At 74.2% G+C, this 230,686-nt stretch carries 185 protein-coding genes, 3 pseudogenes and 5 CRISPR repeat arrays (1 of these 193 running past the window's edge); of the genes and pseudogenes, 97 read left to right on the top strand and 91 right to left on the bottom strand.

All coding sequences use genetic code 11. The features are described from left to right. From pcaB to OUQ99_RS13980, 6 genes are all read right to left on the bottom strand, one after another. Positions 1–388, bottom strand: partial view of a 3-carboxy-cis,cis-muconate cycloisomerase gene (gene pcaB, locus OUQ99_RS14005; RefSeq protein WP_267949889.1) — the 5' portion only. It extends 1,190 nt beyond the left edge of the window; only the first 388 of its 1,578 coding nucleotides appear in the window; it begins with the start codon at positions 386–388; its stop codon lies beyond the left edge, outside the window. A 12-nt stretch (positions 389–400) separates the two neighbouring features. Continuing rightward, complete coding sequence (pcaG, locus tag OUQ99_RS14000) at positions 401–964, bottom strand: protocatechuate 3,4-dioxygenase subunit alpha (protein WP_267949888.1); 564 nt, start codon at positions 962–964, stop codon at positions 401–403. Then, positions 961–1,725: a protocatechuate 3,4-dioxygenase subunit beta gene (gene pcaH / locus OUQ99_RS13995; protein WP_267949887.1), complete on the bottom strand. Its 765-nt coding sequence runs from the start codon at positions 1,723–1,725 to the stop codon at positions 961–963. Before pcaH ends, pcaG begins: the two co-directional genes overlap by 4 nt. Before the next feature lie 105 nt (positions 1,726–1,830). Continuing rightward, positions 1,831–3,009, bottom strand: coding sequence for a thiolase family protein (locus OUQ99_RS13990; RefSeq protein WP_267949886.1), 1,179 nt, complete (start codon positions 3,007–3,009; stop codon positions 1,831–1,833). Between the two features lie 102 nt (positions 3,010–3,111). Then, a complete protein-coding gene (locus tag OUQ99_RS13985; RefSeq protein WP_267949885.1) occupies positions 3,112–3,867 on the bottom strand; it encodes a CoA-transferase subunit beta in 756 nt (251 codons plus the stop codon). Then, positions 3,864–4,712: a CoA transferase subunit A gene (locus OUQ99_RS13980; RefSeq protein ID WP_267949884.1), complete on the bottom strand. Its 849-nt coding sequence runs from the start codon at positions 4,710–4,712 to the stop codon at positions 3,864–3,866. Before OUQ99_RS13980 ends, OUQ99_RS13985 begins: the two co-directional genes overlap by 4 nt. Before the next feature lie 177 nt (positions 4,713–4,889). Here OUQ99_RS13980 and OUQ99_RS13975 point away from each other — a divergent pair, with 177 nt between their 5' ends. Beyond that, the gene (locus tag OUQ99_RS13975) at positions 4,890–5,693 is read left to right on the top strand and encodes an IclR family transcriptional regulator domain-containing protein (RefSeq protein WP_267949883.1); all 804 of its coding nucleotides are present in this window, start codon (positions 4,890–4,892) and stop codon (positions 5,691–5,693) included. Between the two features lie 144 nt (positions 5,694–5,837). On the opposite strand, the gene OUQ99_RS13970 is transcribed toward OUQ99_RS13975, so the two are convergent. After that, positions 5,838–6,374: a CGNR zinc finger domain-containing protein gene (locus tag OUQ99_RS13970; protein ID WP_267949882.1), complete on the bottom strand. Its 537-nt coding sequence runs from the start codon at positions 6,372–6,374 to the stop codon at positions 5,838–5,840. A gap of 26 nt (positions 6,375–6,400) precedes the next feature. Between OUQ99_RS13970 and OUQ99_RS13965 the strand changes: the two genes are divergently transcribed. After that, positions 6,401–6,571, top strand: a complete 171-nt coding sequence (locus OUQ99_RS13965) for a hypothetical protein (protein ID WP_267949881.1) — start codon at positions 6,401–6,403, stop codon at positions 6,569–6,571. Between the two features lie 343 nt (positions 6,572–6,914). Further along, on the top strand, positions 6,915–7,796 hold the full coding sequence (locus tag OUQ99_RS13960) for an aldo/keto reductase (protein ID WP_267949880.1): 882 nt from the start codon (positions 6,915–6,917) through the stop codon (positions 7,794–7,796). 80 nt (positions 7,797–7,876) lie between these two features. Here OUQ99_RS13960 and OUQ99_RS13955 read toward each other — a convergent pair whose 3' ends face one another. Continuing rightward, the gene (locus OUQ99_RS13955) at positions 7,877–8,398 is read right to left on the bottom strand and encodes a GNAT family N-acetyltransferase (protein ID WP_267949879.1); all 522 of its coding nucleotides are present in this window, start codon (positions 8,396–8,398) and stop codon (positions 7,877–7,879) included. A gap of 228 nt (positions 8,399–8,626) precedes the next feature. Between OUQ99_RS13955 and OUQ99_RS13950 the strand changes: the two genes are divergently transcribed. Both OUQ99_RS13950 and OUQ99_RS13945 read left to right on the top strand, forming a co-directional pair. After that, positions 8,627–9,622, top strand: coding sequence for a glycoside hydrolase family 6 protein (locus OUQ99_RS13950; protein ID WP_267949878.1), 996 nt, complete (start codon positions 8,627–8,629; stop codon positions 9,620–9,622). A gap of 167 nt (positions 9,623–9,789) precedes the next feature. Next, positions 9,790–11,625 (top strand): glycoside hydrolase family 13 protein, encoded by a 1,836-nt coding sequence (locus tag OUQ99_RS13945; protein ID WP_267949877.1) that lies wholly within the window; start codon positions 9,790–9,792, stop codon positions 11,623–11,625. A gap of 33 nt (positions 11,626–11,658) precedes the next feature. Here OUQ99_RS13945 and OUQ99_RS13940 read toward each other — a convergent pair whose 3' ends face one another. Together OUQ99_RS13940 and OUQ99_RS13935 are read right to left on the bottom strand one after the other, a co-directional pair. Further along, complete coding sequence (locus OUQ99_RS13940; protein ID WP_267949876.1) at positions 11,659–12,414, bottom strand: thioesterase II family protein; 756 nt, start codon at positions 12,412–12,414, stop codon at positions 11,659–11,661. A gap of 623 nt (positions 12,415–13,037) precedes the next feature. Continuing rightward, the gene (locus OUQ99_RS13935) at positions 13,038–13,322 is read right to left on the bottom strand and encodes a hypothetical protein (protein WP_267949875.1); all 285 of its coding nucleotides are present in this window, start codon (positions 13,320–13,322) and stop codon (positions 13,038–13,040) included. A 56-nt stretch (positions 13,323–13,378) separates the two neighbouring features. Between OUQ99_RS13935 and OUQ99_RS13930 the strand changes: the two genes are divergently transcribed. Next, entirely contained in the window at positions 13,379–14,014 is a 636-nt protein-coding gene (locus tag OUQ99_RS13930) for a hypothetical protein (protein WP_267950374.1), read from the top strand. 97 nt (positions 14,015–14,111) lie between these two features. Here OUQ99_RS13930 and OUQ99_RS13925 read toward each other — a convergent pair whose 3' ends face one another. The 5 genes from OUQ99_RS13925 to OUQ99_RS13905 all read right to left on the bottom strand — a co-directional run bounded on the left by OUQ99_RS13925 (position 14,112) and on the right by OUQ99_RS13905 (position 19,200). Beyond that, the gene (locus OUQ99_RS13925) at positions 14,112–14,429 is read right to left on the bottom strand and encodes an L-rhamnose mutarotase (protein ID WP_267949874.1); all 318 of its coding nucleotides are present in this window, start codon (positions 14,427–14,429) and stop codon (positions 14,112–14,114) included. 77 nt (positions 14,430–14,506) lie between these two features. Further along, entirely contained in the window at positions 14,507–15,571 is a 1,065-nt protein-coding gene (rhaS, locus tag OUQ99_RS13920; RefSeq protein WP_267949873.1) for a rhamnose ABC transporter substrate-binding protein, read from the bottom strand. Continuing rightward, on the bottom strand, positions 15,568–16,653 hold the full coding sequence (locus tag OUQ99_RS13915; protein WP_267949872.1) for an ABC transporter permease: 1,086 nt from the start codon (positions 16,651–16,653) through the stop codon (positions 15,568–15,570). The genes rhaS and OUQ99_RS13915 overlap by 4 nt, the downstream gene beginning before the upstream one ends. After that, positions 16,637–17,683, bottom strand: coding sequence for an ABC transporter permease (locus OUQ99_RS13910; protein ID WP_267949871.1), 1,047 nt, complete (start codon positions 17,681–17,683; stop codon positions 16,637–16,639). Before OUQ99_RS13910 ends, OUQ99_RS13915 begins: the two co-directional genes overlap by 17 nt. Beyond that, a complete protein-coding gene (locus tag OUQ99_RS13905) occupies positions 17,680–19,200 on the bottom strand; it encodes a sugar ABC transporter ATP-binding protein (RefSeq protein ID WP_267949870.1) in 1,521 nt (506 codons plus the stop codon). Before OUQ99_RS13905 ends, OUQ99_RS13910 begins: the two co-directional genes overlap by 4 nt. A 323-nt stretch (positions 19,201–19,523) precedes the next feature. On the opposite strand from OUQ99_RS13905, the gene OUQ99_RS13900 reads away from it, so the two are divergent. Then, positions 19,524–20,573, top strand: a complete 1,050-nt coding sequence (locus OUQ99_RS13900; protein ID WP_267949869.1) for a LacI family DNA-binding transcriptional regulator — start codon at positions 19,524–19,526, stop codon at positions 20,571–20,573. A 105-nt stretch (positions 20,574–20,678) separates the two neighbouring features. On the opposite strand, the gene OUQ99_RS13895 is transcribed toward OUQ99_RS13900, so the two are convergent. Continuing rightward, on the bottom strand, positions 20,679–20,870 hold the full coding sequence (locus OUQ99_RS13895) for a hypothetical protein (protein ID WP_267949868.1): 192 nt from the start codon (positions 20,868–20,870) through the stop codon (positions 20,679–20,681). 279 nt (positions 20,871–21,149) lie between these two features. On the opposite strand from OUQ99_RS13895, the gene OUQ99_RS13890 reads away from it, so the two are divergent. Then, positions 21,150–21,992, top strand: a complete 843-nt coding sequence (locus OUQ99_RS13890) for a hypothetical protein (RefSeq protein ID WP_267949867.1) — start codon at positions 21,150–21,152, stop codon at positions 21,990–21,992. A 10-nt stretch (positions 21,993–22,002) separates the two neighbouring features. Here OUQ99_RS13890 and OUQ99_RS13885 read toward each other — a convergent pair whose 3' ends face one another. Beyond that, on the bottom strand, positions 22,003–24,285 hold the full coding sequence (locus OUQ99_RS13885; RefSeq protein WP_431061526.1) for a rhamnogalacturonan lyase: 2,283 nt from the start codon (positions 24,283–24,285) through the stop codon (positions 22,003–22,005). A gap of 350 nt (positions 24,286–24,635) precedes the next feature. Here OUQ99_RS13885 and OUQ99_RS13880 point away from each other — a divergent pair, with 350 nt between their 5' ends. The 8 genes from OUQ99_RS13880 (at position 24,636) to OUQ99_RS13845 (ending at position 31,512) form a co-directional block, all read left to right on the top strand. Continuing rightward, positions 24,636–25,334: a GTP cyclohydrolase II gene (locus OUQ99_RS13880; protein WP_267949866.1), complete on the top strand. Its 699-nt coding sequence runs from the start codon at positions 24,636–24,638 to the stop codon at positions 25,332–25,334. Continuing rightward, on the top strand, positions 25,327–26,061 hold the full coding sequence (locus OUQ99_RS13875) for a CDP-alcohol phosphatidyltransferase family protein (RefSeq protein WP_267949865.1): 735 nt from the start codon (positions 25,327–25,329) through the stop codon (positions 26,059–26,061). The genes OUQ99_RS13880 and OUQ99_RS13875 overlap by 8 nt, the downstream gene beginning before the upstream one ends. Beyond that, a complete protein-coding gene (locus OUQ99_RS13870) occupies positions 26,058–27,038 on the top strand; it encodes a zinc-dependent alcohol dehydrogenase (RefSeq protein ID WP_267949864.1) in 981 nt (326 codons plus the stop codon). The genes OUQ99_RS13875 and OUQ99_RS13870 overlap by 4 nt, the downstream gene beginning before the upstream one ends. 184 nt (positions 27,039–27,222) lie before the next feature. Further along, the gene (locus tag OUQ99_RS13865) at positions 27,223–27,606 is read left to right on the top strand and encodes a 6-pyruvoyl trahydropterin synthase family protein (protein WP_267949863.1); all 384 of its coding nucleotides are present in this window, start codon (positions 27,223–27,225) and stop codon (positions 27,604–27,606) included. Continuing rightward, positions 27,603–28,661, top strand: a complete 1,059-nt coding sequence (locus OUQ99_RS13860; protein ID WP_267949862.1) for a glycosyltransferase family 4 protein — start codon at positions 27,603–27,605, stop codon at positions 28,659–28,661. Before OUQ99_RS13865 ends, OUQ99_RS13860 begins: the two co-directional genes overlap by 4 nt. Beyond that, on the top strand, positions 28,658–29,446 hold the full coding sequence (locus OUQ99_RS13855) for a class I SAM-dependent methyltransferase (RefSeq protein ID WP_267949861.1): 789 nt from the start codon (positions 28,658–28,660) through the stop codon (positions 29,444–29,446). Before OUQ99_RS13860 ends, OUQ99_RS13855 begins: the two co-directional genes overlap by 4 nt. A 313-nt stretch (positions 29,447–29,759) precedes the next feature. Next, on the top strand, positions 29,760–30,851 hold the full coding sequence (locus tag OUQ99_RS13850) for a lysylphosphatidylglycerol synthase transmembrane domain-containing protein (protein ID WP_267949860.1): 1,092 nt from the start codon (positions 29,760–29,762) through the stop codon (positions 30,849–30,851). A 7-nt stretch (positions 30,852–30,858) separates the two neighbouring features. Beyond that, positions 30,859–31,512, top strand: coding sequence for a DUF6518 family protein (locus OUQ99_RS13845; protein ID WP_267949859.1), 654 nt, complete (start codon positions 30,859–30,861; stop codon positions 31,510–31,512). A 124-nt stretch (positions 31,513–31,636) separates the two neighbouring features. Here the strand turns inward: OUQ99_RS13845 and OUQ99_RS13840 are convergent, their stop codons facing one another. The 5 genes from OUQ99_RS13840 to OUQ99_RS13820 all read right to left on the bottom strand — a co-directional run bounded on the left by OUQ99_RS13840 (position 31,637) and on the right by OUQ99_RS13820 (position 39,028). After that, on the bottom strand, positions 31,637–32,443 hold the full coding sequence (locus tag OUQ99_RS13840) for an ABC transporter permease (protein WP_267949858.1): 807 nt from the start codon (positions 32,441–32,443) through the stop codon (positions 31,637–31,639). Continuing rightward, a complete protein-coding gene (locus OUQ99_RS13835; RefSeq protein WP_267949857.1) occupies positions 32,440–33,120 on the bottom strand; it encodes an ABC transporter ATP-binding protein in 681 nt (226 codons plus the stop codon). Before OUQ99_RS13835 ends, OUQ99_RS13840 begins: the two co-directional genes overlap by 4 nt. 2 nt (positions 33,121–33,122) lie before the next feature. After that, positions 33,123–35,363, bottom strand: coding sequence for a polyprenyl synthetase family protein (locus OUQ99_RS13830; RefSeq protein ID WP_267950372.1), 2,241 nt, complete (start codon positions 35,361–35,363; stop codon positions 33,123–33,125). Positions 35,364–35,906: 543 nt separating this feature from the next. Next, positions 35,907–37,592 (bottom strand): SLC13 family permease, encoded by a 1,686-nt coding sequence (locus tag OUQ99_RS13825; protein ID WP_267949856.1) that lies wholly within the window; start codon positions 37,590–37,592, stop codon positions 35,907–35,909. Between the two features lie 269 nt (positions 37,593–37,861). Next, entirely contained in the window at positions 37,862–39,028 is a 1,167-nt protein-coding gene (locus OUQ99_RS13820) for an enolase C-terminal domain-like protein (RefSeq protein WP_267949855.1), read from the bottom strand. A 115-nt stretch (positions 39,029–39,143) separates the two neighbouring features. Here OUQ99_RS13820 and OUQ99_RS13815 point away from each other — a divergent pair, with 115 nt between their 5' ends. Continuing rightward, positions 39,144–39,845 (top strand): GntR family transcriptional regulator, encoded by a 702-nt coding sequence (locus tag OUQ99_RS13815; protein WP_267949854.1) that lies wholly within the window; start codon positions 39,144–39,146, stop codon positions 39,843–39,845. A 117-nt stretch (positions 39,846–39,962) separates the two neighbouring features. Here the strand turns inward: OUQ99_RS13815 and OUQ99_RS13810 are convergent, their stop codons facing one another. The 3 genes from OUQ99_RS13810 to OUQ99_RS13800 all read right to left on the bottom strand — a co-directional run bounded on the left by OUQ99_RS13810 (position 39,963) and on the right by OUQ99_RS13800 (position 42,113). After that, positions 39,963–40,655 carry a hypothetical protein gene (locus OUQ99_RS13810; RefSeq protein ID WP_267949853.1) on the bottom strand — a complete coding sequence of 231 codons (693 nt, stop codon included), beginning with the start codon at positions 40,653–40,655 and terminating at the stop codon, positions 39,963–39,965. A gap of 106 nt (positions 40,656–40,761) precedes the next feature. Next, a complete protein-coding gene (locus tag OUQ99_RS13805) occupies positions 40,762–41,517 on the bottom strand; it encodes a creatininase family protein (RefSeq protein WP_267949852.1) in 756 nt (251 codons plus the stop codon). 77 nt (positions 41,518–41,594) lie between these two features. Then, on the bottom strand, positions 41,595–42,113 hold the full coding sequence (locus OUQ99_RS13800) for a TetR family transcriptional regulator (protein WP_267949851.1): 519 nt from the start codon (positions 42,111–42,113) through the stop codon (positions 41,595–41,597). Positions 42,114–42,332: 219 nt separating this feature from the next. On the opposite strand from OUQ99_RS13800, the gene OUQ99_RS13795 reads away from it, so the two are divergent. The 3 genes from OUQ99_RS13795 (at position 42,333) to OUQ99_RS13785 (ending at position 46,792) form a co-directional block, all read left to right on the top strand. Next, a complete protein-coding gene (locus tag OUQ99_RS13795; RefSeq protein ID WP_267949850.1) occupies positions 42,333–44,000 on the top strand; it encodes an MDR family MFS transporter in 1,668 nt (555 codons plus the stop codon). A 308-nt stretch (positions 44,001–44,308) separates the two neighbouring features. Next, positions 44,309–45,013 carry a hypothetical protein gene (locus OUQ99_RS13790; protein ID WP_267949849.1) on the top strand — a complete coding sequence of 235 codons (705 nt, stop codon included), beginning with the start codon at positions 44,309–44,311 and terminating at the stop codon, positions 45,011–45,013. Between the two features lie 123 nt (positions 45,014–45,136). Further along, entirely contained in the window at positions 45,137–46,792 is a 1,656-nt protein-coding gene (locus OUQ99_RS13785; protein WP_267949848.1) for a protein kinase domain-containing protein, read from the top strand. 148 nt (positions 46,793–46,940) lie between these two features. On the opposite strand, the gene OUQ99_RS13780 is transcribed toward OUQ99_RS13785, so the two are convergent. From OUQ99_RS13780 to OUQ99_RS13760, 5 genes are all read right to left on the bottom strand, one after another. Next, a complete protein-coding gene (locus OUQ99_RS13780; RefSeq protein WP_267949847.1) occupies positions 46,941–48,338 on the bottom strand; it encodes a condensation domain-containing protein in 1,398 nt (465 codons plus the stop codon). Between the two features lie 450 nt (positions 48,339–48,788). Continuing rightward, positions 48,789–50,294 (bottom strand): rhamnulokinase, encoded by a 1,506-nt coding sequence (locus OUQ99_RS13775; protein WP_267949846.1) that lies wholly within the window; start codon positions 50,292–50,294, stop codon positions 48,789–48,791. Next, entirely contained in the window at positions 50,291–52,390 is a 2,100-nt protein-coding gene (locus OUQ99_RS13770; protein ID WP_267949845.1) for a bifunctional aldolase/short-chain dehydrogenase, read from the bottom strand. The genes OUQ99_RS13775 and OUQ99_RS13770 overlap by 4 nt, the downstream gene beginning before the upstream one ends. Further along, positions 52,378–53,556, bottom strand: coding sequence for an L-rhamnose isomerase (rhaI, locus tag OUQ99_RS13765; protein ID WP_267949844.1), 1,179 nt, complete (start codon positions 53,554–53,556; stop codon positions 52,378–52,380). The genes OUQ99_RS13770 and rhaI overlap by 13 nt, the downstream gene beginning before the upstream one ends. Before the next feature lie 233 nt (positions 53,557–53,789). Continuing rightward, positions 53,790–54,410: a LysE/ArgO family amino acid transporter gene (locus OUQ99_RS13760; protein ID WP_267949843.1), complete on the bottom strand. Its 621-nt coding sequence runs from the start codon at positions 54,408–54,410 to the stop codon at positions 53,790–53,792. A gap of 72 nt (positions 54,411–54,482) precedes the next feature. Here OUQ99_RS13760 and OUQ99_RS13755 point away from each other — a divergent pair, with 72 nt between their 5' ends. After that, complete coding sequence (locus OUQ99_RS13755; RefSeq protein WP_267949842.1) at positions 54,483–55,394, top strand: LysR family transcriptional regulator ArgP; 912 nt, start codon at positions 54,483–54,485, stop codon at positions 55,392–55,394. A gap of 100 nt (positions 55,395–55,494) precedes the next feature. On the opposite strand, the gene OUQ99_RS13750 is transcribed toward OUQ99_RS13755, so the two are convergent. Beyond that, the gene (locus OUQ99_RS13750) at positions 55,495–56,337 is read right to left on the bottom strand and encodes an aminoglycoside 3'-phosphotransferase (protein ID WP_267949841.1); all 843 of its coding nucleotides are present in this window, start codon (positions 56,335–56,337) and stop codon (positions 55,495–55,497) included. A gap of 148 nt (positions 56,338–56,485) precedes the next feature. Then, positions 56,486–56,947, bottom strand: coding sequence for a GNAT family N-acetyltransferase (locus OUQ99_RS13745; RefSeq protein WP_267949840.1), 462 nt, complete (start codon positions 56,945–56,947; stop codon positions 56,486–56,488). A gap of 375 nt (positions 56,948–57,322) precedes the next feature. On the opposite strand from OUQ99_RS13745, the gene OUQ99_RS13740 reads away from it, so the two are divergent. After that, the gene (locus OUQ99_RS13740; RefSeq protein ID WP_267949839.1) at positions 57,323–57,628 is read left to right on the top strand and encodes a hypothetical protein; all 306 of its coding nucleotides are present in this window, start codon (positions 57,323–57,325) and stop codon (positions 57,626–57,628) included. Positions 57,629–57,660: 32 nt separating this feature from the next. Here the strand turns inward: OUQ99_RS13740 and OUQ99_RS13735 are convergent, their stop codons facing one another. Further along, on the bottom strand, positions 57,661–58,479 hold the full coding sequence (locus OUQ99_RS13735; RefSeq protein WP_267949838.1) for a siderophore-interacting protein: 819 nt from the start codon (positions 58,477–58,479) through the stop codon (positions 57,661–57,663). Between the two features lie 489 nt (positions 58,480–58,968). Here OUQ99_RS13735 and OUQ99_RS13730 point away from each other — a divergent pair, with 489 nt between their 5' ends. After that, positions 58,969–59,319 (top strand): DUF3817 domain-containing protein, encoded by a 351-nt coding sequence (locus OUQ99_RS13730; RefSeq protein WP_267949837.1) that lies wholly within the window; start codon positions 58,969–58,971, stop codon positions 59,317–59,319. A 401-nt stretch (positions 59,320–59,720) separates the two neighbouring features. Further along, entirely contained in the window at positions 59,721–60,530 is an 810-nt protein-coding gene (locus OUQ99_RS13725) for a peptidoglycan recognition protein family protein (protein ID WP_267949836.1), read from the top strand. A gap of 145 nt (positions 60,531–60,675) precedes the next feature. Here the strand turns inward: OUQ99_RS13725 and OUQ99_RS13720 are convergent, their stop codons facing one another. Then, the gene (locus OUQ99_RS13720) at positions 60,676–63,870 is read right to left on the bottom strand and encodes an ATP-binding protein (RefSeq protein WP_267949835.1); all 3,195 of its coding nucleotides are present in this window, start codon (positions 63,868–63,870) and stop codon (positions 60,676–60,678) included. A 107-nt stretch (positions 63,871–63,977) separates the two neighbouring features. Between OUQ99_RS13720 and OUQ99_RS13715 the strand changes: the two genes are divergently transcribed. The 4 genes from OUQ99_RS13715 to OUQ99_RS13700 all read left to right on the top strand — a co-directional run bounded on the left by OUQ99_RS13715 (position 63,978) and on the right by OUQ99_RS13700 (position 67,568). Further along, positions 63,978–64,739, top strand: a complete 762-nt coding sequence (locus OUQ99_RS13715) for an SDR family oxidoreductase (protein ID WP_267949834.1) — start codon at positions 63,978–63,980, stop codon at positions 64,737–64,739. A gap of 120 nt (positions 64,740–64,859) precedes the next feature. Then, positions 64,860–65,750 carry a LysR family transcriptional regulator gene (locus tag OUQ99_RS13710; RefSeq protein ID WP_267949833.1) on the top strand — a complete coding sequence of 297 codons (891 nt, stop codon included), beginning with the start codon at positions 64,860–64,862 and terminating at the stop codon, positions 65,748–65,750. Positions 65,751–65,853: 103 nt separating this feature from the next. After that, on the top strand, positions 65,854–66,939 hold the full coding sequence (locus OUQ99_RS13705) for an S-(hydroxymethyl)mycothiol dehydrogenase (protein ID WP_267949832.1): 1,086 nt from the start codon (positions 65,854–65,856) through the stop codon (positions 66,937–66,939). Next, positions 66,936–67,568, top strand: coding sequence for an MBL fold metallo-hydrolase (locus tag OUQ99_RS13700; RefSeq protein ID WP_267949831.1), 633 nt, complete (start codon positions 66,936–66,938; stop codon positions 67,566–67,568). The genes OUQ99_RS13705 and OUQ99_RS13700 overlap by 4 nt, the downstream gene beginning before the upstream one ends. Positions 67,569–67,616: 48 nt before the next feature. Here the strand turns inward: OUQ99_RS13700 and OUQ99_RS13695 are convergent, their stop codons facing one another. From OUQ99_RS13695 to OUQ99_RS13680, 4 genes are all read right to left on the bottom strand, one after another. Then, positions 67,617–68,096 (bottom strand): GNAT family N-acetyltransferase, encoded by a 480-nt coding sequence (locus tag OUQ99_RS13695; RefSeq protein WP_267949830.1) that lies wholly within the window; start codon positions 68,094–68,096, stop codon positions 67,617–67,619. A 130-nt stretch (positions 68,097–68,226) separates the two neighbouring features. Next, positions 68,227–68,823: a DUF4352 domain-containing protein gene (locus tag OUQ99_RS13690; protein WP_267949829.1), complete on the bottom strand. Its 597-nt coding sequence runs from the start codon at positions 68,821–68,823 to the stop codon at positions 68,227–68,229. Between the two features lie 219 nt (positions 68,824–69,042). Continuing rightward, on the bottom strand, positions 69,043–71,607 hold the full coding sequence (locus tag OUQ99_RS13685) for a M14 family zinc carboxypeptidase (RefSeq protein WP_267949828.1): 2,565 nt from the start codon (positions 71,605–71,607) through the stop codon (positions 69,043–69,045). A gap of 301 nt (positions 71,608–71,908) precedes the next feature. Further along, positions 71,909–72,454, bottom strand: coding sequence for a hypothetical protein (locus OUQ99_RS13680; protein WP_267949827.1), 546 nt, complete (start codon positions 72,452–72,454; stop codon positions 71,909–71,911). Positions 72,455–73,177: 723 nt separating this feature from the next. Here OUQ99_RS13680 and OUQ99_RS13675 point away from each other — a divergent pair. From OUQ99_RS13675 to OUQ99_RS13660, 4 genes are all read left to right on the top strand, one after another. Then, a complete protein-coding gene (locus OUQ99_RS13675; RefSeq protein ID WP_412759544.1) occupies positions 73,178–74,368 on the top strand; it encodes a multidrug effflux MFS transporter in 1,191 nt (396 codons plus the stop codon). Positions 74,369–74,427: 59 nt separating this feature from the next. Then, complete coding sequence (locus tag OUQ99_RS13670; RefSeq protein ID WP_267949825.1) at positions 74,428–74,946, top strand: pyridoxamine 5'-phosphate oxidase family protein; 519 nt, start codon at positions 74,428–74,430, stop codon at positions 74,944–74,946. A gap of 121 nt (positions 74,947–75,067) precedes the next feature. Further along, complete coding sequence (locus tag OUQ99_RS13665; protein ID WP_267949824.1) at positions 75,068–75,277, top strand: hypothetical protein; 210 nt, start codon at positions 75,068–75,070, stop codon at positions 75,275–75,277. A 160-nt stretch (positions 75,278–75,437) separates the two neighbouring features. Then, entirely contained in the window at positions 75,438–76,193 is a 756-nt protein-coding gene (locus OUQ99_RS13660) for a methyltransferase domain-containing protein (RefSeq protein ID WP_267949823.1), read from the top strand. A 360-nt stretch (positions 76,194–76,553) separates the two neighbouring features. Here the strand turns inward: OUQ99_RS13660 and OUQ99_RS13655 are convergent, their stop codons facing one another. Together OUQ99_RS13655 and OUQ99_RS31695 are read right to left on the bottom strand one after the other, a co-directional pair. Beyond that, positions 76,554–77,792 carry a cytochrome P450 gene (locus OUQ99_RS13655; protein WP_267949822.1) on the bottom strand — a complete coding sequence of 413 codons (1,239 nt, stop codon included), beginning with the start codon at positions 77,790–77,792 and terminating at the stop codon, positions 76,554–76,556. Positions 77,793–78,008: 216 nt separating this feature from the next. Next, positions 78,009–78,092: a cittilin family RiPP precursor gene (locus tag OUQ99_RS31695; RefSeq protein WP_352982781.1), complete on the bottom strand. Its 84-nt coding sequence runs from the start codon at positions 78,090–78,092 to the stop codon at positions 78,009–78,011. Positions 78,093–78,588: 496 nt separating this feature from the next. On the opposite strand from OUQ99_RS31695, the gene OUQ99_RS13650 reads away from it, so the two are divergent. After that, a complete protein-coding gene (locus OUQ99_RS13650; protein ID WP_267949821.1) occupies positions 78,589–80,880 on the top strand; it encodes a glycoside hydrolase family 3 N-terminal domain-containing protein in 2,292 nt (763 codons plus the stop codon). Positions 80,881–81,076: 196 nt separating this feature from the next. Then, positions 81,077–81,736, top strand: coding sequence for a response regulator transcription factor (locus OUQ99_RS13645; RefSeq protein WP_267949820.1), 660 nt, complete (start codon positions 81,077–81,079; stop codon positions 81,734–81,736). Positions 81,737–81,838: 102 nt separating this feature from the next. On the opposite strand, the gene OUQ99_RS13640 is transcribed toward OUQ99_RS13645, so the two are convergent. Both OUQ99_RS13640 and OUQ99_RS13635 read right to left on the bottom strand, forming a co-directional pair. Continuing rightward, positions 81,839–84,313: a GH92 family glycosyl hydrolase gene (locus OUQ99_RS13640; RefSeq protein ID WP_267949819.1), complete on the bottom strand. Its 2,475-nt coding sequence runs from the start codon at positions 84,311–84,313 to the stop codon at positions 81,839–81,841. Between the two features lie 381 nt (positions 84,314–84,694). Then, positions 84,695–86,335 (bottom strand): glycoside hydrolase family 10 protein, encoded by a 1,641-nt coding sequence (locus OUQ99_RS13635; RefSeq protein ID WP_267949818.1) that lies wholly within the window; start codon positions 86,333–86,335, stop codon positions 84,695–84,697. 558 nt (positions 86,336–86,893) lie between these two features. Between OUQ99_RS13635 and OUQ99_RS13630 the strand changes: the two genes are divergently transcribed. After that, entirely contained in the window at positions 86,894–87,619 is a 726-nt protein-coding gene (locus tag OUQ99_RS13630) for a hypothetical protein (protein ID WP_267949817.1), read from the top strand. Positions 87,620–87,655: 36 nt separating this feature from the next. Beyond that, a complete protein-coding gene (locus OUQ99_RS13625; protein WP_267949816.1) occupies positions 87,656–88,081 on the top strand; it encodes a hypothetical protein in 426 nt (141 codons plus the stop codon). A gap of 80 nt (positions 88,082–88,161) precedes the next feature. Here OUQ99_RS13625 and OUQ99_RS13620 read toward each other — a convergent pair whose 3' ends face one another. Both OUQ99_RS13620 and OUQ99_RS13615 read right to left on the bottom strand, forming a co-directional pair. After that, entirely contained in the window at positions 88,162–88,728 is a 567-nt protein-coding gene (locus OUQ99_RS13620) for a type I-E CRISPR-associated protein Cas6/Cse3/CasE (protein WP_267949815.1), read from the bottom strand. 269 nt (positions 88,729–88,997) lie between these two features. Next, positions 88,998–90,035: an LLM class flavin-dependent oxidoreductase gene (locus OUQ99_RS13615; RefSeq protein ID WP_267950371.1), complete on the bottom strand. Its 1,038-nt coding sequence runs from the start codon at positions 90,033–90,035 to the stop codon at positions 88,998–89,000. Between the two features lie 1,238 nt (positions 90,036–91,273). Here OUQ99_RS13615 and OUQ99_RS13610 point away from each other — a divergent pair. Then, the gene (locus tag OUQ99_RS13610) at positions 91,274–92,629 is read left to right on the top strand and encodes an L-lactate MFS transporter (protein ID WP_267949814.1); all 1,356 of its coding nucleotides are present in this window, start codon (positions 91,274–91,276) and stop codon (positions 92,627–92,629) included. A gap of 83 nt (positions 92,630–92,712) precedes the next feature. Beyond that, positions 92,713–92,847, top strand: a complete 135-nt coding sequence (locus OUQ99_RS13605; RefSeq protein WP_267949813.1) for an MFS transporter small subunit — start codon at positions 92,713–92,715, stop codon at positions 92,845–92,847. Between the two features lie 219 nt (positions 92,848–93,066). Here OUQ99_RS13605 and OUQ99_RS13600 read toward each other — a convergent pair whose 3' ends face one another. Then, positions 93,067–94,068 (bottom strand): DMT family transporter, encoded by a 1,002-nt coding sequence (locus OUQ99_RS13600; RefSeq protein ID WP_267949812.1) that lies wholly within the window; start codon positions 94,066–94,068, stop codon positions 93,067–93,069. A 25-nt stretch (positions 94,069–94,093) separates the two neighbouring features. Here OUQ99_RS13600 and OUQ99_RS13595 point away from each other — a divergent pair, with 25 nt between their 5' ends. Continuing rightward, entirely contained in the window at positions 94,094–95,509 is a 1,416-nt protein-coding gene (locus OUQ99_RS13595) for a PLP-dependent aminotransferase family protein (RefSeq protein ID WP_267949811.1), read from the top strand. 116 nt (positions 95,510–95,625) lie between these two features. Here the strand turns inward: OUQ99_RS13595 and OUQ99_RS13590 are convergent, their stop codons facing one another. Together OUQ99_RS13590 and OUQ99_RS13585 are read right to left on the bottom strand one after the other, a co-directional pair. Continuing rightward, positions 95,626–96,348: a DNA alkylation repair protein gene (locus tag OUQ99_RS13590; protein ID WP_267949810.1), complete on the bottom strand. Its 723-nt coding sequence runs from the start codon at positions 96,346–96,348 to the stop codon at positions 95,626–95,628. A gap of 136 nt (positions 96,349–96,484) precedes the next feature. Beyond that, entirely contained in the window at positions 96,485–97,384 is a 900-nt protein-coding gene (locus tag OUQ99_RS13585; RefSeq protein ID WP_267949809.1) for a Vgb family protein, read from the bottom strand. A gap of 389 nt (positions 97,385–97,773) precedes the next feature. Here OUQ99_RS13585 and OUQ99_RS13580 point away from each other — a divergent pair, with 389 nt between their 5' ends. Further along, a complete protein-coding gene (locus OUQ99_RS13580; RefSeq protein WP_267949808.1) occupies positions 97,774–98,121 on the top strand; it encodes a DoxX family protein in 348 nt (115 codons plus the stop codon). A 49-nt stretch (positions 98,122–98,170) separates the two neighbouring features. Here OUQ99_RS13580 and OUQ99_RS13575 read toward each other — a convergent pair whose 3' ends face one another. From OUQ99_RS13575 to OUQ99_RS13550, 6 genes are all read right to left on the bottom strand, one after another. Next, a complete protein-coding gene (locus tag OUQ99_RS13575) occupies positions 98,171–99,676 on the bottom strand; it encodes a sodium:solute symporter (RefSeq protein WP_267949807.1) in 1,506 nt (501 codons plus the stop codon). Positions 99,677–99,768: 92 nt separating this feature from the next. Next, positions 99,769–100,947 (bottom strand): anhydro-N-acetylmuramic acid kinase, encoded by a 1,179-nt coding sequence (locus tag OUQ99_RS13570; protein WP_267949806.1) that lies wholly within the window; start codon positions 100,945–100,947, stop codon positions 99,769–99,771. 212 nt (positions 100,948–101,159) lie between these two features. Continuing rightward, positions 101,160–102,320, bottom strand: a complete 1,161-nt coding sequence (locus tag OUQ99_RS13565; protein ID WP_267949805.1) for an oxygenase MpaB family protein — start codon at positions 102,318–102,320, stop codon at positions 101,160–101,162. 22 nt (positions 102,321–102,342) lie between these two features. Then, positions 102,343–103,395 (bottom strand): polyprenyl synthetase family protein, encoded by a 1,053-nt coding sequence (locus OUQ99_RS13560; RefSeq protein WP_267949804.1) that lies wholly within the window; start codon positions 103,393–103,395, stop codon positions 102,343–102,345. Beyond that, entirely contained in the window at positions 103,388–103,669 is a 282-nt protein-coding gene (locus OUQ99_RS13555; protein WP_267949803.1) for a hypothetical protein, read from the bottom strand. Before OUQ99_RS13555 ends, OUQ99_RS13560 begins: the two co-directional genes overlap by 8 nt. A 430-nt stretch (positions 103,670–104,099) precedes the next feature. Further along, on the bottom strand, positions 104,100–104,666 hold the full coding sequence (locus tag OUQ99_RS13550; protein ID WP_267949802.1) for a TetR/AcrR family transcriptional regulator: 567 nt from the start codon (positions 104,664–104,666) through the stop codon (positions 104,100–104,102). A 90-nt stretch (positions 104,667–104,756) separates the two neighbouring features. Between OUQ99_RS13550 and OUQ99_RS13545 the strand changes: the two genes are divergently transcribed. After that, positions 104,757–105,764: an alpha/beta fold hydrolase gene (locus OUQ99_RS13545; protein ID WP_267949801.1), complete on the top strand. Its 1,008-nt coding sequence runs from the start codon at positions 104,757–104,759 to the stop codon at positions 105,762–105,764. Between the two features lie 36 nt (positions 105,765–105,800). Here OUQ99_RS13545 and OUQ99_RS13540 read toward each other — a convergent pair whose 3' ends face one another. Next, positions 105,801–106,106: an acyltransferase family protein gene (locus OUQ99_RS13540; protein ID WP_267949800.1), complete on the bottom strand. Its 306-nt coding sequence runs from the start codon at positions 106,104–106,106 to the stop codon at positions 105,801–105,803. Next, complete coding sequence (locus tag OUQ99_RS13535) at positions 106,103–106,768, bottom strand: TetR/AcrR family transcriptional regulator (protein WP_267949799.1); 666 nt, start codon at positions 106,766–106,768, stop codon at positions 106,103–106,105. Before OUQ99_RS13535 ends, OUQ99_RS13540 begins: the two co-directional genes overlap by 4 nt. 328 nt (positions 106,769–107,096) lie before the next feature. On the opposite strand from OUQ99_RS13535, the gene OUQ99_RS13530 reads away from it, so the two are divergent. Both OUQ99_RS13530 and OUQ99_RS13525 read left to right on the top strand, forming a co-directional pair. Continuing rightward, positions 107,097–108,524 carry a hypothetical protein gene (locus OUQ99_RS13530; RefSeq protein ID WP_267949798.1) on the top strand — a complete coding sequence of 476 codons (1,428 nt, stop codon included), beginning with the start codon at positions 107,097–107,099 and terminating at the stop codon, positions 108,522–108,524. Further along, complete coding sequence (locus OUQ99_RS13525) at positions 108,521–109,711, top strand: ARPP-2 domain-containing protein (protein WP_267949797.1); 1,191 nt, start codon at positions 108,521–108,523, stop codon at positions 109,709–109,711. Before OUQ99_RS13530 ends, OUQ99_RS13525 begins: the two co-directional genes overlap by 4 nt. On the opposite strand, the gene OUQ99_RS13520 is transcribed toward OUQ99_RS13525, so the two are convergent. Next, positions 109,689–110,420, bottom strand: coding sequence for a TetR/AcrR family transcriptional regulator (locus tag OUQ99_RS13520; RefSeq protein ID WP_267949796.1), 732 nt, complete (start codon positions 110,418–110,420; stop codon positions 109,689–109,691). The two genes, OUQ99_RS13525 and OUQ99_RS13520, sit on opposite strands and share 23 nt — an antisense overlap. 77 nt (positions 110,421–110,497) lie before the next feature. Here OUQ99_RS13520 and OUQ99_RS13515 point away from each other — a divergent pair, with 77 nt between their 5' ends. Beyond that, entirely contained in the window at positions 110,498–112,438 is a 1,941-nt protein-coding gene (locus OUQ99_RS13515; protein WP_267949795.1) for a CPBP family glutamic-type intramembrane protease, read from the top strand. 92 nt (positions 112,439–112,530) lie between these two features. Here OUQ99_RS13515 and OUQ99_RS13510 read toward each other — a convergent pair whose 3' ends face one another. The 3 genes from OUQ99_RS13510 to OUQ99_RS13500 all read right to left on the bottom strand — a co-directional run bounded on the left by OUQ99_RS13510 (position 112,531) and on the right by OUQ99_RS13500 (position 115,301). Continuing rightward, the gene (locus tag OUQ99_RS13510) at positions 112,531–113,046 is read right to left on the bottom strand and encodes a SixA phosphatase family protein (protein WP_267949794.1); all 516 of its coding nucleotides are present in this window, start codon (positions 113,044–113,046) and stop codon (positions 112,531–112,533) included. Between the two features lie 219 nt (positions 113,047–113,265). Next, on the bottom strand, positions 113,266–114,099 hold the full coding sequence (locus OUQ99_RS13505) for an NUDIX hydrolase (protein WP_267949793.1): 834 nt from the start codon (positions 114,097–114,099) through the stop codon (positions 113,266–113,268). 128 nt (positions 114,100–114,227) lie between these two features. Beyond that, positions 114,228–115,301, bottom strand: coding sequence for an alkene reductase (locus tag OUQ99_RS13500; RefSeq protein WP_267949792.1), 1,074 nt, complete (start codon positions 115,299–115,301; stop codon positions 114,228–114,230). Positions 115,302–115,411: 110 nt separating this feature from the next. On the opposite strand from OUQ99_RS13500, the gene OUQ99_RS13495 reads away from it, so the two are divergent. From OUQ99_RS13495 to OUQ99_RS13435, 13 genes are all read left to right on the top strand, one after another. After that, positions 115,412–115,789, top strand: a complete 378-nt coding sequence (locus OUQ99_RS13495; protein ID WP_267949791.1) for a MerR family transcriptional regulator — start codon at positions 115,412–115,414, stop codon at positions 115,787–115,789. 192 nt (positions 115,790–115,981) lie between these two features. Continuing rightward, positions 115,982–116,785, top strand: a complete 804-nt coding sequence (locus tag OUQ99_RS13490) for an alpha/beta fold hydrolase (RefSeq protein ID WP_267949790.1) — start codon at positions 115,982–115,984, stop codon at positions 116,783–116,785. Positions 116,786–117,574: 789 nt separating this feature from the next. Continuing rightward, on the top strand, positions 117,575–121,909 hold the full coding sequence (locus tag OUQ99_RS13485) for a ThuA domain-containing protein (RefSeq protein WP_267949789.1): 4,335 nt from the start codon (positions 117,575–117,577) through the stop codon (positions 121,907–121,909). Positions 121,910–122,088: 179 nt separating this feature from the next. Beyond that, positions 122,089–122,811, top strand: a complete 723-nt coding sequence (locus OUQ99_RS13480) for a hypothetical protein (RefSeq protein ID WP_267949788.1) — start codon at positions 122,089–122,091, stop codon at positions 122,809–122,811. 47 nt (positions 122,812–122,858) lie between these two features. After that, positions 122,859–124,016, top strand: coding sequence for an inositol-3-phosphate synthase (locus OUQ99_RS13475; RefSeq protein WP_267949787.1), 1,158 nt, complete (start codon positions 122,859–122,861; stop codon positions 124,014–124,016). Continuing rightward, a complete protein-coding gene (locus OUQ99_RS13470) occupies positions 124,013–124,891 on the top strand; it encodes an SCO3242 family prenyltransferase (protein WP_267949786.1) in 879 nt (292 codons plus the stop codon). Before OUQ99_RS13475 ends, OUQ99_RS13470 begins: the two co-directional genes overlap by 4 nt. Then, on the top strand, positions 124,888–125,742 hold the full coding sequence (locus OUQ99_RS13465; RefSeq protein WP_267949785.1) for a sugar phosphate isomerase/epimerase family protein: 855 nt from the start codon (positions 124,888–124,890) through the stop codon (positions 125,740–125,742). Before OUQ99_RS13470 ends, OUQ99_RS13465 begins: the two co-directional genes overlap by 4 nt. Beyond that, a complete protein-coding gene (locus tag OUQ99_RS13460) occupies positions 125,739–126,407 on the top strand; it encodes an EboA domain-containing protein (protein ID WP_267949784.1) in 669 nt (222 codons plus the stop codon). Before OUQ99_RS13465 ends, OUQ99_RS13460 begins: the two co-directional genes overlap by 4 nt. Further along, the gene (locus OUQ99_RS13455; protein ID WP_267949783.1) at positions 126,407–127,282 is read left to right on the top strand and encodes a TatD family hydrolase; all 876 of its coding nucleotides are present in this window, start codon (positions 126,407–126,409) and stop codon (positions 127,280–127,282) included. The genes OUQ99_RS13460 and OUQ99_RS13455 overlap by 1 nt, the downstream gene beginning before the upstream one ends. Further along, positions 127,279–128,445, top strand: a complete 1,167-nt coding sequence (eboE, locus tag OUQ99_RS13450; protein WP_267949782.1) for a metabolite traffic protein EboE — start codon at positions 127,279–127,281, stop codon at positions 128,443–128,445. Before OUQ99_RS13455 ends, eboE begins: the two co-directional genes overlap by 4 nt. Before the next feature lie 26 nt (positions 128,446–128,471). Continuing rightward, entirely contained in the window at positions 128,472–129,875 is a 1,404-nt protein-coding gene (locus tag OUQ99_RS13445) for a nucleotide pyrophosphatase/phosphodiesterase family protein (protein WP_267949781.1), read from the top strand. 189 nt (positions 129,876–130,064) lie between these two features. Continuing rightward, positions 130,065–130,223, top strand: a complete 159-nt coding sequence (locus tag OUQ99_RS13440; RefSeq protein ID WP_267949780.1) for a hypothetical protein — start codon at positions 130,065–130,067, stop codon at positions 130,221–130,223. Positions 130,224–131,074: 851 nt separating this feature from the next. Next, the gene (locus tag OUQ99_RS13435) at positions 131,075–131,659 is read left to right on the top strand and encodes a phosphotransferase (RefSeq protein WP_267949779.1); all 585 of its coding nucleotides are present in this window, start codon (positions 131,075–131,077) and stop codon (positions 131,657–131,659) included. 41 nt (positions 131,660–131,700) lie between these two features. Continuing rightward, positions 131,701–132,219: a CRISPR direct-repeat array (repeat unit 29 nt; unit sequence CGGTCCATCCCCACATGCGTGGGGCTCAC). Positions 132,220–132,756: 537 nt separating this feature from the next. Here OUQ99_RS13435 and OUQ99_RS13430 read toward each other — a convergent pair. From OUQ99_RS13430 to OUQ99_RS13420, 3 genes are read right to left on the bottom strand one after another with little or no spacing between them, the layout of a single operon-like run. After that, positions 132,757–132,966 carry an MbtH family protein gene (locus OUQ99_RS13430; RefSeq protein ID WP_267949778.1) on the bottom strand — a complete coding sequence of 70 codons (210 nt, stop codon included), beginning with the start codon at positions 132,964–132,966 and terminating at the stop codon, positions 132,757–132,759. A 54-nt stretch (positions 132,967–133,020) separates the two neighbouring features. Then, positions 133,021–140,748: a non-ribosomal peptide synthetase gene (locus OUQ99_RS13425; protein WP_267949777.1), complete on the bottom strand. Its 7,728-nt coding sequence runs from the start codon at positions 140,746–140,748 to the stop codon at positions 133,021–133,023. Between the two features lie 39 nt (positions 140,749–140,787). After that, complete coding sequence (locus tag OUQ99_RS13420; RefSeq protein ID WP_267949776.1) at positions 140,788–142,152, bottom strand: serine hydrolase domain-containing protein; 1,365 nt, start codon at positions 142,150–142,152, stop codon at positions 140,788–140,790. A gap of 1,148 nt (positions 142,153–143,300) precedes the next feature. Between OUQ99_RS13420 and OUQ99_RS13415 the strand changes: the two genes are divergently transcribed. Together OUQ99_RS13415 and OUQ99_RS13410 are read left to right on the top strand one after the other, a co-directional pair. Continuing rightward, positions 143,301–152,747 carry a non-ribosomal peptide synthetase gene (locus OUQ99_RS13415; RefSeq protein ID WP_267949775.1) on the top strand — a complete coding sequence of 3,149 codons (9,447 nt, stop codon included), beginning with the start codon at positions 143,301–143,303 and terminating at the stop codon, positions 152,745–152,747. A gap of 594 nt (positions 152,748–153,341) precedes the next feature. Then, positions 153,342–154,574 carry a methyltransferase domain-containing protein gene (locus OUQ99_RS13410; protein ID WP_267949774.1) on the top strand — a complete coding sequence of 411 codons (1,233 nt, stop codon included), beginning with the start codon at positions 153,342–153,344 and terminating at the stop codon, positions 154,572–154,574. Positions 154,575–154,812: 238 nt separating this feature from the next. Here the strand turns inward: OUQ99_RS13410 and OUQ99_RS13405 are convergent, their stop codons facing one another. Continuing rightward, the gene (locus OUQ99_RS13405; protein WP_267949773.1) at positions 154,813–156,342 is read right to left on the bottom strand and encodes a fatty acyl-CoA synthetase; all 1,530 of its coding nucleotides are present in this window, start codon (positions 156,340–156,342) and stop codon (positions 154,813–154,815) included. Positions 156,343–156,583: 241 nt separating this feature from the next. On the opposite strand from OUQ99_RS13405, the gene OUQ99_RS13400 reads away from it, so the two are divergent. Then, complete coding sequence (locus OUQ99_RS13400; RefSeq protein ID WP_267949772.1) at positions 156,584–157,504, top strand: ketopantoate reductase family protein; 921 nt, start codon at positions 156,584–156,586, stop codon at positions 157,502–157,504. 87 nt (positions 157,505–157,591) lie between these two features. Here OUQ99_RS13400 and OUQ99_RS13395 read toward each other — a convergent pair whose 3' ends face one another. Next, positions 157,592–158,053: an acetyltransferase gene (locus OUQ99_RS13395; RefSeq protein ID WP_267949771.1), complete on the bottom strand. Its 462-nt coding sequence runs from the start codon at positions 158,051–158,053 to the stop codon at positions 157,592–157,594. A 419-nt stretch (positions 158,054–158,472) separates the two neighbouring features. Here OUQ99_RS13395 and OUQ99_RS13390 point away from each other — a divergent pair, with 419 nt between their 5' ends. Further along, entirely contained in the window at positions 158,473–159,246 is a 774-nt protein-coding gene (locus OUQ99_RS13390) for a YqjF family protein (protein ID WP_267949770.1), read from the top strand. Between the two features lie 67 nt (positions 159,247–159,313). Here the strand turns inward: OUQ99_RS13390 and OUQ99_RS13385 are convergent, their stop codons facing one another. Next, complete coding sequence (locus OUQ99_RS13385; protein ID WP_267949769.1) at positions 159,314–160,204, bottom strand: endo alpha-1,4 polygalactosaminidase; 891 nt, start codon at positions 160,202–160,204, stop codon at positions 159,314–159,316. A gap of 447 nt (positions 160,205–160,651) precedes the next feature. On the opposite strand from OUQ99_RS13385, the gene OUQ99_RS13380 reads away from it, so the two are divergent. Further along, positions 160,652–161,041, top strand: coding sequence for a roadblock/LC7 domain-containing protein (locus OUQ99_RS13380; protein ID WP_267949768.1), 390 nt, complete (start codon positions 160,652–160,654; stop codon positions 161,039–161,041). Between the two features lie 57 nt (positions 161,042–161,098). Here OUQ99_RS13380 and OUQ99_RS13375 read toward each other — a convergent pair whose 3' ends face one another. Further along, positions 161,099–161,893, bottom strand: a complete 795-nt coding sequence (locus OUQ99_RS13375; RefSeq protein WP_267949767.1) for an SAM-dependent methyltransferase — start codon at positions 161,891–161,893, stop codon at positions 161,099–161,101. 308 nt (positions 161,894–162,201) lie between these two features. On the opposite strand from OUQ99_RS13375, the gene OUQ99_RS13370 reads away from it, so the two are divergent. Next, entirely contained in the window at positions 162,202–162,447 is a 246-nt protein-coding gene (locus OUQ99_RS13370) for a hypothetical protein (protein ID WP_267949766.1), read from the top strand. 146 nt (positions 162,448–162,593) lie between these two features. Beyond that, on the top strand, positions 162,594–166,064 hold the full coding sequence (locus OUQ99_RS13365; protein ID WP_267949765.1) for a PHP domain-containing protein: 3,471 nt from the start codon (positions 162,594–162,596) through the stop codon (positions 166,062–166,064). A gap of 85 nt (positions 166,065–166,149) precedes the next feature. Here OUQ99_RS13365 and OUQ99_RS13360 read toward each other — a convergent pair whose 3' ends face one another. Both OUQ99_RS13360 and OUQ99_RS13355 read right to left on the bottom strand, forming a co-directional pair. Further along, positions 166,150–166,944 carry an SDR family NAD(P)-dependent oxidoreductase gene (locus tag OUQ99_RS13360; protein ID WP_267949764.1) on the bottom strand — a complete coding sequence of 265 codons (795 nt, stop codon included), beginning with the start codon at positions 166,942–166,944 and terminating at the stop codon, positions 166,150–166,152. Between the two features lie 161 nt (positions 166,945–167,105). Then, complete coding sequence (locus OUQ99_RS13355; protein ID WP_267949763.1) at positions 167,106–167,963, bottom strand: SDR family oxidoreductase; 858 nt, start codon at positions 167,961–167,963, stop codon at positions 167,106–167,108. A gap of 131 nt (positions 167,964–168,094) precedes the next feature. Between OUQ99_RS13355 and OUQ99_RS13350 the strand changes: the two genes are divergently transcribed. From OUQ99_RS13350 to argG, 8 genes are all read left to right on the top strand, one after another. Continuing rightward, on the top strand, positions 168,095–168,484 hold the full coding sequence (locus OUQ99_RS13350) for a winged helix-turn-helix transcriptional regulator (RefSeq protein WP_267949762.1): 390 nt from the start codon (positions 168,095–168,097) through the stop codon (positions 168,482–168,484). Between the two features lie 707 nt (positions 168,485–169,191). Then, entirely contained in the window at positions 169,192–170,001 is an 810-nt protein-coding gene (locus tag OUQ99_RS13345; protein WP_267949761.1) for a phytanoyl-CoA dioxygenase family protein, read from the top strand. Then, on the top strand, positions 169,998–170,579 hold the full coding sequence (locus tag OUQ99_RS13340) for a DUF6309 family protein (protein WP_267949760.1): 582 nt from the start codon (positions 169,998–170,000) through the stop codon (positions 170,577–170,579). The genes OUQ99_RS13345 and OUQ99_RS13340 overlap by 4 nt, the downstream gene beginning before the upstream one ends. Further along, entirely contained in the window at positions 170,576–174,943 is a 4,368-nt protein-coding gene (locus OUQ99_RS13335) for an AMP-binding protein (protein WP_431061505.1), read from the top strand. Before OUQ99_RS13340 ends, OUQ99_RS13335 begins: the two co-directional genes overlap by 4 nt. Then, positions 174,933–175,793: a TauD/TfdA family dioxygenase gene (locus OUQ99_RS13330; protein ID WP_267949759.1), complete on the top strand. Its 861-nt coding sequence runs from the start codon at positions 174,933–174,935 to the stop codon at positions 175,791–175,793. The genes OUQ99_RS13335 and OUQ99_RS13330 overlap by 11 nt, the downstream gene beginning before the upstream one ends. 77 nt (positions 175,794–175,870) lie before the next feature. After that, positions 175,871–176,602: an SDR family oxidoreductase gene (locus OUQ99_RS13325; protein WP_267950369.1), complete on the top strand. Its 732-nt coding sequence runs from the start codon at positions 175,871–175,873 to the stop codon at positions 176,600–176,602. 4 nt (positions 176,603–176,606) lie between these two features. Continuing rightward, a complete protein-coding gene (locus OUQ99_RS13320) occupies positions 176,607–177,362 on the top strand; it encodes a methyltransferase domain-containing protein (RefSeq protein WP_267949758.1) in 756 nt (251 codons plus the stop codon). Between the two features lie 140 nt (positions 177,363–177,502). Continuing rightward, the gene (argG, locus tag OUQ99_RS13315) at positions 177,503–178,954 is read left to right on the top strand and encodes an argininosuccinate synthase (protein ID WP_267949757.1); all 1,452 of its coding nucleotides are present in this window, start codon (positions 177,503–177,505) and stop codon (positions 178,952–178,954) included. Positions 178,955–179,094: 140 nt separating this feature from the next. Here argG and OUQ99_RS13310 read toward each other — a convergent pair whose 3' ends face one another. Beyond that, a complete protein-coding gene (locus OUQ99_RS13310; RefSeq protein ID WP_267949756.1) occupies positions 179,095–180,360 on the bottom strand; it encodes an FAD-binding protein in 1,266 nt (421 codons plus the stop codon). A gap of 260 nt (positions 180,361–180,620) precedes the next feature. Between OUQ99_RS13310 and OUQ99_RS13305 the strand changes: the two genes are divergently transcribed. Further along, positions 180,621–180,758 carry a hypothetical protein gene (locus OUQ99_RS13305; RefSeq protein ID WP_267949755.1) on the top strand — a complete coding sequence of 46 codons (138 nt, stop codon included), beginning with the start codon at positions 180,621–180,623 and terminating at the stop codon, positions 180,756–180,758. Then, positions 180,755–181,969 carry an rRNA adenine N-6-methyltransferase family protein gene (locus OUQ99_RS13300; RefSeq protein WP_267949754.1) on the top strand — a complete coding sequence of 405 codons (1,215 nt, stop codon included), beginning with the start codon at positions 180,755–180,757 and terminating at the stop codon, positions 181,967–181,969. The genes OUQ99_RS13305 and OUQ99_RS13300 overlap by 4 nt, the downstream gene beginning before the upstream one ends. 233 nt (positions 181,970–182,202) lie before the next feature. Here the strand turns inward: OUQ99_RS13300 and OUQ99_RS13295 are convergent, their stop codons facing one another. Beyond that, positions 182,203–182,388 carry a DUF397 domain-containing protein gene (locus OUQ99_RS13295; RefSeq protein ID WP_267950368.1) on the bottom strand — a complete coding sequence of 62 codons (186 nt, stop codon included), beginning with the start codon at positions 182,386–182,388 and terminating at the stop codon, positions 182,203–182,205. Beyond that, positions 182,366–183,196: a helix-turn-helix domain-containing protein gene (locus OUQ99_RS13290; RefSeq protein ID WP_267949753.1), complete on the bottom strand. Its 831-nt coding sequence runs from the start codon at positions 183,194–183,196 to the stop codon at positions 182,366–182,368. Before OUQ99_RS13290 ends, OUQ99_RS13295 begins: the two co-directional genes overlap by 23 nt. Positions 183,197–183,484: 288 nt before the next feature. Between OUQ99_RS13290 and OUQ99_RS13285 the strand changes: the two genes are divergently transcribed. The 4 genes and pseudogenes from OUQ99_RS13285 (at position 183,485) to OUQ99_RS13270 (ending at position 185,161) form a co-directional block, all read left to right on the top strand. After that, complete coding sequence (locus tag OUQ99_RS13285) at positions 183,485–183,979, top strand: ATP-binding protein (RefSeq protein WP_267949752.1); 495 nt, start codon at positions 183,485–183,487, stop codon at positions 183,977–183,979. Further along, positions 183,976–184,203 carry a hypothetical protein gene (locus OUQ99_RS13280; protein WP_267949751.1) on the top strand — a complete coding sequence of 76 codons (228 nt, stop codon included), beginning with the start codon at positions 183,976–183,978 and terminating at the stop codon, positions 184,201–184,203. The genes OUQ99_RS13285 and OUQ99_RS13280 overlap by 4 nt, the downstream gene beginning before the upstream one ends. A gap of 237 nt (positions 184,204–184,440) precedes the next feature. After that, positions 184,441–184,611, top strand: a pseudogene (locus tag OUQ99_RS13275) (BldC family transcriptional regulator); the annotation flags it as partial. Positions 184,612–184,879: 268 nt separating this feature from the next. Then, positions 184,880–185,161: a hypothetical protein gene (locus tag OUQ99_RS13270; protein ID WP_267949750.1), complete on the top strand. Its 282-nt coding sequence runs from the start codon at positions 184,880–184,882 to the stop codon at positions 185,159–185,161. A gap of 13 nt (positions 185,162–185,174) precedes the next feature. Further along, a CRISPR array of direct repeats spans positions 185,175–185,585; the repeat unit is 29 nt; unit sequence GGGTCCATCCCCGCGTGCGCGGGGAGCAC. Between the two features lie 251 nt (positions 185,586–185,836). Here OUQ99_RS13270 and OUQ99_RS13265 read toward each other — a convergent pair. Further along, positions 185,837–186,223, bottom strand: a complete 387-nt coding sequence (locus tag OUQ99_RS13265; RefSeq protein ID WP_267949749.1) for a VOC family protein — start codon at positions 186,221–186,223, stop codon at positions 185,837–185,839. 63 nt (positions 186,224–186,286) lie between these two features. On the opposite strand from OUQ99_RS13265, the gene OUQ99_RS13260 reads away from it, so the two are divergent. Next, on the top strand, positions 186,287–187,252 hold the full coding sequence (locus tag OUQ99_RS13260) for a helix-turn-helix transcriptional regulator (protein ID WP_267949748.1): 966 nt from the start codon (positions 186,287–186,289) through the stop codon (positions 187,250–187,252). A gap of 24 nt (positions 187,253–187,276) precedes the next feature. After that, positions 187,277–188,356: a CRISPR direct-repeat array (repeat unit 29 nt; unit sequence GGGTCCATCCCCGCGTGCGCGGGGAGCAG). Positions 188,357–188,844: 488 nt separating this feature from the next. Continuing rightward, complete coding sequence (locus tag OUQ99_RS13255) at positions 188,845–189,672, top strand: alpha/beta hydrolase family protein (protein WP_267949747.1); 828 nt, start codon at positions 188,845–188,847, stop codon at positions 189,670–189,672. Positions 189,673–189,997: 325 nt separating this feature from the next. Here OUQ99_RS13255 and OUQ99_RS13250 read toward each other — a convergent pair whose 3' ends face one another. The 5 genes from OUQ99_RS13250 to OUQ99_RS13230 all read right to left on the bottom strand — a co-directional run bounded on the left by OUQ99_RS13250 (position 189,998) and on the right by OUQ99_RS13230 (position 193,463). Next, complete coding sequence (locus tag OUQ99_RS13250) at positions 189,998–190,576, bottom strand: 3'-5' exonuclease (RefSeq protein ID WP_267949746.1); 579 nt, start codon at positions 190,574–190,576, stop codon at positions 189,998–190,000. Further along, the gene (locus OUQ99_RS13245; RefSeq protein ID WP_267949745.1) at positions 190,569–191,726 is read right to left on the bottom strand and encodes a hypothetical protein; all 1,158 of its coding nucleotides are present in this window, start codon (positions 191,724–191,726) and stop codon (positions 190,569–190,571) included. The genes OUQ99_RS13250 and OUQ99_RS13245 overlap by 8 nt, the downstream gene beginning before the upstream one ends. Positions 191,727–191,849: 123 nt before the next feature. Beyond that, positions 191,850–192,734 carry a helix-turn-helix domain-containing protein gene (locus OUQ99_RS13240; protein WP_267949744.1) on the bottom strand — a complete coding sequence of 295 codons (885 nt, stop codon included), beginning with the start codon at positions 192,732–192,734 and terminating at the stop codon, positions 191,850–191,852. Beyond that, positions 192,688–193,221 (bottom strand): DUF6879 family protein, encoded by a 534-nt coding sequence (locus OUQ99_RS13235; protein WP_346660251.1) that lies wholly within the window; start codon positions 193,219–193,221, stop codon positions 192,688–192,690. The genes OUQ99_RS13240 and OUQ99_RS13235 overlap by 47 nt, the downstream gene beginning before the upstream one ends. An 8-nt stretch (positions 193,222–193,229) precedes the next feature. Further along, positions 193,230–193,463 carry a hypothetical protein gene (locus tag OUQ99_RS13230; RefSeq protein WP_267949742.1) on the bottom strand — a complete coding sequence of 78 codons (234 nt, stop codon included), beginning with the start codon at positions 193,461–193,463 and terminating at the stop codon, positions 193,230–193,232. Positions 193,464–193,577: 114 nt separating this feature from the next. After that, positions 193,578–194,583: a CRISPR direct-repeat array (repeat unit 29 nt; unit sequence GGGTCCATCCCCGCGTGCGCGGGGAGCAG). 480 nt (positions 194,584–195,063) lie between these two features. Between OUQ99_RS13230 and OUQ99_RS13225 the strand changes: the two genes are divergently transcribed. The 6 genes and pseudogenes from OUQ99_RS13225 to OUQ99_RS31690 all read left to right on the top strand — a co-directional run. Continuing rightward, positions 195,064–195,279: a hypothetical protein gene (locus tag OUQ99_RS13225; protein ID WP_267949741.1), complete on the top strand. Its 216-nt coding sequence runs from the start codon at positions 195,064–195,066 to the stop codon at positions 195,277–195,279. 194 nt (positions 195,280–195,473) lie between these two features. Further along, entirely contained in the window at positions 195,474–195,788 is a 315-nt protein-coding gene (locus OUQ99_RS13220) for a hypothetical protein (protein WP_267949740.1), read from the top strand. Positions 195,789–195,840: 52 nt separating this feature from the next. Then, a complete protein-coding gene (locus OUQ99_RS13215) occupies positions 195,841–196,746 on the top strand; it encodes an NADP-dependent oxidoreductase (RefSeq protein ID WP_267949739.1) in 906 nt (301 codons plus the stop codon). 51 nt (positions 196,747–196,797) lie between these two features. Continuing rightward, positions 196,798–197,520, top strand: a complete 723-nt coding sequence (locus tag OUQ99_RS13210; protein ID WP_267949738.1) for an alpha/beta fold hydrolase — start codon at positions 196,798–196,800, stop codon at positions 197,518–197,520. A gap of 168 nt (positions 197,521–197,688) precedes the next feature. Next, positions 197,689–198,831, top strand: coding sequence for a Gfo/Idh/MocA family protein (locus OUQ99_RS13205; RefSeq protein WP_267949737.1), 1,143 nt, complete (start codon positions 197,689–197,691; stop codon positions 198,829–198,831). A 175-nt stretch (positions 198,832–199,006) separates the two neighbouring features. Continuing rightward, a pseudogene (locus tag OUQ99_RS31690) lies at positions 199,007–199,372 on the top strand (DUF4158 domain-containing protein); the annotation flags it as partial. Here OUQ99_RS31690 and OUQ99_RS31685 read toward each other — a convergent pair. After that, positions 199,360–199,496 (bottom strand): annotated as a pseudogene (locus tag OUQ99_RS31685) (Tn3 family transposase); the annotation flags it as partial. The pseudogenes OUQ99_RS31690 and OUQ99_RS31685 sit on opposite strands and share 13 nt — an antisense overlap. Before the next feature lie 23 nt (positions 199,497–199,519). After that, positions 199,520–201,879: direct repeats of the CRISPR family, unit length 29 nt; unit sequence GGGTCCATCCCCGCGTGCGCGGGGAGCAG. 284 nt (positions 201,880–202,163) lie between these two features. Here OUQ99_RS31685 and OUQ99_RS13200 point away from each other — a divergent pair. The 3 genes from OUQ99_RS13200 to OUQ99_RS13190 all read left to right on the top strand — a co-directional run bounded on the left by OUQ99_RS13200 (position 202,164) and on the right by OUQ99_RS13190 (position 206,918). After that, complete coding sequence (locus tag OUQ99_RS13200) at positions 202,164–203,936, top strand: hypothetical protein (protein ID WP_267949736.1); 1,773 nt, start codon at positions 202,164–202,166, stop codon at positions 203,934–203,936. Positions 203,937–204,115: 179 nt separating this feature from the next. Further along, the gene (locus OUQ99_RS13195; RefSeq protein WP_267949735.1) at positions 204,116–205,045 is read left to right on the top strand and encodes a universal stress protein; all 930 of its coding nucleotides are present in this window, start codon (positions 204,116–204,118) and stop codon (positions 205,043–205,045) included. A 511-nt stretch (positions 205,046–205,556) separates the two neighbouring features. Continuing rightward, a complete protein-coding gene (locus OUQ99_RS13190; protein WP_267949734.1) occupies positions 205,557–206,918 on the top strand; it encodes a YeeE/YedE family protein in 1,362 nt (453 codons plus the stop codon). A 116-nt stretch (positions 206,919–207,034) separates the two neighbouring features. Here OUQ99_RS13190 and OUQ99_RS13185 read toward each other — a convergent pair whose 3' ends face one another. The 4 genes from OUQ99_RS13185 to OUQ99_RS13170 form a co-directional block, all read right to left on the bottom strand. Then, the gene (locus OUQ99_RS13185; protein WP_267949733.1) at positions 207,035–208,306 is read right to left on the bottom strand and encodes an aminotransferase class I/II-fold pyridoxal phosphate-dependent enzyme; all 1,272 of its coding nucleotides are present in this window, start codon (positions 208,304–208,306) and stop codon (positions 207,035–207,037) included. Between the two features lie 93 nt (positions 208,307–208,399). Continuing rightward, positions 208,400–209,062, bottom strand: coding sequence for a 2-dehydro-3-deoxy-6-phosphogalactonate aldolase (locus OUQ99_RS13180; protein WP_267949732.1), 663 nt, complete (start codon positions 209,060–209,062; stop codon positions 208,400–208,402). A gap of 74 nt (positions 209,063–209,136) precedes the next feature. Continuing rightward, positions 209,137–210,189: a 2-dehydro-3-deoxygalactonokinase gene (locus OUQ99_RS13175; RefSeq protein WP_267949731.1), complete on the bottom strand. Its 1,053-nt coding sequence runs from the start codon at positions 210,187–210,189 to the stop codon at positions 209,137–209,139. 166 nt (positions 210,190–210,355) lie between these two features. Then, positions 210,356–211,150: an IclR family transcriptional regulator gene (locus OUQ99_RS13170; protein ID WP_267949730.1), complete on the bottom strand. Its 795-nt coding sequence runs from the start codon at positions 211,148–211,150 to the stop codon at positions 210,356–210,358. Positions 211,151–211,428: 278 nt separating this feature from the next. Between OUQ99_RS13170 and OUQ99_RS13165 the strand changes: the two genes are divergently transcribed. Further along, a complete protein-coding gene (locus OUQ99_RS13165) occupies positions 211,429–212,562 on the top strand; it encodes an ISL3 family transposase (RefSeq protein WP_267949729.1) in 1,134 nt (377 codons plus the stop codon). Positions 212,563–212,864: 302 nt separating this feature from the next. Here the strand turns inward: OUQ99_RS13165 and OUQ99_RS13160 are convergent, their stop codons facing one another. From OUQ99_RS13160 to OUQ99_RS13140, 5 genes are all read right to left on the bottom strand, one after another. After that, entirely contained in the window at positions 212,865–213,464 is a 600-nt protein-coding gene (locus OUQ99_RS13160) for a GNAT family N-acetyltransferase (RefSeq protein ID WP_267949728.1), read from the bottom strand. Further along, positions 213,461–213,799: a transcriptional regulator gene (locus OUQ99_RS13155; RefSeq protein ID WP_267949727.1), complete on the bottom strand. Its 339-nt coding sequence runs from the start codon at positions 213,797–213,799 to the stop codon at positions 213,461–213,463. Before OUQ99_RS13155 ends, OUQ99_RS13160 begins: the two co-directional genes overlap by 4 nt. Then, positions 213,796–214,221 carry a hypothetical protein gene (locus tag OUQ99_RS13150; RefSeq protein ID WP_267949726.1) on the bottom strand — a complete coding sequence of 142 codons (426 nt, stop codon included), beginning with the start codon at positions 214,219–214,221 and terminating at the stop codon, positions 213,796–213,798. Before OUQ99_RS13150 ends, OUQ99_RS13155 begins: the two co-directional genes overlap by 4 nt. A gap of 356 nt (positions 214,222–214,577) precedes the next feature. Further along, positions 214,578–216,410, bottom strand: a complete 1,833-nt coding sequence (locus tag OUQ99_RS13145) for a BNR-4 repeat-containing protein (protein ID WP_267949725.1) — start codon at positions 216,408–216,410, stop codon at positions 214,578–214,580. Between the two features lie 74 nt (positions 216,411–216,484). Further along, on the bottom strand, positions 216,485–217,813 hold the full coding sequence (locus OUQ99_RS13140; RefSeq protein WP_267949724.1) for an MFS transporter: 1,329 nt from the start codon (positions 217,811–217,813) through the stop codon (positions 216,485–216,487). Positions 217,814–217,996: 183 nt separating this feature from the next. Between OUQ99_RS13140 and OUQ99_RS13135 the strand changes: the two genes are divergently transcribed. The 3 genes from OUQ99_RS13135 to OUQ99_RS13125 all read left to right on the top strand — a co-directional run bounded on the left by OUQ99_RS13135 (position 217,997) and on the right by OUQ99_RS13125 (position 221,162). Further along, positions 217,997–219,172: a mandelate racemase/muconate lactonizing enzyme family protein gene (locus OUQ99_RS13135; protein WP_267949723.1), complete on the top strand. Its 1,176-nt coding sequence runs from the start codon at positions 217,997–217,999 to the stop codon at positions 219,170–219,172. A gap of 182 nt (positions 219,173–219,354) precedes the next feature. Then, the gene (locus tag OUQ99_RS13130) at positions 219,355–220,431 is read left to right on the top strand and encodes a dihydrodipicolinate synthase family protein (protein ID WP_267949722.1); all 1,077 of its coding nucleotides are present in this window, start codon (positions 219,355–219,357) and stop codon (positions 220,429–220,431) included. Further along, positions 220,428–221,162 carry an SDR family NAD(P)-dependent oxidoreductase gene (locus OUQ99_RS13125; RefSeq protein ID WP_267949721.1) on the top strand — a complete coding sequence of 245 codons (735 nt, stop codon included), beginning with the start codon at positions 220,428–220,430 and terminating at the stop codon, positions 221,160–221,162. Before OUQ99_RS13130 ends, OUQ99_RS13125 begins: the two co-directional genes overlap by 4 nt. A gap of 172 nt (positions 221,163–221,334) precedes the next feature. On the opposite strand, the gene OUQ99_RS13120 is transcribed toward OUQ99_RS13125, so the two are convergent. Next, positions 221,335–222,267 carry a TauD/TfdA dioxygenase family protein gene (locus OUQ99_RS13120; protein WP_267949720.1) on the bottom strand — a complete coding sequence of 311 codons (933 nt, stop codon included), beginning with the start codon at positions 222,265–222,267 and terminating at the stop codon, positions 221,335–221,337. 736 nt (positions 222,268–223,003) lie between these two features. On the opposite strand from OUQ99_RS13120, the gene OUQ99_RS13115 reads away from it, so the two are divergent. The 3 genes from OUQ99_RS13115 to OUQ99_RS13105 all read left to right on the top strand — a co-directional run bounded on the left by OUQ99_RS13115 (position 223,004) and on the right by OUQ99_RS13105 (position 225,833). Beyond that, positions 223,004–224,233, top strand: coding sequence for an MFS transporter (locus OUQ99_RS13115; RefSeq protein ID WP_267949719.1), 1,230 nt, complete (start codon positions 223,004–223,006; stop codon positions 224,231–224,233). A gap of 324 nt (positions 224,234–224,557) precedes the next feature. After that, entirely contained in the window at positions 224,558–224,713 is a 156-nt protein-coding gene (locus tag OUQ99_RS13110; RefSeq protein ID WP_267949718.1) for a hypothetical protein, read from the top strand. Between the two features lie 232 nt (positions 224,714–224,945). Continuing rightward, positions 224,946–225,833 (top strand): glycoside hydrolase family 19 protein, encoded by an 888-nt coding sequence (locus OUQ99_RS13105; RefSeq protein ID WP_267949717.1) that lies wholly within the window; start codon positions 224,946–224,948, stop codon positions 225,831–225,833. 267 nt (positions 225,834–226,100) lie between these two features. Here the strand turns inward: OUQ99_RS13105 and OUQ99_RS13100 are convergent, their stop codons facing one another. Then, positions 226,101–226,772, bottom strand: a complete 672-nt coding sequence (locus OUQ99_RS13100) for a pyridoxamine 5'-phosphate oxidase family protein (protein WP_267949716.1) — start codon at positions 226,770–226,772, stop codon at positions 226,101–226,103. 67 nt (positions 226,773–226,839) lie between these two features. On the opposite strand from OUQ99_RS13100, the gene OUQ99_RS13095 reads away from it, so the two are divergent. Next, positions 226,840–228,291 (top strand): PLP-dependent aminotransferase family protein, encoded by a 1,452-nt coding sequence (locus OUQ99_RS13095; RefSeq protein WP_267949715.1) that lies wholly within the window; start codon positions 226,840–226,842, stop codon positions 228,289–228,291. Between the two features lie 112 nt (positions 228,292–228,403). On the opposite strand, the gene OUQ99_RS13090 is transcribed toward OUQ99_RS13095, so the two are convergent. Continuing rightward, positions 228,404–229,921, bottom strand: a complete 1,518-nt coding sequence (locus tag OUQ99_RS13090; RefSeq protein ID WP_431061504.1) for a PepSY-associated TM helix domain-containing protein — start codon at positions 229,919–229,921, stop codon at positions 228,404–228,406. A gap of 125 nt (positions 229,922–230,046) precedes the next feature. Next, positions 230,047–230,634 (bottom strand): hypothetical protein, encoded by a 588-nt coding sequence (locus OUQ99_RS13085; protein ID WP_267949714.1) that lies wholly within the window; start codon positions 230,632–230,634, stop codon positions 230,047–230,049. Positions 230,635–230,686: the final 52 nt, after the last annotated feature.

Raw genomic sequence — 230,686 nt, 5'->3', positions numbered from 1 at the left:
CGCGCAGGTCGGCCAGGAGCGCTCCGCCCGCGCGCCGGGCGACCAGCATGGCGGCGGTGTCCAGGACGTCCTGGCTGGTGGCGCCCCGGTGCACGTGGCGGGCCGCGTCGGGGTCCAGGGCGCGGACGCGGCCGGTGAGCTCCTCGACCAGGGGGATGACGGGGTTGCCGCCGCCCGCGGCGGCGCGCCCCAGGGCGGCCGGGTCGTAGCGGTCGGCGGCGCAGGCGGCGGCGATGCTCTCCGCCCGGTCCCTTGCGAGGCGCCCGGTGTCGGCGAGGGCGTGCGCGAGGGCCGCCTCCACGTCGAGGAGCGCCTGGAGCCAGGCGGTGTCGCCGGTGGCCCCGGCCACGGGACCGCGGTCGAGGACACCGTCGAACAGGCCGGTCATGGGGGTTCCTCGCTAGACGTCGAAGAAGACGGTCTCGCCGTCCCCCTGGATGCGGATGTCGAAACGGTAGCCGTCCGGCGCCGCCCCCGCGACGAGGGTGGCGCGCGCGTCGGGGTCGCCGATGCTGTTCAGCACCGGGTCGGCGGCGTTGGCGGCCTCCTCCTCGGGAAAGTACAGGCGGGTGACGACCCTGTGCAGCATGCCGCGCGCGAACAGGGACACGTCGATGTGGGGGGCCTGGTCCCCGTGGGGGCCCGGCACGGTCCCGGGTTTGAGGGTGAGGATGCCGTAGCCGCCGTCGGCGCCGGTGGGACAGCGCCCGAAGGCGCGGAAGCCGGGGTGGGACCGTGCCCCGCGCGGGTCGTCCGGGTGGTCGAACCGGCCCTGGGGGTCGGCCTGCCAGGTCTCCACGAGGGCGTCGGTGACGGGCTCTCCGGCCCCGTCGTAGACGGTGCCGCGGATCCACACCGCGCCCGGGGCGCCCTCGGCGACGGCGTAGGGGCCGTCGGGCCAGGGCAGGCCGATGTGGAGGTAGGGGCCGACCGTCTGGGCGGGGGTGGTGGGGTGGGTGCTCACTCGTCGTCCTCCAGGATCTCCTCGTCGGACTCGAACGGGGTCTGCTCGCGGCCGCGCAGCACGATGTCCCAGCGGTAGGCCAGGGCCCACTCCGGCCGGGTGGCGTCGTGGTCGTACCGGGCGAGCATGCGCTCGCGGGCCCGGGGGTCGGGTACGGAGTTCCACATCGGGTCCTGGAAGAACAGCGGGTCGTCGGGGAAGTACATCTGGGTGACGAGGCGCTGCGTGAAGGCCCGGCCGAAGAGGGAGAAGTGGATGTGGGCGGGCCGCCACGCGTTGCGGTGGTTGCGCCACGGGTAGGCGCCGGGCCGGACGGTGACGAACCGGTAGCGGCCCTCGGCGTCGGTCATGGCGCGGCCGACCCCGGTGAAGTGGGGGTCCAGGGGTGCGGGCCAGTTGTCGCCGGTGTGGCGGTAGCGGCCCGCGGCGTTGGCCTGCCAGACCTCCACCAGGGTGTGGGGCACGGCCGCTCCGCCGCTGTCGCGCACCTGCCCGTGCACGATGATGCGCTGTCCCTGGGGCTCCCCGTCGTGCCCGCGGGTCAGGTCGTGGTCGTGCTCGCCGACGCGGTCCTCGCCCAGGACGGGCGCGGTGATCTCGGTGAGCGTGTGCGGGAGCAGGGTGGGCGGGCGCCGGGGGTGGCGCAGCGCGGTGCTCCGGTACCCGGGGTGGTCCAGCGGGGGGTGGGTGTCGTGGTCCCGGACGTAGCCGGGGACGTACAGCCCGGACGGCGCGGACGCCGCGTCGGGTGCGGTGGGCATGGGGGGTCGTCCCTTCGTTCGTGCGGCTCCGGCTCCCTGCGGTCCGCGTTGGGCGGGGCGGCCCCGGCGGGCGGGGGCGCCCCCCGGGACCTGTGGTGGGGTGGCCTACTCGGCGTGCAGGACGACGGCGAGGCCCTGGCCGACGCCGATGCACAGCGCCGCCAGCCCCCAGCCCCCGCCGCGCCTGCGCAGCTCGTGGGCGAGCGAGCCGAGGACACGGGCGCCGGAGGCGCCCAGCGGGTGCCCGATGGCGATGGCGCCGCCGTTGGGGTTGACGATGTCGGGGTCCAGGCCCCGCCAGCTGCGGACGCAGGCCAGGGCCTGGGCGGCGAAGGCCTCGTTGAGCTCGACGGCGGCCAGGTCCCCCCAGCCGATCCCCGCGCGTTCGAGTGCGGTCTCGGCCGCGCGGACCGGGCCGATGCCGAACACGTCGGGGTCGACCCCGGCGGCGCCGCGCCCGGCGATGCGGGCGAGGGGTTCCAGGCCGGCGGCGTCGGCGGCGGCGCGGTCGCCGAGCAGCAGGGCGGCGGCTCCGTCGTTGAGGGGGGAGGCGTTCCCGGCGGTGATGGTGCCCTCGGCGCGGAAGGCGGGTCGGAGGCCGGCGAGCTTGTCGGGGGAACCCTCGCGGATGCACTCGTCCCGGTCCAGGTGCGCGTCCCCGACCTGGACGATCTCGCCGTCGAAGACCCCGTCCGCCCAGGCGCGGGCCGCCTTGGCGTGGCTGGCGAGGGCGAAGGCGTCCTGGTCCGCCCGGGTGACGCCGTGCTGCTCGGCCAGGCCCTCGGTGGCCTCGCCCAGGGAGACGGTCCACCTCCCGGGCATGCGCGGGTTGACCATGCGCCATCCCAGGGTGGTGGAGTGCAGGGTGGCGTCGCCGGCGGGGTGGCCCTCGGCGGGTTTGGGCAGGACCCAGGGGGCGCGGCTCATGGACTCCACTCCCCCGGCCACGACGAGGGAGGCGTCCCCGGTCTGGATGGCGCGGGAGGCCTGGACGGCGGCCTCCATGCCGGAACCGCAGAGGCGGTTGACGGTGACCCCGGGGACGGAGGTGGGCAGTCCGGCCAGGAGGGACGCCATGCGGGCGACGTTGCGGTTCTCCTCGCCGGCGCCGTTGGCGTTGCCGAGGACGACCTCGTCGACGTCGGCGGGGTCGAGGCCGGGCGCGCGTCGCACGAGCGAGCCGACGACGTGGGCGGCCAGGTCGTCGGGGCGTACGCCGGAGAGCGCGCCGCCGTACCTGCCGAAGGGTGTGCGGACGGCGTCGAGCACGTAGACGTCGGTCACCGCGGGCCTCCTGGGGGTGGTGCGGCCGGGTCGGGCCCGGCCGCGGGCGAGATGGAACCTAACACTGTTAGGTAACTGTAGGGCGGCGCCTCCGCCGCCCCCTCAGGCGGCCCCCGTCAAGGAGCGCAGCACCGAGAGCTCTGCGTCGGTGGGCTCGGGGGTGACCTCCAGCCCCTCGGCCACCGCGAGGTCCCATCCGGTCGCCGCCCGGACCTCGTCCGCCGCCACGCCCGGGTGCACGCCGGTCAGGACGAGCTCGCGCGTGCGGGGGTCGGGTTCGAGGACGCCGAGGTCGGTGATCACCCGCACCGGGCCGGCGCCGCGCAGGCCGAGCCGCTCGCGGTCGCCGGGACCGGAGCCGTGGCCGACCGAGGTGACGAAGTCGACCCGCTCCACGAAGGCCCGCCGGCTGTGCCGCATGACCACGACCACCTCGCGGCAGGACGCGGCGATCTCGGGCGCCCCGCCCGCCCCCGGCAGGCGCACCCGCGGGTCGGCGTAGTCGCCGATGACGGTCGTGTTGATGTTGGCGTACCGGTCGAGCTGGGCGGCGCCGAGGAAGCCGACGTCGATCCTCCCGGCCTGGAGCCAGTAGTTGAAGACCTCCGGGACCGGGACCACCGTGTCGGCGGCGTCGGCGAGGCTCCCGTCGCCGATGGACAGCGGCAGGCGGTCGGGGACCGTGCCCAGCGTCCCGGACTCGTAGATCATCCACAGGCCGGGGGCGTGGGTGCGGCGGGCCAGGTTGGCGGCGGTGCTGGGCAGGCCGATCCCGACGAAGCACGACATGCCGTCGCACAGCGAGCGGGACGCGGTGACGGTCATGATCTCGTCGGAGGTCCAGGCCACGGTGGTCACAGGCCCCTCCCGGCGGGCTCGGGGGCGGCCGGGCCGGCGGGGGGCGGCGCGGTCGCGGTGAGTTCGGCGAGCCAGGCGGTGAAGGCCCCGCGGTCGCGGCCGATCGCGTCCCAGGCGCGGTAGGCCTCGTTGTCGCGCTCGTAGTAGCCGTGGGCGTAGGAGGGCGCGGCTCCGCCCGCGGCGACGCTGACCCGGTCGAGGACCCGCGCGGGCAGGACGACCTGGCCCGGAACGGGGTCGAGGGCGTCGACGACCTCCTCCACGGTGACCAGGACCCGTTCGGCCGCCAGTGCGGCCTCCTTCTGGACGCCGGTGATGCCCCACAGCTGCACGTTGCCGTCGCGGTCGGCGCGCTGGGCGTGCACGACCGTGACGTCGGGGTTGATCGCGGGGACGGCGGCGAGCTCCTGCCCGCTGAAGGGGCAGGTGATGGTCCTGATGTTGGGGTTGTTCCCGATCAGGTCGGTGCCGGCGTAGCCGCGCAGGATGGCGAAGGGCAGACCGGAGGCCCCCGCGACGTAGCGGTTGGCCATGCCGGCGTGGCTGTGCTCCTCGATCTCCAGCGGGACGGGCCAGCCGTGGGTGACGGCGTCGCGGAAGCGGTGCAGCGAGCCCACGCCGGGGTTTCCGCCCCAGGAGAAGACGAGCTTGCGCGCGCATCCGGCGCCGATGAGCTGGTCGTAGACGATGTCCGGGGTCATGCGGACCAGGGTCAGGTCGCGCAGGCCCTGGCGGATGATCTCGTGCCCCGCCGCCACGGGGATGAGATGGGTGAACCCCTCCAGGGCGACGGTGTCGCCGTCGTGGACGAGTTCGCGTACCGCCTCGTCCAGGGGCACGATCATGGAGAACCTCCCGTTCGTATAGCGAATGGATGTTCTCACAGCGAACACCTTGGGTACGAAGGTAGCGCCGATCCCCGACAGGGTCAAGATGCCGACACGGACGACCACACCTGTTCGGTATGAGAACATTTCTGGGGACGCCCGTCCCCAGGCCCACACCCGAACCAGGAAGACCACATGCCCGACGAAGAAGAACCGGCCCGCGGCGCCCACTTCGTGCAGTCCCTGGAACGCGGCCTGACGGTCGTCCGCGCCTTCTCCGCGGAGCGGCCGTCGATGACCCTCAGCGAGGTCGCGCGGGAGACCGACCTGACCCGCGCCGCCGCCCGCCGCTTCCTGCTGACCCTGGCCGACCTGGGGTACGTGCGCACCGACGGGCGCCTGTTCTCCCTCACCCCCCGCGTGCTCGACCTCGGCTACGCCTACGTGGCCTCGGCCGGCCTGCCGGACGTGTCCCAGCCCCACCTGGAGGACCTCTCGGCCCGGGTGCACGAGTCCGCCTCCGTGTCGGTGCTGGAGGGCGACGACGTGCTGTACGTGGCGCGCGTGGCGACCTCCCGGATCATGGCGGTCGCCATCACCGTGGGCACGCGGTTCCCCGCCTCGGCCACCTCGATGGGGCGGGTGCTGCTGGCCGGGCGCGACGAGCGCGACCTGGAGGCCTACCTGGGCCGCGTGGAGCTCCGGCCCCTGACCCGGTTCACCATCACCGACCCGGACGAGCTGCGCGCCGAGCTGCGGCGGGTGCGCGAGCAGGGGTACTCGATCGTGGACCAGGAGCTGGAGGAGGGGCTGCGCTCACTGGCCGCCCCCGTCCGCGACGCGGAGGGGCGGGTGATCGCGGCCGCGAACGTGTCGGCGCACGCCAACCGCTCCTCGATCGAGGACGTGCGCCGCGACCTGCTGCCCGCCCTGCTGGAGACGGCCTCGCGCATCGAGTCCGACCTCGCCTCCGTGTCGCGCCGCGGCTCCGGCCGCTGAGGCCGTGCCGCGCGGCCTTCCCCGAAGCGGAGGCGGACGGCGCGGCACGGGAGGCGGGAGACGGGCGGCGCGGCGGGATGACGCCCGACCGGCGGACCCCGGCCCCTGCCGCGCCCGGAGCGGCCGCACCGAGCCCCCGCCGCCCTACAGCGCGCCTTCGCGGTCGTCGGCGCGGGCCCGGTGGCGGCGCACGGCGTCCCTGTTGCCGCAGGCGGGCGAGCAGTACCGCTGGCGCCCGTTGCGGGAGAAGTCGGCGTAGACGCGTGCGCAGCCACGGGCCGCGCACCGGCCGAGGCGGTCCATGCCCCGACCGGTCAGGTGCAGGGCGGTGCCGACCGAGACCAGCGCCGCCACCTGGCGGTGGGCGGGCAGCACGTCGGGCCGGTAGTGCAGGTGCCATCCGGTGCCGGCGTGGTCGGTCAGGCGCGGGGCGGAGGAGTACTCCGCGAGCAGGGCGTTCAGACGCGCGGCGCGGGTCGGGCGGTCGGAGCTGTCGACCACCCCCTCCCACAGGCCCAGGAACTCCCGGACGGCCTCGACGTCGTCCTCGCCGACCGCCCGCGCGAGGACGAACCCCACCTCGGCGCAGCGCCGCTCCAGATCCTCCGCGCCCGTCGGCGGGCGGTTGACCAGGTCCACCGCGAGCGACAGTGGCCCCTGGCCGTAAGGGTTGAGATGCATAATGCCATTACATCAGACTGGGGGCCATGGGTACACGGCACGAACACCTCTGGTCCACCGAGTCCGACCACCCCACCAGCGAGGGCGTCGTCAGCTATCAGCGCTGCGTCTGCGGTGAACGGCGGGTGACGCTGCTCCCGGCCGTCCGCATCGTCCAGGCGCGGGCGGTCCCCTCCGGGGGCCGGTCCGACCGCTGACGGCTCCTCCGGGCCCCGGCGACCCGAGCGGGACCGGGGGACCGGGGCCGCGGGGATCCCCTGTCCGGGGCGCCGACCTCGCCCCTCGTGCTCCGCCGCCGCACCGGGTGCGGGGAGCGCAGCCCGGTCGGGGACGGCCGCTTCGTGTCCGGCCCCCTCCGGCCCCTCCGGCGCCCTGGGGACTCCCCCCGGCACCGTGGCGCCTTGCGGCGCTCCCCTCCGGCTGAGATCCTGCCCGCGACACCGCCGGGAGCGCGCGTCCGGGCACACCGCGACCGCGCCACGGCAGAGGCCTTCGGGCCAGGACGCGACCGCGGCCCCAGCGCCGCCCGGAAGGGACACCGTGACCGACGTGCACGCCACACCAGACATCGCAGAGCGGTCGGGGACCTTCGCCCTCGGCGGAGACCTCCCCGTCCACCGGCTGGGCTTCGGTGCGATGCGGATCGTCGGCGAGGGGGTGTGGGGGCCGCCCCGCGACCGCGACGAGGCGCTGGCCGTCCTGCGGCGCGCGGTCGAACTCGGCATCACCTTCATCGACACGGCCGACTCCTACGGCCCCCAGATCAGCGAGCAGCTGATCCGGGAGGCCCTGCGCCCCTACCCCGACGACCTGGTCATCGGCACCAAGGCGGGGTTCGCGCGCACCGGTCCCGGCCGGTGGCACGTGCTGGGGCGGCCCGAGTACCTCAAGCAGCAGGTGGAGCTGAGCCTGCGCAGCCTGGGCCTGGAGCGGATCGACCTGCTCCAGCTCCACCGGATCGACCCCGGGGTGCCGCTCGCCGACCAGCTCGGTGCGCTGGTCGAACTGCGCGAGGAGGGCAAGATCCGGCACATCGGCCTGAGCGAGGTGACGGTCGACGAACTGTCGGCCGCCCGCGCGATCACCCCGGTGGCGTCGGTGCAGAACCAGTACGCGCCGTCCTTCCGACAGTCGGAGGACGTCCTGGAGCAGTGCGAGAAGGACGGGACCGCGTTCCTGCCGTGGGCCCCGGTGGGGCGCGGTGAGCTGGCCGGCCCGGAGTCGCCCCTGGCGGCGGTCGCCGCCGAGCACGGTGTCACACCGGTCCAGCTGTCCCTGGCGTGGCTGCTGCACCGCTCGCCGGTGATGCTGCCGATCCCGGGCACGTCGCGGGTGGCGCACCTGGAGGAGAACACGGCGGCCGCGGCGGTGCGCCTGTCGGAGGAGGAGACCGAGCGGATCGACCAGCTCCTGGGCGCCTGAGCCCGCTCGCCGGACGGCGTGGGAGGCCGCGCGCGTGCGGCCCGCCGGCAGACCCGGCCGGCCGCACGCGACCCCCTCCGTCAGCCGGGACGCAGGCGGAAGACCTGGAGGCGCATGTCGTAGTACTTCTCGGTCTCGCCCACCCACTCCATGCCCAGGCGGCGGGCGACGGCGATGGCCCGTTCGTTGCGCGGACGCGCGACGGCGAACACCTCCTCGATCCCCTGCTCGAACGCCCAGGCGATGACGGCCCGGCTCGCCTCCGTGGCGTAGCCGCGGCCCCACACGTCCGGGCGCAGCGCCCAGCTCAGCTCGAAGTCCTCCTCGAAGGGCGGGAGCAGCTTGAGCGACAGTCCACCCACCAGCTGCCCGTCCTGTCGCCGGACGATCGCCCAGCGGCCCGCGGGCGGGATGAGGTTGGGTCCGGCCTCGATCCAGGCGTGCAGGACCGAGCGCATCGCGTCGGTCTCGTTCACCGGATGCCACTCCGGCGTCAGCCAGTGCGCGACCTCGTCGGCCCCGTAGATCTTCAGGGCGTCCTCGGCGTCGCCCAGCTCCCACTCCCGGATGAGGAGTCGGTCGGTTGGCAGCTCAAGGCTCATACCACAACCGTAACCCGGGACCAACGACCACGACAGGGGGGCGGGGGAAGAGTCTGCATCCCCTGCGCCGGCGCGCCTGCGGGGCGACCCGCCGACCCCTCGGGGTGGTACCGGGACCCGATCGTCACGACCCCTTTACACGGAGTTCACCGTTGCCTATCGTGGTGCGCCACGACTGGGAGCGCTCCCAACTACCCCTGTCCCCCGCTCGCACGAGGAGTAGTCACGATGATTCGCAGATCAGCGGCCCTGGGGGCCGTCGGCGCCCTGGCCCTCGGCACACTGCTGTCCGGCGGCGCCGCGCCGGTCGGGGCCGCGGCGGCGTCCGGCGCCGACGCGGCGCGGACCGCCGCCCAGGACGCGCCCTTCTACGTCAACCCCGACACCGGTGCGGCGAACTGGGTCGCCGACAACCCGGGCGACCCCCGCGCCTCCGTCATCGGCGAGCGCATCGCCGGGGTGGCCCAGGCGACCTGGTTCACCCGCTACAACCCCGACACCGTCGAGTCCGAGGTGGCCGCCCTGACCGGCGCCGCCCAGGACGCCGGCGCCGTGCCGATCATCGTGGTCTACAACGTCCCCGGACGCGACTGCGGCAACCACAGCGGGGGCGGTGCGCCCGACCACGCCTCGTACAGGGCCTGGATCGACGCGTTCGCCGCCGGGCTCGACGACCGCCCCGCGACGATCGTCGTGGAGCCCGACGCCCTCTCCCTCATGGGCTCCTGCGAGGGCCAGCCGCCGGCGGAGGTCATGGACTCGCTGGCGTACGCGGGGCGGACCCTCAAGGAGGGCTCCTCCGAGGCCCGCGTGTACATCGACTCCGGCCACTCCGCGTGGCACTCCCCCGCGGAGGTCGCCGAACTGCTGCACGGCGTGGACGTCGCCGAGAGCGCGGACGGCATCGCCGTCAACACCTCCAACTACCGCACCACCGCGGACGAGGTCGCGTACGCCGAGGCGATCATCGGCGCCACCGGCCTGGACGGGCTCGGGGCGGTCGTGGACACCAGCCGCAACGGCAACGGCCCGGCGCCCGGCGACGAGTGGTGCGACCCGGCCGGACGCGCCCTGGGAACGCCCAGCACGACCGACACCGGCAACCCGCTCATCGACGCCTTCCTGTGGGTGAAGCTCCCCGGCGAGGCCGACGGCTGCGCCGGACCCGCCGGTTCCTTCATCCCCGAGCTCGCCTACGAGATGGCCGTGAACGCCGGGGGCTGACCGGCCCGGGACCCGGACCCGCGGCCCGCAGGGGCACGGAACGGGTCGCCCCCTCCCGTCTCCGTTGCGATACTGGCGCTCCGGACCCCGCCCGTGTGGCGGGGTCCGGTCGCGTGCGCCCGCCGGTCGGCGGGCGCCCCAGCACACGAGCGCACCGGAGCAGCCCCATGAAGTTCGCCGGAGACCCCCACCACGACGGGTCCCCCGACCACGTCCGCGTCGAGGACGGGCAGGCGGTCCTGCGCGTGCGCGTCCCCGGGGGCGCGGACGCGGTGTACGTCCGCGTCGTGGAGGACGGCGAGGGCGTCCTCGTCCGGGCCGAGGAGGCCGGGACGGTCGGCGGCACCGCCTGGTTCGAGGCGTCGGTCGCCCTGCGCCCGGTGGTGACCGGGTACCGGTTCGCCGTCGTCCGGGGAGCCCGGTACACGTGGCTCAACCAGGAGGGGGCCCACGGCCACGAGGTCACCGACGCGGGGGACTTCCGGCTGCTCGCCGGGCCGCCGCCCCCCGCGTGGGTTCCCGGCACGAGCGTCTACCAGGTCTTCCCGGACCGGTTCGCCCGGGACGACGACTCCACCGACCCCCCTGCCGAGCACCCGGACTGGGCGCTGCCGCGCTCCTGGGACGACGAGCCCGAGGGCCTCGGCCGGACGGCGTCCCTGGAGTACTTCGGCGGGACCCTCGACGGGGTGCGCCGCCGCCTGGACCACCTGGCGCGGCTGGGTGTGGAGGTCGTCTACCTCACCCCCGTGTTCCCCGCGCGGTCCACGCACCGCTACAACGCCTCCACGTTCTCCGAGGTGGATCCGCTGCTGGGGGGCGACCGGGCGCTGCGCGAGCTGGTGCGGGCCGCCCACGAGCGCGGCATGCGGGTGATGGGCGACCTGACCACGAACCACACCGGGGACGCCCACGAGTGGTTCCGGACGGCCCGGGCCGACCCGGACTCGGTCGAGGCGGGGTTCTACTACTTCACCGAGCACCCCGACGACTACGTGGGCTGGCTCGGGGTGCGCACGCTGCCGAAACTGGACTACGCCTCGGTGGAGCTGCGCCGCAGGGTCTACGGCGCCGACGACTCGGTCCTGGTGCGGTGGCTGACCGGGAAGGACCCGGTGGACGGCTGGCGGATCGACGTGGCCAACATGACCGGGCGCCACGGCGCCCAGGACCTGAACCGGGAGGTGTCCGGGGAGATCGCCGCGCGGATGCGCGAGGTGGACGCCGCACGCGGCGGCGACGGGTCGTGGCTGCTGGCCGAGCACTTCCACGACGCCGGGCCGGACACCCACCACGACGGGTGGCACGGGGTCATGAACTACGCGGGGTTCACCCGCCCGGTGTGGAGCTGGCTGAACACCGCGCCGGAGGAGGTGAAGTACCTGACCACCCGGGCACCGCTGCCCCGGAACGGCGCCGAGGACGCGGTACGGGCGATGCGCGCGGCGAACGCGGGGCTGCCGTGGCGGGTGCTGACGCACAGCGTCAACGCGCTGAGCACCCACGACTCCGCGCGGTTCCGGACGGTGGTGGGTGGCGACCCGCTGCGGCACGAGGTCGGGGTGGCGGCCCAGGTGACGCTGCCCGGCGCCCCGTTCCTCTTCGCCGGCGACGAGATCGGCCTGGAGGGGCACGACGGGGAGAACGCCCGCAGGCCCATGCCCTGGCACCGGCCCGGCGCGTGGGACCGGGGCATCCTGGACGCGTACACCCGGCTGCTGGCGCTGCGGCGGGAGCTGCCCGCCCTGAGGACCGGCGGCCTGCGCTGGCTGGACGCGGGGCCGCACCACATGACGTTCGTCAGGACGCTCGCCGGGCAGGTGGTGCTCGTGCACCTGGCCGACGGCCCGCACACGCCGGTGGCGGCGGCGCCCGCCGACCTGGACGCCGCCCGGCCGGAGGCCGCCGCCTCGGGCGGGGGCGTCCGGCTGGGGACGGACGGGGCCGGAGGGGTGGTGCTCGGCGCCGACGGGCCCGGCTACGTCATCGCCGTCGGGGGCTGAGGCGGGGCGGCGGGGCCGGGCGGCGGCCGGGGACTACACGCCCGCGGCGAGGGCCGCGCGGACGTCCCTGGTGATCCGCCCGGTCACGTCGTCGATGCTCCCGACGAAGTAGAAGTGCCCGCCGGGCAGGGAGTGCCGTTCGACCGGGCCGTCGACGTGGTCGGACCAGGCGTCGAGCCGGCGGGGCGGCATGCCGGGGTCGTCCTCGCCGCCGAAGACCGACAGGGGCACGCGCAGCCTCTCCGCGCCGGGCTCCGGCCGCCAGGTGTCGACCAGTTCGAGGTCAGCGCGGACGAGGGGCTCCACGAGCCGCCACAGGTCGGGGTCGGCCAGGACCGCGGCGGGGGTCCCGCCCATGGCGGCGATGCCGTCGCGCAGGCGGTCGGAGGGCAGGAGGTGCCGGGGACGGTCGCGTTCGGGGCCGGGTGCGGGACTCCACGCCGACACCCCCAGCCAGGAGGGCCTGCGGTCCCCGACGGCCAGCCGCGACGCCATCTCGTAGGCGACGAGCCCGCCCATGCTGTGCCCGAAGAGCCCGAAGGGGCGGTCCAGCTCGTGGCCCACGCGCCCGTTGAGGTACTCCGCCAGTTCCCCGGCGTCCCGGAAGGGCTCCGCGTCGGCGCTGTGTGCGCGTCCGGGCGCCTCCACCAGGCACACGTCCCAGTCGTCGGGGAAGCGGCGCACCCAGGGGCGGTAGCCGAGGGGCGATCCGCCGGCGTGGTGGAGGAGGAAGAGCCGGAACCGGCTGTCGGGGACCGGTCTGAGCCTGGACAGGACGCCCTCGTGCACTGCTCTCCCCCTGCTTCCTCTCCCGGCCGGCTCGCGGTCGTCGCGACAGGGAGAACCTACCAGTCGGTAATACCCATCGGTAACAAAGGGCGAGCACACGGCGGCCCGGCGGCCGACCGCTCCCGGGCGGCCCGCGACGAGCCACCCGGTCCGCGTCCGCCCAGGTCAGACCCCTGCGGGGCGGCGCGTCCCCCGGCCCGACGACAGCGGTACGCCGCGGCCCGCCGGTCGGGGACGGGCCGCGCCCCGTGACCGAACGCACCGGACCGGACCGCCGGCCACGACAGGCGGGGCGGCGGAGGGACGCGCTCCGGGCGGGCCGGGCGGCGCGAGGGGGCCGCGGGACGGCAGGGAAAGCGGTGGCGCGGGAGAGCCGCGGGACGCGGATGCCCCTTCCGCCGGGCATGGCACGAGCGGCGGGAAGAACCCCGGGCGGGAGAAGCGCTCCGGGCGCCGGGGGAAACCCGGGGACCGGGAGCGGGCGGCGCGGGGCGGGCGCCGAACGGCGTCGCACCGCCCCGGAGGGACGGACGGAGGCGGGGAGGCCGGCACCGTTCCGGCGGGGCCCGACCGGGGGCCGGGGGCTCCGGGGGGGCACGCCCCGGAAGGAGGCCGGAGGGGTGTCAGGCCCGGTCGGGGCCGCCTTCGCGGGGTTCGTGGCCGGGGCCGCGGTCGACCCTGGGGTGGCGGCTCACGGCGCCGAGCAGCATCTGGCGCCAGGCGGGCATCCCGGGGTCGTCGGGCGCGGGGAGCGCCGGGGCGGACGCGGCGGGGCCCTGGGCCGCCTCGGCCTCGGCGACGCGTGCGCGCAACCGGTCCCTGACCTGTTCGGGCGTGTAGGCGCGGCGCTGCCGCTCGGCGCGCGCGATCACCGCGCCGGTCGCCGCGACGCCCACGAAAGCGGCCACTCCAAGGACTTTCCACCATCGCATGTGCCTAGGCTATCCCTGTGGCAGACACGAGTATGTCCCTGAACGAGGCGCTGGAGCTCACCCGGACCGGTGACGTGTGGGTCTTCCGGGGCACGAGCGTGCCCGACCGCGCCATCCAGATCACCACCAACAGCCCCGTCAACCACGTCGGCATGTCCATCGTGGTGGAGGACCTCCCACCGCTGATGTGGCACGCGGAGCTGGGCCGCTCCCTGCCCGACGTGTGGACGGGACGGCACCAGCGCGGCGTGCAGCTGCACGACCTCCGCGACGCCGTCCTGGTGTGGGGCCGCAAGTACGGGCAGCAGGGCTGGGTCCGCCAGCTCGACCCCCTGGCCACCCGGGCGATGGAGGACGCCGCCCTGCGCGCCGTGGCGCGGCTCGACGGCACCCCCTTCCCCTCCACCGCGCAGCTGGCGGCGAGGTGGGCGCGCGGTCGCCTGCCCCTGCGGCGCCTGCCGTTCGGGAGGCGCTCGCGCGAGCGGGCGCTGGAGACCGCCTACTGCGCCGAGGTGATCGCCCTGACCTACGAGGAGATGGGGCTGCTGCCGAGGGGCCGCCGCACCGGGTACTACGACCCGGGGCGGTTCTGGAGCGGCGACGACCTCGAACTGGAGGGCGGGGCCTCCCTTGGCGGGGAGATCCGGGTGGAGCTCCCCGCGGGCTGACCCTTCGCCCCCGGCCGGAGCTCGCAGGCGGGCCCCGGCCCCGCCCACCCGCCCGGCCCGCGGGGGGCGGCCCGCGCCGAGGAGGGCGGGAGAGGGGTCAGGGCAGGTGGAAGAGCTCGGTCAGTGGGACCATGCCCTCGTCGGGGCGGCCGGACAGGCCCTCGAAGAAGGGCGCCATCTCGGCCTGCCAGCGGGCGTTGACGCCGGTGCTCGCCATGGCCTCCCGGGCCGCGTCGAAGTCGTCGGTCTCCAGGTAGCCGACGACGGTGCCCTCGTCGGTGCTGAACAGGGAGTAGTTGTGCCAGCCCGCAGCGGAGAGCGCCTCGCGCATCTCGGGCCAGACGCCGGCGTGCCGTTCCCGGTACTCGTCGAGGCGGTCGGCGCGGACCTTGAGGATGAAGCAGACACGCTGCACGGCGTGGTCCTCCCGGTGGGTGGAAGGCGGCGGGCGGAGGGCTCCCCTCCGCCCGCCGCGGACTGCGGTGGGCCGGATCAGAAGTCGAAGTCGTCGATGTTGTCGGCGTCGAAGACGGTCGGCGGGCCGAGGACGATCTCGCCGTCGGCCCCGACGGTGTACTCGCCCAGGTCCCCGGCCTCGAAGGTCTCGCCCTCGGCCCCGGTGATGCGTCCCGCGCTCAGCGAGGCTCCCGCGTACCCGGCGAGGTAGCCGAGCTCCTCCGGGTTCCACAGCGCGAAGGAGTCGACGGTGCCGTCCTCCACGAACTCGCGCATCTGGTTGGGGGTGCCCAGGCCGGTGATGGCGACCTCGCCCTTGTACTCGGAGTCGCTGACGTAGCGGGCCGCCGCGGCGATGCCGACGGTGGTCGGGGAGACCACGCCGTCCAGGTCGGGGTGGGACTGCATGAGCCCCTGCATCTCCTGGAAGGACTGGAGGTCGTCGTCGTTGCCGTAGACGGTGTCGACCAGTTCGAGGTCCGCGTACTCCTCCTCCGCCAGGACCTCCTCCATCGCGGCGATCCAGGAGTTCTGGTTGGTGGCGTTGGGGGTGGCGGACAGGACGGCGAAGGTCCCCTCGCCGCCGATCTGCTCGGAGATCATCTCGACCAGGGTGCGGCCGATGAGCTCGTCGGAGGACTGGTTGACGAAGATGTCCGTGCAGCTGGCGTTGGAGTCGTAGCCGACGATGGCGGCGCCGTTGTCCCTGGCCTGGTCGAGGGAGGGGCACACCGCGTCGGGGTCGTTGGCGGCGATGACGATGACGTCGCTGCCCGCCTGGCTGGCCGCGTTGATGTACTCGACCTGGGAGTCGGCGGTGGGTTCGGTGCCGCCCCGCTCGGTGAACTCCCCGGCCAGCTCCTCGACGGCGACGGCGCCGCCCTCGTTGACGATGTCGGAGTAGGGGTTGTTGAGCTGTTTGGGCAGGAAGTCGATCCTGAGGCCCTCGGGGATCTCGGCGTCCGGGTCGGCGGTACCGGTCGGACCGGAGGCTTCCTCCTCCTGCGCGTCGTCGATGGTGGTGCCGCCGCAGGCGGCGGTCATCAGCACGGCGAACGCGGAGGCGGCCAGCAGCAGGTGTCGGGGGCGGGGGTCGGTCATGAGGGTTCTCCCTGGGTGGGGTCGGGCGCGGGGTCCGCCGCGGGTCGGGGGCCGGGTTCGCGTGCGGCACGGACCCGGGCCGCGATGTTGGGGGTGACGACGGAGGCGATGAGGATGAGGCCGGTGACGATCTGGAGGACCTCGCTGCTGATGCCGAACAGCTGGAGGGCGTTGCGGATGGTCCCGAGGAGCAGGACGCCGCTCATGACCCCCAGGACCGAGCCGACCCCGCCGAAGATGGACACCCCGCCGAGGAGGACGGCGGCGACGACCTGCAGCTCCAGGCCGAAGGCGGTGTCGGCGCGGGAGGTGCCGTACTGGAGGGTCCAGAAGATCCCGGCGCCGGAGGCGACGACGCCGCTGAGCGTGAACAGCCAGAACCTGGTCCACGCGACGGGGACCCCCGAGAAGCGGGCGGCCTCGTCGTTGTTGCCGATGTCGAACAGGGACCGGCCGACCCCGGTGGCGTGGAGCAGGACCGCGAAGGCGGCGGCCAGGACGAGGACGGCCACGGCGATCCACGGCAGGCCCTCGATGCCGAGGAAGGGCGCGCGGGCTCCGCCGACCCAGTCGCGGGGGTAGCTGGCGACGGCGCGGTCGCCGAGGAGCACGTAGGCGAGCCCCCGGTACAGGGCCATGGTGCCGATGGTGACGGCCAGGGAGGGCAGTCCGCAGACGGTGACCAGGAACCCGTTGAGCGCGCCCAGCGCCGCGCCGACGGCCAGGCAGATCCACAGGGCCGTCTCGATGGGGATCCCGGCCTCCCAGAGCACGCCCAGGGTGGCGCTGGTGAGGGCGAGCGTGCTGGCCACCGACAGGTCGATCTCGCCGGTGATGACGATGAGCGTCATCGGCAGGGCCATCAGGGCGATGGCGGCGATGCTCAGCACCAGGAAGTCGATGTTGCGGCCGGTGGCGAACATGTCGACGAACAGTCCGGCGCCGAGCAGGGCCACCACGAGCGCGCCGACGACGGGGGCCTCCCGGGCGGAGAGCAGGGCCCTGGCCCGGGAGCCGGCCGTCCGCGTGTCCGGTGCGGCCGCCCGGGCCGGGGCGGCGGTGCGTTCAGGCGCCACGGGCACCTCCTCCTCGAAGCTTGCGCGCCGTGCGCAGCGCGAGCAGCCGGTCCAGGCCGATGGCGGCCAGGATGAGCGTGCCCACCACGGCCTGGTGCCAGAACGGGTTGATCTGCCAGATGGGCAGGGCGGCGGTGATGGTGGTGAGCAGGACGGCGCCGAGGGCGGCTCCGTAGACGGTGCCGACGCCGCCGGCGATGGCGACGCCGCCGACGACCGCGGCGGCCACCACCTGGAGTTCCATGCCGGTGCCGACGGTGGAGTCGACGGTGCCGTAGCGGGCGGCGAACAGGACCCCGGCGAGGCCCGCCAGGGCTCCGTTGGCGGCGAAGGCCAGGATGATCCGGCGCCCCGCGGGGATGCCGGACAGGCGTGCCGCGTCGGCGTTGGAGCCTATGGCGTACAGCTCGCGGCCGGAGCGGTGGTTGGCGAGGTAGAAGCCGACGGCGGCGACCACGGCGATGGCGATCGCGGCCGGCAGCGGTACGCCGAGGACGCCGACCCGGCCCAGGAGCAGGAAGGACGCGGGCATGTCGGTGGCGTTGACCTGGCCGCCGTCCGCCCACCAGTGGCCGAGGCCGCGGTAGGCGTAGAGGGTGCCCAGCGTGACGACCAGTGCGGGTACCTGTGCGGTCGTGACGAGCAGGCCGTTGGCCAGCCCGCACGCGAGGCCGATGAGGATGCCGGCGAGCATGGCCACGGGGACCGGCAGGCCGGGGAGGGCCACGAAGAGGGCGCCGGTGCCGAAGGCCGACAGCCCCATCACCGATCCGACCGAGAGGTCGACGTTCCTGGTGATGAGGACGAGGGCCTGGCCGGCGGCCAGGACCGCCAGGACGGTGGCGCCCAGGAACAGGTCGCGGACGCCCTGGGCGGACAGGAACCCTGGGTTGTGCAGCCAGGTGGCGGTGATCAGCAGGACGACCGCGAGCAGCACGCCGAGTTCGCGGAACTGCCGCCGGCGCCGGGCCGGGCGTCCGGGGGTCCGGGGAGGGGCCGCCGCGGAGGCCCCGGGGGCGGCGGGGGGTGCGTTCATCGGGCGGCCCCGTTCGGTCGCTGTCCGGTGGCCGCGTACATGACGGACTCCTCGTCGGCGTCGGCGCGGTCGATCTCGGCGGTGATTCTGCCCTCGTGCATGACCAGGACCCGGTCGGCCATGCCGAGGACCTCGGGGAGCTCGCTGGAGACCATGACGATGGCGAGCCCCCGTCCCGCGAGGGTGGAGAGCAGGCGGTGGACCTCCGCCTTGGTCCCGACGTCGATGCCGCGCGTGGGCTCGTCCACGAACAGCACCCTCGGCTCGGTGGAGAGCCACTTGGCGAGGACGACCTTCTGCTGGTTGCCGCCGGAGAGGGTGGAGACGGGGTCGTCGATGCGGCCGTAGCGGAGTTCGAGCCGTTCGCCCCACTCGCGGGCGGAGTCGCGCTCGGCGCGCGGGCGCAGGAGGCCGAAGCGGCTGAGGGGCCGGCGGCGGGTGGCGGTCGCGTTGCGTTCGATGGAGGACTCCATGACCAGGCCCTGCTGGCGGCGGTCCTCGGGGACCAGGGCCATGCCCGCGGCCATGGCCGCCCTGGGGCGGCCCGCGGGCAGGGGCGTGCCGTGGACGCGGACGGCGCCCGCGTCGTAGCGGTCGACGCCGAAGACCGCGCGGACGACCTCGCTGCGCCCGGCGCCGACGAGGCCGGCCAGGGCCACGATCTCGCCGGCCCTCACCCGGAAGGACACGTCGGCGAACACGCCGCGGCGTGTGAGTCCGTCGACCTCCAGGACGGTGTCGCCGCGTTCGGCGTCCTCCTTGGGGTAGAGGCTGGTGACGTCGCGTCCGACCATGCGCCGCACGACGGTGTCCACGTCCAGGTCGGGGGTGGGGTCGCAGGAGACGAACGCGCCGTCGCGGACGACCGTGATGCGGTCGCAGAGGGCGAAGACCTCGTCGAAGCGGTGGGAGATGAACAGCAGGGCCGCCCCGGAGTCGCGCAGGGTGCGGGCGACGGTGAAGAGGCGTTCGGCCTCCACCCCGGAGAGTGCGGCCGTGGGCTCGTCCATGACCAGGACCCGGGCGCGCCGCGTGAGGGCCTTGGCGATCTCGACGAGCTGCTGGTCGGCGATGGAGAGGCCGCGTGCGGGGCGGTCGGGGTCCATGTCGACGCCGAGGCGGGCGAAGGCCTCCCCGGTGTCGCTCCGCATGCGCTTGCGGTCGATGGTGCGCAGGCGGGTGAGGGGCTGGCGGCCGACGAAGATGTTCTCGGCGACCGACAGGTCGGGGAACAGGGTGGGCTCCTGGTGGATGACGGCGACGCCGGCGCGCTGGGCGTCGGCCGGCGCCCCGAAAGCGGTCGGGACCCCGTCGACCAGGAGCTGCCCGCTGTCGGGCCGGTGTACGCCCGCGATGGTCTTGACCAGGGTGGACTTGCCGGCCCCGTTCTCGCCGACCAGCGCGTGGATCTCCCCGGGGCGCAGTTCCAGGGACAGCCCCCGCAGGGCCCTGACGCTCCCGAAGGACTTGGTGACGTCCACCAGCGCGAGGGGTGGAGGGACCTCTGTCGGGTCCACGTGCCCTCCTTTTCCGGTGCTGGTTCGACGGGGATCCGTCGAACATTACAAAAACGTTTTAATATGAAGGGGATGTTAAGTGGAACACACACCCCCGTCAAGAGGATCACCATGGAATTGCCAGGTATCGCCCTGGTAACGGCCTCCGGGAGGAGGTCGGCCGACCCCGGATACCGAGGCGCGGGAAGGCCCCGTCACGGGATGGTTGTTGACACGTTTCAATCCGGGTGTGAGCATGATGCCCCGCGCATCGGGGCCGGATCAGTAGCATGCGTTCGCGCAGTTCCCTGATGACCGTCCGAACACGCCCCGGGAGAAGCTCCTTGTCCACCAGGCCCCGATCCACCCGCCCCTCCGTGGGCATCACCGAGGTCGCCCGGCACGCCGGGGTCTCCCCGGGCACCGTCTCCAACGTCCTCAACCGCCCCGAGCGCGTCGCCGAGGCCACCAGGGCCAGGGTCGAGGCCGCCATCGCCGAGCTCGACTACGTGCGCAACTCCTCCGGCAGCAGCCTGCGGTCGGGCCGCAGCGGATCCGTGGGCCTGCTCGTCCTGGACGTCACCAACCCCTTCTTCACGGAGGTCGCGCGCGGCGTGGAGGACGAGGCCGCCGGGGCGGGGCTGGCCGTGGTGCTCCTCAACTCCGCCGAGGCCCAGGACAGGCAGCGGCGCAACGTGCGCCTGCTCGCCGAGCAGCGCGCCGCGGGCGCGGTGGTGATGCCGGTGGACGACGACCTGTCCGACCTGCTGTGGCTGAGCCACCAGGGCACCTCCTGGGTCGCGCTGGACCGGGGCGACGTCGCCGAGGACGTCGGGTGCAGCGTCAGCGTCGACAACCACGCGGGCGGCCTCGCCGCGGGGCGCCACCTCATCGGCCTGGGACACGAGCGGGTCACCTTCCTGACCGGGCCCTTCGCCATCGAGCAGGTGCGGCGCCGCCACCAGGGGCTGCTCGACGCCTTCACGGAGTCCGGCATGGACCCCGGCGCCCACGTCCGGGTGGTCGAGCAGCCGCTGCTCAACCCCCAGCAGGGCGAACGCGCCGTGGACGCGGTGCTGGCCGGCGGTCCGCGCCAGCGGCCGCAGGCGGTGTTCTGCGCCAACGACCAGCTCGCCCTCGGCCTCATGAAGGGCCTGGGGCGGCGCGGCCTGCGCGTGCCGGACGACATCTCGGTGGTCGGCTACGACAACGTCGACCTCGCCGACCTGGTCCACCCGGGGCTGACCACCGTCGCCCAGCCCAAGTACGACCTCGGGCGCGCGGCGATGCGGCTGCTCCGCTCGGAGCTCGACGACCCCGGCCACCGGCACGAGCGCGTCCTCTTCACCCCGGAGCTGGTGGTGCGGGGGTCCACCGCCGCGTACCGCTCCTGACCGCGCGGCGTCCCGGCCGTGGGCGGGTACGAGCTGCGCACCCGCACCGCGATGCCGATGACGGACCGGATCGGCGGGGGTCCGCGGGGCCGTGGCCGGGGGCTCTCAGCAGCCGCCGCCCCCTCCCCCGCCGTCACCGCCCCCGGCCCCGCCCTCGCCCCCGCCCCGGTGGCCGTCGCCGGGGCCGGACCCGTCCCGCATCTCGCGCACCATGCCCGCCCCCATGACGACCAGCGGGACCACGCCCACCACGGCGACGACCAGGACCGCCAGCAGCACCTCGCCCACCGAGCCCATCCGCGCGCCCTCCTCCGCCCGGCACCGCTCCCGGGCACGGTGCGCGGCCGGGTGCCGGAGTCCGCACGGTAGCGCAGGCCCCGGGGCCGCGGTCGGCGGCCGGACCGGCACGCGCATACGGCCGGGAGCTGTGCCGGATGGGAATCCGGGAACGCCGTCGCGATATCGAAGCATCGAATTCCCGCGATCGCGTTTTCCTTCGAAAAATGGCACGATGACGCCATGGAAGATATTCCTTATCATGGCTCCGGACCTTATTGCTATTCCAGTTGCCTGGTCATGCTGATGGGGCCCGGCGCCCCCGCACCCAGCGTGGTCGAAACGGTGACCGGGAGCCCGTTCGGCGCCCAGCTGCTCGGCGGGACGCTGCCCTTCTTCGACCCGTACGGCTGGACGCCCGAGACCGGCGTGGACGACGCCCTCACCGCTCTCGGCTGGGCGGCACGGACCACCGGCGGCGGAGACGCCGAGGCCGCGCTCGACCGCCTCGCCTCCCACCTCGCGGACGGACCCGTCGTGGCCGGCCCCGTGGAGATGGGACACCTGCGCCACCAGCCGGGCCGGTCCGGCCCCGTGGGCGCCGACCACTACGTCGTCGTGCTCGACGCGGACGAGGACGGCGTCACCCTCCACGACCCCGGGGGACATCCCTACGCGAGGCTCCCGATCGCCGATTTCATGGCGGCCTGGCGGGCCGAGGACATCGAATACGGCGACCCCTTCACCCTCCGCTCGAATTTCACCCGAATTTCCCGGGTTCTTCCCGAGGAGGCGATCGAGTCGATCGTCCCCCGGGCGGTGTCCTGGCTGGGGCCGGAGAACGGCGACGCCGTCCTGGCCCTCGCGGACCGGGTCGCGGACGGCTGCGACCCCGCTCTTCGCGAGCACCTCGCCGACTTCGCGATCCGGGTCGGCGCGCGGCGCCTCACGGACGCCGCGGCCTGCCTGCGCGGTGTCGGACGCGACACCGCGGCCGGCACGCTGACCCGCCAGGCGCGCCTGCTCGGATCGCTCCAGTACCCGGTGGCCACGGGCGACGACCGGGCTGCCGCCCGGATCCTGCGCGCCCTCGCGCCGACCTACGGGACCCTGCGCGACGACCTCGGCCGCCGGTACGGCTGACGCCCGACGGCTACTCCGGATACACGGCGTCGGGCACCGGGACCCCCGCCCAGTCGGTGTCCGACCCCAGGTGGAAGGACGGCTGGGCGGGCTGGTTGTAACCGGTCTGCTGCCGGGCCGCGCCCACCCGGTACTGGGGATCCTGCATGAGCGTGTGCAGCTTGCGGTCGGTCACCTCGGTGCTCGTGTGGATCCTGAGGGCCGTGCTGTCCGCGGTGCGCAGGACCAGTTCCTCCCGCCAGTCGCCGAGCACGTCCGCGACGAGGGCGGGGTTCCCCTTCGTCCCGTTGTTGGTGAGGGTCCCCTCCGCGGTGAGCAGCGTGCCGCGCCTCCAGTCCACGACCGCCGGGACCTGCGTCTGCTCCCCGGTCCCGGTGCGCTCCACGACCTGGGTGGTCATGTCGGCGGCCCAGCGGATGCTCATGTCGGTGCCCGGGGTCCTGTCCCCCAGGTACTCCCCGCCGGCGCTCCACAGCCCGGCCTCGACGTCGTCGCCGGGCGGCATCGAGGACCACGCCTCCAGCCCGGGGACGTCCGGGTCGATGTCGCCGACCATGGCCCTGCCGGTGTCCACGCCCGTGTACCCGCCGAAGAGGACCTCCCCCGTGGCGGCGTCGCGCATCGCGAAGCCGTAGGGCGCGTGCGCGCCCCCCTCGTGCACCGTCCAGACCTCCAGGCCGTCCCGGTCCGGGTCGAGGTCCCCCACGTGCATCGCGTCGCCGTGCCCGAGCTTGGTGTACTCGCCCTCCACCGCGCTTCCGGGGGGCCCGGGGGCGTGCGAGGAGTACAGGAGCGTCCCGTCGTCGTCCAGCGTCGCCGCTCCGTAGACGATCTCCTGGCGCCCGTCCCCGTCCACGTCGGCCACGTCCAGGGAGTGGAACCCCTGTCCGGCCAGCGCGCCCAGCGCGGGGTCCGAGCCCCGGCCCGCGTGCGGCGAGGCGTCGAAGGGGTTGTCCATCGGGACGTGTCCGCTGTCGGCCAGCCAGCGGCGGCGGATCGACTCGCCGTCGAAGTCGTAGGCCGCCACGGCCGAGCGCGTGTAGTAGCCCCGGGCGAACACCGCCGACGGGCGCTCGCCGTCCAGGTAGGCCACGCCCGCCAGGAAGCGGTCGACCCGGTTGCCCGGTTCGATGCGCGCCATGGCGTAGTCGCCCCACAGGAGCCCGTCGTCGCCCCGGCCCGGCTCGTAGCGGACGGTGTCCAGCTCCGCGCCGGTCAGGCCGTCGAAGACGGTCAGGTACTCCGGGCCGTCCACGACGAAGCCCTCGAACTCCCGGAGCAGGTTGCGCCCGCTGCGCCCCGGGGCGTACTCGTCCACGAAGAAGTCCGCGAGCGCGGCGGCGTCGTCCCTGTCGAGCGGGTGGTCGTACTCCGGTTCCAGGCCCAGGGCCTCCTCCACGGTGCCCGGCCAGTTCCCCGCCACCACCTCGGGGTGCCCGTGCCAGTCCTGGAACATCCCGACCAGGTGCTCGTGGTAGTCCGCCGCGCTCATCCGGTGGTCGTCGCCGTGGCCGTGGCCGGCCGCGACGTCCTCCTCCGGCAGCGTCACGTACTCCTCCGTCACGCCCCCGTCCCCGTCGAAGGACAGCGTCCTGGTCCCCGGCGCGGTCTTGAGCATCAGCTCGGACCGTCCGTCGCCGTCGAGGTCGTAGACGAGGAACTGGGTGTAGTGCGCCCCCGAGCGGATGTTCACGCCCAGGTCGACGCGGTGCAGCAGTTCGCCCTCCAGGGTGTAGGTGTCCACGTAGGTGTTGCCGGTGTACCCCCGCTGGGAGACGTCCTTGGCGTTGGTGGGCTCCCACTTGACGACGAACTCGTACCGGCCGTCGCCGTCCACGTCTCCCACGGCCACGTCGTTGGCGGTGTACCCGTACCGCTCCCCCGCCGGGGTCGTGCCGCCCTCCGGCTTGCTCAGGGGCAGGTCGTGGTGGCCGTCCGCCCACACGGACGCCTCGCCGGCGGGACCGATGTCGAGCCGTCCGCCGGAGCTCCTCGGCAGCGGCACGACCTCGTACCGGGAGTCCTCCGAGCCCCCGGGGTCGAGGAGGTTGGTGCTGTCCGCCACGGTCGCGATGCCCCTGCCGTCCCGGTACACGGCGAACCTCGGCCCCCTGAGCCCGGTGTCCGTGTGCCCGGTGACCTCGTGGGCGAGCAGCCGCCAGCTCAGGAGGACGCCGTCCTCGGCCTGGACCGCGACCAGGCCCCGGTCCAGCCGCTCCAGCCGGATCCCCGGGCCGTCCCGCGGCTCGGCCGGGGCGGGGCCGGCGGAGGCGGCCAGGACGACCGCGCACACACCTGCGACCAGGGGGCTTCTTCTCAGGACGGGGCTCCGGGGGATGTCCACGGGCGGCGCCTCCTCGTGCCGGGGTGGCCCACCCTACTGGGCAAGCGCTTTCCAGCCAAGGCCCCCGACCTGCCCCCGGTCGTGGAGGGCGGAGCGGGGCGGCCCGCGGAACGGGCCCCGACGCCTTCGGCCGGACGGGCCGGGGAGCGCCCGCGCCGGCCCGGGGACGGGGCGGAGCCCCCGCCGCCCCCGGCTCGCGCCTCCCCGGCCCCGCGCCCGACCTGTGCGAGGTTTTCCCCGGGGGGCCACCGGGCACCGGGCGTGTGTGGCCGCTGTTCCGAGACGGATCGAGGGGGCTTATGAGCTGTCAGGGCGTGGGCGGGGCGGACGGGAGCCGTTCGGACGGGGCGGGGCCGGAGGGGCTGGGCACGGGGGTGCCGGCCGTGGGCCCCGCGGCCGTGGCCGAGGCGGAGCTCGCCACCAGGCGGGGGCCGTTCCGCATCGTGGCCCTGCGGGACCCCTCCGACGGCCGGGAGCACGCCGCGCTGGTCCTGGGCGAGGTGTGCGGGGGCGAGGACGTGCTGGCCCGGGCGCACTCGGAGTGCGTGACCGGCGACGTCTTCGGAGCGCTGCGCTGTGAGTGCGGGGACCAGCTGGAGGCCGCCCTGGACCTGATCTGCGCCGAGGGACGGGGCGTGGTCGTGTACCTGCGCGGACACGAGGGACGCGGTATCGGGCTGGTGGAGAAGGTGCGCACCCTCGCCGTCCAGGACGCGCACGGCCTGGACACCGTGGACTCGGCGACCGCCCTGGGGCTGCCCGTGGACGTGCGCGACTACGGTCCGGCCGCGCGGATCCTGCTCCACCTGGGGGTGCGGTCGGTGCGGCTCCTGTCGAACAACCCGGCCAAGGTGCGGGCGCTCCGGGAGCACGGGGTGGAGGTGGCCTCCCGGGTTCCGCTGCTGATGCCCGCACGCCGGGAGAACGTGGCGTACCTGACCGCCAAGCGGGACCGGCTGGGCCACGACCTCCCGCACCTGGACGGTCCGCGTGGGTGATCCCGCGGCCCTGGGGGCCGCCGCGTGCGCGCAGGCGGCGCTGCTGGTGCTGCTCGCGTGGGCCCCGGGCCTGGGCCCGGCGGGCTGGGCGGCCGGTACCGGCTTCCTGCTGGCGGGGGCGGCCGCCGTGGCGTGGGCGGTGCGCAGGTCCGGGCGGTCCCGGCTGGGTCCCGCGGACCTGGTGACGCTGGCGCGGTCGGTGCTCATCGGCGGCGTGGTCGCCCTGGTGGCGGACGGCGGTCCGGCCTGGCCCCTGGTCGCCCTGGCGTCGGTCGCGCTGGCCCTGGACCTCGTGGACGGCCTGGTCGCCCGGCGCACGGGGACCGAGTCGTCGTTCGGGGCGCGGTTCGACATGGAGGCGGACGCCTTCCTGATCCTGGTGCTGAGCGTGCGGGTGGCGGCGGAGCTGGGGTGGTGGGTGCTGGCGATCGGCGCGATGCGGTACGCGTTCGTCGCCGCCGGGCGGGCGGCGCCGTGGATGCGCGGACCGCTGGCGCCGAGCCGGGCGCGCAAGGCGGTGGCCGCCGTCCAGGGCGTGGCCCTGGTGGCGGCCGCCGCCCCGGTCGTTCCCGCGGGGGGTGCGACGGCCCTGGCCGCGGGCGCCCTGGCGCTGCTGGCCTGGTCCTTCGGGCGCGACGTGGCGGGGCTGTGGCGGGCCGGGCCGGGGGCGGGCGGCACGCGGGCCGTCGGACACGGAACCGGCGCACGGCGAGGAGGAGGGTCATGAGCCGTACGGCACGGGCGTTCTGGGTGGGGTCGCCCGGCGAGGGCGAGATCCGGGAGGGCGTGCTGCCCCCTCCCGGGCCCGGCGAGGCGGTGGTGCGCTCCCTGTACTCGGGGGTGAGCCGGGGCACCGAGGCCCTGGTGTTCCGCGGCGCGGTGCCGCCGAGCCAGCGGCAGGTGATGCGGGCGCCCTTCCAGGAGGGGGACTTCGGCTCCGCGTTCAAGTACGGCTACCTCAACGTCGGCGTCGTGGAGGAGGGCGCGCCGGACCTGGTGGGCACGACGGTGTTCAGCCTGTTCCCGCACCAGACGCGGTTCGTGCTCCCGGTCGGGGCGCTGCGGCCGGTGCCCGGGGACGTGCCCCCGGGGCGTGCGGTCCTGGCGGGGGCGGTGGAGACGGCGGTGAACGCGCTCTGGGACGCCCCGCCGCTGCTCGGCGACCGGCTGACGGTGGTCGGAGCGGGGATGGTCGGGTGCACCGTGGCCCGGCTGGCTTCCCGGGTGCCGGGGGTGCGGGTGCAGCTGGTGGACGTCGACCCCGGGCGCGCGGACCTGGCGGAGCGGCTCGGGGTGGAGTTCGCGCTCCCCGGGGACGCCGGCGTCGGGCGCGACCGGGTCTTCCACACCAGCGCCGACCCCGCGGGGCTGGAGCGCTCCCTGGAACTGGTCCGCGACGAGGGGGAGGTGGTGGAGATGAGCTGGTACGGGGACCGGCGGGTGTGCGTGCCCCTGGGCGAGGGCTTCCACTCGCGCCGCCTGACCGTGCGCTCCAGCCAGGTCGGGGCGGTCTCCCCCGCGCGCCGGGGGTCGCGGGGGCACGGCGACCGTCTCGACCTCGCACTGGAGCTGCTGTCCGACCCCGTCTTCGACGCACTGGTCACCGGGGAGAGCCCGTTCGAGGAGCTGCCGGCGGTGATGCCGCGCCTCGCCGACGGGAGCCTTCCCGCCCTGTGCCACCGCATCGTCTACCCGGAGCCCTGAACGCCGCCGCGTCCCGCGCGGGCGCGGGCGCGGCCGTGGTCGGCCACCACGTCGACCGGTCGAACCCGCGTCCCGCGTACGGGCGCGGGCGGACCGGACGTGCGTCCGCGCCCGCCGAACGGCCTTCCCCACCACGACGCCGGCTGGAACGTCCGGCCGGCCCCCACCGCAGAGGAGCCCGTCGATGTACAGCGTCACCGTCCGCGACCACCTGATGGTCGCCCACAGTTTCCGCGGAGCGGTGTTCGGTCCCGCCCAGCGGCTGCACGGGGCGACGTTCGTCGTGGACGCCACCTTCCGCCGCCGCGAACTCGACGCGGACAACATCGTGCTGGACATCGGCCTGGCCACCCGTGAACTGGGAGGGCTGGTCGCCGAGCTCAACTACCGCAACCTGGACGAGGAACCGGACTTCGCCGGGGTGAACACCACCACGGAGTTCCTGGCCAGGGTCGTCGCGGACCGGCTGGTGGAGCGCATCGACGCGAGGGCGCGGGGCCTGGACTCGGTCGCGGTCACCCTGCACGAGTCGCACGTGGCCTGGGCGAGCTACGAGCGCGAGCTGTGAGGACCGTCCTCGTCGTCCCGCACGGGGGCGCTCCCAGCGGCGGCGGGGTCTACGACCGCCGCCTGCGCGAGGCCCTCGCCGGGCTGGGACGCCCGGTGCGGGAGGAGGCGGTGCCCGGGGCCTGGCCCGTCGCGGACCCCGCCGCGCGGGCCGGCCTCTCCCGCGTGCTGGAGGGCGTCCCCGACGGGGCCGCGGTGCTCCTGGACGGCCTCGTCGCCTGCGGGGTGCCCGAGGTCCTGCTCCCCCACGCGCCCCGGTTGCGGCTGGTGGTCCTGGTGCACCTGCCGCTGGCCGACGAGACGGGGCTTCCCGAGGCGCGGGCCGCCGCCCTGGACTCGCGTGAGCGTGCGGTCCTGCGGGCCGCCTCCGCCGTGGTGGCGACGAGCCGGTGGGCGGCGCGGCGGGTGTCCGCCCACCACGGGGTGGAAGGCGTGCACGTGGTCGAGCCCGGCGCGGACCCGGTGCCCCTCTCCCCCGTCGGCGACGGCACGCGCCTGCTGTGCGTGGCCTCGGTGACCCCGCGCAAGGGGCACGACGTCCTCGTGTCCGCGCTCGCCGCGCTGGCGGGCCTGCCCTGGGGATGCGCGTGCGTCGGCCCGGTCCCGTCCGGGGACGCGGGGGCACACGCGGCCCGCCTCCGCGGCCTGGTCCGCGAGCACGGCCTCGCGGACCGGGTGGCCTTCACCGGGCCCCTCACCGGCGCGGACCTGGAGGCCGCCTACACCGCTTGCGACCTCCTCGTCCTGCCCTCGCGCGGGGAGACCTACGGCATGGTCGTGACCGAGGCGCTGGCCCGGGGCGTCCCCGTGGCCGCGACATCGGTGGGCGGGGTGCCCGAGGCGCTGGGCTCCGCCCCGGACGGCTCCCGTCCGGGACTGCTGGTGCCTCCCGGGGACCCGGGGGCCCTGGCCGCCGCCCTGCGCCGCTGGCTCACCGACCCCGGCCTCCGCTCCCGTCTGAGGCGTTCGGCCCGCGCACGGCGGGAGGGCTTGGCAGGATGGGAGGAGACGGCCCGGCGCATGGCGGCCGTCCTGGACGGGGAGGCGACGCCTTGAGCACGACCGGTGTCCCGGCGTTCGCGCCGGAGTGGCTGGCCCTGCGCGAGGGCGCGGACGCGCGGGCCCGCTCCACCGCCCCGCTCGCGCTCCTGGCCGACCACGGGCGGGTGGTCGCCGACCTGGGCTGCGGGACGGGGTCGCTGGGGCGCTGGCTGGGGCCGCGGCTGCCCCGGCCCCAGCGCTGGCTCCTGTTCGACCGCGACCCGGCCCTGCTGGAGGAGGCGGGGAGGCGGGTCCCCGCCGCTTCGGTGCGGACGCGCCGCCGGGACGTGGCGGCGCTGTGCGCCCGCGACCTGGAGGGGGTGACCCTCGTGGTGGCCTCGGCGCTCCTCGACCTGCTCACCGGGGCCGAGGTCGCGGGGCTCGCGGAGGCGGTGTCCGCCTCCGGGTGCCCGGCGCTGTTCTCGCTCTCGGTGGTCGGGCGGGTGGAGTTCTCGCCCGGGGACCCGTCGGACGCGGCGTTCGCGGAGGCGTTCGACGCCCACCAGAGGCGGGAGGGCCGGCTGGGACCGGAGGCGGCCGGGGCCGCGGCCGCCGCGTTCGAGGGCCTGGGTCGGCAGGTGCGGATGTTCCCGAGCCCGTGGCGCCTGGGGCCCGGGGACGCGGCGCTGACGCGGGCCTGGCTGCGGGGCTGGACGGGCGCCGCCGTCGAGCAGGACCCCTCGCTCCCCGGCGCCGCGTACCTGGAGCGGAGGCTGGAGGCGTGCGCTCGGGGGGAGCTGGGCGTGACGGTCCACCACACCGACCTGCTGGTGCTCCCGCGTCCCCCGGCCCGCGGATGAGCGCGGCGCGGCCGGGCCCGCCGTGCGCGTCCCGGTCCCCGGGCGGGCCGCCGGGCCCCGGACGCCGCCGCACGGTGGACGGCCCGTCCGGACCGCCGGACGCGGGCAGTCCGCGGGAGCGACCGGGGCCGTCCGCGCCGGGATACGGGTGCGCCGCCCCGGGTAGGTGCGGGACATACGCCCCTCCGGGTCGGACGGGGCGCCCGGGCGCGGAACCGGCACGCCCTCGGAGCACGCCGCGGCCGCCCGGAGAAGGCACGGTGGACCGCGGCGGCCCCGCCGGGCCCGCCGACGTCGGAGGGGCGACGAGCGCATGACCGCCACGACCGCACGGGGGACACGGGAGGGGCCGCGAACCGGCGGCGCCCCGTCCCGCCGGTGGCGGGTGTGGGCCCGGACCTCGGCCGGGGCCGCGATCCTGGCGGCGGTGGTGTGGTGGTTCCCCGGCGGGACGTTCACCGACGCCTTCTCGGCCGTGGGCGCCGGCCCGGTCCTGACCGCCCTGGGGATCGGCGCGGCGACGACGGTGCTGTGCGCGTGCCGCTGGCGGGAGGTGGCGCTCGGGGTGGGCCTGCGCCTCCCGTTCCGGCGCGCGGTGGCCGACTACTACCTGTCCGTGTTCCTGAACGCGGTGCTGCCCGCCGGGGTGCTCGGGGACGTGAACCGCGCGGTCGGCCACGGCCGGTCCAGCGGCGACCTCGGGCGGGGCGTGCGCGCTGTGGTCCTGGAGCGCATGGTGGGGCAGGCGGTGCTGGCCGCGACGGGAGCCGCGCTGCTCCTCGCCCTTCCGGCCGCGCTGCTCGGTCCGGGCCTGTGGGCGGTGGGGGCGGCGTCGGGCTCGGTCGCGGCGGTCGCCCTGGCGGCGGCGTTCGGCCTGCGGGCGGGCCGTGCCCGCGGAACCCGCTGGTGGCGGGCCCTGCGCACCGCCGCGGCCGACGTCCGCTCGGGGGTGTTCGCGCGCTGGCCGCGCGTGGTTCTGCTGTCCGCGGCGGCGCTGGCCGGGCACGTGACCCTGTTCGCGGTGGCGGCGCGCCTCGCCGGTGTCACCGCGCCGGTGCAGCAGCTGGTCCCCCTGGTGGTGCTGGCCCTGCTGGCGATGAGCCTGCCGGTGAACGTCGGCGGCTGGGGGCCGCGCGAGGCGGTCACGGCGCTGGCGTTCGGCGCGGCCGGCCTGGGCGCCGCCACCGGGGTGACGGTCTCGGTGCTCTACGGCCTCCTCTCCCTGGTCGCCGCGCTGCCCGGCGCGGCGGTCCTCGTGTCGCGGTCGCCGCTGCGCCTCCGTGCCCGGGGACGGACGGGGACGCGAGCGCGGACCTGCGCCGGGGCCGCCACCGCGAGGGGCCCGGGCGGCGTCATGAATTCGTTGCCCCCGCCGCCGAACCCGGCGGGCCCGGAGAGGCGATGACGCAGGCATGAGCGCCTCTACGACGACCCCGCACCCGACACCCCCCGGCCTCGCCGCCTCCGTGGGCGCCCTCGCCGCGGCCGCGCTCGGCGGGCTGGCCATCGGCGCGCTGACCTCCTTCAGCCAGGGATGGCTGCCCTTCCACCTGAACTCCCTGAGCAACTCCAGCGGTTCCTGGAGCGTGGCGGCGTTCCTCCTCGCCCTGCTGCCCCGGCGCCGGTGGGCGGCCGTGGCCGCCGCCGCGGCGGCGCTGGCGTGCATGATGCTCGGCTACGACCTGGCCTCGGTCCTGCGCGGCTACCACGCCTCGGCTGGCACCACGGCCTTCTGGCTCACCGCGGCCGTCCTGGTGGGCCCCTTCCTCGGCCTGACGGCCCACTCCCTGCGCTTTCGCACCGGCTTCGCCCCCTGGGGCACGGGCATGCTCAGCGGTGTGCTCATCGGCGAGGGGGTCTACGGGCACCTCGTGGTCGCCGAGACCACCTCGGTGGCCTACTGGAGCGCGTCCGTCGCCGCGGGCCTGGCCTTCCTGGTGTGGGCGTGCGCGCGGCGCTTTCCCGCGCGGCGCCCGGTCCTGACCTCTGTGGCCGTCACCGCGGTCGTCGGCGGCGCGTTCGTCGCCGTCTACGGCATGAACCCGATCCAGTGGTTCTGGTTCTGACCGGGCCCGGGCCGTGTTCCGCGGACCGTCCAGGTCCTGCGGCCGCCGGGAGGGGGCCGCCCCTCCCGGTGGCCGCGGGACCTGCCCCGGGGGCGCCGCGCACGGCGGTTCGGCGGGGCGTCCCTCATCCCCGCCGCGGAACACCCCTGCGCATCCCGGCCAGGGGCGAGCGGCGGTCACGGGTGCGCATCCACAGCACCGTCCCTGCCACCACCACCGCACACACGAACCACAGCGGCCCCAGCGCCATGTGGGCCCACGGGACGTCCTCCACGAACCCCGCCGCCGTTCCCGACTGCATGGTCCCGTAGGCGGGCAGGTAGCGCACGACGTCGCTGTCGGCGGCGGGGTTGGCCACCGGGTTCTGGAGCCCCATGTCGATGATGCTGAGCATGATGACGACGAACATGCCCTCCAGCTCCCCGCGCAGGGCCACCCCGAGGGCGATCCCGATCCCGCCGAACGCGAGCGCGGCCCCGCACAGCGCCATCCACAGCGCCACCGGCCGCTCGGGGGTCCAGTACACGGCCGTCACCGCCGTGGCGTAGGCGCACACCGCCGCCGTGGCCAGGACCAGCGCCGTGAGCTTGCCCGCCAGCAGGTGACTGCGGGGATAGCCCGCCAGGACCAGCCGCTGGTCGAAGCCCACCGACCGGAACGTCACGATGAACATCATGAAGCCGACGATGAGCGTGACGGCGTTGACGGCCCCCGAGATCTGGCTGATGTGGTTGCCGTTCACCGTCAGGTGCTCGCCGCTGGCGCGCAGCAGGAACGTGACGTCGCCGTCGGCGATCACCAGGTGGACCAGGGTGATCCACAGCGGCACGAAGCCCAGCACGAGCACGAGGGCCAGGCGGTTGCGCAGGTGCTCGGTGACCGCGAACACCGTCGCGGTCCGGTAGCGGTCCCAGGCCCGACGCGCGTTCACCGCCCCTCCCCCGCTCCTGTGGACGCCGGTACCGGTCGGCCCTGTTCCAGTCGCCACAGGCGGTCGAAGCGGGTCGTGTCGAAGGCGATGTGGGAGACCACCAGCACCGACCGGCCCCGGTCGCGCAGGCGGGCGGACAGCTCCCAGAAGCGTTCGTAGGTCTCCCAGTCGAAGCCCTGGTAGGGCTCGTCGAGGAGCAGCAGGGGCGGATCGTGCATGAGGGCCAGGGTGAGGTTGAGCTTCTGCCGGGTCCCCCCGCTGAGGGAGCCCACACGGTGGCGCCGGTACCCGGCGAACGACAGGAGGTCCATGAGCTCGTGGGCCAGCGCCAGGTCCGGCAGGTCGTAGGCGACCTGGAAGAACCGCAGGTGCTGTTCCACGGTGAAGGACGGGTTGAGGACCGTGTGCTGGGGGCAGTACCCCAGCCGCCCGGCGTAGGCCACCTCCCCCCGGTCGGGCGACAGCTGTCCGGCGAGGATGCGCAGGAGGGTGGACTTGCCGGCGCCGTTCTCGCCGACCACGCCGCCCAGACACCCCGGGGGCAGCTCCAGGTCGGCGCCGCGGAGTACGCGGTGGTGGCCGTAGGACTTGTGGACGCCGCGGACGCTCAGCGTGGACGTGGCGGGCGCGGGCGTGCCGGCCGTCCCCTGCGGGCTCGGTGACGCGGAACGTACCATGCTCAGCACTCCGCGTTCCGGTGGACGGCCCAGGTTCCCAGGGCGTGGAGGCCCAGCGCCGACCAGTTCCGGGGCAGGTCCCCCCGCAACCGCCCCCAGCCCTCGTCGACCAGCGCGCGGCACTCGTCCTCGCAGGCCCGCACCGCGCCGCAGGCGATGAGCTCGTCGGCGATCTCCGCGGCCTCCGCCTCGTCCGCCACGCCTGTCCGCACGCGTTCCCAGATCACGCGTACGCGGTCGGGGGGCAGGAGGGCGACGGCGTGGGCCAGGGGCATCGTCACCTTGCCCTCCCGCAGGTCCTCGGCCCGGAGTTTGGTGGACGTCAGCGCTCCGGAGGGGTCGCGCACGGTGACCCCCCTCAGGTCCAGCATGTCGTCTCCGATCTGGAAGGCCAGGCCGACCTTCTCCCCGTAGACGCGGACGCCCCGGAGCTGCTCCTCGGAGGCACCGGACAGGAGCGCGGCGATCTCGGCCAGGCTGCGTATGGGCAGGGCCGTCTTGAGGAGGTGGGCGGTGCGGATCCGGCTCAGGAGGGGGCCGGCCTCACCGGTGCGCACGGCCTCGTCCATCGCGGCGGCGTGGCCGGTGATGTCCAGTGCCTGGCCCGCGTGCCCGGCGCGCATGATGCCCATGACGATCCGGTACACGGCCAGGAGCAGGCGGTCGTCCCCGCGCACGAGCGGGGGGAGGACCTGGTCGACGAGGAAGTAGGCGTGCGTCCCGGCGTTGATCGTCAACGCGTCCCCGAACACCGTGTGGGCGGCGGGCCGCCCCCTGCGCATGGGCGAGCGGTCCTGGATGTCGTCGATCATGAGGTTGCCCGTCTGGAGTGCCTCGATGACCGCGAGCATGGGCCGGAGCCGTTGGGGGTCTCCTCCGTACAGGTCCACGATCTGCAACCACAGGTAGGTCCGCATGCCCTTGCCCGCGCCGTCCGTGGTGTGGCGGAGGGGGCGGACGAGCGCGGCGTGCAGGTCGTCCGCCGTCGAGGCGTCGAGCACCCCGGGGCGCTCCTCCAGACCCGCGAGTGCGGTGAGGGCGTCCCGGTCCGGGCGGTCGGGGTAGACGCTCCTCAGTTCCTCCCTCACCACGGCCTCTATACCGCGCATGTGGGGCTCGAAGCGCGTGATCCTGCCGGCCGGGCGGGATTCCAGGTGTCCGCGTCCGCGGACGGGCACACCGCCCCGGACGCCCTCGACGTCGGCGTGGGCCACGAGGGTGCCGGTGCCGTGGAGGAGGGCGCGGGACTCCTGGGAGGGGGACCACGCCCGCACCCACAGGCGCAGACCGCCGTGGGCCTCGATCAACCACTCGGTGACGTGGACGCGCAGGCTGGCCAGGGAGGTCCAGGTCGCGGCGTCGGTCACGCTCGCCCGCACCGTCGTGCAACCCCCCTCCGGCGAGTGCAGCAGGACCTCCACCGGCTCGGTGCGGGTCCGCCCCGTGAGGGCGTCCACCCGGCCGCGCCGCGTGGCGGTGACGGTCCATCCGTCGTCCAGGCGCGCCACGGCACGGGTCCACACGGGTTCGCTGTCCGGGACCGGTCCGGCCGCGTCGCGGGGAGCGTCCGGCAGGACGCGCTCGTACCAGCCCGTACCGTGGACGGGCCGCTCCCCGTCGGCATCGGTCCGGGTCCCCTCCACGACGACACGCGGCACGACCCGGGACGGCCGCGCCGAGGGGAGGCCGTCCACGGCCGTGTGGGGGGACGCGGGCGCCGCGGGGGTGAGACGCAGGCGCCAGGAGCCCTCGTCGCCGCGCAGGTCGAGGAGGAGGCGGTCCCCGTCCGCGCGCAGGCGGACGACACCGCCGTAGTCGAGGTCGAGGCCGCCCCCGCCCGCCACCACGGGCCCGGGCAGCTCGCGGTCGGGGTACAGCCCGTCGCCGGGCTTGAGGAGGTCCAGCATCGCGGCGCGCACGCTGCGGTCCAGGAAGGGGTCGTTCTCGGCCGCGGCGCGCGCCAGGTCGAGGAACCCGGTGTCCGTCCAGGAGGCGTCGGCACGGTGGCCCGTCCCCCGGTCGCGGACGTGCCAGGTGGCGGCGTGGGCGTGGGTGGGGCGGCCGTCCGCGTCCTCGACCCCGTACCGGGCCACATGGACGGTGAGGCCGACGGTGGCGCCGCCGTCGTCGATCCAGGTGACGAACCGCCAGTAGCCCTCGCCATGGTCCGTCCCCGGCGGGGTGCGCGCGGCGGCGCCGGCGCTCGCCCGCCGGTCCGTGTCGTCCTCGGGCGTCGTCGCCATGCTCACACGTCTCTCCTCACGGAAGAAGGTCGACAGACCGCTGCTGTTTTCCGAACGGACCGTTCTCCCGAAGGGGGCACAGGGCACGGGAACAGAAACCATCCCGTGCCCGACACCCTGAAATACGGCCCACCGGCGAATCTATCGCGCCGGAGGGCTTTTCTTTCCGTTTCCCCCGGAACGGCCCTCCGAACTGCGTTATCCGGCACGACAAAACACCGACGAGGGAGCAACGAGTGGAACAACTTCTTCTATTTCACAAAAGGGATTTTCGACTCAGGCGCCTTCGGAAATGACTTTGTCCTGATCTTTCGCCGCGGTCGTCGGAAGGAGCACGGGGGACACGGACGCGGGCGCGGGCGTGCCCTCGGGGGCGGGTCCGGTCCCGCCCCCGAGGGCACGCGGCGGTGCTGCATGGGCGGCCGGCGACCGGACCGGGCGGCGAACGCGTCCCCCGGGACCGGCGCGGAGCACCCGGCGGAACCGGCCAGGAGGGGCGGGGTCCACGCCCCGCTCCTCCGGGCCGGTGTCACCGGCCAGGCCTCACCGGAACCCGGCGGGAAGGGACATGAGGTCGATCCCCCACATGAGCGGCAGCATGTAGAGCGTGCCCGCGACGATGAGGGCGAGGGCGATGACGTTCAGCCAGAACCCGGTCCTGACCATCTCCATGATCGTCACCCGGCCGGTGCCGAACATGATCGCGTTCGGAGGGGTGCCCACCGGAAGCATGAACGCGCAGTTCGCGGCCATCGCGCAGGGGACCATCAGCGCGTAGGGGTGAACGTTCAGCGAGATCGCGAAGGCCGCCATGACGGGGAGGATCATCGTCGCCGTCGCGGCGTTGGAGGTGATCTCCGTCAGGAACAGCACGAGGGCGGTGGCGATGACGATGATCAGGACCACGTCGATCCCGTCGAGCGTGCGCAGCTGCTCGCCGATCCACGCGGAGAGGCCGGTCTCGACGAACCCCGCGGCGATGGCCAGCCCGCCGCCGAACAGCAGGAGGATCCCCCAGGGGATCTTCTTCGAGTCCTCCCATCGGAGGATCTTCCTCTCCTCGTCGTTGCGCGACGGAAGCGTGAACAGCACCACCGTGGCGACGACGGCGATCACGCCGTCGCTGATGCCCGGGAGAAGGCCGTCCCAGAGGAACGAACGGGTCACCCACATGAACGCCGCCCCGAGGAAGACGACGAGCACGGCCTTCTCCTCGGCGGACATCCTGCCGAGGGACCTCCTCTCCCCCCGGATGATCTCCTTGCCGCCGGGGAGGTGCTTGAAGCGGACCTTGAACACGACGCCGGTCAGGTAGAACCACGCGAAGGCCAGGAGGACGACGACGATCGGGAGTCCGAACACCATCCATCCGCCGAACGAGATGCTCTCGCCGAAGAGCTCCCCGACGGTCCCCGAGAGAATGGCGAGCGGCGGCGTCCCGATGAGCGTCCCGAGACCGCCGATGGTGGCCGCGTAACCGATACCGAAGACGATGGACTTCTCGAACTTCGGCAGGTCCGCGGCGAATTCCCCGCCCCGCAGCGAACGGGCGGCCTGGTAGACGACCGCCAGCCCCACGGGGATCATCATCATCGTGGCGGCCGTGTTGGAGACCCACATCGACAGGAAGCCCGTCGCGACCATGAACCCGAGGACGATACGGCGCGGACTCGTGCCGATCGCCGCGACGATCGAGAGGGCGATGCGTTGGTGGAGGTTCCACTTCTCCATCGCGATTGCGAGCGAGAAGCCCCCGAGGAACAGGAAGATGATGTCGTTGCCGTACGCCGCGACCACCGCGTCCCCGCCCAGCGCACCGGTCAGCGGCAGGAGCACGATCGGGAGCAGGGACGTGACCGGGATGGGGATCGCCTCCGTGATCCACCAGGTCGCGACCCACAGGGTGGTGGCGAGGACCGCCCGCCCCTCCGGCGAGAGCCCCTCGGGCTCGAAGAACACGAGCGTCACCGCGAAGAGCAGCGGCCCGAGTACCAGTCCGATGAGGCGTGCGGGCGTGTACCCGGGTCCGGGATCCCCGGAGCCCCGGGCCGGTCCCGGGCCCTCCGGGGCGCCGGGGGCCCGCTCGGAGACTCCGCCGCCCCCGGGGGACGACGCCACCGGCTCCGGCCCCGGTGCCTTCCTGCGGCTGGAGAACGTCAGGAGCTCTTTGATCTCGCGGTGCGAGGCCCACAGGTTCCCCCGGAGGGGATACAGGTAGGAGTGTGCCATTGCCGTACCTTCTTCGGTCTCTTGCTCGGCGCGACTTGCTGCGGGGGGGTCGGCGCGGGGGGTACGCGGGTCGACATCGGCCATGAGGGAAAAGGGGGACGTGGGCACTCCGCCGGGGAGCCCAGGGGTCCGTCGTCGGTCATGGGGCCGACTTCGTCGGGGGTCGCCGCGGGGACGGTCGTCCGGACCGCCCCGGGGCGGTCGCGGGTGTCGTCGGGACCGGCGGCCCCGCCTCCGCGGACGGTTCGGGGGCCGCCGGCCCCGGCCGGTCAGGCGTGCAGGCCGCGGAGGAGGCGGTGGAACTCCGCCTTGCCCTCGAGCCCGATGCCCGGCAGCTCCCCCGGCGCCACACGGCCGCGGGCGACCACCGCGTCGTCGGTGAAACCGCCCGTGGGCTGGAACTCCCCGGGGTAGGACTCGTTGCCGCCGAGCTTGAGGGCCGCGGCGATGTGCAGTGAGAACTGGTGCCCCCCGTGCGGGACGCACCGGCGGGAGGACCAGCCGTGCAGGGCGAGCATGTCCAGGACCCGGCGGTACTCCGTCAACCCGTAGCTCAGCGCCGGGTCGACCTGGAGGAAATCGCGGTCCGGGCGCATTCCGCCGTAGCGGATCAGGTTCCGGGCGTCCTGCAGCGAGAACAGGTTCTCGCCGGTCGCGATGGGGTGGCGGTAGTTCTCCGACAGCGTCGCGTTGAGGCCGTAGTCCAGCGGGTCGCCGACCTCCTCGTACCAGAAGAGGCCGTACCGTTCGATGGCCCGGCCGTAGTCCAGCGCGGTCCGCAGGTCGAACTTGCCGTTGACGTCCACCATCAGGCGGGACCCGTCGCCGTCCAGGACGTCGATGACCGCCTCGATGCGCCTGAGGTCCTCGGCCAGGTCGGCGCCGCCGATCTTCATCTTGACGATCTCGTACCCGGCGTCGAGGAAGCCCCTCATCTCGTCCTGCAGGTCCTTCAGGGACTTGCCGGGCGCGTAGTAGCCGCCGGCGGCGTAGACGAAGACGTCCTCGTCCGGGTCGCCGTCACCGTAGTGGTCGGAGATCCACCGGTACAGCGGCACACCCGCGGCCTTGGCGGCGAGGTCGTGCAGCGCCATGTCCACCACGCCGACGGCGACGGAGCGCTCACCGTGCCCGCCGGGCTTCTCGTTGCGCATCATGACGTCCCACGCCGCGGCGGGCGAGAGTTCGCCGTCGCCGTCCAGCAGTTCCTCCGGCGAGGCGTCCTGCAGCCGCGGCAGCATCCGCTCGCCCAGGATGGCCGTGGCGTTGTACCGGCCGTTGGAGTTGAAGCCGTAGCCCACCAGGGGCTCACCGTCGACCACCACGTCACTGACAAGCGCGAGGATCGTGCAGTCCATCTTGCTGAAGTCGATGTAGGCGTTGCGCATCGACGAGCTGATCGGGATGGTCCCGACGTGGGCGGAAACGATCTTCATGGCCTTCTTCCTGCCGAACCAGTTCTTATAAGTCCCTTATAAGTTATGCGGAGCCTATACTGACCGAGACGGGGGTCACAAGCCCGCGAGCGAGGATTGTGTGAGAGAGGCCACGATGACCAGCGCGAACGTCTTCTCCAGCAAGGGCGGCCTGGCCTACGCGGAGCTGCGCCGCCGCATCACCTCCGGTGAGCTCGCCCCGGGATCACGCCTGTCGCAGTACGAACTGGCGGAGGAGATGGGGATGAGCATCACCCCCCTGCGCGAGGCGATCAGACGGCTGGCCAGCGAGGACTGGGTCGTGATGGACGCCCACCGGGACGTCCGCGTGGCGCCCATGAGCGCCTTCGAGGCGCGCGAGCTGCTGGAGGTCCGCTTCTCGCTGGAACCCTCCGCCACCGAGCTCGCCGCGCTGCGCCGGACGGACCGGGAGATCGCCGCGATGAGGGCGGCGGCCGACGCCCTGCTGCCGGTCACCCGCAGCTGGGGGGAGGAGGCCATCACGGCGCACCGGGCCTTCCACCGGGCGATCTACGCCGCCTCCCACAACAACGTGATGGTCAGGCTCCTGGACGACCTGTGGGACAAGGCCGACCGGTACCGGCGGATCGGGCTGGAACTGCCCGCGGGCGCCGAGCCGCGCACCATCGACCTGAACCAGCACCACAGGATCCTGGAGCTCGTCGTCGCCGGCGAGGGCGCCGCCGCGGCAGGACTGGTGCGCTCCCACATCCGCAACAGCCTGGGAGCCATGGTCACGGACGCCCTCGAGGGCCGGGAGCGCGCCTACCACCCCATCGCCGGGCGTTCGGCCTGAGGCTTCGGCCGCCCGGCCGGCGGACGGCACCGACACCGGTGACGGGTGGGCCGCCGGCGCCCGCCGGCCTCCTCCCCCGCGTCGCCGCCGCGCGTTCCCCGGCAGCCGCGGGAGTGCTCAGCGGGCCGGGGGCGCCTCCCGGGAGCGCGTCCACGCGGGCCGCACCGGCGTACCGGCGCTGCCCGCCTTCCGCGCGGTGAGGGCGAGTCCGGCGATGAGCGCCACCTCCCCCAGGTTGCCCACCGCCAGCGGCGCGGAGGGCGCCGCCGCGGTCGCGAACATGAACACCGCCCCGGCCAGCATCCACGCGCTCCGCGCACGGACCAGCAGCGCGGCGCCGACCAGGATCAGCACGACGATGGCCGTGACGGAGGGGACCGGCACGGAGGACTCGGCGGCGGAGTAGCGCAGCGCGTCCCCCTCCCGGCCGGGGACCAGGGTGAGCCCCACCGCCTCGGTGGCGAGGCCGTAGGCGATGAGCGCCAGCGCCAGGACGCAGGAGGCGGCGTGGACGGCGCGCCCGCGCGCCCAGCCGAGCCCGAGGTCGCGGGCGGCTCCGACGGCGAAGACGACCAGCAGCGGTGTGACCAGGGCGTGCACGAGGAACCGGGGCAGGTTCAGCGCGTACAGCAGGTCGCCCGCACCGAGGGTGGAGCCGAGGGCGACGATCCCGTTGTCGTAGACCAGGCCCGCGGCGACGAGCGCGACGAGCCAGGTGTGGGCGGAGCGCCGGGTGGCCGCCAGCCACACCAGCCAGAGGGTCAGGCACAGGTGCGCCAGCGCGAACACGGCGAAGACGAGGGAGGCCATCGGCGCCTTTCTGTCTCGTTTTCCGAGATGGTAGCAATCCGAATCTTCGTCTCGACACAGGGCGGGACACCCCGTCCGGCGGCGCACCGGCCTCCGGGCGGCGGCCTCAGGCCGGGGCGCCGCCGGGGCCGGGGGCCGCCCCGGGCGCGGGGCGGGGCGCGCCGTCCAGGGCGGCCAGGCACCCCTCGAAGGCCCGGTCGAGCGCGGCCAGGAGGGCGTGCCCCTTGGCCGCCGTGGCCAGCGAGGGCCTGCCGGCCACGCCCGAGGCGGTGTAGGGCGCCAGCCCCACGGTGAGCAGGTGGTCGCGCGGAGGGGTGACGTGGTCGGCGTGCTCGTAGCCCTCGCGGACCAGCTCCGGGGCCGCGTGCAGGAGCACGGAGGTCTCCAGTTCGCCGGCGTGCATGTCGCCGTCGTTGCCGGTGGCCATCCCCGCGGCCGCGCGGGCGGCCTCCCAGTCGCCGGGGCAGGGGAAGAGCGCCATCCGGCCGCCGGACTCCTGGACGGTGTTGGCGAGCACGTGGTTCCCCCCGTGGCCGTTGACCAGGACGAGCCGGGTGTCCCCGAGGGAGGCGGCGATGTCGGTGACGACGGCGTGCAGGGTGGGGGCCGAGATGCTGACGGTGCCGGGCCAGGCCGCGTGCTCGTGGGAGCAGCCGACGGTGACGGGGGGCAGGACGCGCAGGCGGCGGGCGCCGGCGAGGACGCGGGCCAGGACGCAGGCGACGACCGTGTCGGTGACCAGCGGGAGATGGGGGCCGTGCTGTTCGAGGCTGCCCACGGGCAGCAGCGCCACCCGCGCGGCCCGCTCCCCCTCCTCCGCGCTGGTGGTCAGGGGCAGCAGGGAGCGTACGAGGTCGTCCATGGGCCCAGTATCCCGGCCGTGCGCGGGACCGCCGGAGCTCGGCGCGGCCCTCGGGCGGGTTCGCGGCCGCCCCGCCCTCAGCCGCCGAACGGGGCCTCGACCTCGTCCAGGACCTCGTCGACGACCGCCAGCAGGGCGCGCTCCCCCTCTTCGCTCCACGTGACGACCGCCGTGCGCAGCCCGGCGAGGAACACCGCGACGAGCACTCCGTGGCGCACACCCGGGGGCCCCGCCCTCCCGTCGAGGGCGGCCTCCAGGTCCTGGGCGAGCTGCGCCTGGTTGGCGAGCTGCCGGGCCAGGAGCGAGGGGTGGTCGCGGGCCAGGCGGGTGCGCGCGGCCCACTCGCGGTCCATCGGCTTGCCCCAGGACAGGTAGAGGGCGCGCACGGCGGCGCGCAGCGCGGGCCAGGCCGCCTCCTCCCGCGGCCGTTCGCGCAGGTGGCGCACGAAGGCGTCGATGTAGAGCCGCTCCCCGTGCAGCAGCGCCTCCTCCTTGCACGCGAAGTAGTTGGAGAACGTGCGGCGGGAGATGTTGGCGGCCTCGGCGATGGCCTCGACGGTGACCTGGTCGAACCCGCGCTCGACTGTGAGGCGCACTGCAGCGGTGTGTACCGCTCGTCTCGTCTCGGCCTTTTTACGTTCCCGCAGCCCCGGTGTCCTGTCCACGGTGTTATTCTACATGGAGTGCAAAAATGCCCATCATGCAGTTTTGCCCCCTGAGCAGTCTTCGCGGCCCGTCGAGGCCGCCTCCGTTCTCGCAGAGGTCGTTCTTTGAGCACTACGCGTTCCCTTACCGACACCGGGCAACCACCGATCATGCGCTCCCTGAGCGGCCTGCTCATAGTGCTCGGCGTGACGATGCTCAGCGGCACCATCGTGTCCGTGGCCCTCCCGCAGATCGTCGGCTCCCTCAACGGGACCCAGGCGCAGTACACCTGGGTGGTGACCGCCACCCTGCTGGCGTCGACGGCCTCCACGCCCGTCTGGGGCAAGCTCGCCGACCTGTTCGACAAGAAGAAGCTGCTCCAGCTGTCGATCGTCCTGTTCGTCGTGTCGTCGCTGCTGGCCGGGTTCGCGCAGACCACCGGCCAGCTGATCGCGTTCCGCGCCGTGCAGGGCCTCGGCATGGGTGCCTCCCAGGTGCTGGTGCAGGTGATCATCGCCTCGCTGGTCAGCCCGAAGGAGCGCGGTCGCCTCAACGGCTACATCGGCGGCATCATGGCCGTGGCCACCGTCGGCGGACCGCTGATCGGCGGGGCCATCACCGACATCTCCTGGCTCGGATGGCGCTGGTGCTTCTTCATCGGCGTGCCGTTCATGGTCATCGCCTCCCTCGTGCTGGGCCGCACCCTGAAGCTGGCCGACGTCCGCCGCGCCGACGCCAAGGTCGACTACGCCGGAGCCCTGCTGATCGCCTCGGGCGTCAGCACGCTGCTGCTGTGGGTCACCTTCGTCGGCAACGACTTCGCCTGGATCTCCTGGCAGTCCGGCGCCATGGTCGCCGGCAGCGCCGTCCTGCTCGGCCTGGCCGTGTGGGTGGAGTCGCGGGTCTCGCAGCCCGTGATCCCGCTGCACCTGGTGGTGCGCCGGGAGACCGCCATCGCCATCCTGGCCAGCATCGCGGTCGGCATGGCCATGTTCGGCGGCGCCGTCTTCCTGGGTCAGTACTTCCAGCTCGCACGCGGCTACTCGCCCACCGAGGCGGGCCTGCTGACCACCCCGCTCATGCTGGGGGTCCTGGTCTCCTCGACCGTCTCCGGCCGCATGGTGTCCAACTCCGGCCGGGTGAAGCCGTACGTGGTCACCGGCCTGGTCTCCCTGACCCTGGGCTTCCTCCTGCTGTCCACCATCGACGAGACCACCTCGCTGCTCATCGTCTCCGCCGGGATGCTCCTCGTGGGGACCGGCGTGGGCATGTCCATGCAGAACCTGGTCCTCGTGGTGCAGAACTCCGTCCCGCTGAGCGAGCTCGGCGCGGCCAGCGGGGCCATCACCTTCTTCCGCTCCCTGGGCGGCACCATGGGCGTCTCGGTGCTGGGCGCGATCCTGGCCAACCGGGTCGGCACGAACATCTCCGAGGGGCTGGCGGGGGCCGGTGTCGACGCCTCCGCGGCGGCGGGCAGCGGGACGCTGAACCTGGCCGCCATGCCGCCGTTCGTCCGGGAGATCGTGGAGTCGGCGTACGGTTCCTCGACCGGCGACATCTTCCTCGTCGCCACGGGCATCGCCGCGGTGGGCCTCGTGGTGGGCCTCTTCCTGCCCAAGGTGCGCCTCCGCGACACCCTCGACCTGCCCGGCGCCGAGGAGGCCCCGTCGGACGGCGCGGCCGAGGACACGACCGGTGACGGGGAGGCCGAGGCCGGACCGGCCGCGGCGAACGGACGGATCCCGGCCGCCGGGAACGCCCCGGGGACGCGTGTGGTGGCGCGGGGACAGGCCGCCCGGGTCGTCCGAGCCGCGAAGAAGGAGGACGGCACGGGCTGAGCCCGCCCCTGGCGTCCGGCGCGTCCGCGCGCCGCGGGGGCGCCTCCACCGGGAACACCTCCCGGCGGGGGCGCCCCTTCGTCGTGCCGGGCCCGAACACCGCACCGCCCGGGGCTGGGCGGGCTCCGGACCTCCCGCGCACGGGCGGACTGGACGCCGTCCGCGTGTGAGCCCCCGGGCGGGAGGGCCGGTCGGCCGTCGGACGGGAATCCGCGGGCAGCCCGCCGAACGGCCGTTCCCCTGCGGGCCCGTCCGCCCGTGTGGCAGCATGGCGCGCGTCACGTCCGCACCAGCGTCGAAGGGCACCGATGAGCTACGCGGGTCTGGTCCGACCGGTCATCGACCGGGTCCACATGGGCGTGCGCGCCCTCGCACTCCCCCGGCTGCTCCCCCTCTACGACCGGTGGGGGCGGGACCCGGGTTTCGAGACGAGCCTGTACGCCGGGCTGCTGGCCCGTCCGATGGGCGCCGCGGCGTTCGCGGCCGCGTCCGTGTACGCCCGCAAGCCCATCGCCCCGGAGATCGCGGACACGGACGCCGACGGGACCCGCGCGCTCACCCCGCTGGGCCGGGAGGTCGCGCTGGCCGTGCAGGAGGTCGTCGGCGCAGCGGCCGAGGAGCTGTGGTCGGTCGGCGTCCCCCCGAACCGCGTGTCCGTGGAGCGGCTGTGCGAGCTGACCGGGCGCCTGCTGGAGGCCGGGGCGGCCACCGGGGGTCCGGCGTTCGGCGCGATGTCCCCGCCGTACGAGCCCGAGGGGGCGGGCGCCGCACTCGTCCTGACCTCACGCCTCAGCGCGCTGCGCCACCACCGGGGGGACGCGCACCGTGCCGCGTGGGCGGCGGAGGGCCTGTCCGTCGAGGAGGTCCGGGAGTTGACCGGCGGACCCCTGTGGGAGCGGATCGAGGCGGACACGAACCGGCGGGACGAGCCCGTCTACGCCGTCCTCTCCGAGGCCGAGCGCTGGGAGTTCGCCTCGGGGCTGGGCTCGCTGCCCGACGGCCTGCGGGGCTGATCCGCCGGGGCCGCGACGGGTCCGCGCGCGCCCCGGGAGGGAGGAGGGGAGCGGCCGCCCGCGCGGACTGGGATAATCCTTCGCGCCCCCTTCCTGTCCCCACGTCCGGAAAGCCGACGGAAAGTGCAACCACTCCACCCGACCGATCCCCGGCGCGTCGGCCGCTACCGGCTCACGCACCGCCTGGGCGCGGGCGGTATGGGCCGCGTGTACCTCGCCCTCACCCCCGCCAGCAGGCGGATCGTCGTCAAGGTCGTCCTCACCGAGTACGCCGACGAACCGGACTTCCGGGCCCGGTTCGCCCGCGAGGTCGAGGCCGCCCGCCGCGTGGGCGGGTTCCACACCGCTCCGGTGGTGGACGCCGACCCCGAGGCGGAGTCGCCCTGGATCGCGAGCGCGTTCATCCCCGGCCCCTCCCTGGGCCGGGCGGTGCGCGAGCACGGCCCTCTGCCCGAGCAGGCCCTGCGCGCCCTGGCCGCGGGTCTCACCGAGGGTCTGGAGGCCATCCACGCCTGCGGGCTCATCCACCGCGACCTCAAGCCCGACAACATCATCCTCGCCTCCGACGGCCCGCGGATCATCGACTTCGGTATCGCCCGGGCCCCCGACGCCGCGCGGGTGACCATGACCGGCATGCCGGTGGGCACCCCCTCCTACATGTCCCCCGAGCAGACCGAGGGCGCGGTGGTGGGCCCCTCCTCGGACGTGTTCTCCATGGGGACGGTGCTCGCCTACGCCGCCACCGGCACGAACCCGTTCGCCGCGCCGTCGGTGCCCGCCGTCATCCGGCGGCTCATCGGCCCGGCCCCCGAGCCCGAGGGGGTGCCCGGCCCGCTGCGGGACCTGGTCGCCGCCTGCTGGCGGCACGACCCCGCGGCCCGGCCTGCGCCGGTCGAGATCCTCTCGCTGTTCGGGGACGACGACCTCAGCGGGGCGTGGCCTCCGCCGCACCTGGCCGGCCCCGGGCCGGAGGGGTCTTCCCCGGAGGCCGGGGTCCCGGCGCCGGGGACCGCGCCTCCCACCGGCTCCCCCGCACCGCTGCCGCCCCCCGACACCGCCGCCCCCGGCACCCGGTCGGACGCGCTCACCGTGCTGGAGGACAGGGCCCGGGCCTCGGCCCAGGCGGGGGGTCCCGCCTCCGCCCTGAGCGCCTACCGCTCCCTGCTGCTGGAACAGCTGCGCGTCCTGGGGCCGCACCACCACGGCACGCTGTCCACCCGGCGGGAGATCGCGCACTGGACGGGGGCGCGGGGCGACGTGGAGGACGCGCAGCACGCGTACGAGGCGCTGCTGGTGGAGACGGAGCGCGTGCTGGGGCCCGACCACCTCGAGACGCTGCGGACCCGGCGGCACGCCGCCCTCCTGGTCGACCGGGTGCACGGGCACGACCGCGCCCTGCGGGTGGCCGTCCCCCTGCTGCGCGACCATGCCCGCGTGCTGGGCGGGGACCACCCCGAGACGCTGGCCCTGCGGTTCAGGGTCGTCCAGTGGGAGGCCTCCGGCGGGGACCGCGCGGGCGCCCTCGCGGCGTTGCGCTCGCTCCTGGACGACATGCTGCGCGTGCTGGGGCCCGAGCACGCCGAGACCCTGCGGTGCCGCGCCTACGTCGCCCACTGGAGCGGTTGGGCCGGGGATCCGCACGGGGCGGTCGGCCAGCTGCTCACGCTGCTCTCGGACCAGGCCCGTGTGCTCGGTCCCGACCACGAGGACACGGACCGGACGCGGGCGCTCCTGGGTGAGTGGCGGAGCGTGACGGGCTCCCCCGACCGGCGCTTCTGAGGGGTCGGCCCCTCCCGCCCGCGCCGTTCCCTCCCGGCGTGCCGGTGCTCCGGGAGGGGCGGTCGCCCGTCCCTCCCGGGGCACCGCGGCCGACCGCCCCTCCGGCCCCGGGCCGTCCGCGCCCGGACGGGCCGCGCGGGGCCCCGGGTCAGAGGGCGCCGTCGCGCACGGCCGTCTCCAGCGTCCGCTCCAGGGTCCGCAGGTACCCGCCCGTGGTGGTCCGCGCCCGGGGCGTGTCGGGGAAGGCCGTGTTGACGTGCAGGCCCGAGTGGTTGCGGTAGAACCAGAAGAAGATGCCGTCGCTGTGCGACCCCCACACGTGCCCGCACGCCTTGCGCGCGACGTGGCTCGCCCCTCCCGGGGTCCTCCTGAAGTCGAGGTAGGAGAAGAAGTTGACGGGGTAGGGCCAGCTCCTCGGTTCGGCCCCCTGCTCCGTCATCACCTCCACGGCCCGGTCGAAGGGGACGTTGACGTTCCTCAGCATCGCCAGGAGGGCCGCCCGCACCCGGGAGACGACCTCCCCGAAGTCCCCTCCGCCCGCCACGGAGAACTCGACCGGGAGCGTGTTGACGTACCAGCCCATGCTGCGGGCGTGGGCGACGCGGTTGCGGCGGCTGACGGGGAGGAGCCCGCGGTAGATCTCCGGTCCCCCCTCCTTCGCCTGGCTGACCGCCACGGCGGCCAGGATCCCGGCGGTGGGCTCGCTGCCCGCGGCCCGGCAGCGGGCCTCCAGCGCGTCGGCCCCGCGCCCGTCCAGCAGCGTGCGCGCCTCGTTGACGACGGGGTGGAGCACGCCCGGCTCGACCCCCAGGTCGAGCGGGAACCTCGGGAACACGGCGCCGTTGCGCTCCACGAACCCCTTCCAGTGGTCCAGCCGGCTGTCGTCGGGGCCGAGGGCCCGGCCGCGGCGGCGCTCCAGGGCGGCGAATTCGCCGTAGCCGCCGGTCTCGGGCAGGTCGACCGGGCGGCCCGCCGAGAACGCCTCGTAGGCGGTGGCGACGTCGTCCACGACGACGGCCGTGGACACGCCGTCCGACACCAGGTGGTCGCAGGCGAAGTACAGGGTCGTGGCCTCCTCCCCGATCATCGCCCCCATGACGAACCAGGGCCCGCGGAGGGTGTCGGTCCCCTGCAGGAACCGGTGCACGTAGTCCCGGGCCTGGGCGGACGTGGCCACGGGGCCCGCGTCGACGGCGTCGAGCTTGACCTCCTCCGGGTCCAGGACGCTGACGTCCAGGCCCTCGGCCGCCCCCTGGAACACCCAGCGCAGCACCTCGTGGCGGCGTACGAGGTGCAGCAGCGCGGCCTCGAGCGCGGCGCGGTCGAGCCGGCCCCGGATCTCGAACGACCCGCCGAGATAGGACGGGCAGGTGATGCCCTCCTGCTCCATGTGCCGGGCGACGGCGAAGTGCTTGTCCTGGATGTAGGAGGCGCGGCGGCGCGGCCGTCCGGGGCCCGTGGCGCCCCCGTGCGTCGGGAAGGCGATCGTCCATTCCACGGCGTACCCGGGCGCGATCCGCAACTCGTCGATGGGAATCTGGAGCACAACGGCCCTTTCCTGTGGTCGGCTGCCTGGTGGCTGGCGCGCGCTGGGCCACCGGGGCCGACAGGAGGTCGAAGGGCCTTGGGAGCGGGCCGTTTCGCCGGGGCAGGGAGATCCGTCGTGCCGAGGGCAGGGCGGCTCACTCGCACCAGGGACGGGGTTCGGTGCTGAACCGCTCATCCTTGCCCAAGATTATAACCATGAGTTACATCACTATTACACATAGTACTTGACGGATGCGTGCGTACCGGTGTTCACCGTCCGGCGGCAGGGCCTCTCCACCGGAGGGGCCGGACGCGCGCGCCCCGCCCGCGAGGGAGCGGCGGACACGGTGCCGCGCAGGGGGCCGGCCGCGCCGCCCCCGTGTGCGGGCCGCCCCGGGCCCCGTTCGCGAGGGATCGGGACCCGGGGCGGCCGGGTGGAGGGGCGGCGGACGGTTCCGGGCGCGGCGCCCTACCCCCGCAGGAGGCGCTCGGCGGCCTGCCACGGCGCGGCGGGGCCGCTCGGCTCGTAGCGGCGCGTCACGGTGGAGTCCGCGACGATCCGGCGCAGATCCGCCAGGCCGCCGCGGACCTCCCCGACCGCCCGGGCCTGCACGAGCAGGTTGCCGACGGCCGCTCCCTCGGCGGGGCCCGCGACGACCGGCAGGCCGACGGCGTCGGCGGTGAGCCGGCACAGCAGGGCGTTGTTGGCCCCCCCGCCCACGACGTGCACCACGTCCACGCGCCTCCCGCTCAGCTCGGAGGCCTGGCGGACGGCCCGCCGGTAGGCCAGCGCGAGGGAGTCGAGGACGCACCGCGTCGTCGCGGCCTCGTCCGCGGGGGGCTCCTGCCCGGTCTGCGCCGCGAACTCGCGGATGCGCGCCGGCATGTCGCCCGGCGGCAGGAACCGGGGGTCGTCCACGTCCACCACGCAGGACAGCGCGGGCACCGCGGCGGCGCGCTCCAGCAGTGCGGCCAGGTCGACCTCCCCGCCCCACACGCGCAGGCACTCCTGGAGCACCCACAGGCCCATGACGTTGCGCAGGTAGCGGACGGTGCCGTCCACGCCGAGCTCGTTGGTGAAGTTGGCGGCCCGGCTCTCCTCGGTGCGGACGGGCGCGTCCAGCTCCACACCGACCAGCGACCACGTCCCCGAGGAGACGTAGGCGAAGTTCGGCGTGGCCGCCGGCACCGCCACGACCGCGGACGCGGTGTCGTGGGAGCCCACCGCCACCAGGGGCGCCCCGGCCGCCGCGCCCACCGCGTCCCGCCGGAGCAGGGGGCCGACGACGGTGCCCGGCTCGACCAGGCCCGGCAGCAGTCGGCGCGCCGGAACCCCGAAGGGCCCCTCCAGGACGTCCAGGCACGCGTCGGCCCAGGCGCGCGCGTCCACGTCGACCAGGCCCGTGGTGGAGGCGTTGGTCAGCTCCGCCACCCGTTCCCCCGTCAGCCAGAACCCCAGGAGGTCGGGGATGAGCAGCAGGTCGCCGTCCAGGGCGGCGAGCCGGCCGCCCTCGGACGCGGCCGCCAGCTGGAAGACCGTGTTGAACGGCTGGACCTGGAGGCCGTTGACGGCGTACATCTCGGCGGCGGGCAGGTGCTCGAACACCCGCTCCGGGGCGCCCGCCGTCCGCGCGTCGCGGTAGTGCACCGGGTTGCCGAGGAGCGCGGCGTCGCCGTCGAGCAGCCCGTAGTCGACCGCCCAGGAGTCGATGCCCACCGAGGCCAGGCCGCCGTGGGGCTCGGCGGCGCGGCGCAACCCCTCCAGGACGCCGCTGTACAGGGACAGGATGTCCCAGTACAGGGTGTCGCGCCCCCGCGCGGGCACCGGGACGGGCCCGTTGGGGAAGCGGGCGACCTCCTCCGTGTGGAGCCGGCCGCCCTCCAGGCGGCCGGTGATGACCCGGCCGCTGGAGGCGCCGAGGTCGACGGCGGCGTGGACGGCCGGGCCCGTCCCGGGGGTGCGGGCGGCGCTCATCGCAGGAACGCGGCGGCCACGCCGCTGTCGACCGGGATGTGCAGGCCGGTGGTGTGCGAGAGCTCCCCGGCGGTCAGGGCGAACACGGCGTTGGCGACGTGCTCGGGCAGCACCTCGCGGCCCAGGATGGTGCGCTGGGCGTAGAACGCCCCCAGGTCCTTCTCCTCGACCCCGTAGACCTTGGCCCGCTGGGCGCCCCAGCCCCCGGCGAAGATCCCGGAGCCGCGCACGACACCGTCGGGGTTGACCCCGTTGACACGGATGCCCCGGCCGCCGAGTTCGGCGGCGAGCAGCCGCACCTGGTGGGCCTGGTCGGCCTTGGCCGCGGAGTAGGCGACGTTGTTGGGGCCGGCGAACACGGCGTTCTTGGAGGCGATGTAGACGATGTCGCCGCCCATGCCCTGGGCGGTCATCACCCGGGCGGCCTCGCGGGAGACCAGGAACGAGCCCTTGGCCATGACGTCGTGCTGGAGGTCCCAGTCGCGTTCGGTGGTCTCCAGGAGGGGCTTGGAGACGGACAGCCCGGCGTTGTTGACGACCAGGTCGACGCCGCCGAAGGCCAGGGCGGCCTCCTCGAAGGCCCGCGCGACCGCGTCGGCGTCGCTGACGTCGCAGGCCACGCCGACCGCGACGTCGGCCCCGCCGAGTTCGGCGGCGGCCTCCGCGGCCCGGTCGGCGTCGAGGTCGGCGACGACCACGCACGCGCCCTCGGCCGCGAGCCTGGCGGCGACGGCCCCGCCGATGCCGCCGGCCGCGCCGGTGACGAGGGCGACGCGGGAGGCCAGGGGCTTGGGCCGGGGCAGCCGGGCGAGCTTGGCCTCCTCCAGGGCCCAGTACTCGATGCGGAACTTCTCCGACTCCTCGATGGGGCGGTAGGAGGAGACGGACTCGGCGCCGCGCATCACGTTGACGGCGTTGACGTAGAACTCGCCGGCGACGCGCGCGGTCTTGGCGTCCTTGCCGAAGGAGAACATGCCCACGCCGGGGACCAGCACGATCGCGGGGTCGGCGCCGCGCATGGCGGGGCTGTCGGGGCCCGCGTGGCGCTCGTAGTAGGCGCGGTACTCGTCCCGGTAGGCCGCGTGGAGCTCCTTCAGGCGGGCGAAGGCGTCGTCGAGGGGGGCGTCGGCCGGCAGGTCGAGGACCATCGGGCGGACCTTGGTGCGCAGGAAGTGGTCGGGGCAGGAGGTGCCGAGGGCGGCCAGGCGCGGGTGCTCCGCTCCGGCGAGGAAGTCCAGGACCACGTCGGCGTCGGTGAAGCGCCCGACCTGGGGGTGGTCGGTGGAGGCCAGGCCGCGCAGGACGGGGGCCAGGGCGGCGGCCCGCTCGCGGCGCTCGGCGGCGGGCAGCGCGCCGTAGCCGGGCAGGGGCGGCCCGAAGGGACGGGGGCGCCCGCGTTCGGCGAGGAACGCCTCGGCGGTGCGGATGATCTCCAGGGAGTTGGCCTGGCACTGCTCGCTGGTGTCGGCCCAGGAGGTGATGCCGTGGCCGCCCAGGACCGCGCCGATGGCTCCGGGGTTCTCCTCGGCGATCCGGGCGATGTCCAGGCCCAGCTGGAAGCCGGGCCGCCGCCAGGGCACCCAGACGACGCGGTCGCCGAAGCACTCGCGGGTGAGCCGCTCGCCGTCCTCGGCGGTGGCCAGGGCGATGCCGGAGTCGGGGTGCAGGTGGTCGACGTGGGCGGCGCGGACGAGGCCGTGCATGGCGGTGTCGATGGAGGGGGCCGCGCCGCCCCTGCCGAACAGGCAGTGGTCGAAGGCGGCGACCATCTCGTCCTCTCGCTCCTCGCCCGGGTAGACGTCGACGAGGGAGCGCAGGCGGTCCAGGCGCAGGACGGCGAGGCCGTCCTCGGTGAGGGTGCCGAGGTCGCCCCCGGAGCCCTTGACCCACAGGAGTTCGACGGGCCGTCCGGTGACGGGGTCGGTCCGGGTGCCGGCGGCGGAGGTGTTGCCCCCGGCGAAGTTGGTGTTGCGCGGGTCGGCGCCCAGGGCGTTGCTGCGGGCGATGAGCTGGTCGACGACGGAGTCGGGCACGGTGCTGTCTCCCTGAGGGGTGCTGTGGTCGGTGGGTGCGTCCGGCTCGCTCACGCGCCCCACCCGGCCTGGGTCCCGCCCCTGCGCTCGTCGGTGACGCGCTCCATGTAGCCGGAGCGGGCGTGCGCGGCCATGGGGTCGGCGTCGAGCCCCCGGTCCTCGCGCATCTGGGCGAGCATCGGCCGGACGTCGGTGTTGTAGGCGTCCATGAGGGCGGCGTTGGCGGCGAGGACGTCGCCCTCGCGCTGGGCGGCGGCGAGCGCGTCGGCGTCCACGAGCAGGGCCTTGGCGGTGGCCTCCTGCACGTTCATCACCGAGCGGATCTGCCCGGCGATCTTGGGCTCGATGTTGTGGCACTGGTCGAGCATGAACGCGACGCCGGTGTCCTCGGCCGTCCCGCCGCCCCGCACGACCTCGTACATGATGCGGAACAGCTGGAAGGGGTCGGCGGCGCCGACCATGAGGTCGTCGTCGGCGTAGAAGCGCGAGTTGAAGTCGAAGGCGCCGAGCCTGCCGGCCCTGAGCAGGAACGCCACGATGAACTCGATGTTGGTGTGCGCCGCGTGGTGGCCGGTGTCGACGCAGACCACGGCCTTCTCGCCGAGTTCGAGGCAGTGGGCGTAGGCGGTGCCCCAGTCGGGGACGTCGGTGGCGTAGAAGGCGGGCTCGAAGAGCTTGTACTCCAGGAGGAGGCGCTGGTCGTCGCCGATCCGGCCGTAGACCTCCGCCAGCGCCTCGGCGAGGCGGTCCTGGCGCGCGCGCAGGTCGTCCTGTCCGGGGTAGTTGGTGCCGTCGGCGAACCACAGCTTGAGGTCGCGGGAGCCGGTGGCGTCCATGACGTCCACGCACTCCAGCAGGTGGTCGACCGCCTTGCGGCGGACGGCGGGGTCGGGGTTGGTGACGCTGCCGAGCCGGTAGTCGTCGTCCTGGAAGACGTTGGCGTTGACGGTTCCGATGCCCACGCCCAGGTCGCGTGCGTGGGCGGCGAGCGCGGCGTAGTCGTCGACCCGGTCCCAGGGGATGTGGAGGGCGACCGTGGGGGCGGCGCCGGTGAGCCGGTGCACCTGGGCGGCGTCGGCGATCTTCTCCCAGGGGTCGCGCGGGACCCCCGGCTGCGCGAACACCTTGAACCGGGTGCCGGAGTTGCCGAAGGCCCAGGAGGGGAGTTCGATGTGCTGGCGCCGCAGGACGGCCAGGGCGTCGGCGCGGCGGTCGGAGGGTGCTGCCACGGTGGGCTCCGTTCGGGGGACCTGCCGGTCGGACCGGCGTCATTGAATCGTTTCACTCAGGTTTCGCCGAAACTACCTCCAGCTCTTCCCGTGTGTCAATATCCCTCCAACGCAGAGGGCATGACGTGCGTACATGCGGTCTTGAAACGTTTTATGAACGGGGGTGCCGAGACGACGCCTGCGGCCCGGACCCCGTGGTCCGGGCCGCAGGGGCGGTGCGGGCGGGCGGCGGCTCAGGCGCCGAGGGCCATCCGGACGCCGAGGGTCAGCATGAGGGCGGCGATGAGCGCGTCCAGGACCCGCCAGGCCCCGGGCCGCGCGAAGAGGGGGCGCAGCAGCCGTGCGCCGAACCCCAGGGCGAAGAACCACGTGAGGCTTCCCGCGACCGCGCCGGCCGCCCACCACCAGCGGGCGTCGCCGGCCTGCTGGTTGGCGAGCGAGCCGAGGAGGACGACCGTGTCCAGGTACACGTGCGGGTTGAGCCAGGTGAGCACCAGCGCCGTCGCCACGGCGGCCCTGCGGCCGTCCCCGGCCGCGCCGCCGACCACGAGCGCCCCCGGACGCAGGGCGCGGCGCACCGCGATCAGCCCGTAGGCGACGAGGAACCCCGCGCCGAGGAACCGGACGGCGGTGACGAGGCCGGGGGCGGCCCCGAGGACCGCGCCGACGCCGAGGACCCCGGCGGTGATGAGCAGTGCGTCGGACAGGGCGCAGACCAGCACCACGGGGAGGACCGTGCCCGGGCGGCCGTCGATGCCGACGCGCAGGACGTAGGCGTTCTGCGCGCCGATGGCCACGATGAGCGCGAGCCCGGTGCCGAATCCGAGCAGGGCGGGGAGGAGTGTCTCGTTCACCGTCAGAACGCTAGGGCGAGGCGGGCGTGCAGTAAAGCTAAAGTTTCTCAGGACCATGAAGAGAGGCTTAAGATGCCGTTCCAGTTCGACCACCTGCGCACCCTCACGACCCTGGTCGACGAGGGCACCTTCGAGGCGGCCGCGCGGCGGCTGCACGTGACCGCCTCGGCGGTGTCCCAGCGGGTGCGGGCGATGGAGCAGAGCACGGGGAAGGTCCTGGTGCAGCGGACGAACCCGGTGCGGACCACCCCCGCCGGGGACGTGGTCCTGCGCTACGCGCGCCAGGTCCTGCTCCTGGACGCGGACACCGCCGCCGAGCTGCGCCTGGGCGGCGGGGACGGTCCGGGCGGCGGGGCGGAGCCGGTGTCGGTGCCGCTGGCGGTGAACGCCGACAGCCTGTCCACCTGGTTCCTGGACGCGCTGGCGGAGGCGCCCCCGGAACTGGGCACGGTGTTCGAGATCCACCGGGAGGACGAGGAGCACACCACGTCGCTGCTGCGGTCGGGGACGGTGATGGCGGCGGTCACCTCGACCCCGGAGGCGGTCCAGGGGTGCGCGGTGGCGGGACTCGGCGCGATGCGCTACCGGGCGGTGTGCAGCCCGGAGTTCGACGCGCGCCACCTGGGAGGGCGCGCGGACCCGGAACTGCTGCCCCGGGCGCCGGTGGTCAACTTCGACCGCAGGGACGACCTCCAGGACCGGTTCCTGCGGGAGACGACGGGGCGGGAGCCGTCGGGCCCGCGGCACTACATCCCGGCGTCGGAGGACTTCGCCCGGACGGTGCTGCTGGGGTTCGGGTGGGGTGTGGTGCCCGAGCCGCAGTGCGTCGCGGAGATCGGGGCCGGGCGGCTCGTGGAACTGGCCCCGGGGCACCCGGTGGACGTGCGGCTGTACTGGCAGCGGTGGAACCTGAGGTCGCCCGCGCTGGACCGGGTCTCCGAGGTCGTCCGCGCGGGCGCGGCGGCCCGCCTCCACCCCTTCTGACCCGGTCCGCCCGGCCCCCGGGTCGGAGGGGCCGGCCGGGGGCGGTCCGGGCTCCCCCGGCCCCCGGTCGAGGGACGCGGCCGCCCCGGCCGGACGCGGCTCAGCCTCCGGGACCGCGCGCCTCGGGCACGGGCCAGAAGAAGCTCTCCAGGAGGTCGTGCAGCCGGAGCCGCTCGGGGTCGATCCGGTCGCGGCCGTACGCGTCCAGGAACCTCTCGGCCGAGGCGGGGCCGAACTGGGGGTTCATGCGGCTGCGCAGGCTCCGCGCCATGTCCGCGACGTCGGAGTGCGGGTCCGCCGTGCCCGCTCGGCCGACGTCCACGAACCCGGGCCCGCCGGACCCCGCGACGAGCACGTTGGGCAGGCAGAAGTCGCCGTGGGAGACCGCGGGCCCACCGTCGCCGAGGGCCTCGGCCGCGCTCTCCAGCTCCGGCAGCACGGCCGCGGCCGGAGGGCCCTCCCTGCCGGCGATCTCCCACGACCTGTCGACCAGTCCGGACGCGACGCGCTCGCGGACCTCAGGGAGCACCGACGACAGGGACCGGTCGAAGGGGGCGTCGCCCGCGGCCGTCGCGTGGAGCTCCCGGGCGGCGCGGGCGATCCGGTCCACGACGGAGTCCCGTTCCCCCTCGGGCCAGGGGTCGGAGGCCGGACGGCCGGGAAGCGCCCGCGTCGCGAGCCAGGACCCGCCGTCGTCGGCGCCGGCGCCCAGGACCTCGGGGACCGGCACTCCCAGCCGGGCCAGCCACTCCAGGCGTGCGGTCTCCGCCGCGAGGTCGCGGGCGAGGCGGCCCCGTGCGTCGTCGACCAGCTTGACGAACGCGACCGGTCGTCCCCGGGCGTCGATCAGGCGCAGGACCCTCGCACCCGAGAGGCCGAGTCCGACGGTCTCCCGCCGGACGGCGCCCGTTGCGCGTTCGATGGCCCTCACCGCGTCCGTCATGGACCCGATCGTAGATTTCGGGGCGGCCCCGCGCCAACCGCGCCGGCGGCGGGGCACCGGTCCCGGCGGCTCCCGACGCCCCCGGCCCGCGCGAGGCGGTGGCCGGGAGCGGGCACGCGTCCCGGGCGAGGACCGCCACCGGCCCGGGCTACCCGGCGCCGCGGGTCCGCCGGCCCATGGGCGGCCACGTCCCGTCGGGGTCGGGCACGGGCGCGAATCCGGCCTGCTCGAAGAAGGCGACGCGCTCCTCCACGTGCTCGCCCTCCTCGGGTTTCAGGAACACCCAGCGTGTGCCCGACCGTCCCGCCACGGCCACGAACGCGTCCAGCAGCCCCGTGCCGACCCCCCGGCGCCTCCACTCCGCGTCGACCACCAGGGCCAGGACGTACCCGTGGGGCGGTGGCACCGGGGCGCCGGGACCCGTGTAGGCCCCGTCGAGGATCCCCTCGATCCAGCCGACCACGGTGTCCCCGTCGACGGCGACCAGGACCACCATCCCCTCGGGCCACTCGCCGTCGGGGTACCCCTTCACCTCGAAATGCGGGGCCGCGCGCACGATCAGGCGGGCGATCCCCGCGCCGTCTCCGGGCAGGGCACGACGAATCAGCATGACGGCACGGTACCGACCGGCCCGCTCCGGCCACCGGCACCACCCCCGCGGCGGTGCTCCCCGGCGTGTCGCGGGCCCGCCCGCCCGAGCCCCCGCAGGAGGGCGGACGGCCGGTCGAACGTCGGCGGCCCCGGCAGGCCCGAGCCCCCGCGCGGGAGGGACGCCGGCAAGGCGGAGTACATCCACCGCGTGTCCCCGTCCCCCGCGCACGGGAGGGGCGAGTACGGCACACCCCGCCGAAGGGCGCGCGTCCCTCCGAGCCCCCGCGCGCGCCGGGGCGCCCCGGGATTCGGCCCGACCCAAACGCTCCCGACCTGCGGTTTCGCACTCCGGGGAGTACGCGGACCCGGTCTCCCCCCTGCTAGCTTCCCCTGCATGAGAATGCACGAGCGCCCCAGTCCCACCGAGGTCATCTCGGCGTGGATCCCCCACGACGCCCGCTGGCACGAGTCCGCGCGCTCGGCGGCGATCACCGGTGAGGAGGCCCTGCGCCGGTACGTGACCGGCCTGGTGCGCGACCACAGGGACGGCGACGGCGGCCGGGAGCTGGTCGACGACCACGACCTGCACAGCGTCGGGGCGGTCGCCGAGGACCTCGGCGTGGCAGGGCTGGGGGGCGTGGACTGGCGGCGGGTCCGGGAGGCGATGCTCGTCCCGCTGCGGGAGCGCGGGACCGGCTGAGACCCGCCCCGCGCCCGTCCTCCCCGGGCTCCCTACTCGTCGTCGTCCTCCGCGTGGTGGTCGAGGTTGGAGGTGCCCCGGCGCCAGTAGCCGTCGACCTCGCAGGTCGCGTTGCGGACGAACCCGCGCTCCTTGAGCAGGCGGCGGATCGGCTTGAGGGTGTTCGCCTCGCCGGCGGCGTACACGAACCCGTCCCCCTCGGGCAGTTCGAGGGAGCGGAACGCCTCCAGCAGCAGGTCGGTGGTGCCGGGCTCGGCCCCTCCCCGGTGCAGCCAGGTGATCCGGGCCCCGGCGGGGGCCTCGAGCTCCTGCTCCTCACCGGCGTCCGCCACCTCGAAGAACGCGAACACGCGGGCGTCGGCGGGCAGTTCCTCCACGTAGCGGGCGGCGGCCGGCAGCGCCGTCTCGTCCACCAGCAGCACGTGGTGGTCGAACTCCCCGCTGATCCGGGCGGTGCCGCGGGGGCCCAGCACGCCCAGCTTGTCGCCGCGCCGGGCGGCCTGCGCCCAGCGTCCCGCCGGGCCGTGGTCGTGGGCGACGAAGTCGACGGTCAGGCACCGGGCGCCCGTGTCGAGCGCGCGGACGGTGTAGTCGCGGAACACCACGCCGGGGGCGCGGAAGTTCAGGCAGCGGTCGTCCTCCACGACGGGCAGGACGTGCCCGCCCTCCTCGTTGGGGAACCACAGCTTGACGTGGTCGTCGAAGTTGGCGCTCTCCATCCCGGCGAGGTCGGGCCCGCCGAGGTGGACGCGGATCATGCGCGGGGTGACGCGCTCGACGTCGGCCACTTCGAGGACGCGCGGCTTCAGCGGGTACCTCTGGACGCGGCGTTCGTGGGTCGGGGTGCTCACTGCTTCTCCTCGGTGGTGTGGTTCCGCCCTGGGCGGAGACTGCGGCGGGAACGGGCGCGGGCGGCTCGGACGCCCGACCTCGGAACACCGATGAGGGTAGCCTTGCCTAAACCCTGTTCCTCGCCCGGGGGCGGCTCGCGGGGTGCGGCCGACCGCTCCGCGCGGAGTGCGGCCCGGCCCGGAGGGTTCCGGCGGTCCGGGCACGGCGGCGGGGGCTCCGGCCGAGGGCGCGGAGCACCTCCGGGACGGGCGCCCCACACGGAGACGTCACCTCCCCGGAACGCAGCGGGGGCGCGGCGCCCGCCGTCCCCGCGGACGCACACCCGGACACGGCCGGGGCCGCACGCCCCGCGGGGGCGGAGGACCGCCGTGCTCGACCGGCGGACACCCGAAGACGGACATTCCACATCATGTCCTAGCCTGGAGACCCATCCCGGCCCCTAGCGCCGGGATCCGCCGTGTCCAGCGAGAACGAGTCCGAGGAACAACGTGAACATCAGTCCCCGCGTCACAGCGACCGTCTTCCGCGTGGTGGCGGTCTTCGAGGCCTTCACCTGGGCCGGCCTCCTCGTCGGCATGGGGTTCAAGTACCTCGGGAACGGCAGCGAACTGGGCGTGCAGATCTTCGGCCCCCTGCACGGCGGGGCGTTCATGGTCTACGTGGCCGTCGCCCTGGCCGCCGCGCTCCACCTGCGCTGGGGCGTGTGGCCGACGCTGGTGGCCCTGGCCGCGTCCGTTCCTCCCCTGGGCACCCTCCTCGCCGACTGGTGGCTGCACCGCAGCGGGCGCCTGACGGCCGGTGCGAAGGAGCGCGACAGGGCGCCCGAGCCGGTCGCCTGAGACCGCACCGACCCCGCGGGGCCCGGTGGGACCACGGGTCCCACCGGGCCCCGCGCCGTTCCCACGCCTCCCCCGACCTCGGGATCCGCGTTCCCGCCGTGTCGCGCAAAGGCGGGGCGCACACCGGTCACGGTCTTTTCGCCAATGGCTTCGGAAACGACAGGGAAATGTCGGGCGAATGACACCGGGGAAACCTGGAAACGCGTCGGTGACGTCATCGCGCACCCCTCACGAAAGCCTTTCCCCCTACACCCGGTCGGGACCTCTGACTACGGGGGCAGGTGGTTTGCATTCTGACCGGAAGCGGACAGAGAAATCTCCGGGTCACCCTTTGCGCACGGTCCGTGGTCCGTGTTCTTTTATGAACTGGCAAGTAACCACCCCCCACGAAGGGTCCCCCCATGCCACACACCCACCCGTCCGGACCGGATCGGCGCACCATCCTGCGCGGAGCGGCCGCGGCCTCGGGAGTCGCCGTCCTCGGCGGCGCGCTCACCGTGGGCGGCGCCACGAGCGCCTCCGCCCAGGCAGCCCCCTCGTTCCTGTACTGGCGGGGCGCCTGGAACGCCCGGCCGCCGTCGAGCCCGATCCAGGTCCTGGCCAACCGGCCGAGCTACATCGTGGTCCACCACACCGCGACGCCCAACAGCACCAACTACTCGCTCGACCACGCCCTGGCCCTGTCCCGGTCGATCCAGAACTACCACATGGACAGCAACGGCTGGATCGACGCCGGTCAGCAGCTGACCATCAGCCGCGGCGGGCACGTCATGGAGGGCCGCGACCGCACCCCGGAGGCCGTCGGGGCGGGCCACCACGTCGTGGGAACCCACGTCGCCAACAACAACAGCACCTGCATCGGGATCGAGAACGAGGGCACCTACATGACCACGGGGCCCACCCAGGCCCTGACCAACGCCCTCGTCGCCACCCTGTCCTGGCTGTGCGGGGCCTACGGGCTCAACCCCCAGAGCGCGATCCGCGGGCACCGGGACTTCAACGCCACCGCCTGCCCCGGGGACGTGCTGTACGCGATGCTCCCCGACCTGCGCAACGCCACCGCCTCCGTGCTCACGGCCCAGGGCGTGGACCTCCACTCGCTGCGCGAGCCCTCCGGTGAGGGGCCGACCTTCCCGCCCGTGCCGGAGGACGAGCCGCAGCGCGAGTTCTACCACGGCCCCGGCCGGGGACCCGACGACTTCACCCGCTGACCCGGCGCGAGAACGCCTCCCCGTTCGGCGTCGCTCGTGCGCGTCTGCCGGCGGTGCCCGCCGTCCCCCGGCGGGCACCGCCCCTCCCCGGGCCGTCCCCACCCCCGTTCCCGGCCCGGGCCGCCGTTTCTCCCCGTGCCCCCGCTCAGCCGGCGCGGGACCCCGCCCGGATGCGCTCGGTGATCCGGTCGACGTCCCAGCGCTCGGCCGGGGGCAGCGGCATGCCGACCCCGTCGCGCAGGGCGCGGGCACGGTCCAGGAGTTCGGCCGCGGCCCCGTGCTCCCCCGCCAGGGAGCGCGCCCCGGCCAGCCCCTCGAGCGCGAGGGCGACGGCGCGGGGGTCGCCGCCGCGCTCGGCCTCGCCGAGCCCCTGCCGGTGCAGGTCGAGGGCCTCGGCGGCGTCACCGCGCTGCTCGGCGACGAACCCCAGCTGGGTGAGGATGAAGGCGGTCCCGATCCGCCCGTCCACGCGCCGGTTCCACGCCAGGCGGCGGCGCAGCGACCGCTCCGCCAGGTCGAGGTCGCCCCGGCGGCGGGCGGTCAGCGCGATCCCCGCGTCGGCGAACTGCTCGGCCACCGCGTCGGAGTGCTCCTGCGCCACGCGCAGCGCCCGGGAGTGCAGGGTGTCGGCGCGGTCCAGGTCGCCCTCCAGGAGGGCGATCCTCCCCAGGCCGGCCAGCTTGAGGGAGACCGTGCGCCACAGGCGCAGCTCCTCGGCGATCCGCAGCCCCTCGGCGTGCCGGGCGGCGGCGTCCCCGAAGTCCCCGAGCGCCTCCGCCGCCTGGGCGAGGACGTCGGAGGCGTGGAGGACGCCCCACCGGTCCCCCAGCCCGCGCAGAACGCGTTCGCCCTCCGCGGCCAGGCGCAGCGCCTCCGCCGGGGAGCCCTGCACGAACGCGGTCCGGGCGAGCCCCACCCGGCAGACGGCGGCGCACCAGGGGTCCCCCGCCTCCAGCGAGGCGGCGAGCGCCTCCTCCGTCCGGCGGGTCGCGCGGTCCAGGTCGCCGAGGCCCCAGCGGGTGAGCTCCGAGAACCAGGCCAGCCGGGCGCGCTCGGCCGGGTCACCGACCCCGGCGAGGTCCTCGTCGGCGGCGGCGCGCCTGCTCCGGTCGTCCTCGGACCCGGGGGCGGACAGGGCCGTCCGCCACACGACGGCCCGGGCCCGCGCCTCCCCGCCCCGCAGCGTCCGGTCCGGGGAGGGCGCGCCCGCGACCGGGCCGGCCCCCGCGCGGAGCGCGGCGTCCAGGGCGTCGCGGGCCTCCCCGGTGCGTCCGCGCAGGTAGCGGTACCAGCACAGGGCGTTGGCCAGGCGGGCCGCGAGGTGGGCGTCGCCCTCGCCGACCGCGAACTCCAGGGCCGCGCGCAGGTTCGCGCTCTCGCGGTCCAGGCGCTCCAGCCAGTGCCCCTGCTCGGGGCCGCGCAGGAGCGCGTCGGCGCGCTCGGCCAGGTCGGCGAAGTGGGCCGCGTGGCGGGCCCGGGTCCTTCCCGCCTCCCCGGCCTCCTCCAGCCGTTCGAGCGCGTACGCGGCCACCGACTCCAGGAGGTGGTAGCGGGTGCCCCCCGGACGGTCGGCGGCCACGACCAGCGACCGGTCGACGAGGGAGCCGACCAGGTCCAGCACCCGGGCCCGGGGGACGCCCTCCCCGTCGGAGCAGACCTCCTCGGCGGTGTCCAGGTCGCATCCGTCCGCGTGCACGGCCAGGCGGGAGAGCACGGCGCGCTCGGGGGCGTCGAGGGGTTCCCAGCTCCAGTCGATCACCGCCCGCAGGGTGCGCTGCCTGGCGGGCGCGTCGCGGCGGCCCACCCCCAGGAGCGCGAAGCGGTCGTCCAGGCGGGCGGCGAGGTCGGCGGCCCGCATGTGGCGCAGCCGGGTGGCGGCCAGTTCGAGCGCGAGGGGGATGCCGTCCAGGCGGCGGCACACCGTGGCGACGGCGGGCGCGGTGTCCGCGTCGAGGGCGAACCCGGCGACGGCGGCCTCCGCGCGGGCGGTGAAGAGCCGGACCGCGCCGGATCCGGCGAGGGCCTCGGGCGTGTCCGCACCGGGTCCGGGCACGTCCAGCGGGGGGACCGCGAACAGGTGCTCGCCGGTCACGTCGAGGGGCACCCGGCTGGTGGCGAGGATCCGCAGGCCGGGGGCGGAGCGCAGGAGCCGGGAGACCGCGTCCGCGACGGGGGCGACGACGTGCTCGCAGTTGTCGAGGACCAGGAGGGGGCCTCCCCCGCGCAGGAGTTCGGCGACCCTGTCCAGGAGCCCGGGGCCGGCCCCGTCGTCACGCACCCCGAGGACGGCGGCCAGCGCGGGGACGGGGTCGCCGTCCGGGGCGAGTCCGGCGAGTTCCACGAACCGCACGGTGTCCGCGGGGTCCTGTGCCGCCACCGCCAGGGCCAGCCGTGTCTTGCCGACGCCGCCGGGGCCCGTGAGGGTGACCAGGCGCCGGTCCGCGACGAGGGGGCGCAGCGCCCGGAGCTGGACGTCGCGTCCGACCAGGTCCCCCACGGGCGCCGGCGGGAGCCCCGTGCCCGGGGGCTCGGGGCGCCGCGGCCCGGGGTCCGGCGCCGGGGACGGCTCCGGGGCGTCCGCCGGGCCGCGCGGCGGGTCGAGGGAGGGATCCTGGGCCAGGACCGCGCGGTGCAGGGCCGCCAGCTCGGGTCCGGGGTCGATCCCCAGCTCGTCGGCCAGCCGGGCGCGGAGCCGCTCGTGGGCGGCGAGCGCCTCGCCCTGGCGGCCCGCGCCGTAGAGGGCCCGGATGTGGGCCGCGTGCAGGCGTTCGCGGTAGGGGTGGCGGGCGGCCTCCTCGGCCAGCTCGGCGACGAGCGCGGGGTGCTCGCCCAGTTCGAGGCGGGCCAGGGCCCGCTCCTCCACGGCGGTCACCCGCAGCTCTTCCCACCGGGCGGCGGCGGACAGGGCGGGGTCGGCGTCCGAGAACTCGGACAGGACCGGGCCGCGCCACAGGCCGAGGGCCCGGGTGAGCAGGTCGGCCCTGCCGCGCGGGTCGGCGGCCGTGCCCGCCCGGCGGACCAGGTCCTCGAACCGGGCGGCGTCGAGGTCGTCCGCCTCCAGCAGGTAGCCGGGGGCGCGGTGGCGGACCAGGGCGCGGGCCCCGGGCTCGGCGCGCTCCAGGTCGCCGCGCAGCTGGGAGACCCGGGCCTGGAGGACGGCGGAGGGCCTGGCCGGCGGGCGGTCGCCCCACAGGTCCCGGACGAGGCGGTCCGCGGGGACCGGCCGTCCGCGGGCGAGCAGCAGGGACGACAGCAGGGCGCGGACCTTGGCGTCGCCGATCCTGACGGGCCCGCCGTCGTCGGTCCACACGGCCAGCGGCCCCAGCACCCCGAATCGCATGTGCCAACCGTAGTGTTCCCGTGGGGGACCCGTGGCGGCCGCGGCCATCGTGGTGGTCACACGGGGAGGCCGCCGGGCCTCCCCACGGGAGACACCTGGCGGGAAAGATGAGCGAGTACAGCGGCAAGCGCGCAGTGGTGATCGGCGGGACGCACGGGATGGGCCTGGGCGTGGTCGAGGACCTCGTCGCCGGAGGGGCCCGGGTCCTGCTGACCGGGCGCAACGAGAAGAACCTGGAGGAGGCGCGCGGCCGGCTGGGGCCGGACGTGCACGTGGTGCGCGCCGACGCCGCCGACCGGGCCGACACCGAGGCGCTGGCCGAGATCGTGGGCTCCGCCCTGGGCGGGATCGACTTCCTCCACGTCAACGTGGGCACGTCCGAGTTCAGCCCGTTCACGGAGGTCACCGAGGAGTCCTACGACCGGATGTTCGCGGTCAACACGAAGGGGGCCTTCTTCACGGTGCAGCGGCTGCTGCCGCTGGTCGCCGACGGCGGGTCCATCGTGTTCACCACGTCGGTCACCAACGTGACCGGGTCACCGGGGATGAGCGTGTACACCGGCACGAAGGCGGCCGTGCTGGGGTTCTCGCGGGTTCTCGCCTCGGAGCTGCTGCCGCGCGGGATCCGGGTGAACTCGGTGGCGCCGGGCTTCGTGGACACCCCCTCCATGGGGGTCTCGGGCCTCACGGAGGAGACCAGGGCCGAGTTCATGAGGGTCGGCGACGAGGCCACCCCCATGGGACGGCACGGCACCGTGGCCGAGGTCGCGCGGGCCGTCCTGTTCCTGGGGTTCGGGGCCACCTTCACCTCCGGCGCGGAGATCCCCGTGGACGGCGGCCTCGGCCTGGGCCTGAGCACGTCCCTCTAGCGTCGCGCCCGGGAGCGCGGCCGGTGTGACGCGGCGGGCCGGCCGCCGCGACCGCCCGCCCGGCGGGCCGGGTCCCCGCGCGCGGTCGGCCCGGCCCCCGGCGCTCGTTAGGCTGGCGCCGTGGAGCTTCGACAGTTGAGACACTTCGCCGCGGTGTGCGAGGAGCAGCACTTCACCCGCGCCGCCGAGTACCTCGGCATCACCCAGTCCGGCCTGTCCGCGTCGATCCGGGCGCTGGAGAGGGACCTCGACGCCCAGCTCCTCCTGCGCACCACCCGGCGCGTGAGCCCCACTCCGACCGGCCGCCTGCTGTGGGCCGAGGCCCAGCGCATCCTCTCCGCCGCGGACGGGCTCAGGGACCTGGTGGCCGACGGCGACGGCGTGCGCGGCACCCTGGCCCTGGGCACCGAGCAGTGCATGGGGGTCGTGGAGGCCGCGCCCCTCCTGCACTCCTACCGCTCGCTGCACCCGCAGGTGGCGATCAACCTCCAGCAGGCCGCCACGGGCCAGCTGATGGACCAGGTGCGGGCCGGACTGCTGGACGCGGCCCTGGTGGCGGGCCCCCTCGAGGGCGAGGGGGGCACGGACCTGCTGCGCATCTCGGAGGAGCCGCTGATGCTCCTGGCCGGTCCCGACCACGCGATCGACGCGGGGGGCGTGCTGGCCCAGCTGGAGCGGGAGGACTACGTGGACCTGCACCCGGGGTGGGGCGCGCGGGACTGCGCGGACCTCGCGTTCGCCGAGTTCGGCATCACCCGCAGGGTGGCCCTCCAGGTCAACGACGTGTACACCCTCCTGGACCTGGTGCGCCGCCGGATGGGGGTGGCGGTCGTGCCGCGGCCGGTCGTGGACAAGCCGCAGGCGGCCGGGCTGCGGAGCGCTCCCCTGCCCGGCGGCACGCGATGGCGGGTCGGGCTGGCCACGCCGCGCGGCTCCCACCCCTCGGGCGCGACCCGCGCGTTCCTCGACCTGCTGCGCGAGGAGCACCCGATTGATGACTCCCACGCGTGAATCCCACTCTTCTCACATGTTGGACATGTGTGAGCCCGGTGCGGCATGGTGGCGGGAGCGGAGCCCGCCGGCTCCGGCCAACAGCCACGTCTTGGGAGCCCAGATGTCTCAGCGGGTACAGGGTGTGATCTCCCGTGCCAAGGGAGCACCCGTCGAACTGACCACGATCGTCGTCCCCGATCCGGGCCCCGGGGAGGCAGTGGTCCGGGTCCAGGCGTGCGGGGTGTGCCACACCGACCTGCACTACCGCGAGGGCGGCATCAACGACGAGTACCCGTTCCTGCTCGGCCACGAGGCCGCGGGCGTGGTGGAGTCCGTCGGCGAGGGCGTCGTCAACGTCCGGCCCGGCGACTACGTCGTCCTGAACTGGCGCGCGGTGTGCGGTGAGTGCCGCGCCTGTCGGCGCGGCCGCCCCCAGTACTGCTTCGACACCCACAACGCCACCCAGAGGATGACCCTGGAGGACGGCACCGAGCTCTCCCCCGCCCTGGGCATCGGCGCCTTCGCCGAGAAGACCCTCGTCGCCGCGGGCCAGTGCACCAAGGTCGACCCGGAGGCCTCACCGGCCGCCGCCGGGCTGCTCGGCTGCGGGGTCATGGCCGGGATCGGCGCCGCCGTCAACACCGGCGGGGTGACCCGCGGCGACTCCGTCGCGGTCATCGGCTGCGGCGGCGTGGGCTGCGCGGCCGTCGCCGGGGCCCGCCTCGCGGGGGCGAACCGGATCATCGCCGTGGACCTGGAGGACCGCAAGCTCGAGCAGGCGCGCGGTTTCGGCGCCACCCACACGGTCAACGCCTCCGCCGCCGACCCCGTCGAGGCGATCCGCGAGCTGACCGGCGGCTTCGGCGCGGACGTGGTCATCGACGCGGTCGGGCTGCCCTCCACCTACGAGCAGGCGTTCTACGCCCGCGACCTGGCGGGCACCGTGGTCCTGGTGGGCGTGCCCACGCCGGAGATGCGCCTGGAGCTGCCGCTGCTGGACGTGTTCGGGCGCGGGGGCGCGCTGAAGTCGTCCTGGTACGGCGACTGCCTCCCCTCGCGGGACTTCCCCATGCTCGTCGACCTCCACCTCCAGGGCCGCCTGGACCTGGGCGCCTTCGTCAGCGAGGAGATCGGCCTGGGCGACATCGAGGAGGCCTTCGTCCGCATGGAGCGCGGCGACGTCCTGCGTTCGGTGGTGCGGCTGTGAGCGGCGCGCGCGTGGAACTCCTGACCACCTCCGGTGTGTTCGCCCTGGACGGCGGCGAGTGGGAGGTCGACAACAACGTCTGGCTGGTCGGTGACGACGAGGAGGTCGTGGTCGTCGACGCGGCCCACGACGCCGACGCGATCCTGGCTGCGGTCGGCGGTCGCAGGGTCGTGGCCGTGGTGTGCACGCACGCGCACAACGACCACGTCAACGCCGCCCCGGCGGTGGCCGACGCCGTCGGCGCCCCGATCCTGCTGCACCCCGACGACCGGGTGCTGTGGGACACGACCCACCCGGACCGCGCCCCCGACGGGGAACTGGCCGACGGGCAGACGGTCGCGGTGGCCGGGACCGGGCTGCGCGTGCTGCACACCCCGGGCCACGCCCCGGGGGCGGTGTGCCTGTACGCGCCGGAGCTGGGGACGCTCTTCAGCGGGGACACTCTCTTCCGGGGCGGGCCGGGGGCGACGGGGCGGTCCTACTCGGACTTCCCGACGATCGTGGGGTCCATCCGCGACCGGCTGCTGACGCTGCCCCCGGACACGGTGGTGCGCACCGGGCACGGTGACTCGACGACGGTCGGCGAAGAGGCGCCCCACCTCCAGGAGTGGATCGACCGGGGCCACTGACGGTGCGGAGGGGTTCGCGGCCCCGCCCCTGCGGCGGGGCCGTCCCCCTCACCGGTCGAGGACCATCTCCCCGACCACCTGTCCGCCCATCACCCGTCCGGTGGGCCGGAACCCCGCACCCAGGTAGAAGCCCTCGGGTCCGCCCCCGCCCGGCACCCACATCACCGTGAGCCTCCGGTTCCCCCGCACGCGCGCCTCGGCGGCGACGGCCCCGACCGCGAACCGCCCGTACCCCCTCCCCTGCGCGTCCCCGGCGATGTTGAGCCGCCAGATGCCGCAGCGGAAGTCCGGCTCCTCCTCGTCGGGGGCGAAGTTGGCCACGACGAAGCCGACGGCCTCGTCCCCGTCCATGACGAGGCGTGGCCAGGCCGTGGCGCGGGAGGCATAGGCCTCGGCCAGGGAGCGCTCCACGGGGGCCACGAAGGCGTTCTGGTCCTCGCGGACCTTCACCCCGAGGGCGGCGTCGACGTTCGCGGGGGTGATCTCCGCGAGGCGGAGCGAGGGGGCAGGAGTGGTCGTGGCAGGCACCCAAGGGGCCGGCTGCGCCCGGACACCACGGATTTTCCGGGCGGGCGCCTCCCGCCCGCCGCCCCGGACCGCGGGGCCCGGCGGCCGGGCTCCCTCCCGGGCTCCCGGGACAGCCCGGGTCGTTGGGCCGTCAGTCCACCTGGACCACCAGCGGGCCCTCCGTCGACAACGTGTCCGTCACCTCGACCTCGGTGATCTCGGTTCCCTCCGGCACGTCCACCGCAGCGGTCCCGGAGACCTCGTTGCCCGGGTTGATCTGCTCCAGGAACAGGGAATCGGCTGTCAGGGACCCGCTCGACGAGTGGGTGTTGCCCTCGGAGTCGACGAGGCTGATCGCCGAGCTGTCGAAGGTCGTGGCCTCGCTCCCTGTGTTCTCCACGGTGAGGTCCACGATCGCGTACTCGCCCTGCGCCGTCTCCTGGGAGAACTCGTCCCCGTAGGTGGCGGCCGTCTCGATACCGTTCACGGTCACCTCCCACTGGCCGACCGTGCCGGGCTCGCCCATGCCGACGGACTCGGCCTCGCCCGCGTCGTCGGCCGGCTCCCCGCCGGATCCTCCGGCGAACAGCGACACCGTGCAGGCGACGCCCAGAATGATCACCAGCAGCGCGGCACCGCCGCAGCCGAGCAGGACCCAGGGCCAGGCCTTCCTCTTCTGCGGGGGCGGTGGCTGTCCGGGAGGCGGCTGCTGAGGGTACTGAGGTCCACCCGGCGGTTGTTCGTACATGGCGCAATGCTCCCCCGCGGTAAGGTCCGGCCCGGACAGGCAGAATTCCCTCCCTCCTTCAAGGGTCACTCATCCGCCCGGAGAAAGAGGGCTCATTACGCCAAAGGCTTTCCGTGCTGAGACCGACGCCTTGACAATTTCCGGGCAAGACCGGGATCCCCGCCCGCACCGGCCGCCGCCCCGGAGTCCTCCTCCGGGGCGGCGCCGGTGCGGGCGGGCTCAGCCCTCCTGGGCGAGCGAGCTCCAGTAGAGGGCCTGGGCGACCTGCCCGAAGAGGCCCTTGGGGTGGTTGCGGAACAGCGGCTCGGTGCCGAACAGCACCACGGACGCGCCCCGCTCCGCGACACCGCTGACCACGGAGGCCCGTCCGGCGGCGGCGTCCTGGCCGCCCTCCCCGTTCGCGTCGGCACGCCAGTGCCCGGCCACGAGCGGCCCCTCGGCGGCGTAGGACTGCTCGACGGACACGTCCTCGCCCAGGTCGGTGAACCACCCGGGCGAGTACACGAACGAGTGCCCGCCCGTCCCTGCCAGCACCCCGTCCCCTGCGGTCACGGCCACCACGCCGTTGGCGTCCGGGCGTCCCGCATGCCTGACCACGTCCAACAGACCGGCCTGGCCGTTGAAGCGGGCGCCCGTCGGGCCCCTTCCCACCACGCCGCCGTGTTCCAGGAACGCGTCCAGGTCCGCGCGGGCCTCCGCATCGAGGTCGGCGTGGACCAGCCCGCTCGACACGTAGAGCACGTCCACCCCGGTCCAGTCGAACCCGTCGTTGAGCACGCGCGTGGACACCGGTTCGACGTCGAACCCCATCCGGTCGAGGGTGAACAGCTCGTCGGCGGCGCCCGCCACGGCGACGGTCGGCGCCGACAGCGCCTCGCCCCCGCCGTCCTCCGCCCCGGCGAAGACCGCCCCGTGACGGTCGGAGACACGCTCGACGGCGCCGGCGGCCGACGCGGGGACGAGCACACTGCCCCGCCCGCTCCACGCCACCTCGACGCCGTCGGCGAGCAGGGCGTTGAGGGCCGCGACCTGGGCCCCGTCGTCCAGTGCCAGCTCCCAGCCGTGCCCGCCCGCCTCGTCCACCCGCCCGGAGGGGGCGGCCGCCGCCACGGGCGCGGTGTCGGCCCCGACCTCGGTGTGGAGGGCGTCGACCCGCGCCCCCCACAGCAGCCCGTGGCTCCATCCGGAGATGTCGTACATCGCGCCGATGTCCTCGCTGATGTCCCGCCCGTCCTCCAGGAGGACGTTGGCCATGCCGCGCTTGGGCTGGTGCATGTCCACCACGTACGTCCCGGCGTCGTAGGAGGTCCCGCCCGCCTCGAAGCCCTCGTTCGCGCGTTCGACGACCACGTCGTTGGCGACGAGCAGGTCCACGAGGCGGGCGGCGGCCGGACCCTCCGCGGGGATCGCGTAGGCGCGCGGGAACTCGGTGGTCCACACGTCCTCCGGGTCGAACCCGGGCACCCACCCCTGCGGGGGCACGACCTGCTCCTCACCGGCCGCGCCCCGGCGGAACACCTCGATCTGGTCGCCGACGAGCTCGTCGCGGTTCTCCCCGACGTAGGCCAGCGTCGCCCCGATGGTGGCGGCGGAGACGTCGGTGTTGATCGCCGAGCGGCGCCGCAGCTCCTCCTCGTCCAGGTCGTCGTAGGCGGCGTTGTTGACGCGCATCGGGAACTCGACCGTGGCGGAGGAGACCGCTCCCTGGTAGGGCGCGTACATGGGGGTGAAGATCGGCGGCCAGTCGTCCCAGCCGTCCTCCCAGTCGCGGAAGGGGATCTGCGGGGGCTCCACCCCGTCGTCCTCGGGCGTGTACCCGAGGTCGAGGACGGCCTCCTCCATGTTCTCCGCGTTCGCGTACGTGTGCTCGATGTAGAGGTCGTACTCGTAGTTCTGGCCGTGCGGGGGCGTCCCCGGCTCGATGAGCGTGCCGTTGACGTACCCGTGCTGGTCGAGCAGGACCAGGGGCTGGGTGTCGATCACGACCTGGCGCACCGCCGCCGTCTCGGGCTGGGAGACGGTGACGAAGTCGCGGTTGAGGTCGAAGCCGCGGCTGTTGGCGCGCTGTCCCGCCACGCGGCCGTCCGGGTTGGCGGTCAGCACGAAGTACAGCCGCGTGCTCTCCAGCAGCTCCTCCGTCGCCTCGTCCGTGCCGGTGGCGAGCTCCTCGATGACCCGCAGCGACGCGTCCGTGCCCTCCCACTCGTTGCCGTGGATGTTGGCGTTGACGAGCACGGGGGCCTTGTAGCGGTCGGGCAGGGTCCTGTCCCGGGCGGCCCGCGCGGGGTCCTGCGAGATCAGCTCGCGCATCCGTCTCTGGTGGTCGGACTCGGCCCGGTTCTCGGGTTCGGTGACGGTGACCAGGTACATGTCGCGGCCCTGCACAGAGGTGCCGACGACCTCCGCGCTCACCCGGTCGGAGGCTTCCTGGAGTTCGTTGAGGGCGGGCGCGATGCCGTGGTAGGGCATGAGGCCGAGCCTGACCGAGTGGTCGTCGGGGTCCTCCGGCGGCTCAGGGAGTGCGGTCCGCCTGGGGTAGGGGGCGTCCGGGTCCACCCCGGCTGCGGCCGGCGGAGCGGCGAACGCGTGCGGGGCGGCGCCGGCCAGGGCCTCCGCCCCGGCGGCCCGGTCGTTGCGCTCGGAGCCGTTGGCGGCCTCCCCGCGCGGGACGGGGTCGGCGGACGCCGCGCCGGGGGTGGCGAGCAGGCCCGCCGCGACGACGGCGGCCAGTGTGCCGGAGAGGGCGGACAGTGGGCGGGGGCGCGGCTGAGGGGGCTGGTGCACGGGGGCTCCTCCTGGGGGTCCCCACCGTTCCTACCGACACGGCCGGCGCCGGACAAGACCGTCATAAGTGAAATTCCTGTTTCGCTCGGCGGCGCGCGTGCTCCCCGGCCCTCCCGACCGGCCGGGCACGGCCCCGGCGGCGGCACACGGGCGCGCAAACCCGACCGGGCGCCGGGAGCAGGCGTCCGGGCTCACGCGGGCACACGTCCGGCCCTGCGGGTTCGCCGTCGAGGAGCCCGGCCCACGCGCCCCGGGCTCCCCTCGCCCGGCGCCGACGCCACCCTGGTCCGCCTGCCCCCGCCTACTCGACGACGCCGGAGAAGAACACGACCTCGTGCGCGAGCTCCGCGTCGCCGGGTCTGGAGAGGCCCAGCAGGAGCTGGAGTCCGTACTCCTCGGCGGGCATCTCGCAGGCGGGCTCCAGGACGCCGGCGGCGCCTGGCTGGATCGTGCCTGGCCGCTCGTGTGCGTCCCCGTCGAACGCCTCGTCGTCGCCTTCGACGCCGCCGGTGCAGAACCAGTCGATGCGGTCGATCCGCACCGGGACGTCACTGTCGTTGGTGAGGGCGACGGTGAACGTGACCCTGTCCCGACCGCCGCTGTCTCCGAGGGCGTCCTCGTCGGGCCGCTCGACGTCGGACAGCCCCACGGACAGGCCGTCGTCCCAGGTGTGGGTGTCCCCGATCTCGAGGAGGACCGGCATCGCCTCCCCCGGGGCGGGCAGGGCGGGCTCCACCTCCGCCATGGACTCGAAGGAGTACTCCACCGGGGCATCCTCGGCGCAGGCGCTGAGGCCGGGGGCGAGCAGGACGGCGGCCGCGGAAGCGGCGAGGGCGGTGGGGCGCACCGGGGCTCCTGGGGGGCGTCGGCTCACGACACGACGATCGGGGTCGGGAGCGCGACCGTAGCAAACCCTGGAGACATCGGTGTGCAGAACGGTGGGAAACGGTCCAGGGATCCCTGGACCGGGGCCGCGCACGACGGGATCCGCGAGCACGCCCCCCGGCGTGGGTGGAGTTCCCCTTGCGGCACCACAGGCCGTGCCCCGCGCCGCCGACGGCGGCCCCGACCCGTGGAAGGGCCCGCGCCGGGACCGGCGAGAGGGCTCCGGCCGCGCGCTGCCCCGGAGGCCGCCGCCGGGTCGGCCGCCACGCCCCTGATCACGGCTCGCCGGCCCGCGCCGCGGCCCGCATGGCCGCCGTCACAGTCCTCCGCAACCCCGACCCACACAGGGGTTCTCGCGACGTAACGCGGATCACGCGGATCGCCGGGTAAAGCCGGGATTGCCGAGCGCAGGTCGTGTGTTGGTGCCGGGAGTATCCCCACGTGGGACTTTCTTGACGGTGCCCCGCCCGAAGGCGGTTCACGGCGCCCGAGCACCTTCCCGGTTCTCCCTGTCCTTGACCTTTCCTGTGCTGGAGCCCCTGTGACCCTTCTTTCCGTGCGCCCGAAGCACCGCGCCCCGGAGACCGCCGCGACCGACGAGGCGACCCCGGTCGTCCGCGCCGACGCGACCGACGTCCGGGACGCCGCCCCTCGCGGCGGGGACCGGAGCACGCGCCGTCGCACGCTGCTGCTCGTGCTCGTCCTGGGCGTGCTGTCCGCCCTCGGCCCGCTGGCCACCGACCTGTACCTGCCCGCCCTGCCCCAGATCTCCGCCGACCTCGGCGCCAGCGAGTCGAGCGTCAAGCTCACCCTGACGTCGGTGATGGCCGGTCTCGCCCTGGGACAGCTGGTCATCGGACCACTCAGCGACCGGTGGGGGCGCCGCCTTCCGCTCCTCGCGGGGATCGGCGTGTTCACCGCCACGACGCTCGCCATCGCGATGGTGTCGAGCGTGGAGGCGTTCAGCGCGCTGCGCTTCCTCCAGGGGCTGTCCGCCGCCGCCGGACTGGTGGTCTCGCGGGCGATCGTGCGCGACGTGTTCGACGGCGACGCCGCCGCCACCTTCTTCTCACGGCTCGTGCTGCTCGCCGGGCTGGCGCCGATGCTCGGCCCGGTCCTGGGCGGCCAGCTCCTCTTCTTCGGTCCCTGGCAGCTGCTCTTCGCCGTGCTGGGCGCCGCGGGCCTGCTGACCTTCGGCCTGGTCCTGTTCGGCCTGCCCGAGAGCCTGCCGCGCGAGGAGCGCCAGCGGGTCAGCCCGCGCGCGCAGATGCGCGTGTTCGGCAGCCTGCTGCGCGACATCCGCTTCACGGGGCCCACGCTCACGCTCGCGCTGAGCTTCGGCATGAGCTTCACCTACATCTCGACGTTCTCGTTCGTGTCGCAGTCGCGGTTCGGTGCGAACGCCCAGGAGTTCAGCCTGGTGTTCGCGGTGACCACCCTCGGGATGATCCTCGGCAACCAGCTCAACGCGTTCCTCATCCCCCGGGTGGAGATCCACCGCCGGCTGATCCTCGGCCTGGTCGGGTCGATCCTGTCGGTGGCGGGCCTGGCGCTGCTGGACACCGCGGGCCTCGCCGACCTGGTGACGGTGACCGCCGCCCTGTTCGTGATGATGGTGTTCACCGGCCTGGTGTCGCCGAACGCGACCGCGCTCGCCCTGAACGGGCAGCCGCCCCAGGTCGCCGGAAGCGGCTCGGCCCTGCTGGGCTCGCTCCAGTTCGCGATCGGGTCCGGCCTGGCCGCCACCGCCGGGCTGTTCGGCCCGGTGACGCTGTCCAGCATGACGGTGGTCATGTTCGCCACCGCCGTCGGCGCGGCCGTGGTCTTCGCCGGGTTCGCGCTGCGCGTCCGGCGCACCGCGCCCGCGGCGGCGTGAGTGTCGGCACCGCCCATTACCCTGGTCTGTTCACGCCAGAGAGCCCAGAGGAGTGTGTCGTGTTCGCTTTTCCGGATCCCAAGGCCGAGTCCCTGACGAGCGGACCCCCCGGCGTGTGGTCGGAGGTTCTCCCCCACCTGGTGGAGACGGCCGGGACGTACTGGCTGACCGTGTCCCGCGCGGAGGGCCCTCCGCACACGCGGCCGCTGCTGGCGGTGTGGGTGGACGGCCAGCCCTGCTTCGCCTCGGGGCAGTCCTCGGCCAAGTCCCGCCTGATGGCGTCCTCGCCCGATGTGAGCCTGGCGTTCGGCACGGGCCGGATGGACGTGGTGGTGGAGGGGACCGTCGAGGCGGTGCTGGACGCCGAGCGCCTGGACAGGGTCGCCGCGGCGTACGCCGAGCGCTACGGGTGGGCCCCGGCCCCCGGGAACGGCGAGCTGACCGGCCCCGAGGGAGCGCCGACCGCGGGTCCGCCGCCCTACCGGGTCTTCACCGTCACGCCGTCGACGGTGTTCGCGTTCCCCGCCGACGAACTGCCGCACGGTCCCACCCGGTGGCGCTTCGACGTGTGGCCCTGAGCCGGTCGCCGGGCGGCGCGGCGCCGCCCGGCGGGCGAAGCAGGTGAGACGCCCCTCCTCGCGGGTAGGTCCCTGGCGAAGCAACGCCGCCTCGTCAGCTCACCCCCCTTGGAGGCAGAGAGTGCGCGTGAAGATCGTTCTTTCGACGCTGGTCGTCCTGTGGCTTCTCATCGGCCTGATCGCCGCGTTCCAGCGCGGCCTGTTCGGCGCGGACGAGGCCTCGTGCTCGAACCTCGGGCACACCGTGGGCACGGTCTTCGTCGGCCCCCTGAACTACGTGGGGGTCAACCCGACCATCGAATGCCCGGAGCTTCCCGAACCCTCCGAATGACACCTGGTCCGCTGCGCCCCGCCCGCCACCGGCGAGCGGGGCGCAGCTGTGCGCGGACGCCCCGTGTCCCGGCGCGCGGAGCGCACGACCGGCGCCGCGACGCCGCGGGAGGGGCGCGGGGGTCTTGCCGTCCGGTCGGCGGGGCCGCACAATCCCTTCCATGCGGACCTCCGAACGGTCGGACACCGACCGGCTCCTGGCCAGGCTGGACCGGTTCGACCTGACGCCCGGGGCGGTGCGGCTGCGCTCGCGCGCGCGGGAACTCCTCCGCGCGGGGCCGGGGGACACGGTCGTGGACGTGGGCTGCGGGACGGGACGCGCGGCGGCGGAGATCGCCGCCGAGGGGCCGCGCGTGGTCGGTGTGGACCTCGACCCGCGCATGCTCGGCGCCGCCCGCGGGCGCCATCCCGGACCGGGGTTCCTGCGCGGCGACGCCTACGCGCTCCCCCTGCCCGACGGCCGCGTCCAGGGGTACAGGGCGGAGAAGGTCTACCACTCCCTCGGTGATCCCGCGCGCGCCCTGGCCGAGGCCCGGAGGGTCCTGGCCCCCGGGGGCCGCGTCGTGCTGCTCGGCCAGGACTGGGAGGCGTACGCCGTGGACTCGGCCGACCCGGTGCTGACGCGCGCGATCGTCTCCTCGTACGCCGACGGCATGCCCGACCCCCGCGCGCCCCGGCGCCAGCGCGCCCTGCTGCTGGAGGCGGGCTTCGGGGACGTGGAGGTGGAGGGCAGCGTGCTCCTGTTCACCGACGCCGGTGTCCTGCCCATGCTCACCGGCCTGGCCTCGGCGGCCGTGGCGGCGGGAGCGGTCCCCGGGGACCGGGCGGCCGCGTGGGCGGACGAGCAGCGCGAGCGCGCCGGGACGGGGCGGCTGTTCGTCGCCATCCCGTTCTTCCTGGTCTGCGCCCGGCGCTAGGTGTACCGGAGGTTGGTGACACCCGCCCCGGCCGACAGAGGCGAAGAGGGCCTCGGTACCGGTGTGGATCGCGCCATCCACCCCGACCACCGGAAGGCTCTCGACGCCCCACACCGCCAACGCCCGGCGCCGGGCCGCCGCGTGGTCGACGACGGCCGTCCGGGCGCCACCGGGCCGAACGTCGCACACCGTCCCCTGTGGGGCCTCCGGACGGCCGTCCGCCCGGAGGCCCGCGAGGACGCTCCCCGGCGGAGCGGGAGCCCGGACCGGCCGCACCCGGTGGGTGCGGAGCTCGGGGCGGGGCCCGGCGCCCCGGGGCCCGACGCCCCGGGGCCCGACGGCGCAGGGGAGCCGGGGCGGTCAGCCGCGCCGAGGCTTCCGGACCACCGCGCGCACCCCGCGGGGCTGGAGCGCCAGGGCCGGGCGCGGCCGCACCGCCTCCGGCGCGACGGGTTCCAGGCGCACGCGGGCGCACAGCTCCCCGGCGATCACCTCCACCTCGCGCAGGGCCATCGACGCCCCGATGCAGCCGCGCGGCCCCGCCCCGAAGGGGAAGTAGGCGTAGCGGTGGGAGGGCCCGCCCGCGAGCCAGCGCTCGGGTCGGAACTCGCCGGCCCGGGGGAACCACCGCTCGTCCCTGTGGGTCACCCACGGGCTGAGCCCGAGGACGGTCCCGGCGGGGAGGGTGTGGCCGCCCGCCTCGAACGGCCGCACGGTCTCCCGGCTGATGACCCACGCCGGCGGGTAGAGGCGCACGGCCTCCTTGGCGGCGGCCCGGGCGAACCCCTCCTCGCCCATCCGGTCGTTCGCCTCCGGGTGCGCCCCCAGGAGGTGGAGGAGCCAGGTCAGCGCGTCCGCGGTGGTCTCGTAGCCCGACATCAGCAGGGTGGCCAGCTCGTCGCGGACCTCCTCGAAGGACGGGTCGTCGGCGAGGAGGGCGTCCAGGGCCGTCCCGGCGCCGTCGTCGCGGTGTTCGCGGATCATCACCGCGAGCGCGTCGTCCAGGTCGCGCAGGGACCTCCGCAGGTCGCGGTTGACGCGGGTCGGCAGCCAGGCGGGCAGGCGCGGGGACGACGTGAGCCGCATGATGGCGGCCACGGCGCCGGCCAGGGCCTCGCCGTGCTCCCCGGGTTCGCGGCCCGCGATGTGGGTGGCGCCCACCAGCATGGCCAGCCGGGACATCTCGTGGTGCACGTCGACGGTCTGCCCGTCCGTCCACGATCCGACCGTGCGGGCGACGCCCTCCCGCGCGGCCTCCTCCAGGTGTGCGAGGCGTTCGCTGCGGAAGGCGGGACGGAGCCGGGCGCGCTTGCGCTCCCAGTCCGCCCCCTCGCTGTTCATCATGGCGCGGGGGAAGCCGGTGGGCCCCCGCCGGGTGCCTTCGCTGATCTTGACGACGTTCTCGCCCCGGTCGACCAGGACGCGGCCGATGTCCTCGGGGTGGGCCAGGAGCACGTTGGAGGAGCTCAGGGAGACGACGTCGCCGAACTCGCGCACCGCCCCGGTGAGGAAGCCGAGCGGGTCCAGGGCGTAGTCGGCGGCGTTGGCCGTGCCGCGCCCTCCCCCGGGTCCCGGAGGGGCTGTGTGGGTGACCGTCATCGGGACCGTCCTGGGAAGGCGGTGGGCCCGTGCCCCGGAGGATCGGCACGGGCCCTGGGAGCGGCGGGGGGTCGGGACGCCGGGGCCGTGTCCGCCGGACCGCGGTCCGGGGTCGGTGCCCGCGGCGTCCCGGAGGCTCCGGGACCCGCGCTTGGGGGGTCCGCGGGTGTGTCGGGGGCCGGGCGGACCGGGGCGCGGGTCCGGGGAGGCGGCGGCCTAGTAGTAGATGTAGGGACGGGTCAGGCGCTCGCTGTCGACGATGCCCAGCCTGGCGGCGATGCGGTAGGCGACTTTCCTCATCGGTTCGTTCCCTCCTGCGGGGTTTCCCGGTGGCTCCGGGCGACCAGCTGAACACTACGCGGGCCCCCGGCGGCCGAGGCAGTGGCGGAGAGGTGAGCGATCACAGGTGCGGAGGTAAGCCGGGGGTGGCGGCGCGGACAGGCCCGCCTCGGGGCCGCACGGCGCCCCCGCCGATGCGTCGGCGAGGACCGGGTGCGCGGGCGGGCCGGTGCGGCGCCGCGCGTCCGCCCGCCCGTGGTACCCGGTACGTTGCGGCCCCCGGTTTGACGCGGGTGGCGGTGGCTGCCGTAGCGTACGACCGTACGCGGACCGCTCCTCACCGCGGGGCGGGGCGCGTCCCCGTCACGAGGGTGTCGGAGGGGCCCGTGTTCGCGGGGGAATCCCACGAGCCGCGCCCATGGGAGCGTTCCCATGGCTGTCCGTGACAGCCTCCCGCCACGCCGACCCGCACCCTCGACCAGACCGCGCCCAGCCGACGCCGCAGGAGAGAACCCCGTTGAACGCACCCCTTCCCTACCTCGACCCCGCGCTGGGCCACGCCGAGCGGGTCGCCGACCTCCTGGGACGCATGACGCTGCCCGAGAAGGTCGGCCAGATGCTGCAGCTCGACGCCAAGGACGGGGTCCGCCCGCTCATCGAGGACATGCACGCGGGCTCGATCCTGCACACCTCCCCCGAGCGTGTCCTGGAAGCGGCGGCCCTGACCGGGCGGACGCGGCTGCGCATCCCCCTCCTCGTCGCCGAGGACTGCATCCACGGGCACTCCTTCTGGGAGGGGGCCACGATCTTCCCGACCCAGCTCGGCATGGCGGCGACCTGGGACGCCGGGCTCGTCGAGAGGGTTGCCCGCACCACGGCCGTCGAGGTCGCCGCGACCGGCGTCCACTGGACGTTCTCCCCGGTGCTGTGCATCGCCCGCGACCTGCGCTGGGGACGCGTCGGCGAGACCTTCGGCGAGGACCCCTTCCTCATCGGCGAGATGGCCTCGGCGATGGTCAGGGGCTACCAGGGCGAGGGGCTGGAGGACCCGACGGCGATCCTGGCGTGCGCCAAGCACTTCGCCGGCTACTCCGAGACGCAGGGCGGACGCGACGCCAGCGAGGCGGACATCTCGCGGCGCAAGCTGCGCTCGTGGTTCCTGCCCCCGTTCGAGAGGGTCGCCCGCGAGGGCTGCCGCACCTTCATGCTCGGCTACCAGTCCATGGACGGCGTGCCGATCACGGTCAACGACTGGCTGCTCGACGAGGTCCTGCGCGGCGAGTGGGGGTACACCGGCACGCTCGTGACCGACTGGGACAACGTGGGCCGCATGGTGTGGGAGCAGCGCGTGTACGCCGACCACGCCCAGGCCGCGGCGGCCGCGGTCCGCGCGGGCAACGACATGGTGATGACCACGCCGCAGTTCTTCGAGGGCGCCCAGGAGGCGGTCGCGCGGGGCATGCTGGCCGAGGCGGAGATCGACGCCGCCGTCGGCCGCATCCTCACGCTCAAGTTCGAGCTCGGGCTGTTCGAGGACCCGCGCCACCCCAGTCCGGAGCGCCAGGCCGCGGTCATCGGCGCACGGGAGCACACCGACCTGAACCTGGAGGTCGCCCGCCGCTCCCTGGTCCTGCTGGCCAACGACGGCACCCTGCCCCTGGACGGGGGGTTCCGCGCCGACGCCTCCGGGCGGGCCGACGCCGCCGCGGACGCCCCGGCGCGCACCGTCGCCGTGGTGGGGCCCAACGCCGACGACCCCGACACCCAGCTCGGCGACTGGGCCGGCGCGTCGGGCCAGGTGGACTGGCTTCCGGACGGCCACCCGCGCGGGATGGTCCGGACCGTCCTGGACGGCGTGCGCGACCACTTCCCGCAGGGGTGGAAGGTGCGGCACGCCCGCGGCGCGGACATCCTCCGCCTCGCCCCGGACCCGGAGGGGGAGTTCTTCCCCGACGGCCAGCCGCGCCCCCGCGTCGTGGTCCCCGCCGAACCCGACGGGCGGATGATCGGGGAGGCGGTGGCGGCGGCCGAGGACGCCGACGTCGTCGTCGCCGTGGTCGGCGACCGGATCGAGCTCGTGGGCGAGGGCAGGTCGACCGCGACCCTCGAACTCGTGGGCGGGCAGGTCGCGCTCCTGGACGCCCTCGCCGCGACCGGGACCCCGATGGTCGTCGTGGTGGTCGCCTCCAAGCCGCTGGTGCTGCCGGACTCCGCGCTGGACGCCGCCGCGCTCGTGTACGCGGCCAACCCGGGCATGCTGGGCGGGCGCGCCGTCGCGGAGCTGCTGCTCGGGCTGGTGGAGCCCTCGGGCCGCCTGCCGATCTCCTTCGCGCGGCACGCCGGCCAGCAGCCGACGTTCTACAACCAGGTGCGCGGCCAGCACGGCGACCGGTACGCGGACCTCACGCAGCGCCCCGCGTTCGCGTTCGGCCAGGGGCTCTCCTACACGACCGTCGAATACGCGGACCTGCGGATCCCCCGCCCCGGTGTCGGGCCCGGGGACATCGTCCGCGCCCGGGTCACGGTGGCCAACACGGGCGCCAGGCCCGCGCTGGAGACCGTCCAGGCCTACGTCTGCGACACGGTCGCGTCGGTGACGTGGGCGGAGAAGGAGCTCAAGGCGTACCGGCAGGTGCGTCTGGAGCCGGGCGAGTCCCGTGTCGTCGAGATCGAGGTGCCGGTGGCCGACTGCACGATCGTGGACGCCTCGGGCACGCGCGTGGTCGAACCGGGCGGGTTCGAGCTCCTCGTGGGCCCGTCGTCGCGGGAGGAGGACCTGCTCCGCGCGGGCTTCACCGTGGAGGCCTGACGCCGGGCGGGGGCTGGGCGCCGGTCCCGTGCCAGCCCGGCGGGGCCGCGGCGCCGGTCCGCCGACGGTGGGTCCCTCCGGGTGTGCGCGGCGCTCGGAGGGCCGGGCGCCGCGCCTGCGCGGCGGGGCCGGACGGCGGCGGGGGGTTCAGGATCGGTGCGGTGCTGCCGGACGGGGACAGGACGGGGGAGGCTCCGTGATCCGGGTGGTCGTGGTCGACGACGAGCCGATGGTGTGCGCGCACCTGCGCACGATCCTCGGCTCGGCGGACGACATCGAGGTGGTGGGCCAGGCCGGGGACGGTGCGGAGGCGGTCGAGGCCGTGGTCCGCCTGCGGCCCCGGGTCGTGCTGATGGACCTGCGCATGCCGGGGGTCGACGGCATCGCCGCCATCAGGCGCGTCAACGCGCTGGCGGACCCGCCGGTCGTCGTGGCGCTCACCACGTTCGACGACGACGCGCACGTGGTGCGCGCGCTCAGCGCCGGCGCGATCGGGTTCCTGGTCAAGACCACGCCCGCGGAGGACCTGGTCAACCTCGTGCGGGTGGCCGCCGACGGGCACACGGTGATGTCGCCCGTCGCGGCCCGCCGCCTGCTGGGCGCCTCGGCCGGCGACCGCGTCCGCGCGGAGGAGGCGCGCGCACGCGTGCGGGGTCTGAGCGTACGGGAGCGCGAACTCCTGGGCTGTCTGGGCGAGGGCATGTCCAACGCCTCGATCGCCGCCCGCCTGTTCCTGTCCGAGTCGACCGTGAAGAGCTACGTGTCGCGCATGCTCGCCAAGCTCGACTGCGAGAACCGCACGCAGGCCGGCCTGCTCGCCCACGAGGCGGGCCTCGCGGCCCCTCCCCCGCCGTGAGGTCGCCAGGGCCGCCGGTTCCGAGCCGCGCGGGCCTGACGCCGGGTGGGGGCGGGGCCTCGGCTCCCGCCCGGGGTCGAGGCCCCCGCGCCCGGTCCCGTGTCAGCGGTCGACCGGCAGGTCCTCCGCGCCGGTGGCCCATCCGGTGTTCGGCTGTGCGCCCAGGACGTGGGTGAGGGTCCCTCCCCCGGTGGTGAAGTCCTCCGGGAGCCACGAGCGCCCGTACGGCTCGCCGTCCAGGCGCACCGAGTCGATGTAGACCGCGTCCGGACCGGCGTTGCGGGCGACGACGGTGATGGGCGGGCGCCCCCGCGGAGCGATCCGCGCGTACGGGAACACGGGGCTGGACAGCAGCAGTTCGCCGCGTCCGGGCGCCTGCGGGAAGAGCCCCAGGCTCGCGAAGACGTACCAGGCGGACATGGTCCCGAGGTCGTCGTTGCCCGGGAGCCCGCTCGGCCCCGTCCCGTACTGGGAGGCGGCGATCTCGCGCACCGTCTCCTGGGTCTTCCACGGTTGGCCGAGCGCGTTGTACAGCCAGGGGGCGTGGATGCCGGGCTCGTTCGTGGGGTCGTAGCGGAGGGGGTCGCCGCCGCCCACCGACCACTCGCCGCCGGGGGTGCGGAAGAACCCGTCCAGGCGTGCGGCGGCGGCCCCGCGCCCGCCCATCGCCTCGGCCAGGCCGCCGACGTCGTGCGGCACCATCCAGGTGTAGGTGGCGCTCGTGCCCTGGGCGAAGCCGGTGTCCCGGGCGGGGTCGAACGGGGTCACCCACGAGCCGTCGGCGTCGCGCGCCTGGACGTACCCGGCGCCGGGGGTCGCGTCGGGGTTGAACACGTTGCGCCAGTATCCGCCGCGCTCGGCGAAGGCGGCGGCGTCGGACCCGCGTCCGAGCCGGGCCGCCCACTGGCCCAGGGAGTGGTCGGCGACGGAGGCCTCCAGGGTCTCGGCCGCCCCGCCCCAGCAGTGGCAGTCGTCCTGGGGCGCGTAGTGGAGTTCGAGGTAGCGCTCCAGGTGCGGCCGCTGGCCCTCGCACTGGCCGGGGCACCCGGCGTCGGACAGCCCGTCGGGGTGCGGCTCGGTGGCCTGCGCACGCAGCGAGTCGTAGGCGGCCCGGGTGTCGAAGCCGTCCACGCCCATGGCGGCGAACGTGGCCAGGGTCGCGGCGGAGGGGTCGCCCGTCATCACGTGGGTGGGCCCGTTGATGTGGACCCAGCGGTCCCACACCCCTCCGTTCTGCTCGGAGAAGTTCAGGAGGGACTGGGCGAAGTCGCCGGCCACCTCCGGTTCCAGGAGCGCCAGCAGCTGGATCTGCGCACGGTACTGGTCCCAGCCGGAGAAGTTCGTGTACTGGGCGCCCTGGTCGCCGGTGATGCGGTGGGGTTCGCCGTCCATGCCGGGGTAGCGCCCGTCGACGTCGCTGACCAGGTTGGGCTGGAGCAGGGAGTGGTAGAGGGCGGTGTAGAAGGAGGTGAGCCGGTCCTCGGTGCCGCCGCCGACGCGGACGGTGCGCAGGCGCCGGTTCCACGCCTCCTCCGCCTCCGCGGCGACCGCGTCCACGTCCGCGCCCTCCCCTGCGGGGATCTCGGCGGCCAGGTTCTCCTCGGCCCCGTGCGCGTCCACGTAGGAGACGCCCACGCGCACGCCCACGGTCGCGCCCTCCTCGAAACCGACGTAGCCGCCGGAACCGGCGCCCCGGCGGGCGGCCCTGTCGTAGCCCTCCCCGCCCGACGCGGTCGTGGCGCCCTCCCGGAGTTCGCCGTCCTCCCAGGTGCCGACCTCGGTGAACGGGGTGTCGAAGTGCGCGGTGAAGTGCAGGCGGTAGTACGACCTGCGGTTGTTCTCCCCGCCGTTGGCCCGCTGCCCGCAGAAGGCGCCCGTCAGCACGGAGCCGGACACCGTGCGCGCCTCCTCGTCGATGCTGATCTCGGCGTCCTCGCTGCCGTTGAGCGAGTTGGAGGTGCGGAAGAGCAGGTTCGCGGGGACGCCGTCGGGGAAGGCGAACTCGCCCGCGCCCGCCCGGTCGGTGACGGACAGGTCGGTGCGCACCCCGTTCTCCAGGGTGACGGTGTAGCGGCCCGGGGTGGCGGACTCGTCCGCGTGGTCGAAGTCGCTCGCGTAGACCTCGTCCGCGCTGTCCGCGCTGGGCGAGGTGTCCACGGGCACGGTGACCGGCATGATCGGCACGTCCCCCGCCGCTCCGGGATGGCACCCGGCGCCGTTGACGTGCGTGAGCGCGAACCCCCGGACCCGGGTGGCGTCGTAGGCGTAGCCGTTGGCGGCCCCGGTGTCGGTCTGGTCGCCGCGGGTCGTGGTGGGGCTCCACGAGACCATGCCGAACGGCCGCACCGCGCCGGGGTAGGTGTTGCCGCCGCCGGAGGTGCCGATGAACGGGTCCACGTACCGTGCGGGCGAGCCGACGGCCGAGGGCCCGGGCGCCGGGGCGGCGGTCGCCGGGACGGGGAGGAGCAGGGCGGCGCCCACGGCCAGGGCGAGGACCGGGGCGAGCGGGCGCGGGAGGCGGCGGGCGCCGCGGGGGACGTCGGGTCCGGTGCCGCGGGTGTGTGCGGGGGAGGTCATCCTGGGCTGGATCCTTACGCGGGGGTGGCGGACGGCTCCGGTGAGTGTGCCCCACGGGGGCGCGGGAGGCCAGACCCCGTTCCGTGAGTTGGCGCGGTCTTCGCCGCCCCGTGGCCGGGGCGTCACGGACGCCTCAGGCCCGCCGCCCACGTGTCACGCGTGCCCCGGCTCACCGGCCGCGGGGCCGCAGCCGGGGCGGGGTCCGGGGCACGTCGGGAGCCGCCGCGGCCGGGCCGGTCGGAGACCGGCGACGGGCCCGCAGGAGGGGCCTGGAGGGACGGGTCCGCGGGCCGGGCCCTGGAGGGGCGGTCCCGGGAAACGTCCGGGAGCCGTACCGCGGGGCACGGCTCCCGGGCGCCGCTCTTCCGGGGGTGGTCGGTGTCAGCGCACGTAGCGCGGGTTGCTCACACCGCTCTCGTGGTGCAGGCGGTCCAGTGCGGTCACGTAGTAGGTGCGGTCGCCCTCCGCGGCGGGCGCGGTGAAGACCGTCTCCCGGCCCTCGGCGCGGACCGTGCCGACCATGGAGCGCGGGTCCTCGATGCCGCACGCGGCCCCGTCCCTTCCGGGAGGGCCGTCGAAGGCGTAGACCGCGTAGTAGGCGGGGTCCTGGCCGCGCCCCGGCCGGATGGTCAGCTCGGTGCCGCCGTCCCCCCTCACGGCGCGGGTGACCACGGGCTCGGCCGGCGCGGCCCCTCCGAGGTCCTCCTTGACGGGTACCAGTGCGGGGTGGGCGTAGTGCTCGTCCACCACGACGTCCATGCCCGCCCGTGCGTTGGTGGCCAGCGAGGTGGCGCTGAAGTAGACGTCGCCGTGCACGCCGGGGCGGTCGCGGTTGAACTCCAGGTGCCGGGCGAGTTCGCGCGGGTCGGACCAGGCTCCCGCGTTGCCCGCCTTGTAGGCGGCCTGGCCGATGTAGAGGTGGGTGCCTGTGCCCTCCGCGACCTCCTCCCACCAGGGGACCAGCACCGCGTAGTCGGCCACCGGCAGGCCGATCTCCCAGTAGACCTGCGGGTTGATGTAGTCGAGCCACCCCTCGGTGACCCACTTGCGGCTGTCCGCGTACTGGCCGTCGTAGGACTGGGAGCCGTTGGTGTCGGAGCCGTCCGGGTCGTTGGAGGCGTTGCGCCAGATCCCGAAGGGGCTGATGCCGAACTTCACGTGGGGTTTGGCGGCGTGCACCGCCTCGCTCATGCCCTGGACCATCAGGTCGACGTTGTTGCGGCGCCAGTCCGCCACGTCGTCGAACGCGCCGCCGTGCTCGGCGAAGGTGTCCTCGTCCGGAATCGTCTGCCCCGCCACCGGGTAGGGGTAGAAGTAGTCGTCGAAGTGGACCCCGTCCAGATCGTAGTTCTCGACCGAGTGCATCATCGCCTCGATCACGAACTCGCGGGCCTCGGGGACGCCCGGGTCGTAGTAGAGCCTGCCCCCGTACTCGAAGACCCAGTCCGGGTTCTGCCGGGCGGGGTGGTCCTCGACCAGCCGCGCCGGGTCGGCGTGCATGGCGACCCGGTAGGGGTTGTACCAGGCGTGGAACTCCAGGTTGCGGGCGTGGGCCTCCTCGACGGCGAACTCCAGGGGGTCGTAGCCGGGGTCGCCGCCCTGCTCGCCGGTCAGCCACTCCGACCAGGGCTCGTACGGGGAGGGCCAGAACGCGTCGGCGGTGGGGCGGATCTGCACGAACACGGCGTTGAGGCCGTCGTCCACCGCCCGGTCGTAGAGCGCGGCGAGCTCGGCCTGCTGCTCCTCGGGGGTGAGCCCCTGCTCGCTGGGCCAGTCGATGTTCTGCACCCCGGCGATCCACTCGGCGCGCATCTGCCGCTTGGGCGGGGCCTGGGGGTCGGTCTCGCACACTCTGTCGGGGGCGCCCGTCCCGGCCCCGCGCGGGGCGGCGCCGGCCGGCGCGGTGGCCAGGGAGGTGGTGAGCACGGCGGCGAGGGCGCCGCAGAGGAGGGCCGTTCGGGGGATCAGAACCGCGGCCCGTGAGGGCCGGGACGCGGTGCGGTTCCGGTGCGATGGCGCCAACGTGGCTCCTTCCGACTTGTGTCCGCGCGGGCGGAGGGCGGGCGGGGGGCCGGTCGCCGCCCCGGGACAACTGTGCGCGACGGTCGGGTCGCTTTCAGAAGAGAACCTTCATGATTTGCCGAACGAAGGCAAGAGTCCTACGGGAGGTTGATACTCATATGAAAGAAAGAGCCTTATGGGCGTTCTGCCTTGCCCTGCCGACCCGCCGTGTCGGCGGACGGGGGCCGCCCCGCCCGGGGGGCGTGCGGGTGCGGACCGGGGCCCCGCCGACCGGTGTGGACGCGGTCCGGGATCGGCCGTGGCCGGGCCCCCACGCGACGCCGGGGAACCGCGGCCGGCCATGGGCGGGCCCCCTTCGCCGAACCCCCGCGCACACCCTAGACTGCCCGGGATCCCGGACCTTCCGTTCCCCCGGGCGCGGGCGCCGGAGAGGGCGGGAACGACGTCCCGGGCGCTCCCGGGGCGCGGCGCCCGCCCCGCCGCTCCCCCTCCCGGCGGCGTCCCGCGCCGCATGCGGGGCCGGTCCGTCCCCTCACCCCGTGGAAAGGGCCGTACCCGGTGGACCTCTTGCGCGTCGTCGTCGGCGCGGGCATCTCCGTGCTCCTGTCCTACAGCCTGCCGTGGGCCCGCCGCACCTGGTGGCGGGCCGCGCTGGTGGCCCTCGCCTTCGGGCTGTACGCGCTGGCGCCGCTCCTGCCCGGCTGGGGGCCGGCGCTCCTCCTGCTCGCCTGCCCCGCCATCGCGGTCGCCCTCGCCCGCCTCGCCAGGGGCGACGAGAACGCCCAGACGTCGCCGACCCTGTTCAACGACCGGCCCGGGCTCGTGCTGTGGCCCCTGGGCGCTCTCGTGGGCGCCTGCCTGCTCGGGGCCCTGGTCCACGACGCGTCCGGCTCCGTCGCGCTCGCGGCCCGGCTGTTCGGGGACGACCGCCTCTTCGTCGTCGTCGCCGGGTTCGTCCTCGCGACGTTCATCGGCGGGGAGGTCGTCACGCACCTCCTGCGCCCGTTCACGAAGGCCCTCGACGAGGAGGAGGGCGCGGAGATGAGGTCGCTGAGGGGCGCGGGAGCGGTCATCGGATGGCTGGAGCGCTCGCTGATCTACGCCTTCGTGCTCGCCGGCCGCCCCGAGGGCGCGGCCCTCGTCGTGGCCGTCAAGGCGCTGGCCCGGTTCCCCGATCTGCGGGCCCACCAGAAGGGCTTCGCGGAGTACTTCATGATCGGCTCACTGAGCAGCCTGGGGGTCGCGGCCTTCGTCGGATTCGCGGCCCTCACTATAATGTCGTGAGACGGGTGCGACGCCGCCCGACTCAGGAGGGTGTCTGTGTACCTCAGAGAACACGACCTCGTCAAGAAGGTCCTGTCGCTAGGACTTCCCGAACACGACTTCGTCATCGCCGGCAGCGGCCCGCTCCTGGCCCACGACCTCCGCTGGGAGGTCGGGGACATCGACGTCGTCGCCCGCGGGGCCGCCTGGGAGAGGGCGCTGACCCTGGGCGAGCCCGAGGACGCCCCCTTCGGCGACGGGGTCCGCCGGGTCCTCCTCTTCGACGACCGGGTCGAGATCCTCAACGGGTGGTTCCCCGACATCTGGACGGTCGACGAGCTGATCGACGGCGCCGAGGTGATCGACGGCCTCCGCTTCGCGGCCCTGGACAACGTGCGGGTGTGGAAGACGCTCCTGGGCCGGAGCAAGGACCACCTCGACGTCAAGCTCATCAACGAGTACCTGGAGTCCGTCGCCCACTGAGGGCGCGTGCCCCCTGCCCGGAGCGCCCGCGGTGCCGGCGCCGGCACCGCGGCCCCGTGCCCCCTCCGGGGCCTCCCGCCCTAGACGGTCGGCGCGGTGCTGGTCAGGAGCAGGCCGGCGCCGGTGCTGCGTCCCGCGCCGATCCCTCCCAGGCACAGCTCCTGGAGCGCCTCGCTGTCCTCCACGACGGCCTGGCCCGTGAAGTGGTACCGGGCGGGCCTGCCGCCCAGCCGCTTCCACCTGGCGGACGTCACCCTCAGCGCGCCCGCCGTCTTGGCCTCGATCCACTCCTGGAACTCCGACTCCTCCAGGGCGACCCGCTTGCCCCGCGGTCGCGGCTCGTCGGCGTCCGCGTCGGCCCCGCGCTGCCCGGTGGGCGCGGCGATCAGCTCCCAGCGGATGGTCTCGCCCTCCGTGTGGCGGGGCGGCGGCTGCATCGTCGCCGCGTACGCGCCGGGGATCTTCCCCCAGGCGGGGGCCGTGTCGGAGCTGACCACGAGCGTGGTCGGGGACACGCGCGCCCACAGCACCCGGGCGTCGGAGTCCGGGTCGGGGTCGACGGCCTCCCGTACGGACCGCCCCATGGACGCCCACTGGTCCATGGGGGTGCTGCGCTTGGGGTTGAGACTGATGCGAGCCAGGTACAAGGATTTCCGATCCGGGTCTCGTCCCCGCCGGGGCGGGGCGTGTGTGCGGGCGCGGACGGCCGGGCCTCCCCCGTCCGCTCTGGATCCTTCACTGTACGAGGCCCGGACGCCTGTTCGTCCCGTTCACCGGGGTGGCGGCCCGGTCGTGGAGCTCCGGCCCCGCCGCACGGCACGGTGGTCCGCTCCCGCCCGGGTGAACCGGCTCCAGGCGGCCCGGTTCCGGACGGCCCGGACCGGGTGGCCCGGTTCCGCACGGCCCGATCCGGTCCTCACGCCCCCTGCCCGCCCCGCCCCGCGGGCGTCCAGCCGAGCAGGGGGCCCAGCCGTGTGGCGGTGTCGGTGAGGATCTGCTCGTAGTCCTCGTACTCGAACGTGAAGGGCAGCGCGAACACGACCTCGTCCACCTGCTGGAACCCGGCGTGCTCCGCCAGCGCCTGCGCGATCCGCTCCGAGCTCCCCACGAGGTCGGGGGCGAAGAGGAGGCGCCCGGGCCCCTGCGGCGCGGTGGTGCGCGCGAGACGGCCCCGCGCGTACTCCTCGTACTTGCGGCGCTGCGCGGGCGTGGCGCTGTCGGTGGGGATCACCACGAGCCCCTGCGAGACGCGCGCCCGCTCCCCGAGCGGGTGGCGCTCGCGGAACCGCAGGATGTGGGAGCGCTGCACGCGGGCGAAGTCGTCGTCCTCCTCGGCCCGGACCACGCTGCTGGTCAGCAGGTTGAGCCCCTGCTCCCCCGCCCACTCGGCGGAGGCCAGTCCGGCCGCCCCGTACCAGACGCGGCCGGCCAGCCCCGGCGAGTGCGGCTGGACGCGCCGCGAGTACGTCTCGATGCCCTCCCGGCCGGAGAACGTGCTGACCGGTTCGCCGCGCAGGTTGTGCAGGAGCCGGGACAGGCGCGTGCGGCCGAAGTCCTCCGCGTCCCAGCTGTCCGGGTAGAGGTGCTGCTTGATGTGGTCGTAGTGGGTGGGAGGCCCCACGCTGACCCCCGGGTTGAGCCGCCCGCCGCTGAGGACGTCGACGGTCGCGAGGTCTTCCGCCAGCCGGAACGGGTTCTCCAGCCCGAGCGGGATCACCGCCGTGCCCAGCTCGATGCGGGAGGTGCGCTGGGTGGCCGCGGCCAGGACCGCGACGGGCGAGGAGATGCCGTGTTGGAGGTGCCGGTCGCGCAGCCAGGCGCTGTCGAAGCCGAGACGCTCCCCGAGTTCGATCATCCGGAGCGTGTTCTCGTGGCCCGCGGCGGGTTCGTCCTCGTCGAACAGGCCGATCGTGAGGAATCCCAGCTTCGAGAGGGGGCGTTCCGGGACGGTCATCGCTTCCACCGCACTTTCCCTGTCTGGACGGTAGGAAGATCCTAGGCAACCGGCCGCCCCACCGCCCCGTGTGCGACCGTCGCGCGTCCGGTGGGATGGGTCACGCGGCACGTCGGCGCGGGGGCGCGCCGCCACGGCCGCGCAGGCGGCCCGGCGGGTCGGGGGTCGCGCCGCCGGGGCGCGACCGGGACGGTCCCGTCCGGAGGGCGAAGAACGCGGGCCCTCCGGTGCGGACGGGTGCGTCGGGCGGCGGAGAATACCCTCCCCCCTTTTTCCACCCCTTTCGCCATTTCCCCCGCCCCCTTCCAGGAACGCGCAGAAATCCGTACGCGCACCCACCCGGATTCCACCGATCCGCCTCCGGGAAGAACGCGGGGGATCGGCGCGCCTTTTCCTTTTCCCCGCCTCCCCGCCGGGGAGGGTCCGCCCCGGGAAGGGCGGCGGGCCCCTCGCCGGAGGGGAGGCGGGAGGCGGTGCGGCGGGCCCCCGACCTGGCGAAGGACGGCCTCACGGGCGGTGACGACCCGCGCGCCCGGCCCGAGCCGGACGGAACGCGCGCCCGGCCGGCGGCCTCGCGCGAAGGTCCTCAGAAGAACCCGGAACCCCACGAACCCGCAGCTCAGGGCTCTGCAACAGGGCGCGCCCCATCCCTTCGGGACCTCCGGCCCCTCTCGCGCGCGAGAACGGCTCCCCGCGCCTTCGGTCACCCGAGGTCACCCGAGGCCGGCCCCCTCCGCAACAGGGGGCCCGCCCTTGTTCGGCGACATACGCACCTGTACTGTGTCCGCATGTTGTCGAGCCAGCTCAGGCACCCCACGGCGCTGGCAGAAGGACGCAACGGCGTCCTGACGGTGCAGGCGCGCCCTGTTTCCGGGCCCACGCCCCTCACCGCGACGCGCACAATCGAATTCTTTTTCGGCGCCCCCGGCCCGACGTGCGGAAACCGCATTCCCGTTTCCGTTCCCGAGGACGCGGGAGCCGTCGTGCGGGGTCCCTCCGGCCACCGCGCGCCGGCCGGTCCCGCCGCCGCGGCGGGAACCCCGGCCCCCGGGGCCGGTCGCGCGCTCCCCGGCGCCTCGCACCGCGTCGGCGGAGGACCCGACCGGTAGCGCCCCCGCGGTCCCTCCCGCCCCCGACGGCGCTCCGCACGAGCCCCCGTCCGGAACGGGACCGCACCTGGAAGACCCGCGCGCGGCAACCGGATACCGCGCGTGCCCGATCAGTGAAGAGGATGGTCCATGCCGTCGTTCCTTGACCGCGAGAGAAGCGTGGCCCCCCCGGGCTACAGCCGGTGGCTCATCCCGCCGGCGGCACTCGCCGTCCACCTCTCCATCGGCCAGGTGTACGCCTTCAGCGTCTTCAAGACCCCCCTGGTCGAACGGTTCGACACCTCGCTGACCGCGATCGGGGTCGTCTTCAGCATCGCCATCGTCATGCTCGGCCTGTCCGCCGCGTTCGGCGGCAAGTGGGTGGAGCGCAACGGCCCGCGCAAGGCCATGTTCGTCTCCGGGGTGTGCTGGGCGGGCGGCTTCCTGGTCGGTTCGCTCGGCGTGGCGACCGGCCAGCTCTGGCTGCTCTACCTCGGCTACGGGTTCCTCGGCGGGATCGGCCTCGGCATCGGGTACATCTCCCCCGTCTCCACGCTGATCAAGTGGTTCCCGGACCGCCCGGGGATGGCCACGGGCCTGGCCATCATGGGGTTCGGCGGCGGCGCCCTCATCGCGTCCCCGCTGTCCTCCGCGCTCCTGGACCGGTACGCCGCGACGCCCTCCGAGGCGATCGTCCCCACGTTCCTCACCCTGGGCGCCGTGTACTTCACGGCCATGATGCTGGGCGCCGCGACCGTCCGGGTGCCGCCGCCGGGGTGGACCCCCGAGGGCGGCGCTCCCGCCCAGGCGCCCCCCGAGCGCGAACAGGTCCAGGACGGCCTCAGCGTGGAGGCGGCCTTCCGCACCCGGCAGTTCTGGCTGCTGTGGATCGTGCTGTTCTGCAACGTCACCGCCGGGATCGGCATCCTCGAGCAGGCCGCCCCCATGGTGCAGGACTTCTTCACCGGCGTGGGCCCGGCCGAGGCCGCCGGGTACGTCGGCGTCCTCTCGCTGTGCAACATGCTGGGACGCTTCATCTGGTCCTCCACGTCCGACGCCCTCGGGCGCAAGCGCACCTACATCGGCTACCTGGGGCTCGGCTGCGTGCTGTACCTGGTCATCGCCGTGGCCGGCACGAGTTCCGTGGCGCTCTTCGTGGCGGTCACCGGTGTCATCCTGTCCTTCTACGGGGGCGGCTTCTCGACGATCCCGGCCTACCTGAAGGACCTGTTCGGCTCGTTCAACGTGGGGGCCGTCCACGGCCGCATCCTCACCGCGTGGTCGTGCGCGGGCATCGCGGGGCCGCTGATCGTCAACGTGGTCGCCGACAGCCAGCTCGCGGCGGGCCGTTCGGGCGCCGACCTGTACACCGCCTCCCTGTACCTCATGGTGGCCGTGATGGCGGTCGGGTTCACGGCCAACATGCTGGTGCGCCCGCTGTCCGCGTCCGCGACGCCGACCACGGGAAAGGCCGGCCCGGACCGGTCCCGCGAGGCGGTCGCGTGAGCGCCGGACGGACGCCGGGAGCGCCCGGCGGGCAGGAGGAACTGCAAGCGCCCGGAGGGACCGGGCCGCGGAGGGAGGACCCGGTGGACGGTACGGAACGAGGCGGGCAGACGCTGTCGAAGGCGGCGGCGCTCTTCCTGTGGGCGGTCGTGGTCGTCGCCCTGGGCTACGGGGTGGTGCGGACCGCGGTCCAGGCCGCGGCCCTGTTCACCGGCTGACCGGGAAACCCGTCGCGGGCGCGGCTCCCCCGACCGGAGTGGAGGCGGAGCCGCGCCCGCGACGGCGCAGGGGGCCTCCCGTCCGGGGGTCACGCCGGAGGGGTTCACCGCCCCCACGGGGAACGCGCCCCGTGCCCGGACCCCGTTCTTCCGTCCGAGCCGGTCCGAACCCCGCCCGGCGAAACCGGGCGGGGTCGCGCGTGGAAGGGGTCGTGCCGGCTAGCCACGGGGTCCCGTGCGCCACCGGCCCGTCCGGTCCCCGCCGGTTCCGCCACGGCTCCGCTGCGCCGGGTCGGCCCCCGCCACGGTCCCGGCCCCCTTCCCCGCGGTCGGCCGCAGGCGGGCGCGGACGGCCGTCGCCGCGCAGGCGACCACCGCCACCCCTCCGAGGACCGTGGGCCAGGTGAGCTGTTCGTGCAGGATCAGGGCGGCCCAGCCGATGGTCATGACCGGCTGGACGAGTTGGACCTGGCTGACCTGCGCCATCGGGCCGATCGCCAGTCCCCGGTACCAGGCGAAGAAGCCGAGGAACATGCTCACCACCGCCAGGTAGGCGAAGGCCGCCCACTCGGCGGGGGAGCCGCTCGGCGGCCGGTCGGCCACCGCCACCCCCGTGAGGACGGCCATCAGGGGGAAGGACAGGACGAGGGCCCAGGAGACGGTCTGCCACGCGCCGAGTTCGCGCGCCAGGAGCCCGCCCTCCGCGTAGCCGACCGCGGCCGATGCCACGGCGCCGAACAGCAGGAGGTCGGACAGGTACGGTCCGCCGGGCCCGCCGCCCTGCAGCGAGGCGAACACGACGGCGGCCACCGCGCCGACGGCCGCCGTGGTCCAGAAGCGGGCCGGGGGCCTCTCGCGCCCGCGGAGCGCCGCCGTCACCGCCGTCGCCGCGGGCAGGAGGGCGATCACGACGGCACTGTGGCCCGCCGAGGCGGAGGTGAGGGCGAAGGAGGTGAGCACCGGGAAACCGACGACCACGCCTCCGGCGACGACGGCCAGGCGGCCCCACTGACTGCCGCGCGGCAGGCTCTGCCCCGTGAACGCCAGGGCGGCGGCCGCCAGGAGCGCGGCGACGACCGCACGGCCGGAGCCGGTGAACAGCGGTGACATCCCGCCGCCCTCGACGGCCACGCGCGTGAAGGGGACGGTCAGGGAGAACGCCGTGACCCCGAGCAGGCCCCACAGCAACCCGGCCCGGGAGGATAGCGCTGGTCGCGTCATCTGAGTAGCGCTACTGTTGTTCTTCATGAACAACGATAGCAGTTCGCGTATCGTCGCAGGGCTCCGCGCGTGGATCGCCACGGCCCCGCCGGGGGCGAGGCTGCCGTCCACGCGGGCCCTGGTGGCGCAGTACGGGGCGAGCCCGGTCACGGTGCAGAAGGCGCTGCGGACACTGGTCTCCCAGGGTGCCGTGGAGAGCCGCCCCGGGGTGGGGACCTTCGTCCGCGCGGCCCGGGCCGCGCGTCCGCACGACTACGGGTGGCAGACCGCCGCGCTCGGCCCGACGGACCGGCTCGCGCCCCGGTCGGCCGCCGCGCTGCGCACCGCCCCCGACGGCGCCGTCGCCCTGCACTCGGGCTACCCCGACCGCGAACTCCTCCCCGAGCGCCTGGTGCGCGGAGCGTTCACACGGGCCGCACGCGGCGCGTCGGCCGTCGCGCGGCCCCCGGCCGCCGGCCTCCCGGACCTCCGGGCGTGGTTCGCGACCGAGTTGGGGGCGGACTCCCCCGCCGGGGTCGCGCCGCCCGCCCCCGGCGACGCCGTCGTCCTGCCGGGGAGCCAGAGCGGGCTCAGCACCGCCTTCCGCGCCCTGGTCGGCGCGGGCCGCCCGCTGCTGGTGGAGTCGCCCACCTACTGGGGGGCGCTCCTGGCCGCCGCGCAGGCGGGAGCACGGGTCGTGCCGGTGCCCAGCGGCGCCGGGGGACCGGACCCGGACTCCCTGGCCCGCGCGTTCGAGCGCACCGGGGCGAGCGCCTTCTACGCCCAGCCGAACTTCGCCAACCCCACCGGGGCGCGCTGGTCCCCGGACCTGGCCGACCGGGTGCTGGACACCGTGCGCCGCTTCGGCGCGTTCCTGATCGAGGACGACTGGGCGCACGACTTCGGGATCGAGGACGGGCCGGCGCCCGTGGCCGCGCGCGACGACGGCGGGCACGTGGTGTACCTGCGCTCGCTGACCAAGAGCGTGTCCCCGGCCGTGCGCGTCGCCGGGGTGGTCGCCCGCGGCCCCGCCCGGGAGCGGATCCTCGCCGACGCCCGGGCGGGGTCCCTGTACGTCAGCGGCGTGCTGCAGGCCGTCGCGCTCGACGTCGTCACCCAGCCCGCCTGGCGCACCCACCTGCGGGGGCTGCGCCACCAGCTGGCCGCCCGGCGCGACCTCCTCGCCGGCGCCCTGCGCGAGCACGTCCCCGCCGCGCACCTGGAGGCGCTGCCCCGGGGCGGGCTGAACCTCTGGGCCCGGCTCCCCGACAGCACCGACCTGCCGCGGCTCGTCGCGGACTGCGAGGACCTCGGGGTCGTGGTCGCCCCGGGCGACGAGTGGTTCCCCGCCGAACCCACCGGCCCCCACCTGCGGCTCAACTACGCCGGACCGGACCCCGGGTCCTTCCCCGACGGGGTGCGCGCGCTCGGCCGGGCGCTCGCGCGCCAGGAGCCGCGCTGATCCCGCGCCGAGGGCGCGGGGCCCACGCCTTCGGCCGCGCCCGCGGTCCCCGGTGACGCGCGCCGGTCCGGCCGGGGTTCTGCCGACCGCCGCGCCCGGGGCCGCGGCCCCGCCTGTCAGGCCCGCAGCCCCCGGTAGTGGGCGCGCCGGTCCGGCGGGAGCTTCTCGACCGCCGCGCGGAGCAGCGGCCGCGGCGCACCGGCCGCGTGGGCGTCCAGGAAGCCCAGGAGGCGGTCGCGGTCCACGTCCCCGGCCGCACGCAGCATCCACCCGACCGCCTTCTGCACCAGCTCGTGGTCGTCGTGGACGAGGATCCCGGAGAGCGCGAAGGTGTCGTCCAGGTCCCGGTGGCGGATGAAGTGCGCGGTCGCCACGATCGCGGTCCGCCGCTCCCACGGGTTGTCCGAACGTGCCAGGTCGTACAGCACGTCGCGCGGGCGGCCGTTCAGGTGGCGGCCGAGGACGTGGTGCGCGGCCAGGTCGACCAGGTCCCAGTTGTCGACCCGGTCGTGGCGCCGCAGGTACAGCTCCGCCAGGGCCCCGATCTGCTCGGGGGTGGCGCCGCGGTGCCGGGCCTTCTTCTCCATGATGCTCATCGCCCCGGCGCGGGCCTCGTGGACGGGGCTCTCCATGAGCACCTCGATCTGGTCGAGGTCCATGGCCGTGAACTCCTTCGCGAGGGAGAACACGGTGCCCATGCGCACGCCCACGAAGTAGTCGTTCGGGTCCTGGTCGTCGGCGTCGAAGCGGAAGTAGCGCTGGTACTTGCGGAGTTCCCCGTCGTCGCGGTGCTCGTCCAGCCGCTTCAGGAACGCCGCCGCGGTCGGTTCGGAAGCCATGGGCGACAAGATAGCCGACGCCGTGCGCCCGGTCACGGGTCGGTCCTCCGTCCCGGACGGACCGGGTCCGTTACGGCGAGTCGCCGGTGCGGGAACGGACCGCCGCCCCGGATCCGGGGGCTCCCCGCGCCCGGCCTCAGGGGGCCAGGCGGGCGAGGCTCCCGTTCTCCAGGGCGGCCCACACCGCGCCGTCCGCGGTGACCGCGATCCCGTGGGGTTCGCTGCGGGGGGTCGGCAGGTCGACCAGGTCGATCTCCCCCTCGGCGGTGACGTGCCCGATCCGGTTCGCGCCCCACTCCGTGAACCAGCACCCCCCGGCGGGGTCGGCGGTGATCGCGTGGGGCCGCGAGTCGCGCCGGGGCAGGGGGAACTCCCGGACGTCGCCGTCCGGCGTGAGGCGTCCGACCTGTCCGGCTCCGATCTCCACGAACCACAGGGCCCCGTCGGCGCCCGCGGTGATGCCCACGGGCGCCGCGCCGCGGGTGGGGAGGGCGTGGACGGTGACGTGCCCGCCGACGGTGATCCGGCCGACCGCGTCGGCCTGGTTGAGGGTGAAGTACAGGGCCCCGTCCGGCCCCGCGGTGACGAACGACGGGAAGCCGCCCCGGGTCGGCAGGGAGAACCCGGTGATCTCCCCGTCCGGGGTGATGCGCCCGATGCGGTCGGTGTTCATCTCGGTGAACCACAGCGCCCCGTCGGGTCCCGCCGCGATGCCGAAGGGGCGTGCGCCGGGGACGGGCAGCGCGAAGGACCCCGCCTCGCCCTCCGCTGTGATGCGGCCGATCCTGTCGTCCTGGGTGCGGGTGAACCAGAGCGCGCCGTCGGGGCCCGGGGTGATGAGCGAGGGGCCGCAGGTCGCGGAGTCCAGCGGGTACAGGGTCGCCGCGCCGTCCGGCGTCAGGCGGGCGATCTGCCCGTGGTGGACGAGTGTGGCCCAGAGGGAGCCGTCGTCCGCTCCGGTGACGCCGTAGAGGCCGGCGCCCGGCGCTGCCAGCGGGCGCTCACTGAGGGTGTGGACGTGTGCGTGGTGGGTCATGTGGGGCCTCCTGTCCGGCGGACCATCGTGGTCGCGGGGCGGGGCGCGCGCAACCGCTTTTCCGCGCGCGTGCGCGCCGCGGGCCCTGGCCGCCGGTGCCGGCTCACCCGAGCGCCTTTTGCGCGCGCGTGCGCGCGCCGCAAGCGCGCGGTGGGCCGCCCCCGGTGACGCCGGGCGGCCGTCGGCCCCTGGGCGCGGCAGGGCCCGTGTCACGTTGGGGAGCCGGCGCCCGTCAGAAGGGACGAGACACACCGGAGCGACACTTCCCGGAGGTGGAAGGACATGACCCCTCGAACGACCCGTTCCGACACGGGCGCTACCACGGACGCGCGGGATCGCGGCCCCCGGCCCCCGGCCGCCACGGCACCGGCGGCGGGCAGGAGGCCGTCATGACCGCCGCCTACATCGCGGTGACCGTGCTCACCGCCGCCGCGAACGGCTTCTTCGCCGTGGCGGACCTCCTCCGCGCCCGGTTCGTCCTCGCCAACTCGGCCGCCGTGGGGGTGCCCGAGTCCTGGCTGACCGCGCTGGGTCTGCTCAAGGGGGCCGGGGCCCTGGGCCTGCTCCTCGGGCTGGCCGGGGTTCCGCTCGTGGGGACGGCGGCCGCGCTCGGCCTGGTCCTGTTCTTCGTCGGCGCGGTGGCCGTGCACCTGAGGGCGCCGGACCTGTCCCTCCTCGTGCCCCTCGGATTCCTCGGAGCGGCGGCCGGCGCCCTGTTCCTGTCCCTCGCCGTGTGAGGGCGACGGGCCGCGTGCGTCCCCGGGTCCCGGGCCCCGCCGGGCGGGGTCAGGGGCTCTCCCCGTCCGGCGTCCGCTCCGGCTCCGCTTCCGGAGCCGGAGCGGGGGCGCTCCCGCGGTGGCGCAGCGACAGCAGGTAGCCCAGACCGAGCACGATGGCCGTGCCGATCGCCGTGTACCACGTGAACCCGACCAGGCCCGGCGCGAAGAGGAAGAGGCAGGCCATCGTCGCGACGGCCGCCGCGAAGGCGACGGCGGCGTCGGCCTGGCGGGCCCGGTGGACCCACAGGCCAAGGAAGAACGCGCCCAGGAGGCCGCCGTAGGTGATGCTGGCCACGGACAGGCCCAGTTCGACGACGGGGGTGTCCGTCCCGGTGAACATCGCCCCCGCGCCGACGAACACCAGCCCCCACCCGAGGGTGAACAGGCGCCCGAGCCGCAGCCCCTGGACGTCGGTGAGGGGGCGGCGGGCGAACCGCTCGTAGAGGTCGGCCATGGTGGAGGACGACAGCGCCGACAGGGACGAGGACAGGGTGCTCATCGCGGCCGCCATGATGCCGGCGAGCAGGAGCCCCGACAGGCCCGTGGGCAGCCCCTCGACGATGAACACCGGGAACAGCTCGTCGGAGCTGGCGAGGCCGAGCCGCTCGGTCGAGGCGCCCTCGAAGTAGGAGTACAGGGCCAGGCCGACCGTGAGGAACAGGGCGAACTGGAGGAAGACCACGACCGCGCTGCCGATCACCGCCTTCTGCGCGTCGCGGAGGCTGCGGCAGCCCAGCAGCCGCTGCACGATGATCTGGTCCGCGCCGTGCGAGGCGGTGGAGAGCAGTGCCCCTCCCAGTACCGCGGTGACCGTGGCGTACGGCGAGGAGACCGGGTTCGACGTGAAGTCGAGGAACCGGGTCTTGCCCTCCTCCGCGGCGACCGCGAGGAAGTTCACGTCGAGGCTCTCGACGATGACGACGAGGGCGACGACGCCTCCGAGCACGTACAGCGCCATCTGGAGGACGTCCACCCACACCACCGCCCTGATGCCGCCGATGAGGGTGTAGAGGACGGTGACCCCGCCGAGCAGGGCGATGATCGTGAAGTAGGGCAGTTCGATCCCGTAGGAGTCCAGGACGATCTTCATGGGGATGGCGGCGGCGAACATCCGCACACCGTCCGCGAGGAGCCGGGTGAACAGGAACGTCACCGAGGCCGTGCTCTGCAGGCCCCGGCCGAAGCGCAGGCCGAGGTAGGCGTAGGCCGTGGTCATCTCGCCCTGGTAGTACCGGGGCAGCAGCACGAACGCGACGACGACGCGCCCGATGAGGTAGCCGACCGCCACCTGGAGGAAGGTCACGTCCCCCAGGTAGGCCACGCCGGGGAGGCTGATGACGGTCAGGGCGCTGGTCTCGGTGGCCACGACGGACAGGCAGACCGCCCACCAGGGCAGGTTGCGGCCGCCGATGAAGTAGTCGCGTGTGTTGCGCTGGCGGCCGGACAGCCTCAGGCCGAGCCATGCCGAGCACAGCAGGTACACCACGATGACCGCGAGATCGACGGCGTGCACGGGGCGGCTCCGGGAGGTGGGGGGCGGGTGCGGGCGGGGCGGGCGGGTCACGGCGCCGGGGTCGGTGCGGCATGTGCGGGGCGGGGGCGGGCTCAGGGCGCCGGCGCGTCGACCCTCAGGCGCGCGGGTGCGACGGCCGCCGGTTCGGGCAGCCGGAGCGGTCCGGCCCCCGGGGTGAGGCGGCCGGCGAGCGACGGGCGGCGCGCGCCCGTGCAGCCGGGGAGGGACCCGGCGATCCCGTGCCAGGTGAGGAAGCCGATCAGCGCGAACAGGTAGGCCTCCTTGGCGTCGCTGTCCAGCCCGAGGGCGTCGAACGGCCGGAGCCGCGCCGGTGCGAGCCGGGCGGCGATCCGGTCCATCAGCACCGGGTTGCGCGTGCCGCCGCCGGACGCGAACACGTCGGCGGTCCCGTAGGGCCGCAGCGCGTCCGCGACGGTGACGGCGGTGAGCTCGGCCAGGGTGGCCAGCAGGTCGGCGGCCTCCGGTGTTCCCGAGCGCCGCAGCGCCGCGTCGAGGTGGCCGGGGCCGAACAGCTCCGGACCGGTGGACTTGGGCGGGGCCAGCCCGTAGTACGGCTCGGCGAGCAGGAGTTCGAGCAGGGCGGGGTCGGGGCGGCCGGCCCCGGCCAGGGCGCCGTCGGCGTCGAGGTCGGCGCGCCCGCCGGTCGCCCGGCGCACCGCGGCGTCCATCAGGGCGTTGCCCGGACCGGTGTCGAAGGCCACGGGCGGGGTCCCGTCCCGGACGACGGTGACGTTGGCGATGCCGCCGAGGTTCAGTGCGGCCGCGGGTTCGGCGCGCCCGCCGAGGAGGAGGACGTCCAGCAGTGCGGCCAGCGGCGCGCCCTGGCCCCCGGCCGCCACGTCGGCCGTGCGCAGGTCCGACACGACCGGCAGGCCGGTGGCCCCGGCGATCCACGCGGGCTGGCCGAGTTGGAGGGTCCCGTGCACCGAGGCCCCCTCGGCCCAGTGGAAGAGGGTCTGGCCGTGCGAGGCCACCAGGTCCGCGCGTCCTCCGGCGAGCTCGTCCGCGCCCAGGCGCGCGGCCTCGGCGAACGCCTGCCCGATGCGGGTGTCGAGCCGGCACACGGCCTGCATGGTGGTCGCCGCGGGCGGGAGGGCGTCGCGGAGCTCCTTGCGCAGGTCGGCCGGGTAGGGGACGATGCGGTGGCCCAGCGGCGCCAGGCGGACCAGGTCCGCGTCCAGTTCCAGGCGTGCGGCGGCGACGTCGATCCCGTCGGCCGAGGTTCCGGAGGACAGCCCGAGGACGATCACGGGGCCTCCGCTCCGGGGACGGCGGTGCCCCGGCGGCGCCTCCCGGGCCCCGCCCGGCGCGTTCGGACACGTCCGGCTACCATCCGCACCTCCGGTCGCTGTCTGCCCACCAGGCTTATACCGTGTGTGACGCCCGCGTCAATCCCCCTTGTCCGTCCTGTGGAAGCGGCCGGGGGCAGCCGACCGCGTCGCGCGACCGGGACGCCCGGCGCTCAGGTGGGGGTGGGCGGCGGCGGGGTCCAGGGGTGGACCCGGGGGGCGGTGGAGGTGACCCCGTACTCGCCCTTGAGGCGCTCGGGTATCGCGTACTGCATGATCCGGCCGCGGGTGAGGGAGCTGAGCTCCAGGTGGGTGGTGAGGTGGCCGAGGCGGTCCAGGGCCCACGCGCCCAGGGGTGAGCGGTCCTCGATGCGCTCGAGGATCCCGAGCAGGGCGGGCGAGGCCTTGACGGCCGTGTCCCAGCCGGTGCGCGGGACCTGGAGCCAGTCGGCGCAGGTGTCGCCCATGAGGTAGCGGATGAGGGCGGCGACGACCGGGTCCAGGACGGTCCCCGGGACGACCTCCTCGTAGAGCTCGATGAGCCTGCGGGTCAGCAGGGCCCCCTCCTCGGAGGGGCCCATGTGCCGGGTCATGTAGAGGTCGGAGAACCGGCGGCCGGCCGCCGCGTCGGCCGGGGCGTGTTCGGGGCTGATGCCGAGCATCGCGCCGACGACGCGCCAGGCGTAGAAGTAGGACTCCGCGCCGTCGGTGGACATGTGGATGCCCAGCCGGTGGAGCGCGTCCAGGACCTGGATGGAGAACATCATCTGGCCGCCGATCATGTCCTCCTGGCAGATCGGCGTGCCGAGGGCCGCCTCGTCCCAGCGCCCCTCGCGGCGCATGTGGTGGCGGATCGAGGCGTGCAGCAGGCGCACCTTCTGCGCGGCGGGGACGAACCGGCTCCCCGCCTCGAACGCGTCGGGCTGCATGAGGTAGACGGTGAACTGCCCCGTCTCCGCCATCCTCCGGGAGGGGTACTCCAGGGCATGGGTCGCGCTGAGCAGCCTGGCCACGTGCGGCACGACGTAGCAGGCGGGCATCGAGGCGAAGGCCAGGGCGGTCGAGATGTGCACGTTGTTGTCGATGAAGAACAGCCGGGCCTTCTCCATCTCGCCCCAGTCGACCCAGTCCGGCGGTGCGGCGGTGGTGTGCAGGTACTCGCGGGCGACGTCGGGGAGCCCGTCGGGGAGCTCCTGGCCGACCGTGGTGAAGTAGCGCATGAGGGTGTTGAACTTGCCGACCTCGCCGCGCTCGAAGAGCGCGGCCACCGTCGCGTCCGCGAGTTCGTCCCCCATGAGCCGCATCGCGTCCATGGTTTCGTGGGTGTAGGGCATGGGGGCCTTGCCTTTCGACGGTTCAGGACTGGCGGGCCGCGGCCGAGGCGACCATCAGGGACAGGGCCTCGGCGGCCCCGTGCGGGAGGTCCGCGCGGGCGAGGGCGTCGTTCGCGGCCCGCACGCGCAGGGTGATCATCTCCTCGATCCGCTCGGGGGCCCCGGTGCGCAGCATGATCGTCCGCACCCTCTCCAGGCCCTCGCCGTCCAGGCCGCGGCGGCCGAGCAGGCCGCGCAGCTCCCGGCGCTCGGCCGCGGTGGAGGCCGACCAGGTCTCGGCGAGCAGGACGGTCGGCCGGTTGCCCCGGACGTCGTCGAGGTTCGACTTGCCCGTGCGCTCCGGGTCGCCGAACAGCCCGAGCAGGTCGTCGCGCAGCTGGAACGCCTCGCCCAGGGGGAGGCCGTAGGAGGTGAAGGCCTCCATCAGCGTCCCCGGCGCGCCGGCCAGGGCGCCGCCGATGTGCAGCGGGTGCTCGACCGTGTACTTGGCCGTCTTGTACCGGATCACCTGGAGCGAGCGGGCCGTGTCGGGCGGGGCCCCCGTGCGCAGGACCTCCAGGCACTCCCCGGCGATCAGCTCCCGGGCCATGACCGCCCACAGGTCGCGGGCACGGGACAGGTAGGCGGAGGGCAGGCCGCAGGAGAGGAACATCTGCGCCGCCCAGCCGATCAGCAGGTCCCCGGTCAGCATGGCGAGGGCGCGGCCGCCCGCCTGGGGGCGCGCCCGGCCGCCGAGGGCGGCCCCCAGTGCGGCGTGGGCGCTCGGCACGCCGTGCCGCGTCGGGCTCTCGTCGATCAGGTCGTCGTGGACGACGGCCGCGGCGTGCAGCAGCTCCATCGCGGCGGCGGCGCGGACGAGCGCGTCGCTGTCCGGCTGGCCGGCCGCGCGCCACCCCCAGTAGCAGAACGCGGCGCGCAGGCGCTTGCCGCCGGCCACCGCCACGGACAACTGCTCGGCCACCGGCAGCAGGTCGGCGTCGACGGCGGCGAACCGGTCCGCCTCCTCCCGCACGAACTCCCGGAGCACCGCGTCCACCCTGGTCCGGAGCAGTGCCTGCTCCGGGGTCTCAGGCATCGCCCTGTCCGGTGCGGGAGGCGACCCGCCGTGCGAGCACCTCCATGTGGCACTCGGGCGTCCGCCCGTACCTTCGCAGGGCGAGCCGTCCCCGCTCCCGCAGGTCGTCCCGGCCGTCCCGGGCGAGGTCGGCCAGGTCGGACCGGCCCAGCAGCGATTTCGCCTGCCGCAGGGCCGCGCCCATGCGGTCGAGCGCGAGGTCGGCCACCCCTGCCGCGACGAGCAGCGGCTCGCCCACGTCCCGGGTCTCCCCGCCGTCACCGGTGCGCGCCACGGTGCTCCCCCATCTCCAGACGACACGAAAGGGACGAGGGACCGCAATGGAGAACGTACCGGAAATCCAGGGAAAGAGGAGTCCGGACGGACGGATATCAAATGCGCTTCCCTTGTCGAGCGATCATCTTCCGCCATCGTCGACTTTGTCAACACAATGGTGTTTCCGGACCGAGTACAAGGTGACCGAAACAAGAAGAGAGACCCTGATCAGTCGGGATGGCCTGGAATCCAACAAACACACCCGGAACCCGGCACCGCCCCACCGGCCCCCTTGATGCCATTGACGGAGCCCGCGTCGCTTTTATGCGAAATAAGATAAATGTGAATTACGGGGATCATCGCTGTCCGGCGGAGAAACCCCGTGGGCCGCCCGGCGCGTCACACGGGAAGCGGTGCGACCGGCTCCGGCCCGGGAGCGCCCCCACCGCTCACGACAGGACCCTGTCCAGTTCGGCCCGCAGGGCCTCCTCGGCCTCCGACGCGGAGAGGCCGCCGATCAGCACGCGCATGGACAGGCCGTCGGCGGTGGCGATCAGCGAGCGGGCCGCCGCGCGGGGGTCGGCGAGGCCGGGGGCGATCCCGGCGAGCAGCCGGGCCGCCTCGGCCTCCGCCCCGTCCTTGGCCCCGGCCAGGACTCGGGCCAGCTCCGGGTGGTGGAAACCGGCGGCGACGTACTGGTGGAACACCGAGACCCCGACCCGGTCCGTCTCCGCCCGGGGAACGGCATGGCCGACCAGCCGCCACAGCGCCTCGCGGTCGTCGGCGCCGCGGGTGGCCTCGGCGTGGAGTCGCGCGGCCTCCGAGAGCATCTCCTCCAGGCCGGCCCGCAGGAGCTCGTCCTTGCTCGGGAACCAGTACTGGATCCGCCCGACCGACGCCCCGGCGGCCGAGGCCACGTTGCGGATGGACACCGCGCCCATGCCGCCCTCCGCCATCACCCGCCACACCGCCCGGAGGATGGCGGTCCTTCGTTCGTCCGGCCCGGAGCTGTCCATGCCGCCATCATAACCAAGGACAATACGAACGTATTGCCGGGGTGTACACTCGGAGCACGGTCCAATACGACTGTATTTCCGGGGGTTCCCATGAGTGACAGGCCCGAGCGCCGGACCCGGCGCCGCCGCGTGCTGCAGGTCCTGGCGGCACTGGTGGTGGCGTGGCTGGTGGTGGACAAGGCCGCCTCCGTCGCGGCGCCCGAACCGAAGGTGGGCCACTGGCTCAGCCGCGAGGGGTTCGAGTCCTACCGGGCCGCCTACGACGACGTGATGGCGGCCCTGCCCGTGCCGACCCGCACCCACGACGTCGCCACCGGGTACGGCGCCGTGCGGGTGTACGAGTGGGCCGCCCCGGGGGACGGGGCGGAGGGCGGGCTGCCGGTGGTGCTCCTGCCGGGGACCCGCTCCGGCGCACCGATGTGGGGCGAGAACCTCACCCACTGGATCGGCCGGCGCACCGTCTACGCCATGGACGCGGTCGGCGACGCGGGCATGTCGACCCAGTCGGTGCCCTTCTCCTCCTTCGACGAGCAGGCCGCGTGGGTGGAGCAGACCCTCGCGGGACTCGGCCTCGAACGGGCGCACGTGGTCGGGCACTCCTTCGGCGGGGCGATCGCGGCCACCCACGCGCTCGCCCACCCCGGCCGCGTGGCCTCCCTGACCCTGCTCGAACCGGTGATGGTGCTGCACGGGCTGCCCGCCTCGACCTACCTGTGGTCGGTCCTGCTCTTCCTGCCGGGGCCGCAGTCGTGGAAGGACCGCGCGCTGGCGGGGATCGGGGGCGTCTCGGTCGAGGAGGTCCGCGAGCGCACGCCGATGTCGGTGATGATCGACGAGGGGTCGCGGCACTACTCCGCCGTCTCCCTGACGCCCCGGACGCTCACCGACGGGGAGTGGCGGTCGCTGTCCGTGCCGGTGCGGGTCGACCTGGCCGCCGACAAGTCCCTGGCGGGCGGCCGGGAGGCCGCGGACCGCGCCCGGGCCCTGGGCCTGGAACCGGTCACCGTCTGGCCGGACACCACCCACTCCCTCCCCATGCAGGCCGCCGAACGGCTCGGCACGGAGCTGGAGGGGCACTGGGCCGCCCACGACCGGTGATGAGGGCGTGGCCGCGGCCCCCGGCGGCAGGGGCGGTCAGAGCACCTTCCGGGCGCCCGCGGTCCCCTTGCGGTCGTGGGATCCGGGGACGAAGAGCCCCGAGACGAGGAAGAAGGTCCCCATGAAGAACGCCTGGTTGAGCAGGAGCAGGACGTCCAGGAGCGTTCCCGACGGGTCGGCCGCCGTCTCCACGTAGTACCAGCGCGGGATGTTGCTGTAGGCGATGGCGGCGTGGTGGAGCACCACGAGCAGTGTCAGCGCGGTGCGCAGGTTGTCGACGTAGAGGAGCCGCGGACGGGCGGTGGGCGGCACGGCGGCCGCCCTGTCCATGGGCCGGGTCACCGGTTCGCCCCTTCTCCGGGGTGCCCGGCGCGGGTGGCGTGCTCGAACAGGTCGGCCAGCTCCTCGGCGTGCGCTTCCAGGTCGTGCTCCGGGCGTTTCACCCAGTAGCCGAACATGCCGTCGATCGCGGACTGCACGGTGACGCCCATGACGCGGGGGTCGAACGCGCGGAACTCCCCGGCCTCCTGGCCGCGGCGGAATATCGCCTCCCGCCCCTCGTAGACCTGTTCGTCGAAGGGGGCGTCGTAGCGCCGCTCGCCCTCGGAGCCGCGGAGGTTCCTGAGGACCTCCCCGAGGGCGAGCAGTTGGGCGCGGTGGTCCCGCATGTACTCGGCGACCGAGCGGATGCTCGCCCGCAGCGCGCCGGTCGCCGTGGGCTCCTCCTCGGTCCGCGGCAGGACGAACCGGGCGATGTCGAGGTAGACCTCCTCGACGATCTGCTCCATCAGCTCGGTCTTCCCGGCGAAGTGGTAGGAGATCACGCTCTTGCTGATGCCGGCGCGTTCGGCGACGCGCGCCAGCGAGGTGTTGGCGTGGCCCAGCTCCGAGAGGCTCTCGACGGCGCTCTCGACGATCTGTGCGCGGCGGGCCTCCTCGATGAAGGACGCCCTTTTCTGAACGACCGGCCTGTTTTTCGGCTGAATCGCCTGAAAGTAGCACAAGCGGCCTATGGTGATGGTGCTGAAGTTTCGTGAGGGAAAGAAGTTGTCCGCGATGACGGCCCGGTGGGGCGGCGGACCGGTCCGGGCACAGAGGGGCCGGGTGACGCACCCGGCGGGGTTCCGCGCCTGCGGCCCGGCCCGGGCCCCGGGGGAAGGCCCGCGCCGCCGCGAAACCCGGTACCGGCGGGGACGGGGGGTTTGCTACCGTCGGCGCGGGCGGGCCGTGGGACTTGACCGCGACTTCCGAGAACTGCCTTTCAAGCACCCTTCACGCCGATCGCGCCGCCGCTCCCCGGCCCGTCCTCCCCCCTGCCGCGCCGGAGACCCCATGACCGACACCTACGCCGACCTGCTCGCCTGCGAGGACCTGCTGCTGTTCGCGAGCGCGGCGATCTCCTCGACGGGGCAGCGCGAGTTCCACTCGGGCGCGGCGGAGCAGCGGCTGTCCCTGGAGTTCCTGCACGAGTACGTCCACGGGACCCACCCGGACCTGTACGCGCTGGCGCTGGCGCTGCACGTCAACGATCACAACGCCGCCGCCATCGTCCACCGGCTGCTGTCGAACCCGCGCACCGGCGCGTCCGCCGGGGAGCGGGCGCGGGAGAACGCCCTGATCCGGCGCCGCCTCGCGGAGATGCCGCCCCAGCGCGTGTACCGCCTGTTCGCCCGCCTGGCCCGGGAGCGGGTCAACAACCGGCGCACCCGGGCCACGATGCGCGCGTGGATCGCCGCACGCCCGAACCTGGACCTGGACGCGGTCAAGTACCGGCCGGGGCTGCGCGCTGCGGCCCGGCACGCCCGTGTCGCCCTGCCCGAGGAGGTGGGCGTGTTCCTGTTCTCCCCGCCCGGGGAGCGCAGGCGGCACCGCTACGGCTCCCCGCTGCTGCGGGCGCACGGGAGGGCCCACTACTCGGCGTCGGACCTGTACGACCTGCCGTACACGGTGGCCGAGGGGTTCGCGGCCCGCCACCGGGTGCCCCGGGGCGTGTTCCTGGAGGGCGTGCGCGAGCGCGCCACCCGTGCGGAGCGGCTGCGGCTGGCGGGGACCGCGCGGCGCCACGGCGTCGGCGCGGGACCGGACCCGGCCGCCGCCCCGCTGCTGCGCCTGTGCGTGTACGTGCTCTCCCTGCCGACGGCCGAGCGCCGCGACCGCCGCGCGGAACTGGAGGGCGCGCTGGCCGCGTCGGCGCTCCGCGCCGCCGGTCCGGCGGCGGGGACGTGGCCCCGCACGGCCGCGGTGCTGGACGACAGCTACTCCTCGATCGGTTCCCCGGTGCGGCGCCACCACCCGCTGGCGGCGGCCCTGGCCTGCCACCACCTGATCCGGGCCCTGGCCCCGGACAGCACCTCCCACTGGGTGTCGGGGCACACCGACCCCCTGACGGTGCGCCCGGCGGGACCCACCCACCTGGCGGAGCGGATCCTGGACGCGCTCGACACGGGCCCCGCGCGGGTGGTCGTGGTGTCCGACGGGCACGACAGCACCCCGCCGCTGCTCGCCGACACCCTCACACTGTGGCGGCGGTACGTGGACCCGGACCGCGCCACCGCGATGGTGCACCTCAACCCGGTGTTCGACGCCGACGGGCTGGGGATGCGGCCGCTCTCCCCCGCCGTGCCCACGATCGGTCTGCGCGATCCGCGTACGCTGCCGTCCCTGGTGGAGCTGGCACGGTTCGGCGAGGGCCGCCTCGGCCTGTCCGACCTGCGCGAACACCTGCGTGCCACCGCCGACGCCTATCTGGAGGCCCCGTGAGCGAGAGGTTCCCGGGGCTGGCCCTGGGCGAGGGCGTGCGCACCGGCCCGGCCCAGCAGTGGGGGAACGTCCGGCTGGTCCCGCTGCTCCGGTCCGCGCCGGTCCCGCGGCTGCGGCTGCACCCCCTGGTGGCCGGCGACCTGGTGGACGACCCCGCCTCCCAGGACGACGGGACGTGCTGCCTCGTCCCCCACGCGTACGTGCTGACCTGGGAGGGCGACACCGCGCCCAGCGCCTCCTACGGGACCCAGATCCTCCCGCCCCGCTCCCCGGCCCCGCGCCGCGCGCACCTGGACCTGCGGTCGCGGAAGGCGCGCACGGCCGTCCGCGGCAGGGCCCGGTTCCTGCCGCTGGACCTGGCGGTGGACGGGCTGCTGTCCCTGCACGCGGGCGGCCCCTCCGTCGCCTGGGCGGAGTGGTCCCGCGCCACCGTCCACCGCGGCCTGTCCTCCCCCGCGCTGACCACGTACCTGGGCGGGGAGATCGAGGGCCTGGCCGAGGCGCTGCGGGTCTTCGAGATCCATCCGGACCAGTGCGGCGTCGTGGTCCACCTGGCCGACGTCCTGGCGTCGGCGCACCTGTACCCGCACCCGGAGGACTACCGGGCCCTGCACGCCGGCCTGCTCATGGACATGTTCGGGGAGAGCCTGTACATGTACGGGCTGCTGGCGGGCGAGGCCCGGCCGCTGTACACACCGATCCGGGAACGCGGCGTCCGCACCCTGGCGGACCTGCGCGAGCGGGTGGAGCGGAGCCGGAGCGACACGCTGCGCGCCCACGACGACCTGATGCTGTCCTCGCTGACGGGCGGCCTGCACACGTCGGGCGGCTCGCGTGACTTCGGCGGCGCCGGCGCGCCGGACCCCCGGGAGCGCCCGTTCACGGTGAGGTGGCTCGTCCCGGCCTTCGCCCGCGGGGGCGTCGACCATGTCGGGGAGGTCGTCGCGGACCGGCACGGCCGCGTCGCCTACCTCAAGTCGCTCCGGCTCTCCCCCGCCCAGAGCCGCCGCGGCCGACTGCTCCGGGTGCTCGGGGAGGCCGGCTGGGAGCTGGACCGGGCGGCCCTCTCGCTGGGTACCACGCGCTCGGGCCTGGTCGACCGGTTGGAACGGGCGCGCCTGTCCCACCTGCTCTCCCCCGGCCTGCTGGCGGAGCACCGCGCGGCTACCCGGCGGCGCGCTCCCTGATCCCCTGCGCGACGCCGTCCAGGAGCCAGGCGAGCCCCGCCTCGAACACCTCCTCGGTACCGGGGGCGCCGGTGAGGCGCTCGATCGCCGGGTAGCGGCCGGGCTCCGCGTGCGCCTCCAGGAAGGCGTCCTGCACCGTGTCCCACGTGCGTCCGTCGGGGGTGGTCCACCGCGCGGCCCGGTCGGCCTCGACCGCCTTCGCGACGTGGCCGCGGGTGTAGCCGTCGACGGCCTCGACGACCGTGAGCGCCTCGTGGCCGGTCAGGCCGGTGCCGTCGAAGACGCGGAGCGCGGAGTCGGTCCAGGCGAAGGCGTGGGGGCCGACGGGCTGCGCGGCGCCCATCAGCCGGACGAGCCAGGGGTGTTCGCGGTACGCGCGCAGGTTCTCGCGCGCCCACGCCTCGACGCGCTCCCGCCAGTCCCCCGGGCGGGTGTGCGGCAGCGGCGCCTCGCCGATCATCGTGTCCACCATGAGGGCGATCAGGGCCGACTTGTCGGGGACGTAGGTGTACAGGGTGGCCGCTCCCACGCCGAGCCTGGCCGCGAGACCGCGCATGGACAGGGCGTCGACGCCCTCCTGCTCCGCGATCTCCAGGGCGGCTCCGACGAGGGCGTCGACGGTGAGGTGGTGCCGGGGCCCGCGCCGGGGCCGCGACGGCCCGTCCCACAGCAGTCCGAGGGTGGTCGTGGGGTCGTCGGCGGTCGCCACCGTTGTCTCCTCCCGAGAACTCCGTACACTGTTCGATGAGTCGAACAGTGTACGGAGTTTATCTCGGGGAGGCCCCCATGCCCGAACAGACACCCCCGCCGGAGCGGGGAGCCCGGCCCGGGCAGGAGCCCCCCGCCGAGGGGGTTGCGGCCCCCGCCCCGTCGGCGCCCCCGCCGCGGGCGGCGCCCCTGCTGAGGACGGCTGCCGTCGCGGCGGCCGCGACCGGGATCGGGGCCCTCGCCGCCGCCTCCACCGTCCTGTTCCCGGGCCCGGACGCCTCGGCGGAGGCGCCGCTCACCCTGGCCGTGCGCGCCGTCTTCACCGTGGCCGGGACCGTGCCCCTGGTGTGGGCCGCCGCCCGCTTCCTGGACCGCCGCCCCCTGGCCGCGTTCGGCCTGGGCCGGTACCCGAAGGGTTGGGCCATGCCCCTGGCCGCCCTGCTGGCGACGCTGCTCGCCACCGCGCTGTTCCTGGTGGCCGCGGTGGCGGTGGGCGCGGCCTCCGTCGACCCCGGTGCCGCGGCCGGCGCCGCCCCGGCCCTGGCCGTCGTGCTCCCGCTGCTCGTGCTGGCACAGCTGCTGCCCGAGGAACTGGTGTTCCGCGGCTACGCTCAGGGGGTCCTGGGCGAGCGGTTCTCCCCCTGGGCGGCCCTCCTGCTCCAGGCCGCGCTGTTCGCCGTGTCGGCCGTGCTGGTCGCCGGCACGTACGCGAACGCGGTCCACCTGTTCCTCCTGGGGGTGTTCACCGGCGTCCTGCGCATGACCACCGGCGAGGTGTGGACGGTGCTCGCGACACGCACGGCCCTGGCCGCCGGAGGCCTCGTGTACACCGCGCTCGACCTGCGCCTGCTCCAGGCGGTCGGGCTGTGGGAGGTGCTGCTGGTGTTCGGGCCCGCGCTGGCCGCCGTCTGGGCCGTGACCTCGCTCCGGAGCCGGCGCCCCGACCTCGCCGCGGCCACCCCGGACGCCCTGCCCGGGCCCCGCCGCGAGCTCGGGCAGAAGGGCGTCCTGTACGACGTCGGCTCCAGTTACCTGCCGGGGCAGCACTCGCGCCCCCGGTGGCGTCCCGACGTGGTGGACGAGGAGATGCGGGTGATCCGCGAGGACCTGCACTGCACGGCGGTGACCGTCTTCGGGGAGGACCTGGGGCGGCTGGAGGAGGCCGCCCGCCTCGCCCTGGCCCGCGGGCTGTACGTGTGGGTCCAGCCCCGGTTGGTCGACGGCGGCCGGGAGGAGGCCGTCGCCCGCCTCGCGCGGACGGCGGAGTTCTCCGAGCGGCTGCGCGAGAAGCACCCGGAGCGGGTCGGCGTCAACGTGGGCTGCGAGCTCAGCATGTTCGTGCGGGGCATCGTCCCCGGCCGCGACTTCGACGCGCGCACCAGGTCGCTCGGCCTGCTGTCCCCGCTGTTCCCGCTGTTCAACCACCGCCTCAACCGCCTCCTGGGCGAGCTGGCGACCACCGCCCGGGCCCGGTTCGGCGGACCGCTCACCTACGGCTCGGGAACCTGGGAGAGCGTGGACTGGACCCCGTTCGACGTCATCGGGGTGGACTACTACCTGGACGTCCTGACCCGCGCCACCTACCGGCAGGGGCTGCGGCGGCTGCGGGCGACGGGCAAACCGGTCCTGGTCACCGAGTTCGGCTGCTGCTCCTACGAGGCGGCGCGGTACCAGGGCGGGTCGGGCGGCGACATCATGGACTGGGACGACCTGGACGACCGCCGGGTCACGGGCGGCCACGTCCGGGACGAACGCGTCCAGGCCGAGGTCATCGGCGAACTGCTGGACGTGTACGAGACCGAGGACGTGATGGGCGCGTTCGTGTGCATGTTCGTCGAGGGGGACTGCCGCTACTCCCCCGACCCCGCCCGCGACCTGGACATGGCGAGCTTCGGGATCGTGCGCCCACCGCCGCTGGAGTCGGGACTGTCCCCCGACGACGGCCACTGGGAGCCGAAGGAGGCCTTCCGCACCCTCGCCGCCCGCTACGCCGCGACGGTCCCGGCCGAGGGCTCCTGAGCCTCCCCGCCCCGGTCCGGACGGGCTCACGAGCGGCCTCGGGGACGGCCGGGGCGGCGGCCGAGCGCGCCGGCCCCCGGCGGGCCGGGCCGTCAGGCGTGCGGGGCCCAGAAGCCGGACAGCCTCGCGGCTCCGTGCTCCACGCCCTTCCAGCTCCCGGTGAAGCTCAGCACCGCGATCGCGGACGTCGGGAACCCGGAGCGGTTCATCCGGGGGAGCAGGTCGCCCTCGGCCTCACCGGCGAGCGCGTCGGCGAGGGCGTGCACGCCCGGGTTGTGGCCGACGACCAGCAGGTGCGCGACCTCGTCGTCGACCTCGTTGAGCAGGGCGACCAGCTCGCCCGCCGACGCCTCGTAGAGCCGGTCCTCGTAGACGGTCCTGGGGCGCTGCGCGAGTTCGGCGGCGGCGAGCTTCCAGGTCTCCCGGCAGCGCGCGGCCGTCGAGCACAGGACGAGGTCGGTCAGGAGTCCCGAGCCGGCCAGCCACCTCCCTGCGGCCGGGGCGTCCTTCCTCCCCCGTTCCGCGAGCGGGCGTTCGTGGTCCTCCCCGTCGTTCCACTCGGCCTTGCCGTGGCGGAGGAGCGTGATGGTGCGTGTGGTTTCACTCATACCCCGATGCTGTCACGGTGCGTAGTCGTGTGACGGGTGTCCGGGGAAACGGCTCCGGGTCCCCGTTCCCGCACCGGCACACCTTGCACGAGATCGTGCACGTGACGGACGGTGACGGCGGACACCTCATCGGCCTGGCTGGCGGCGATGTCCGTTCCCCCCTCCCGCCCCGGGGTCCTCACCGCCGGCCAGGCGCACCACGGGGCGGGGTGCCGGGGCTCAGGCCCCTGTCCCCCCGGAGGGGCGGAGCGTGGACTGGGCCCACTGCACCAGCACCGCGCAGGTCTGGACGAGCTCGGTGCGCAGCTCCTCGTCTGTCGCGGCGGCGCGCGCCTCGCACAGCTCCTCGAAGGCCAGGTCCCACCAGGTCGGTGCGGCACCGGCGCGGTCGACCCGGGCCCTGGCCCGCCCGGCCTGTTCCCCGTGCTCGGGCCCCGTGCCCGGGGACAGGCGCTGGACCCCGAACAGGGTCTGCTGGCGCCTCCGCTCCTCGGCGACGCCCTCCAGGAGCAGGGCGAGGGAGCCCGCCACCCCGGCGTCCCCCAGCACGGCCTCCTCCGCCCCGCCGGGTCGGCGCGCGGGGAAGGGGGTGCGGGTCCGGTGCTGGGAGAACCGTTCGCCGGTCAGGGCGTGGGCGAGGGCCTGCGCGCAGTAGCCGACCGTCCCCTCGGGAAGCCGGTGGGCGGGGAACCAGGCGACCTCCGTGTGCTTGTGGGGTTCGCGGTTGACGACAGCGCCGTCCCACCGCCTGCACACGAAGAAGAAGTGGACCCACTCCGCGCCCTCCTGGCTGTGGACGACGTGGGCGAACTCCAGGTCCGGGGGGTCGACCCGGACGCCGAGCTCCTCGTCGCACTCGCGCACCGCCGCGGACACGACGTCCTCGCCCGGGTCGACCTTGCCGGCCGCGCCGGCGTGCCACAGGCCGGGGGCGTAGGCCGCGTCGGGGGACCGCCGCGCCAGCAGGACCTTTCCGCCGCGCAGGAGGAGCACGTGGGCGCTCAGGGAGGGGGCGGCGGGGCCCGAATTCTTCTCGAACACACGTTTGACCATGGGGCCATCCTGCCGTGGGGGCGGCCCCTGCGGGCGCCCTTTCCGGACATCGGCGCGGTGGGCCCCGCCACCGCCCGCCGCAGGGCGTCGCGGCGGCCGGGGCGGCGGGCGCCGCCCCGGCGCCCGGATCACGCGCTGTACCGGTAGGCCGGGTAGGTGAGGTACCCCTGGTCGCCGCCCTGGTAGTAGACGGCCTCGTCGACCGGCTCGACGGGCAGTCCGGCACGGAGGCGCTCGACCAGGTCGGGGTTGGAGATGAAGGCGCGGCCGAAGCTGATCAGGTCGGCTCCCAGTCCGAGCCAGCGGTCGGCCGCGGCCCGGTCGACCTGCTCGGGTCCCATGGGCACGGACGGGTTCATGATCAGGGTCGAGGGCCAGGCACGGCGCAGGTCCAGCAGGAGCTCGTCGGGGGCGGTGGCCTCCAGGTGGACGTAGGCCACGCCGAGCCGGGCCAGCTCCCGCAGCAGGGCGGCGTAGAGCTCGGGCACGTCGGTCTCGGAGGCCCCCCAGAAGGCCGAGCCCGGCGAGAGCCGGACACCGGTCCGGTCCGCGCCCACGGCGTCGGCGGTCGCGGCCGCCGCCTCGACGGCGAACCGGATCCGGTTGGCCACCGACCCCCCGTAGACATCCGTGCGCAGGTTGGCCTCCGAGGAGAGGAACTGCGAGATGAGGTAGCCGTTGGCCCCGTGCAGCTCCACCCCGTCGAACCCGGCCCGCACGGCGCGCCGGGCCGCCTCCGCGTAGGAGTGCGCCTGCGGGGCCACCTCCTCCGTCTCCAGCGCGCGCGGCACCGGCGCCGGCTGCGGACCGGCCGGGGTGAACACGTCGCCCACGGCGGCGACGGCCGAGGGGCCCACCGGCCGCGTTCCGGTGGTGTCGGGGTGCGAGACCCGGCCGCCGTGCATGATCTGGGCGAAGATCCGCCCGCCGTTGGCGTGGACCGCGTCGGTCACCGGCCTCCAGGAGGCCGCGGCCTCCTCGGTGTGGAGACCCGGCGTGCCGGGGTTGGACCGGCCGACCGCGTTGGGGTGCGCCCCCTCGCCGATGATGAGGCCGGCGGTGGCCCGCTGGGCGTAGTACGCGGCCATGGAGGGGGTCGCCGTCCCGTCGGCGGCGGCGCGCACGCGGCTCATCGGGGCCATCACCACCCGGTTGGGCAGGGTCAGGCCGCCGAGCCGGTACGGCTGGAGAAGTGCGGTCACGGGAGGACTCCTTCGCGTTCTGTGGAGCGGGGTGGGTACGGTGGCTACGCTAAAACCTGACATCTATGTGAGGGGCAAGTGCTGTGTCACAGGTCACGACAAGGGGAGCAATGAGGATCGGGGAGCTCGCGGCACGGAGCGGTGTGAGCATCCGGCTGCTGCGCTACTACGAGGAGCAGGGGCTGCTCAGGAGCACGCGCAGCGCCGCCGGGCAGCGGCACTACACCGACGACGCCGTCGAGCGCGTGGCGTTCATCCGCAGGCTGCTGGCCGCCGGGGTCTCCAGCCGGGTGATCGCCGAGGTGCTGCCCTGCGCCGAGACGCCCGGCGAGGAGACCTTCGACAGCGCGATGCGGCGCATGGAGCTGGAGCGCGCCCGGATCACCGGGGAGATCGGCGACCTGGTGCGCAGACGGGAGGCGCTCGACGCACTGGTGGCCGAGGCGCACGAGTACCGGAGGCGGCTCGTCGCGAGCGGCCCGGTCTGAACCGTCGGCCCCCCTCGGCGCCCCGGCCGCACCGGCTCCGGAACGCGGCAGCGGCCCGGAACCGCCCTGTAGCGTGGAGAGCCGGCGGCGGCGACCGCCGCCCCGGCCGCCGCGCCGGGCCCCGGCCGGACCGACCAGGCCCTCCACCGCCACCGGGACCGCACGCCCCCGACCCGAGGAACCGGACGCCCCATGATCGCCCAGACCCCCGTCGCCCTGAACGGGCGCGCCTTCAGCTACCTCGACTTCGGCGGGGGCGGCGTCCCGCTGATCGCCCTGCACGGGACGTTCGGCCGCGCCGCCTCCTTCGCCGGCCTCGCGCCGTACCTGGCCCCGGACTTCCGGGTCATCGCCCTCGACCAGCGCGGCCACGGGCTCTCCGAGCACGGCGGCGACCTCGGCCGCGACGCCTTCGTCGGGGACGCGGCCGCGTTCCTGGAACACCTCGGCGCCGGCCCGGCGATCGTCCTCGGCCACTCCCTCGGCGGGGTGACCGCCTACCAGCTGGCGGCACGCCGCCCCGAGCTGGTGCGCGCCCTGGTGGTGGAGGACATCGGGGCCGTCACGGACGCCTCCGAGGTCGAGAACCCGGTGTTCGACACCACCTCGTGGCCGACGGCCTTTCCGGACCGGGAGGCGCTGGCGGAGTTCCTCACCCGTCAGGGCGTGCCCGCGCTCGGGTACTTCACGGACAGCGCCTACGAGCACGACGGGACCTGGCGCCTGCGGTTCGACCACCGGGACATGCTGGCGGCCCAGCAAGGCAACACCGGGGACTTCTGGGCCGACTGGCTGGGCTCGGACTGTCCCGCCCTGCTCCTCCGCGGCGGCCTGAGCCCGCTGCTGTCGGCCCGGCAGGCCGGTGAGATGGCCGAGCGCCGGCCCGGTACCCGGCTGCGGGTGCTGCCGGGATGCGGGCACTGGGTGCACCGCGACGACCCGTCGGGCTACGCCCTGGCCGTGCGGGACTTCCTGCGCACGGTCCCCGCCGCCTGACCCCCGGATCCGTCCGGTCCCGGTCGCCGGAGCCGGCGGCGGGGCCACGGCGGCGGGGCCGCGCGCCTCGCACCAGTCCCCCGGCCGCGGTCCGCTCGCGCCCGTCCGCCACCCCTCCGTCTCCTCCGTCCAGGCCGGTACGGGGACGCCGGTGCGCACCCCGCCGCCCTCGGAGCGAAGGAGCGGGGCGGGCCGGGCCGCCGGGTGGACTCCGGGTCCGGGGCGTGCCCCGGGCGCGTTCGCAAAGGAGTGGGCGCGCGCGTCCCCGTTCCCTGAGCGCCGCCTCTATTGGACGTCCGGACCCTACCTATTGAGACCTGCACTGACAACTTCTGCTTGACGATCGACATAAGACCGACGTACGGTTCGAGGCAGCCAGGTGAGGCAGATCACAAACCCGGGTGATGTGGTGTCTCCGGACCGTCGGCATGGCCTTCACCGGTCACGAAGAGCTGTACCCCCTGCACCAAGCGGAGTCCGGCGGGGACCACCCGCCGGAACCCCCCTCCACGACGTGGACGGGGCGCCGGTGGACCGGGTCCCCGACGCCCGGCCACCGCGCCGCCCGACCACGACGAGGTCTGCGAGGAAAGGAGCCGGTATGGGCTGAGGCCGATGAGGCGGCACACCCCCGCTTCCCGCACCTGATAGCAGGAACTCCCCGTCAGCCCACCGGTCACAGCCACACGGCCCCCACCGGGCCGCGCGACCGCCGGGCCGCCCCTGCCGTCGGCGCCGGCACGCCGCACGGACTCATCGATTCGCTCCCACCCCCAGGTGAGGTTCCGTATGAAGAAGAGACCCCTGCTGACACTGGGCGCACTCGCGGTCGGCGTCACCATGGCGCTGACCGTGACCGCACCGGTCGCGCACGCGGACGAGACCGGCGAGGACGCGTTCTCCACGCTGATCTTCTCCAAGACCACCGGCTTCCGTCACGACTCGATCCCCCACGGCGTCGCGCTCGTCGAGGCGCTCGGCGAGGAGCACGGCTTCAGCACCGAGCACACCGAGGACTCCTCGGTGTTCAACGACGAGGACCTGGCCGCCTACGACGCGGTGATCTGGCTCTCCACCACGGGCGACGTGCTCGACGAGGACGAGCAGGCCGCCTTCGAGCGCTACGTCCAGGACGGGGGCGGCTTCGTCGGCGTCCACTCCGCCTCCGACACCCACTACGACTGGGAGTGGTACGGCGACCTCGTCGGCGGCTACTTCTCCAGCCACCCGCCGGGCACGCAGGACGCCCGGGTCGTGGTCAACGACAGGGTCCACCCCTCCACCGAGCACCTCCCGGCCAGCTGGGAACGCCACGACGAGTGGTACGACTTCGACCTGTCCCCCCGCGGCGACGTGCACGTCCTGGCCGGACTCGACGAGGACTCCTACGCGGACCAGGTCGATCCCGGGGGCCAGATGGGATGGGACCACCCGATCGCCTGGTGTCAGGCCTACGACGGCGGCAGGTCCTGGTACACCGGCGGCGGCCACACCGTCGAGTCCTACTCCGAGCCGGAGTTCACCGAGCACCTGCTCGGCGGCCTGCGGTGGGCGGCCGGGGCCGCCGAGGGCGACTGCGGCGCCACGCAGTGGGACAACTTCGAGAAGGTCACCCTCGCGCAGGGCGAGGGCGCCGTGGGCGAGCCCATGGGCCTGGCGGTCCTGCCCGACGGCCGCGTCATGCACATCACCCGCGACGGCGAGGTGCGGCTGTGGTCCCCGGACACCTACACCACCGAGCTGATCGCCCAGGTGCCGGTGTACAACCACGACGAGGACGGGCTACAGGGCATCGCCCTGGATCCGGGCTTCGAGGAGAACGGGTGGGTGTACCTGTACTACGCGCCCGTGATCGAGGGCATCCCGCCGGGTGAGGCGCCCGCGGACGGCTCGCCGGAGGACTTCGAGCCCTACGAGGGCCACAACAACCTCTCCCGCTTCCAGTTCGCCGACGGGGACTCCCCCACCCTGGAGCTGGACAGCGAGCAGGTCCTGCTGGAGGTCGGGACCGACCGGGGCATGTGCTGCCACGTCGGCGGCCACATCGACTTCGACTCCGAGGGCAACCTCTACCTGGCCACCGGCGACGACACCAGCGCGTTCGGGTCGGACGGCTACACGCCGATCGACGAGCGCGAGTCGCGCAACCCCGCCTTCGACGCCCAGCGCAGTTCGGCCAACACCGCCGACCTGCGCGGCAAGCTGCTGCGGATCACGCCCACCGACGACGGCGGCTACGAGATCCCCGAGGGCAACCTCTTCCCGCCGGAGGAGTACAGCGGCGAGCAGACCCGGCCCGAGATCTACGCCATGGGCCTGCGCAACCCGTTCCGGTTCACGGTGGACGAGGAGGACGGCACCGTCTACCTGGGCGACTACGGGCCCGACGCCAACGAGCCCGACCCGGACCGGGGGCCGCAGAACACGGTCTCCTGGCACGCCATCTCCGAGCCCGCCAACATCGGCTGGCCCTACTGCATCGGTAACAACAGCGCGTTCGTCGACCACGACTTCGCGTCGGGGACCTCCGGGGAGGCGTTCGACTGCGCCGCTCCGGTCAACGACTCCCCGCGCAACACCGGGCTGGAGGAGCTTCCCCCGGTCACGCCCGCCTCGATCTGGTACAGCTACGAGGAGTCGGAGGAGTTCCCGCAGCTGGGCACGGGCGGCGGCGCCCCGATGGGCGGTCCGGCCTACCGGTTCGACCCCGAACTGGAGTCGGACACCAAGTGGCCCGAGTACTACGACGGCATCCCGCTGTTCTACGAGTGGGACCGCGACTGGATCAAGCAGGTGCACCTGGGCGACGACGGCGACGTCCTGGACATCACCGAGACCGTCCCCGACATCAGCCTGGCCAACCCCATGGACATGGAGTTCGGCCCGGACGGCTCCCTGTACGTGCTGGAGTACGGGTCCGGCTACTTCGGCGGGGCCGCGGACTCGGCGCTGTCGCGCATCGACTACACCGGCGGCGGGACCACCCCGGTCGCCGACATCAGCGCCTCCGCGACCTCGGGACCGGCCCCGCTGGAGGTGGAGTTCTCCGCGGAGGGCTCCCACCACCCCGGCGGCCTGCCCATGGAGTACGCGTGGTCGTTCGGCGACGGCGGGACCTCCGGCGAGGTCTCGCCCACCCACACCTTCGAGGAGGCGGGCCAGTACACGGTCGTGCTGACCGCGACCGACGCCGAGGGGCGCACCGGGACGGCCACCACGACCGTCACCGCGGGCAACACCGCGCCCGACGTCTCCTTCCGGACCCCGCAGGACGGCCAGTACTTCCACTGGGGCGACGAGATCCCCTTCACCGTGGACGTGGAGGACGCCGAGGACGGCTCGGTCGGCGCGGGCATCGACTGCGGCGACGTGGCGGTCACGGCCTCGCTCGGCCACGACCGGCACGCCCACCCGTGGACCCAGTACGACAGCTGCGAGGACGTCAGCCTCACCGAGGTCGACGGCGGCCACGGGCACGACATGAACATCTTCTGGGCGTTGCAGGCCGAGTACACCGACTCCGGCGGGGACGGGGCGCCCGCCCTCACCGGAAGCGACGGGATCACGCTCAAGCCCGCACGGACGCAGGCCCAGTACTTCACCGACAGCCAGGGGGTCCGGACCGAGCCCACCGAGGACGCCGAGGGCGGCCTGGTCAACGTCAGCCACATCGGCTACGGCGACTGGACCTCCTACGACACGACCAATCTGGTCGGGGTCGAGCAGATGGAGTTCCGGGTCGCCTCCGCGGGGGCGGGCGGAGCGATCGAGGCACGCATGAACGCTCCCGACGGTGAGCTGCTCGGCAGCGTCGACGTGCCCTCCACCGGCGGCTGGCAGGAGTGGACCGACGTGACCATGGACGTCGCCGACCCCGGCGAGACCTTCACGCTGTACCTGGTCTTCACCGGTGAGGACACCTCCGCCGAGGACAGCCTGTTCAACCTCAACTACTTCGAGGCGGTCCTGGACGGCCACGGGGGGCACGGCCCTCAGACCGAGCTGACCAGCCCGCAGGACGGCGCGGTCTTCGAGGAGGGCGAGGACGTCCCCCTCTCCGCCGAGGTCGCCGACCACTCCGGGTCCGGGGTCGAGAAGGTGGAGTTCCTCGTGGACGGCGAGGTCGTCGCCACGGTGGCCGAGGACCCCTACCAGGCAGTCTGGCAGGGGGCCGCCGAGGGCGAGTACGAGGTCAGCGCCGTGGCCACGGACGGCGACGGCAACACCGGCGCCTCCGGCACCGCCACCGTCACGGTCGAGGCGGGCGGCGCCGAGCCGCCGGAGTGCGCCCCGCCCGAGGCCGAGGACGGCTACACCCCCCTGTGGGACGGCGCGTCGCTCGACGGGTGGGCCATGGCGGGCCCGGGCGGCTTCGACGTCGTCGACGACGGCGACGGCTGCGCCCTGGAGACCCGGGGCGGCATGGGGCTGCTCCGGCACGAGACGGAGTGGGAGTCCTACCGGCTGAAGCTGGACTTCCTCGCCTCAGAGGAGTCGGACAACTCCGGTGTCTTCGTCGGCTTCCCCGACCCCGGGGACGACCCCTGGGTCGCCGTCGAGGAGGGCTACGAGATCCAGATCGACGGCTACGGCGCGCCCGACGGCGACCCGGTCCACCGGACCGGTGCCGTCTACGGCTTCCAGGCGGCCGACTCCCACCCCGCGCGGGTCGGCGAGTGGAACGAGATGGAGATCGAGGTGGCCGACCCGGTGATCCGCGTGTGGATCAACGGGGAGCTGGTGAACGAGTTCGAGAGCACCGACCCGGCACGTGACCTGTCCTCGGGCCACATCGGGTTGCAGAACCACGGCGAGGCCGACCGGGTGCTCTTCCGCGACGTCCTGGTCCAGGAACTGGACGCGGTCGAACCGGTCACGTTCGCCGAGGTCCACGAGCGCATCGACGCCCTGGAGGACGACGGCGCGCTGACCAGGTCCGAGGCGCGCCGGCTGATCCCCCAGCTGGAGCTGGCCGAGCACCACCTGAACGTCGGCCGTAACGGGCAGGCCGTACACGCCCTGAACCGGTTCGTCGAGGTGGCCGAGGCGGTCGCCGACGGCGCCGCCAGGGAGGAGCTGCTGGAGCTGGCCGACAGGCTGCGTCCCCTCATCGACGACGAGTGACGGGACGCCTTCGGCGGACGCCGCCCCCTCCCCCGGGGGACGGGCGTCCGCCGAAGGCCCCCTGACCACGGCGGGGCCGGTTCCGGCCGGCCCCGCCACCCCCGCGGTGGCGCCCCGACGGCGAGAACCACGACGTCGCGGCGCCGGGCCCACACGTACGACGAGAAGAAGGTGCCACGGTGTCCGCCAAGAAGGACCGCTCCTCCCCCGACACGCACCGCGAGGCGGCCGAGGCCCCCTCGCCCAAGCTCACCTGGGGGCTGACCGCCGGATCCGTCCTGGTGGTCGCCGCCCTGGTCGCCGTCCTCGTCCTCTCCTTCACCGGGGACGACCGCACCGCCCCCGACCCGGCGCGCGTCGCCGAGCTCCAGGCCTCCGCGCAGGAGCGCGACCGCGCACAGGTCGATCAGCTCGTCGAGCGCGCCGGAGCCGCGCACGAGGTGCTGGTGCCCGTGGTGGAGAGCCTGGACGCGGCCGTCCCGCCCGACGGTTCCACCCCCGTCGGGGACGCCCCCGACGACGGGGAGATCGACTCCTGGCTGACCACCGTCCACGACGCGGCCGGGCACTTCGAGGACGCCCCCTCCGGGAACACCGGCCACAACGTCGCGTACGCGGGGCTGTCCAACGCCGTGGACCTGCTGGGCTCCGCGGTCGTGGCCTACTCCAACGCGGAGCGCGCGCAGGACGCGCAGCAGGCGGAGCTGCTGGAGCTGGCCGGGGACCTGCGCACCCAGGCGGTCCGCGGCTGGTCGGTGGCGGCCACCCAGCTGGACATGGTCAGTGTGGAGTCCGGCCACGGCCACGTCCACCTGTACCTGCCCGCGGCGCCCGGCAGCGGCGCGCTCGGCCCCGACGGCGCACAGCCCGGCGAGGGCGGCGGCGACAGCGGCGACCGGTGACCACACCGTTCCCGGAACGCTCGAAGGCACGGAGAAGGGAGCATGCGTTGACGCGAGTCGGAGTATGGCTGATCGGGGCACGGGGGTCGGTGGCGACCACCGCCGTCCTGGGGGCCCTCGCGGTGCGGTCCGGCGCCGCCGGGCGGACGGGGTGCGTGACCGAGCGGCCCGAATTCGCCGGGGCGCGCCTGCCCGGGATCGGTGACCTGGTCTTCGGCGGCCACGACGTGTCCGAGACCGGCCTGCGCGAGAGCGCCGAGCGGCTGGCCGGTGCGGGGGTGCTGCCCGCCCACCTGCCGCCGGCCCTCGCCGACGGGTTGGACCGGACCGAGCGCGGTCTGCGCCGGGGCCTGGACGACGTCTCCGGCGGCGTCCGGCGCGGGGACGTGGACCGCCTGGAGGCGGACCTGCGGGAGTTCTCCGAGCGGGAGGCGCTCGAACGCGTCGTGGTGGTGGACCTGTCCAGCACCGAGCCCCGGCCCGGCGCGTACGCCGAACACACCGACGCCGACGCGCTGGAGGCGGCCCTGGACACCGGGACCGCGCGGATCCCGGCCAGCTCCGCGTACGCGTACGCGGCCCTGCGCGCGGGCTGCGCGTTCGTGGAGTTCACGCCCAACACCGGACCCCGGCTGCCCGCCCTGGCGCGGCTCGCCGACCGCTCGGGCGTGCCGTGGGCCGGCTCCGACGGCAAGACCGGGGAGACCCTGGTCAAGAGCGCGCTCGCGCCGATGTTCGCCGCCCGGGCGCTGCACGTGCGCTCGTGGTCGTCGGTCAACCTGCTCGGCGGCGGCGACGGCGCCACCCTGGCCGACCCGGCCAACGCCGAGAGCAAGCTCGCGTCCAAGGCCCGAGGGCTGGAGCACATGCTCGGGCACGGGCCGGACGGGCCCCTGCACATCGACTACGTCCCCGACCTGGGGGACGCCAAGGTCGCCTGGGACCACGTCTCGTTCGAGGGGTTCCTGGGGGCGCGGATGTCCCTGCAGTTCACCTGGTCGGGCTACGACTCCGCGCTGGCGGCGCCCCTGGTGCTGGACCTGGCGCGGCTGGCCGCCCACGCCCACCGGCAGGGCCGGAGCGGCCCCCTGCCGGAGCTGGCGTTCTTCTTCAAGGACCCCGTGGGCACCCGTGAACACGGCCTCGCCGAACAGTGGCGGGCCCTGACGTCCTGGTGCGCGGCACCGGCGGAGGAGGCCGAATGAGAGCACGCGACCTGGCGAGGCTGGTACGCCTGCCCGCGGCGCTGAGCGTTCCCGGAGACACCCTGGCCGGCGCCGCGGCGGCGGGGGGCCTGCGCGGACCCGGGGCCTGGGCGCTGCCCGCGGCCTCGGTCTGCCTGTACTGGGCGGGCATGGCCCTCAACGACTACGCGGACCGGGAGGTGGACGCGGTCGAGCGCCCCGAACGCCCCATCCCCTCCGGGGCCGTGCTCCCCGGCGAGGCCCTGGCCGTCGCCTCGGGGCTGACCGTCACGGGCGTGGGCCTGGCCGCGGCGGCGGGCGGACGCCGGGCCGCGGGGGTGGCCACGGCCCTGGCCGCCACCGTGTGGGGCTACGACCTCCTCCTCAAGCAGACCCCGCTGGCCCCGCTGGGCATGGCGGCGGCCCGGGGGCTGGACGTGCTGCTGGGCGCGGGTGCGCGTCCCGCCGACGCGGCCGGGCCCGCGCTGGCGCTGGCCGTCCACACGCTCGGGGTGACCGCCCTGAGCCGGGGCGAGGTGCACGGGACACGGCCCGCCGTCGCGGCGGGGTCGCTGCTGTGCACCCTGGCCGCCGCCGCGCTCGCCGCCGCGCCCGCCCGGCCCGCCCGCAGGCGTGCGGCGGGCGGTACCCCGGAGAGGGCCCTGGCGGGTGCGCTCGCGGGGCTCTTCGCGGTGAGGGTGGGCTCAGCCCAGGTCAGAGCGCTGGTCGAGCCCGAGGCGCACAACGCCCGCTCGGCGACGGGTGAGGGGATCCGGGGCATGATCCCGCTCCAGGCGGCCCTGCTGGCCGGGCACGGCGCGCCGGGCACCGCGTGCGCGCTCGTCCTCGGCGCGCCCGTGGCGGCGCGGGCGTCCGAGGCGGTGTCGTTCACTTGAGGTTCGGATACGGCACCAACGGCTTCCGGGACCACCGGCTGGACGACGCGCTCGCCCTCCTCGCCGACCTCGGCTACGAGGGGGTGGGGCTGACGCTGGACCACCCGCACCTGGACCCCTTCGCCCCGGACGCCTTCGCGCGCACGGCCCGGATCGGTCGGCGGCTGTCCGAGCTGGGCCTGGCGGTGGTCGTGGAGACCGGCGCCCGCTACCTGATGGACCCGCGCCGCAAGCACGAACCCACCCTGGTCTCCGACGAGGGCGCCGAACGGCGTGTGGACCTGCTGTGCCGCGCCGTGCGCATCGCCGAGGACCTGGGGGCCGAGACCGTCTCCTTCTGGTCGGGCGTCCTGCCCGCGGGGGTGGACCGGGCGCAGGGCTGGTCGCGGCTGACCTCGGGCGTGGAACGGGTCCTGGCCGCCGCCGACGACCACGGTGTGGACTGCGCGTTCGAGCCCGAGCCCGGCATGTTCGCCGAACGGGTGGCCGACGCGCTGGAGCTGCGCGGCAGGCTCGGCGACCCGCCGCGCCTGCGGCTGACCGTCGACGTCGGGCACGGCGTGTGCAACGAACCGGACGGCCCCGAGGGCGCCGTCCGGCGCGCCGGGGCCCTGATCGCCAACGTCCAGCTGGACGACATGCGGCCGAACGTCCACGAGCACCTGGAGTTCGGCGACGGGGAGATCGACCTGCCCGCCGTCCTGGGAGCCCTGGAGGCGGTCGGCTACCGGGGCCTGGCGTCGGTGGAGCTGCCCCGACACGGGCACGCCGCCCCCGTGGTGGCCGAGCGGTCGATCCGCGCGCTCTCCCTGGCGCTGGCCGCCTCCCGGGCCCGGAGGGCGGAGGTGTGAGCGGGCGGTACGCCTTCCTGGGCACGGCCGAGGCGCGCGAGGCCCTCGCCTCCCGGGTCGCACAGGTACGGGAGCGGCCCGCCCTGATCGCTGTGCTCTTCCCCGCTGCTGCCCGGAGCGTGGCGCGGGGGCCGGGCCCGTCCGGCGACCCCGACGGGGTGGCCGGGCCGACCCTGGAGGACATGGTGCGCGTGGAGCTGCTGGCCGCGCTGGCCGGGGCCCTGGCCCCGCCGGAGCTCGCCCAGGAGGTCCGCGACCTGTACCACCACGGTGACGCGGGTGAGCGGCGCGCCGTCCTGCGGGGCCTGGACGTGCTCGACACCGGCCGGGAGGAGCTGGCCGGCGCGGCGCGCGAACTGCTGGCCGACGCGATGCGCACCAACGACACCCGGCTGATCGCGGCGGCGGCCTCCAGCGCGGCGACGGCCCTGCTCGACGCGGACTCCTGGCGCCAGGGCGTCCTCAAGTGCCTGTTCACCGGGGTGCCGCTGGGGTCGGCGGCCGGGGTGCCCGAGCGGGCCGACGCCGAGCTGGCGCGCATGTGCGCCGACCACGCCGAGGAGCGGGCGCTGGCGGGCCGGGAGGTCCCCGCCGACGTCCACCTCGTGCTGCGCCACTTCCCCGACCAGGCAGCCCGTCTGGACACCCGACGAACGGAGGCGTGATGCGTATCTTCGACCCGCACATCCACATGACCTCACGGACCACCGACGACTACGAGGCGATGCACGCCGCAGGGGTTCGCGCCCTGGTGGAGCCGGCGTTCTGGCTGGGCCAGCCCCGGACCGGGGTGAGCTCCTTCCGCGACTACTTCGACGGCCTCGTGGGCTGGGAGCGCTTCCGGGCCGAGCGGTTCGGGATCCGCCACCACTGCGCGATCGCGCTCAACCCGAAGGAGGCCAACGACCCCCGCCTGCACGGGGTGCTGGACCTCCTCCCCCGCTACCTGGCCAAGGACGGCGTCGTGGCGGTCGGGGAGGTGGGCTTCGACTCCCGGACCTCGGAGGAGGAGAAGGCCTTCCGCCACCAACTGGAGCTGGCCGCAGAGTTCGGGCTGCCCGTCCTGGTGCACACCCCGCACCGCGACAAGGTGGCCGGGACCCGCCGCACCCTGCAACTGGTCGCCGAGTCCGGCATCCCGGCCGAGCGGGTGCTCGTGGACCACCTCAACGAGGCCACCGTGGCGATGGTGCACGATTCGGGGTGCACGCTGGGCTTCTCCATCTACCCCGACACCAAGATGAGCCCGGAGCGCATGGTCCGCGTCCTGTCCGAGTGGGGTCCGGAACGGATGGTGGTCAACTCGGCCGCCGACTGGGGCCGCAGCGACCCGCTCGCCACCCTGCGCACCGGCGAGGCCATGCTCGCCGCGGGCTTCACCGACCGGGACGTCGAACGCGTCCTGTGGGACAACCCCGTCGAGTTCTACGGACGCAGCGGTCGCCTGCTGCTGGACGACGTGCCCGGGGCCGACCGCACCGCGACCTACTCCGGCAACTCCGTCCTTCGCGGCGAGCGTGCGGACGGGGGTGCCGCGTGAGGCTGCGCCACCCCGACGGCACGATCGTCCACCTCGCCTACTGCACCAACGTGCACCCGGCCGAGGACCTGGACGGCGTCCTGCGCCAGATCCGCGTCCACGGCGGCGGCGTGCGCGAGGCCCTGGGCGCGGACCGGCTCGGCCTGGGACTGTGGCTGCCCGCCCCGCTGGCCCGGGAGCTGGCGGCGGATCCGGGGCTGACCGACCGGCTGCGCGCGGAGCTGGCGTCCGCGGGGCTGGAGACGGTGACCCTCAACGCCTTTCCCTACACCGGGTTCCACGCGCCCGTGGTCAAGCACGCCGTGTACCGCCCCGACTGGACCGACCGGGCCAGGCTGGACTACACGGTGGACTGCGCCCGGGTGCTGGCACGGCTGCTCCCCGACGACGCCGCACGGGGCAGCGTCTCCACCCTCCCCCTGGCCTGGCGCACACCGTGGGACCCCGGACGCCTCGCCACCGCCCGCGCGCACCTGGACGAGCTCTCCGCGGCGCTGGAGGACCTGGCGCGGCGGGAGCGCCCGGTACGGGTGGGGCTGGAACCCGAGCCCGGGTGCGTCGTCGAGTCCACCCGTGACGCGGCCCGGCTCCTGGCGGACCCGCCGCCGCACCTGGGCGTGTGCCTGGACACCTGCCACCTCGCGACGGCCTTCGAGGAACCGGGGGCGGCCCTGGACAGGCTCTCCGCCGCGGGCCTGCCCGTGGTCAAGGCCCAGGCGTCGGCGGCGGTGGAGGTCCCCGACCCCGCCGACCCGGCCGCCCGCGAGGCCCTCGCCGCCTTCACCGAGGACCGCTTCCTGCACCAGACGCGCGTCCGCGGCGAGGACGGGGCGCGGGAGGGCCGCGACGACCTGCACGAGGCCCTGGGCGGCGCCGACCCCCTGCCCGGGGACGCGCCCTGGCGCACCCACTTCCACGTGCCCCTGCACGCCCCCGCCGCCGCCCCGCTGCGCGGGACCACCGACCACCTCACCGACACCCTGCGCCGCCTCCTGGGCCCCGGCGGCGCGCGCACCGACCACGTGGAGGTGGAGACCTACACCTGGTCGGTGCTGCCCGAGGCGTCGCGCCCCACCGACGGAAAGGGGCTCACCGAGGGCATCGCGGCCGAGGTGGCCTGGGCCCGCGACCGCATGACCGACCTCGGCCTGACCGTCCTCTGACCCCCGCGAGACGAAGGGACACCCGCATGCCGACGGAGGAACCGCGCCTGCTCGTCGTCAACGCGGTCGGGCTCACGCCCCGGCTGCTGCGACACGCGCCCCGACTGCGCGCCATGGCCGAGAAGGGCTGGCAGGCCCCGCTGGAGACCGTCCTGCCCGCCGTCACCTGCACCGTCCAGTCCACGTTCCTGACCGGCCTGACCCCGGCCGGGCACGGCGCCGTCGGCAACGGCTGGTACTTCCGGGACCTGGGCGAGGTGTACCTGTGGCGCCAGCACAACCGCCTGGTCCGGGGCGAGAAGGTGTGGGAGACCGCCCGGCGCCGCCGGCCGGGTTTTCGCACCGCGAACGTGTGCTGGTGGTACGCCATGGGCGCCACCACCGACTGGACCGTCACCCCCAGGCCGGTCTACCACGCCGACGGGCGCAAGTCCCCCGACTGCTACACCCGTCCCCCCGCCCTCCACGACGAGCTGACCGCGGAGCTGGGACCCTTCCCGCTCTTCCACTACTGGGGGCCGACCGCGTCGATCCGCTCCACCGAGTGGATCGTGGCCGCGACCCGCAGACTGATGCCGCGGGCCGACCTGACCCTGTGCTACGTCCCCCACCTGGACTACGACCTGCAGCGGTACGGCCCCGGCTCGGAGCAGGCCCGTCGGGCGGTGGGCGACCTGGACGCGGCCCTGGCGCCCCTGTTGGACGACGCCGAGCGCTCGGGCGCCGCCGTGATGGTCCTCAGCGAGTACGGCATCACCCCCGCGGACAGGCCGGTGCACGTCAACCGGGTGCTGCGGGAGGCCGGACTGCTGGAGGTCCACACCCAGCACGGGATGGAGTACCTGGACCCGTGGGAGTCGCGCGCCTTCGCGGTGGCCGACCACCAGTGCGCCCACGTGTACGTCCGCGACCCCGGCGACGTGTCCGCGGTCGCCGGCCTCCTCGCCGGGGTGGAGGGGGTGGACCTCGTCCTGGACCGCGACGGGCAGGCGGAGCACGGGCTGGACCACGAGCGCTCGGGCGAGCTCGTCCTCGTGGCCGACCCGGGCGCCTGGTTCACCTACTACTACTGGCTGCACGACGGGGCGGCGCCGGACTTCGCGCGGGGCGTGGACATCCACCGCAAGCCGGGCTACGACCCGGCCGAGCTCTTCCTCGATCCCGGGGACCCGTTCGTCAAAGCGCGCGCGGCGGCCAACCTCGTGCGCAAGAAGGCCGGTCTGCGCTACGCCATGAACGTGGTCCCGCTCGACCCGGGCTGTGTGCGCGGCACCCACGGGCGCGCGCACGAGGACCCCGACGACGGCCCCCTGGTGCTGTGCACCGATCCCGGCTTCGCCCGGGAACGCGTCGCGGCCACCGAGATCCGCGACCTCATACTCGGTCTCGCCGGTGTGCCGGCACCGGCGGGACCGTCCACCCTCCCCTGACCCCCGACCGCCGACGGCCACGGGGTCCGGCCTCCGGCTTCGTGGGCGGTGTCGGCGGCTCCGAGCGCCCGGCCCTGCCGCTCGGCCACGGTGGTCTCCCCATGCGGGGGGACCACCGGCCGGGCTGCCTCCGCCGGTGGACGCGGGGAAGTGGCCGGACATGTCCGTTCCCGGGTCTAGGGTTGGCGCATGACCGAATCGCAGGACATCCAGGCCCAGGCACGCGAAGCACTCCTCAAGAAGATCGTGGAGCTCGCTCCCGTGTCCGAGGAGGCCGAAGACGTGAAGGACCTCGCCGAGGCCTACGCGCTGATCGTCAGCACCGACGAGGAGCACGCAGGGCACTAGGGCGGACCCCTGCCCTTCGGGCGCCGACGAGGAGTCGTCGGCGCCTTCGTCGTCCCCGGGGTCGTGACCGCCGACGAGACCGGCCGCGGCCGGAGGCTCGTCCTTGAGCAGGTCGGATTCCTCGTCCACCCGGGACGGTCCGTCCCTACGTGCGTAGGGCTCACAAGAGCACGCCAAGAACCGCGGCCGGGATGGGCGTCTCCGCCACCGTCGCCCCTCCCCTTGGTTCACTGCGACCTCGTGTCCGCACGATGTCGAAGAGCAGGGGGACGACAGGCAGAGATCGTGATCGCTCCCGTGCGGGAGGCCCTGGTGGGAAGCGGTCCTCTCGGTGAGGCCGACGAGGCAGGATTGGAGCTCTGGGCCTCCGCCCCCTGCACGGCGGCAAGTTCGTCCACCTGGTGAACGAACGCCTCGCGCACCACATTCGCGAGGGCGCGTCACCTGCTGAAGCGGCCCTCTTGGTGACAGCGTCGGCTCCCGGTCTGACCGGGGTGCTGATCAGCTCATCGAGTGCACGGCACTGGGCGAGCGCAGCGAAGGTAGTGGGCGGCCCGCTCCTGTCGAGACCCGACTGAAGGACATCAGTGACCTCCTCCTTTCCCGACAAAACGCCTGACCTGGAACAGGCGTGGCATCACGCGGTCGCGGCCCTGGACCTGGCCGCGCCGCCTGACCTCCCGCTGCACCACGGGGTGGGAGGCCGGACCCTGAGCGGCCCCGTCATTCGCGTCGACGGGGAGCCAGCGTGGTTGCGTGTGGAATCTGCAACGAAGGCGGGAGGTCGGATGTGGGAAGGCAACCGCCTTGCCGAGAAGGCCCTCCCCCCGCACATTCGCCGACCTCGTCTGATGGCCGACTACTCGTGGGGACAGGAACCGGTGTTCCAGGCCCTGCTGTTCTCCCGTGTCGACACACCTCCCGTGTCAGCGACACCGGATCTCCAAATGCCGCTCACCATCGGCTCCAGGTGGTGGAGGGATCTGCGCACCATGCTCCACCGGCTGCGGCAGGTGCCCGCGCCACAAGGCCGACGGTCCCACACCCCGGGGTTCATCGAGCGCATCCCCCACCACCTGCCCGAGGTCGCTCAGGCCGGGGTGGACCTGACCGTCCGAAGCTGGGTCATCTCCCACGCAGACCTGCACTGGGCCAACGTGACCCGCGATCCGCTCGCTCTCCTCGACTGGGAGGGTTGGGGGGCGGCACCGGCCGGATACGACGCCGCTGTCCTTCACGCCTACAGCCTCGCCGTCCCCGAGACGGCCGCGAAGGTCCGTGAGGTCTTCGCTGACGTGCTCGACAACCAGGACGGGCGACTGGCACACCTGGTGATCTGCGCCGAGATCGTCCAGGCCGCCGAGCGGGACCCCCTCCACGCGCGCCTCGCTCCTTACGCGCGCCGCTTCGCGAGCGAGGTATTGACTCCGCAGTAGTCGCACACCGCAGGGCCTCGCTCGGCAATCCGGGTGAGGCCCGGTCCATCCCCACATGCGTGGGGCTCACGCACTGGAGGAGGACCCCGCGCTCGGCCTGGACGGTCCATCCCCACATGCGTGGGGCTCACTTCCATGCTTTGACCTGGGTTCGCCCAAGGTACGGTCCATCCCCACATGCGTGGGGCTCACCCTGTGACTCCATACCGGCAGCTAGCGGCCATCGGTCCATCCCCACATGCGTGGGGCTCACCGCGGGACAGCCGGTAAGCGGGCATCGGTGTTCCGGTCCATCCCCACATGCGTGGGGCTCACGGAGGGGTTGAGTCCCCAGGTAGGCGGGGTGACCGGTCCATCCCCACATGCGTGGGGCTCACTCGGCGTCCCACCGGCGCACCGCGCGCGCCAGCGGTCCATCCCCACATGCGTGGGGCTCACCCCCTCCTCTTCGTCTCCCTCCTCGGCGACGGCGGTCCATCCCCACATGCGTGGGGCTCACGATGACCGGGCGCAGGAGCGGCGGTCGGACCGCGGTCCATCCCCACATGCGTGGGGCTCACACTTAACGACCTGCAACAACGCGGGACGTTATCTCCGCGAGTCCTACTGGCCAGTCAAGAAAATGGCCGGCCTCGGCTCCCACCAGGATCGGCGGCACGCCGAACAACTAGCAGATGAGCGCTTCCGCGACGGTGCGCAGGTCCGGGAACTCCGACTTCTCGCGGGCGAGCCCGAGGACCTTGACGTCCATATCCTGCCGCAGCACCGCCGGTCCGCCGCGGCGACCACTGCCGAACTTCTGCTTCCACTCGGTGATGAGCCGGTCGGCAACTCCCTCGTCGAGCTCCTGCTGGACGGATATCTCTCGCGCGCCCCGTTTCATCGGCCCTCGGAGAACGAGCTGCCCATCTCGTAGACATCTCCTGTCACTCCAGGCGGTCCGAGGCACTTGGGCAAGCGTGACGAACAGGCCCTGCCCCGCAGGGGTCCGTCCGCGTCTTCTCCACAGGGCGGGCTTGGAGTCCCCGCGGCGGGACGCGCGGAACGCGGCTCCCGGGGACACGTCCCGGTCACCGGTTCCGCGCGTCCCGGCGCGGTCAGCCCTCCTGCGCGGCGATCAGGCTCGCCGGACGCAGGTCGGTCCACTCGCGCTCCACGTACTCCAGCGCCTCGGCCCGGGAGGTCTCGCCCTGGGCCACCCGCCACCCCCGGGGCACCTCGGCGAAGGCGGGCCACAGGGAGTGCTGTCCCTCGTCGTTGACCAGCACCAGGAAACGGCCGTCCTCGTCGTCGAAGGGGTTGCTCACGTCGATCGCTCTCCTTTGTCGTCGTGGGTCTCGCGCGCCGTTCGCGCGACACCGTCAGCGCGCGCGGCGGTCCCGCGCGCGTCCGCGTCCGGCCTCGCGCACGAGTGCGCGCAACCGCTCGGCGTACTCGTCGGCCAGGGCCCGGACCGTCTCGGTCCGGTGCCGGTGGACCGAGTAGGTCCAGGAGAGCTCCAGTCGCTCCCCGACCACCGCGCCGGTCACGTCGAACAGGCTGGTGCGCTCCTCGTCCGGGGCGTGGTCGCACGGCGGCAGGGGCAGCGGACGGCCCACCGGCCCCTCACCCCGGTCGCCGAAGCGCCCCAGGTAGTTGAAGGTCACCGGCGGCTCGGGCATCGCGACCAGTGCCGCGGGGGCCCGCCCCCCGGCCAGCTCCCGCAGCGCCCCGAAGCCGATCCCGTCCGGGGCGGCCCGACGCCGCCCGCGCGTGACGGCGATCGCCCCGGCGGTGTCGGCGTCCGCGGGGACCTCCAACAGCACCGGGTGGATCGCGGTGAACCAGCCCACCGTGCGGGACAGGTCCACGTCGTCGAACAGGTCCTCGCGCCCGTGCCCCTCCTTGGCCACCAGCAGGCGGGGGGAGCCGCTCCAGCCGGTCAGCACCTTCGCCAGTGTGCCGAGCAGGACGTCGTCGATGCTGCTGCGCAGGTTGCCGGGCACCCGGCGCAGCAGGACCGCGGTCTCCTCGGCCGACAGGGAGGCCGTGAGGACCCGCTCCGAGGCCACGTCGTTGGGTCCGGAGTCCGACTCCACGGGAAGGAGCGCGTCCGCGGCCCGGGCCGCCAGGTCGGACCAGTGGTCGGCGTCCCCGTCGAAGGACCCCCGGGCGGTGTGCTCCCCGAGCCGACGGGACCACTCCGGGAACGGCGTGGTGGGCGCGCCCAGGTCCACCTTCTCGCCCCGGTCCAGTTGTCCGTAGGCGGTGGCCAGGTCCTCCAGCAGCACCCGCCAGGACACGGCGTCGACCACCAGGTGGTGCGCCGACAGCAACACCCGCGGGGCCCGGCGGGGACCGGCGTCGAACACCACGGCCTCGAACAGCGGCCCCCGTGCGAGCCGTTCGGCGTGGCGTGCGCGCAGCGCCTCGCGCTCCACCGCCCGCTCCAGCTCCTCGCCGTTCACCCGCACCACCCGGGCCCGGTGGGGCGTGTCGGCGTCCAGGTGCCCGTGCGGGCCGTCCCCGGCGTCGACGACCCTCAGGCGCAGCATGTCGTGGTGGGCGGGCAGGCTGTCGGCGGCCCGCGCCCACAGGTCGGGATCGGTGCCCTCGGCGACCTCGAACAGCAGCGACATGTCGAAGTGCTCGGGGCGGCGGGTACGGGTGCGGAAGAACCAGCGGTCCACGGGGGTGGGCGGGACGGGGCCGGTGACCGGGGTCCGCGCGCCGGTGTCGCCGGTGATCCCGCCCCGGTCGGCCGCGGCGGCCAGGCCGGCGACCGTCTGGTGCAGGAAGGCGTCGCGGGTGGTGACGTTCCACCCCGCCTCGCGCACGCGCGAGACCAGCTGGATGCTCAGGATCGAGTCGCCGCCCAGGGCGAAGAAGTTGTCGTGGCGGCCCACGTCCGCCACGTGCAGCAGCTCCGACCAGATCCGCGCCAGCGCCTGCTCGGTGGCGCCGCGCGGTGCCGTGTCCTCCCGCGCCCGCTCGGCGGGCTCGTCCGGTTCTGGCAGCGCCGCCCGGTCCACCTTGCCGTTGGCGTTGAGGGGGATGGCCCGCAGGGGCACCACGGCCCCCGGGACCATGTAGTCGGGCAGGGTCTCGCGCAACCGCTCGCGCACGTCCGGCAGGTCCGTCCTCCCCCCCTCCCGGGGAACCACGTAGGCGACCAGACCGCGCGCCCCCGAGGCGGCGCGACGGACCTGGACGGTGGCCTGCTCCACGTCGGGCAGACGCAGCAGGGCCGCCTCCACCTCACCCGGCTCGATGCGGAACCCGCGCAGTTTGACCTGGGAGTCGGCGCGACCGGTGTACTCCAGCTCCCCGGAGTTGTTCCAGCGGACCAGGTCGCCGGTGCGGTAGAGCCGACCGCCGTCGCCGAAGGGGTCGGCCACGTACCGTTCGGCGGTCGGGGCCGGTCGGCCGTGGTAGCCGCGCGTGACCCGCCCGCCCACGTACAGCTCGCCGATCGCGCCCACCGGCACCGGCCGCAGGCGCTCGTCCAGCACGTGCAGCCGCGTGCCGTCCAGGGGACGGCCGATCGGCACCGGGTCGGGGGTGGAGCCCTCGCGGGGCAGCGCGTGGTGGGCGGCGAAGGTGGTGGTCTCGGTGGGTCCGTACCCGTTGGCCACCGTCGTGTCCGGGCAGGCGCGCCGCACCAGTTCCACCGCGTGCGGGCTCGCCGCCTCGCCACCGGTGACGACCTGCTCCATCCCCGCGAAGCAGGAGGGGTCCTGGGCGGCGTAGAGGTTGAACAGCGCCGCGGTGACGAAGGTGGCGCTGACCCCGTGCCCGGAGACCAGCGCGGCGAAGCCGTCCGCGTCCAGCCGGCCCGGCGGGGCCACCACGACGGTGCCGCCGGTCAGCAGGGCCGCCCAGATCTCGTAGGTGGCGGCGTCGAAGGCGTGCGAGGAGTGGAAGAGCGTGCGCCGGGCGTGCCCGCCCGACCAGCGCCGGTCCGCCGCCAGGCGCACCACGTCGGTGTGGGTCACCGCCACGCCCTTGGGCGTCCCGGTGGAACCCGAGGTGTACATGACGTAGGCGAGCTGGTCGGGGTGGGCCCGGTCCAGACCCTCGACGGGGGCGCCGGCGTCCGGCACGGGGTCGAGGGCGTCGACCGGCACCGCCGGGACCGCGGAGGGCGCCCGGGAGGCGCAGGCCGCGTCGGTGACCACGCACGGGGCCCCGGTCCCGGAGACCAGGAGGCGCACCCGTTCGGCGGGGTCGTCGGGGTGCACGGGGACGTAGGCGCCCCCGGCGCGCAGCACGGCGAGCATCGCGGTGACCACGTGCGGACCCCGCTCCAGGAGCAGGGGCACGGGGGTCTCGGGCCCCACCCCCAGCGAGCGCAGCCGTCCGGCCAGGGCCGCCGAGGCCCGGTCGAGTTCGGCGTAGGTCATCGCCACGCCGGGTCCCGCCAGGGCGGGTGCGTCGGGCAGGGCGCGCACCCGCTCGCCGAACACCGCGGGCACCGACGCCGGCGGGCGCCCGGGGGCGCCCGTGCTCCAGGAGCGCAGGGCCTCGGCCTCGTCCGGCGCGGGTGCGGGGTCCAGCTCCCGCACGGGCGCCTGCGGGGCACGGGAGAGCAGGTCCAGGGTGGCGGCCAGGTGGTGGGCGATCCGGTCGGCCGTGCGGGCGTCGAACAGGTCGGTGTCGTACTCCACCGCGCCCAGCAGCCGCCCGTCCTCCTCGGCGAACTCCACCGTCAGGTCGAACTGGGTGTGCCGGTGGGCGACGGCGTGGGGGCGCGCGTCGAGGCCGTCCGCCTTCCAGGGGGCGCCCGGTGTGTTCCGCAGCGTCACCAGGGCCTGGACCAGGGTGGGGCGGGAGGGGTCGCGTTCCTGCCCGGTCGCGTCCACGACCGTGTCGAAGGGGACCTCGCCGTGCTCGAACGCGGCCAGGACGGTCGCGCGCACGTGGGCCAGCAGCGCGGAGGCGGACGCGTCGGGGTCCACCCGCAGGCGCAGGGCCACGGTGTCGACGAAGAACCCCACCACGTTCTCCAGGTCGGCGCCGTCGCGTCCGGAGGTCACCGTGCCCATCACCACGTCGTGCCGGCCGCTGTGGCGCGCGAGCGTCAGTGCGGTGGCCGCGACCAGCACCATGAACAGCGTCAGGCCGTGGTCGGACTCCAGCTCGCGCACGCGCCCGCGCACCCGTGCGGGGACCTCGAAGGAGCGCGCGGCGCCGCGGCCGCGCCGTTGGGCGGGCCGGGGCCGGTCGGTCGGCAGCTCCAGGGGCTCGACCCCTGCCAGGTGGTCGCGCCAGTACCGCAGGTGTTCCCCGAAGGCCCCCGAGCGCGCCCGTTCCTCCTGCCACACGGCCACGTCGGTGGAGCGCAGGAGCACCGGCTCCAGACCCGCGGCCCCGGGCAGTTCCCCGGCCGGGACGTGGGGCCGTTCCCGGGCGGCCCGGTAGAGCTCTCCCAGTTCCCCGACGAGCACCGACATGGACCAGGCGTCGGTGACGATGTGGTGCATGGTGATCGCCAGGACGTTGTCGTCCTCGTCCACGCGGACCAGTACCGCCCGGGTCAGGGGGCCGCGGGCCAGGTCGAAGGGCCGGGAGGCGAACTCCTCCAGCAGCGCGTCCAGCCGTTCCTCGCGCCCGCCCCCGGGTGCGCCGCCCAGCTCGACGGCGGCCAGGGGCAGGCCGGTGGCGTCGAGCACGACCTGGCAGGGCGCGCCGTCCCGGGAGGGGAAGACCGTGCGCAGCGCCTCGTGGCGCGCGGCCAGGGCGTCCAGGGCGCGCTCCAGCGCCGGGACGTCCAACGCGCCGGACAGGCGCAGCGCGCCGCCGGAGTTGTACCCGGCCCCTCCCGGCGAGTACTGGTCCAGGAACCACATCCGGCGCTGCGCGGCGGACAGGGGCGCCGGCCCCTCGTGCTCCACGCGCACGGGTGCGGAGCGGTGCTCGCCGGGGCCCTCGTAGAGCTCGGCCAGCGCGGCGACGGTGGGCCGCTCGAACAGCGCCCGCAGCGGGGGGCGGGCGCCGAGCCGGTCGGCGGCGCGGGCGAGCATGCGCACCCCGCTGACGGAGTCGCCGCCCACGCGGAAGAAGTCGTCGTGCACGCCGACGCGCTCCAGGCCGAGCAGGGAGCACCACACCGCGGCCAGCTCCCGCTCCGCGGTGGTGCGCGGGGCCGTGTACCCGTTCCCGGAGCGCCCGGTCCAGTCCACGGCGGGCAGCGCGCGCCGGTCGGTCTTGCCGTTGGCGGTCACCGGGATGTCGTCCAGGACGACGAAAGCCGCCGGGACCAGGTAGGAGGGCAGCGACCGGGCGGCCCGCTCCAGGGCCTCGGGGCTCGTGGCGCACCCGGGGGCGGGGACGGCGTAGGCGACCAGACGGCGCGAGGCGCCGGTGCCGTCGGCCACCACCACGGCCCGTTCCACCTCGGGAAGGCGGGTGAGCACGTGCTCGACCTCGCCCGGTTCGACGCGGTGGCCGCGGATCTTGACCTGGTCGTCGGTGCGGCCCAGGAACTCCAGCCGTCCGCCGCGGCGCACGACCAGGTCGCCGGAGCGGTACATGCGTCCGCCCTCGGCGTCCGGGTCGGCGACGAAGCGTTCCGCGGTGGTGCCGGGCAGCCCGAGGTAACCGTGGGCCAGCCCGTCGCCGCTGATGTAGAGCTCGCCGGGGACGCCGTCGGGCACCGGGCGCAGCCACCGGTCCAGGATCCGGACACGGGTGCCCGCCACCGGGGCGCCCAGGGCGGGGGCGCCCGCCCCCGAGAGCGGGGCGCTGATGGTGGTGCACACGGTGGACTCGGTGGGCCCGTAGCCGTTGTACACGGCCCGGTCGTCGCAGAAGCGGGCGATCTGCTCGCCGGGGCAGGCCTCGCCCGCCACGAGCAGGTGTTCCACCGGTCCCAGTTCCTCGGGGGACAGGCCGGGCAGGAGCGCCGGGGGCAGCGTCACGTGGGTGACGCGGTGCTCGCGCAGGGCACGGGGCAGTCCCTCGCCCATCAGGGAGGGGCGTGGCAGCAGTACCGCCGCGGCCCCGTTGAGCAGTGCCACCGTCATCTCGGCGACGGCCGCGTCGAAGCTGGGGGAGGCGAACTGGAGCACCCGGCATCCGGGGCCCACACGCATGCGCTCGCCCTGGGTGGCGGCCAGGGCGGCCAGGCCGCGGTGCGCCACCAGCACGCCCTTGGGCCTGCCGGTGGAGCCGGAGGTGTGGATGAGGTAGGCGGGGTCCTCGGGGTGCAGCGCCTCGCGCAGCGGCTCCGCCCGGGCCACGGCGGGGTCCGCCGCGTCCAGCGTCGGGAGGCCCGCGGGCAGCCGGGGGGCGGACGCGGCGTCGACGATCACGGCGCGCGGCGCGGCGTCCTCCAGGACGGTGGCCAACCGCTCGGTCGGGTACTCCGGGTCCAGGGGCACGTAGACCGCTCCCGCGTACACCACGCCCAGCAGCGCCTCGCCCAGGGCCGTGCCCCGCTCCACGCACACCCCGACGCGGTCGCCCCGCCGCACGCCCAGCTCCCGCAGGCGACGGGCCGTGCGCGCGGCCCGGTCGTCGGCCTCGGCGAAGGAGACGGTGCGGTCCGCGTCGACCAGCGCGGGGTCCACGGGGCGCAGTCGGGCCTGCTCCGCGAACAGGTCGGGCAGGGGCCGCGGGCGCGGGCCGGGCGCCCCGGTCCAGGCGCGTTCCGATTCCTGTGTCCGCTCGCGGTCCGTCAGGGGCAGGGCCCGCAGGGGGCGGGGGTCCTCGGCGCCCTCCAGCACCCGCACCAGGTCCGCGACCAGGCGCTCCACGGTGGAACGGTCGAACAGGGCGGTGTCGAACTCGGCCGACCCCGCGACACCGTCGGGACCGGGGCGGAACTCCAGGGTCAGGTCGAAGACCGACTGGCCGCGCCGCACCTGCACCGGTTCCGCGTCCAGGTCGCCCAGGCCCGCCTCCCCGGAGGTCCGGGCGCTCTGGAAGACCACCGCGGCCTGCACCAGCGGCGGCACCGCGGGGTCGCGTTCGGTCAGGACGGCGTCCACGACCGTGTCGAAGGGGACCTCGCCGTGGTCGAGGTCGGCGAGGAACCCGGCACGCGTCCGGTCGAGCAGTTCCGCGAAGGACAGCTCCTCGTCCACCTGTTGGCGCACGGCCAGGGTGTTGACGAAGAAGCCCGTCATCCGGTGCAGCCGCCGGTCCTCGCGCCCGGAGGTGACGGTGCCCAGCACCACGTCGGGGTTGCGGCTCCAGCGGGCGGCGGTCACCTGGGCCGCGGTCAGCAGCACCGTGGACAGGTGGGCGCCGCGTCCGGAGGCCAGGCGTTCCAGGCGTTCCACCAGCGGAGCGGGCAGGGAGAAGGGCAGGGTGTCGCCCGCGCCGTCGCGCACGGCCGGCCGCGGCCGGTCGGTGGGCAGCTCCAGCACGGGGGGGTCGGCGAGTCTGCGGCGCCAGTGGTCCAGCGAGCGGGTCAGGGCGGCCCCGTCCAGGCGCGAGCGCTGCCAGGAGGCGTAGTCGGCGTACTGGGCGGGCAGCGGGTCCAGGTCGGCGGCCAGGGCGTCCGGCGCGCGGCCGGGGTCGGCGGTGGCGGCGCGGTAGAGGGTGTCCAGCTCGCCGCGCAGCAGGTCCAGGGACCAGCCGTCGGTGACGATGTGGTGCAGGCACAGCACCAGCACGTGGCTGTCGGGTCCCTCCACCAGGAGCCGGCTCCGCAGCAGGGGGCCGCGCTCCAGGTCGAAGGGCAGGGCGTACTCCTGGGCCGCCCTCTCGGCGGACTCCTCGCGTCCCCCGGTCGCGGTCGTGGGGAGGTCCACCTCGTAGGGGGCGCCGACGACCTGCCGCCCCTCGCCGTCCACCTCGGTGAAGGTGGTGCGCAGGGACTCGTGCCGGTGCACCAGCGCGGTCAGGGAGCGTCGCAGCGCCCCGGCGTCCAGGTCCCCGGTCAGTCTCAGGACCAGGGCGGAGTTGTAGTCGGTGCGCCCCGGCCGCATCTGGTCCAGGACCCAGAGCCGCTGCTGGGCGAAGGACAGCGCGACCGGGCGGTCACGGGGGACGCGGGGGATGTCCTGGCCGCTCCCGTCACGCGCGCGCAGGCGGCGCAGGACCTCCTCGCGGGCCCTGGCGCGGTCGAGCTCGGAAGTGTGGTCAACGGGGGCGTCGCTCATGGTCGCTGTGCCGGTCCTCGTGTGCGCAGGGGTGGTGGATCAGGCGTTGGGGCCCACGGCGAGCCCGCTCAGACGCAGGGTGCGCCCGTTGTACTGCAGGGCCGTGGCACGTCCGGGGGCGGCGGGGTCGGTGAGGAAGCGTCCGCTGAGGGCGATCCCGCCGTGGCGCTCGGAGACCACCCGGAAGGCTCCGCCCGGCCCGGTGGTCAGCTCGCCCTCGAAGCCGTTGGACATGACCAGCCGGTGGCCGCCGCGGTCGTGGACGACCTCGGCGCTCAGGCCGCCGTTGCCGTAGCGCCCGGTGACCCGGTCGGGGGCGGTCGCGGTGGCGGCGGCGCCCTCGGCCGCGGCGTCGGGCTGGCGGTAGTGGCCCACGTCCACCCCCAGCTCGCGCAGACCGCGGACCAGGTGCTCCCAGGTGGTCACACCGGTGGTGGAGTTGGTGGTCAGGGCGACCACCGTCCCGCCCTCGGGGTCCACGCGCAGGTTGCAGGTGGCCCCGTCCAGGGTCCCGTCGTGGCCGTACCACAGGCGGTCGCCCGCCAGGTGCAGGGACCAGCCGGCGCCCCAGCCGTCGGCCAGGCCGAAGGGGTCGGCCACGCTCACCGAGCGGCCCATCTCTCCCAGCACCTCCGGGGAGGCGACCTCGCCGTCCAGGGCCGCGTGCCCGGGGTCGAGGAAGGCCCTGCCGAAGGCCGCCAGGGTGGCGGCGCTCGCGGCCAGTCCCCCGGCCGGGGCGAGGGCGGGCTCGATGTGGAAGCCCACCGGGTGGGCCCGGCCCGCGCCGTCGACGGCGTGACCGGTGACCAGACCGGGGGCGGGGGGCCGCGGCGCCGGGACCGGCGCCAGTTCCATGCCGGTGGACCAGCACAGGTGCGACTCCACGGTCTCCCACCAGTCCTGTCCGGTGACGGCCTCCACGAGCCGGCCCGCCACGGCGTAGCCGGTGTTGGAGTAGGAGAACACCGTCCCCGGCGGCGCGATGCGGTCCTCGGGGGTCAGCGAGGAGACGTAACGGCGCAGGGAGGTGGCGGGGGCGTCCGCGGGCCGCTCCGAGACCAGGCCGGCGGTGTGGCTGAGCAGGTGGCGGGCGGTGACCCCCCGCAGCGGGTGGTCGGGCGCGCCGCCCCCCAGGTGGTGCAGCACGGGGGCGTCGAGGTCGACGTCGCCGTCCTCCACCAGTTGCATGACCAGGGCGGCGGTGACGGGCTTGGTCACCGAGCCCAGGGGGAAGAGGGAGGCGTCTTCCACGGGACGCCCCGTCGCGGAGTCCTCCACGCCGGTGACACAGGTGTGCAGCTCCCCGCGGTGGTAGACCGCGAGTTGGGCTCCGGGGACGCCGGTCCGGCGGGCGGACCGCAGGAGCAGGTCGGACAGGGCCTCGCGCACGATGGTTCTCCTCATGGAGCTCGGAGGGCACCCGAAAGGCCGGCGCTCGGGACGGGAGCAGCCGGTCGCTTCGGTGGGGACAGGGCGGTTCGCCGCACCTGTCACGGATACTCACATATCGCTTCGAACCTTGGCAAGGGATTCGGATATGCCGTGAACCAGGTGAGGGGGAATGCGGTCGGGCGTACGCGGAGATTTCCGTGGTGTGAAGGCATTGCGCCCTCATCGGCGGTCGTCAGGTTTTTTCGTATGCTCCCCGGTTTTAGCAGGGCGTTCACCTCGCGGCCGTGGGAGCGACCCTCGGAGGGGGTGCATCACGTGCCGTTCCGGACACCGCTCGGGAACACCGGTGGTTTACCCGTGACCCTGTGGTGCTTCTCACTCGTTTGCGCTGCTGGAAGGGCGTGGGAGGGGAAAAGATGTTCCGGTTCGCACACCTGCTCCACGATCGTCGGAACGGATGCCTCCCTCCTCACGCGGGAACGGAAAGTTCGTCCAAACCACAAAAAAAGGCCATTTGCGGCGAAACGCCTGCGCTGCCCCGGGCGCTGTGCTATGGGCTGAACATGGGCCCTGACCACCGGTTATGGCGGGATCGCATCGCCCCCGGGAGGGAGGGGCGGCAGTGGGGGTCCGCGGCGCGGGAGGGGGCGCCCCTCGGTGGAGTGCGCGGCGGTTCCCGCCTCGTGGACGGGGGCGATAGGGGCGAGAGGCGCACCTCGTAGCCGCATCCGGTCAAACATTGAATTCTGATTACTCTAGGTGTTTGAACGACTCCGGAATGTGTTCGCGTTTCGTGGTCGTGCGTGCCTCTCACACATGGGAGGTCTTTGTTCTTGGCCTTTATGGAATATAATATATTTTGCGTTGTTTTGTCTGATTTGTGGCGTTAAGTATTGCATGTGGCGCAAGTTGTTCCGAGTGTGATTTTCAGCCCGTGGAGGGAATTTCAGGACGAAGATGATTTTGGTAAAGTGCCCGGTTGGATAAGGCGATGTGGCACGCTCTGTTGTCGTACGGCGGCCATGGGGGGAATGGCGGATCGATCGGCGTCCGCCGACCCCGCCGGACGGCCACGCCGTCGCGGCGACGGATCACGGCCCCCCGCACCCGTCCGCCCGTCCGCCGTCCTCCCTCCCCGAACGCGCACCAGGAGCCACCACGTGCTGTCCCCCCAGGAGTCGAACCGCCCCGAGCCCGTCCCCGTGGACGCGGTCCCGCACGCCTCGGTACCGGAGGTCTTCGCCGCGCAGGCGGCGCGCACCCCCGGCGCCCCGGCCCTGCTCGGTGACTTCCCCGAGGTGTCCTACGCCGAGCTCGACGCCAGGTCCGCCGACCTGGCCCGCCTCCTGCTCCTCCGGGGGCTGCCCCGCGAGGGCACCGTGCTGCTCGCCCTGGAGCGGGGTCCGCACGTGGTCACCGCGATGCTCGCCGTGCTGCGCGCCGGGGGCGCCTACGTCCCCGTGCACCCCGACGACCCCGCCGAACGGGTGCTGGCCGCCGCCGAGCGCACCGGCGCCCGCCTGGTCCTCACCGACCGCTCGCTCGGCCACCGCCTGCCCGAACGCCTGAGGGGGACCGCCCGGGTCGTCGACCTGGACGGGACGGACGTCCTCGTGGCGGGGCGGGGCGCGGACACGGCACTGCCCGTGGTCGACGCGCGCGCGGCGGCCTACGTCATGCACACCTCCGGGTCGACAGGGGTCCCCAAGGGGGTGGCCGTGACCCATGCCGACGTGGTGGCCCTGGCCCTGGATCGGCGCTGGGGCGGCGGTCGCGACCGCCGGGTGCTCTTCCACTCCTCGCACGCCTTCGACGCCGCCACCTACGAGATCTGGGTCCCGCTGCTGCGCGGCGGGGCCGTGGTCGTCGCACCCCCCGAACGGCTCAGCACCCCCGCCTTCGGCGCGCTGGCGCGCCGGCACGGGGTCACCTCCACCTTCGTCACCGCCGCCCTCTTCGACCTGTTCGCCGCCCAGGACCCCTCCTGCTTCGCCCCCCTGCGCGAGGTGATCGCCGGGGGCGAGGCCGTCCCTCCCGCAGCGGTCCGCACCGTGCTGGAGGCCTGCCCCGACACGGTCGTGGCCAACGGGTACGGGCCCACCGAGACCACCACCTTCGCCACCCACTTCGCCGTGGACCGGGCCCGGCCCCCGCACCTGTCGGTCCCCGTCGGCACGCCCCTGGACGGCATGTGCGCCCGCGTGCTCGACGCCCGGCTGCGCACCGTGCCCCGGGGGCGGGTCGGGGAGCTCTACGTCGGCGGCGCCGGGGTCGCGCGCGGCTACCACGGGCGCCCGGCCCTGACCGCCGAGCGCTTCGTGGCAGACCCCCTCGGCGACGGCGGACGGCTCTACCGCACCGGCGACCTCGTGCGCGAGGGCGCCGACGGGACGCTGGAGTACGTGGGCCGCGCCGACTCCCAGGTCAAGATCCGGGGCTTTCGGATCGAACCCGGGGAGGTCGAGGCCGCCCTCCTCGCCCAGGAGGGGGTCGCCCAGGCCCTGGTCACCGTCCGCGAGGACGCGCCGGGCGCGCGCACCCTGGTCGGCTACGTGGTCGGCCCGGTCACGGACACCGCGGCCCTGCGCGACAGGCTCTCCGCCCGCCTGCCCGGCTACATGGTCCCCTCCGCCGTCGTGGTCCTGGAGGCGCTGCCCCTGACCGCCAACGGCAAGGTCGACCACCGCGCCCTGCCCGCGCCCCCCGCCCGCACCGTCGACTACGTCCGGCCGCGCGAGGGCGCCGAACACGCCGCCGCCGAGGAGTTCGCCGCGGCCCTGGGGCTGGAACGCGTGGGCGCGCGCGACGACTTCTTCGCCCTGGGCGGCGACTCCATCCTCGCCGCCCGCGTGGCCTGGCGTCTGGGCGAACGCCTGGGGACCGGCCTCGACCCCCGCGCCCTGTTCCGCCACCCCACCCCGGAGGGCATCGCCGCCGCGGGCGGCGCAGGACCCCGCGAGGAGCCCATCGCCCCCGTGGGACGCGGGCGCCCGCTGCCGCTGTCGGCGGCCCAACGCCGCCTGTGGTTCCTGCACCAGCTCGACGGCGACAGCTCCGAGTACCACACCGGCAGCGCCTTCCGCCTGCGCGGCCCGCTCGACGTGTCCGCGCTCGGCCGCGCCCTGGAACTGCTCCAGGAACGGCACGAGTCCCTGCGCACCACCTACGACACCGTCGACGGCGAGCCCTTCCAGTACGTGGGCTCCCCCCGCCGCGACCTGCTCACGGTGCGCGAGGTGGCCGCCGGGGACCGGACCGCCCTCCGGGAGGAACTGCACGCACACCTGCGGCGCGAGGTCGACACCCCCTTCGACCTGGTCACGGGGCCGCCCACCCGTGCCCTGCTGCTGCGCCTGGAGGCCGAGGACCACGTCCTGGTCCTGAGCACCCACCACATCGCCTGCGACGGCTGGTCGGTCGACCTCCTGCACCGCGACCTCGCCGCCTTCCACCGGGCCGTCGTGCGCGGGGAGGACGCCGACACCGGTGCGGAACTCGACTACGCCGACTTCGCCGTCTGGGAGCAGGGCCGCTGGGAGGGCCCCGAGGCCCGGCGCCGCCTGGAGTACTGGGCGCGCACCCTGGAGGACGTGCCCCCGCTGGCCGTGCCCACCGACCGGCCCCGGCCCGCCCGGCGCACCACGGCCGGGGCCGTGCACCGCACCACCCTGGACGCCGGCCTGCTCCGGGGGCTGCGGGCCCTGGGCGCGGAACGCGGCGCCACGCTCTTCGCGACCCTGGCGGCCCTGACCCAGGCGGTGCTCTCCGCGGCCTCCGGCTCCGCCGACGTCGCCCTGGGGGCCGCCTCCGCCGGACGCGACCACCCCCGGCTGGAGGACGTGGTCGGCTTCTTCGTCAACCCGGTCGTGCTCCGCTCCCGCCTGCGCCCGGGCACCACCGCGGCCGAGTTCGTCGAGCAGGTGCGCGCCGAGGCCGACGCCGCCCTCGCCCACGAGATGCCCTTCGACCGCGTCGTCGACGCCCTGGTCACCGAACGCGACCCCTCCCGCGGCCCCCTGTTCCAGGCGCTGATGGTCCTGCAGAACGCCCACACCGGCGGGCTGGAGCTGGAGGGGCTGCGCACCGAGGAGCTCGACCTGCCGCGCACCGCCGCCCTGGCCGACCTGGTCTTCGAGTACGCCGAGCGCGACGGCGTCCTGCGCCTGGCCGTCGAGTACAACACCGACCTGTACGACGCCGGGCGCGTGGAGGCCCTGGCCGACGCCCTGTCCCGCCTGGCCGGCGCCGTCGTCGCCGACCCCGGCCTGGACCTGACCGCCCTGGACCTGCGCCCCGCGTCCGAACGGGCCCTCCTGGAGACCTGGGAACGGGGTCGCGCCCAGGCCGGGCCCGTCTCCGTGACGGCCGCGTTCGCCGCGCAGGCGGCGCGCACCCCCGACGCCCCGGCCCTGCTCGGCGACTTCCCCGAGGTGTCCTACGCCGAGCTCGACGCCGGCTCCGCCGACCTGGCCCGCCTCCTGCGCGCCCGGGGGGTGGGCGCCGAGGAGGCCGTCCCGCTGCTGCTGGAGCGGGGTCCGCACGTGGTCACCGCGATGCTCGCCGTACTGCGCGCCGGGGGCGCCTACGTTCCCGTGCACCCCGACGACCCCGCCGAACGCGTGGCCTGGACGGTCGAACACACCGGGGCCCGCGTCGTCGTCACCGACACCGCCTCACGCTCCCGCCTGCCCGAGGGCCTCGACGCCCGCGTGCTGGTCCTGGACGGGACCGAACCGTACCCGCCCGCCCGTGCCGGGGACCCCCTGCCCGTGGTGGACGCGCGCGCGGTGGCCTACGTCATGCACACCTCGGGGTCGACGGGGGTGCCCAAGGGGGTGGCCGTGACCCATGCGGACGTGGTCGCCCTGGCCCGGGACTCACGATGGGACGGCGGTCGCGACCGCCGGGTGCTCTTCCACTCCTCGCACGCCTTCGACGCCGCCACCTACGAGATCTGGGTGCCGCTGCTGCGCGGCGGGGCCGTGGTCGTCGCGCCCCCCGGGCGCGCGGGCGCGGAGGAGTTCGGCGCGCTGGCGCGCCGGCACGGGGTCACCTCCACCTTCGTCACCGCCGCCCTCTTCAACCTCTACGCGGCCCAGGACCCCTCCTGCTTCGCCCCGCTGCGCGAGGTGATCACCGGGGGCGAGGCCGCCAACCCCACGAGCGTCCACCGTGTCCTGGAGGCCTGCCCCGACACGGTCGTGGCCAACGGGTACGGGCCCACCGAGACCACCACCTTCGCCACCCACCACCCCGCCGCGCGCACCCGCGAACCGGTGCGCGCCGTCCCCATCGGCACGCCCCTGGACGGCATGCGCCTGCGGGTGCTCGACAGCCTCCTGCGTCCCGTCCCCCTGGGCGCGGTGGGAGAACTGCACATCGGCGGCGCCGGGGTCGCGCGCGGCTACCACGGGCGTCCGGCCCTGACCGCCGAGCGCTTCGTGGCCGACCCCCTCGGCGACGGCGGACGGCTCTACCGCACCGGCGACCTGGTGCGATGGAACCGCTCCGGGGAACTGGAGTACGTGGGCCGCGCCGACTCCCAGGTCAAGATCCGGGGCTTTCGGATCGAACCCGGCGAGGTCGAGGCCGCCCTCCTCGCCCAGGAGGGCGTCGCCGAGGCCGTCGCCCTGGTGCGGGCCGCCCCCGGCGGCGGGCGACGGCTCCTCTCCTACGTCGTCGCCTCGAAGCAGGGCACGGGGCAGGAGGAGGCCGAGGGGTGGCGCCGCGCCCTGGCCGCCCGCCTGCCCGGCTACATGGTCCCCTCCGCCGTCGTGGTCCTGGAGTCGCTGCCCCTGACCGCCAACGGCAAGCTCGACCACCGCGCCCTGCCCGAACCCGGGAACGACCGGGAACACGCCGCCCCCCGGACCGACGCCGAACGCCTCCTGGCCGAGGTGTTCGCCTCCGTCCTGGCCGTGGAGCGGGTGGGGGTCCACGACGACTTCTTCGCCCTGGGCGGCGACTCCATCCTCAGCATCCAGGCGGTCTCCCGCGCTCGCGCGGCCGGGGTGGAGCTGACCAGCCGCGACGTCTTCTCCCACCCCAGCGTCGCCGCCCTGGCCGAGGTGGCGCGCGTGCGGCCGACCGGGCCGGCCGGGACGGGACCGGTGAGCGGCCCGGTCACCCCCACACCCGTCATGGGCTGGTTCGACCGCACGCACCCGGTGGCGCCCGACCACTTCGCCATGTCCGTGCTCCTGGACCTGGCCCGCCCCCTGCGACCGCGCGCCCTGCGCACCGCCCTGGCGGCCCTGGCCGACCACCACGACATGCTCCGCCTGCGCCGCGACGGCGACGGCCCGCGTGTGGCCGAACCCGGCACCGCGGCCCCGCCCCTGGACGTGGTCGACCTGACCGGGCACCCGCCCGAGAGGACGCACGACCCGGCCTCGGAGAGCATCCGCGCCGCCCACGCCGGTCTCGACCTGGCCCGCGGGCCGGTCTTCGCCGCCGTCCTCCTCGACTCCGGCGCCGCCGGCTCCCGCCTGTTGCTGACCGCCCACCACCTCGTCGTGGACGGGGTGTCCTGGCGGGTGCTGCTGGAGGACCTGGCCACCGCCTACCACCAGGCGCTCCGGGGGGAGCCGGTGGACCCGGGGCCGCGCACCACGCCCTTCCCCGTGTGGGCGGACCGTCTGGCCCGCCACACCGCGGAGGGGGCCTTCGACGCCGAACTCGACACCTGGGCGGCCGTCGCCGCCACCCGCGTCGAACTGCCCCGCGACCACCCCGGCCGGGGCAACGGCCTGGTGGGGGACCAACGGGTGGTCACCGCCGGGCTGTCCGAGGAGGACACCCGCCGCCTGCTGCGCGAGGCCCCCTCGGCCTTCCGCACCCGGGTCAACGACCTGCTGCTGGCCGCCCTGGGCCGCGTGCTGTGCGACTGGTCCGGGGCCCGGAGCGTCCCCGTGGACCTGGAGGGCCACGGCCGCGAGGACCTGTTCGAGGACGTGGACACCTCCCGCACCGTGGGCTGGTTCACCACCGTCTTCCCCGTCGTGCTCACCTCGGCCCCCCGCTGGGCCGACCAGATCCGCACCACCAAGGAGACACTGCGCGCGGTCCCCGGCAACGGTGTGGGCTACGGGGCCCTGCGCCACCTGGGCACACCCCGGCAGCGCGCCCGCCTGGAACAGGATCCCGCGCCCGGCGTGAGCTTCAACTACCTGGGCCGCTTCGACACCGCGCCGGGCCGGGACGCCCTGCACACCGGCCTGCGGATCAACCCCGGCGGCGAGCACTCCCCGGACGAGGAACGCGCCCACCTGGTCGAGGTGGTGGGCCGTTTCGAGGGCGAACGCCTGGTCTTCGACTGGCACCACGCCGCCACCGTCCACGACACGGCCACCGTGCGCCGCCTCGCCGACCGCCTGGCCGCCGAACTCGCCGACCTGGCCGGCTTCTGCCTCGACCCCTCCCAGGGAGGGGCCACCCCCTCCGACTTCCCCCTGGTGCGCCTGGACCAGGCCCAGGTCGACCGCCTCGTCGGCGACGGCCGCGACGTCCAGGACGTGTGGCCGCTCACCCCCATGCAGCAGGGCATGTTCTTCCACTCCGTCCTGGAACCCGGCTCCGGCTCCTACCTGGAGCAGGTCGTCGTCGACCTGACCGGGGTCGGGGACCCCGGCTCCCTGGACCGCGCCTGGCGGGAGGTGGTCGCGGCCACCCCCGTCCTGCGCGCCCGGGTGGCCTGGGAGGGGCTCGGCGAACCGGTCCTGCTGGTGCACCGCGACGTCCCCGTCGAGGTGGTCCACCGCGACCTGCGCGGCGCCGGGGAGGAGGAACGCGAACGGGCACTGGCCGACCACCTGGCCCGGGACGCCTCCCTGGGCCTGGACCCCGCCCGCGACCCGCTCCTGCGCGTGGCCCTGCTGCGCACCGGCGAGGCCTCCGTGCGCATGGTGTGGACCTTCCACCACATCGTCCTCGACGGGTGGAGCCTGCCCCTGGTCCTGGAGGACCTCCTCACCGCCCACCGGGGCCACGCCCCGGCCCCGCGCCCCGACTTCCGCGAACACCTGCGCCGCCTGGCCGGGCGGGACGCCGAGGAGGCGCACGCCTTCTGGCGGGAGGCTCTGGAGGGGGTGGCCGAACCCACCCCGCTGCCCTACGACCGGCCCCCGGCCGCGCTGCGCGCCGCACGCTCCTCCGCCCGCGTCCAGGTCTCGCCGGCCCCCGCGCGGGCCGAGGCCGTGCACGCCTTCGCGCGCGCCCACGGACTGACCGTCAACGCCCTGGTGCAGGGGGCCTGGGCCCTGCTGCTGTCCGCGTACTCGGGCCGCACCGACGTGGTCTTCGGCGCCACCACCTCCGGCCGGCCCGACGACATGCCCGGTGTGGAGGCCGCGGTGGGGCTGTTCATCAACACCCTGCCGGTACGCGTCGCCGTCGACCCCGCCGTGCCCGTGGTCCGGTGGCTGCGCCGCCTCCAGGAGGACCAGGCGCTCTCGCGCACCCGGGACCACGTGTCCCTGGCCCGGGTGCAGGCCGAGGCGGGCCTGCCCGGCGACACCCCGCTCTTCGACAGCGCCGTGGTGTTCGAGAACTACCCGGTGGTCGGGGCACCGCCCGGGGACGGCCCGCGCGCCGAGATCGTCACCGCGGTGGAGGCCACCAACTACCCGCTCGCCCTGAGCGCCTACGCCTCCGACGGGCTGCGCCTGGTCCTGGGCCACGACCCCTCCTGCTTCGACACCGCGACCGCCGAGCGCCTCCTGGCCGACCTGGAGCGCATCCTGGTCTCGCTCACCGAGGACCCCGAACGCCCCCTGGGCCGCGTGGCCGGCGCCGACCCGACCCGTTCCCTGGCCCTGGCCGAGGGCGGCGGGAAACAGCCGCCCCGCACCACCGTCACCGCCCTGTTCGCCGAGCGCGCCGCCCTCCACCCCGGGGCCACCGCCCTGATCGGGGCCGACGGCGCGTGGACCTACGCCGACCTGGACGCCGAGGCCGAGCGGGTCGCCGACCGCCTGCGCTCCCTCGGCGTGGGCGCGGAGTCCCGGGTGCTGCTGCTCATGCCCCGGTCGCCGCGCGTGGTCGCGGCCGCGCTCGGCGTCCTGCGCACCGGGGCCGCCTACGTCCCGGTGCACGAGACCGTGCCGACCGCGCGGGTCCGATCCCTGGCCGGGGCCCTGGGAGCGCGCGTGGCCGTCGCCGATCCCGCCATGGCCGGGCGCTGCGCGGACCTGGAGGCCGTGGTCGGCTACGCCGCCGACGGCGCCCTGACCGGCGCCGAGGGGACAGGGGACGGGGGCGCCGGGGACCCGGCCGGGCGGGGGCCTGTGCACGAGCACACCGCCGCCTACGTCATGTTCACCTCGGGCTCCACCGGCGTCCCCAAGGGCGTGGTGGTCGACCACCAGGCCGTGGTCGCCCTCAGCGCCGACTCCCGCTGGGGCCACGGCCACGACAGGGTGCTCTTCCACTCCCCGCACGCCTTCGACGCCGCCACCTACGAGATCTGGGTCCCGCTGCTCAACGGCGGCACCGTCGTGGTGGCCGACGGGCCGCTCTCCGCCGACTCCCTGCGCGAGCACACCGCCCGGCACGGGGTGAGCGCGGTCTTCCTCACCACCGCGCTGTTCAACCTCTTCGCCCAGCAGGACCCGGAGTGCTTCGCGGGGCTGCGCGAACTGTGGACCGGCGGGGAGGCCGCCGACCCCGCCTCCCTGGCCCGGGTGCGCCGGGCCTGCCCCGACACCTCCCTGGTCCACGTGTACGGGCCCACAGAGGCCACCACGTTCGCCACGTGCACCGCGGTGGGCGAGGAGGAGGCCCGTGCCGGGCACTGCCCCATCGGCCGCCCCATGGACGCCACCGGCGCCCACGTGCTGGACGGCGCCCTGCGGCCGGTGCCGCCGGGGGCGGTGGGAGAGCTGTACCTGTCCGGGCCCGGGACCGCGCGCGGTTACGACGGCCGGCCAGGCCTGACCGCCGAGCGCTTCGTGGCCGACCCCTTCGGCGACGGAGGCAGGCTCTACCGCACGGGCGACCTGGTGCGCTGGTCCCCCGACGGACGCCTGGTGTTCGTCGGCCGCGTCGACGGCCAGGTCAAGCTCAACGGGTTCCGCGTCGAGACCGGGGAGGTGGAGGCCGCCCTGCTGCGCGGACCGGACGTCGCCCAGGCCGTGGTGCTGGTGGCCGAGGCCCCCGCCGGGGGGCGCAGGCTCGTCGCCTACGTCACCGGGCACGGGGCGGACCCCGAGGCGACGCGGGAGCGGCTGACCCGCGAACTGCCCGCCTACATGGTGCCCGCGGCCGTCACCGTGCTGGAGTCCCTGCCGCTCAACAGCAACGGCAAGGTGGACCGGGCCCTGCTGCCCGAACCCGTCTGGGCGCGCGCCGCCGCACCCGTCCACGTCGGGCCGCAGACCCCCACCGAGGAGGCCGTGGCCCAGGTGTGGGCCCGCATCCTGGGCCTGGAGCGCATCGGGCGCGACGACAACTTCTTCGAGATCGGCGGGGACTCGGTGCGCAGCCTCCAGGTGGTGCGCGAGGTCGAGAGCCTGCTGGCCGTCACGGTGCCCACCCGTCTGCTGTTCGACCACCAGACGGTGCGCGCCTACGCCGAGGCGGTGGAGGACGTGCTGCTGGAACAGATGTGACACGGCGCGGGCGCCGCCGGGCCCACCCCCGGCGGCGCCCGCACACGGCCGGTCCCCGGTCCAGAGATGATCAGCCGCACGACCGCCGCTCACGACCGCCGCTCACGACCGCCGCTGACGAAGCGGTGGTGGCCGTGGAAGGACCCGGAGCCATCGGGCGCCTCCTCCCACCCGATGGCCTCGGCGTTGACCGCCGTGGCCATGTGCACCCGCTCGTACGGGACCGCCTCCGTCGTGCGACCGCACCTGTGCTGAGCACGCCGACACCAGCAGGTTCGGATGGTTCTGTCAGAGCGAACTGCGAGGGCGGGGGAGGCATGGCTCTGTTCCGCGGGCTCGTGGGAGTGGGCGGAATCTGTTGCCCGTGTCCAGGACCGATGAATCGTCTCTGGCGTATCCGGTCCACATCCGGCCACTGCCATGACACGCTTTACACGCACAGTTACAGTCGCCTCGCAGCGAACCGCACAAGAGAGGTCTGGCCATGGGCAAGCACTCGAACCCCGACGCACCGCAGGACCAGCGCGGCGACCCCAAGGACAACGACTCCCAGCACCCGAGCCCTCACGGGGGCGGCGGGGAGAAGCAGGGCAAGTGATCGCCCCGCACAGTGAACGCAGGGCCGCCCTGGCCGCCCGGTTGGCGGACCGGGGCGTCCTGACCGACCCGGCCTGGCGCCGGGCCGTGGAGTCGGTGCCCCGGCACGCGTTCCTGCCCGACACCGTCTGGGGCCTGGACGTCGATGCCGGGGACGGCAAGCTCGCCCCCGTCCCCCGCTCGCACCCGGACTGGTCCCGGTGGGCCTACGACGACGTCTCGGTCATCACCCAGGTCGACGACGGCGCCCCCGCCCACCCGGACGGGCGTGGGGAGCGGGCCACGTCCTCGGCGTCCCAGCCCTCCCTGGTCGTGGCCATGCTCCAGGCCCTGGACGTCACCGACGGGATGGACGTCCTGGAGATCGGCACGGCGACCGGGTACAACTGCGCGCTGCTGTGCGAACGCCTGGGCCAAGAGCACGTCACCTCCGTCGAGATCGACCCGGCCCTGGCCCGGCAGGCGAGGTCCAACCTGGCCGCCGCCGGGTACGAGCCGCGGCTGGTCGTCGGGGACGGCGCCCAGGGGACGCCCGACCGTGCCCTGTTCGACCGGGTGCTCGCCACGGTCGCCGCACGCGACATCCCCGGGTCATGGATCTCCCAGACCCGACCCGGCGGGGTGATCGTCACCCCGTGGGCGACCGGCTTCGCCACTACGGGCCTGCTCCGGCTGATCGTGCAGGAGGGAGGTGTGGCGCACGGGCGCGTGGTCGGCGACGCGCCGTTCATGTGGTTGCGCGATCAGCGGGTGCCCTCCGGACGGTGGAGGGACTTCGTCGACGAGCAGGCCGCCGGCGCGGTCGGGTACCGCACCGCGGTCGACCCGATGCCGGTGTGCGACGCCGACCCCTCCGGCGGTCTGGCTTTGACGGTGGGGGCGCTGGTGCCGCACCTGAACACGGTCCGCTACCACGCGGCGGACGACAGCGGCGAGGCGACCGTCTACCTGTTCGACCGGCGCGGGTCGTGGGCCCTGGTGGAATACGTCCCCGGAAACGCCGACTTCGAGGCGCACCGGTACGGCCCCCGCGACCTGTGCGCGGAGATCGACCACGCCCGCCGTACCTGGGAGGCGGCCGGATCCGTGGACCGCGAGCTCCTGGGGGTCTCGGTGACCGCCACCGGTGAACGGCGGTTGTGGGTCCAGGAGCCGGACAACCCGCTCCCGGGCGCGCCGGGCGGTGCAGGAACAGGCGGTGCGCATCCTCATGTCGGGTGCCGGGTGTGATGGAGGCCCTGGCATGTCTTGAGAAGGATGAGAGTCATGCCAGCGCCGAGGAAGTACCCGCCTGATCTGCGCGGACGAGTGACCCGGATGGCCGTGGACGTCCGCCGCGCCCCGGCGACGCCGTGCGGCACGGGTGGTGTGAAGTCCGAACAGCCCGTCCGCGTCCCTCCCCTTCACACCACAGCGCCGTTGAGCGGCCCGAAACCATCGAGACGCTTCCGCCGGGCAGGCAGGGCGCTCAGACGGGGCGGTCGCGGAGCTCGCGCTTGAGGATCTTGCCCGAGGCGTTGCGCGGCAGCTCCTCCACCAGCCGCACCGCCTTGGGCACCTTGAACGGCGCCAGGCGCTCCCGCACGTGCTCCACCAACAGCCCCGGCAGCGCGTCCGCGTCCGCCCCCGGCGCGGGGACCACGTAGGCCGTCACCGCCTCGATCCACCTCTCGTCGGCCGTCCCCACCACCGCGGCCTCGGCCACCCCCGGGTGCGCGAACAGCACGTCCTCGATCTCCCGGGAGGCCACCAGCACACCGCCCGTGTTGATCACGTCCTTGATCCGGTCCACGACCTCGATGTAGCCACCGGCGTCCGCACGGACCAGGTCGCCGGAGTGGAACCACCCGTCCCGGAACGCCTCCGCCGTCTCCTCCGGCTTGTCCCAGTACCCCTGGCACAGCTGCGGCGACCGGTACACCACCTCGCCCAGCTCCCCCGGCGCCACGTCCCTCCCCCGCTCGTCCACCACCCTCAGCTCCACGAACAGCGCCGCCCGCCCCGCCGACGCGGGCCGCCCGGCGTGCTCCTCCGGGCGCAGCACCGTGGCCAGCGGACCGATCTCGCTCTGCCCGAAGCAGTTGTAGAACCCCAGTCCGGGCAGGGCGCCCCGCAGCCTCTCCAGCACCGGCCCCGGCATGACCGACGCCCCGTAGTAAGCCTTGCGCAGACTGGACAGGTCCCGTCCGCCGAAGTCCGGGTGGTTGGCCATCGCCACCCACAGGGTCGGCGCCGCGAAGAACGCCCCGTGCCGCCCCTCCTCGATCCTGCGCAGCAGGTCCGCCGGGTCGGGCGCCTCCACCAGCGTGTTGGCAGCGCCCACCGCCAGCCACGGCATCAGGAAGACGTGCATCTGGGCGCTGTGGTAGAGCGGCATCGCGTGCAGCGGCGCGTCGTCGGCCCGCAGGTCCAGGCCGGCGACGCACGACAGGTACTCGTGGACCAGCGCCCGGTGGGTCATCATGGCGCCCTTGGGGCGGGAAGTGGTGCCGGAGGTGTACAGGAGCTGCACCAGGTCGGTGTCGCCGACCTCCGTGTCGAGCTCGGGCACCGGCCCGTCCAGGCAGTCGGCGAGCAGGGAGCCCGGCCCGTCGCGCAGTTCCAGGACCTGCTCGACCCCGGTCTCCGCGCGCAGGTCGTCGACGGCCGACCGCAGGGCGGGGTCGACCAGGGCGATCGTGCTGCCCGACTGCCCCAGGAGGTAGGCGAGCTCCTCCCCCCGGAGCGCGTAGTTGATCGGTACGTGGACCAGCCCCGACCGGGCACAGGCCAGGAAGCCGATCAGGTAGGCGTCGGAGTTGCGCCCGTAGGCGGCGACGCGGTCCCCCTTGACCGCGCCGAGGCCGAGGAGCCGGGCGGCGGCCCGTGTGACGGCCGCGTCCAGGTCGGCGTAGGTCCAGGTGCGGCCGTCGAAGGTCAGCGCGGTGGCATCGGGCGCGCGGGCCGCGCTGCGCCGGAGGACCCCGTCGACGGTGCTGGATGTCGTTGAACCGTTCATGCCCCTGTTTTCCGTCCGGTCGGTGAGGCCCCGGGGCCTCTGGCACGCCCCCATCCTGGAGGGTGGCGGGGGCCGCGGCAACCGTTCGGGGGCGTTCTCGGGGGACGGACCGCGACACGCGCCCCGCCCCCGCACCGCTGTGCGACTCCGCGTGACCGGGGGGCGACTCCTTCGCCCTTGCCCGCAAGCGTCCCGTGGTCATACGTTTTGCGGTGTTCACGAGACACCGGGTGGGAGAAACATGAAGATCCTTGTCGTGGGTGCCGGGGCCGTCGGCGGCTACTTCGGCGCGCGGCTGGTCCAGGCGGGCCGGGACGTCGACTTCCTCGTGCGGCCCGCACGCGCCGAACTCCTCCGGGACAGGGGGCTGGTCCTGCGCGGTGTGGACGGCGGCGTGGAGGAGGTCCCCGTGTCCGCGGTGACCGCGGACGGGCTGGGCGCCGGCTACGACCTGGTCGTCCTGGCCGTGAAGTCGTACGGGTTCGAGGCGGCGCTGAAGGACGTGGCGCCGGCGGTGGGGCCGGACACGGTGGTCCTGCCGTTCCTCAACGGCATGCGGCACATCGACGCCCTGGTGGAGCGGTTCGGGGCCGACCGGGTGTACGGCGGCGTGGCCATGGTGATGACCCGCTTGGAGGCGGACGGCGCGATCGTCGAGGTCGGCAGGATGGGCCGGCTGATCTACGGGCCCCTCTCCGACAGCCCCGTGGCAGCCCCGGCCGACGTGCACGCCGCCCTGGACGCGGGCTCCTACTCGGCCACCCTCACCCGGGCCCCGCTCCAGGAGCTGTGGGACAAGTGGGTGTTCCTGGCGACCCTGGGCGCGTGCACGTGCCTGATGCGCGCGCCGATCGGTGCGGTCAACAGCGCGCCCGGCGGCCAGGAGTTCACGTCCGGGATGTTCGCGGAGGCCATCGCGGTGGCCACGGCCGCCGGGTACCCGCCCGGTCGGGACGCCCGGGACCGGGCCGACGCGATCATCGCGGACACCACGGCGACGACCACGACCTCGATGTACTGGGACCTGACGCAGGGCAACCCGGTGGAGGCCGACCAGATCGTCGGGGACCTGGTCGCCCGGGGGCGCGAGCTGGGGGTCCCCACCCCGCTGTTCTCGCTGGCCTACACCGCCTTGAGCGCGTACGCGGCCGGACGCGCCTGAGCCCCGGGAGCGGCGCCGGACGCGCGGACGGCGCACCGCGGGCGGGGCCGGCACGGGGCCCGCTCCTCCCGCGGCGGCGGGGCCCGGTCAGGCGGCGGCGCGGCGCATGTGGACCAGCGGGAACGGGCGGCCCTGGCCGTCGACCGGTGAGCGGCCCGTCTCCTCGAACCCCTGAGCGGCGTAGAAGCCGCGCGCGGAGGGGTTCTGCTCGTTGACGTCCAGGGTGAGGACCGGGTGCCGCTCCGCCGCCCAGGCCAGCAGGGCACGGCCCACGCCGCGGCCCCGGGCATCGTCGTGGACGAACAGCATGTCGATGTGGTGGCCGTCGAGGCCGATGAAGCCCAGGGGGCGGTCATCGGGGTCCACGGCGACCTGGACGTCGTGGCGGGGCAGGTAGGAGTCCAGGATCCTCGCCTCGTAGTGGTCGACGTCCTCCCGGGTCAGGAAGGCGTGCGTAGCGAGGACGGCGCTGCGCCAGATCCCCGCCAGGGCGGGGTGCTCGTCCGCACCCGTGGACGGGCGCACCAGGACGGTGAGAGAAGAGGGCATACGCGCACCGTACCGGGACCGCCCCCGCACGTCACGGGGTTATCCGCCGCTCGGCGCCGGGCCCGTGGCGGAGCGCACGCGGTGGCGCCGGGGCGGGGGTCTACCCTGGCGGGGTCCCGAAGGCCGGATGGGCGCCCCCGTGCCGGCGCCCCACCCCCTGGAGACCCCCATGCCCTTCGGCCGACTCGCCGCCCCCGCCGGGCCCGCCGAGGAGTCGGCCCCCGACGCCTCCCCGTCCCCGAGGGGCGGGGAGGCGATGCCGCGGACGACGTCAACGGCGACGGCTTCCCGGACCTCCTCTTCCTGAGCTCCTACGGGGAGGAGGGCGACGCCGACGAGGGGGCGTTCGACAGCGGGGACTTCGGCGGCTGAGGCGGGCCGCGCCCACGGACGGCGGCACGGGCTGGGAGCATGCCCTCATGGCTTCCGCACCCGACGCCTCGCGGCTCCCCCCGCCCACCGCCCCGCCGCTCCCCCGGCCCGCCCTGATGCTCCAGGAGTGGCGGGACGTCGCCTTCTGGCACTGGCCGCTCCCCCCGGAGGAGGCGGCCCCGCTCCTGCCCCCGGGCACCCGGCCGGACGTCCTGGACGGCGTCACCTACGTCGGCGTCGTCGCCTTCCGTGTGGCGCGCACCCGCCTGCCGGGAGGGGTGCCCGGCGGCGGCTACGGCGAGGTCAACGTCCGGCTGTACTCCGTGGACGGCCTCGGGCGCCGGGGGGTGGTCTTCCTGTCGCTGGAGGCCTCCTCCGCGCACACCGTCCTCGCGGGGCGGGCGGCGGCGGGGCTCCCGTACATGTGGTCGGACGTCAGCGTCAGCGTCAGCGTCGGCGCCGACGGCGACGGCGACGGCGACGGGGCGGCGTACGCGACCCGGCGGCGCCTGCCCCGGTCCCCGGGCCCGGCCCGGGGCCGCTTCCGCCTGCGGGTGGGCGACCCGGTCGACGACCCGTCCCCCTTCGAGCGGTTCGTGACCGACCGGTGGGGGCTGCACACGCACCACGCGGGCCGCACCCGGTGGGTGGCCGCCGCCCATCCGGACTGGCGGCTGTACCGGGCGAGCCCCCTCGGCTGGGACGAGACGCTCCTGGAGCGGGCGGGGATCACCCGGCCCCCGGGAGTACCGAGTGTGCTGTTCTCACCGGGCACGGACACCCGGTTCGCGCCGGGCGGGGCCCTTCCGCGCCACCGGTGACCTCGGCCCGCCGGCGAGGACGGGCCGCAGGGTCACCGCGCGTGCCTGCGGGGCCGGACCGCCCGGGTCAGCAGGCCTCGTAGAGGTAGTCCCCGTGCTCCGGCCCGACCAGGTCCAGGTCGCGCAGGATCATCCGGGAGGGCGCGCCCTCGGCGTCACAGGCCTCGGCGAAGGTCATCCCCGCCTCCTCCAGGGCGTCGGGGTACTCCACCGCGATCACGTCGTCCCCGTAGACCCCGGTGTAGGCCGAGCACTCGCTCCAGACGGCGCAGTCCTCGGCCACGGCGAACTCGAAGCCGACCTCGTCCCTGCCCCGCTCGGTCACCTCGGCCGCGTTCTTCTGCCCGGCGGCCATACCGTGCCCGTTGGCCAGGGCGACCAGCTCGGTGGCCAGGGCCAGGTTGTGGTCCTGGGTCAGCAGGCCCTGCGAGCGCAGGTCGGAGTCGAGGTTGTCGAACTCGACCGCGTCGAAGCCCTTCTCGGCGCAGGTGGCGATGGTCTCGGCGAGGATCTCGGCGATGTCGGCCCTCTTGTCCTCGTCGGAGGTGTCCAGGATCCGCTCGGCCGGCCACCCCGGGTCCACGACCGGTTCGCCGGAGGCGTCGCGCAGGATGAGGTCGGGGTGTTCGAGGAGCCACCACTCCAGGTCGCCCGGCTGGGTCTGGAACCCGTTGACGTAGCAGATCGAGTACATGTCCGGCGCGGGTTCGGCCGTGGAGTCGCGGACCACCGTTCCCACCCCGGCGGGGGGCTCGTAGGAGGCGCCGAGCTGGTAGTCGAAGGTGCCCTCGGGGAAACCCTCGGCGGTCCCGGTCGAGCTCTCGTCGGCGGCGTGGGCCCCGACGGCCTCGGCCTCGGTCTCACCCGGTCCGGCGCAGGCCGAGGCGGTGGTCACGGCGAGGAGGGCCGCGAGGAGTCCGCCGGGGGCCGTTCCCCGGATCCGTCGTGGTGCGGGCATGGATCGTCCGTTCTCGTCTGGCGGGGGTGTCCGCCGCGTCGTGGTGTGGTGCCGGGGAGTCTCCCCGGGCGGAGTGTGGTGGGCCTCCCGCCCGCGCGTCCAGTGTTCCGCACCGGCCGCCGTCGTGATCTTCCGCACTCGTGTTCGGACGGCTCCGGGAGGAGCCGGCCCCGGGGTGCGCCCGCGGCCCGCCGGGGCGCCCCGGCGAAGGCGCGTCCCGCGCCTGTGACCTGGACCTGCACCCGGTGCTCCGCCGGAGGGACGCGGCGCCGACCGCCCCGGTCCGGCGGCGGCGCGCGAGGGGGGCTTTACCGCCGGGGAAGTTGAATTTTGAACGAGTTGCAGCACAGTGTATCTTCGCCGTTTCCGAGCGTTATATCCGTTCTGCGTTCGAATCCCCCGCGATGCGCTCGGTCCCGCCTCCACCCGACTGCCAGAAGGTTCGCGATGAACAAGACCGGCCCTCCCAGTACCAGCCCGGCGTTGAGCGCCCTCCTCGCGGAGGTCCCCGGGGTCGAGAACGTGGTGCTCTGCACGGAGGGAGGCATGGTCCACACCCTGGCCCGGGGCGCCGACCGCCGCGGGGCGGACCAGCTCTCGGCCCTGGGCAGCTTCCTCTTCAGCGGTGCGGGGCGCATCGGCTCGCTGACGCGGTACGGCGCGGTCGACCACGTGGTGATCCGCCTCCGGGGAGGCGGATCGCTGCTCGTGCGCCCGGTCGGCGAGTTCCTGCGGGTCGTGATGCTGACCAGGGCCGACACCCCCCTGCCCCGGGCCGCGGTCGCCCTGGACCGGCTCGTCCAGGAGCTGGAGGGGTCCCTCCCGGCCCGCCGGTAGCCCGGCCCCCGGGAGGGCCCGCCCGGGGGCCGCGGGACTGCGGCCCCCGGCGCGCCGTCAGGCCTTCCTGCCGACACCGCCGTACTGGTCCACCTCGGCGGGCTGCCTGGCGCCCGCGACCGGGGGGCGCCAGCGGGTGACCGGGACCAGGCCCGGCTCCAGCAGTTCGAGCCCGGCCAGGTAGCCGCCGATCTGCACGGGGCTGCGGGGGATGTAGGGCACGGCGCCGCTCTCGTTGTACTCGTCCTGGGCCGCGACGTTCTCCCTGCTGTGCACGTTGCTGCCCTCGCTCACCGTGAGGTGGCTGCCCGGGGGGAGTCCGGCCAGCAGCCGCCGCACGATGGAGACGGCCTCCTCGTAGTCCCGGACGTGGCCGAGGACGCCCATGAGCATCAGGGAGACGGGTCGGTCCAGGTCCAGCAGCTCGCCCGCCTTCTCCAGGATCGCCTCGGGCTCGTACAGGTCGGCGTGGACGTACTGGGTGCGCCCCTCGGGGGTGCTCGTGAGCAGCGCCCGCGCGTGGGTGAGGACGAGCGGGTCGTTGTCCACGTAGACGACCCGCGACTCGGGAGCCACCGACTGGGCCACCTCGTGGGTGTTGTTCGCGGTGGGCAGGCCCGTGCCCACGTCCAGGAACTGCCGGATGCCGACCTCGCCCGCAAGGTGGCGGACGGCGCGCTCCTGGAAGGCCCGCGAGGCCCGCGCCATCTGCGCGATGCCCGGGAAGGCCTCCAGGAACTGGTCCCCCGCCTCGCGGTCGACGGGGTAGTTGTCCTTGCCGCCCAACCAGTAGTTCCACACCCGCGCCGAGTGCGGAACCGTGGTGTCGATCGCCGGTTCCTGACCGTTCATGGATCGCCCGCCTCACTGCTGTCGCTGTATCGGGGCCTTGATCCTACGGCCCGTTCGTCCCCCTACATCCCTTACGTCACAGTGGTTTCGCACGCGCCCGGCCCGCACCGGCGGGGCCGCCGCCTCCGGCCGCCGCGGACCGGCCCCTGCCGGAGCACCCCGCCCAAGGCGCCGGCTCCGCCGCCCGACGGACGCGGGCCCGCACCCGACACCCCGGGGGCCGGCGCACCGCCCCCGGGGAGCCCGGTGTCGGAGGATGTGGCGTGAAGACCCCGGACACTCACCACCCCACCTGCGACAATGGGCACATGCCGAGTCCGCTGACCCGTGTGCCGCCCCTCGTCCGCGCCCGCGAGGCGGGCGGGTACGCCTACCTCTTGGCGTGGGTCGAGACGCGCGCCGGGCTCCGGGCGCGGATCACCTGGGTGGAGCAGTACCGCGAGGAGCCCTACCAGTGGCGCTGGGAGGTGGCCGAGGTCCCGGCCACGCGGGTGACGCAGATGGCCGGGCAGTCCTACCAGGGGGTCCCGCGCGAGCGGCGCGTGAGCGGCTGACCCGCGGCCCCGCCGTGCGCGCGCCGCCCCGGGATGCCGCCGCGCCCCTCATGGTCTAGAATTCGTACATAGGTTCGATTGTGTCGCTTCTTCCCCACCGGCACCAGGCCCGGACCGAGGCCCAGCACACCCGGGGGGAACCGCGCATGCGGCACGGCAGCGAGCACACGGACTTCGCCCACCTGGGGGTCGCCTCCTCGTTCTCGGCCCACCACGGCACCTGTCCTCCCGAGCGCCTGGCCGCCCGCGCCGCCGACCTGGGCCAGGACGTCCTCGCCCTCACCGACCGCGACGGCGTGTACGGCATGGTCCGGCACGTCGACGCCTGCCGCCGGGCGGGCATCCGCCCCGTGCTGGGCTGCGACCTCGCGCTGGACTCCCCCGACGGCGGCCGGGTCACCCTCCTGGCCCGGGGCCGCACCGGCTGGGCGACCCTGTGCCGCCTCGTCACCCGCGCCCACGCCCACACGCGCTCCGCCCCCGGGGCGGGACACGGGCCCCGGCCGGAGCGAGGGCCCGGCCCCTCCAACCCGCCGCGGGCCCCGGGGGCCCCGGCCCTCCCCCACGCGGCCGTGGCCGGCGACTCCTCGGGCGTGGTCGTGCTCCTGGGCCCGGACTCCGACGTCGGCGAGGCCGTCGCCCGGGAACGCCCCTCCCACGCCCGGCGGCTGCTCGCCCGCTGGAAGGACGCGGCCGAGGTCGCGATCGCCGTGGCCGACCACGGCCTGCCCGGACAGCGGCGCACCGCCCGCGCCCTGCTGGCCCTGGCCGCCGAGACCCGCACCCTCGCCGTGCTCACCAACGCCGTCCGCTACCCCGTGGCGGAGGACGCCGAGGTGGCGCACGTCCTGGACCAGGCCCGGCGGTGGGCCCCCGGCGGCTCCCGACCGGGCCCCGCCACGGACCGGGCCTACCTCAAGAGCGGCGCGGAGATGCTCGCCGTCGCCGACCGGTTGTGCGGCGGGGACACCGCCCGCGCCCGGCGCCTGATCGCCCACACCGCCGCCCTGGCCTCGTCCTGCGTCCTGGACCCCGCCGCCGACCTCGGCATGGGCGGCCTCCACCTGCCCTCCGTCCCCCACGCGTCCGACCGGCTCCTGCGGGCCTGCGAGGACGGCCTGGTCCGGCTCGGACTGGGGCGCGACCCCCGCGCCCTGCACCGGCTGTCCCAGGAGATGGAGGTCATCGAGAACAAGCGCCTGCCCGCCTACTTCCTGACCGTCGCCGACGCCGCCGCCCGCATCCGCGACAAGGGCATCCGCTGCTCCATCCGAGGTTCGGGCACCGGCAGCCTGGTCAACCACCTGCTGGGCGTCTCCGCCGTCAACCCGCTGGACCACGGGCTGCTGATGGAGCGGTTCCTGGGCCACGGCCGCCCGGGGCTGCCGGACATCGACCTGGACGTGGAGTCCGCCCGCAGGCTGGAGGCCTACGACGCGGTGTTCGGCGCCCACCCGGGCGGGACGGCGTGCGTGTCGATGACGGAGACCTACCGGGCCCGCAGCGCCCTGCGGGAGGTGGGGGCGGCCCTGCGCCTGCCCCCGCTGGAGGTCGACCGGCTCGCCAAGGCCTTCCCCCACCTGAGGGCGAGCGGCATCCGCGAGGCCGCCCGGGAGCTGCCCGAGCTGCGGCGCTACGACGGCGCGGGCCTCGACGACCCCGCCACCCAGAACCTGTTCCGGCTGGCGGAGAGGCTGGACGGCCTGCCCCGGCACACGGCCATGCACCCGTGCGGCCTGGTCGTCTCCGACGACTCCCTGCGCGACCGCGTCCCGGTCGAGCCCTCCCCGGCCGGCTACCCCGTGGTCCAGCTGGACAAGAACGGCGTGGAGCGGATGGGGCTCGTCAAACTGGACGTCATCGGGGTGCGCATGCAGTCGGCGCTGGCCCACGCGCGGTCCGAGGTGGAGCGCACCACCGGCCGGGCGCCGGACCTGGAGGCCCTGCCCCGGGACGAGGCGACCTACGCGATGATCGGGGCGTCGCTCACCCTGGGCTGCTTCCAGATCGAGTCGCCCGGCCAGCGCGAGCTCCTCAGCCGCCTGCGCCCCGCGGACATGGCCGACCTGATCGCCGACATCTCCCTGTTCCGCCCCGGGCCGGTCAAGAGCGACATGGTCACCCCCTACCTGTCGGCCCGCGACGGCGCGCCCCCGGCGCGGTCGCTCACCCCGCTCCTGGACGGCGTGCTCGCCGAGACCGGCGGGGTGGTGATCTGGCACGAGCAGATCATCGCCCTCCTGCACGCCATGACCACCTGCGGGCCGGACCGGGCCGAGGCGATGCGCCGGAGGCTCGGCACGGAGCAGGGGCGCGCCGACGTGCGGGAGGAGTTCACCTCCATGGCCTACGACTGCGGGCACGACGAGGAGACCGTGGAACGCGCCTGGGAGGTCGTGGCCTCGTTCGGCTCCTTCGGGTTCTGCAAGGCGCACGCCGCCGCCTTCGCGCTGCCCACCTACCAGTCGGCGTGGCTCAAGCGGCACCACCCGGCCGCCTTCTACGCGGGGATCCTCACCCACGACCCCGGCATGTACCCGCGCCGCGTCCTGGTCGCCGACGCCCGCCGCTTCGGGGTCCCCGTCCTGGGCGTGGACGTCAACCGGTCCGAGCGCCCGTGGCGGGCCGAGCGGGCGCCGGACGGGCGGTGGGGCGTGCGCGCGTCCCTGGCCGACGTCCGGGGCGTCACCGGGGCGGAGGTCGACCGGATCCTGGCGGAGCGGCCGTTCCTGTCGCTGCCGGACGCCGCGGAGCGGGCGCACCTGTCCCGCGAGGCGCTGGACAGCCTGGTGCGGGTGGGCGCCTTCGACGCCCTGTCGGGGGTGGGCGGGGGGCCGGACGCCGTCCCGGGGCCGCGGGCGGGCGGCACGGGCGCGGAACCGCCCGGGGAAGGCGCGGGACAGCGGGGGGACGGGCCTCCCGACCGCCGCGACCTGCTCCTCCAGGTGTCCGCCCTGGAGAGGTCCCGCAGGACGCGGACCGACCGGGGGCAGCTCCCGCTGCCGCTGGAGGGCACGGCGCCGGCTCGGGGGTCCCTCCCGGCGACCACCGCGGACGAACGGGTCTCGGCCGAGCTGGAGGTGCTGGGCTACGAGGTGGAGCGGCACCTGCTCGACGGCTACGCCGACTTCCTCGCCTTCCTGGCGGTCCGCCACCGCCTGGTGCGCGCCCAGGACCTGCACCTGGTGCCCGCGGGCGAGGAGGTGCTGGTGGCGGGGGTGAAGGTGGCCACCCAGACCCCGGCGGTGCGGTCCGGGCAGCGGATCGTCTTCGCGACCGTGGACGACGCGACGGGGCTGGCCGACCTGACCTTCTTCTCGTCGGTGCAGCACCGGTGCGCGGCCACGGTGTTCTCCTCCCTGCTGCTGGCCGTGCGCGGCAGGGTGCGCCGGTCCGGGACGGGGCTGGCGACGCTGACCGCCTCCCACGCCCACGACCTGGCCGAACTGCACCGCGTCTGGAAGGAGCGGGGCGCCGACGCGCTGGCGGAGGCGCTGCGCGCGGACCCGTCCGCGGTCCCTCCGGGGCCGCCGCCGGGGCGGTCCGCCGCCGGCCCGCTCCCGGGGGCGGCGCGGCGCCGCCTGTGGCACGCCAGCCCCGGCAGCTCGGGGCGCTGACGCCCGCGGACGGGCCTCCCGTGCGCCGGGACCGGACCCGCGGCCCCCGGGTCGCGAACGCCCTCCGCCGCCCGGGCGGCGGGCCTCAGGGCAGGATCGAGTCGACGTACCCTCCGTCGACGCGCAGGGCGCCGCCCGTCGTGGCCGAGGCCAGGGGCGAGCTGAGGTAGACGACCATGTTCGCGATCTCCTCCGGTTCGATCAGCCTCTGGAGGAGGGACTGCGGCCGGTGCTCCCGCATGAAGACGCGCTGGGCCTCCTCCCACGGCAGGTCCCTGTCGACCAGCTGGTAGACGAACTCCTCCACGCCGCCCGTGTGCGTGGGGCCCGCGATCACGGAGTTGACCGTGACCCCCGTGCCCGCGGCCTCCTTGGCGAAGCCCCGGGACACCGAGAGCAGGGCGGTCTTGGTCACGCCGTAGTGGATCATCTCGGCGGGGACGACCACCGCCGAGTCGCTGGCGATGTTCAGCACCCGGCCCCAGGCGCGCTCCTTCATGCCCGGCAGGAGCCCGCGCGTCATGCGCACCGCCGTGAGGACGTTGACCTCGAAGTAGTGCCGCCACTCGTCGTCGTCCACCTCCAGCGCGGGCCGGGCGCCGAAGATGCCGAGGTTGTTGACGAGGATGTCCGCGTGCCCCGCCGCGTCGAGGACGCGGCGCGCGCCCTCGTCGGTGGCGATGTCCCCCGGGGCGGCGACCAGCTCGGCCCCGGGGAGCTCCCGGCCCAGGCCCTCCAGCGCCCGGCCGACGGATTCCCCGGTCCGGCCGTTGACGGCGACCCGGGCGCCGGCGCGGGCCAGGCCCAGCGCGATGGCGAGGCCGATGCCCTGGGTGGAACCGGTGACCAGGGCGGTCCTGCCGGACAGGTCGATGCGCATGCGGGGGCTCCCTACCGTCGGAAGGCGGCTCCGGTGGGGCGGAGCGCCGGACACGAAGGTAGTCGCGCGCGCGGCCCGCGCACAACGGCGACCCGCGGGCGCGGCCGGGCGGGTGCGGGGCGGTCCCCGCACCGCCCGGCGCCCCGGACGCCCTCCGGGCGTCAGGCCAGGGCGCGCAGGGTCTCGGCCAGCGGGGTGGTCGGGCGGCCGATCAGGCGGGACAGCTCTCCGCCGGCGGCCTCGAGCTCCCCGTCGCGGATGTTGGCGTCCAGGGCGACGACGAACCCGGCGGTGCCCTCGTCCAGTCCGGCCGCGGTCAGCGCGGCCAGGTGCTCCTCGGGGGTGAGGTCGCGGTAGACGACCTCGCGGCCGAGCACCTCGCCGAGGTCCCGGGCCAGTTCCGGGTAGGTCCAGGCGGTGTCGCCGGAGAGCTCGTACACGGCGCCGGCGTGGGCCTCCGGGGCGCGGAGGACGGCCGACGCGGCCTCGGCGTAGTCCTGCCGGGAGGCGCTGGCGACCTTTCCCCCGCCGACGCTGCCGGTGACGACGCCGCTCTCGCGGGCCCGGTCGAGCTGCTGCCCGTAGTTCTCGTTGTACCAGCCGTTGCGCAGGATCGTGGCGGGGACGCCGGAGGCGGCGAGGACCTCCTCCGTGGCCTTGTGCTCGGGGGCCAGGACCAGGGTGGTGTCGTCGGCCCTGGGGGCGCTGGTGTAGACGATGTGCCCGATCCCGGCCTCCTGCGCGGCCCGGACGGCGTTGGTGTGCTGGGGCACCCGTCGGCCGACCTCGCTCCCGGAGATCAGGAGCAGGGTGTCGGCCCCCTGGAAGGCGGCCTTCAGCGACTCCGGGTCGTCGAGGTCGGCGCGCGCGGTCCGCACTCCGGTGGCGGCGAGCGCGGCCAGCCGGCCGGCGTCACGCCCGGTCGCGGTGATCCGGTCGGCGGGGAGGCCCTGGGCCAGGAGGTCGGCGACGACGAGCCGGCCGAGGTGGCCGGTGGCGCCGGTGATGACGACGGACATGCGGGTCCTTCCGATCGCGGGCCGGGGGTTCCCGGCCTTCGTGCGGTGGCAACAGGCCTGTTCTCGAGCGCATTCCGGAAGTCGTGTACGCACCTTTAAGTGAGGTACCTACCTTTTGGTAAGGTCCGGGCATGAAGACGTCGCAGGAGAACCCGGCCGGCCCGTGGCCACGGGGGGAGGTCCTGTCCTCGGACTGCCCCTCGCGGCGGCTGCTGGGGGACGTCACCAGCAAGTGGGGGGTGCTCGTCCTGATCTCCCTCGCCGCAGGGCCGCTGCGCTGGAGCGGGCTGCTGCGCGCCATCGGCGGGATCAGCGAGAAGATGCTCGCCCAGACCCTGCGCACCCTCGAGGCGGACGGGCTGGTCCTGCGCGACGCCAGGCCGGTGGTCCCTCCGTACGTGGTCTACAGCCTCACCGACGAGGGCCGCGAGGTGACCGCGCTGCTGCTGCCGCTCGTGGAGTGGGCCCAGGACCACGTCGCCGCCCCCGGCACGGGAGCCGGGCCGGACGGGGACGCGTAGGCCCCCGGACGCCGGACACGGAGGCGGCCGTGCGCGGCCCGCGCACGACGGCGCCCCGCGGGCCCCGCCGGGCGGACCCCGCACCCTCGGATCCCGCCCCATGGGACGACGGTGCACCTTCTCCCTTTCTCCTTTCACAGCATTCCCATCCACACCTCTTCCCCCAAGATTTCCGACATACAGCCGAGCAACCGCTTTCCCTACCCGCAAGCACAATCCACCGACAATACGCAACCCTTGACAAAAGGGATTCCGCATGGTGCGCCCACATCGGAACACGGTGGTCCACCCCCCGACCTGCGGCCCGCCGGTAGAACATTTCTCGACCCCGGCGACGAAGTCCGGAAGTGCGAACGGGAAACCGCACCCGCCCCCCGAGCCGAGGAACGAAAAGGGAAATCGACCCTCCGGCACCATGCAAAACACCCTCAGCAGAAGAGTCAGGCATCCCAGCAGGTCGCAGCGGTATTTCCCGGTTTCCCTTGACATCGCCCGAAGCAAATGGAAACTGATACTGGCGACCTTCGGCCCGGCGTCCCCCGCCGGCCTCGCTCTCCCGCCGTTCCCCGAGATCATGACCGGCAAGCACGAGGAGCCGACCACTGCCCACCTGCGCATAACCGGTCCATGATCGATATTTCTCGAGCGTCCCGCTCGTGCCACGCGAACGGCCCACCACCAACGTGCGAAACAGGGGCGATATCCTGATGCATGCGTTTCCCCAGGAAGGCGACACCGTCACCACGCGGCAGAAACAGTTCGCCGAATCCGGATACCTCGTCCTCCCGGGCCTGCTCCCCGACCCCCTCCTCGGCAGCCTCCTGCCCGAGGTCGACCGCTGGGTGGACGAGGGCCTGCGCGACCGCTCGATCGCCGCCTGCCTGGCCCCGGACGTGCACGGCCCTCCCCCGCTCCTGGAGCTGGAGCTGCCCGCCCACGGGCGGCTCCTCACCCACGAGCCGCTGATGGAGGTCCTGTCCGAGCTCATGGGCCCCTCCTTCGTCTTCCACCACCTGCACAGCGACCGGCACGGGGCCGCGACCACCGGCAAGCCCTGGCACCACGACCACGAGCCCAACGACCGGGAGGACCCGGACCTGCTGATGGTGCACGCCCTGCACTACCTCGGCGGCCTCGACCGGACCGTCGGGAGCCTCGCGGTCCTGCCCGGCTCCCACCGGGAGCACGCGGACAAGACGGCCCGCGCCCACCTGGGGACCGCGGAGCTGCCGGGCGAGGTCGTCATCGACAGCCTCCCTCCCGGTTCCACCGTGCTGATGAACTCCGCCCTGTTCCACGCCCGCAGACCCGCCGGCCCCGCCCCCTCCCGCCCCCGCTACTTCGTCGACGCGTCGTACTGCCAGGCCGGCGCGCGGTGGCGGCCCGTCAAGCCCTACTGGCGGTACATGCTCTCCCGCGCCCGCGAGCTCGACCTGGGCGGCGGGCGGTGGCCCGAGCTGTTCTCCGCCCGGCACTTCACCGAGTACGCGGCGGCCGAGCGGGGGGCCACCGCGTGAGGCTCGTCCACCCGGTCACGTACGACCAGGTGAGGGCGGTGTACCTGCGCGACCATCCCGCCGACCGGCCCCACCCCGCCAACTCCAACCGCGACGGGGAGAAGGCCCTGGCCATGGCCGAGGACCTGCTCGGCGCCTGGTCCCTGGTCCGGTTGACGAGGGAGGAGGTGCTCGGCGTGGTCCTGCCCTGGCACCTGAGCGAGGGGGGCGCGGTCGAGCTGGTGCCCCGGTCCGGCCTGACGGTCGGCGAGGCCGCGGACCGGATCCGCGCGGGCGGTCCGGGCATGGCCGCCGCCAACCCGGTCTGCGCGCGGAAGCTGGAGCTGCTGCGGAGCGCGCCCCTGACCCCGGTCTACCTGAGCACCCGCCCGGTGCCGCACTCCGACTACGGGGACCTCCGCGTCCGCACCGGCCTCATCCACCTGGACGGCCTGCACCGCATGATCGCCTGGGAGCTGTCCCGGCGCCTGTCCCCCGGGGAGCCGCTGGAGGCGTTCGTGGCCGGCTCCCCCGTCCCGGCCACGCAACCACCGCACCGCCGCCCCGACACCGCGCGAACCGGAGGCCCACGCCCTTGACCCGTACGATGCGTCCCGCGCTCTCCCTCCCCGACCTGCTCACCCGGGGGGCCCGGTCCCATCCGGACCGGACGGCGCTGACCGACGGCGTTCGCTCCCTCGACTACCGCGCGCTCCATGCCGCGTCCGGTCGCGTCGCCGCCCACCTGCACGGCCTCGGCGCCGGGCGCGGCGACCGGGTGGCGGTGATCGGCCCCCGCGACGGCCGGGTGTGCGCACTGCTGTACGGCGTCCTGCGCTCGGGCGCCGCCGCGGTGCTCATCGACCCCTCGTGGAGCGCCCCCGACGTGCGGGCGCGCCTGGACGCCGTCGCCGTGCGGCACGTGCTCGGCACCGACGGGGCGGTGCCGGCGCCCGAGGGGTACCGCGCCGAGGTGCTGGACGTGGACGCGCTGGCCGCCGCGGGGCCGGTCGACCCGCCGGTGCCGTCCGCCGCGCCGGGGACCGAACCGGCCTCGGACACGGCCTACCTGTCCTTCACGTCGGGGTCCAGCGGGGAGCCCAAGGCCGTCGCGGTGACCCACGCCAACGCCGTCCACTACGCCCGTTCGCTGCGCCGCCGGCTGGGGCTGACCCGCGCGGACGCGCCGTGCGTCGCGCACGTCACGACGATGGCGGCCGACCTCGGCCACACCTCGTGGCTGCTCGCCCTCGCCACGGGCGGCTCGGTGCACGTGGTACCCGACCACGAGACCCGCGACCCCGAGGCGTTCTGGGCGTCCCTGGCCGGCGCCGGGGTGTCGGTGCTCAAGACGACCCCCTCCCACCTGACGGCCCTGCTGGAGGGGCGGCCCCCCGGGAGCCCGCCGCTGGGCACGCTGCTGCTGGGCGGTGAGACGCTCCCCCGCTCCCTCGCCGCCGGCCTCCTCGCCGGGGGCGTGGCGGACCGCGTGGTCAACCACTACGGGCCCACGGAGACCACGATCGGCGCGACGTGCTTCGTCGCCGCCTCCCCCGCCGACCTCCCGGCGGACGAGGCGACGGTCCCCGTCGGCACGGCGCTCGGGGACGTCTCCCTGCGCCTGCTCGGCCCCGACGGCCTGCCGGTCCCCGACGGGGTGGAGGGGGAGCTCCTCATAGGCGGGCGCGGGGTCACCGCCGGCTACCACGGCCGTCCCGACGAGACGGCGCTCCGCTTCGTCCGGCACGACGGGGAGCGGGTGTACCGGACCGGCGACACGTGCCGCCGCCGCCCGGACGGGAACCTCGTCTTCACCGGCCGGACGGACCGCCAGGTCAAGATCCGGGGCTTCCGGGTGGACCCCGCCGAGGTGGAGTGGGTGATCGGCGAGTTCCCCGGCGTCGGCCAGTCCGCGGTGTTCGTGCGGGAGAACTCCTCGGGGGGACAGCTCCTGGCCGCGGTGCGCCCGGCGGCCGGGCACGACGAGGGGGCCGTGCTCGACGCGCTCCGCTCCCACCTGCGCGACAGGCTGCCCGGGTACTCGATCCCGCAGCCGATCGTCGCCCTGCCCGACTTCCCCACCGGGCCGAACGGCAAGCTCGACCGCGACCGCCTGGCCGCGGTCGTGGACGGGGTCCTGGAGAGCGGCGGCAGACGGGCCGGCCCCGACCGGGACGCGGCCCCGGAGCGGATCGGGATGCCCCTGGTGCGGGCGGTCGCGGAGCTGTGGGCGGGCGCGCTGGGCCTGCCCTTCGTGGACCCGCACGCCGACGTGCTCGAACTCGGCGGCGACTCGATCCTGGCCATGCGCACGGTCACGCTGCTGCGGCGGTCCGGGTACCGCGTGGCGTTCGAGGACTTCTACCGGAACCCGACCCCGATGCTCCTGGCCTCCGCCGCACGGCCGGCGGGCGAGGACGCGAAGGTCGGCGAAGACGCGGGAGCCGAGGGGCCCGGGGAGGGCGGCGCACTCGCGCCGGCCCAGCGCTGGCTGTTCCGGCAGCGCCTCGGGGACCACCGGCACTGGAACCAGTCCGCCGTGCTGTGCTGCGGGGTGCCGGTGGACGCGGCGGCCCTCTCCGCGGCGGTGGAGGACGTTCTGCGGCGCCACCCGGCGCTGCGGCAGCCGGTGGGACCCGAGGGCCCCGGGGTCCCCCGCCCCGCCGGCGACGTGGACGCGGTGACCTTCTCCTCCCTGCCCCGCACCACGGGCCAGCTGGCGGAGGCGGTCGAGGCCACGTGCTCCGAACTGCAGCGCGGCATGGACCCGCGGGCCGGGCGCCTGATCCGGGTCCACCTCTTCTCCGGCGGGCACGGCGTCCGGGACCGGCTCGCGGTGATCGTCCACCACCTGGCCGTCGACGGCCTCTCCTGGCGGATCCTGCTCGACGACCTCGCCCACGCCTACCGGGCGGCCCTCTCCGGGCAGCGGTCCGACCTGCCGCCCACGGCCGACTTCTACCGGTGGGCGGCGAAGGCCCCGCCGCCTCCCCCCGCGCCGGAGCGGGCCGTGCCGGAGCCCGCCGGGACCACCGAGCCGGTGGCCCTCACCTGGGCCCTGGACGAGAGCGCCACCGCCCGGCTCGTCCGGCGCCACGGGCGGGCCCAGCGCCTGGAGGCGTTCCTGCTGACGGCCCTGGCCGAGGCCGCCCTGCGCTGGAGCGGCCGGTCGCGCCTGGGGGTGGAGGTGGAGACCCACGGCCGCGACACCACCGGCGAGGGCGGCGACCACATGGACACCGTCGGCTGGTTCACGGCGGTCAAGCACGTGGTCGTCGACCACCCCGTCCGGGCGGTGCGGGCCGGGCCGGCGGACACCGTCCGCGGGTCCCGGCGCGACGACCGCGCCGGCCGGACCGCCGCCGGGGCCCTGTGGGGCCCGGACGGCCGCCCGGCGGGAGCGGACACCGTGGCCGAGCGGGTGGGCGAGGTCGAGCGCCGCGTGCGGGAGGCCCCGGAGCTGCCGATGGACGCGCCGGGTCCGCGCCCCGACGTGGGGTTCAACTTCCTGGGCACGTTCGAGCTGCCCGACGAGCCGTCGCTGCGGTGGTCCGTCGCTCCCGAGGCGGGCGGGGCGGCGCGCTGCCCGGACGGCGATCCCCTGTACCGGATGCGCCTGACCGCCCGCATCGTCGAGGGGCGGCTGGTGACCGACCTCGTGTACGCGTGGCCGCGGCTGTCCCACGACGCGGCCCACGGCGTCGTCGCGTCCTTCGGCCGCGCCGTGGCGGCCGAGGCGGGCGCCACTCCCCTGCCCCACACCAGGTCCCCCGTCTCGACCTCCGGCCGGCTGCTGTACGACGGCTCCGTCCAGCCCGCGCCGCGCGCACGGGTCACCGGCGAACCGGTGCGGGCCCTGCTCACCGGGGCCACCGGCTACGTGGGGAGGCACCTGCTCGCCGCGCTCACGGCCCGGGGGGCCAGGGTCACGTGCCTGGTGCGGGGCGAACGCGACGCCGACGCCGCGCTGCGGCTCCCCCCGGGACCGGAGGGCGCCGGGGCCGGCCGGGGCGGGTTCGACGTGGTCGCGGGCGACATCGACCGCGAGGGCCTGGGCCTGTCCCCCGAGGCCCTCGCCCGCGTGCGGGACGTGCAGGTGGTCGTGCACGCCGCCGCGGACGTGCGTCTGGTGGCCCCGCCCGCCGACCTGGAGCGGACCAACGTCGCCGCGGTCCGGCGGCTGCTCGGGTGGGTCGACGCGCAGGTCCCCGGCGCCCGGCTGCACCACCTGTCGACCCTGGCCGTCGCCGGCGGGGTGGAGGGGCCGGCCCGCCGGTTCAGCGAGGCGGACCTGCGGATCGGCCAGGGGTTCCGCACCCCCTACGAGAGGACCAAGTTCGCGGCCGAGGAGGCCGTCCGCGCCTGGGCCGCGTCGGGCCGCCAGTGCTACGTCCACCGCAGCGGGCACGTCGCGGCGCACAGCGCCACGGGCGCCTTCCAGGCCAACGTGGAGGACAACAGGGTCTACCAGCTGGTCCGCGGCTACGTCCTGGCCGGGGCGGCGCCGAGCCGGCCCGGGGAGACCTTCGCGTTCTCCCACGTCGACACGGTGGCGGCCGGGATCGCGGCGATCGTGACGAACCCGTACGCGGCACCGGGCGCCTACCACGTCGAGACGCCGCACACGGTGCCCCACGACGAGCTCGTGTCCTGGCTCGTCGGCCTGGGCTACCCGATCGAGCTGACCGGAGAGGACGCGTTCGCCGCCGCCCTGGCCCGGGTGGAGCGGACCAGGCCGACCGCCGCGCGGCTGGCCTCGGCGTGGTCGCAGCTGGAGGACCGCAACGTCGTGGTGGACAGCTCCTCCACCGCGGCCGCGCTCGACCGTGTCGGCGTGCGCTTCGCCCCGCCGACCCCCGCCTGGTGGTCCGCCGCCATGGCGTGGGCCGCCGGTGTCGGCTTCCTGCCGGAACCGGGTGCCGATGTTCACGACGAAGGGAACGATCCTCACCATGACCGATGACACCGTGACCGAGATCGGCTGGGGCAGCACGACCCTGGACACCCGTCGAGCGCTGTGGTCGCAGCCGCTCGGGGACGAGGACAGGCGCCTGCTCTGGGCGGACGCCACCGCCGGGAGGTGGGACGGGGCCGCGCACGTGCGCGACGGGCTCCGCGCCTTCACGGAGGAGAGCATCCGCTCGGTGGGCTTCGCCCACGTGCCCAACCTGATGGACGCGTCCGCGGACGGCGGGGAGATCGTGGAGGCCCTGTCCTTCGTGATGCGCGACTTCGGCGAGATCATCCCGCAGAACGCCCAGGGCGACCTGTGGCAGGTCCTGCGCGAACGGGACGGGGACGGGGCCACCGAGCTGGGGTTCCACTGCGACACCTGCGACGTGCTCGTCCTGCTCTGCCTCCAGCCCGCCGTGCTGGGCGGGGGCGACACCAAGCTCGCGAGCGCGCGGTACGTGCGGGAGATCATCGAGCGGGAGCGCCCGGACGTCCTGGCGACCCTGGAGGAGGACTGGACCTTCGACCGGACGGGGCGGGCCGGGCAGCAGGTCATCGTCTCCCCGATCCTGTTCACCCAGGAGGACGGGACGGTGGGCTGCTACTACCAGACCCGTACCGTGCGCACCTCGCCCGAGAGGGGCGGGCCGCCCCTGACCGAGCGCCAGTGGGAGGCCCTCGACGTCCTCGACGAGGTCCTCTACCGGCCGGAGATCGCCTTCGGCCTGCGGCTGGCGGCGGGCGACCTGCTGCTCATCCGCAACAGCAGGGTCCTGCACGGGCGCTCCCCCTACGTGGACGAGCCCGGCCCCCGCGCGCGCCGGGTGCTGCGGGCGTGGATGAACACGGGCAGCCGGTGAGCCCCCGCGGGGAGGACCGCGCGCCGGGGCGCGCGGGGGGACGGGACGCGGTCCGGGCGCACGCGCGCGGGACCGCCGTGGTCACCGGGGGCGGCAGCGGCCTGGGCAGGGCGGCCTCGCTCGCGCTGCTCGCGGACGGCTGGTCGGTCGCGGTGGCCGGGCGCCGCAAGGAGGCGCTGGAGGAGACCGTCGGCCTCGCCGGGCCGGACGCCGACCGGGTCCTGGCCGTGCCGACCGACATCCGCAGCCCCGCGGAGGTGGAGGCGCTGTTCGCCGCGGTGCGCGAGCGGTTCGGCCGGGTGGACCTGCTGTTCAACAACGCGGGGGCGGCGGTCCCCCGCACGCCCGTGGAGGAGGTGGCGGTGGAGGACTGGCGGCGGATCATGGACACCACCGTCACCGGGACCTTCCTGTGCGCGCAGGAGGCGTTCCGCGTGATGCGCGGGCAGTCGCCGCCGGGCGGGCGCATCATCAACAACGGGGCCCCGTCCGCCCACGTGCCGCGGCCCCACTCCGTCGCCTACACCACGGCCAAGCACGCGGTCCTGGGCCTGACCCGGGCCCTGTCCCTGGACGGTCGGGCGCACGGCATCGCCTGCGGGCAGATCGACGTGGGCAACGTGGCCCCGGCGGACGGCGGCCCGCAGCCGCCCGCGATGCAGGCCGACGGGACGATGGCGGTGGAGCAGACCATCCCCGTGGAGAGGTTCACGGAGTCGCTGCTGCTGATGGCGTCGATGCCCCTGGAGGCCAACGTGCAGTACCTGACGGTGCTGCCGACGACGATGCCCTTCGTCGGGCGGGGGTGAGCGGGTGTTCGTGAGCGCTCGCTCCTTCGAGGAGTACCGGGCGATGTTCTCGCTCTCGGACCACGACCTGTCGCTGCGGATCCTGGACTGCCCCGGCGGCGCCGCGGGCTTCGTGGCGGAGGCCGGGGCCCGGGGCGCGGACGCGGTGGCCGTGGACCCCCAGTACGGGCCGGGCCGGGAGGGGCTGGGGGAGCTGGCCCTGCGGGAGAACGAGCACAAGCACGCGGAGCTGGTCGAGCGCGCCGGGGAGTACGACTGGAGCTGGTTCGGCGGCCCGGCGCGGTACACGCGGATGCGCTCGCGCTCGGCGCGCGCGTTCGGCGCGGACGTCGCGGCGCGGCCCGGGAGGTACGTCGCGGGGTCGCTGCCGGACCTGCCGTTCGCGGACCGCTCGTTCGACCTCGTGCTCAGCTCCCACCTGCTGTTCTCCTACGGCGAGCAGCTGGGCGAGGGGTGGCACCGGGACGCGCTCCTGGAGCTGGTGCGCGTGTCCCGTGGACAGGTACGGCTGTACCCGCTGTTCCAGCACACGAGCAACAAGCGGTATCCGGCGCTGGAGCGGATGCGGGAGTCGCTGGCGGAGTGCGGCGTCCCCTCCCGGGTGGAGCGGGTGGACTACGCGTTCGCCCCGGGGGACCCGGAGATGCTGGTGCTGGAGTGCGCCGGCGCCCGCGCGCCGGCGGGGGCCTCCCGCGAGGGCGGGGGCACGTCCGCGGCGTTCGACCCGGTGCGCTGGAGGCACCTCGAAGCGGAACGGTGACGGAGGGGCGCGGGGCGGGTCGCGGGGACGCGGCCCGCCGGGTGCCGGGGCGCGGCCCCCGGGGATGAGAACGGCCACATCCACGGTGCCGACCCGGCCCCAGATTGCATGTTCATTCATTTTTCTGCATACTTATTTTCATGTCCAAGGTACTCACTTCCCTTCCTGTCGGCGAGCGTGTCGGAATCGCCTTCTCGGGGGGCCTCGACACGTCCGTGGCCGTCGCGTGGATGCGCGAAAAGGGCGCGGTTCCCTGCACGTACACCGCCGACATCGGCCAGTACGACGAGCCCGACATCGCCTCGGTGCCCGGCCGCGCCAACGCCTACGGCGCGGAGGTCGCCCGGCTGGTCGACGGCCGCGCCGCCCTGGTCGAGGAAGGGCTCGCCGCCCTGGCCTGCGGCGCGTTCCACATCAGGTCCGGCGGGCGCCCCTACTTCAACACCACCCCGCTCGGCCGCGCCGTCACCGGCACCCTCCTGGTCCGCGCCATGCTCGACGACGGCGTGCAGATCTGGGGCGACGGCTCCACCTACAAGGGCAACGACATCGAGCGGTTCTACCGCTACGGCCTGCTCGCCAACCCCTCCCTGCGCATCTACAAGCCGTGGCTCGACGCCGACTTCGTCAACGAGCTCGGCGGGCGCAAGGAGATGTCCGAGTGGCTGGCCGAGCGCGACCTGCCCTACCGGGACAGCACGGAGAAGGCGTACTCCACCGACGCCAACATCTGGGGCGCCACCCACGAGGCCAAGTCCCTCGAACACCTCGACACCGGCATCGAGATCGTCGACCCCATCATGGGCGTGCGGTTCTGGGACCCCGAGGTCGAGATCGCCCCCGAGGATGTCACGATCGGCTTCGAGCAGGGCCGGCCGGTGACCATCAACGGCCGCAGGTTCGACACCGCCGTGGACCTGGTGCTGGAGGCCAACGCCGTCGGCGGACGGCACGGCCTGGGCATGTCCGACCAGATCGAGAACCGGGTCATCGAGGCCAAGAGCCGGGGCATCTACGAGGCCCCGGGCATGGCCCTGCTGCACGCCGCCTACGAGCGCCTGGTCAACGCCATCCACAACGAGGACACCCTCGCCAGCTACCACAACGACGGCCGCCGCCTGGGCCGGCTGATGTACGAGGGCCGCTGGCTGGAGCCGCAGGCGCTGATGGTGCGCGAGTCGCTCCAGCGCTGGGTGGGCACCGCCGTCACCGGCGAGGTGACCCTGCGGCTGCGCCGCGGCGAGGACTACTCGATCCTGGACACCACCGGGCCGTCGTTCAGCTACCACCCGGACAAGCTGTCCATGGAGCGCACGGAGGACTCCGCGTTCGGTCCCGGCGACCGCATCGGCCAGCTCACCATGCGCAACCTCGACATCGCCGACTCGCGGGCCAAGCTGGAGGACTACGCCAGGATCGGCATGGTCGGCAGCGGCGACGCCCACCCCACCTCGATCGGCGCCGCCCAGGCGGCGGCGACGGGTCTGATCGGCGCGATGCCCGAGGGCGGCGCCGAGGCGATCGCCTCCCGCGGCCAGGCCGCCGACGAGGACTGGCTCGACCACGTCGCCATGGAGTCCGGCACGGACTGAGGTCCGCTCCCGCCGTCCGCACCGCCTTCCGGGGGCCGGTGCGGACGGCGGCGGGTCCGCAGGGCCCGGTCTTGCGGCCCTCCCACGACGACGGGCGGCCCTGCGGCACCGGAATATCGGTGCCGCGGGTCCGCCCGCGCTCATCCCCGGGGGAACAGCGCGTCGGTGAAGGCGTTGCGGAACGTGCCGCCGGGGTCCATGCTCCGCGCCAGGCGGGCGAAGTCCTCCGCGCGCCCGTACCCCGCGACGATGTCCCCGGCCGAGAGCGTGGTGAGCTTCCCCCAGTGCGGCCGGGCGCCCAGGGGCGCCAGGAGCCCCTCCACCTCGGCCAGGACGGCCACCACCGCCTCCGCGTCGCTGACCCAGGTGAAGTGGAACGTCACGGAGTCGCGGCCGTGGGCGGGGCTCAGCCACAGGTCGTCCCCGCGCACCGTGCGCACCTCCGACACGTGCAGGAGCGGGGCCACCTTGTGCCCGATGCCGCGCAGGGCGGCGAAGGCCCGCGCCGCCTGCTCCCGTGGCAGGTACAGCTCCGACTGGAGCTCGTCGCCCGCGCTCGGCGTCACGTCGGGCCGGAAGTGCGGCAGCCGCTCGTGCCAGGGCCCGGAGACCCCCAGCTGCACGGTGCAGGACTCCGCCGGCATGCCCGGCACGGGGTGCACCGGTCCATCCGCCGGCCGTCCGCCCTCCCACGGGCGCTCGGGCAGGTCGGTCCGGTGCTTGAGCCACACGTCGGCGGCGCCCCGGGCCCAGTCGGTGAACGCGCTCACGCTGTACGCGGCGCCGAACACCGCGTCGAACCGCTCGGCCACCGCGTCCAGGGGCACGTCGAGGTGGACGCGCTGGGCGACCTCGAAGGCGGGCTCGACGTCCAGGGTGAGCCGGGTGACGACGCCGAGCGCACCGAGGGAGATCACCGCGCCGGGGAACGTGTCGGGGTCGGTGTCGCGGGACAGCTCCACGAGGTCGCCCTCCGGGCCGACCATCCGCACGGCCCGCACGGAGGCGGCGAGGCAGCGCTGCCCGTCCCCGGAGCCGTGGGTGCCGGTGGCGCACGATCCGGCGACGGAGATGTGCGGCAGGGAGGCCATGTTCGCGAGGGCGAACCCGTCCTGGTGCAGGGCGGCGGAGAGGTCGGCGTAGCTCGTTCCGGCGGACACCGCCACGGTCCCCGCCCCGGGGTCGAGGACGATGTCCTGCGGCATCCCGTCGAGGCGGACCAGCTCGTGGTCGGAGTCGGCCACCCTGCTGAAGGAGTGGCCGCTGCCGAGGGCCCGGATCCTGGGGCTGTCGCGGACGAGGCGGCGCAGTTCGTCCAGGGTCGAGGGGCGGTGCACCGCCGTGTGGGAGAAGGCGACGTTCCCGGCCCAGTTCCTGAGGGGCGGGGGTGGTGGTGTGGTGGACATGGGGCCTCCTTGACCGCCGGGGGGGGACGCCCGTGCATCTTCCCCCGTGGCCCGGATCGCGGGAGCGGCCGGGGTTCGCCAAGGCGCGTTCCGCGTGGATGCGGGGCCAGCCGGGGCGACCGTGTGCCCCGCTCCCCCATGTCGCGCGTTGGGACGGTGGATTGCGCGAGGTGGCCACTTCCAGCCAAAACCACTCACAGTAACCGGATGGTGGATTACTGTTCCGGTGGTAGGCAGGCCCAACCATCCTGGAGGACCCCGTGGGAGATCACGGCAAACCCGACAGCACCAACACCGGCAAGGGCGGCTCCGCCGGCGGCGACGGCCAAGACCCCAAGAAACACGGAAGCGAACCCCTCCCCACCCAGTCCGGCGACGGCAAGGACCCCAACCGGTGACCACACCCGGCGCCCGTCTGGCCCGCGCCCTCACCATCGCGGGCCACATCATCGACCCCCAGTGGCACCGGGCGTTCCTCGCGGTGGACCGGGCCGGGTTCATCCCCGACACCGTGTGGGTTACCTCCACCGACCACCCCGGGTACTACATGCCGGTCACCCGCGACGACCCCGACCACGCCCGTTGGGCGCATGAGGACTACGCGCTCGCGACCCAGGTGGACGACGGCAACCCGGCCGGGGGCCCGAACGGCGAACCCGGGTGGGGCAGGTTGCGGACCTCCAGCCTCAGCCAACCGTCGCTGGTCGTGGACATGCTCCAACAGCTCGACGCCGCCGAGGGGCATCGGGTGTTGGAGATCGGCACGGGGACGGGCTACAACACCGGTCTGCTCTGTCACGTGCTCGGGGAGAAGGCGGTGGTGTCCGCCGAGATCGACACAGAGCTCGCCCGGGTCGCCGTCGACAACCTCGACCGCGCCGGTTACCGGCCGACCGTGCTGGACGAGGACGGCGCCGAGCACCTGGAAACCGGTCTCGGCACGGACCGCTTCCACCGGGTGATCTCCACCGTGGCGGCCCGCGGGTCCCTCCCCCACGCCTGGGTGGGGCAGACGTGGCCGGGCGGGGTGATCGTGACCCCCTGGGAGGTGGGGACCCGCCCCGGGGTGCTGGTGCGACTGGAGGTCGGGGAGGACGACACCGCGCACGGGCGGATCGTCGGTGAGGCCCCGTTCATGGTGTTGCGCTCCCAGCGTCCCGACAGCCGCCGCATCCGGGACCTGGTGGACGAGGAGGACCCCGGCAAGCAGGCCGGAACCACCACCGTGAACCCCCGCCTGGTCGCCTACGAGCACCCCGGATGGCAACTGGTTCTCGGACACCTGGTGCCCGACCTGCGGTACGCCGTCTACGAGGCGTCAGAGGAGCGGCCCGAGTGCGCGGGCGAGGCGTCCGTGTACGTGGCCACCCCGGACAGGTCATGGGCGCTGGGCGAGTACACACCGGTCGGCGGCCCCTACGCCACCGAACGCGCCGGGGGCCGGGACCTGTGGGCGGAGGTCGGCGCGGCGTGGGAGGAGTGGCAGCGGGCGGGTCGGCCGGGCCGGGAACAGCTGGGGGTGACCGTGGACGCGGGAGGGACCCGGTTGTGGGCGGGTTCCCCGGCCGGGGTTCTACGGCCGCTGGGCTCGGCTGCCACGGTGGGGTAGCCGTTCGGGCAGTGTGTCCGCTGTTCCCTGAGGTGAGGCCGGGGTTCGGGTGGCATACCGGCACCAACGTCCGCGAGACGCCCCCGCCTGGTGGCCCGGTTGGGGGCGGGACTGCGGGTGGGGTCTTTGGTCCTGGTGGTGTGTCGCGCGCCCGGGGTAACCTGAACCCGCTGAACATAGAACCGGACCCCGCCAATATCCGTGGCGGGGTCCGATCTGTTCCAACGGAGGGGCTACTTCATAGCCCTCAACGCCTGTGTCCACGCCTCCCGGCTGAACTCCACGTGTCCGCGTTCACGGTTCTGAGTGTCCCTCACAAACACGTGCGTACCCTCGGACACCTCGACGCAGTTCTGAGAGCCGTTGCTTCGCTTGGACTTGTGCCACGGACCCTGCTCAGGCTGCCTGGGCCTTGCCATACCGCTCACTCCACTCCTTCAACAACGTCAACGAATCGCCCGGTGAGCGGGCGTTCGCCTGCAATCTACTGAACAGCACCCCGAACTGCCGCACCGACACCGGGTCATCAGTTGACTGGCCACCGTAGATCGACTCCACGTAGACCAGATCCGGGGCTCCTACTGACATCAGTACCGAGTATGGCCCGTCGAGACCGGGGTTGGGGTACTGGCCCCAACCGTGCATCTGCAACATGATTCTGCCTGACTCGGCCTTCTTAATGACCTCGTCGATCTGCTCCTTCATGGTCGAGGGCGGCCCCACGGGACGGTGAAGCACGATGTCATCGAGCACTACATGGTATTGCGGACCATTTGCGCGTAGAACGACCTTGGAACGTTCGAGCCTGACCGCCACGCGTTCCTTGATCCCCTCCTCGCCCAACCATGGCGACCCGGAACTGAACACGGCACGCGCGTAGGAGCTCACCTGAATCACTCCAGGGAACACGCTGTTGTGGTATTCGCGGATCACCTCCGCCGAGGCCTGGTGTTCGTGGAGTTGCCCCAGCCAATCCACACTGTCCGGTTCGTACAGATCACCATAGGTGCGGATGAGGCGACCCCCGGCGTCGAGGAATGCGTCAACCTCGGCGACAGAAGCCTCACTCAGAGCCCTCCGCCCGTTCTCCACATGGGATATATGTCCGGTTGTGCACTTTATGTGCGAGGCCAGTGCACCTTGGGTCTTTCCAGCTCGTTTGCGCTGCCGCATTAGCGCCATGCCGAAACGTACATCCGGAACCTTGCGGCCATCGACGTCTTGCATGGGTCCATCAAAGCAGTCGGCTTGTGCTAAGTCTACTGAAATTTGCTAGAAGTTGCGTCGATCTATACAAGAGTGGCGGGGTTACGTTCCGGCCTTTAAATGCTCGTGCATTGGTGGAATCTTGTCGTTAACCGCAACACCACAGCACCAGACCTCGGACGCGACTGACTGGCATGTGGCCAAACCGGACGCACCACCAGATTAAGCCATAAAAACGCCCCGATGCCGTTCGCTGCGGCACCAGGGCAAAAAGCCCCACCTGTCCCGAAAAGACATGAGGTGAAGCAAATGAAGCCTACCGGCACCGCCGCACCAAAGCCAGACGCAGACCCCGAACCCGAGCCCGCCGGTGTCCCGTACCCGCACCGCATCGCGTTCTCCGAGCCCCACCGGCACGGCATCGTCCTCGGCCACGAGCGCGACTACAACGCCCTGGCCAAGTGGGTGCGGGCCATGACCCCCCGGCGGGCCGCGAAACCGGTCTCGCTGGTGGCCGAGGCGCTCACCTCGAACGCGCACAAGCACACCCGTTCCGGGGACCCCGGCGGAACCGTGCGGGTGGTCCTCGACATCGACCCGTTCCTCATCACCATCGCTGTCACCGACGGCGGTCCCCGCCCGGACTCGGTGATCCCCTACCCCCGTCTGGGTGGCCCCCGCCTCGCACCCCTCCCGGGCCTGCACCTGGTGGACCAGCTCGCCGTGTACTGGGAGTGGGACTGGGCGATCCCCGGTGCAGGGTCGGGGCCGCTGACGATCCGCGCGAAGGTGGAGAACTCGTGAGCGGGTGGACCCCGGAGCTGGACCGCGAGTACCGGCAGGTGGCCGCATCGCTTACCTACCACCACCCGGACTGGTGGGTGATGTGGTCGTACTCCCTGCGCGTGTGGGTGGCGTTCTTCCTCGGCCCGGCCCAGGTGGTCCCGCTGCGCTACGCCGACCCCGACCGGCTCTCCCGGCAGATGCGGCACGTGGCCCGCACGGTCGCCTCCGGCCGCTCCCCCTGAGAACCCCCTCCGGGCGACACCGTTCCGCTCGGAGGTTCCCCGCCCGGTGCGTTCGCGCCGGGCCGCGGGGCCGCCGCCGAAAAGGGGGGCCGGCGGCCCCGCCCCACCCGCTCGGGTCCGGTCGTACTTCCCCGGACCGGACCCGACCCCCACCCGCCACACGCACACACCCGACGACCGACAACCGACGACACACGCTGACGGAGAACCACCGTGCCCACCGCACCCCTGCCCGACCTGGTCGAGAACGCCGAGGCCCTGCTCACCCCCGGAGAGGTCGCCCGCCTGTTCCGCGTCGACCCCAAGACCGTCACCCGCTGGGAGAAGGACGGCCGCCTGGCCTCGGTCAAGACCCTCGGCGGACACCGCCGCTACCCCAGGTCGCAGATCACCCACGTCCTGAACGGCGGAACGGGCAGCACCGAGGTCGTCCGCGCCCTGGAGGTGGTCCACGCCCTGGCCCTGGAGGTCGGAGCGATGGGCGACGCCGGACACGTCGCGACCCTCATCGCGACCCTGCGTGCCGGGAAGTCCGCACCGCAGCCCTGAACCGTCCGGACGGGCCGTGGACAGCAGGCCCCGGGGCGACCGTGGTTCCCGCCGGATCCCCTCTCCGAGGGGGTCCGGCGCACCAGGAAGGCCCGCACCGAGCCCGGCCCGCAGAAGGAGGAAACCGGTGACCACCCGGTCCAGGCCCCCGCACGCCAGCGACGGGACCCCGCTCGTCCCCCGCTACACCGAGCACGCCGAACGCCTCGCGTCCCGCGTCATGCAGGAGCGGGAACGGTCCGCCGCGGACGCCGCCGCCGGTCTGGCCCGCCTGGAACAGATCGCCGCCCAGCAGCAGTTCGACGCCGCCCAGGCCCGGCTGGAAGCCGCCCGCAGACGGGTCGAGGCCCAGGACACCGCCTGCCTGGGGGTGGCGGTCCGCCAATGGTGCCGCCGCGTGGCCCCCTGAACCGGGCCCGTGCAGGCCCATCCCCGCGTGCGCGAGGAGCACGACCGCGAGATCTCCCCGACCTCCTGGGTCCGGGGACCATCCCCGCGTGCGCGGGGAGCACACTCGGCGTGCTCCTGGGGAAGCGGAACGACGGCAAGCCGCCGTGGACGGGTCCATCCCCGCGTGCGCGGGGAGCACTGATCTGGCACAGAGCGATGGGGAGGACCCCGGGGTCCATCCCCGCGTGCGCGGGGAGCACGAGTCCGCGCACCCGATCTCGCGCGCGATGGCGGGTCCATCCCCGCGTGCGCGGGGAGCACCCGCTCCGGGGCCGCCCCTCCGTGCGCCGGCTGGGTCCATCCCCGCGTGCGCGGGGAGCACCACGTGCCCGCGCCCTTCTTGCGCTTGCGCAGGGGTCCATCCCCGCGTGCGCGGGGAGCACAGCAGATCACCAGCGAACTTAACAGCGGCAAGCAGCCGATTTTCCAACTTCTCAAGAAACCGACACTGAGGACATAACAGAGTTTGACGCCATAGAGGCATAATCAGCGTCATTCTCATCCGACCACCGTCATGCCGAACCTTCTTCGGCCTCAAAGGTGGGGCTTCCCGACTGACCTCCTGCACCCTTGATGGGTCCTATGGCTCATTGGCCTGATCCCTTTTCCGGACTCCATCGAGGGTGAACGGCATTCAAACCAGGGTAGAGATGCAGAAAGGATGTCCGGCGGGGTCGAGCAGAACCCTCCACCGATCGGGCTCGGGCTGACTCGGAGGTTCGGTCGCGCCCAGTGCCAGGAGCCCGGCCTGGGCGGCGTCCAGATCGTCGACCCCCAGCTCGATGTGCGCCCGCTTCTCCCGAGCGGGGTCCGGCCAGGTGGGCCGTTGGTAACCCGGCAGCCTGGAGAAGCCCAGCCCAGGCGCCCCCTCCTGGCCGAGCAGGATGAAGTCGTCGCTGGAGTAGGCCACGGGCAGGTCGAGGGCTTTGCCGTAGAAGCGGGCCAGTTCAGCGGGGTCAGGGCAGTCGAAGGTGACGGCCGCGTAACGCATCGAGGGCAGCGGCATGGTTTCAGTGCTCATGGGCAGCACGTTAGAACGCGACCAGGACAGGTTCGGTCCTGGTCATGGGAGAGACTTCAGGACGTGATCAGCACATCCGCCCGTCTCCTCCATCTGCTTTCCCTGCTGTCCGCACAACCGTCGTGGACCTGCCGCGAACTGGCCGAACGCATGGCGGTCAACGAGCGCACGGTTCGGCGCGACGTCGCCAGGCTCAGGGAACTCGGCTACGGAATCGAGTCCGATCCCGGACCGTGGGGCGGTTACAGTCTCGGCGGCGGTGCCCGGATACCACCGCTGGTCCTCGACGACGAGGAGGCGCTGGCCGTCGCCGTCGGGCTGCGCGAGGCCGCGCTCAGCGGTGTTCTCGGTAGCGACCAGGCCGCGTTCTCAGCCCTGTTGAAGCTGCGCCAGGCCCTGCCGCCGCGGGTCGCGAGCCGACTCGGTGAGATGGACTCGGCCTTCGTGCACACGACCAGGCCCGGTCGGCCGCAGATCACGCCGGACATGCTGCTGGAACTGGTCGCCGCCTGCCGCGGGGGTGAACGTGTCCGCCTGTCCTACCGTGACCGCGAGGGGCGGGCGACGGACCGGGCCGCCGACCCCTATCGCCTGGTGCACACGGGTCGCCACTGGTACTTCGTCGCCCACGACGTGGCGCGCGACGAGTGGCGGACGTTCCGCGCCGACAGGGTCGAGCGAATACGGCCCACGGGACACGCGGTGGAACTCGTCGATCCACCGGACCCGGCGCTGCTCGTCTCCGATTCGCTGGCGGGCGGTAGGTATCCGCTCTATGCGAGAATCCGCCTCCCGCTGCCGATGGAACAGGCGCTCCGGCTGATCCCTCCGACGGTTGGCCTCCACCGTCCAGAAGGCCCCGAAGCCACCGTCGTCGATATCGGGGGACCTGACGCGAACGGCCTCGCCGGGTACCTGCTCGGCCTGGCCACCCCGCTGCGTGTCCTGGCGCCGGACGAGGTGCGGGAAGCCCTGGTTCGCCGCGCTCGCGAACTGGTCGAGGACAACATGGACGGGCGACTTCCCTGAGCTGCGGGCGCCACTGCACGCCCTGGGCCCATCCCCACGTGCGCGGGGAGCAGAAAACCACTACCGGTTTGCTCATTGTGAACTGGGGTCCATCCCCGCGTGCGCGGGGAGCAGTACGCGCGTTCGCGGTACACGGAATCGGTCACGGGTCCATCCCCGCGTGCGCGGGGAGCAGACGGACGGCAGACCGGCCGTGGTACCGCCGACGGGTCCATCCCCGCGTGCGCGGGGAGCAGTGGCGGCGGCTTCCTCGACCAGGGCGAGGTTCTGGGTCCATCCCCGCGTGCGCGGGGAGCAGGGCCGACGGGAGCAGCCAGGCCAACTACATCGGGGGCCATCCCCGCGTGCGCGGGGAGCAGCGCGGTCGGCGAGCTCCAGGGCGTCGAGGCGGGGGTCCATCCCCGCGTGCGCGGGGAGCAGTCCGGGCACGGGAACCTCACCCTCAAGGCCACGGGTCCATCCCCGCGTGCGCGGGGAGCAGACCGTGATGGTCGGGTCGTACTCGGCCTTGGGGGGTCCATCCCCGCGTGCGCGGGGAGCAGGGTGACCGTCCGGTCGATCCCCCATCCGGTGGGGGTCCATCCCCGCGTGCGCGGGGAGCAGTGAGCTGCATTCCGAGCCGTCGGCGGCGCACGGGGTCCATCCCCGCGTGCGCGGGGAGCAGACCACTCCTCTGCCCCCTGAAACGGCTCCATAGAACCGCTCCCCCGGGTCCATCCCCGCGTGCGCGGGGAGCAGCAGATGCGCGGCCTCCAGGGCGCAGGCGAGAAGGGTCCATCCCCGCGTGCGCGGGGAGCAGAGCGGGTAGCTGGCGTAGCCGGAGGCGGTGGCGGGTCCATCCCCGCGTGCGCGGGGAGCAGGGGGCCGCCGGCCTCCTCGATGAGCTCGCCCAGGGTCCATCCCCGCGTGCGCGGGGAGCAGATGGACACCGGGACGGGCAAGCTGGGCGAGGCGGGTCCATCCCCGCGTGCGCGGGGAGCAGGACCCCCGCCCCATCGCCTGGCACCTGCACAAGGGTCCATCCCCGCGTGCGCGGGGAGCAGGTGGGTCTACAGGGGGCTCTGTGAGGGGTCTAGGGTCCATCCCCGCGTGCGCGGGGAGCAGAGCGAACGACCAGCGAACTTACCAGTGGCAAGCGGCCGATTTTCCAACTTCTCGAAAAACCGACACGGATGACATAGGGGACTCTAGAGATTCTTGTTCGCAATGAAGCATATTTTCCTCCAACAAACGAACCAACCCATGGAACCTCTACGACCCCGGCTTGAAGAAGCCGGACAGTCCCGCAGCACGAACAGGGGAATTCGGCAGGGCTACAGTAGCGCGCCCGTCGCCGCGACCGACCCCTCGCGTTCGAGGAGCACCAGGTCCATGGCCGGGCTGGCGATCAGCGGCGGGGACCATCCCCGCGTGTGCGGAGAGCACGATGGCAGCGGCGCAGACGACCTGGGGCCGTCCCATAGGGCCTGCTTGCCCGCGCATATCGACCCGTGGTCGGGGTCCGGAGGTCTGCCCGCAGCAGAAAGGGCGTCCGCGCCCGGTAGAGCTCCCCTACGGTTGGCGACGTACCCCCGAAAGCCGTAGGAGTGTGTATGGATGCGATCACCGGTACAGCCGCAGGTGTGCCGTTCACAGCCCTCCCGCCGTCCGGGACGGGCAACGACCGTGCGCCGTTGATCGTGACCTGGCACATGCTGGACGCGCCCCGAACGGACGCGGCCTTCGCAGCGGCACTGCCCATGGCCGGTGTTCCTTCCTGGCGGGTCCACCTGGGTATGCCGCTGTGCGGTCCGCGTATGGTCGATGGCCGTCTCGACAGACACCTCGAACTCGCTCGCGAAGACATCCTGTTGAAGTACCTCGGACCAATCGTCCACCAGGCCGTAGAGGAATTCCCGGCCGCGCTGGCCGAGCTGCGCCGTCAGTTGCCGGTCGACGACCAGCCGATCGGCGTTCTCGGTGCATCGCTTGGCGGGGCGGTGGCTCTGCAAGTGCTCACTGCCCCGCCGACACCGATCGGGGCGGTCGCGCTCGTCAATCCCGCTGTGCGGGTGAGCGCGGCAGTCGAACTTCTCGCTACCGGGCTCGACCAGCCTTACGTTTGGACCGCCGAATCCCGCAGAGCGGCCGACGATCTTGATTTCGTCGACCGCGCCGGAGAGCTGAGCGGAGAGCCCCCGCTGCTGCTGGTCAGCGGCGAGCGCGACCACCCGGCATTGCGCGAAGATGCTTTCTCCCTGGTCAAGACACTTCGTGGGCGGTACGCGCGTCCGGATGAGATCGAGCTGGCGACTGTGCCGGACCTGGCCCACTCGCTGGCCGATGAGCCCGGGTTGGAACCGGCTCCCCAGTTGCCCACGACGGCAGCGGTCGACGGGGTTCTTACCCGGTGGTTCGTCCGGCGGTTCGCGACGCAGTGAGCAGCGGTGGGTGAGCGTTCCCAAGGCTGGTGGCGCCCCCTGCCCTGAGGTCCGTTGATGCTGCGCAAACGGAAGCCTGCCCGCACGAAGCGCGGGCAGGCTCTTGAGACGACGGCTCCGGAGCGGACCTGGGTCCATCCCCGCGTGCGCGGGGAGCAGTTGACAGCCTCGCCGCATACTGCACACGAATTAACGACTCAGGACACCAGGCCAACGAGACGGGTCGCAAAGGCGATCCATTCTTCCTCGGTGAGATCATCGGAGAGAACACCAGCCACAAATACTCCGGCGCCCTGAGTTATTTCCTTAGCCGATGCGGTCCGATCTAGAAAAGAACGGGTTCGTCATCGGAGCGACCCCCTGTCGGCTGATTCCTGAGTTCTTCGAGGCTCCGCCGGCCTGCGAGATGAACGAACAGCCTTGCTGTCACGGTGGCGTCGTACTTGGCCCGATGCGGTTGGTCTTCGCCGTCCAGGCCGTGATCAAGCTCGAATTCCTCGACCAGCGAGCCGAGTTTGTACGTCTTGCGGCCAGGCAGCAGGCGCCGAGCGAGCTTGAGCGTGTCGAAGACCTCCGGGGGCTCCCAGCCGGTCATCTTGCGCTGAAGCACGCCGACATCAACGTGCGCGTTGTGGGCGATCAGGGCGGGGAGAGACAGCGCGTGTAGCACGTCGACCACGACGTCCTTGAACACCGGCTTCTCAGCAACGTCGTCGTTGCTGATGCTGTGAATCCGCTTCGCCATCGGGGCGATCGGTTGGTCCGGGCGAACCAACCAGCTCGCCGGCTCTCCGATGATCCCGTCGGCGATCGGCACCGCGGCCAACTCTACCAAGTCCGGCGGTTGCTGGCCGTTGCCCTCGACATCTACGACGACGTAGCTGAGGCTCTTCCAGTCAGTCATTTGCGTGTGGGGCCTTCCATCCAAGGTCAGCGCGACCATGCCGGTTGGCGTGGTGCGGGTGACGCTCGTCGTGGACCTGGAAGCCGAGCGCGTGCTGAAGAAAGTACCGAGGCTGCTCAGCGGCCAGGCCGGACACGACGGCCGCCCTGTCAGTGGTGTCTACGACCTTCAGGTCACCAGCCTCGGGCAACACGCGGGCGACATCGTGTAGTTGATCGGAGGTCGGTACTCGGTGCGCGCCCGCGCACAGTTCGAGCTGGCTCAGGGGGCAGATGTCGCAGAGTTCACGGATGCCGTAGTGGCCGTTGTAGTCCGGCAGGCCATGGGCGTAGGACACCGCACAGGAAGTCTTGCGGAACAACGCCGACGAGTTCGAGAAGGCGTCCAGGACCCGACGCTCAAGCGTCTCGGGCACGATCTTCCGGCGTGCGGTGTCCTCGTAGGGCTCGGGCAACTTGTTGGCCCTGTAGTACTCCGCGATCTGGTCGCGGTAGAACAGACCGGTAAAGACCGTGGCGTCAGCGTGCTTGCTCAAGTCATGTGCGACGACCAGGTGCTCGTCCGTGTCGTTGAGACCCGGTACCAGCGGACGCCAGTAGAGGATCGTTCGGTACTTCCGTCGCGTCGGCGTGCTCATGAGCTTCAGGGACTCAGCGGCGACGTGCGACGGGTAGGGCTCGATGTCCTTGTTGTCAATGCCGGAGTAGGTGAAGAGCAGCGTCACCTTGAGGTTGTGGAGCTGGTTCAGCCGGTCGATGTCGTCGGGCTTGAGCTGGTGCCTGGTGATGACGAGCACGTGGTTCGTCAGCTCCCGCGCGTCCAGGTCTTCGAGCACGGCGAAGGTGTGAGGCCGAACCTTCGGCAGGAACGGCTCGGTAGCACGGTTGAAGATCTGAACCGGCGTCACGTGCGGAGTGAAGTAGCGGTGGTTCACCAGCTCCTCGACGGCCTGAGCGTCCGTCATGAGGGCGCGAGGCTGGTTCTCGTCCCACAGCCCGTACGTGTGCCGGATGCAGTAAGCGCAGCCCAAAGAGCAACCCTGCACGTGGTTGAGGCTGAGGCCGCTCTTGCGGTACTCGACAACTTCGCGAGCGCGTTCAGGGAGACGAGTGATCTGGTCCTTGGTGAGCAAAGGAACGAAGGTCGTCACGCGGCTCTTCTCCAATGGTCGGTGAAGGTCGTCCCTGGAGAGTAAGCAGTCGGGCACGCTGACAACCAGCAACTTGCTCCGGATTGATCACAACATTCATAGGGTCACGAGTCCGAGCAAGTCCTAGCCATTCTCGGGGAGTTCGGACGAAAGATCGTCAATAACTCGCGTGATGATCGCGCGAGCTGACCGGCCGTAACTAGCGACTCCTGCCAGCGACTCGAAGACCCTGCCGTAAAGGCCCGTCTCCTGTGGCTGAGCAAGATTGAGTTCAGCGGAGAACGTCTCAACCATGACGCGCTCATCGTCCAGGAGCCAGAAACCATGAGCCGGTGCTACCACGTAGGCCGTCTCGAAGCCGATGATGCCGAGGCGCACGTTGGGCAGCGCCGACATTGAAACAAGCCGATCAAGTTGGGCGAGCATGGCCTCTGGAGGACAGAGGCGGTAGCGCAGAGCGGCTTCGGTGATGACGAAGTGGAACCGCTTGTCAGGACGGTAGAGGATGTCCTGACGCTGTATGCGGGCTTGTACGGCCTCATTGATGTCGTTGCGAATCTTGAAAACCGTGATGCTCTGTGCGAAGCGGAACCTAGCGTAGCCGGCCGTCTGAAGTAAACCGGGGATATAAGTTGACTCGAACACGCGGAACAAGCGGGTGCGTGCGTTGAGTTCTGCGATCTCGTTCTGGTGCAACTTGAGGCCGGCCCTAAGCTGCCGCTGCCACTCGGCATGCTGAATTTCGAGAGTATGGAGAGAGGCGAGGAGGTCTTCTGCCTCGGACTCGCTGTTGGTCGCCCGCGTCCAGTCTAGGACGTCCTGATCACTTGGTGTCTGCTTGCCATTTTCGATCTTCGAAATCTTTGAAGCTTGCCATGACAACGACTCCGCGAGCTCCCTGCCGGATAGACCGGCTTGTTTACGGAGCCCGCGGAGTCGGTTTCCTAGCGCTGTGCGTGCCTCATGGACGTTCGACACGCCAACTGCCCTGCTCTGCGGCAAATTCATCCCGTCGTACCGCCTTGTGCCAGGCAGCGTCGCGCCAGTAGTTGTGCTTCACGATGACGGCTGGGTCATCAATGACCTCGCCCCCAAGGAAGTTCTCCTCGTCATCGAAGTGCATACGCACCAGCTTGGACGAGTCGAACAACCAGTAGTCGTAGTCGGGTAGGCCTGCGGCATCGCCGCGCACGAGATAGCGGATGTCCTCGCCCGCAGCGTTGGTGTGCTCGGAACAGAAAACTCCGAAGCGGCTGTAGTCAGTGAGGGGAGTTGACACCACCCGGACACGACTGAAGCGACGCCCTTCCTTGGTCGCATGCCGGATCATGCCCAGCCAGTTATCAAACCAAGCCATGTCTACCGGCTCACCTGCGACGAACTGGCGCAGAGCTTCCGACTCGTTGGTAGACACGTACTCGTCGCGGGTCTCCAACCGGAAGGCGGTGTGCTCGAACGTGCGGAAGAGCTGGCCAAACTCGGGGCCAGGCTCGATGAACCGGGTCAGTGTCCTTCCTCCTCCTGGTAGCGACGGGCGTAGAACTTGAGGACATCTTCCGGGATCTCGATCAGCGTCTCGTGGTCTGGTACAGGACCGACATCGGCGAGCACCTGGGGGTCGGTTACCTTCCAGCCTTGGGCGATGTAGGTAACACGGTCCGTCCTGTCCGTGGCGAACAGGGTAGGCGACTGGCCTTCCTGAGACTCAGGGTCTTTGCCGAGGAACTTCGCGTGCATGGGGGTGGCCTCCTTGCTAGCAAGTTGCTGGACATTGCTCATCTATCGTCGTGTCCCGGACTACTGCGGTCAAGAGCAGCAGGTGACCGACCACACCGCCACCATCACCGAAGCGGGACCATCCCCACGTGCGCGGGGAGCACGGCCAGAACTACGAGTACGACCTCTACTTTTAGAGCCCATCCCCGCATGCGCGGGGAGCAGACGGAGCGGACCTCGTTGATGCCGTGCCCGGCGGGTCCATCCCCGCGTGCGCGGGGAGCAGCCGCGCATCGGCTCGAAGAAGACCGCCCCGGTGGGTCCATCCCCGCGTGCGCGGGGAGCAGTGCTCCCGGCCGGCCGCAGCGTTCCGCGCCCGGGGTCCATCCCCGCGTGCGCGGGGAGCAGCTCGGTCTGAAGCAGGCCAGGCAGGTGAAGAAGGGTCCATCCCCGCGTGCGCGGGGAGCAGTACATCCCCCTGGACGTGCGCAACCAGCCCGAGGGTCCATCCCCGCGTGCGCGGGGAGCAGGACCCGCTCCCGGGCCTTCCCGTCCTTGCGGTGGGTCCATCCCCGCGTGCGCGGGGAGCAGGGTGTGCGACACCGAGGCCAACACCGTCTCCGCGGGTCCATCCCCGCGTGCGCGGGGAGCAGTCTTTCGCCATGGTTTTGGTGGAGGGGTAGCAGGGTCCATCCCCGCGTGCGCGGGGAGCAGATGGTGTGGCAGTCCCGGGGGAACTGGGCGAGGGGTCCATCCCCGCGTGCGCGGGGAGCAGGTGCCCGCGCGCCACTGGGGGAGACGACGCGGGGGTCCATCCCCGCGTGCGCGGGGAGCAGACCGCGCCGGGCACCGCCGCCTCGCTGATGCGGGGTCCATCCCCGCGTGCGCGGGGAGCAGCTCTCAGGGTGGGGTTACAGCCAGCTCCAGCCGGGTCCATCCCCGCGTGCGCGGGGAGCAGTCCGGGGCCGCATGGGTGCCGGTGAGGCCCGAGGGTCCATCCCCGCGTGCGCGGGGAGCAGCAGGGCCATCTGGGTGAGGTGCCCCAGGGACGGGGTCCATCCCCGCGTGCGCGGGGAGCAGCGTCGACCGGATGTTCTCCCTGCGGGTCAAGTCGGTCCATCCCCGCGTGCGCGGGGAGCAGAGAAGATGACCAGCAAACTTACCAGCGGCAAGCGGCCGATTTTCCAACTTCTCGAAAAACCGACACCGAGGACATAGCACCCTTCAGGGGTTCCAAGTCGCGAGTAGGCATGTTTTCCTCCGACGAGCCGGGCCGCGCCGCGTGCAACCATCCCGGTCCCGGTGGCGCGAGAGCCCAATGTACAGCCCCGCCCTCGGCCCGCGAGCTCCCAACGGCTCCCACCGCCCCTCTCCTCCTTTGAGCCGATACGCCCTGTCGGTGTGCCAACTAACCCGCGAGTAACTTAGACGTTCTCCAGACAGCCGACTCCGATCCCACGGAAGATCGCCGATGACCAGGCAAACAGCCCGGGGAAGACTACCTGCCGTAGCCGGGGCCGCGGGTGGGGCCCGGCGGGGTGTGCCGCTAGGGCTGCGGGGGCGCGCTCTCCTGGCGCTCGCGGCCCGCCCTGGACCGCTCGCGGGCCCGGCCGGAGGTCTGGTGGATCCTCTCGCGTGCCTGCTGGGCTGCGGCGCGGGCCAGGCCGCCGCCGACATCTGGACGGGCGCTTCCATCGACGTCGGCGAGGTCTACACCAGCCTGGCCGGCGACATCACGAACGGCACCCACCACACCCCGGGTTTCCAGCACGCCGCCCACAACAGCCGTCTCACCGCCCGAGTCGAACAAGCCGCCCGGACCGGCGTCCGGCAGTGACGCCAACGCACCTCGCGGCACCGTGCATTACTGCCGTGACGGATACGGCGACCGATTTGCGGGCACGGGCGGCCGCCATAGGTTAGGGCCCGCTGAAGGGTTCCTGAGGCCCACCCCCCTATCAGGGAGTCGTTGATGATTTCAGTCCCTCGTCACCATGGCCCTCGCGGCGCTTCGCGGCAGGCTCACGGCGTATGACCACCTCCGCGCGCGCCGCTGTTCTCGAAGCGCAGGACGGGCCCTTCGAATTCCGCGACATCGTGACCGGCACCGGCTGGAACAGGATCTTCGTCGGTACGGAGAACTGGATCAGCTCCATGGCGAACTACACCACCCGCCACGTCCTCGAGAAGGAGACGAGCGACGGCCGGCTCTGGCGGGAACGGCTGGCAGGAGCCACCGCCCAGACCAAGTACCACGCGTACACCGTGCTGGAATCGATCCGCCTCGAACGGCCCCGGCCCGACTACCGCCTGCGGGGCGAGAATCCTCCGGCCTTCCTGACCTGACACCGTTCTGAACGGTGCGAGCAAATAGCCCTCGTATATGAGAAGGATCATCATGAAAGCCGCCGTCATCACCTCGTTCGGCGAACCCTCCGTGTTGCGGATTGCGGAGGCTCCGCGACCGGTGCCGGGTCCGGGCCAAGTACTGGTGCGGGTTCACGCCGCCGGGGTGAACCCGGCGGAGATCCAGGCACGCGCCGGAGCGTTCCGCCTGCGTACTCCCGCCATCATCGGATTCGAGTTCGCCGGCGTCGTCGAGGCGGTCGGCCCGGGCGTCGACGAGGGCGTGGTCGGCGACCGCGTCGCCGGGTGGCCGGACTCCGCCACCCAGGGCTCCTACGCCGAGTACACGGTCAGCAGCAACTTCGCGACGATCCCCGACGGCGTTTCCTTCGAGGAGGCCGCGGCTACTGTCATCGGCGCCGACAACGCGGCGAGGGCTCTCGGGCTTCTGAACATTCGCCCGGGTAATACGCTCGTGGTCACCGGCGCGAGCGGTGCTCTGGGCGGCGCCGCCGTGCAGTTCGCGCGACAGCGCGGTGTGACGGTGATCGGCGTCGCCGGGACTGCCAACGCCGACTTCGTCAGGAGTCTCGGAGCGACCCCTGTCGCCCACGGCCCGGGCCTGGTCGATCGCATCCGTGCCGCCGCTCCGGGCGGGGTCGACGCCGCGCTCGACACCGCCGGCAAGGGGCTCCTTCCCGCCCTCGTCGATCTTCTCGGCGGCCCCGACCGGATCGTGACGCTCGCCGACCGCGATGCCGCACAATACGGCGTCGCATTCAGCCCCGGGGGCAGCGGGAACCGCGACCGCGGCCCTGTCCAGGAAGCCCTGGATCTGATCGCCGCCGGCGCATGGACCGCACGCATCGGCCGGAGCTTCCCACTCGACGAGGCCGCGGACGCTCATCGCCTCGTCGCCACGGGCCACACCCACGGCAAAGTCATCCTCCTTCCCTGACCCGGCCGACCGGCCATTCAACCAAGACAACAAACAATTGGAGAATCCGAAATGCCTGCAGTCCTCGTCCATGGTGTACCTGATACCCACCGGCTTTGGGACACTGTCCGTTCCCATCTTCAACGCGAAGATATTGTGACGATCGATCTCCCCGGGTTTGGCGTACCCCTGCCAGCGGGATTCACGTCGACGAAAGAAGAGTATCTCGATTGGCTTGTTAAGAAGATCGAAGAAATCGGCGAACCCGTCGACCTGGTCGGTCATGATTGGGGATCTCTGCTCACGGGCCGTCTCGCGTCTATCCGACCAGATCTGGTGCGGACATGGACAGGCATCAGCGGACCAATCGATCCGGAGTATCCGTGGCACTATCTTGCCAAGATCTGGCAAACGCCGGGCGAGGGCGAGCAATGGATGGCGGACCTCGACCTCGAGGCGTTCGCAGCAAGCCTCAACGAGGCACAGATGCCGCGCGACGCGGCAAACGAATCGGTCCGGCATCTCGATGCCACTATGAGAGCAAGCATTCTCGCCCTTTACCGTTCGGCGATCGAGGTCGGGGCGGAGTGGAAGCCAGGTTTGAGCAACGTGACCGCACCAGCGCTAGTGATCTGGGGCCTGGACGATCCGTTTCTTCCCCACCGCTTCGCCGACGAGCTCGGTAATGCCACACGCGCACGTGCCGTCTTCAAGCTGCGCAGCTCGCACTGGCCGATGATAGAGCGTCCGGCCGATGTCGCGCGCGAACTCGAGGCCCACTGGGCTCACGTGTAAAACCTGCGCCTGGGTCACTCGGGCTCAAACCCCGCGGCCGCTACGCAAACGGCAACAATTGCTCGCTCGCCATGGTGAGCCCGAGTGCCCACGCATTTATCCGGAAACGAATCATCGTGACAAAGCCCGGAGAGCGTTGCCGGGTCTGCACACGGCAGGAGCATCCTGATGAAGAATTCAGCAAATACCCGGATCGGCGTCGGCCTTATCGGGGCTAGTGCCGATCGGGGTTGGGGCGGAATCGCTCACGTCCCGGCGCTGCAGGCGCTCGACGCGTTCCAGATCCGCGCCGTCAGTACGACTCGTATGGAGAGCGCGAACGCGACCGCTCGTCGGCTGGGCGCCGATCTCGCCTTCGACACACATGAGGCTCTGGTCGTGCGACCAGAGGTCGACCTGGTGGTGGTTGCGGTCAAGGTGCCGGAGCACAAGCAGATTGTTTCCGACGCGCTGGCCGCGGGCAAGATGGTTTATTGCGAATGGCCGCTCGCAAGAAACCTGTCGGAGGCCGAAGCTCTGGATGGGTTTGCCCGCGAGCGACGGCTGCGGACGGTTGTCGGGTTGCAGGGCGGCCTGCACCCGCCGATCCTCTTCCTTCGCGACCTCATCGCGCAAGGCGTGATCGGCAAGCCGCTCAGCACGAGCATCCGGGCGCATTTGACCGACGACATGTGGGTCGGCCGATATGACCCGCCGGTCGAGTACATGGCTCACGCAAAACATGGCGCCACGCTTCTGAGCATCATGCTCGGCCACGGGCTCGAACCGCTTGCGCGCGTGCTCGGCACGTTCGAGAGTCTGTCCGCCGTCGTCGCCAATCAGCGCGGTGACGGCGTCCGCCTCTCCGATGGCGCGTCGCTGCCGAAGGACGCGCCGGATGAGATCGTCGTCGCCGGCGTTCTCGAAGGCGGGATCGTCACTTCGCTGCACTACAGTGCCGGGCAGTCTGCCGGCTCGGCTATGGTATGGGAGATCCAGGGCACCGAGGGCAGTGTGCGTGTGAAGTCGGCGTCGGGCTACATCCATTTCACCGATTTCACCATCACGCTGCGCCGCGGCAGCGAGCCTGTCCAAGTGCTGCAGGTCCCCCCCGCTTATGCGGCTCCCGACCTGCAACTCGACGCACCCGCAGCGGGGGTCGCCCGCCTCTACGCCCAGTTCGCCGCTGACCTCCGCGACGGAACCGCCGATGCGCCGGATTTCGCGGTCGCACTCGATCGCCACCGGGTACTCGAGGCGATCACACGGGCCGCTGAAACAGGTCATCGGCAGCATCTGTCCCGCCCCGACCGAATGAACTCCAATCTTTGAACCCGGGAGAGGCACTGCCGCAGGACCCGAGGAGATGGCGATCCTCGAGCTAACCCTGACTTGATCACGGAGGTCGAGGAGGATTGCTACAGGATTTAACGGTAGAGCCGTGATCTGGACGACGGTTCGATGACGGGGCCGGCCTGTCCTGTTCGCGGCCCCTACGTTCGTGGCCATGCCGCATGAATACCTCTCCGATGAGCAGATCGCCCGCTACGCCCGCTTCCCCGCCGAGCTCTCGGCGGGCGACCTGGAACAGTTCTTCCGCCTCATCCCCCACGCCCTGGAACTGGCCACGGGCAAACGCACCCCCACCACCCGGCTGGGGTGGGCCGTGCAGTGGGGCACGGTACGCACGCTCGGGGTGTTCCAACCCGACCACCCCACCCGGGTCCCCGACCACCCCACCCGGGTCCCCGACCACCCCACCCGGGTCCCCGAACGCGCGGTGGCCTTCGTCGCCGACCAGCTCGACGTCGACCCGGGCCGCCTGGAGGAGTACCGCACCCGGGCCCAGACCACCTACGAGCACGCCTGGAGGATGTGCAGGGCGAGCATGGTCAGCTCCTGCTCCTCAGCCGGTTGGAGGACAGCTCGCCGGTCTTGCGGTAGAGGATCTCGTCATGGATGCCGTGGGAGTTCTCCACCACGTTCAGCGTCGAACCACAGGACTCGCCCGGCGAACCCCGGGTCCATCCCCGCGTGCGCGGGGAGCAGAGGTGTCGGGGCACAAGCGCGCCTACGGCACCGGGTCCATCCCCGCGTGCGCGGGGAGCAGTTTCTGCTGCCCACAGCCCCGAAAGATCTCCGGGGTCCATCCCCGCGTGCGCGGGGAGCAGAGACGGGCACGCTCGACGACGAGTGGGAGGTGGGGTCCATCCCCGCGTGCGCGGGGAGCAGTGGATGAGCTGTTCGTGGTGGTCATCGTGGTTGGGTCCATCCCCGCGTGCGCGGGGAGCAGACGCCGGGGCGCCCGTGGAACTCGTCCAGGGCGGGTCCATCCCCGCGTGCGCGGGGAGCAGGCGGGGGTCGCCTGTGGCGCGGGCGGCGGTCTGGGTCCATCCCCGCGTGCGCGGGGAGCAGAGTAGGCGAGCACCTGCTCGAGGACGTCAGCCGGGTCCATCCCCGCGTGCGCGGGGAGCAGATAGGGGCGCAGCGCCGGAATGGTCGTCTTCTGGGTCCATCCCCGCGTGCGCGGGGAGCAGCCGTCCGCCCCAAGCTCGCGCCGAACCTGCTCGGGTCCATCCCCGCGTGCGCGGGGAGCAGCTCATCGCCCACGGATGGTCCTGCCGCGTCCGGGGTCCATCCCCGCGTGCGCGGGGAGCAGGCCGACATCCCTTCGCCCTTCTCCTCGACCCAGGGTCCATCCCCGCGTGCGCGGGGAGCAGGGTCCTCGATCGCCTCCCTGTCCACGGGGAGAGGGTCCATCCCCGCGTGCGCGGGGAGCAGGCGTTCCCCGTGGCGATCTCCTGTCCGAGGTGGGGTCCATCCCCGCGTGCGCGGGGAGCAGCGGACCTCCAGCTCGGTCGAACGCATCTTGCCGGGTCCATCCCCGCGTGCGCGGGGAGCAGTAGGTGGGGGCGTCGGCGGGGCGGGTCTTCGTGGGTCCATCCCCGCGTGCGCGGGGAGCAGCCCCGGGGTGGTCGGTCGGTCTGGTCAGTGGGTGGGTCCATCCCCGCGTGCGCGGGGAGCAGCCGACGGTGGTACCTGCAGCGCCCCCACCCACCCCCGCATGCCGGGTCCATCCCCGCGTGCGCGGGGAGCAGCGTCGTCGGCGTCTGCTCCGCTTCTTGCGGACGGGTCCATCCCCGCGTGCGCGGGGAGCAGGTCGGGCACGTCTCCGCCGTACATGATGACGACGGGTCCATCCCCGCGTGCGCGGGGAGCAGATGGCTTCGGGTGCGTCGGGTGCGGTGGGGTAGGGTCCATCCCCGCGTGCGCGGGGAGCAGTCGCGCCGGGTGGCCGCGCGGCCGGTGCCGATGGGTCCATCCCCGCGTGCGCGGGGAGCAGGAGGCCGCGGAGTTTTCGGAGTCGGGCTACTCGGGTCCATCCCCGCGTGCGCGGGGAGCAGAGCCTGGAGCAGGACAGCGACGTGGTGATGCTGGGTCCATCCCCGCGTGCGCGGGGAGCAGCAGCAGGAGCGCGCCGCGGACATGATGCTGGTCGGTCCATCCCCGCGTGCGCGGGGAGCAGGCGGCGTTGGGCCCGGGCGTATCGGGCTGGGGGGGTCCATCCCCGCGTGCGCGGGGAGCAGACCCCGAGCAGGCGGGCGATGGAGGCCACGGAGGGTCCATCCCCGCGTGCGCGGGGAGCAGAATTTCTGGATTACCGGAAATAGCAATCCAATAGGTCCATCCCCGCGTGCGCGGGGAGCAGTGGTGGACGCCGGGTCCAACGGCACCGCACCGGGGTCCATCCCCGCGTGCGCGGGGAGCAGTCGGAGACCAGCTCCCAGCCCTTCCCGCCCAGGGGTCCATCCCCGCGTGCGCGGGGAGCAGACCCCTCCGGCCGTGGCCGGATGGGGCGCGGAGGGTCCATCCCCGCGTGCGCGGGGAGCAGGCGCCCCGCCCCCTGGAGGAGCTGGAGGCCGAGGGTCCATCCCCGCGTGCGCGGGGAGCAGTGCCCGGCCGCCTGAGGCGGCCGGGCCTTCGCGGGTCCATCCCCGCGTGCGCGGGGAGCAGGGCGTCGCGTTCGCGCAGGAGGGTGCGGCGCTGGGTCCATCCCCGCGTGCGCGGGGAGCAGGGAGGAAGGCAAGCACTCAGTGCGACTGGACTGGGTCCATCCCCGCGTGCGCGGGGAGCAGTCGGCGAGGAGCCGCCCGGTGGGGTCGTCGCCGGGTCCATCCCCGCGTGCGCGGGGAGCAGGCCCAGTACGCCACCGAGGCCACCAAGGAGCCGGGTCCATCCCCGCGTGCGCGGGGAGCAGCGATCAGGGGCTTGACGTCCAGGTGCCAGGTGAGGTCCATCCCCGCGTGCGCGGGGAGCAGTCTTTCGCCATGGGTTTGGTGGAGGGGTAGCAGGGTCCATCCCCGCGTGCGCGGGGAGCAGAGCGAACGACCAGCAAACTTACCAGTGGCAAGCAGCCGATTTTCCAACTTCTCGAAAAACAGACACCGAGGACATATCAGCCTTTAGGGGTTCTACGTCACGAGTAAGCACGTTCTCCTCCGACCAACCGGACTGGCCGCGCCGCGTGCAACCATCCCGTCCCGGTGGCGCGAAAGCCCAATGTACAGCCCCGTCCTCGCCCCGCCGGCTCCCAACGGCTCCCGCCACCCCTCTCCTCCCTTGAGCCGATACGCGCTGTCGGCAGGTGTCCCTAGGGTCGGCGCATGACCCAAGCGACGCATGAAGCGCCCCCACTCCCCGCCGCCGTTCTGGCCGACGTCGAACGCGACGACCCCGCCTCGGCGTGCGAACGGGCCCTCGCCCACCCGGGTTTCCCGCACGCGGCGAAAGGACTGTCCGACCTCCCCACCAAGGCCGTGAGACGGCTGGCACAACATTGCGTCGAGCTGTTCAGGGAGGCAGCGGCGACCCCCGAACGGCGGAACGCCGTCCTCACGCTGCACACCGCGCTGCTGGGGTGCCGGCTGGACTTCCTGGAGGAGGACCACCTCGAGATCGAGGTCCTGGTCGCCGCCTCCTCCCGCGACATCGCCGACGCCTGCGAGACCGCCCTCGCCGCCGGGAACCCCCGCCGGACGGCGGAGCGCCTGCGGGGCCTCCACGAGTCGTACCGGCACCGCCTGACGGACGCCCTGGCCGAGCTCCACGGGGCTGCGCGGACGCCGGAGCGGAGGAACAGCGTCCTCTGGCTGCACACGGCCCTCTCGCACTACCAGCTGAACCTGCTGCGGTTCGAGGACCTCGAACCCGTGGTCCGCGAGGTCCTCGGGCGCGACGGTTCCGCCGAGGTGGAGGCGGTGCTCGCCCCCGACTCGTTCCTCCGGGTGATGTCCGGCCTGCGGGCCCTTCCCCCGGAGGTGCGGGAGCGGCTCGCGGGTGAGGCCCACTCGCTCCGCGAGGGGGCACGGACCCCGGAGAGGACGGAGCTGACCCTGTGGCTGGAGGCGGCGCTCCTCTTCCCCCCGCTCCCGGGCGGGCTCACGCTCTCAGACGAGTTCGAGGCCATGTGGCGCGAGGTCCTCCCGGTCGACGCGGCGGCGGCGTGCGAGATGGTCCTGGCGGACAAGGAGTTCACCGGGGCGAGGTTGCTCCCGACCCTGCCCGGGGACCTCCGGGACCGCCTGGCCCAGGTCTGCGTCGAGCTGTACGGGGCGACGGACTCGTGGGCGCGGCGGGACAGGATCGCCAGGATGCACGCGATGCTCGCCCCGGGGCGCCCCGACGACGTCATGGCGCACACGCGCCAGGAGGCGCTGTCGGCTGCGACGGCGGCGGCCTTCTGGGGGCAGGGCTGTGTCCACATGGTCTGGGTGGAACTGGTCTCCGGGCGCGACGTCCCGGTCAGCTTCGGCCGGACCCTGCGGCGCTACTGGGGTGAGGGCTACGGGTCCGACGTGCCCCTGGGCGAGGTCGTGCGCCTGCTCACCGCCCACCCGGTGGTCAACGCGGGCGACGAGTGGACGGACCACGCTCTCGCCGAGCTGGCGGACCTCCCGGACGCGTGGCGCGACCTGGTCGCGCACGCCGCGACGGCGAAGGCGAGCAGGCCGAGCGCGACCTGGGAGAGGAGGGGTCGGGCTCTGCTCGCGGGGGTCGACGCGGACGAGTTCCGGGAGCGGGTGCTGGGCTGGCTGGCCCTGGTGGGGGAACCGCGTTCGCTGCCGCTGGAGAACGACGTCCGGCACGACCGCTTCAACGACATCGCCGTCCGCGGCCTCGTGCGGCTCCTGTCCTTCCTCCCCGGGCACGCGCACACCGCGAGCGGGTTGGGCGCGCTGCTGGAGAAGGCCCTGGTCAGGGTCCCCGGCCAGGGACCGGACAGGCCGGCGCTCGCCAACGCGTGCGCGACGGCGCTGGGCCGGATCGGGGACGGGACCTCCCACGCCGAACTGGTCAGGCTCGCCGCCGTGGTGGACCACCGGCCCACGCTCAAGCTGATCGGGGCCGGGCTGGACGCGCACACCGGCGCGGTGTAGGACCGGCCGCCCTCCGGGCCCTCCGGCCCCGCCCCGGCCCGCCCATGGGCCGGAGGGCCCGGGACGCACGTCGTCCGGTGTGACGAATTTCCCGCCACGCCACGGGACTGTTGGGGCTGGAGATCCCGGGTACGGCAGTCTCGACGGGGAATCCGACATCCCCGGACGAAGGAGGTTTCATGGCGGACGAGCAGCTACCATCCCCCAAGGTCGCGGTGGGGGTCGACGGATCGCCGACCGGGCGGTCGGCGCTGGAGTGGGCGACGGCCGAGGCCGTGCGACGGGGTGTTCCCCTGTACGTGGTGCACGCGCTGTCCATGCCGCTGGTGGTGTCCGTCTACACCGGGCCGACGCGCTTCCCCGCATCGGAGGAGATCGCCGACCAGGGCCGGCGCATCCTGGCCGAGGCCGCCGAGCACGCGCGCTCCCTCCGGCCGGAGGTGGACGTGCAGACGGTCCTCGCCCTGGAGGAGCCCCCGCTCGCCCTGCTGCACCGCACCGGCCCGCACGACCTGGTGGTCGTGGGCACGCGCGGGCTCGGACCGGTCCGCTCCGCCCTCGCCGGCTCCGCGGGCGTGCGCCTCGCCTCCCACGCCGAGTGCCCGGTGGTCGTCGTCCCCGCCCCGGAGGGCGAGACCCCACCCCTGCGCGAACCCCAGCGGATCGTGGTGGGCGTGGACGGCTCGGAGGACTCACGACGCGCGCTGGGCTTCGCCCTGCACGAGGCCGTGCGCGGCGGCGCGGCCTCGGTCGTGGTGGTGAACAGCTGGGAGGTCCCGATGCCGTTCGCCACCGAGTCGCTGGTCGCGGCCGGCTGGACCCCGCCGGACGACCTGCTGGACCGGCGCTCGGAGGAGCTGGTCTCGGGCGTGCTGGCCGAGGTCATGGACGAGAGCACCGAGGACGTGGACATCACCGTCGTGCGCACCGAGCGCAACCCGGTGGACGCCCTGGTCGAGGCGGGGGCCGAGGCGGACCTGATCGTGGTCGGCTCGCGCGGCCGGGGCAGCATCCGGGGCCTGATCCTGGGATCGGTGAGCCAGGGGGTGCTGCACAGCGCCACGGTGCCGGTCGTGGTGCTGCCCAAGGGCGTGGACGCGACGGAGTGAGCGCGGCGGGCCGGGTCGGCGCCCCGTCCGGCAGCACGTGGAGCCGGGCCCGAGGGGGCGGCCCCGTCCGGGGTGCGCGGCGGCGCCCCGGGCGGGGCGGCCCCTCCCCCGGTTCCGCTCCGGTCCGCCCCCGCCCCGGCTTCCTCCGCTACCGCCCGGTCGCACCCCGGCGCCCCCTCGGCCCCGTGGTGGCGCGTCACACGGTGCCCACCCGTTGCCGTACGAGTGCTGTGTCCTAGAATGTTCGCCGTGTCCGATACAGCCCGCTTCCTGCGCATGGTCCTCATCTCCATGTCGCTGACGAGCACCGATGACGGCCTCTGTCGCCGCCGGTGCCGCGACGGCGTGCGCTGACGCGAGGCCCCGGGGTTCCCTCCCCCGCCTCCTCACGGGCGCCCGTGCCCGGTACCGGTCCCCGTCCCTCCGGACGCAGTCATCCCTGTTCCACGGCACCGGTCCGTCCCAGGACCGCCGCCGTTCCCCGCCACCGCACGGTTTGGACAGCACCCGCATGACCACTAACCCCACCTCACCGCCCGGAAATACCGACTCGGTGGGAAGCGTCGGCGGCCCCGCCGCCGACGCCCCCGGGTCGGCCGCCGGCACCGCCACGGCGACCGTCTCGCCCGCCCTCGCCCTGACCTGGCGGCCCGCCCTCTCCGCGCCCCCGCCCCGGGCCGCCGAGGCGGAGCCGGTCCGCTGGTGGCCGCTGGGCATCGCCCTGGCGGTCACGCTCGCGCTGGCCGCCTACGTGGGGAGCACCCACGGGGCGCTGCCCGCCGTCCTGCTCGTGCTGGGCACCGGTCTCGGCTTCACCCTGTTCCACTCGCGGTTCGGCTTCACCTCCGCCTGGCGGCAGTTCCTCGCCGTGGGCAACGGCACGGGCCTGCGCGCCCACGCCGTGCTGCTGGGCACGACCGCGACCCTGTTCGCCCTGGTCATCGGCACCGGAACCGGACTGTTCGGCAGCGCCCCGGCGCCGTCGGCCGGCCCCATCGGCATCGCCCTGTTCCTGGGGGCGTTCCTGTTCGGGATCGGCATGCAGCTCGGCGGCGCCTGCGCCTCGGGCACCCTCTTCGCGGTCGGCTCCGGCCAGTCCGCGATCGTCATCACCCTGGTCGGGTTCATCGCGGGCTCGGTGATCTACAGCGCCGCGTGGCCGCTGGTCGCGGACCTGCCCGCGCTGCCGCCGTTCCTGCTCTCCGACCACGTCGGCTGGGGCGGCTCCTGGGCGATCACGATCGCCCTGCTGGCGGCGCTGGTCGTGGGCACCCGGGCGGTGCAGAACCGCCGCGTCCCGCCGCCCGTGGGCGCCCCGCCCTCGGCCCGGGGCGCGCTGCGCGTGGTGCGCGGCAGCTGGCCGCTGATCGCCGGGGCGCTGGTCCTGGCCGTGCTCGGCACCGCCGTGCTGGTGGTCTCCGGCGGCCCCTGGGGCATCACCTCGGCGTTCAACCTGTGGGGGGCCAAGGCCCTGCAGCTGGTCGGCCTGCACCCGGAGACCTGGGCGTTCTGGAGCCAGCCGGCCCAGGCCGAGCAGCTGGCCGGCCCCGTGCTCCAGGACAAGAACAGCCTCACCAACATCGGGATCATCCTCGGCGCGGCGGTGGCCGCCGGGGCCGCCGGGACGTGGAAGCTGCACACCGGCCTGAGCTGGAACCTGGTCGCCGCCGGGCTGGCGGGCGGCGTCCTGATGGGCATCGGCGCCCGTCTGGCCGGGGGCTGCAACATCGGCGCCTACCTGGCCGGAATCGGCTCGGGGAGCCTGCACGGGTGGCTGTGGGCGGTCTTCGCGCTGGCCGGGACCTGGGCCGGGCTGCGCGCCCGCACCCTGTTCGGCCTGGGCGTGCCCAAGCCGAGTGACAGCGTCTGCTGACCCGGCCCCAGGAGCACCACGGCCCCGCCCGCGCGAACGCGGGCGGGGCCGTTCCCGTTCCCGTTCCACGGGAACGGGGCGCCGGGGCGGCCGTCGGCCGCCCCGGCCCCCCCGGGTCAGCCCTTCAGCTGCTTCTCGATCCCCACCAGGCGCACGCAGACCGTCAGGCCGTGCATGGCCTGCTCCAGGTCCTCCTGGCCGGGGTAGCTGGGCGCGATGCGGATGGTGGCGTCGTCCGGGTCGTCGCCGTAGGGGTGGGTGGCGCCGGCGGGGGTGAGCACGATGCCCGCCTCGGACGCCCGGCGGACGACCTCCTTGGCGCAGCCGTCCTGGACCCGCAGGGTGACGAAGTAGCCGCCCTTGGGCTCGGTCCACGTGGCCAGGCCGGTGCCGCCGAGCTCCGCCTCCAGGATCCGCTGCACGGCGTCGAACTTGGGCCGCAGCAGGTCGCGCTGGCGGTCCATGTGGGCGCGCACGCCCGCCTCGTCGCGCAGGAACTGCGCGTGGCGCAGCTGGTTGACCTTGTCGGGGCCGATGGAGCGCTTGCTGTTGTTGGCGAGCAGCCACTTGACGTTGGCGGGCGAGGAGCCGAAGAAGGCGACGCCGGAGCCGGCGAAGGTGATCTTCGAGCTGGACCCGAAGACGAACACCCGGTCGGGGTTGCCGCTGTCGGCGCACGCCGCGAGGACGTCGGCGATCTCGACGGGCTCGTCGGTGAGGTGGTGCGCGGCGTAGGCGTTGTCCCAGAAGATCCGGAAGTCGGGGGCGGCGGTCGGCATGGCCGCGAGGCGGGCCACGGTCTCGTCGCTGTAGCTGACGCCGTCCGGGTTGCTGTACTTGGGCACGCACCAGATGCCCTTGACCGCGGGGTCCGCGGCGGCCAGGCGCTCCACCTCGTCCATGTCGGGGCCCTCGGGGGTCATCGCGACCGGGATCATCTCGATGCCGAAGCGCTCGCACAGGGCGAAGTGGCGGTCGTAGCCGGGGACGGGGCACAGGAAGGCGATGCGCTCCTCGTCGACCCAGCGGCGCTCGGAGCCCGGCAGGACGCCGAGGAGTGCGTGCACGATGCTGTCGTGCATCAGCTCGAGGCTGGAGTTGCCGAGGGCGAGCAGCTGTCCGACCGGCGTCTGGAGGACCCCGGCGAAGATCTCGCGCAGCTCGGGCAGTCCCTGGAGCCCGCCGTAGTTGCGCACGTCCGTGCCGTCGGCGGCGGTGTGCGTGTCGCCGGGGAGGCCGAGCAGGGCCTCGGAGAGGTCCAGCTGCTCGGGCGCGGGCTTGCCCCGGGTGAGGTCCAGCGAGAGGCCGCGGGCGGCCAGGTCCGCGTAGTCCTTCTGGGCCCGCTCGAACTGCCCTTCCAGGGCGTCGTGGCTCTGCTCGGTGGTCATGGTGGAGTCCTCTCGCGGATACGTCGTGGGGCGCTGCCGAGGATACCGAGAAGGGAGGGGCCGCCGTTCACCGCCCGGGGCCCCGCCGCGGCCTCAGCGGCTGGTCGCGGGGCCGTCCGCCCCCAGCCGGCGCAGTCGCGGGGCCGCCTCGTCCCAGGCTCCGACGAGTTCCGCGGCGACCGCGACCATCTCCTCCTCGGCGATCCCCGGGCGGTAGACGGCGGAGCCGATGCCGAAGCCGGTGGCGCCCGCCTCGACCCACGCGCCCAGGGAGGCGGCGCCGATCCCGCCGACGGGGACGAGTTCGAGGTCGGCCGGCAGCACCGCGCGCCAGGCCTTCATCCCGTCGATGCCCACCTGGGTGGAGGGGAAGAGCTTGACCGCGCGGGCGCCGGCGTGCACGGCGGTGAACGCCTCGGTGACCGTGGCCACGCCGGGGTAGGAGTCCATGCCCAGCTCGACGGTCGCGCGGACGACGTCGGCGTCGACGTTGGGCGACACCACGATCTGACCGCCCGCGTCGTGCACGGAGCGCGCCTGCGCGGTGGTGAGGACGGTCCCGGCGCCCACCCGGGCGTCGTCGGGCAGCTCCTCGCGCAGGACCTCGATGGCGCGCAGGGGGTCCGGGGAGTTCAGGGGCACTTCCAGGGTGCGCATCCCGGTCTCGTAGAGGGCGGAGCCCACGCGGGCGGCGTCCGCGGCGGGCAGGCCGCGCAGGATGGCGATGAGCCCGCTGGGGCGGCGTGTGTCGGTCATGGTTCTCTCCGTGGGTCGTCCGGCCGTCCGGTCCCGCCGGTGTTCCACCGGCCGCGCGGACGGGGCGTGGGTCGTCAGGGGGCTGCGGGTGCGCGGTCCGCGTCGTCGGGTCCGGCCGTGCCGGAGCCGTCGCCGAGCAGTCCCGCGCGCCGGGCGAGGTGGGCCAGGGCGCGGGGGGTGGTCCCCGTGGCTCCGCGGGCGGAGGCCACGCCCACCCGGGAGAGCGCGCGCCCGTAGCGGTCGCACAGGTCGTCGGTCCCCAGGAGGAGGACGTCGCCCGTGCCGGGCGTGTCCGCACCGCCGCGGAGCTCGCCGCGGACCTCGCTGCCGATGACGAGGCCGGAGACGTAGTCGCCGACCTGGTCGGGCCGAAGCCGGCCGGTGACGACGAGGGAGCGGGCGGAGAAGAGGGTTCCGAGGAGCCCGGGGTCCCCGTCGGGGCCCATCGCCACGTCCAGGCCCCGCTCGTAGGCCTCCCACCGGTCGCCCTCCGCCGGCCGGGCGAGGCGGCCGAGGATGCTGTTCTCCATGAGCAGCGCGTAGACCTCGCCGCTCATGTGGGTGGTGAAGCCGGTGACGACGGAGCCGCGCAGCCGCACCCACTTGGCGTGGGTGCCGGGCAGGACGACGGTCCGTTCGCGTCCCCCGCCGGGCTGCGCGGTGGCGTCCCCCGCGACGTCGGCGAGCAGCGCGCCGACGACCTGGGTCTCCTCGCCGCGCAGGAGGCCGGGCAGGGGCCCCGGGGCGGTGAGCCCGGGCAGGATGTGGACCGGCCCCAGGGAGGACTCGACCCTGGTCAGGGGCAGCGCGGTCGCCAGCGGGTCGACCGGGAGCTCGACGTAGGGCGCCTGGGCCCAGCCCTGGTCGCTGCCGACCATGCCGCTCGCGACGACGGGCAGCGCCCGGGGGGCGGCCTCCGCCCAGTCCAGGCACAGGGAGCGCAGCACCCGGTCGAAGGCCTCTTCCCTGCTGTCGCCCGCCTCGCGCGCGCCGGCCGTGACGCGCATGACGCCGTCGTCCGTGGACCTGTGGTCGAGGACGGTTCCGTCCTCCGCCAGGAGGTAGGCGCGGCAGGAGCTGGTGCCCCAGTCCAGCGCCACGAGCCGGGCCGCCGAGTAGTCGTCCATCGCATCCGCTCCGTCGTGCCGTGGTCTGGCCTTATGCCGACAGGTAACGCGAGGCGTCCCACTTTGTCGAACACCGTCCCACATAGAGGGATGGACGGACGCCATGGGGGCCTGACCGGGGACGGGACCCGGCCCTTCCCGGACGCGGTGCGCGGCCCCGGCCGGGTCAGCCCCTCGGGGCGAGGATGCGGTGGGCCTGGTAGCCCAGGGCCAGGGCGACGCGGTCGGCGGCCTCGATGACGGTCCCGGCGAGCTCCGCCTCGCGGCGGTGCAGGTCGATCGCGCTGAGCGGCCCGGACACGGACAGGCCCGCGACGATCTCGCCGCTGGCGTCGCGGACGGGGGCGGCCACGCAGGCCCTCCCCAGGGCGAGCTCCTCGACCTCGGTGGCGTAGCCCCGTGCCCGGGAGCGCTCGATCTCCGCGTCCAGGGCGTCGTGGCCGGTGACGGTGGAGACGGTGTAGGCGTGGAGGTCGTCCCCGAGCAGGGCGCGGCGCTGCTCTGCGGTGCTCGACAGCAGCAGGCACTTGCCCAGGCCGGTGGCGTGCAGGGGGTTGCGGCTGCCCATGAGCACGTGGGCCTTGGGCGCCAGGGCCCCCTCGAAGTTGCACAGGTAGAACAGGGAGTCCCCGTCCCGGACCGCGACGTTGGCGCCGAGGCCGAGCTCCTGGGCCAGGCGCTGGGCCACGGGGCGGGCCTCGCGGTGCACGGGGTTGCCGTTGAGGAAGGCGGCGGCCAGCGACACGTGGTCCATGCCGAGGCGGAAGAACCCGCTGTCCTCGTCCTTGCCGATGAGGCGCGCGGACTCCAGGGTCGCCAGCAGCCGGGAGACGGTGGACTGTCCGATGCCGGTCAGCCGCGCGATGTCGGACACCCGAAGCTCGGGCTTTCCCTCCAGGAAGGCGCGGAGCACGCTGATCGCCCGCTCGACGGACTGGTTCCCACTCTGTTCGGCTGCCACCACGGTCCCATCGCATAAGTGATGCACTGTCCGCATCGTCATCTGCACTGTACGGGTACTCGGTTCGCCGTACCAAACACCCTGCTCACACCGCACCCGGCAGCGCCGGACCTCCTGTTGACGAGCACGGGGATGGGTTCTGGCACTGATCTTGTGGTTTGCTCACGAAGAGTTATGGGGGTCTGCGATTCTGAGCTGCGTGTGAACTTCAGGGGATCGAAGGGCTTCTTCCGCATCTGTCCGGGCTCGTGGTGGAAAGCGGGGAACGGACACCGGGGATGCTCCATCTCGTAGCTCGGGCGAGTTCCGCTGTCGAGGCCTGCCCAAGGTGTGGGACGGAGTCGACCCGCTTGCATGGCCGCTATGAACGCACCGTCCGCGACAGCACGGTCGGCGGAGCAGAGGTCGTGATCCGGGTGCGCATCCGCCGGTTCCGGTGTCTTGACCCGGCCTGTCCGGCAGTGACGTTCGCGGAACAGATACCCGGTTTGACCTCGCCTCATGGCCGGTTCAGCCTGCCGCGCAAGGAAGCCATGACCGCGATTGCGCGAGCGCTCGCCGGCCGTGCGGGGGCTCGGTTGGCCCAGCTGCTGGGGATGCCGGTCAACCGGATGACTTTGCTGCGCTCGCTGCGGGCGCTGCCCGATCCCGAGTTGGCCGCGGCGCCCTCGGCCCTGGGGGTGGACGACTTCGCGCTGAAACGCGGGAACGTCTACGGGACGGTCCTTCTGGACATGGGCACCCACCGGCCGGTCGATCTCCTGCCCGGTCGGACCTCCTCCGCGTTCGCGGCGTGGTTGAAGAAGCACCCCGGAGCACGGGTGATCTGCCGAGACCGCTCCGGGGCCTACGCCGACGGAGCCCGCGTCGGAGCACCCGAGGCTGTCCAGGTCGCCGGCCGCTTCCACCTGTGGCACAACCTCACCGAGGTGGCCGAGCGCGGCCTGGAGCCGATGCTGGGGCCAGTCCAGCGCGCGGCAGAGCGCGTGGGTGTGCAGAGGAGCGCCCGCGTGAGCGAGCGGGACCGGGACGCCCGCCGACAGGTCCGTGCCCCCGACGGCGGAGCTGCGGGCGCGGTGCACGGCGGTGGCGTTGTCGCGGTAGAAGGCGTAGGCGGCGCGGTCGGTGTCGGTGAGCCGGTACCCGGGGCGGACCCGGCCGTCGACGACTGGGGCGTCGGGGTCGATCCACCGCCACACGGTGCGCTCGCTGACTCCGCACCCGGCGGCCGCCAGCCGCACGTGCCGGGACGTGAGCGTTCCCGCCGTGGCGAGCTGACGCGACCGCGCGGTCGCCGCCTGCCTCTTCTCCGGATCGACCACTGCCCACCCCGCGCCGCACGGCTCCTTCGAGGTGAGTATGCGACGAAGGGAAGGTGCTTGTCCGGAGAACGCACACATCACCCGAAGTGACCGCGATCGGCCCCACGCCGTCGGCGGGTCGCGAGGCCGCGCCTGTCCACACCCCAAGGTGTTCTCGCAGATCAGAGGGGAGACCCATCCGGGCGTTCCGGGTGGCCTACCCGTCCTGCGTGGTTCATGCCCGCTCGTCCTGGTTCTGGCCGCCGACAACCCCCCGCATAGCGGCGGCGGGGGCGTCGCGGCAAGACAATCACGAACGAGGGCGTCCGTCGCGGCGAGTCACCCCCGTGTCGGTGTGCCGGGGCCGCGGTCAGCCGACCATCGCCCCTTTCCGGCTTATCTTGTCCGCCCCCTCAGGCGGACCGTGTTTCGTTGCCGGCACCGGTCGTGTCCAACACTGTGCGCATCGTCCATACCGGCGGCCCGCCGGGACGCTGGGAACGGTCGGTGACGCGGAAGCCGTACCGCTGGTAGAGGCTGACGTTGCGCTCCTCGGAGGTCTCCAGTCGCACGGCTCGGGCGCCCTGCCGTCCCGCTGCGTCAAGGCCGAACTCGATCAGGGCTCCCCCGAGCCCTTTGCCCTGGTGGTCTGGGTGGACTCCCAGGGTTTCCAGACTCCAGTCGTCGGGGTCCACGGGCCGCTGGTCGACGCCTGCCAGGCGGTCGATCCGGTCGCCGTACAGGGTGATGATCCGCTCGAGGGTTGCCTCGCCGGGCTCCGATGCGTCCGGAGGCAGGAGCGCGACCACCCCCTCACCGTGCTCGCTGACCGCAACGATCCCGTGGTTCAAGGCGTGTTTCAGGTAGAGGTGCTGGAGCTCGTGCAGCCGGGATGTGTAGTCGTCCTCGGGGATGACATAGCGCGTCCACGGGTAGTCGTCGAAGGCCGCGACCAAGGTGTCGACGACCGCGTCCAGGTCCTGGGGTGCGCCGAGGCGCAGGAACGAAGTCACGAAGGGTCCTCTTCTGGGGTGTGGGTGGGTGGGTGGCCGGGGCCGGAGTCAATGATTGCCCGCAGGGTGGTCAGGTGCCGGTTGAACGCGTCGTGGCCCGCGTCGGTGATACTGACCCATGTGCGGGTGCGTCTGCCCACGGCCTCCTTGCGGACGTCGACCAGGCCTGCTTCCAGGAGCACGGTAAGGGTCTGGGACAGGGTGGAGTCGCTGACCTCCAGGAGGTCGGCGAGAAAACGGAAGTCGGTCTCCTCCAGGTTCCGCAGCGCGGCTAGGAGCGAGAACCTCACCGGTGAGTGGATGAGCGCGTCCAGGTCCTTGCGCGGATGGCTCATCGACGCGAACTCGCCCACAGGCACGCCGCGATCGGGCTGGCCGCGACGGCGCCGGCCAGCACCCACCACCACGGCGAGGAGGCGCCCACGAGCTGGAGGGCGGGGTCGAGCATCAGGGTGTAGAGCGCGAACCACGTTGCCACGGCGATGCCCGTGTTGCGCAAGCCGTGGCGCGGTGCCGACAGGCTGTGGCGGTACGCGGTCGCCCAGACCGAGGCCGAGGCCAGCAGCAGGAGGGCGAACGCGGTCCAGTACGGAGCCCCGAACACGTCGATGGAGAGCGTGAAGGCCAGGGCGAACACGGTCTGCAGTGCCACGAACCACCGGAACCAGCGCACTGCGCGCAGCGCGCGGGCACCGGCCTCCTGGCTGGTGGACACACGGGAAACCGCATCATCATAGGTGAAGTGATTTTCTGCCATGCAACCACTTTACCACTCATAAAGTTATGATTGTGGGCGGACGACCCGCATCCGTCGCACGGGGCGGCTCTCGGGGGCGAGGGGATCGCTACAGGACCTAGGGCCAGACCCCGCCGGAGGCCACGGATCGATTGGGGCCCTCGGAGCTACTTACGGGTTACTGTCCTGTTGCCGGGCCTTCGGGAGAACCATGCCTGGTCAGTGCGCCTTGCGGAGGATGTGTGCGCAGGGGAAGCACTGACATGCCCGTGCTCGTGTCCACTGTCATGTTCGCGTTCGTCAACACCTCCGCCGCCGTACCCGTGCGGCACGGCCGGGCCGGGGCCCGCGCCCCTGCCGGGAGGCGCCCCGGCCCCTCAGGAGAACACCTGGAACTCCCGGACCCTGGCGACGTCGACCTCCGAGGCCGAGGGGTCGGTCACGACCAGCTGGACCCGGTCGACCTCGGCGGACGCGAACTCCACGACGCGCAGCTCCTCGGTGTTGCCGCTCACCGAGGCCAGGGTGGTCCAGCCCCCGCCGGGGGTGCGGCCGCGCACCTCGAAGTCCCGCAGGACGGTGGAGGCGGGGTCGGGCGCGTAGCCGCTGGCCACGCGGACCGCCGACACGTCCGCCACCGCGCCCGGGTCCACGGTGAGGGTGGGCTCGGCGTCGCCCTCGGCGGAGATCCAGCGCGAGGCGTCCGAGCAGTCGCCGTCCACGGCCCGGTCCCCTCCGCTGTCGGCGTCGCGCCGGGAGCTCACCGACGTGGCGCCGCCCAGGGCGAGGTTCTCGCCCAGGTCGGGGTCCTCGGACAGGCCCGAGACCAGCTCCTCCCACGTGCCGCCCCCGGAGGGCGTGCCCCGGGACAGGCCGATGCGGAACACCGAACCCCGCGTCCCCTCCGCCAGGGGCGCGCTGACGTAGAGGGTGTCGGCGCCGTCGGCGCCGGTGAGGGCGCTCAGCCGCTGGAGGCCGGGGCGCTCGGGCCCGGCCCGGTCGAGCAGCCACGGCCCGCTCCCGGACCGCTCCGCCCGCACCACCTGGCTGAACGCCCCCGCGCAGCGGCGGTGCTCGGCCACGAGGTAGACGCGGGTGGTGCCGTCGGCGTGCGTGGTGTCGATCGCCGCGGAGGTGTGCACGCCGCCCGCGCCCGCCTCGGCCAGCACCTCCCTCTCCCAGGCGGTCCCGGTCCAGCGCGCGTACCGGGCGTCGTAGCCGGAGAAGCCGTCCCCGGTGTCACGGTCGCGGAAGCGGTAGGCGACGCCGGCCAGGGAGCCCTCCGGGGTGAGCGCCAGTTTGGCGCTCTGGAGGGAGGGCGCCTGCGTGCCGATGTCCTCGCCCTCGGTGTAGGGCTGGTAGACGACCGCTCCCCCGGGGTCGGCCGCGGCGGGCAGCGCGACGGGGGCGCCCGCGGCGTCCGCCGCGGTCCCGGTCGCGGGGTCGTAGACGAGGTAGGAGCCCAGGTGGCGGGCGGTACTGGAGGGGAAGGGCCCCCACTCCCACAGCACGTGCACCCGTCCCCGGCCGTCCACCTCCAGGTCGTCGGGGTAGAACGCGTGGCCGGGGGCGGAGGCGACCGTGGTCTCGCGGGACCACTCCCCCGCCGCGTTGTCCCAGCGGTACAGGCGGCCGTGGCGCCTGTCGGCGGCGTCGGCCCTGACCAGCGCGTACACGTCGCCGCTCGCGTCGTCGCGGGCGGTCACCGGGTACGTGTAGGTCCCCCCGCCGTCGGGGAGGTCTGCGGCGGACTCCACGAGCGAGTCCACGTCGCCCGGGGCGGTGGAGCGGTAGTAGCGCCAGGCGTCGTTGTGCATGGACACGAAGGCGTGGACGCGGCCGTCGCCGTCCACCGTGATCGAGGGCTGGTTGTGCCCGATGTCGTCGGTGTAGGAGACGCAGTCGGCCCCGGCCCGGGCGCGCAGGCACCCGGAGGTCCACTCCCCCGAGGCGGTGCGCCGGGCGAGGTGGACCTCGTGGCGCCCGGCCTCGGAGGCGGGGGCGTTGAAGGCGAGGTAGTCGTGGCCGTCGACGGAGTCGATCGGCTTCCACCAGGCGGCCTGGTTGGAGGTGTCGACCGCGTAGGGCATCTCCTCGATGTCCGCGGGGGCCTCGGGCGGCGCGGCGAGCGCGCTTGCGGGGGCCGAGGCCAGGCCCGCGGCGAGGGCGGCGGCGGCCAGGGCCGGCAGGGTGCGTCCGGTTCTTCTCACAGGGGGTGTCCAGTCCGTGGTTCGGGGGGCGGGCGGGGCGGGCTGCCCCGGGGACTCCGGCGGGGCGGCGCGGGTCAGGGGGCGGCGTCGGCCGGGGCGCGCCGTCCGGCGGTCTCGCGGAGCCGGAGCACCGTGCCCAGGGAGATCGCGGCGACGAACATGATGTAGAAGGCCGGGCTGATGGGGGACCCCGTGGCCGCCACCAGCATTCCGGCGAGGTAGGGGGCCGTGCCGCCGAAGAGGGCGACGGCGATGTTGTAGGGGATCGCGATGGCGCCGTTGCGCGTGCGCGGGGGGAAGAGTTCGGCCATCGCCGCGCTGACCGCCCCGTCGAAGGCGGCGATGAGCACGCCGAGGAGGGCCATGGCCAGGAACGCGAGCGCGAAGCTGCCCTGGGACATGAGCCAGAAGGCGGGGTAGGACAGCAGCAGGAACCCGCCCGCGCCCGCGACGAGCAGCGGCTTGCGGCCCACCCTGTCGGACAGCGCCCCCATGAACGGCACCAGGACCGCGACCACGGCCAGGCACGCGGTGGTGACCTGGAAGGACTGCACCGAGCTGAAGCCCAGGGTCTGGGCGAGGTGGCTGGGCATGTAGGTCTGGAGCGTCCAGTGGGCGACGGCCTTGATGACGACCATGCCCGCGAGCAGGAGCATCGCGGTCCCGCCGGTGCGGAACGCCTCCCTGACGGGGGACTGCGCGATCTCGCCGAGCTTCTCCAGGCGGCGGAACTCCGGCGTGTCCTCCATGCGCACGCGCAGGTAGAGGCCGACCAGGCCGAGCGGGAGCGCGAGCAGGAAGGGGATGCGCCAGCCCCAGTCGCCCATGGCGGCGTCGCCCAGGACCGTGGTCAGCAGCAGGGCCAGCCCGGAGCCCGCGACGAAGGCCAGGAACCCGAAGGTGTCGATCCAGCTGGTGAGGAAGCCGCGCCGGCCGCGGGGGGCGTACTCGAACAGCAGGGTCGTGGCGCTGGCGGACTCGCCCCCGGCGGCGAAGCCCTGGACGAGCCGGGCGAGGACGAGCAGCAGCGGGGCGAGGGCGCCGACCGTGGCGTAGGTCGGCAGGACGCCGATGAGGAAGGTCGCCCCCGAGGTGATGAGGACGATCAGGGCGAGGACCTTCTGCCGTCCGATCCGGTCGCCCAGCGGTCCCCAGAAGAGGCCGCCGAGGGGGCGGACCACGAAGGAGACGGCGAACAGCGCGAACGTGGAGAGCAGCGCCGCGGTGGGGTCCCCGGGGGCGAAGAAGTTGGCCGCGATGCTGGTGGCGAGGGTTCCGTAGATCCCCATCTCGAACCACTCCACGAAGTGTCCGATGCCCGTGGCGAGCAGGACCTTCCTCGTCTCCCTCCGGGTGGGAGGGGCGACGTCCGCGGCGCGCACGTCGGATGTTCCTTCGGTCATGTCTACCTCGTCGTCCGTGTCGTCGGCCGGGGGTCCGGCCACGTGGCGGAAGGCCGGCGCCACCGCTATCGAGGGAGCGCGTTGCACCCTGTGTCTTATCCACCACGTCATTGCATGAGCCATGCAGTGTGTGCAACAGTGATTTAACTCAGTCGACATGTCAAGGGTCACATGGGAAGTTCGATGCGCATTCGTAACGTAGAGACGTTCGTCGTCAAGGTGCGGGGCCCAGCCGCCTACCTCGGCTCCCTCGCCGACGGCTCGGCGCTCACCGAGGAGCAGGGCTACCGGGTCCGCGAACCGTGGCTCAGCCTCTACTCCGCCCTCTTCGAGACCCTCCTGGTCCGCGTCGAGGCCGAGGACGGCACCGCCGGGTGGGGCGAGGCGCTGGCCCCCGTCGGCCCCGAGATCCCCGCGCAGGTGGTCGACGGGCTGCTCGCCCCGCAGCTCATCGGCGCCGACGCCACCGCGCCGCGCCCCGCCTGGGCGCGGCTGCGCTCGCTCATGCGCGAGCGGGGCCACCTGGTCGGCCACCAGGCCGACGCGCTCGCCGCCGTCGACATCGCCCTGTGGGACCTGGCCGGGAGGATCAGCGGACTCGGCGTGGCGGCCCTCCTCGGCGGCGCGCACCGCACCCGCGTGCCCACCTACGTGTCCGGACTCCCGAGCCCGGACGACGCCGGACGGGCCGACCTCGCCCGCCGGTGGCAGGAGCGGGGGGCCCGCACGGTCAAGCTCCACCTGGGCAACGGGGTGGACGCCGACCTGGCCACCGTCGACGCGGTGTCCGCGGCGGCGCCCGGCCTGGCCCTCGCCGTGGACGCGCACTGGCGCTACACGCCCTCCCAGGCCGCCCGGCTGGGGCGGGAGCTGGCCGACCGCGGGGCGGTGTTCCTGGAGGCCCCGCTCGCACCGGAGGACGTCGAGGGCCACCGCCGCCTCGCCGACCGGATCGAACTGCCCGTCGCCGTCGGGGAGACGCTGCGCAACCGCTACGAGTTCGCGCAGTGGCTGGCGGCGGGGGCCCTCGGCCTGGCCCAGCCCGACGTCGGCCGCACCGGCGTGACCGAGGCCGCCTCGATCGCCGAGGTGTGCTCGGCCCACCACGTGCCCGTCGCCCCGCACCACTCCGTCGGCCTGGGCCCCGCGCTCGCCGCCGGGGTGCACGTGAGCGCGGCGACGGAGTACTCCCCCTTCTTCGAGTACCAGCCGACCACCGTCGAGACCGCCGCCGAGCTGGGCTTCCACTTCGACGCGCACCCCGACGGCATCGGGCTCGGCTCCGGCCCCGGACTCGGCCTGGAGGTCGACGAGGAGCGCGTCCGCTCCGCCGCCGTCCGCCACCGCTCCACGCGGTGACCCCGCTCCGGCCCCGGAGCGGCCGCGCCCGGCGCCGCCCCCCCGGGGGACGGGCGGAGCGCACCGTCCGGCGCCGGGGGCGCAGCGCCCGCCCGCACCTGCCGGGCCGCCCGGCGCGGCGGCGCGCCGCCGCCCGCAGACCACGACCGACGAACCACCCACCCACCGGAAAAGAGGCGACCATGACCGCTCTCGGCGGACTCGTCCCCATCCTCGCCACCCCCTTCCACCCGGACGGAACCCTCGACGACGAGGGGCTGCGCCGGCTCGTCCGCTTCCAGTTGGCGTGCGGCGTCGACGGCCTCGCCGTGTTCGGCATGGCGAGCGAGGGCTTCGCCCTCACCGCCGACGAGCGGTCCCGGATCCTCGACGCGGTCGCCGAGGAGGCCTCGGGAGCGGTGCCGGTCGTCGCGGGGGTCAACGGGACCTCCGTCGAGACGGCCGTCGAGCAGGCGCGGGCCGCGGAGGCGGGCGGGGCGGACTCGCTGATGGTGCTGCCCCCGTACCTGGTCAAGCCCTCGGCCCGCCAGGTGGTGGAGTTCTACACCCGGGTGTGCGCCGCGACGGCGCTGGACGTGATGGTCCAGGACGCGCCCGGGGCGACGGGGGTGTCCATGGCTCCGGCCGTGATCGCCGAGATCGCCGCGCTGGACCGGGTCACGTCGGTCAAGGTCGAGTCGCCGCCCACCCCGGCCTCGACCGCCGCCGTGCGCGCCGCCCTGGACGCGCGGGGCGCCGACGCGGCCGTGCTGGGCGGCCAGAACGCCTTCTTCCTGCTGGAGGAGTACGGGGCCGGCGCCGTGGGCACCATGCCCGCCTGCGAGGTGAGCGACCTGCTGGGCGGCGTCCTCTCCCTGTGGGAGGGCGGGGACCGCCGCGCCGCGAGGCGCGCCTACGACCGGCTGCTGCCGCTGCTGCGCTTCGGCATGCAGGGCGGCGTCGCCTGGGCCGTGCACAAGGAGGTGCTGGTGGCCCGCGGCGTCATCGGCTCCGCCGCCGTGCGCCTGCCCGCCGCCCCGCTCGACCCGCGCACCGCCGCCGGGCTCGCCGCGATCCTGCACGACCTCGGCCTGCCCGACCACGACACCGTCGTGGCGGCGGCCCGGGGCGCGAACCCGTCGCCGCGCGCGGCGGGGACGGCGGACGCCGGTCCCGGTCGCGGGCCGGACGGCTCCGGGGCGCAGGCCGCGGGAGCTCCGAAGGCCGCGTCCGCCCCGGTGGGCGGGAGCGCTGCGGCGGCGGGCGGTGCGGGCCGATGAGCAGGCGCGTCCTCGTCGTCGGGGCCTCCTCCGACATCGGCCGGGCCGTCTCCCGGGCCTTCGCCTCCCGGGGCGACCGGGTCGCGGGCGTCTCCCTGGAGGAGTTCGACGACCCCTCGCTCGACCTCGCCCTGGCCGCCGACTGCGCGGACCCGGCGGGCGCGGCGGCAGCGGTCGCCGGGGCGGCCGAGGCCCTGGGCGGACTGGACGTCCTGGTCCCGGCGGCCGCGGCCATGCCCGTGGCCCCCGCCGAGCACACCAGCGACGAGCAGTGGCGCACGGCCGTGGACACCACCCTGGGCTCGGCGTTCTACACCTGCCGGGCGGCGCTCCCGCTGCTCGGCGAGGGGTCGGCGATCACGGCCGTCGGCTCGGTGAACGGCACGCTCGCGGCGCCCGGCCTGCCCGGCTACGCGGCGGCCAAGGCCGGCGTCGAGGGGCTCGTGCGCCAGCTCGCGCTGGAGTACGGGCCGCGGGGGGTGCGGGTGAACGCGGTCGCGCCGGGGCTCATCGGGGGCAGGGGGCTGGCCGCCGCCTCCGAGGGCTACCCGCTCGGCCGCACCGGCACGCCCGAGGAGGTCGCGCACGCGGTCGTGTTCCTGTCGGCCCCGGAGTCCTCCTTCGTCACCGGCGTGGTCCTGCCGGTGGACGGCGGGCTCTCCATCGCCTCCCCCGCCGCGTTCCTGCGCCCCGACCTGCGCGCCCGGTTCCTCCCCGGCACCGGGGACTGACCCCGGGCCGCCCACGGACCCCCGCCCGTCGGACGGCGGGCGGGGCCACCGCGGGGGCGTCGGGACCGGCCCGGCCTGGCCGGGGCCGCCCGGGTTCTCCCCCGCCGACCCGGCCTGAAGAAGTCCCCGCCGCCGGGCCCCGGCGGCCCGCCCGCCGGGGCCGGGTCCCCTTCTAGAAGGGGCGGTCCCCCACGATGGCGACGCGCTCGGCGATCCGGGGGTGGGGGTGGTAGTCGTTCACCGCGTAGTGCTGGGTGGCGCGGTTGTCCCAGAAGGCGACCGAGTCGCGCTCCCACCGGAAGCGCACCTGGAACTCCGGCGCGTGCGCCTGCTGGAACAGGAAGCGCAGGATCTCGTCGCTCTCGGCCCGCTCCATCCCGACGATGCGGGTCGTGAAGGAGACGTTGACGAACAGCGTCCTGCGCCCGGTCTCGGGGTGCGTGCGCACGACGGGGTGCTCGACCGGCGGGAACCGGTCCTGCCACTCCAGGAGCCTGCGCTCGTCCAGGAACCGCGAGAACCCCGGGATGACGTCGTGGACGGCGGTGCGGCCCTCGATGCGCTCCTTGACGGTGTCGGGCAGGTTGTCGTAGGCGGCGGCCATGTCGGCCCACAGGGTGTCGCCGCCCACGGGCGGGACCTCCACCAGGCGCAGGATCGCGCCCATGGCGGGCCGCTCCCTCCAGGTCACGTCGGTGTGCCAGACGTTCTCGTAGCTGGGAGGCGTCCCGCCCTTGGCGAACCGGGCGACGTGGGCGTCGTCCCCCTGGTCGATGAACGGGTTGGTCTCCAGCTCCCCCCACATCCGGGCGACGGCCTTCTGGCGCGCGGAGTCGATGGGCTGGTCGCGGAAGAAGACGACCTTGTACTCCAGGAGCGCGCGGTGGATCTCGGCGCGCAGCTCCTCGCCGATCTCCTCCCGCAGGTCCACGCCGTGGATCTCGGCGCCGATGAGGGCGCCGAGGGGTCGGACCTCGAACAGGCGGTAGGGCTGGGCGGACGCGCCCTCGGGGAGCCGGCGCAGTGTGCGCGGGCCCTCGACGAGCGCCGTGTCGACCGCGGCGCTGTCGCGCAGCCCCGTCGTGGTCTCGATCATCGCAGTCATGTTCCATACCTTTCCGATGGGAAAACAGGATAAACGGGGGGCGCCCACCGGGACCCGCGGCTCGCCGGGCGGCGGCCGGGGGACGGAGGCCCTGTTCACGGGCGGGGGCGGTCTGCGCGGAGGGCGTGAGACACGAGCCCCCGGACACCGGACCGGACGCCGCGCCGGGCACGGGGAGCGGACGGGACGGGACACGGAGACACGGCCCCGGGACCGGACCCGGCGGTCACCGGCGGAACGCCGGCACGGGTGCCGCCCGCGGGTCAGGCGCGGGGAGGGGAGCCCAGTCGGCCGCGGCGCAGGATGAGTCCCGGCGTGCCGCGGCGCTTCCGGTCGGGCCGGGCGGACCGGCGGGCGGTCGGGCGGTTCGACGGGAGGGCGTCCATGGGACCGACAGTGACGCATCGGGGCCGCCCCGTCAATGCCCTCCGCCGACAGGCGTCCGTACCCCGGCGCGGGCGCGGCGGGGCCCGGGCGTATGGACGGATGACCGGACAGGCGCGGATAGTCGCAGGTTGACCGTAAAGAACCTGGAATGCCAGGCAAACGACAGATGGTCATTCGGTGAATACTCAGTGTAGTAAAGGGGATATGGACATGAACGCGTCACCTGTTCGTTCGATCCCTGGACCTGCCCCTTCCAGGGCGAGGAGTCCCCCGTGCAAGAGCGATGGAACCGTGCCTCCGTTCCCCAGCCCTTCACCCGCTCCCGGCCGTCGTCGGGCGGGTGGCGCGTATGACCTTTCGGCGCCCGCGCCCGCGGAGACGGCGACCGGCCGGCACCGAGGCGCGCGGGGCGCTGGCTGCCCTGTGCGTCACCGTCACCGTCAGCCAGGGAGTGCTGTTCTACGCCTTCCCCGTGCTGGGACCGGCCATCGCCGAGGACACCGGCTGGTCCCTCCCGATCGTCATCGTCCTGTTCTCCGGCTCCCAGGTGATGGCGGGGCTCAGCGGCCCCTTCGTGGCCCGCTGGCTGCGCCTGCGCGGCCCGCGCGCGGTGATGACCGCGGCCGCGCTGCTCGGGGCCCTCGCCATCGTCGGGGTCGCCCTGGCCCCCGACCTGTGGTTCTTCGGCGCGGCCTGGCAGGTGGCGGGGATCGCCGTCGCCGGCCTCTCCTACCCGCCCGCCTTCGCCGCCCTGACCCGCTGGTACGGTCCGCGCCGGGTCCGGGCCCTGACCTTCCTCACCCTGGTCGGCGGCCTGGCCAGCACCGTCTTCGCGCCGCTGACCGCCGCGCTGGAGGCACAGGTCGGCTGGCGCGGCACCTACCTCGTCCTCGCGCTGATCCTGGCCCTGGTCGCGGTCCCGCTGCACGCCCTGGCCCTGTCCCGGCCCTGGAACCCCGCCCGGGCGGAGGACCGGATCCGCGACCGTACCGCCGTGCGCGCGGTGCTGCGCAGCGGCGCGTTCTGGGCGCTCACCACGGCGCTGGCCCTGGGCACCCTGACCGTGTACGCGGTGGTGGTCGCCATCGTCCCGCTCATGCAGGAGCGCGGCTACGGCACCACCGAGGCCGCCTGGGCGCTCGGCGTCGTGGGCGTGGGGCAGGTGCTGGGCCGCCTCGCCTACACCCCGCTGGCGCGGATCAGCGGGTCGGTCCACCGGATCGCGGTCGTGCTCCTGGCCTGCGCGGCGGCGACCGCACTGCTCGCCCTGGTCAGCGGACCGCTGTCCCTGGTCATCGGCGCCGCCGCGCTGGTGGGCTCCGCCAGGGGCGTGCTCACCCTGCTCCAGGCCACCGCCGTGGCGGACCGCTGGGGGGAGGCGCACTACACCACGCTCAACGGCGTCATGCACACCCCGCTCATGCTCACCATGGCGCTGGCCCCGGGGGCGTGCGCGCTGCTGTCGGGCCCGATGGGCGGCTACGCCGCCGTGTTCCTGCTGCTGGCGGGGCTCTCCGTGCTCGGCGCCGTCGTCGCCCTGGCCAGCGGCCCGAAACGCGCCAGACCTGCCCCGGCATGAGGCGGGGGACACCTCCGGCGGGCGTCGGGCCCCGGTGCGCCAGGGGCGAGGGCGGTCTCCCCGGACCGGGACCGGCACGGACGGCGCCTCCCGGGACCGCCCGCGTCCCGGAGGCACCCCTCCCCCACACCGGCCCCCTGAGTCCGATGAGGGGACCCTGTACAACCCGTTCCGCGGATGTCGGCCGGATGCGGGCATCACGGTTCCCGGCGACCGGCCTCGGGGAACAAGGGAAGCAGGATCCCGACCGCCGACAAGGACACCGTGACCCGCCCCACCTCCCCCGGTCGCGGGCACGGCGCACAACGACCCGAGGAGACACAGGTGAGCGAGCAGCCCCCCGAAGGCGGGATCGACGACCCCGCCGGGACCGAACCGGACGGCGGCATCAACGACCCGATGTCAGCCCCGGAGGGCGGGGTCGGAGACCCCCTCGGCTCCGGCCCCGAGACGGAGGGCGGGGTCGGGGACCCCGTCTGACACGGGAAGGACCGCCCCCGTCCACCGCGAGGCGGACGGGGGCGCGGTGCGTCCGGAACCTACCGCCCGCGTCCCGGAGGCACCCTCCCCCACACCGGCCCCGTCCGTTCCGTCACCGTATCCTCACGATCCGTGGCACAGGTCTTGACAGGTCTAGACCAGCTTGCTTAGGTGACGGCACCCCCTGCGGCGCGCGGTCGGACGTCGCGCCGCACCCTAGGAGTGTGACCCCGTGATCCGACGTCTCCTGAGCCAGCTGGCCGCGCTCGGCGCGCTCGCCGCTGTGCTCGCCGTCCTCCCCGCGTTCTCCGCACAGGCCGCCACCGCCTGCGCGACCGCCTGGAGCTCCTCCGCCGTCTACACCGGCGGCAGCCAGGCCTCGTACAACGGCCGCAACTACACCGCCAAGTGGTGGACGCAGAACGAGCGCCCCGGCGCCTCCGACGTCTGGACCGACCAGGGCGCCTGCGGCAACGGCGGCGAGGAGGAGCCCAACCCCGTCGCGTTCGTCGTCAGCGAGGCCCAGTTCAACCAGATGTTCCCGAACCGGAACTCCTTCTACACCTACAGCGGCCTCACCACCGCCCTCAGCTCCTACCCGGCCTTCGCCAACACCGGCAGCACCGAGGTGCGAAGGCGCGAGGCGGCCGCCTTCCTCGCCAACGTCAGCCACGAGACCGGCGGGCTGGTGCACATCAGGGAGACCAACGAGGCCAACTACCCGCACTACTGCGACTGGAACCAGCCCTTCGGCTGCCCGGCCGGCCAGGCCGCCTACTACGGACGCGGTCCGATCCAGCTCAGCTGGAACTACAACTACAAGGCCGCCGGCGACGCCCTGGGCATCGACCTGCTGAACAACCCCTACCTGGTCGAGCAGAACGCCTCGGTCGCCTGGCGGACCGGCCTCTGGTACTGGAACACCCAGAGCGGCCCCGGCACGATGACGCCCCACAACGCCATCGTCAACGGCCACGGCTTCGGCGAGACCATCCGCTCGATCAACGGCGCGATGGAGTGCAACGGCAACAACCCGGGGCAGGTCCAGAGCCGCATCAACAAGTTCACGGAGTTCACCCAGATCCTCGGCACCACCACCGGGGGGAACCTGAGCTGCTGATCCGACGGGCGCGGCGAAGCGCCCGCGGACCGCATCGGAGCGGGGGTGTCCCCGGCGACCGCCGGGGGCGCCTCCGCTCCGGTGTCCCGGGAGCAGGGGCCGGCCCCGCCGACCCTGTTCCCGACCCCGCCGGACGGCGCTCCGGGCCGTGCCTCCCCGCACCGTCCCGGCCCCGCGACCGGACGGCCCCCTCCCACGGGGCCCGCGCCCGTGGAGCACGACCGGGCCCGCGCACCGCCCCGGAACCCCTCGGAGGGCGCCCCGGGGTCAGCGCGCCCCGGCCGTGCCACCGGACGGCGCGAGCGCGCCGGAGAGCGCCGCGACGTGCTCGGGCACCCCGGTCCCGGGCGCCAGGCCGGGGTCGGGCTCGGGTGCGCCGAACACCTGGCGGACCGGCACGACGCCCGCCCAGACCGGCAGGCCGAGGTCGTCCTCGTCGTCCACGGGCGGGCCGGTCCGCACCTTCACTGAGGCCTCCTCCAACGACAGCGCCAGCACCCGTGTGGCGGCGAGCTCCTTGGCGGTGGGCGGGCGGACGGCGTCCCACCGCCCCGGCGCGAACTGCTCGGTCAGGGCCCGCAGCGCGGCCAGCGACTCCTCCTCGTCCCCGACCACGCGCGGCACGCCGTAGACCATGGCGGAGCGGTGGTTGAGGGAGTGGTTGAACGCGGACCGGGCCAGGACGAGGCCGTCCACGAGGGTCACGGTCACGCACACCTCCCCGCCGGCGCGCAGCGACCGGGCGCCGGTGGACCCGTGCAGGTAGAGGGTGTCGCCGATGCGGCCGTAACCGGTGGGGACCACCATGGGCGCGCCGTTCACGACGACGCCGAGGTGGCAGACCGACCCGGCGTCCAGGAGGTCGTAGAGGTCGGTGCGCGCGGTCCGGGCCTTGTGCTTGGCGCGGCCGAGTCTGGTGCGTTCCGTGGTCGAGAGCATGGAGCTAGCCTAGGAAGAAGTGGACTCCCCGAACACAGCCATTTCCTCCCTGAAACGGAAGACCACTTTGTCCCGACCGCCGGCCGACCCGCCCCTGCGCCTGGACCGCTCCAGCGCGGTGCCGCTCACCGTGCAGCTGTCCGACGCGCTGCGCGGCGCCATGTCCGAAGGGCTGCTCAGGCCGGGCGAGCGCCTGCCCTCCAGCAGGTCCCTCGCCGCGCAGCTGGGCGTCAGCCGGACCGTCGTGACCGAGGCCTTCCAGCAGCTGTACGCCGAGGGCTGGCTCGACGGACGGCACGGGTCGGGCACCTACGTCGCCGAGCACGCCTCCCCGTCGGCCCCGCCCTCCCCCGGCGCACCCGCGCCTCCGGGGGGCCGGCCGCCGCCCGCGGCGGGCCGGGCGCCCGAGCCGCGCCTGTCGCGGGCGGAGGCCCGGCGGCTGGGCATGGTCGACCTGCGTCCGGGCGTCCCCTGGGTGCGCTCGCACGACGGGGCCGCCTGGCGCAGGGCCTGGCGGCACGCGGCCTCCCTGCCGCTGGACGACGACCCCGACCCCCGCGGGCTCCCGCGGCTGCGCGAGGCGCTCGCCGAGCACCTGCGCCGGACCCGCGGCGTCCGGGTCGGCCCGCGGAACGTCCTGGTCACCCGCGGCACGGGCAACGGCCTGGACCTGCTCGCCGCGACGGTCCTGGCCCGGGGCGGGCGGGCGGGGGTCGAGGAGCCCGGCTACCAGAGGGCGCGCGACATCCTGGAGTCGCGCGGGGCGGAGGTCGTCCCCTGCCGGGTGGACCGGGACGGCATCGTCGTCGACGACCTGCCCGCCGACCTGTCCGTGGTCTACACGACGCCCGCCCACCAGTACCCGCTCGGCGGACGCCTCCCGGTCCCCCGCCGCGAGCGCCTGCTGGCCTGGGCGCGCAGCCGGGGCGCGCTGGTCGTCGAGGACGACTACGACGCCGAGTTCCGCTACGACGTGGCGCCGCTGCCCGCGCTGTACGGATTGGACCCCGGGCACGTGGTCCTGCTCGGCACCCTCTCCAAGACGCTGTCCCCGGACCTGGGGATCGGCTGGCTGGTCGCCGACGCCGCGCTGCTCGAACGCGTGGCCGGGACCCGCGACCGCCTGTCCGACCGCACCGGCGTCCAGGCCCAGGCGGCGACGGCCCTGCTGCTGGAGCGCGGCGACCTCGACCGGCACCTGCGCCGCATGCGCCTGGAGTACGCCCGCCGGCGGCGGACGCTGATCGACCACCTGGGCCCGTACCTGACCGGGGACACGGCGGGGCTGCACGTCATGCTGCCGCTGCCGGCCGACGCGGTCGCCGGGGTGGTGGCCGAGAGCGCGGAGCAGGGCGTCCTGGTGGAGGACACCTCGCGTGCGAGCCACGGCGAACCGACCGTCCACGGCCTGATCCTGGGCTACGGGGCCGCGCACCCGGCCGACCTGCGCAGGGCGTGCCGGGTCCTGGCCGGGGCCGTGGGCCGCCGCGCGGGGGGCGGCGGCCCGGCGGCCCGCTGAGCCCCCCGCCGTTCCGCGGAGGGAAGGGGCGTGGGCCCCGGGACACGGGGACCGGACCGCCGTCGGGAAGCAGTTCGGGCAGCGCTCCCCCGTGGGCCGGGGCCGGGCCCCGTCAGGCGGTGCGGGCCCGCCTCCTGCGGCGCGCCCCGACGGCGAGGTCCACCGCGAGGAACAGCAGCAGCGACACCCCCAGGACCGGCAGCAGGTACCCGACGGCCACCGCCACGGCGACGACCCCGACCCTGGCCCACGGCGGAGCCGCGCGCCACGCGCCGCGCGGGATCGGACGCCCCGTCGCGAACGCCCCGTCCCTGGTCGGACGGCGCTGCCACCACATGCGGTAGCCCCAGAAGATCATCGCCAGCAGCCCCAGGACGAGGACGGTCAGCAGCACCTGGTTGACCACCCCGAACAGCAGGCCCATGTGGAAGGCGATGCCCCAGGTGGACAGCTTGGCCATGAGGGGGTAGTCGGCGAAGCGCAGCTCCTCGACCACGGTGTCGGCGTGCGCGTCGACGGCGACCGCGTCCTGCTGGACCGGCCAGCTCTGGTCGGTCTCCCTGACGGTGAACGGCGCGCCGTCCTCCACCGGGAAGGAGACCTCGACCGGCCCTTCGAGACCGGCCGAGCGGGCCGTGTCCAGCACCGCGTCGACCTCGCCGGCCGGGTCGGCGGCCTCGTGTCCGGCGTGGTCCCCGTGGCCGGAGTGTCCTCCGTGGTCGGAGGGGGCGGGCGCGGAGAGCGCCGGGGTCTGCCAGCCGAACGCGCCCCGGATCCCGCCGATGTTCTCCCCGGCGAACTGGGACCAGGTCAGCCCGGTCGCGGACACCAGGAGGAGGCCGGCGAGCGCCCAGGTCCCGACGGACCCGTGCCAGGAGAGCGTCCTGGCGCGCCCGGCGGCCGAGCGCCGGGGCAGCAGGACGCGGCGCGCGCGGCGGTTGCGCCGGCCGCGGGAGAGCCACAGGGCGAGGCCGCCGAGGGCGACCGCCCACAGCCAGCTCGCGGCGAGCTCGCTGTACAGGCGGCCGGCGTCGCCCAGGTGCAGGGTCCGGTGGAACTCGGAGAGCCAGGACCGCACCGGGAGCGACGCGCTGCTGCCGTAGCTGGTCGAGTCGCCGACGACCTCCCCGGTGTGGGGGTCGACGAAGACCGCCAGGCGGTAGCTCGCGGAGAGGCCCTCCGCGTCGAAGAGCACGCGCGTGGTCAGTCCCGGTCCGACGGAGGGGCGCACGGCGCTCGGCTCCGCCTCCGGGTGTGCGGCGAAGGCCGCCTCGACCTGCTGTGAGAGCGGGACGGCGGTGTCCGCCGGTTCGACGGTGAGCAGGTCGGCGTGGACCGCTTGTTCGAGTTGGGGCGTGTAGACGTACAGGAGCCCGGTCAGGGCTGCCACCACGATGAACGGGGCGACGAGGACGGCTGCGTAGAAGTGCATCCGTAGGACCAGGGGGCGTAGGGAGGACCACAGGGTGCGGGCGGGGGCGGGCGTAGCGGGATCGGCGGAGGAGGCGGGAGCTGCGGGATCGCCGGGGACGGCGGGATCGGGCGTGGCGGAGACGGGGGGTGCGGGCTCGCCGGGGACGGGGGCGCCCGCCGCGGGCTCGTGGGGGTCGGAGGTGTCGTTTCTTCGCATGGGTCGGGGCCTTCTGCTGATCTCCCCGCTCCCCCGTGGGGGACGCGGGCACGGGTGGCGGCGCCGGCGCGCGGGGCGTCGGCGGGGGCCGGGCGCAGGGCGCGCGGCAGGCGTCGTGGTGTCGATCAGGGAAGGGCCGGGGGCCCGCGCACGAGGCGGACGCACCGCTGTCCCGGGCGGGGGGCGGGCACACCGGTGCGGGCGAAGCGCGGCGGGCCGGGGAGCACGACCGTGCGGGGGCGTGCGAGGAGGACGAGGAGCACTCCCCGCAGGAGCGCGTCCAGGAACCCGAGGAGGTCGAAGAGGGCGCGTTCGCCCTGGCGCAGCCACCACGCGCTCACGAGCCCGGCCGCGGCGTGGGCGAGCAGCATGTCGGCTCCGGCCCCGGACGCGCCTTCGGGGAGGGCGGCGTGCGCGGCGGCGTGCCCGTGGCCCGTCCCGCCCGGCGCGGTCGCCCCGGACGGGGAGGCGAGGGTGAACACCAGGTGCAGTGCGGCCTGGCCCCACAGCATCCGGGCGGCGAGCGCGCCCAGGCCCTGTTCGGAGCGGGCCGCGCCGTGGGCGAGCGCGAGGGCCAGCACGCCCCCCAGGGCCAGGGCGAGCGGGGGCACGCCGTGCCCGGAGGAGAGGCTGTGCCCGGTGGCGGAGACGCCCACGCACACCCCCGCGAACACCGCGGAGCGCGGCAGCCGGGGCGGGGCGGGCGTCGACATGGCTGCCATTGTGCACGGGCGGCGGTTGCGTGGCTATACGTGTACCCGGGGT

Origin of the sequence: Streptomonospora nanhaiensis, from assembly GCF_026642255.1 — a bacterium.
Classification (GTDB): Bacteria; Actinomycetota; Actinomycetes; order Streptosporangiales; family Streptosporangiaceae; genus Nocardiopsis; species Nocardiopsis tropica.
Note: the sequence above shows the minus strand (reverse complement) of the source record. Positions and strands in the feature narration are given on the sequence as shown.

Bases quoted from the DNA above. Each gene is read 5' to 3' on its own strand.
- OUQ99_RS13880 (WP_267949866.1), top strand. From the start codon at position 24,636: ATGAGCTGTCAGGGCGTGGGCGGGGCGGACGGGAGCCGTTCGGACGGG.
- OUQ99_RS13440 (WP_267949780.1), top strand. From the start codon at position 130,065: ATGACCGAATCGCAGGACATCCAGGCCCAGGCACGCGAAGCACTCCTC.
- pcaH (WP_267949887.1), bottom strand. From the start codon at position 1,725: ATGCCCACCGCACCCGACGCGGCGTCCGCGCCGTCCGGGCTGTACGTC.
- OUQ99_RS13690 (WP_267949829.1), bottom strand. From the start codon at position 68,823: ATGTACGAACAACCGCCGGGTGGACCTCAGTACCCTCAGCAGCCGCCT.
- OUQ99_RS13505 (WP_267949793.1), bottom strand. From the start codon at position 114,099: ATGGTCAAACGTGTGTTCGAGAAGAATTCGGGCCCCGCCGCCCCCTCC.
- OUQ99_RS13425 (WP_267949777.1), bottom strand. From the start codon at position 140,748: ATGAGCGACGCCCCCGTTGACCACACTTCCGAGCTCGACCGCGCCAGG.
- OUQ99_RS13180 (WP_267949732.1), bottom strand. From the start codon at position 209,062: ATGACCGACACACGCCGCCCCAGCGGGCTCATCGCCATCCTGCGCGGC.
- OUQ99_RS13655 (WP_267949822.1), bottom strand. From the start codon at position 77,792: ATGACGGTCACCCACACAGCCCCTCCGGGACCCGGGGGAGGGCGCGGC.
- OUQ99_RS13485 (WP_267949789.1), top strand. From the start codon at position 117,575: ATGAAGAAGAGACCCCTGCTGACACTGGGCGCACTCGCGGTCGGCGTC.
- OUQ99_RS13115 (WP_267949719.1), top strand. From the start codon at position 223,004: ATGACCTTTCGGCGCCCGCGCCCGCGGAGACGGCGACCGGCCGGCACC.
- OUQ99_RS13790 (WP_267949849.1), top strand. From the start codon at position 44,309: ATGAGCTACGCGGGTCTGGTCCGACCGGTCATCGACCGGGTCCACATG.
- OUQ99_RS13585 (WP_267949809.1), bottom strand. From the start codon at position 97,384: ATGACCCACCACGCACACGTCCACACCCTCAGTGAGCGCCCGCTGGCA.
- OUQ99_RS13445 (WP_267949781.1), top strand. From the start codon at position 128,472: ATGCCGACGGAGGAACCGCGCCTGCTCGTCGTCAACGCGGTCGGGCTC.
- OUQ99_RS13150 (WP_267949726.1), bottom strand. From the start codon at position 214,221: ATGGCAGAAAATCACTTCACCTATGATGATGCGGTTTCCCGTGTGTCC.
- OUQ99_RS13560 (WP_267949804.1), bottom strand. From the start codon at position 103,395: ATGCCTGAGACCCCGGAGCAGGCACTGCTCCGGACCAGGGTGGACGCG.
- OUQ99_RS13090 (WP_431061504.1), bottom strand. From the start codon at position 229,921: ATGCGAAGAAACGACACCTCCGACCCCCACGAGCCCGCGGCGGGCGCC.
- OUQ99_RS13715 (WP_267949834.1), top strand. From the start codon at position 63,978: ATGAGCGAGTACAGCGGCAAGCGCGCAGTGGTGATCGGCGGGACGCAC.
- OUQ99_RS13135 (WP_267949723.1), top strand. From the start codon at position 217,997: ATGCGCATTCGTAACGTAGAGACGTTCGTCGTCAAGGTGCGGGGCCCA.
- OUQ99_RS13125 (WP_267949721.1), top strand. From the start codon at position 220,428: ATGAGCAGGCGCGTCCTCGTCGTCGGGGCCTCCTCCGACATCGGCCGG.
- OUQ99_RS13215 (WP_267949739.1), top strand. From the start codon at position 195,841: ATGAAAGCCGCCGTCATCACCTCGTTCGGCGAACCCTCCGTGTTGCGG.
- OUQ99_RS13815 (WP_267949854.1), top strand. From the start codon at position 39,144: ATGACCAGCGCGAACGTCTTCTCCAGCAAGGGCGGCCTGGCCTACGCG.
- OUQ99_RS13745 (WP_267949840.1), bottom strand. From the start codon at position 56,947: ATGCTGATTCGTCGTGCCCTGCCCGGAGACGGCGCGGGGATCGCCCGC.
- OUQ99_RS13490 (WP_267949790.1), top strand. From the start codon at position 115,982: ATGATCGCCCAGACCCCCGTCGCCCTGAACGGGCGCGCCTTCAGCTAC.
- OUQ99_RS13220 (WP_267949740.1), top strand. From the start codon at position 195,474: ATGACCACCTCCGCGCGCGCCGCTGTTCTCGAAGCGCAGGACGGGCCC.
- OUQ99_RS13805 (WP_267949852.1), bottom strand. From the start codon at position 41,517: ATGGACGACCTCGTACGCTCCCTGCTGCCCCTGACCACCAGCGCGGAG.
- OUQ99_RS13510 (WP_267949794.1), bottom strand. From the start codon at position 113,046: ATGAGTGAAACCACACGCACCATCACGCTCCTCCGCCACGGCAAGGCC.
- OUQ99_RS13610 (WP_267949814.1), top strand. From the start codon at position 91,274: ATGCCGTCGTTCCTTGACCGCGAGAGAAGCGTGGCCCCCCCGGGCTAC.
- OUQ99_RS13360 (WP_267949764.1), bottom strand. From the start codon at position 166,944: ATGCGCATCGACCTGTCCGGCAGGACCGCCCTGGTCACCGGTTCCACC.
- OUQ99_RS13530 (WP_267949798.1), top strand. From the start codon at position 107,097: ATGACCGACACCTACGCCGACCTGCTCGCCTGCGAGGACCTGCTGCTG.
- OUQ99_RS13930 (WP_267950374.1), top strand. From the start codon at position 13,379: ATGTCCCTGAACGAGGCGCTGGAGCTCACCCGGACCGGTGACGTGTGG.
- OUQ99_RS13240 (WP_267949744.1), bottom strand. From the start codon at position 192,734: ATGAATTTGCCGCAGAGCAGGGCAGTTGGCGTGTCGAACGTCCATGAG.
- OUQ99_RS13755 (WP_267949842.1), top strand. From the start codon at position 54,483: ATGCCGTTCCAGTTCGACCACCTGCGCACCCTCACGACCCTGGTCGAC.
- OUQ99_RS13830 (WP_267950372.1), bottom strand. From the start codon at position 35,363: ATGGCGACGACGCCCGAGGACGACACGGACCGGCGGGCGAGCGCCGGC.
- OUQ99_RS13835 (WP_267949857.1), bottom strand. From the start codon at position 33,120: ATGGTACGTTCCGCGTCACCGAGCCCGCAGGGGACGGCCGGCACGCCC.
- OUQ99_RS13250 (WP_267949746.1), bottom strand. From the start codon at position 190,576: ATGACTGACTGGAAGAGCCTCAGCTACGTCGTCGTAGATGTCGAGGGC.
- OUQ99_RS13405 (WP_267949773.1), bottom strand. From the start codon at position 156,342: ATGAACGGTTCAACGACATCCAGCACCGTCGACGGGGTCCTCCGGCGC.
- OUQ99_RS13950 (WP_267949878.1), top strand. From the start codon at position 8,627: ATGATTCGCAGATCAGCGGCCCTGGGGGCCGTCGGCGCCCTGGCCCTC.
- OUQ99_RS13825 (WP_267949856.1), bottom strand. From the start codon at position 37,592: ATGGCACACTCCTACCTGTATCCCCTCCGGGGGAACCTGTGGGCCTCG.
- OUQ99_RS13290 (WP_267949753.1), bottom strand. From the start codon at position 183,196: ATGCAAGACGTCGATGGCCGCAAGGTTCCGGATGTACGTTTCGGCATG.
- OUQ99_RS13600 (WP_267949812.1), bottom strand. From the start codon at position 94,068: ATGACGCGACCAGCGCTATCCTCCCGGGCCGGGTTGCTGTGGGGCCTG.
- OUQ99_RS13515 (WP_267949795.1), top strand. From the start codon at position 110,498: ATGCCCGAACAGACACCCCCGCCGGAGCGGGGAGCCCGGCCCGGGCAG.
- OUQ99_RS13615 (WP_267950371.1), bottom strand. From the start codon at position 90,035: ATGACCGTCCCGGAACGCCCCCTCTCGAAGCTGGGATTCCTCACGATC.
- OUQ99_RS13820 (WP_267949855.1), bottom strand. From the start codon at position 39,028: ATGAAGATCGTTTCCGCCCACGTCGGGACCATCCCGATCAGCTCGTCG.
- argG (WP_267949757.1), top strand. From the start codon at position 177,503: ATGTCCAAGGTACTCACTTCCCTTCCTGTCGGCGAGCGTGTCGGAATC.
- OUQ99_RS13385 (WP_267949769.1), bottom strand. From the start codon at position 160,204: ATGCCCGCACCACGACGGATCCGGGGAACGGCCCCCGGCGGACTCCTC.
- OUQ99_RS13980 (WP_267949884.1), bottom strand. From the start codon at position 4,712: ATGATCGTGCCCCTGGACGAGGCGGTACGCGAACTCGTCCACGACGGC.
- OUQ99_RS13565 (WP_267949805.1), bottom strand. From the start codon at position 102,320: ATGCCCTACACCCACGAAACCATGGACGCGATGCGGCTCATGGGGGAC.
- OUQ99_RS13545 (WP_267949801.1), top strand. From the start codon at position 104,757: ATGAGTGACAGGCCCGAGCGCCGGACCCGGCGCCGCCGCGTGCTGCAG.
- OUQ99_RS13175 (WP_267949731.1), bottom strand. From the start codon at position 210,189: ATGGACGACTACTCGGCGGCCCGGCTCGTGGCGCTGGACTGGGGCACC.
- OUQ99_RS13380 (WP_267949768.1), top strand. From the start codon at position 160,652: ATGAACAAGACCGGCCCTCCCAGTACCAGCCCGGCGTTGAGCGCCCTC.
- OUQ99_RS13870 (WP_267949864.1), top strand. From the start codon at position 26,058: ATGAGCCGTACGGCACGGGCGTTCTGGGTGGGGTCGCCCGGCGAGGGC.
- OUQ99_RS13155 (WP_267949727.1), bottom strand. From the start codon at position 213,799: ATGAGCCATCCGCGCAAGGACCTGGACGCGCTCATCCACTCACCGGTG.
- OUQ99_RS13190 (WP_267949734.1), top strand. From the start codon at position 205,557: ATGACCACTAACCCCACCTCACCGCCCGGAAATACCGACTCGGTGGGA.
- OUQ99_RS13330 (WP_267949759.1), top strand. From the start codon at position 174,933: ATGACCGATGACACCGTGACCGAGATCGGCTGGGGCAGCACGACCCTG.
- OUQ99_RS13580 (WP_267949808.1), top strand. From the start codon at position 97,774: ATGACCGCCGCCTACATCGCGGTGACCGTGCTCACCGCCGCCGCGAAC.
- OUQ99_RS13395 (WP_267949771.1), bottom strand. From the start codon at position 158,053: ATGCCCTCTTCTCTCACCGTCCTGGTGCGCCCGTCCACGGGTGCGGAC.
- OUQ99_RS13890 (WP_267949867.1), top strand. From the start codon at position 21,150: ATGCTGATGGGGCCCGGCGCCCCCGCACCCAGCGTGGTCGAAACGGTG.
- OUQ99_RS13590 (WP_267949810.1), bottom strand. From the start codon at position 96,348: ATGGCTTCCGAACCGACCGCGGCGGCGTTCCTGAAGCGGCTGGACGAG.
- OUQ99_RS13355 (WP_267949763.1), bottom strand. From the start codon at position 167,963: ATGTCCGTCGTCATCACCGGCGCCACCGGCCACCTCGGCCGGCTCGTC.
- OUQ99_RS13850 (WP_267949860.1), top strand. From the start codon at position 29,760: ATGACCGCCACGACCGCACGGGGGACACGGGAGGGGCCGCGAACCGGC.
- OUQ99_RS13165 (WP_267949729.1), top strand. From the start codon at position 211,429: ATGCTCCATCTCGTAGCTCGGGCGAGTTCCGCTGTCGAGGCCTGCCCA.
- OUQ99_RS13435 (WP_267949779.1), top strand. From the start codon at position 131,075: ATGGCCGACTACTCGTGGGGACAGGAACCGGTGTTCCAGGCCCTGCTG.
- OUQ99_RS13205 (WP_267949737.1), top strand. From the start codon at position 197,689: ATGAAGAATTCAGCAAATACCCGGATCGGCGTCGGCCTTATCGGGGCT.
- OUQ99_RS13370 (WP_267949766.1), top strand. From the start codon at position 162,202: ATGCCGAGTCCGCTGACCCGTGTGCCGCCCCTCGTCCGCGCCCGCGAG.
- OUQ99_RS31695 (WP_352982781.1), bottom strand. From the start codon at position 78,092: ATGAGGAAAGTCGCCTACCGCATCGCCGCCAGGCTGGGCATCGTCGAC.
- OUQ99_RS13945 (WP_267949877.1), top strand. From the start codon at position 9,790: ATGAAGTTCGCCGGAGACCCCCACCACGACGGGTCCCCCGACCACGTC.
- OUQ99_RS13725 (WP_267949836.1), top strand. From the start codon at position 59,721: ATGCCACACACCCACCCGTCCGGACCGGATCGGCGCACCATCCTGCGC.
- OUQ99_RS13595 (WP_267949811.1), top strand. From the start codon at position 94,094: ATGAACAACGATAGCAGTTCGCGTATCGTCGCAGGGCTCCGCGCGTGG.
- OUQ99_RS13130 (WP_267949722.1), top strand. From the start codon at position 219,355: ATGACCGCTCTCGGCGGACTCGTCCCCATCCTCGCCACCCCCTTCCAC.
- OUQ99_RS13640 (WP_267949819.1), bottom strand. From the start codon at position 84,313: ATGACCTCCCCCGCACACACCCGCGGCACCGGACCCGACGTCCCCCGC.
- OUQ99_RS13975 (WP_267949883.1), top strand. From the start codon at position 4,890: ATGCCCGACGAAGAAGAACCGGCCCGCGGCGCCCACTTCGTGCAGTCC.
- OUQ99_RS13310 (WP_267949756.1), bottom strand. From the start codon at position 180,360: ATGTCCACCACACCACCACCCCCGCCCCTCAGGAACTGGGCCGGGAAC.
- OUQ99_RS13550 (WP_267949802.1), bottom strand. From the start codon at position 104,666: ATGGACAGCTCCGGGCCGGACGAACGAAGGACCGCCATCCTCCGGGCG.
- OUQ99_RS13705 (WP_267949832.1), top strand. From the start codon at position 65,854: ATGTCTCAGCGGGTACAGGGTGTGATCTCCCGTGCCAAGGGAGCACCC.
- OUQ99_RS13255 (WP_267949747.1), top strand. From the start codon at position 188,845: ATGGATGCGATCACCGGTACAGCCGCAGGTGTGCCGTTCACAGCCCTC.
- OUQ99_RS13390 (WP_267949770.1), top strand. From the start codon at position 158,473: ATGGCTTCCGCACCCGACGCCTCGCGGCTCCCCCCGCCCACCGCCCCG.
- OUQ99_RS13795 (WP_267949850.1), top strand. From the start codon at position 42,333: ATGCGCTCCCTGAGCGGCCTGCTCATAGTGCTCGGCGTGACGATGCTC.
- OUQ99_RS13775 (WP_267949846.1), bottom strand. From the start codon at position 50,294: ATGAGCGCCGCCCGCACCCCCGGGACGGGCCCGGCCGTCCACGCCGCC.
- OUQ99_RS13120 (WP_267949720.1), bottom strand. From the start codon at position 222,267: ATGACTGCGATGATCGAGACCACGACGGGGCTGCGCGACAGCGCCGCG.
- OUQ99_RS13970 (WP_267949882.1), bottom strand. From the start codon at position 6,374: ATGCATCTCAACCCTTACGGCCAGGGGCCACTGTCGCTCGCGGTGGAC.
- OUQ99_RS13965 (WP_267949881.1), top strand. From the start codon at position 6,401: ATGGGTACACGGCACGAACACCTCTGGTCCACCGAGTCCGACCACCCC.
- OUQ99_RS13295 (WP_267950368.1), bottom strand. From the start codon at position 182,388: ATGGCAAGGCCCAGGCAGCCTGAGCAGGGTCCGTGGCACAAGTCCAAG.
- OUQ99_RS13285 (WP_267949752.1), top strand. From the start codon at position 183,485: ATGAAGCCTACCGGCACCGCCGCACCAAAGCCAGACGCAGACCCCGAA.
- OUQ99_RS13865 (WP_267949863.1), top strand. From the start codon at position 27,223: ATGTACAGCGTCACCGTCCGCGACCACCTGATGGTCGCCCACAGTTTC.
- OUQ99_RS13265 (WP_267949749.1), bottom strand. From the start codon at position 186,223: ATGAGCACTGAAACCATGCCGCTGCCCTCGATGCGTTACGCGGCCGTC.
- OUQ99_RS13350 (WP_267949762.1), top strand. From the start codon at position 168,095: ATGAAGACGTCGCAGGAGAACCCGGCCGGCCCGTGGCCACGGGGGGAG.
- rhaS (WP_267949873.1), bottom strand. From the start codon at position 15,571: ATGACCGACCCCCGCCCCCGACACCTGCTGCTGGCCGCCTCCGCGTTC.
- OUQ99_RS13810 (WP_267949853.1), bottom strand. From the start codon at position 40,655: ATGGCCTCCCTCGTCTTCGCCGTGTTCGCGCTGGCGCACCTGTGCCTG.
- OUQ99_RS13085 (WP_267949714.1), bottom strand. From the start codon at position 230,634: ATGTCGACGCCCGCCCCGCCCCGGCTGCCGCGCTCCGCGGTGTTCGCG.
- OUQ99_RS13955 (WP_267949879.1), bottom strand. From the start codon at position 8,398: ATGAGCCTTGAGCTGCCAACCGACCGACTCCTCATCCGGGAGTGGGAG.
- OUQ99_RS13455 (WP_267949783.1), top strand. From the start codon at position 126,407: ATGCGTATCTTCGACCCGCACATCCACATGACCTCACGGACCACCGAC.
- OUQ99_RS13470 (WP_267949786.1), top strand. From the start codon at position 124,013: ATGAGAGCACGCGACCTGGCGAGGCTGGTACGCCTGCCCGCGGCGCTG.
- OUQ99_RS13495 (WP_267949791.1), top strand. From the start codon at position 115,412: ATGAGGATCGGGGAGCTCGCGGCACGGAGCGGTGTGAGCATCCGGCTG.
- OUQ99_RS13365 (WP_267949765.1), top strand. From the start codon at position 162,594: ATGCGGCACGGCAGCGAGCACACGGACTTCGCCCACCTGGGGGTCGCC.
- OUQ99_RS13740 (WP_267949839.1), top strand. From the start codon at position 57,323: ATGAGAATGCACGAGCGCCCCAGTCCCACCGAGGTCATCTCGGCGTGG.
- OUQ99_RS13910 (WP_267949871.1), bottom strand. From the start codon at position 17,683: ATGAACGCACCCCCCGCCGCCCCCGGGGCCTCCGCGGCGGCCCCTCCC.
- OUQ99_RS13230 (WP_267949742.1), bottom strand. From the start codon at position 193,463: ATGCACGCGAAGTTCCTCGGCAAAGACCCTGAGTCTCAGGAAGGCCAG.
- OUQ99_RS13375 (WP_267949767.1), bottom strand. From the start codon at position 161,893: ATGAACGGTCAGGAACCGGCGATCGACACCACGGTTCCGCACTCGGCG.
- OUQ99_RS13420 (WP_267949776.1), bottom strand. From the start codon at position 142,152: ATGAGGAGAACCATCGTGCGCGAGGCCCTGTCCGACCTGCTCCTGCGG.
- OUQ99_RS13400 (WP_267949772.1), top strand. From the start codon at position 156,584: ATGAAGATCCTTGTCGTGGGTGCCGGGGCCGTCGGCGGCTACTTCGGC.
- OUQ99_RS13895 (WP_267949868.1), bottom strand. From the start codon at position 20,870: ATGGGCTCGGTGGGCGAGGTGCTGCTGGCGGTCCTGGTCGTCGCCGTG.
- OUQ99_RS13185 (WP_267949733.1), bottom strand. From the start codon at position 208,306: ATGACCACCGAGCAGAGCCACGACGCCCTGGAAGGGCAGTTCGAGCGG.
- OUQ99_RS13200 (WP_267949736.1), top strand. From the start codon at position 202,164: ATGACCCAAGCGACGCATGAAGCGCCCCCACTCCCCGCCGCCGTTCTG.
- OUQ99_RS13720 (WP_267949835.1), bottom strand. From the start codon at position 63,870: ATGCGATTCGGGGTGCTGGGGCCGCTGGCCGTGTGGACCGACGACGGC.
- OUQ99_RS13210 (WP_267949738.1), top strand. From the start codon at position 196,798: ATGCCTGCAGTCCTCGTCCATGGTGTACCTGATACCCACCGGCTTTGG.
- OUQ99_RS13100 (WP_267949716.1), bottom strand. From the start codon at position 226,772: ATGCTCTCGACCACGGAACGCACCAGACTCGGCCGCGCCAAGCACAAG.
- OUQ99_RS13345 (WP_267949761.1), top strand. From the start codon at position 169,192: ATGCATGCGTTTCCCCAGGAAGGCGACACCGTCACCACGCGGCAGAAA.
- OUQ99_RS13195 (WP_267949735.1), top strand. From the start codon at position 204,116: ATGGCGGACGAGCAGCTACCATCCCCCAAGGTCGCGGTGGGGGTCGAC.
- OUQ99_RS13140 (WP_267949724.1), bottom strand. From the start codon at position 217,813: ATGACCGAAGGAACATCCGACGTGCGCGCCGCGGACGTCGCCCCTCCC.
- OUQ99_RS13660 (WP_267949823.1), top strand. From the start codon at position 75,438: ATGCGGACCTCCGAACGGTCGGACACCGACCGGCTCCTGGCCAGGCTG.
- OUQ99_RS13845 (WP_267949859.1), top strand. From the start codon at position 30,859: ATGAGCGCCTCTACGACGACCCCGCACCCGACACCCCCCGGCCTCGCC.
- OUQ99_RS13750 (WP_267949841.1), bottom strand. From the start codon at position 56,337: ATGACGGACGCGGTGAGGGCCATCGAACGCGCAACGGGCGCCGTCCGG.